The organism is Pontixanthobacter aestiaquae (genome assembly GCF_009827455.1).
Taxonomy (GTDB): domain Bacteria; phylum Pseudomonadota; class Alphaproteobacteria; order Sphingomonadales; family Sphingomonadaceae; genus Pontixanthobacter; species Pontixanthobacter aestiaquae.
Genome location: NZ_WTYZ01000001.1, coordinates 912,077 through 1,120,000, shown reverse-complemented (window position 1 = coordinate 1,120,000; position 207,924 = coordinate 912,077). Strand labels below are relative to the sequence as shown.

The 207,924-nt window shown below is 57.5% G+C and carries 197 protein-coding genes, 4 tRNA genes, 1 pseudogene and 1 riboswitch (2 of these 203 only partly in view); of the genes and pseudogenes, 94 read left to right on the top strand and 108 right to left on the bottom strand.

Features of this window, described 5'->3' with window-relative positions; genetic code table 11:
• From GRI35_RS05290 to GRI35_RS05280, 3 genes are all read left to right on the top strand, one after another.
• On the top strand, positions 1 to 398 hold the 3' end of the coding sequence (locus tag GRI35_RS05290) for a lipopolysaccharide biosynthesis protein (protein ID WP_160613199.1). Its footprint begins 1,123 nt before the window's first position; the window shows 398 of its 1,521 coding nt (coding positions 1,124–1,521); its start codon lies off the left edge, out of view; its stop codon occupies positions 396 to 398.
• A gap of 82 nt (positions 399 to 480) precedes the next feature.
• Positions 481 to 1,467: a retroviral-like aspartic protease family protein gene (locus tag GRI35_RS05285; RefSeq protein WP_160613198.1), complete on the top strand. Its 987-nt coding sequence runs from the start codon at positions 481 to 483 to the stop codon at positions 1,465 to 1,467.
• A gap of 67 nt (positions 1,468 to 1,534) precedes the next feature.
• Positions 1,535 to 3,334: an ABCB family ABC transporter ATP-binding protein/permease gene (locus tag GRI35_RS05280; RefSeq protein ID WP_160613197.1), complete on the top strand. Its 1,800-nt coding sequence runs from the start codon at positions 1,535 to 1,537 to the stop codon at positions 3,332 to 3,334.
• An 81-nt stretch (positions 3,335 to 3,415) separates the two neighbouring features.
• Here the strand turns inward: GRI35_RS05280 and GRI35_RS05275 are convergent, their stop codons facing one another.
• The 5 genes from GRI35_RS05275 to GRI35_RS05255 all read right to left on the bottom strand — a co-directional run bounded on the left by GRI35_RS05275 (position 3,416) and on the right by GRI35_RS05255 (position 9,200).
• Positions 3,416 to 6,265 carry a M16 family metallopeptidase gene (locus GRI35_RS05275; RefSeq protein ID WP_160613196.1) on the bottom strand — a complete coding sequence of 950 codons (2,850 nt, stop codon included), beginning with the start codon at positions 6,263 to 6,265 and terminating at the stop codon, positions 3,416 to 3,418.
• A gap of 120 nt (positions 6,266 to 6,385) precedes the next feature.
• A complete protein-coding gene (locus GRI35_RS05270) occupies positions 6,386 to 6,793 on the bottom strand; it encodes an ACT domain-containing protein (RefSeq protein ID WP_160613195.1) in 408 nt (135 codons plus the stop codon).
• Between the two features lie 9 nt (positions 6,794 to 6,802).
• Positions 6,803 to 8,104, bottom strand: a complete 1,302-nt coding sequence (gene hslU / locus GRI35_RS05265; protein WP_160613194.1) for an ATP-dependent protease ATPase subunit HslU — start codon at positions 8,102 to 8,104, stop codon at positions 6,803 to 6,805.
• Positions 8,105 to 8,113: 9 nt separating this feature from the next.
• Positions 8,114 to 8,674, bottom strand: coding sequence for an ATP-dependent protease subunit HslV (gene hslV, locus GRI35_RS05260; RefSeq protein ID WP_160613193.1), 561 nt, complete (start codon positions 8,672 to 8,674; stop codon positions 8,114 to 8,116).
• Positions 8,675 to 8,726: 52 nt separating this feature from the next.
• Positions 8,727 to 9,200 (bottom strand): outer membrane protein assembly factor BamE, encoded by a 474-nt coding sequence (locus GRI35_RS05255; RefSeq protein ID WP_160613192.1) that lies wholly within the window; start codon positions 9,198 to 9,200, stop codon positions 8,727 to 8,729.
• 206 nt (positions 9,201 to 9,406) lie between these two features.
• On the opposite strand from GRI35_RS05255, the gene GRI35_RS05250 reads away from it, so the two are divergent.
• Both GRI35_RS05250 and GRI35_RS05245 read left to right on the top strand, forming a co-directional pair.
• Positions 9,407 to 9,922: a ubiquinol-cytochrome C chaperone family protein gene (locus GRI35_RS05250; RefSeq protein WP_160613191.1), complete on the top strand. Its 516-nt coding sequence runs from the start codon at positions 9,407 to 9,409 to the stop codon at positions 9,920 to 9,922.
• On the top strand, positions 9,919 to 10,434 hold the full coding sequence (locus tag GRI35_RS05245; protein WP_160613190.1) for a YceD family protein: 516 nt from the start codon (positions 9,919 to 9,921) through the stop codon (positions 10,432 to 10,434). Before GRI35_RS05250 ends, GRI35_RS05245 begins: the two co-directional genes overlap by 4 nt.
• A 16-nt stretch (positions 10,435 to 10,450) precedes the next feature.
• Here the strand turns inward: GRI35_RS05245 and ssb are convergent, their stop codons facing one another.
• The 3 genes from ssb to GRI35_RS05230 form a co-directional block, all read right to left on the bottom strand.
• Positions 10,451 to 10,978 carry a single-stranded DNA-binding protein gene (gene ssb, locus GRI35_RS05240; protein ID WP_160613189.1) on the bottom strand — a complete coding sequence of 176 codons (528 nt, stop codon included), beginning with the start codon at positions 10,976 to 10,978 and terminating at the stop codon, positions 10,451 to 10,453.
• A 118-nt stretch (positions 10,979 to 11,096) separates the two neighbouring features.
• Positions 11,097 to 11,768, bottom strand: a complete 672-nt coding sequence (locus GRI35_RS05235; RefSeq protein WP_290258935.1) for a COQ9 family protein — start codon at positions 11,766 to 11,768, stop codon at positions 11,097 to 11,099.
• Entirely contained in the window at positions 11,769 to 12,389 is a 621-nt protein-coding gene (locus tag GRI35_RS05230) for an ankyrin repeat domain-containing protein (protein WP_235900139.1), read from the bottom strand.
• Positions 12,390 to 12,467: 78 nt separating this feature from the next.
• Between GRI35_RS05230 and GRI35_RS05225 the strand changes: the two genes are divergently transcribed.
• The 6 genes from GRI35_RS05225 to GRI35_RS05200 all read left to right on the top strand — a co-directional run bounded on the left by GRI35_RS05225 (position 12,468) and on the right by GRI35_RS05200 (position 16,468).
• Positions 12,468 to 13,094: an SCO family protein gene (locus GRI35_RS05225; protein WP_235900138.1), complete on the top strand. Its 627-nt coding sequence runs from the start codon at positions 12,468 to 12,470 to the stop codon at positions 13,092 to 13,094.
• Positions 13,082 to 13,552, top strand: coding sequence for a YcgN family cysteine cluster protein (locus GRI35_RS05220; protein WP_160613187.1), 471 nt, complete (start codon positions 13,082 to 13,084; stop codon positions 13,550 to 13,552). Before GRI35_RS05225 ends, GRI35_RS05220 begins: the two co-directional genes overlap by 13 nt.
• Positions 13,549 to 14,283 carry a M48 family metallopeptidase gene (locus tag GRI35_RS05215; protein WP_160613186.1) on the top strand — a complete coding sequence of 245 codons (735 nt, stop codon included), beginning with the start codon at positions 13,549 to 13,551 and terminating at the stop codon, positions 14,281 to 14,283. The genes GRI35_RS05220 and GRI35_RS05215 overlap by 4 nt, the downstream gene beginning before the upstream one ends.
• Before the next feature lie 66 nt (positions 14,284 to 14,349).
• Entirely contained in the window at positions 14,350 to 14,862 is a 513-nt protein-coding gene (locus tag GRI35_RS05210; RefSeq protein ID WP_160613185.1) for a hypothetical protein, read from the top strand.
• Complete coding sequence (ribD, locus tag GRI35_RS05205; RefSeq protein ID WP_160614767.1) at positions 14,852 to 15,850, top strand: bifunctional diaminohydroxyphosphoribosylaminopyrimidine deaminase/5-amino-6-(5-phosphoribosylamino)uracil reductase RibD; 999 nt, start codon at positions 14,852 to 14,854, stop codon at positions 15,848 to 15,850. The genes GRI35_RS05210 and ribD overlap by 11 nt, the downstream gene beginning before the upstream one ends.
• Positions 15,851 to 16,468: a riboflavin synthase gene (locus GRI35_RS05200; protein WP_160613184.1), complete on the top strand. Its 618-nt coding sequence runs from the start codon at positions 15,851 to 15,853 to the stop codon at positions 16,466 to 16,468.
• Between the two features lie 34 nt (positions 16,469 to 16,502).
• On the opposite strand, the gene GRI35_RS05195 is transcribed toward GRI35_RS05200, so the two are convergent.
• Both GRI35_RS05195 and GRI35_RS05190 read right to left on the bottom strand, forming a co-directional pair.
• A complete protein-coding gene (locus GRI35_RS05195; RefSeq protein ID WP_160613183.1) occupies positions 16,503 to 17,438 on the bottom strand; it encodes a hypothetical protein in 936 nt (311 codons plus the stop codon).
• Positions 17,439 to 17,460: 22 nt separating this feature from the next.
• The gene (locus tag GRI35_RS05190; RefSeq protein ID WP_160613182.1) at positions 17,461 to 17,796 is read right to left on the bottom strand and encodes a hypothetical protein; all 336 of its coding nucleotides are present in this window, start codon (positions 17,794 to 17,796) and stop codon (positions 17,461 to 17,463) included.
• 202 nt (positions 17,797 to 17,998) lie between these two features.
• Here GRI35_RS05190 and GRI35_RS05185 point away from each other — a divergent pair, with 202 nt between their 5' ends.
• Positions 17,999 to 18,481, top strand: a complete 483-nt coding sequence (locus GRI35_RS05185; RefSeq protein WP_160613181.1) for a hypothetical protein — start codon at positions 17,999 to 18,001, stop codon at positions 18,479 to 18,481.
• A 44-nt stretch (positions 18,482 to 18,525) separates the two neighbouring features.
• On the opposite strand, the gene GRI35_RS05180 is transcribed toward GRI35_RS05185, so the two are convergent.
• The 3 genes from GRI35_RS05180 to GRI35_RS05170 form a co-directional block, all read right to left on the bottom strand.
• On the bottom strand, positions 18,526 to 19,077 hold the full coding sequence (locus GRI35_RS05180; RefSeq protein WP_160613180.1) for a GNAT family N-acetyltransferase: 552 nt from the start codon (positions 19,075 to 19,077) through the stop codon (positions 18,526 to 18,528).
• A 12-nt stretch (positions 19,078 to 19,089) separates the two neighbouring features.
• On the bottom strand, positions 19,090 to 20,265 hold the full coding sequence (locus tag GRI35_RS05175) for an amino acid aminotransferase (RefSeq protein WP_160613179.1): 1,176 nt from the start codon (positions 20,263 to 20,265) through the stop codon (positions 19,090 to 19,092).
• 129 nt (positions 20,266 to 20,394) lie between these two features.
• Positions 20,395 to 21,288 (bottom strand): DUF1134 domain-containing protein, encoded by an 894-nt coding sequence (locus GRI35_RS05170; RefSeq protein WP_160613178.1) that lies wholly within the window; start codon positions 21,286 to 21,288, stop codon positions 20,395 to 20,397.
• A 242-nt stretch (positions 21,289 to 21,530) separates the two neighbouring features.
• Between GRI35_RS05170 and GRI35_RS05165 the strand changes: the two genes are divergently transcribed.
• The 4 genes from GRI35_RS05165 to GRI35_RS05150 all read left to right on the top strand — a co-directional run bounded on the left by GRI35_RS05165 (position 21,531) and on the right by GRI35_RS05150 (position 25,406).
• Positions 21,531 to 21,620, top strand: a tRNA-Ser gene (locus GRI35_RS05165).
• A 38-nt stretch (positions 21,621 to 21,658) separates the two neighbouring features.
• The gene (locus tag GRI35_RS05160) at positions 21,659 to 22,078 is read left to right on the top strand and encodes a PilZ domain-containing protein (protein WP_160613177.1); all 420 of its coding nucleotides are present in this window, start codon (positions 21,659 to 21,661) and stop codon (positions 22,076 to 22,078) included.
• An 89-nt stretch (positions 22,079 to 22,167) separates the two neighbouring features.
• The gene (locus GRI35_RS05155) at positions 22,168 to 24,369 is read left to right on the top strand and encodes a thiamine pyrophosphate-dependent enzyme (protein ID WP_160613176.1); all 2,202 of its coding nucleotides are present in this window, start codon (positions 22,168 to 22,170) and stop codon (positions 24,367 to 24,369) included.
• Entirely contained in the window at positions 24,366 to 25,406 is a 1,041-nt protein-coding gene (locus tag GRI35_RS05150) for an ACP S-malonyltransferase (RefSeq protein ID WP_160613175.1), read from the top strand. Before GRI35_RS05155 ends, GRI35_RS05150 begins: the two co-directional genes overlap by 4 nt.
• Here GRI35_RS05150 and GRI35_RS05145 read toward each other — a convergent pair.
• Complete coding sequence (locus GRI35_RS05145; protein ID WP_160613174.1) at positions 25,403 to 27,427, bottom strand: TonB-dependent receptor; 2,025 nt, start codon at positions 27,425 to 27,427, stop codon at positions 25,403 to 25,405. The genes GRI35_RS05150 and GRI35_RS05145 overlap by 4 nt on opposite strands.
• A gap of 106 nt (positions 27,428 to 27,533) precedes the next feature.
• On the opposite strand from GRI35_RS05145, the gene GRI35_RS05140 reads away from it, so the two are divergent.
• From GRI35_RS05140 to GRI35_RS05125, 4 genes are all read left to right on the top strand, one after another.
• Positions 27,534 to 29,039, top strand: coding sequence for a flavin-containing monooxygenase (locus GRI35_RS05140; protein WP_160613173.1), 1,506 nt, complete (start codon positions 27,534 to 27,536; stop codon positions 29,037 to 29,039).
• 56 nt (positions 29,040 to 29,095) lie between these two features.
• Positions 29,096 to 29,851 carry a competence/damage-inducible protein A gene (locus GRI35_RS05135; RefSeq protein WP_160613172.1) on the top strand — a complete coding sequence of 252 codons (756 nt, stop codon included), beginning with the start codon at positions 29,096 to 29,098 and terminating at the stop codon, positions 29,849 to 29,851.
• 62 nt (positions 29,852 to 29,913) lie between these two features.
• Positions 29,914 to 30,888, top strand: a complete 975-nt coding sequence (locus GRI35_RS05130; protein ID WP_160613171.1) for a polysaccharide deacetylase family protein — start codon at positions 29,914 to 29,916, stop codon at positions 30,886 to 30,888.
• A gap of 8 nt (positions 30,889 to 30,896) precedes the next feature.
• Positions 30,897 to 31,802 carry a GNAT family N-acetyltransferase gene (locus GRI35_RS05125; protein WP_235900137.1) on the top strand — a complete coding sequence of 302 codons (906 nt, stop codon included), beginning with the start codon at positions 30,897 to 30,899 and terminating at the stop codon, positions 31,800 to 31,802.
• Positions 31,803 to 31,948: 146 nt separating this feature from the next.
• Here the strand turns inward: GRI35_RS05125 and rplA are convergent, their stop codons facing one another.
• Both rplA and rplK read right to left on the bottom strand, forming a co-directional pair.
• Positions 31,949 to 32,641, bottom strand: coding sequence for a 50S ribosomal protein L1 (gene rplA, locus GRI35_RS05120; RefSeq protein WP_160613170.1), 693 nt, complete (start codon positions 32,639 to 32,641; stop codon positions 31,949 to 31,951).
• 4 nt (positions 32,642 to 32,645) lie between these two features.
• Positions 32,646 to 33,074: a 50S ribosomal protein L11 gene (gene rplK, locus GRI35_RS05115; RefSeq protein ID WP_160613169.1), complete on the bottom strand. Its 429-nt coding sequence runs from the start codon at positions 33,072 to 33,074 to the stop codon at positions 32,646 to 32,648.
• Positions 33,075 to 33,324: 250 nt separating this feature from the next.
• Between rplK and GRI35_RS05110 the strand changes: the two genes are divergently transcribed.
• Positions 33,325 to 34,068 carry a hypothetical protein gene (locus GRI35_RS05110; RefSeq protein WP_160613168.1) on the top strand — a complete coding sequence of 248 codons (744 nt, stop codon included), beginning with the start codon at positions 33,325 to 33,327 and terminating at the stop codon, positions 34,066 to 34,068.
• A gap of 24 nt (positions 34,069 to 34,092) precedes the next feature.
• Here GRI35_RS05110 and GRI35_RS05105 read toward each other — a convergent pair whose 3' ends face one another.
• Together GRI35_RS05105 and GRI35_RS05100 are read right to left on the bottom strand one after the other, a co-directional pair.
• A complete protein-coding gene (locus tag GRI35_RS05105; RefSeq protein WP_160613167.1) occupies positions 34,093 to 35,688 on the bottom strand; it encodes a cisplatin damage response ATP-dependent DNA ligase in 1,596 nt (531 codons plus the stop codon).
• A 3-nt stretch (positions 35,689 to 35,691) separates the two neighbouring features.
• Positions 35,692 to 36,696: a ligase-associated DNA damage response exonuclease gene (locus GRI35_RS05100; protein WP_160613166.1), complete on the bottom strand. Its 1,005-nt coding sequence runs from the start codon at positions 36,694 to 36,696 to the stop codon at positions 35,692 to 35,694.
• A 113-nt stretch (positions 36,697 to 36,809) separates the two neighbouring features.
• On the opposite strand from GRI35_RS05100, the gene GRI35_RS05095 reads away from it, so the two are divergent.
• Positions 36,810 to 37,484: a PspA/IM30 family protein gene (locus GRI35_RS05095; protein ID WP_160613165.1), complete on the top strand. Its 675-nt coding sequence runs from the start codon at positions 36,810 to 36,812 to the stop codon at positions 37,482 to 37,484.
• Positions 37,485 to 37,558: 74 nt separating this feature from the next.
• Here the strand turns inward: GRI35_RS05095 and nusG are convergent, their stop codons facing one another.
• Both nusG and secE read right to left on the bottom strand, forming a co-directional pair.
• Positions 37,559 to 38,095 (bottom strand): transcription termination/antitermination protein NusG, encoded by a 537-nt coding sequence (gene nusG, locus GRI35_RS05090; RefSeq protein WP_160613164.1) that lies wholly within the window; start codon positions 38,093 to 38,095, stop codon positions 37,559 to 37,561.
• A 67-nt stretch (positions 38,096 to 38,162) separates the two neighbouring features.
• The gene (gene secE, locus GRI35_RS05085; RefSeq protein WP_160613163.1) at positions 38,163 to 38,369 is read right to left on the bottom strand and encodes a preprotein translocase subunit SecE; all 207 of its coding nucleotides are present in this window, start codon (positions 38,367 to 38,369) and stop codon (positions 38,163 to 38,165) included.
• A gap of 299 nt (positions 38,370 to 38,668) precedes the next feature.
• Between secE and GRI35_RS05080 the strand changes: the two genes are divergently transcribed.
• Positions 38,669 to 40,201 carry an alanine/glycine:cation symporter family protein gene (locus tag GRI35_RS05080; RefSeq protein WP_160613162.1) on the top strand — a complete coding sequence of 511 codons (1,533 nt, stop codon included), beginning with the start codon at positions 38,669 to 38,671 and terminating at the stop codon, positions 40,199 to 40,201.
• A 74-nt stretch (positions 40,202 to 40,275) separates the two neighbouring features.
• On the opposite strand, the gene GRI35_RS13685 is transcribed toward GRI35_RS05080, so the two are convergent.
• Positions 40,276 to 40,425, bottom strand: coding sequence for a hypothetical protein (locus GRI35_RS13685; protein WP_202390512.1), 150 nt, complete (start codon positions 40,423 to 40,425; stop codon positions 40,276 to 40,278).
• 207 nt (positions 40,426 to 40,632) lie between these two features.
• Positions 40,633 to 40,708 (bottom strand) — tRNA-Trp (locus GRI35_RS05075).
• A gap of 107 nt (positions 40,709 to 40,815) precedes the next feature.
• Between GRI35_RS05075 and aat the strand changes: the two genes are divergently transcribed.
• Positions 40,816 to 41,544 (top strand): leucyl/phenylalanyl-tRNA--protein transferase, encoded by a 729-nt coding sequence (aat, locus tag GRI35_RS05070; protein ID WP_160613161.1) that lies wholly within the window; start codon positions 40,816 to 40,818, stop codon positions 41,542 to 41,544.
• Here the strand turns inward: aat and GRI35_RS05065 are convergent.
• The 4 genes from GRI35_RS05065 to GRI35_RS05050 all read right to left on the bottom strand — a co-directional run bounded on the left by GRI35_RS05065 (position 41,430) and on the right by GRI35_RS05050 (position 43,561).
• Entirely contained in the window at positions 41,430 to 41,981 is a 552-nt protein-coding gene (locus GRI35_RS05065; protein ID WP_160613160.1) for a DUF2155 domain-containing protein, read from the bottom strand. The genes aat and GRI35_RS05065 overlap by 115 nt on opposite strands.
• A gap of 2 nt (positions 41,982 to 41,983) precedes the next feature.
• Entirely contained in the window at positions 41,984 to 42,382 is a 399-nt protein-coding gene (locus tag GRI35_RS05060) for an NADH:ubiquinone oxidoreductase subunit NDUFA12 (RefSeq protein WP_160613159.1), read from the bottom strand.
• 104 nt (positions 42,383 to 42,486) lie between these two features.
• The gene (locus GRI35_RS05055; protein ID WP_235900136.1) at positions 42,487 to 42,975 is read right to left on the bottom strand and encodes a DUF192 domain-containing protein; all 489 of its coding nucleotides are present in this window, start codon (positions 42,973 to 42,975) and stop codon (positions 42,487 to 42,489) included.
• Position 42,976: 1 nt separating this feature from the next.
• Positions 42,977 to 43,561 (bottom strand): regulatory protein RecX, encoded by a 585-nt coding sequence (locus GRI35_RS05050; RefSeq protein WP_160613157.1) that lies wholly within the window; start codon positions 43,559 to 43,561, stop codon positions 42,977 to 42,979.
• Between the two features lie 128 nt (positions 43,562 to 43,689).
• Here GRI35_RS05050 and GRI35_RS05045 point away from each other — a divergent pair, with 128 nt between their 5' ends.
• Complete coding sequence (locus GRI35_RS05045) at positions 43,690 to 45,438, top strand: fatty acyl-AMP ligase (RefSeq protein WP_160613156.1); 1,749 nt, start codon at positions 43,690 to 43,692, stop codon at positions 45,436 to 45,438.
• 10 nt (positions 45,439 to 45,448) lie between these two features.
• On the opposite strand, the gene GRI35_RS05040 is transcribed toward GRI35_RS05045, so the two are convergent.
• The gene (locus tag GRI35_RS05040; protein ID WP_160613155.1) at positions 45,449 to 46,990 is read right to left on the bottom strand and encodes a DUF389 domain-containing protein; all 1,542 of its coding nucleotides are present in this window, start codon (positions 46,988 to 46,990) and stop codon (positions 45,449 to 45,451) included.
• Positions 46,991 to 47,196: 206 nt separating this feature from the next.
• Here GRI35_RS05040 and GRI35_RS05035 point away from each other — a divergent pair, with 206 nt between their 5' ends.
• The 3 genes from GRI35_RS05035 to GRI35_RS05025 are packed head-to-tail and all read left to right on the top strand — an operon-like array spanning position 47,197 to position 49,495.
• On the top strand, positions 47,197 to 48,429 hold the full coding sequence (locus GRI35_RS05035; RefSeq protein WP_160613154.1) for a toxic anion resistance protein: 1,233 nt from the start codon (positions 47,197 to 47,199) through the stop codon (positions 48,427 to 48,429).
• Positions 48,429 to 49,184: a hypothetical protein gene (locus GRI35_RS05030; protein WP_160613153.1), complete on the top strand. Its 756-nt coding sequence runs from the start codon at positions 48,429 to 48,431 to the stop codon at positions 49,182 to 49,184. Before GRI35_RS05035 ends, GRI35_RS05030 begins: the two co-directional genes overlap by 1 nt.
• Positions 49,184 to 49,495 (top strand): polyhydroxyalkanoic acid system family protein, encoded by a 312-nt coding sequence (locus GRI35_RS05025; RefSeq protein ID WP_160613152.1) that lies wholly within the window; start codon positions 49,184 to 49,186, stop codon positions 49,493 to 49,495. Before GRI35_RS05030 ends, GRI35_RS05025 begins: the two co-directional genes overlap by 1 nt.
• Here GRI35_RS05025 and GRI35_RS05020 read toward each other — a convergent pair.
• From GRI35_RS05020 to GRI35_RS05005, 4 genes are all read right to left on the bottom strand, one after another.
• Positions 49,492 to 49,932 (bottom strand): DUF2721 domain-containing protein, encoded by a 441-nt coding sequence (locus GRI35_RS05020; protein WP_160613151.1) that lies wholly within the window; start codon positions 49,930 to 49,932, stop codon positions 49,492 to 49,494. The two genes, GRI35_RS05025 and GRI35_RS05020, sit on opposite strands and share 4 nt — an antisense overlap.
• 16 nt (positions 49,933 to 49,948) lie before the next feature.
• Positions 49,949 to 50,755: a class I mannose-6-phosphate isomerase gene (locus tag GRI35_RS05015; protein WP_328598424.1), complete on the bottom strand. Its 807-nt coding sequence runs from the start codon at positions 50,753 to 50,755 to the stop codon at positions 49,949 to 49,951.
• Entirely contained in the window at positions 50,752 to 51,780 is a 1,029-nt protein-coding gene (locus tag GRI35_RS05010; RefSeq protein ID WP_160613150.1) for a mannose-1-phosphate guanylyltransferase, read from the bottom strand. The genes GRI35_RS05015 and GRI35_RS05010 overlap by 4 nt, the downstream gene beginning before the upstream one ends.
• A 66-nt stretch (positions 51,781 to 51,846) precedes the next feature.
• A complete protein-coding gene (locus GRI35_RS05005) occupies positions 51,847 to 52,575 on the bottom strand; it encodes an energy transducer TonB (RefSeq protein ID WP_160613149.1) in 729 nt (242 codons plus the stop codon).
• 88 nt (positions 52,576 to 52,663) lie between these two features.
• Here GRI35_RS05005 and GRI35_RS05000 point away from each other — a divergent pair, with 88 nt between their 5' ends.
• Positions 52,664 to 55,471, top strand: a complete 2,808-nt coding sequence (locus GRI35_RS05000) for an MASE1 domain-containing protein (RefSeq protein WP_160613148.1) — start codon at positions 52,664 to 52,666, stop codon at positions 55,469 to 55,471.
• 68 nt (positions 55,472 to 55,539) lie between these two features.
• Here the strand turns inward: GRI35_RS05000 and GRI35_RS04995 are convergent, their stop codons facing one another.
• From GRI35_RS04995 to GRI35_RS04985, 3 genes are all read right to left on the bottom strand, one after another.
• Positions 55,540 to 58,770 (bottom strand): TonB-dependent receptor, encoded by a 3,231-nt coding sequence (locus GRI35_RS04995; protein ID WP_160613147.1) that lies wholly within the window; start codon positions 58,768 to 58,770, stop codon positions 55,540 to 55,542.
• 257 nt (positions 58,771 to 59,027) lie between these two features.
• Positions 59,028 to 59,945: an isopenicillin N synthase family dioxygenase gene (locus tag GRI35_RS04990; protein WP_160613146.1), complete on the bottom strand. Its 918-nt coding sequence runs from the start codon at positions 59,943 to 59,945 to the stop codon at positions 59,028 to 59,030.
• Between the two features lie 10 nt (positions 59,946 to 59,955).
• Positions 59,956 to 61,299 carry a NupC/NupG family nucleoside CNT transporter gene (locus tag GRI35_RS04985; RefSeq protein ID WP_160613145.1) on the bottom strand — a complete coding sequence of 448 codons (1,344 nt, stop codon included), beginning with the start codon at positions 61,297 to 61,299 and terminating at the stop codon, positions 59,956 to 59,958.
• A 149-nt stretch (positions 61,300 to 61,448) separates the two neighbouring features.
• On the opposite strand from GRI35_RS04985, the gene GRI35_RS04980 reads away from it, so the two are divergent.
• The gene (locus GRI35_RS04980) at positions 61,449 to 62,120 is read left to right on the top strand and encodes a queuosine precursor transporter (RefSeq protein ID WP_160613144.1); all 672 of its coding nucleotides are present in this window, start codon (positions 61,449 to 61,451) and stop codon (positions 62,118 to 62,120) included.
• Here GRI35_RS04980 and GRI35_RS04975 read toward each other — a convergent pair.
• Entirely contained in the window at positions 62,117 to 64,084 is a 1,968-nt protein-coding gene (locus GRI35_RS04975; RefSeq protein WP_290258936.1) for a beta-galactosidase, read from the bottom strand. The genes GRI35_RS04980 and GRI35_RS04975 overlap by 4 nt on opposite strands.
• Before the next feature lie 90 nt (positions 64,085 to 64,174).
• On the opposite strand from GRI35_RS04975, the gene GRI35_RS04970 reads away from it, so the two are divergent.
• Positions 64,175 to 65,392: an FAD-dependent oxidoreductase gene (locus GRI35_RS04970; RefSeq protein WP_160613143.1), complete on the top strand. Its 1,218-nt coding sequence runs from the start codon at positions 64,175 to 64,177 to the stop codon at positions 65,390 to 65,392.
• A gap of 1 nt (position 65,393) precedes the next feature.
• Here GRI35_RS04970 and GRI35_RS04965 read toward each other — a convergent pair whose 3' ends face one another.
• The 5 genes from GRI35_RS04965 to GRI35_RS04945 form a co-directional block, all read right to left on the bottom strand.
• Entirely contained in the window at positions 65,394 to 67,019 is a 1,626-nt protein-coding gene (locus tag GRI35_RS04965; RefSeq protein WP_160613142.1) for an N-acyl-D-amino-acid deacylase family protein, read from the bottom strand.
• Positions 67,016 to 68,209: a M14 family metallopeptidase gene (locus tag GRI35_RS04960; RefSeq protein WP_160613141.1), complete on the bottom strand. Its 1,194-nt coding sequence runs from the start codon at positions 68,207 to 68,209 to the stop codon at positions 67,016 to 67,018. The genes GRI35_RS04965 and GRI35_RS04960 overlap by 4 nt, the downstream gene beginning before the upstream one ends.
• A gap of 54 nt (positions 68,210 to 68,263) precedes the next feature.
• Positions 68,264 to 71,380: a TonB-dependent receptor domain-containing protein gene (locus tag GRI35_RS04955; RefSeq protein WP_160613140.1), complete on the bottom strand. Its 3,117-nt coding sequence runs from the start codon at positions 71,378 to 71,380 to the stop codon at positions 68,264 to 68,266.
• 135 nt (positions 71,381 to 71,515) lie between these two features.
• The gene (locus GRI35_RS04950; RefSeq protein ID WP_160613139.1) at positions 71,516 to 72,433 is read right to left on the bottom strand and encodes a LysR family transcriptional regulator; all 918 of its coding nucleotides are present in this window, start codon (positions 72,431 to 72,433) and stop codon (positions 71,516 to 71,518) included.
• 198 nt (positions 72,434 to 72,631) lie between these two features.
• Positions 72,632 to 72,719 (bottom strand) — tRNA-Ser (locus tag GRI35_RS04945).
• A 94-nt stretch (positions 72,720 to 72,813) separates the two neighbouring features.
• Between GRI35_RS04945 and GRI35_RS04940 the strand changes: the two genes are divergently transcribed.
• A complete protein-coding gene (locus GRI35_RS04940; RefSeq protein WP_235900135.1) occupies positions 72,814 to 73,938 on the top strand; it encodes a peptidylprolyl isomerase in 1,125 nt (374 codons plus the stop codon).
• 96 nt (positions 73,939 to 74,034) lie between these two features.
• Complete coding sequence (locus tag GRI35_RS04935; protein ID WP_160613138.1) at positions 74,035 to 74,349, top strand: DUF1905 domain-containing protein; 315 nt, start codon at positions 74,035 to 74,037, stop codon at positions 74,347 to 74,349.
• Here GRI35_RS04935 and GRI35_RS04930 read toward each other — a convergent pair.
• The 4 genes from GRI35_RS04930 to hemF form a co-directional block, all read right to left on the bottom strand.
• The gene (locus GRI35_RS04930; protein WP_160613137.1) at positions 74,346 to 76,436 is read right to left on the bottom strand and encodes a RelA/SpoT family protein; all 2,091 of its coding nucleotides are present in this window, start codon (positions 76,434 to 76,436) and stop codon (positions 74,346 to 74,348) included. The genes GRI35_RS04935 and GRI35_RS04930 overlap by 4 nt on opposite strands.
• Positions 76,437 to 76,542: 106 nt before the next feature.
• Positions 76,543 to 78,426, bottom strand: a complete 1,884-nt coding sequence (locus GRI35_RS04925; RefSeq protein ID WP_160613136.1) for a M1 family metallopeptidase — start codon at positions 78,424 to 78,426, stop codon at positions 76,543 to 76,545.
• Positions 78,427 to 78,470: 44 nt separating this feature from the next.
• Positions 78,471 to 79,217, bottom strand: a complete 747-nt coding sequence (locus tag GRI35_RS04920) for a Rieske (2Fe-2S) protein (protein WP_160613135.1) — start codon at positions 79,215 to 79,217, stop codon at positions 78,471 to 78,473.
• 68 nt (positions 79,218 to 79,285) lie between these two features.
• Positions 79,286 to 80,143 (bottom strand): oxygen-dependent coproporphyrinogen oxidase, encoded by an 858-nt coding sequence (gene hemF / locus GRI35_RS04915; RefSeq protein WP_160613134.1) that lies wholly within the window; start codon positions 80,141 to 80,143, stop codon positions 79,286 to 79,288.
• Positions 80,144 to 80,292: 149 nt separating this feature from the next.
• On the opposite strand from hemF, the gene pdeM reads away from it, so the two are divergent.
• Together pdeM and infC are read left to right on the top strand one after the other, a co-directional pair.
• Complete coding sequence (gene pdeM, locus GRI35_RS04910) at positions 80,293 to 80,988, top strand: ligase-associated DNA damage response endonuclease PdeM (protein ID WP_160613133.1); 696 nt, start codon at positions 80,293 to 80,295, stop codon at positions 80,986 to 80,988.
• 376 nt (positions 80,989 to 81,364) lie between these two features.
• Complete coding sequence (gene infC, locus GRI35_RS04905) at positions 81,365 to 81,886, top strand: translation initiation factor IF-3 (protein WP_160613132.1); 522 nt, start codon at positions 81,365 to 81,367, stop codon at positions 81,884 to 81,886.
• Between the two features lie 44 nt (positions 81,887 to 81,930).
• Here infC and GRI35_RS04900 read toward each other — a convergent pair whose 3' ends face one another.
• Positions 81,931 to 82,401 carry an Lrp/AsnC family transcriptional regulator gene (locus GRI35_RS04900; protein WP_160613131.1) on the bottom strand — a complete coding sequence of 157 codons (471 nt, stop codon included), beginning with the start codon at positions 82,399 to 82,401 and terminating at the stop codon, positions 81,931 to 81,933.
• A gap of 107 nt (positions 82,402 to 82,508) precedes the next feature.
• Here GRI35_RS04900 and GRI35_RS04895 point away from each other — a divergent pair, with 107 nt between their 5' ends.
• From GRI35_RS04895 to GRI35_RS04875, 5 genes are all read left to right on the top strand, one after another.
• On the top strand, positions 82,509 to 83,690 hold the full coding sequence (locus GRI35_RS04895; protein ID WP_202390511.1) for a methionine gamma-lyase: 1,182 nt from the start codon (positions 82,509 to 82,511) through the stop codon (positions 83,688 to 83,690).
• A gap of 57 nt (positions 83,691 to 83,747) precedes the next feature.
• A complete protein-coding gene (locus GRI35_RS04890) occupies positions 83,748 to 85,301 on the top strand; it encodes an SLC13 family permease (RefSeq protein WP_160613130.1) in 1,554 nt (517 codons plus the stop codon).
• 141 nt (positions 85,302 to 85,442) lie between these two features.
• Positions 85,443 to 86,762: a cystathionine gamma-synthase family protein gene (locus GRI35_RS04885; RefSeq protein WP_160613129.1), complete on the top strand. Its 1,320-nt coding sequence runs from the start codon at positions 85,443 to 85,445 to the stop codon at positions 86,760 to 86,762.
• A gap of 32 nt (positions 86,763 to 86,794) precedes the next feature.
• Positions 86,795 to 87,694, top strand: a complete 900-nt coding sequence (locus tag GRI35_RS04880; RefSeq protein ID WP_160613128.1) for an ATP-grasp domain-containing protein — start codon at positions 86,795 to 86,797, stop codon at positions 87,692 to 87,694.
• 17 nt (positions 87,695 to 87,711) lie between these two features.
• Positions 87,712 to 88,500, top strand: a complete 789-nt coding sequence (locus GRI35_RS04875; RefSeq protein ID WP_160613127.1) for an SDR family NAD(P)-dependent oxidoreductase — start codon at positions 87,712 to 87,714, stop codon at positions 88,498 to 88,500.
• On the opposite strand, the gene GRI35_RS04870 is transcribed toward GRI35_RS04875, so the two are convergent.
• Together GRI35_RS04870 and GRI35_RS04865 are read right to left on the bottom strand one after the other, a co-directional pair.
• On the bottom strand, positions 88,497 to 89,015 hold the full coding sequence (locus GRI35_RS04870; protein WP_160613126.1) for a DUF998 domain-containing protein: 519 nt from the start codon (positions 89,013 to 89,015) through the stop codon (positions 88,497 to 88,499). The genes GRI35_RS04875 and GRI35_RS04870 overlap by 4 nt on opposite strands.
• A 134-nt stretch (positions 89,016 to 89,149) precedes the next feature.
• Positions 89,150 to 89,692, bottom strand: coding sequence for a J domain-containing protein (locus tag GRI35_RS04865; protein ID WP_160614761.1), 543 nt, complete (start codon positions 89,690 to 89,692; stop codon positions 89,150 to 89,152).
• A 182-nt stretch (positions 89,693 to 89,874) separates the two neighbouring features.
• On the opposite strand from GRI35_RS04865, the gene GRI35_RS04860 reads away from it, so the two are divergent.
• On the top strand, positions 89,875 to 90,024 hold the full coding sequence (locus tag GRI35_RS04860; RefSeq protein ID WP_160613125.1) for a hypothetical protein: 150 nt from the start codon (positions 89,875 to 89,877) through the stop codon (positions 90,022 to 90,024).
• Between the two features lie 71 nt (positions 90,025 to 90,095).
• Here the strand turns inward: GRI35_RS04860 and pal are convergent, their stop codons facing one another.
• From pal to hisB, 13 genes are all read right to left on the bottom strand, one after another.
• A complete protein-coding gene (gene pal / locus GRI35_RS04855) occupies positions 90,096 to 90,617 on the bottom strand; it encodes a peptidoglycan-associated lipoprotein Pal (RefSeq protein WP_407985151.1) in 522 nt (173 codons plus the stop codon).
• Between the two features lie 52 nt (positions 90,618 to 90,669).
• Positions 90,670 to 92,055 carry a Tol-Pal system beta propeller repeat protein TolB gene (tolB, locus tag GRI35_RS04850; RefSeq protein WP_160613123.1) on the bottom strand — a complete coding sequence of 462 codons (1,386 nt, stop codon included), beginning with the start codon at positions 92,053 to 92,055 and terminating at the stop codon, positions 90,670 to 90,672.
• On the bottom strand, positions 92,055 to 92,846 hold the full coding sequence (locus tag GRI35_RS04845) for an energy transducer TonB (protein ID WP_160613122.1): 792 nt from the start codon (positions 92,844 to 92,846) through the stop codon (positions 92,055 to 92,057). Before GRI35_RS04845 ends, tolB begins: the two co-directional genes overlap by 1 nt.
• 12 nt (positions 92,847 to 92,858) lie before the next feature.
• Complete coding sequence (locus GRI35_RS04840) at positions 92,859 to 93,371, bottom strand: ExbD/TolR family protein (RefSeq protein WP_160613121.1); 513 nt, start codon at positions 93,369 to 93,371, stop codon at positions 92,859 to 92,861.
• Entirely contained in the window at positions 93,371 to 94,081 is a 711-nt protein-coding gene (gene tolQ / locus GRI35_RS04835) for a protein TolQ (RefSeq protein WP_160613120.1), read from the bottom strand. The genes GRI35_RS04840 and tolQ overlap by 1 nt, the downstream gene beginning before the upstream one ends.
• Positions 94,078 to 94,566, bottom strand: coding sequence for a YbgC/FadM family acyl-CoA thioesterase (locus GRI35_RS04830; protein WP_160613119.1), 489 nt, complete (start codon positions 94,564 to 94,566; stop codon positions 94,078 to 94,080). Before GRI35_RS04830 ends, tolQ begins: the two co-directional genes overlap by 4 nt.
• 107 nt (positions 94,567 to 94,673) lie before the next feature.
• Complete coding sequence (locus GRI35_RS04825; protein WP_160613118.1) at positions 94,674 to 95,051, bottom strand: histidine triad nucleotide-binding protein; 378 nt, start codon at positions 95,049 to 95,051, stop codon at positions 94,674 to 94,676.
• On the bottom strand, positions 95,051 to 95,365 hold the full coding sequence (locus tag GRI35_RS04820; RefSeq protein ID WP_160613117.1) for a phosphoribosyl-ATP diphosphatase: 315 nt from the start codon (positions 95,363 to 95,365) through the stop codon (positions 95,051 to 95,053). Before GRI35_RS04820 ends, GRI35_RS04825 begins: the two co-directional genes overlap by 1 nt.
• Positions 95,366 to 95,400: 35 nt before the next feature.
• A complete protein-coding gene (locus tag GRI35_RS04815; protein ID WP_160613116.1) occupies positions 95,401 to 95,574 on the bottom strand; it encodes a PEP-CTERM sorting domain-containing protein in 174 nt (57 codons plus the stop codon).
• 100 nt (positions 95,575 to 95,674) lie between these two features.
• Positions 95,675 to 96,436 (bottom strand): imidazole glycerol phosphate synthase subunit HisF, encoded by a 762-nt coding sequence (hisF, locus tag GRI35_RS04810; RefSeq protein ID WP_160613115.1) that lies wholly within the window; start codon positions 96,434 to 96,436, stop codon positions 95,675 to 95,677.
• Between the two features lie 151 nt (positions 96,437 to 96,587).
• Positions 96,588 to 97,316 carry a 1-(5-phosphoribosyl)-5-[(5-phosphoribosylamino)methylideneamino]imidazole-4-carboxamide isomerase gene (gene hisA, locus GRI35_RS04805; protein WP_160613114.1) on the bottom strand — a complete coding sequence of 243 codons (729 nt, stop codon included), beginning with the start codon at positions 97,314 to 97,316 and terminating at the stop codon, positions 96,588 to 96,590.
• The gene (hisH, locus tag GRI35_RS04800) at positions 97,313 to 97,942 is read right to left on the bottom strand and encodes an imidazole glycerol phosphate synthase subunit HisH (RefSeq protein ID WP_160613113.1); all 630 of its coding nucleotides are present in this window, start codon (positions 97,940 to 97,942) and stop codon (positions 97,313 to 97,315) included. The genes hisA and hisH overlap by 4 nt, the downstream gene beginning before the upstream one ends.
• Before the next feature lie 98 nt (positions 97,943 to 98,040).
• On the bottom strand, positions 98,041 to 98,634 hold the full coding sequence (gene hisB, locus GRI35_RS04795; RefSeq protein ID WP_160613112.1) for an imidazoleglycerol-phosphate dehydratase HisB: 594 nt from the start codon (positions 98,632 to 98,634) through the stop codon (positions 98,041 to 98,043).
• 84 nt (positions 98,635 to 98,718) lie between these two features.
• Here hisB and GRI35_RS04790 point away from each other — a divergent pair, with 84 nt between their 5' ends.
• The 3 genes from GRI35_RS04790 to gmk all read left to right on the top strand — a co-directional run bounded on the left by GRI35_RS04790 (position 98,719) and on the right by gmk (position 100,393).
• The gene (locus GRI35_RS04790; RefSeq protein WP_160613111.1) at positions 98,719 to 99,219 is read left to right on the top strand and encodes an SspB family protein; all 501 of its coding nucleotides are present in this window, start codon (positions 98,719 to 98,721) and stop codon (positions 99,217 to 99,219) included.
• Positions 99,220 to 99,363: 144 nt separating this feature from the next.
• Entirely contained in the window at positions 99,364 to 99,657 is a 294-nt protein-coding gene (locus GRI35_RS04785; RefSeq protein WP_160613110.1) for a hypothetical protein, read from the top strand.
• A gap of 73 nt (positions 99,658 to 99,730) precedes the next feature.
• Positions 99,731 to 100,393, top strand: coding sequence for a guanylate kinase (gene gmk, locus GRI35_RS04780; RefSeq protein WP_160613109.1), 663 nt, complete (start codon positions 99,731 to 99,733; stop codon positions 100,391 to 100,393).
• A gap of 34 nt (positions 100,394 to 100,427) precedes the next feature.
• On the opposite strand, the gene GRI35_RS04775 is transcribed toward gmk, so the two are convergent.
• Positions 100,428 to 100,700 carry a metal-sensitive transcriptional regulator gene (locus GRI35_RS04775; protein ID WP_160613108.1) on the bottom strand — a complete coding sequence of 91 codons (273 nt, stop codon included), beginning with the start codon at positions 100,698 to 100,700 and terminating at the stop codon, positions 100,428 to 100,430.
• Positions 100,701 to 100,777: 77 nt separating this feature from the next.
• Here GRI35_RS04775 and GRI35_RS04770 point away from each other — a divergent pair, with 77 nt between their 5' ends.
• Both GRI35_RS04770 and GRI35_RS04765 read left to right on the top strand, forming a co-directional pair.
• Positions 100,778 to 102,484, top strand: coding sequence for a copper resistance system multicopper oxidase (locus tag GRI35_RS04770; protein ID WP_160613107.1), 1,707 nt, complete (start codon positions 100,778 to 100,780; stop codon positions 102,482 to 102,484).
• Complete coding sequence (locus tag GRI35_RS04765) at positions 102,481 to 103,527, top strand: copper resistance protein B (RefSeq protein ID WP_160613106.1); 1,047 nt, start codon at positions 102,481 to 102,483, stop codon at positions 103,525 to 103,527. The genes GRI35_RS04770 and GRI35_RS04765 overlap by 4 nt, the downstream gene beginning before the upstream one ends.
• 273 nt (positions 103,528 to 103,800) lie before the next feature.
• On the opposite strand, the gene GRI35_RS04760 is transcribed toward GRI35_RS04765, so the two are convergent.
• From GRI35_RS04760 to GRI35_RS04750, 3 genes are read right to left on the bottom strand one after another with little or no spacing between them, the layout of a single operon-like run.
• Positions 103,801 to 104,607, bottom strand: coding sequence for an SDR family NAD(P)-dependent oxidoreductase (locus GRI35_RS04760; RefSeq protein ID WP_160614760.1), 807 nt, complete (start codon positions 104,605 to 104,607; stop codon positions 103,801 to 103,803).
• A gap of 14 nt (positions 104,608 to 104,621) precedes the next feature.
• Positions 104,622 to 105,761 (bottom strand): acyl-CoA dehydrogenase family protein, encoded by a 1,140-nt coding sequence (locus tag GRI35_RS04755; protein WP_160613105.1) that lies wholly within the window; start codon positions 105,759 to 105,761, stop codon positions 104,622 to 104,624.
• Between the two features lie 3 nt (positions 105,762 to 105,764).
• The gene (locus tag GRI35_RS04750; protein ID WP_160614759.1) at positions 105,765 to 106,958 is read right to left on the bottom strand and encodes an acyl-CoA dehydrogenase family protein; all 1,194 of its coding nucleotides are present in this window, start codon (positions 106,956 to 106,958) and stop codon (positions 105,765 to 105,767) included.
• Positions 106,959 to 107,162: 204 nt separating this feature from the next.
• Between GRI35_RS04750 and GRI35_RS04745 the strand changes: the two genes are divergently transcribed.
• From GRI35_RS04745 to GRI35_RS04725, 5 genes are read left to right on the top strand one after another with little or no spacing between them, the layout of a single operon-like run.
• Positions 107,163 to 108,008: an SDR family NAD(P)-dependent oxidoreductase gene (locus GRI35_RS04745; RefSeq protein WP_160613104.1), complete on the top strand. Its 846-nt coding sequence runs from the start codon at positions 107,163 to 107,165 to the stop codon at positions 108,006 to 108,008.
• Positions 108,005 to 109,456 carry an MFS transporter gene (locus GRI35_RS04740; protein ID WP_160613103.1) on the top strand — a complete coding sequence of 484 codons (1,452 nt, stop codon included), beginning with the start codon at positions 108,005 to 108,007 and terminating at the stop codon, positions 109,454 to 109,456. Before GRI35_RS04745 ends, GRI35_RS04740 begins: the two co-directional genes overlap by 4 nt.
• 32 nt (positions 109,457 to 109,488) lie before the next feature.
• Positions 109,489 to 110,775, top strand: coding sequence for an acyl-CoA dehydrogenase family protein (locus tag GRI35_RS04735; protein ID WP_160613102.1), 1,287 nt, complete (start codon positions 109,489 to 109,491; stop codon positions 110,773 to 110,775).
• A gap of 21 nt (positions 110,776 to 110,796) precedes the next feature.
• Positions 110,797 to 111,885 (top strand): Zn-dependent alcohol dehydrogenase, encoded by a 1,089-nt coding sequence (locus tag GRI35_RS04730; protein ID WP_160613101.1) that lies wholly within the window; start codon positions 110,797 to 110,799, stop codon positions 111,883 to 111,885.
• A gap of 7 nt (positions 111,886 to 111,892) precedes the next feature.
• A complete protein-coding gene (locus GRI35_RS04725; RefSeq protein WP_160613100.1) occupies positions 111,893 to 112,969 on the top strand; it encodes a phosphotransferase family protein in 1,077 nt (358 codons plus the stop codon).
• Positions 112,970 to 112,992: 23 nt separating this feature from the next.
• Here GRI35_RS04725 and GRI35_RS04720 read toward each other — a convergent pair whose 3' ends face one another.
• Positions 112,993 to 115,128, bottom strand: a complete 2,136-nt coding sequence (locus GRI35_RS04720) for a S8 family peptidase (protein WP_290258937.1) — start codon at positions 115,126 to 115,128, stop codon at positions 112,993 to 112,995.
• Positions 115,129 to 115,560: 432 nt separating this feature from the next.
• On the opposite strand from GRI35_RS04720, the gene dapD reads away from it, so the two are divergent.
• The 3 genes from dapD (at position 115,561) to GRI35_RS04705 (ending at position 117,037) form a co-directional block, all read left to right on the top strand.
• Positions 115,561 to 116,400 carry a 2,3,4,5-tetrahydropyridine-2,6-dicarboxylate N-succinyltransferase gene (gene dapD, locus GRI35_RS04715; protein ID WP_160613099.1) on the top strand — a complete coding sequence of 280 codons (840 nt, stop codon included), beginning with the start codon at positions 115,561 to 115,563 and terminating at the stop codon, positions 116,398 to 116,400.
• Positions 116,401 to 116,495: 95 nt separating this feature from the next.
• Positions 116,496 to 116,807 (top strand): hypothetical protein, encoded by a 312-nt coding sequence (locus GRI35_RS04710; protein ID WP_202390509.1) that lies wholly within the window; start codon positions 116,496 to 116,498, stop codon positions 116,805 to 116,807.
• 2 nt (positions 116,808 to 116,809) lie between these two features.
• Complete coding sequence (locus tag GRI35_RS04705) at positions 116,810 to 117,037, top strand: hypervirulence associated TUDOR domain-containing protein (protein WP_160613098.1); 228 nt, start codon at positions 116,810 to 116,812, stop codon at positions 117,035 to 117,037.
• 6 nt (positions 117,038 to 117,043) lie between these two features.
• Here GRI35_RS04705 and GRI35_RS04700 read toward each other — a convergent pair whose 3' ends face one another.
• Positions 117,044 to 118,297 (bottom strand): dipeptidase, encoded by a 1,254-nt coding sequence (locus GRI35_RS04700; RefSeq protein ID WP_160613097.1) that lies wholly within the window; start codon positions 118,295 to 118,297, stop codon positions 117,044 to 117,046.
• Positions 118,298 to 118,380: 83 nt separating this feature from the next.
• Here GRI35_RS04700 and GRI35_RS04695 point away from each other — a divergent pair, with 83 nt between their 5' ends.
• Positions 118,381 to 118,785: a DoxX family protein gene (locus GRI35_RS04695; RefSeq protein WP_160613096.1), complete on the top strand. Its 405-nt coding sequence runs from the start codon at positions 118,381 to 118,383 to the stop codon at positions 118,783 to 118,785.
• 6 nt (positions 118,786 to 118,791) lie between these two features.
• Here the strand turns inward: GRI35_RS04695 and GRI35_RS04690 are convergent, their stop codons facing one another.
• Together GRI35_RS04690 and GRI35_RS04685 are read right to left on the bottom strand one after the other, a co-directional pair.
• Entirely contained in the window at positions 118,792 to 119,043 is a 252-nt protein-coding gene (locus GRI35_RS04690) for an SWIB/MDM2 domain-containing protein (protein ID WP_160613095.1), read from the bottom strand.
• Between the two features lie 48 nt (positions 119,044 to 119,091).
• Positions 119,092 to 119,700, bottom strand: coding sequence for a YbhB/YbcL family Raf kinase inhibitor-like protein (locus GRI35_RS04685; protein ID WP_160613094.1), 609 nt, complete (start codon positions 119,698 to 119,700; stop codon positions 119,092 to 119,094).
• A 258-nt stretch (positions 119,701 to 119,958) separates the two neighbouring features.
• Between GRI35_RS04685 and GRI35_RS04680 the strand changes: the two genes are divergently transcribed.
• The 3 genes from GRI35_RS04680 (at position 119,959) to GRI35_RS04670 (ending at position 123,196) form a co-directional block, all read left to right on the top strand.
• Complete coding sequence (locus GRI35_RS04680) at positions 119,959 to 121,404, top strand: S41 family peptidase (protein ID WP_160613093.1); 1,446 nt, start codon at positions 119,959 to 119,961, stop codon at positions 121,402 to 121,404.
• Between the two features lie 456 nt (positions 121,405 to 121,860).
• Complete coding sequence (locus GRI35_RS04675) at positions 121,861 to 122,766, top strand: hypothetical protein (protein WP_160613092.1); 906 nt, start codon at positions 121,861 to 121,863, stop codon at positions 122,764 to 122,766.
• Positions 122,767 to 122,848: 82 nt separating this feature from the next.
• A complete protein-coding gene (locus tag GRI35_RS04670) occupies positions 122,849 to 123,196 on the top strand; it encodes a DUF962 domain-containing protein (protein ID WP_160613091.1) in 348 nt (115 codons plus the stop codon).
• Positions 123,197 to 123,408: 212 nt separating this feature from the next.
• Here the strand turns inward: GRI35_RS04670 and GRI35_RS04665 are convergent, their stop codons facing one another.
• Positions 123,409 to 124,068 (bottom strand): MliC family protein, encoded by a 660-nt coding sequence (locus GRI35_RS04665; protein WP_160613090.1) that lies wholly within the window; start codon positions 124,066 to 124,068, stop codon positions 123,409 to 123,411.
• Between the two features lie 136 nt (positions 124,069 to 124,204).
• Complete coding sequence (locus GRI35_RS04660; RefSeq protein ID WP_160613089.1) at positions 124,205 to 124,786, bottom strand: fasciclin domain-containing protein; 582 nt, start codon at positions 124,784 to 124,786, stop codon at positions 124,205 to 124,207.
• 167 nt (positions 124,787 to 124,953) lie between these two features.
• Here GRI35_RS04660 and GRI35_RS04655 point away from each other — a divergent pair, with 167 nt between their 5' ends.
• The gene (locus GRI35_RS04655) at positions 124,954 to 125,412 is read left to right on the top strand and encodes a GFA family protein (RefSeq protein ID WP_160613088.1); all 459 of its coding nucleotides are present in this window, start codon (positions 124,954 to 124,956) and stop codon (positions 125,410 to 125,412) included.
• 32 nt (positions 125,413 to 125,444) lie between these two features.
• Here GRI35_RS04655 and GRI35_RS04650 read toward each other — a convergent pair whose 3' ends face one another.
• From GRI35_RS04650 to GRI35_RS04635, 4 genes are all read right to left on the bottom strand, one after another.
• Positions 125,445 to 125,690, bottom strand: a complete 246-nt coding sequence (locus GRI35_RS04650) for a hypothetical protein (protein ID WP_160613087.1) — start codon at positions 125,688 to 125,690, stop codon at positions 125,445 to 125,447.
• Between the two features lie 99 nt (positions 125,691 to 125,789).
• Entirely contained in the window at positions 125,790 to 125,996 is a 207-nt protein-coding gene (locus GRI35_RS04645; protein WP_202390508.1) for a cold-shock protein, read from the bottom strand.
• A 277-nt stretch (positions 125,997 to 126,273) separates the two neighbouring features.
• Complete coding sequence (locus tag GRI35_RS04640) at positions 126,274 to 126,711, bottom strand: COG3650 family protein (protein WP_160613086.1); 438 nt, start codon at positions 126,709 to 126,711, stop codon at positions 126,274 to 126,276.
• On the bottom strand, positions 126,708 to 127,124 hold the full coding sequence (locus tag GRI35_RS04635) for a BLUF domain-containing protein (RefSeq protein ID WP_160613085.1): 417 nt from the start codon (positions 127,122 to 127,124) through the stop codon (positions 126,708 to 126,710). The genes GRI35_RS04640 and GRI35_RS04635 overlap by 4 nt, the downstream gene beginning before the upstream one ends.
• Positions 127,125 to 127,510: 386 nt before the next feature.
• On the opposite strand from GRI35_RS04635, the gene GRI35_RS04630 reads away from it, so the two are divergent.
• Positions 127,511 to 128,050, top strand: coding sequence for a lipocalin family protein (locus GRI35_RS04630; RefSeq protein ID WP_160613084.1), 540 nt, complete (start codon positions 127,511 to 127,513; stop codon positions 128,048 to 128,050).
• A gap of 10 nt (positions 128,051 to 128,060) precedes the next feature.
• On the top strand, positions 128,061 to 128,531 hold the full coding sequence (locus tag GRI35_RS04625; protein ID WP_202390507.1) for a YaiI/YqxD family protein: 471 nt from the start codon (positions 128,061 to 128,063) through the stop codon (positions 128,529 to 128,531).
• 32 nt (positions 128,532 to 128,563) lie between these two features.
• On the opposite strand, the gene GRI35_RS04620 is transcribed toward GRI35_RS04625, so the two are convergent.
• From GRI35_RS04620 to thiC, 10 genes and pseudogenes are all read right to left on the bottom strand, one after another.
• Positions 128,564 to 129,064 (bottom strand): hypothetical protein, encoded by a 501-nt coding sequence (locus tag GRI35_RS04620; protein WP_160613083.1) that lies wholly within the window; start codon positions 129,062 to 129,064, stop codon positions 128,564 to 128,566.
• A 32-nt stretch (positions 129,065 to 129,096) separates the two neighbouring features.
• Complete coding sequence (locus GRI35_RS04615; RefSeq protein ID WP_202390506.1) at positions 129,097 to 129,957, bottom strand: hypothetical protein; 861 nt, start codon at positions 129,955 to 129,957, stop codon at positions 129,097 to 129,099.
• 92 nt (positions 129,958 to 130,049) lie between these two features.
• Positions 130,050 to 130,556 carry a hypothetical protein gene (locus GRI35_RS04610; protein WP_160613082.1) on the bottom strand — a complete coding sequence of 169 codons (507 nt, stop codon included), beginning with the start codon at positions 130,554 to 130,556 and terminating at the stop codon, positions 130,050 to 130,052.
• Between the two features lie 145 nt (positions 130,557 to 130,701).
• Positions 130,702 to 132,450, bottom strand: coding sequence for an LTA synthase family protein (locus tag GRI35_RS04605; RefSeq protein WP_160613081.1), 1,749 nt, complete (start codon positions 132,448 to 132,450; stop codon positions 130,702 to 130,704).
• A 369-nt stretch (positions 132,451 to 132,819) separates the two neighbouring features.
• Positions 132,820 to 133,368 (bottom strand): Pvc16 family protein, encoded by a 549-nt coding sequence (locus GRI35_RS04600; RefSeq protein WP_160613080.1) that lies wholly within the window; start codon positions 133,366 to 133,368, stop codon positions 132,820 to 132,822.
• A 148-nt stretch (positions 133,369 to 133,516) separates the two neighbouring features.
• Complete coding sequence (locus GRI35_RS04595) at positions 133,517 to 134,155, bottom strand: hypothetical protein (RefSeq protein ID WP_160613079.1); 639 nt, start codon at positions 134,153 to 134,155, stop codon at positions 133,517 to 133,519.
• Positions 134,156 to 134,270: 115 nt separating this feature from the next.
• The gene (locus tag GRI35_RS04590; protein ID WP_328598423.1) at positions 134,271 to 134,651 is read right to left on the bottom strand and encodes a type II toxin-antitoxin system death-on-curing family toxin; all 381 of its coding nucleotides are present in this window, start codon (positions 134,649 to 134,651) and stop codon (positions 134,271 to 134,273) included.
• Between the two features lie 223 nt (positions 134,652 to 134,874).
• A pseudogene (locus tag GRI35_RS04585) lies at positions 134,875 to 135,126 on the bottom strand (AbrB/MazE/SpoVT family DNA-binding domain-containing protein).
• 51 nt (positions 135,127 to 135,177) lie between these two features.
• Positions 135,178 to 137,037, bottom strand: a complete 1,860-nt coding sequence (locus GRI35_RS04580) for a hypothetical protein (RefSeq protein ID WP_160613078.1) — start codon at positions 137,035 to 137,037, stop codon at positions 135,178 to 135,180.
• A 164-nt stretch (positions 137,038 to 137,201) separates the two neighbouring features.
• Positions 137,202 to 139,097, bottom strand: coding sequence for a phosphomethylpyrimidine synthase ThiC (gene thiC, locus GRI35_RS04575; RefSeq protein WP_160613077.1), 1,896 nt, complete (start codon positions 139,095 to 139,097; stop codon positions 137,202 to 137,204).
• Positions 139,098 to 139,138: 41 nt separating this feature from the next.
• Positions 139,139 to 139,248: riboswitch (TPP riboswitch) on the bottom strand.
• 121 nt (positions 139,249 to 139,369) lie between these two features.
• On the opposite strand from thiC, the gene GRI35_RS04570 reads away from it, so the two are divergent.
• Positions 139,370 to 139,786 carry a hypothetical protein gene (locus tag GRI35_RS04570; protein ID WP_160613076.1) on the top strand — a complete coding sequence of 139 codons (417 nt, stop codon included), beginning with the start codon at positions 139,370 to 139,372 and terminating at the stop codon, positions 139,784 to 139,786.
• An 89-nt stretch (positions 139,787 to 139,875) separates the two neighbouring features.
• Here the strand turns inward: GRI35_RS04570 and GRI35_RS04565 are convergent, their stop codons facing one another.
• Positions 139,876 to 140,337 carry a hypothetical protein gene (locus GRI35_RS04565; RefSeq protein WP_160613075.1) on the bottom strand — a complete coding sequence of 154 codons (462 nt, stop codon included), beginning with the start codon at positions 140,335 to 140,337 and terminating at the stop codon, positions 139,876 to 139,878.
• 202 nt (positions 140,338 to 140,539) lie between these two features.
• Between GRI35_RS04565 and GRI35_RS04560 the strand changes: the two genes are divergently transcribed.
• Together GRI35_RS04560 and GRI35_RS04555 are read left to right on the top strand one after the other, a co-directional pair.
• The gene (locus GRI35_RS04560; RefSeq protein WP_160613074.1) at positions 140,540 to 144,439 is read left to right on the top strand and encodes a YadA-like family protein; all 3,900 of its coding nucleotides are present in this window, start codon (positions 140,540 to 140,542) and stop codon (positions 144,437 to 144,439) included.
• Positions 144,440 to 144,581: 142 nt separating this feature from the next.
• Positions 144,582 to 145,220: an SOS response-associated peptidase family protein gene (locus GRI35_RS04555; protein WP_290258939.1), complete on the top strand. Its 639-nt coding sequence runs from the start codon at positions 144,582 to 144,584 to the stop codon at positions 145,218 to 145,220.
• On the opposite strand, the gene GRI35_RS04550 is transcribed toward GRI35_RS04555, so the two are convergent.
• The gene (locus GRI35_RS04550; protein WP_160613072.1) at positions 145,217 to 145,870 is read right to left on the bottom strand and encodes a hypothetical protein; all 654 of its coding nucleotides are present in this window, start codon (positions 145,868 to 145,870) and stop codon (positions 145,217 to 145,219) included. The genes GRI35_RS04555 and GRI35_RS04550 overlap by 4 nt on opposite strands.
• 226 nt (positions 145,871 to 146,096) lie before the next feature.
• Between GRI35_RS04550 and GRI35_RS04545 the strand changes: the two genes are divergently transcribed.
• A complete protein-coding gene (locus tag GRI35_RS04545) occupies positions 146,097 to 146,828 on the top strand; it encodes a response regulator transcription factor (protein WP_160613071.1) in 732 nt (243 codons plus the stop codon).
• Here the strand turns inward: GRI35_RS04545 and GRI35_RS04540 are convergent.
• Entirely contained in the window at positions 146,825 to 148,600 is a 1,776-nt protein-coding gene (locus GRI35_RS04540) for an ATP-binding response regulator (RefSeq protein ID WP_160613070.1), read from the bottom strand. The two genes, GRI35_RS04545 and GRI35_RS04540, sit on opposite strands and share 4 nt — an antisense overlap.
• Before the next feature lie 13 nt (positions 148,601 to 148,613).
• Positions 148,614 to 149,930: an MFS transporter gene (locus tag GRI35_RS04535; protein ID WP_160613069.1), complete on the bottom strand. Its 1,317-nt coding sequence runs from the start codon at positions 149,928 to 149,930 to the stop codon at positions 148,614 to 148,616.
• A 153-nt stretch (positions 149,931 to 150,083) separates the two neighbouring features.
• Here GRI35_RS04535 and GRI35_RS04530 point away from each other — a divergent pair, with 153 nt between their 5' ends.
• Positions 150,084 to 155,420, top strand: a complete 5,337-nt coding sequence (locus GRI35_RS04530) for a beta strand repeat-containing protein (RefSeq protein WP_160613068.1) — start codon at positions 150,084 to 150,086, stop codon at positions 155,418 to 155,420.
• Positions 155,421 to 155,664: 244 nt separating this feature from the next.
• On the opposite strand, the gene GRI35_RS04525 is transcribed toward GRI35_RS04530, so the two are convergent.
• The 5 genes from GRI35_RS04525 to GRI35_RS04505 all read right to left on the bottom strand — a co-directional run bounded on the left by GRI35_RS04525 (position 155,665) and on the right by GRI35_RS04505 (position 161,458).
• Positions 155,665 to 156,114: a hypothetical protein gene (locus GRI35_RS04525; RefSeq protein WP_160613067.1), complete on the bottom strand. Its 450-nt coding sequence runs from the start codon at positions 156,112 to 156,114 to the stop codon at positions 155,665 to 155,667.
• 125 nt (positions 156,115 to 156,239) lie between these two features.
• On the bottom strand, positions 156,240 to 158,099 hold the full coding sequence (locus GRI35_RS04520) for a DUF885 domain-containing protein (protein WP_160613066.1): 1,860 nt from the start codon (positions 158,097 to 158,099) through the stop codon (positions 156,240 to 156,242).
• A gap of 107 nt (positions 158,100 to 158,206) precedes the next feature.
• The gene (locus GRI35_RS04515) at positions 158,207 to 159,130 is read right to left on the bottom strand and encodes an MBL fold metallo-hydrolase (protein ID WP_290258941.1); all 924 of its coding nucleotides are present in this window, start codon (positions 159,128 to 159,130) and stop codon (positions 158,207 to 158,209) included.
• The gene (locus GRI35_RS04510; protein WP_160614754.1) at positions 159,127 to 160,413 is read right to left on the bottom strand and encodes a metal-dependent hydrolase family protein; all 1,287 of its coding nucleotides are present in this window, start codon (positions 160,411 to 160,413) and stop codon (positions 159,127 to 159,129) included. The genes GRI35_RS04515 and GRI35_RS04510 overlap by 4 nt, the downstream gene beginning before the upstream one ends.
• 154 nt (positions 160,414 to 160,567) lie before the next feature.
• Complete coding sequence (locus GRI35_RS04505) at positions 160,568 to 161,458, bottom strand: LysR family transcriptional regulator (RefSeq protein ID WP_160613065.1); 891 nt, start codon at positions 161,456 to 161,458, stop codon at positions 160,568 to 160,570.
• 119 nt (positions 161,459 to 161,577) lie between these two features.
• On the opposite strand from GRI35_RS04505, the gene GRI35_RS04500 reads away from it, so the two are divergent.
• The 3 genes from GRI35_RS04500 to GRI35_RS04490 all read left to right on the top strand — a co-directional run bounded on the left by GRI35_RS04500 (position 161,578) and on the right by GRI35_RS04490 (position 167,471).
• A complete protein-coding gene (locus GRI35_RS04500) occupies positions 161,578 to 164,667 on the top strand; it encodes a TonB-dependent receptor plug domain-containing protein (RefSeq protein ID WP_160613064.1) in 3,090 nt (1,029 codons plus the stop codon).
• A 173-nt stretch (positions 164,668 to 164,840) separates the two neighbouring features.
• On the top strand, positions 164,841 to 166,907 hold the full coding sequence (locus tag GRI35_RS04495) for a S9 family peptidase (protein WP_160613063.1): 2,067 nt from the start codon (positions 164,841 to 164,843) through the stop codon (positions 166,905 to 166,907).
• 54 nt (positions 166,908 to 166,961) lie between these two features.
• Entirely contained in the window at positions 166,962 to 167,471 is a 510-nt protein-coding gene (locus tag GRI35_RS04490) for a hypothetical protein (RefSeq protein ID WP_160613062.1), read from the top strand.
• On the opposite strand, the gene GRI35_RS04485 is transcribed toward GRI35_RS04490, so the two are convergent.
• On the bottom strand, positions 167,468 to 168,370 hold the full coding sequence (locus GRI35_RS04485; RefSeq protein ID WP_160613061.1) for a MipA/OmpV family protein: 903 nt from the start codon (positions 168,368 to 168,370) through the stop codon (positions 167,468 to 167,470). The genes GRI35_RS04490 and GRI35_RS04485 overlap by 4 nt on opposite strands.
• A 62-nt stretch (positions 168,371 to 168,432) precedes the next feature.
• A complete protein-coding gene (locus GRI35_RS04480; protein WP_160613060.1) occupies positions 168,433 to 169,023 on the bottom strand; it encodes a DUF2585 domain-containing protein in 591 nt (196 codons plus the stop codon).
• A 76-nt stretch (positions 169,024 to 169,099) separates the two neighbouring features.
• Here GRI35_RS04480 and crtY point away from each other — a divergent pair, with 76 nt between their 5' ends.
• The 7 genes from crtY (at position 169,100) to GRI35_RS04445 (ending at position 177,706) form a co-directional block, all read left to right on the top strand.
• Positions 169,100 to 170,329, top strand: coding sequence for a lycopene beta-cyclase CrtY (crtY, locus tag GRI35_RS04475; protein WP_160613059.1), 1,230 nt, complete (start codon positions 169,100 to 169,102; stop codon positions 170,327 to 170,329).
• Complete coding sequence (locus tag GRI35_RS04470; protein ID WP_160613058.1) at positions 170,330 to 171,922, top strand: phytoene desaturase; 1,593 nt, start codon at positions 170,330 to 170,332, stop codon at positions 171,920 to 171,922.
• Positions 171,919 to 172,359 carry a surface-adhesin E family protein gene (locus GRI35_RS04465; RefSeq protein ID WP_160613057.1) on the top strand — a complete coding sequence of 147 codons (441 nt, stop codon included), beginning with the start codon at positions 171,919 to 171,921 and terminating at the stop codon, positions 172,357 to 172,359. The genes GRI35_RS04470 and GRI35_RS04465 overlap by 4 nt, the downstream gene beginning before the upstream one ends.
• Positions 172,356 to 172,937 carry an LOG family protein gene (locus GRI35_RS04460; RefSeq protein WP_160613056.1) on the top strand — a complete coding sequence of 194 codons (582 nt, stop codon included), beginning with the start codon at positions 172,356 to 172,358 and terminating at the stop codon, positions 172,935 to 172,937. The genes GRI35_RS04465 and GRI35_RS04460 overlap by 4 nt, the downstream gene beginning before the upstream one ends.
• Before the next feature lies 1 nt (position 172,938).
• On the top strand, positions 172,939 to 174,039 hold the full coding sequence (locus GRI35_RS04455; protein WP_160613055.1) for a phytoene/squalene synthase family protein: 1,101 nt from the start codon (positions 172,939 to 172,941) through the stop codon (positions 174,037 to 174,039).
• A gap of 62 nt (positions 174,040 to 174,101) precedes the next feature.
• On the top strand, positions 174,102 to 176,015 hold the full coding sequence (locus GRI35_RS04450; RefSeq protein ID WP_160613054.1) for an acetyl/propionyl/methylcrotonyl-CoA carboxylase subunit alpha: 1,914 nt from the start codon (positions 174,102 to 174,104) through the stop codon (positions 176,013 to 176,015).
• 140 nt (positions 176,016 to 176,155) lie between these two features.
• Positions 176,156 to 177,706, top strand: coding sequence for an acyl-CoA carboxylase subunit beta (locus tag GRI35_RS04445; protein WP_160613053.1), 1,551 nt, complete (start codon positions 176,156 to 176,158; stop codon positions 177,704 to 177,706).
• On the opposite strand, the gene GRI35_RS04440 is transcribed toward GRI35_RS04445, so the two are convergent.
• On the bottom strand, positions 177,703 to 178,935 hold the full coding sequence (locus GRI35_RS04440) for a multidrug effflux MFS transporter (RefSeq protein ID WP_160613052.1): 1,233 nt from the start codon (positions 178,933 to 178,935) through the stop codon (positions 177,703 to 177,705). The two genes, GRI35_RS04445 and GRI35_RS04440, sit on opposite strands and share 4 nt — an antisense overlap.
• Positions 178,936 to 179,038: 103 nt before the next feature.
• Here GRI35_RS04440 and dinB point away from each other — a divergent pair, with 103 nt between their 5' ends.
• Positions 179,039 to 180,190: a DNA polymerase IV gene (dinB, locus tag GRI35_RS04435; RefSeq protein WP_160613051.1), complete on the top strand. Its 1,152-nt coding sequence runs from the start codon at positions 179,039 to 179,041 to the stop codon at positions 180,188 to 180,190.
• Here dinB and GRI35_RS04430 read toward each other — a convergent pair.
• The 7 genes from GRI35_RS04430 to GRI35_RS04400 all read right to left on the bottom strand — a co-directional run bounded on the left by GRI35_RS04430 (position 180,182) and on the right by GRI35_RS04400 (position 187,792).
• Entirely contained in the window at positions 180,182 to 180,652 is a 471-nt protein-coding gene (locus GRI35_RS04430) for an NUDIX domain-containing protein (RefSeq protein WP_160613050.1), read from the bottom strand. The genes dinB and GRI35_RS04430 overlap by 9 nt on opposite strands.
• Positions 180,640 to 181,260, bottom strand: a complete 621-nt coding sequence (locus GRI35_RS04425) for a 6-phosphogluconolactonase (protein WP_160613049.1) — start codon at positions 181,258 to 181,260, stop codon at positions 180,640 to 180,642. The genes GRI35_RS04430 and GRI35_RS04425 overlap by 13 nt, the downstream gene beginning before the upstream one ends.
• A 70-nt stretch (positions 181,261 to 181,330) precedes the next feature.
• Entirely contained in the window at positions 181,331 to 181,804 is a 474-nt protein-coding gene (locus GRI35_RS04420) for a Dps family protein (RefSeq protein ID WP_160613048.1), read from the bottom strand.
• A gap of 89 nt (positions 181,805 to 181,893) precedes the next feature.
• Complete coding sequence (locus GRI35_RS04415) at positions 181,894 to 182,457, bottom strand: TMEM165/GDT1 family protein (RefSeq protein ID WP_160613047.1); 564 nt, start codon at positions 182,455 to 182,457, stop codon at positions 181,894 to 181,896.
• 90 nt (positions 182,458 to 182,547) lie between these two features.
• A complete protein-coding gene (locus tag GRI35_RS04410) occupies positions 182,548 to 183,912 on the bottom strand; it encodes an alkaline phosphatase PhoX (protein ID WP_160613046.1) in 1,365 nt (454 codons plus the stop codon).
• The gene (locus tag GRI35_RS04405; RefSeq protein WP_235900134.1) at positions 183,891 to 184,868 is read right to left on the bottom strand and encodes a phytase; all 978 of its coding nucleotides are present in this window, start codon (positions 184,866 to 184,868) and stop codon (positions 183,891 to 183,893) included. Before GRI35_RS04405 ends, GRI35_RS04410 begins: the two co-directional genes overlap by 22 nt.
• A 68-nt stretch (positions 184,869 to 184,936) precedes the next feature.
• A complete protein-coding gene (locus tag GRI35_RS04400) occupies positions 184,937 to 187,792 on the bottom strand; it encodes a TonB-dependent receptor (protein ID WP_160613045.1) in 2,856 nt (951 codons plus the stop codon).
• 188 nt (positions 187,793 to 187,980) lie between these two features.
• On the opposite strand from GRI35_RS04400, the gene GRI35_RS04395 reads away from it, so the two are divergent.
• Positions 187,981 to 188,775, top strand: coding sequence for an SDR family oxidoreductase (locus GRI35_RS04395; protein WP_160613044.1), 795 nt, complete (start codon positions 187,981 to 187,983; stop codon positions 188,773 to 188,775).
• A gap of 4 nt (positions 188,776 to 188,779) precedes the next feature.
• Here GRI35_RS04395 and GRI35_RS04390 read toward each other — a convergent pair whose 3' ends face one another.
• The 3 genes from GRI35_RS04390 to GRI35_RS04380 all read right to left on the bottom strand — a co-directional run bounded on the left by GRI35_RS04390 (position 188,780) and on the right by GRI35_RS04380 (position 190,272).
• Positions 188,780 to 189,028, bottom strand: coding sequence for a DUF6356 family protein (locus tag GRI35_RS04390; RefSeq protein ID WP_160613043.1), 249 nt, complete (start codon positions 189,026 to 189,028; stop codon positions 188,780 to 188,782).
• 84 nt (positions 189,029 to 189,112) lie between these two features.
• A complete protein-coding gene (locus GRI35_RS04385; protein WP_290258942.1) occupies positions 189,113 to 190,180 on the bottom strand; it encodes a YeiH family protein in 1,068 nt (355 codons plus the stop codon).
• Between the two features lie 18 nt (positions 190,181 to 190,198).
• Positions 190,199 to 190,272 (bottom strand) — tRNA-Gly (locus GRI35_RS04380).
• Between the two features lie 103 nt (positions 190,273 to 190,375).
• Between GRI35_RS04380 and GRI35_RS04375 the strand changes: the two genes are divergently transcribed.
• From GRI35_RS04375 to mmsB, 12 genes are all read left to right on the top strand, one after another.
• Complete coding sequence (locus GRI35_RS04375; RefSeq protein ID WP_160613042.1) at positions 190,376 to 191,314, top strand: MBL fold metallo-hydrolase; 939 nt, start codon at positions 190,376 to 190,378, stop codon at positions 191,312 to 191,314.
• Entirely contained in the window at positions 191,311 to 191,760 is a 450-nt protein-coding gene (locus GRI35_RS04370) for a YeeE/YedE family protein (protein WP_202390504.1), read from the top strand. Before GRI35_RS04375 ends, GRI35_RS04370 begins: the two co-directional genes overlap by 4 nt.
• Positions 191,757 to 192,173 (top strand): DUF6691 family protein, encoded by a 417-nt coding sequence (locus GRI35_RS04365; RefSeq protein ID WP_160613041.1) that lies wholly within the window; start codon positions 191,757 to 191,759, stop codon positions 192,171 to 192,173. Before GRI35_RS04370 ends, GRI35_RS04365 begins: the two co-directional genes overlap by 4 nt.
• A 154-nt stretch (positions 192,174 to 192,327) precedes the next feature.
• Positions 192,328 to 193,824 (top strand): CoA-acylating methylmalonate-semialdehyde dehydrogenase, encoded by a 1,497-nt coding sequence (locus GRI35_RS04360; RefSeq protein WP_160613040.1) that lies wholly within the window; start codon positions 192,328 to 192,330, stop codon positions 193,822 to 193,824.
• A 6-nt stretch (positions 193,825 to 193,830) separates the two neighbouring features.
• Positions 193,831 to 194,445, top strand: coding sequence for a DUF1214 domain-containing protein (locus GRI35_RS04355; RefSeq protein WP_160613039.1), 615 nt, complete (start codon positions 193,831 to 193,833; stop codon positions 194,443 to 194,445).
• Complete coding sequence (locus tag GRI35_RS04350; RefSeq protein WP_160613038.1) at positions 194,442 to 194,957, top strand: DUF1254 domain-containing protein; 516 nt, start codon at positions 194,442 to 194,444, stop codon at positions 194,955 to 194,957. The genes GRI35_RS04355 and GRI35_RS04350 overlap by 4 nt, the downstream gene beginning before the upstream one ends.
• Positions 194,954 to 195,340: a RidA family protein gene (locus tag GRI35_RS04345; protein ID WP_160613037.1), complete on the top strand. Its 387-nt coding sequence runs from the start codon at positions 194,954 to 194,956 to the stop codon at positions 195,338 to 195,340. Before GRI35_RS04350 ends, GRI35_RS04345 begins: the two co-directional genes overlap by 4 nt.
• Complete coding sequence (locus GRI35_RS04340) at positions 195,337 to 196,314, top strand: polysaccharide deacetylase family protein (RefSeq protein WP_160613036.1); 978 nt, start codon at positions 195,337 to 195,339, stop codon at positions 196,312 to 196,314. Before GRI35_RS04345 ends, GRI35_RS04340 begins: the two co-directional genes overlap by 4 nt.
• 18 nt (positions 196,315 to 196,332) lie before the next feature.
• The gene (locus GRI35_RS04335; protein WP_160613035.1) at positions 196,333 to 197,481 is read left to right on the top strand and encodes an acyl-CoA dehydrogenase family protein; all 1,149 of its coding nucleotides are present in this window, start codon (positions 196,333 to 196,335) and stop codon (positions 197,479 to 197,481) included.
• A complete protein-coding gene (locus GRI35_RS04330; protein WP_160613034.1) occupies positions 197,481 to 198,530 on the top strand; it encodes an enoyl-CoA hydratase/isomerase family protein in 1,050 nt (349 codons plus the stop codon). The genes GRI35_RS04335 and GRI35_RS04330 overlap by 1 nt, the downstream gene beginning before the upstream one ends.
• 108 nt (positions 198,531 to 198,638) lie before the next feature.
• Entirely contained in the window at positions 198,639 to 199,421 is a 783-nt protein-coding gene (locus tag GRI35_RS04325; protein ID WP_160613033.1) for an enoyl-CoA hydratase-related protein, read from the top strand.
• Positions 199,405 to 200,295, top strand: a complete 891-nt coding sequence (mmsB, locus tag GRI35_RS04320) for a 3-hydroxyisobutyrate dehydrogenase (RefSeq protein WP_290259009.1) — start codon at positions 199,405 to 199,407, stop codon at positions 200,293 to 200,295. The genes GRI35_RS04325 and mmsB overlap by 17 nt, the downstream gene beginning before the upstream one ends.
• On the opposite strand, the gene GRI35_RS04315 is transcribed toward mmsB, so the two are convergent.
• Positions 200,279 to 201,013 carry an Nmad3 family putative nucleotide modification protein gene (locus tag GRI35_RS04315; RefSeq protein ID WP_160613031.1) on the bottom strand — a complete coding sequence of 245 codons (735 nt, stop codon included), beginning with the start codon at positions 201,011 to 201,013 and terminating at the stop codon, positions 200,279 to 200,281. The genes mmsB and GRI35_RS04315 overlap by 17 nt on opposite strands.
• 12 nt (positions 201,014 to 201,025) lie before the next feature.
• Positions 201,026 to 201,982, bottom strand: a complete 957-nt coding sequence (locus tag GRI35_RS04310; protein WP_235900133.1) for a tetratricopeptide repeat protein — start codon at positions 201,980 to 201,982, stop codon at positions 201,026 to 201,028.
• 115 nt (positions 201,983 to 202,097) lie between these two features.
• On the opposite strand from GRI35_RS04310, the gene GRI35_RS04305 reads away from it, so the two are divergent.
• The 4 genes in view from GRI35_RS04305 to GRI35_RS04290 are tightly spaced (at most 38 nt apart) and all read left to right on the top strand, a layout consistent with a single transcriptional unit that may run on beyond the window.
• On the top strand, positions 202,098 to 204,551 hold the full coding sequence (locus GRI35_RS04305; RefSeq protein ID WP_160613030.1) for an NAD(P)-binding domain-containing protein: 2,454 nt from the start codon (positions 202,098 to 202,100) through the stop codon (positions 204,549 to 204,551).
• A complete protein-coding gene (locus GRI35_RS04300) occupies positions 204,551 to 205,411 on the top strand; it encodes a hypothetical protein (RefSeq protein WP_160613029.1) in 861 nt (286 codons plus the stop codon). Before GRI35_RS04305 ends, GRI35_RS04300 begins: the two co-directional genes overlap by 1 nt.
• 10 nt (positions 205,412 to 205,421) lie before the next feature.
• Positions 205,422 to 207,185: a cytochrome c3 family protein gene (locus GRI35_RS04295; RefSeq protein WP_160613028.1), complete on the top strand. Its 1,764-nt coding sequence runs from the start codon at positions 205,422 to 205,424 to the stop codon at positions 207,183 to 207,185.
• Positions 207,186 to 207,223: 38 nt separating this feature from the next.
• A protein-coding gene (locus tag GRI35_RS04290) for a phosphodiesterase (RefSeq protein WP_160613027.1) crosses the window boundary here: on the top strand, positions 207,224 to 207,924 show its 5' portion. 151 nt of this gene lie beyond the right edge of the window; only the first 701 of its 852 coding nucleotides appear in the window; the start codon lies at positions 207,224 to 207,226; its stop codon lies beyond the right edge, outside the window.

The following is a 207,924-nucleotide window of genomic DNA, read 5'->3' as shown; positions in this document are numbered from 1 at the left end:
CCAGTGCGGCTGGCGCGATCATCTTTCCGACGGTGTTCCTGTTCGGGATTTCGGGCGGCCCGATGGGGCTGGTTCATGCGTGGTGGATCGCCTCGCCGCTGCTGCTCGCGGTCACGCTGGCTCTGACGCTCCCGGCAATTCAAATACGCATTGGCGACTTACTCAAAGAGCTGCTGCCCGCGCTGGTCGGCTGCGCGATTATGGCCGGATCTGTTCTGCTGCTTAAACCGCTGGTCGCCGGCCTCGCTGCGCCTCTACAGCTTCTGATCCTGGTGCCGATTGGCGGGTTCGCTTACGGCGCAAGTCTGTGGGTATTCTGGCCATCGGTCATGCGTGAAACATGGTCGATGCTGCGCAACCGAAGTAGCGACGCCAACGATATACCCGTGAGCGCCTGATTTTGGCGATCACGGCAGCCCGACCGATTTGGCGAGTTACCGGCTTCGTGCTATCTGTCTCTAACAGGATTGGAGATATGTGATGGCTTTTTCGGCTTTTCTTGCAGCAATACTGACTTCGAGCGCTATTGTGCCGCCAGCGACGCAGCCTGCTCCCGATATCGCACCTGCAGAAGCGCCCCCACCCAATCCCCTGCCCGGCAGCGAAACACCAGACGCTATCGTTGCGGGTGAAAAGGATTATTATCAGCGTATGACTGTGCCGGTAACGATCGATGGTGAGGGTCCATTCCGCTTTATGATCGATACGGGCGCGCAAGCCACTGTCGTCACGCGCGGATTGACCGAGAAGCTCAATCTCACTCCAGCTGGATCCGCGACTGTCGTTGGTATGGGAAGCCGCCGCACGGTCCAGCTCGTGGAGCTCGACGGGCTCGAATTTGCGGAACGTACATTGAACAACATCTCCGCCCCAATGCTCGAAGCCCGTCACATTGGCGCAGATGGCATACTCGGTCTCGATAGCCTCCAAGATCTGCGCGTGATGATCGATTTCCGGGATCAGACGATCACAGTCAACGACTCCGATGCTTTGGGCGGCAACCAAGGGTACGAGATCGTTGTCCGCGCGCGACATAAATTGGGGCGGCTCATCATGACTCAAGCAGATATAGACGGCGTAAAAACGGCCGTGATAATCGATACAGGAGCACAAAACAGCTTTGGCAATATGCGTTTGAAACGCCGCCTTCGCGCACGCAATCCAGACGAGGTTAGCGCTATGGACGTCAATGGCGAGGAAATTACGGGCAATCGTCACTTTGCAAAGCGGCTCAAAATACAGCAGTTGCATCTCGAAAATATGCCAATCACCTTTGCCGAAAGTCCTGCTTTCGCAGCGCTTGATTTGGAAAAGCGACCGGCACTAATCTTGGGCATGCGCGATTTGCGACTATTTAATCGCGTAGCAATAGACTTTGCCACGCGCCGGGTGCTGTTTGACCTCCCGGCAGGTCGCGGGAGCAATGGTCCAATGCGAACCAGCCCAATGGGCGGTCGATTGAACTAACCAATGCTTCGGCCTGCGTGTTGATGGGGCATTGCCCTTAGCGGCTCTGGGCACCACATAGGCGGTCATGCCGCCCGATCACGCCAGCCCGACACCCGACGATCACGACAGCTGGAGCACGCTGAAGCGGTTTCTTCCCTATCTGTGGCCCAAGGATAATCGGTCGCTCAAAGTGCGGATCGTTATCGCGCTGACTCTGGTGCTGATGGCGAAAGCGGCAATTCTGTCGGCACCATTTGCCTATCGCAACGCAGTCGACGGAATGACCGACGGGACGCAAGATGTCTTTATGGTCCCACTGGCACTCGTAGCGGCTTACGTATTGGCACGTTTTACCAGCCTGATGTTCGACAATCTGCGCAATATTATTTTCGAGCGTGTCGGGCAGGACGCGACGCGGCAATTTGCCGAAGACGTATTCCACCGTCTGCACCGGCTGAGCCTGCGCTTTCACCTGTCGCGCCGCACCGGCGAGATTACAAAGACAATCGAGCGCGGCACCAAGACCATCGATTCGATGCTCTATTTCATGTTATTCAACATTGCCCCCACCGCGATTGAGCTGACCGCTGTGGGTATCATCTTCTACATCAATTTCGGATGGGAACTGGTCGCGGCAACCGCGGTAACGGTCGTGCTCTATATTGCTGTCACGCGGTGGATCACCGAATGGCGGACCAAACTGCGCAGAGAGATGAATGACCTCGACGGCCGGGCGCTCGACCGCGCGGTGGACTCGCTCCTGAACTACGAAACCGTCAAATATTTCGGCGCGGAAGAACGCGAGGAAAAGCGCTATGCCGCCGCGGCGCGCGCCTATGCCGATGCGGCGGTGAAGAGTGATAACTCGCTTGGCCTTCTCAACATCACGCAATCGCTGATCACCAATGCGTTGATGGCAGGCGCAATGGCGTTCTCCGTCTGGGGCTGGAGCAAAGGCGAACTGACTGTCGGTGATCTGGTGTTTGTGAACACTTACCTGCTGCAGCTGTTCCGCCCGCTCGATTTACTGGGCTTTGTCTATCGCACGATCCGGCAGGGATTGGTCGATATGGCAGAGATGTTCAGGCTGATGGACACGGCAATCGAAGTCGAAGATGCTCCGGGCGCACCCGCTCTGGTCATCCGCAAACCAACCGTCGCATTCGATAACGTTGTGTTCGGTTACGAACCCGACCGGACCATTTTGCACGGCCTGAGCTTCGAAGTGCCTGCGGGTGACAATATCGCGATTGTCGGGCCATCGGGGGCAGGCAAGTCCACCATCGCGCGGCTGCTATTCCGGTTCTACGATCCCTGGTCCGGACGTATTCTGATCGACGGGCAGGATATCGCGGCCGTACAGCAAGATACCGTGCGTGCCGCCATTGGCATCGTCCCACAGGACAGCGTGCTGTTCAACGAGACAATCGGCTATAATATCGCATATGGAAAAGGCGGCACAGACGAGCAGACTATGCTCGCCGCTGCGCGCGACGCGGCGATCCTGCCCTTTATCGAACAATTGCCAAAGGGCTTCGACACCGAAGTCGGCGAGCGCGGCCTGAAACTATCTGGCGGGGAGAAACAGCGTGTCGCTATTGCGCGGACGCTGGTGAAGAACCCGCCGATCCTGATGCTTGATGAAGCAACCAGCGCGCTCGACAGCCGGACCGAGCAGGACATTCTCGCAACGCTGGATCGTATCTCCCGCGACCGCACGACCCTATCCATCGCGCACCGGCTTTCAACTGTCGCCGATGCGGACGACATTATCGTATTGGATCAAGGGCAGCTGGCCGAACGCGGTACACACGCAGCATTGCTCAAACACGACGGTCTCTACGCCGAAATGTGGGCGCGCCAACAGAGCGAGCGCGAGGAATAGAGCAGGTCCCAGCGGGGTGTGGGAGCTGGGGAAAGTCGCGCAAATTCGAAAGAGATCCCAGCCTTCCCCGGGGATCGCATTCTACTCGCCGCTCTCCACTCCAAAGTCCGCGCTCGATAAGTCTATGTCCGCAGCTGCGATCACTTCGACGTCAGGCCGCATTTCGCGGATTTCGTCGATGAATTGCTTGGCATCTCCTACGATCACAATCGTTGCTTTATCCGGATCGACGTAATCGCTGGCGGCCTTGTTCGCTTCGGCAGCCGTCACACCTTCCAGACGCGACGCATAGTCGGCCGCCTCGTCAGGACCGATACCCTGTTGCAGTAACCCAGCAACAATCCGGTTGAAGCCGGAACTGGTTTCCAGCGACCGTGAATAACCACCCGAGAGATAAAGCCGCCGCTTGGCGAGAAGCTCTTCACTCAAAGGCTCGCTGCCGAGACGGGTGAACTCGTCCAGAAACAACTGCGCGACTTCATCGGCGCTTTCATTCTTGGTCTGCGCACTGGCTGTCAGGATCGAGTCATCAGCCCGCGAAGCGAAGCCGCTATAGGCACCGTAGCTAAGCGAGCGTTTGGTCCGCACCTCCTCGAACAGGCGCCCGCTGGAGCCGCCGCCCAAAACGCTGTTTGCAAGCACCAGCGGATAGTAATCTGCGCCAGCCCTTTCAGGCGCACGCACAGCTGCAATCACAGAAGCCTGCCCTGCATCGGGCATATCAATCACGATGGTCCGCACCGGCTGCTCTACGCCGGCCGGATCAGCGGGTGCCGCTGGCGCTGGCGTATCGACGGTCCAATCCCCGAATAAAGAAGTCGCCAGTTCGATAGCCTTATTTGGCGCGATACCGCCGCTGATGATGATTTGTGTCGCTTCGGGATGCCAATATTCGGCACGATGCTGCGCCAGATCATTGCGGGTAATCGCAGCCAAGCTGTCAGTCGTACCGCCCGGCTGCGTGCCATAGCCTGCATCACCATACATTGCCGTGCGCACTACAAAGCGCGACAATGCTCCCGGATCTTTGAGCGAGACTTGCAGCCCATCGATTGCACGCTTGCGCTCACGCACGAGCTCATCTTCGGGAAATGTCGCGCCGCGAATAATGCTCGCCGCCACTTTGCCTGCTTCCGCCATGTTTACGACCGGTGCGGTTAGACCAAAGCTCGCGCCATCACTGCCCGCGCCGCCGCCGAAGGATGCACCAAGGCTTTCAAACTTCGCGGCGATATCGGTCGCGGACATATCCGCCGTACCGGTGTCGGCGAGCGCTGCCGCCATTTCCGATAGCCCTGCTTTGTCACGTGGATCGCTCTTGCTGCCACCCGGAACGATCACACTCATTGACGCAATCGGCACCTCGCCGGTTTGCACCGCAACAATCTTGACGCCGTTATCAAGGGTCGCCTCGACAATCTCGGGCGCAACAACTTCAGGAGACACACCTGGCTCGGGCGGAGCCATCCGCTCGCCCTCCGGCTTCACTTTGCGAATTGCCCCGGTGGCTGGTGGCAGTGTCCGGTATTCTGGCATCGGTACCGGATTGGCATAGGTCGAAGGATCATCCTCGCCCTCCACATAGGTAATGTCGGTCCGCTTTTGCGGATCGTAATATTTCTGCGCAACCCGCTGCACATCGTCTGCAGTCACAGCAGCGATTGCAGCAAGCCGCTTGTCGGCATGGTAAGGATCGCCGGTCGAAACGAGTGACTCGCCCAGTTCAAACGCGCGCCCACGCGCGGTTTCACGGCGGCGCAGTGCGCTTGCAGCGATTTCGTTCTTGGCTTCGGCCAGCTCAGCATCGGTCACGCGTTCAGTGCGCATCTTTTCGCGCTCGGTCACCAGAATGCCTGCGACTTCTTCCATATTCGCGGTCGGATTGATCACCGCAAACTGCGCGAGCACACCGGCTTCTTCGCTAGTCCGCGCAAAGTGTACCGCCTGCACAGCCTTGCCGGTGCGGATCAGCGCGGCGTGCATCCGGCTGTTGTCGCCGCGCGACATGATCGCGTCCATCACTTCGATAGCTGCTATATCGGGATGCGCTTCACCGGGCAGTTTCCAGATCGTACCGACCAATGGCAGTGGGACGTTCGGCGCAGTCGAATTGACCATGCGCGGCTCGGTCCGCTCGGGCTCGCGTTCGGTAATGGTCACATCGACAGGATTTTTGCGGCGGGGAATGTCGCCGAAATATTGGTCTACCAGAGCGCGCAGCTGATCCATCTGGAAATTGCCCGCGACAATCAGTGTGGCGGTATCAGGCCCGTAATAGGCTTCATAGAATGCGCGCGCATCATCGAGGGTAGCCGAATCGAGATCCTCGATCGAACCAATACCAGGGCGGCGATGCGGCAATATATCATAGGCGTTCTCAGGAATAACGAACCGCTGAAAACGGCCATAGGGCGGCGCCAGCACACGCTGGCGCAGTTCTTCCTTCACCACATCCCGCTCACGGTTAAACACTTCGTCATCGACTACCGGAAACGCCATCCGCTCACGGTGGGTCCACAGCATCTGCTCAAGATAGGCCGCGGGCACTTGCTCAAAATAGTTGGTCCGGTCTGTGCCGTTGGAGGCATTGCGCGTGCCGCCAATATCAGCGGTCAGACCGTAGATCATATTATACGGCATATTCTCCGTCTTGCGACTGAGGATATGTTCGAACAAATGTGCGAAACCGCTGCGGCCTTCGGGATCCAGCTTGGAGCCGATCTCATACCACAGCGACGTAGTAACAGTGCCGGTCGTGTCGTCCGGAATCGCAATGACCCGCAGACCATTGTCGAGAGTCCATTGCGTGAATTCGATCTCCGGCGCAGTGATCGCGGGGGTCTCTCCGCCAGCATGATCGTCAGCCCAAACGGGTTGCGCAGCGGCTAGTGCCAGCAAGCCAGCACCTGCGGTTAGGATCGAACGAAGCATGGATAGTCCCCTGATTGATTGCAATTCCTGAGTGCAACTAGACCAAGGTCAGGTGATGCAATCAAGTTTGGAGGGGGGACATTTCGATAAACTGCGCCCGTTAGTCGCCAAATGTTGTGGCTAGCCGAGGGATTTTCCGGACAGTTCGATCAGGACGGCCAAAGCATCCTTTGAAAGCGCGGCAGGCACGAACACGTGATCGTGATGGAATGCGGCGACGATATTGCAAGCAATGCCCGCATCAGCGAGCGAGCGCGATACTGCTGCCGTCAAACCAACGCCTACAAGGTCGGAATGCACTTGCAGCGTGATGCAGCAGAAGTCGGGTCCAGCGATTCCGAGTTCATCAGCGAGAACGCTTGGCACAATCGCGGAAACGCCTTCCTCCTCGCGGAATGTGCCGATGGCAGCGCCGAGCAGTTGAGATGCCGTTTCAGGTGAGACTTGCACAAAGCGCCACACCTGAGGGTCAAGCTGTGGGCTCATCCCGCCGATCATCGCTATACTTTCCGTAACGACACCGCCCATCACGGCAGCTTAAAGGATATATTTGCTGAGGTCGGTATCCTGCGACAATTCGGTAAGGCGGTCGCGCACATAGTCGGCGTCGATGGTGATCGTTTCGCCTGCATGCTCCTCCGCTTCGAAGCTGAGTTCTTCGAGCAGTTTCTCCATCACCGTCTGCAAACGCCGTGCCCCGATATTCTCGACGCTTTCATTCACTTGCGCCGCGATCTTGGCGACTTCGGCCACAGCGGTATCGTCAATAGCCACGGTCACGTCTTCGGTGCCCAGTAGCGCCACATATTGCGACACCAGATTGGCGCGCGTTTCGCTTAGAATGCGAACGAAGTCCTCTTCGGTCAGCGCGCGTAATTCGACACGGATCGGCAAGCGGCCCTGCAATTCGGGCAGCATGTCCGATGGCTTCGACACATGGAAAGCGCCGCTCGCGATAAACAGGATATGGTCGGTTTTCATCGGACCGTATTTGGTCGCAACCGTAGTGCCTTCGATCAGCGGCAACAGATCGCGCTGTACGCCTTCGCGGCTGACAGATCCGCCGCGCACATCCGAGACCGCAATCTTGTCGATCTCGTCGAGGAAAACGATCCCGTTGGTCTCTGCGTTCTGCAAAGCGACGCGCGCGACATCGTCCTGATCGAGGCGCTTCTCCGCCTCCTCATCGACCAGCTTGTCCCACGCATCGGGGACTTTGAGCTTGCGGCGCTTGGTATTGGTTTTGCCGAATGCCTTGCCCATCATATCGCTGAGGTCGATCATGCCCATGCCGCCGGTCATTCCGGGAATTTCCATCGGCGCGGCGGGTGCATCCTGCACTTCGATCTCGACCTCGGTCTCGTTCATTGAATTGTCGACGATCCGTTGGCGGAAGCTTTCACGGGTGGCTTCGGACGCATTGTCGCCCACCAGTGCATCAAGCAAGCGGTCCATCGCGGCTTTAGACGCAGCTTCGCGCACAGCTTCGCGGCGGCGTTCCTTCTCCAGGCGGATTGCATCTTCGGCGAGATCGCGCGCGATCTGTTCGACATCGCGGCCGACATAGCCGACCTCGGTAAATTTGGTCGCTTCGATTTTGACGAAAGGGGCATCGGCCAGTTTCGCCAGACGGCGGCTGATTTCGGTCTTACCGCAGCCGGTCGGGCCGATCATCAGGATGTTCTTGGGCGTCACTTCATCGCGCAATTCATCGCTCAATTGCTGACGGCGCCAGCGATTGCGCATCGCGACGGCAACGGCGCGCTTGGCGTCTTTCTGGCCGACAATATGCTCGTCGAGCGCGGCGACAATCGCCTTCGGAGTGAGTGCTTCTGTCATGGAGGTCTCTTAAATTTCTTCGACGGTCACATTGCCGTTGGTAAATACGCAGATGTCGGCGGCAACTTGCATCGCCTTGCGCGCGATTTGCTCGGCATCGTCTTCATATTCGGTGAGTGCGCGGCCCGCAGCCAGCGCATAATTGCCGCCTGAACCGATTGCAGTGATCCCGGCTTCGGGCTCAAGAACATCGCCATTGCCGGTCAGGACCAACAGGCTTTCTTCGTCCGCGACGATCATCAGCGCTTCCAGGTTGCGGAGATATTTGTCGGTTCGCCAGTCTTTGGCTAGCTCGACAGCGGCACGCAGCAATTGCCCGCGATGCGCCTCCAGCTTTTTCTCCAGCCGTTCGAACAAAGTGAATGCATCGGCAGTCGCACCTGCGAAACCGGCAATGACTTTCTCGTCCTTGCCGATGCGGCGGACCTTGCGCGCGTTCGGCTTCATCACCGTATTGCCCATGGAGACTTGGCCGTCCCCGGCAATTACGGTCTTGCCGCCCTTTTTCACGCCGATGATGGTAGTCCCGTGCCATTGCACCAGACCGTGTGGATTATCTGCTGTACTCATGAACGCGATATGGGGAGCCCAATCACGCTATCAAGCCATACGATCAAGCGATTTACCCGCCAGGACCGCCCGCTCCGCCGCCACCACCAGGCGCACCAACTGTACCGATATTGCCGAACAGGTCTTCGAAGAAGCCGCGCTCGCGTCCAAGAGTCGGTGTTTCATCGCCGTCGGGCTGGAAAAAGGCAACTTTTTCGATACCGCTGCGATCTGCTGCCAGGACATTGCCATTGGCATCAAATGTGATCGCCAGAACCGAATGGCTTTGGATGCGCGGGCGGACGAATGGCTTGCGGCCTGTGACACTCGACACATAGTACCAGGTCGGATCACCGAACTGGCTTGTAAAGGTCGGTCGGCCCAGCGTCTGGGCGACAGATTGCTGGTTGTCGATGCCCGGCTGGACCGAATTAACCAGAGTCTGATCGACGATATATCCGCGGCTTTCGCGGATCGACGAGCATCCGCCCATCGTCAGCGCTGCCGCCAGAACAATCGCTGTGCCGATCATCTTGCCTTTAATCATTGGAACGCAATTCCTCTTCGTACCCTGCCAAAACGCCAAATGGCTTGGATTGGCAAGTGCAAATCCTATATATGCTTCGGCCTTACGGTGATGCTCACTGCCATGCAACCATCCGCTGCCGATAGACCGGTGACGCGTTTGCGCAAGGCGGCTTGAATTGCCGATGAACGATTGACGCGCAGCTTTCCCTCACAGAGTACCCCTTGATGGCATTTTTCTCCCGACTTTTTGGCACTGAAAACGACCCGAAAGAGGCTCTGCGACCATTGTGGCATGCCATCGTGGGCGAAGCGCGGAGACCCCACTGGTATCGAAACTGCGGTGCGGCGGATACCGTCGATGGCCGCTTCGATATGATCACCAATGTGGTGGCGATGGTTATGCTGCGGATGGAAACGGAGAATGATCTGCTGCCGGCAACCGCCCGCCTGACCGAATTGTTTGTCGAGGATATTGACGGCCAATTGCGCGAGACCGGTTTGGGCGACCCGACTTTGGGCAAGAAAATGGGCAAGCTGATGGAAGCGATGGGCGGCCGGATCGGAGCCTATCGCAATGCGCTGGAGAGCGGCCCGGAGGCGATGACCAATGCCGTCCGCCGCAATGTTACACTGATCGATGAAGGCCATGCAGAAGCGATGGCAAATGAACTTATTGCCCTGTCCCAGCGATTGGGCGCGCTGAATACAGACCAACTTCTCGCCGGAGAAATTGCCGCATGAGCGAGAGCGAACTCAGCAGGCCGATCAAAGCAAAAGCGCTCAAACACGAGCCGTATCTGATCGAGGCATCGGAAGACGAGCGGCACGCCCTTTCCAAACGGTTTGCGCTGAGCCAGATTGAGCATCTGCGCGCCGACATCACGCTTACTCCCAAGGGATCCGATATCATTGCGACCGGCACTATGGAGGCGGAATGGCAGCAAATCTGTTCGGTGTCGGGTGATGATTTTCCCGTCAGTGCCAAAGAGAACCTGCACCTGCGTTTCATTCCGCAGCGCGCCATCGAACCGTCCGACGAAGAGATCGAAGTCGAATTGGATGATGTGGACGAGATCGAATTTACCGGCGACAGTTTCGATCTGGGCGAGGCTGTCGCGCAAAGCCTGGGCCTGCTGATCGATCCCTATGCGACCGGACCAGACGCCGAAACGGCACGCAAAGAAAAAGGCATCCAGATCGAAGGCGAGCAAGACGGCCCGATGGCGGAGATGCTGGCAGCGCTGAAGAAGTAGCGCCGCGCATTACCGATCAAAACGGAATGTCGTCATCCAGATCGTCATAGTTGGAACCGCCGCCTGACGAACCGCCTGCTGCGCCGCCGCCTGAGGTACCGCCGCCCTGGTTGTAGCCTCCGCCACCGCCGGACCCGCCACCATAGTTTCCGCCGCCACCTGGGCCGCCGCCGCCACCGCCGCTTTGGCCACCAGGACCGTCGAGCATGGTCAACGTTCCGTTAAAGCCGCGCAGAACAACTTCTGTCGAGTAACGGTCATTGCCGCTCTGGTCTTGCCATTTGCGGGTCTGCAATTGGCCTTCAATAAAGACCTTTGATCCTTTGCGAAGGAAACGCTCGGCAACATTGACGAGGCCTTCGGAGAAGATCGCGACTGTGTGCCATTCGGTCTTTTCCTGACGCTCGCCCGAATTGCGGTCTTTCCACGTCTCGCTGGTCGCGATCCGCAGATTGCACACTTTGCCGCCATTCTGGAACGAGCGGACTTCGGGGTCCGCGCCCAGATTACCAATGAGCATTACTTTGTTGAGGCTACCGGCCATTGCATTTTCCTTCGCGAATCTGTTGGCGAAGAGTTAGCGGGTCGCCCGCAGCCATGCGAGTCACTGGCCGAATTTCTTGTGTGAAGGTGTGGAAAGCGGTGCCCGGCAAGCGCGCAAATCAGCGCGAAGGGTAGCGCAGCCGGCCCAAGAACCGTGACATGCTGAATGTCTCACGTTCGGAATTGAGCCATTTGGCTTTAACTTTCTCGAACTTCATCACGCCTTCAATCCGGCGATCCAGAAACGCTTTGGTCTTGGCTTTATCATCGCTGTTATCATCGGCGAACACGGCCAGCGTGGCAGTATAGATGCCGCCCAGGATCGTGCGCTTGGTGTAGTGATTATAGTCGGTAGCGGTATCACCGGCGAGCCGCCACATCAGATCGGCGCTGTTCCAGCCCATTTTCAGCGATTTGGAGACATTTTGCGGCATCGCCATGATCGCGGTCGCGCGCTTGAGTGCCTCCTCTTGTCCGGCGATCGCATCGAGCCGGAACTGCACGAGCGACCGAATCCGCTCACGGATCGGCATTTGTGCAAGCGCCTCTGCGGGCAGTGCCTCTGCCATCGCATTGTCGACGGTCTCGATCCACGCAGAGATCATATCCATCGCGCCCCCCGGAAATGCCAGACGCGCGACATCGACATCAGCGCCTTTCTCCAACGCGGCGGCGGTAACTGCGGCATCGCTCCAGCCGTCAAAAATCGCGGCATCGGCAATCGCGGGCGCGAGTGCGAGCCGCAGCTCGTCCAGCGTCAAATCGGCGATAGTGTGTGCTGTGCCAGCCACTTAGAAAGTTGGCCCGTAAGTTTGCGGTTTCTGCTTGCCTTCACGCTCTTCATCCGCGCGGCGAAATTCCGTCAACACCTGACCATTATTAATCATCAAATCCGCATAATCGCGCGCAGAACGGCCGGAATTGTCGTTGTGATCGGGATTGGCACCATTGGCGAGCAACACCCGGATCATTCCAGTATTACGGTTATGAACCGCAGAAATCAGCGCGGTTTCGCCCGTGTCATTCGGCTCGTCCACATTGGCGCCCGCTTTGAGCAATTCCTCGACGGCTGGTACGCTGCCCAATGTCGCGGCAATCTGCAGCGGGGCAATGCCTTGGTTATCCTTAAGGTTGGGGTTCGCACCATTTTGCGTCAGGAACTTGATCCACGTCACATCCTCACGTTTGGTGACGATATGCAAACCGGTTTCGCCGGTGGTAATATCGCGCGTGTTGACCACAACGCTTCCCGGCTTTTTCAACGCTTCGGTTACGGCGTTGCCATCGCGGTCTTTCACCGCTTCCAAAAACGCATAGCCTTCGCGCTTGAACTGCGCTGACGCAGGCGTGGCGATAAGCGCAAACGAAAGCGCAATTGCGGGAATAACCGACCGGAAAACGGCACTGGCCATTTTCAACCTCCAAGAATTTGTTACATACATATTATTCAGGGCACAGACGCCCCCTTGTCGATCCCCAATTAGCAGAGCATGAACCTGAGCGCTATGTTTCACTTTACCCGTACTGTAACCGCAGTTTGTGCTGCTTTCGCGCTTGCTTCGTGCGGATCGAGCCTCTCCGGTCCGGTTGGCCCCTCCCCTGACGGCGTAGACCTGCGCGGATCAACCATCGGCGGCGATTTCACGCTGACATCCAGCACAGGGAGCGAAGTAAGCTGGTCCGATTTCAAAGGCCAGTACCGGCTGGTCTATTTCGGCTTCGCCTATTGTCCCGATGTGTGTCCGACCGATGTTGCGCGCTTTTCCCAAGGGCTTGGCGAGTTCGAAAAGAAGCACCCGGAGCTTGGCGCCAAAGTCCAACCGATCTTCATCACCATCGACCCCGAGCGTGATGATCAGCCGACAGTCGCCAGCTTCATCGGCAATTTCCACCCGCGGCTGCTCGGTCTGACCGGCTCACCCGAAGCCATCGCGGAAACGGCCAAGAAGTTCTCTGTCACCGCTGCCAAAGGCGAAGTGAACGAGAGTGGCAGCTACGATATCGAGCACACTGCGTTCACCTATCTGTTTGATCCTGAGGGCAAACCGCTGGGCATAATTCCGACCGACAAGGGGCCGGAGGGCGTGACAGCCGAACTTGAACAATGGGTGCGCTAAGAGACAAATTCTGGGAGCTTCCGCTTGGTGATCTCACGCGCGCCGAGTGGGAAGCATTGTGCGACGGCTGCGGAAAATGCTGCCTGCACAAAATCGAGGACGAGAATACCGGCACCATCGAAGGGACCAACGTTGCGTGCAAGCTGCTCGATACCGATACGGCGCAATGCATAGATTACCGCAATCGCCGCACCTATGTGCCAGATTGTATGCGGCTGACTCTGAAAATTGTGAAAGACGTCACATGGCTGCCGGCGAGTTGCGCATACAGACTCCGCGCGGATGGAAAACCGCTGAAAGACTGGCACTATCTGATCTCGGGTGATCGCGAGTCAGTGAAGCAGGCAGGTGTATCCGTTGCTGGGCGCGTGATCAGCGAAGTCGACGCCGGGCCGCTCGACCATCATCTGGTGGAATGGGACGCGGACGAGACCGATTGGGACGGCGACAGCGAATGATGGACTGGCTGCGCCCCAATCAGCAGACGCGCTCCGAGAAGCGCTGCATTGAGGTTGCTGGCCGCACGCTGCCAGTCACGATCAAGCGCCACCGCACGGCCAAGCGCCTGATCATGCGCCTAGCGCCCGATGGCAGCGAGTTGCGCGTCACTATGCCGCGTTGGGGGCAGTCGATTGACGCGCTGGAATTTGCCGAATCGCGCCGGGCATGGATCGCTGCGCAATTGGACAAGGTCGAGGAAGCGAGCCCACCGCAATCGGGTGGTCACATCGACTTTATTGGCGAGCCGGTCACGATTGCATGGGATGCGCAGGCTCCGCGCAAGCCGCGACTGGTTGAAACCACTCTGCATATTGGCGGACCGCAAGACAGCCTGCACAGCCGGATCGAGCGCTGGCTGCGGAGCGAGGCGCTAACCATCATGGACCGCGACTTGGCGGAATATTGCGAACGCGCAGGTGTTACCAAGCCCGATATCAAGCTGTCACGCGCGCAGCGCCGCTGGGGCAGCTGCTCTAGCAGCGGCGTGGTCCGGATTAACTGGCGGCTGATCATGGCACCGGCCGATGTGCGGCGATCGGTCGTCGCACATGAAGTCGCGCATTTGCTGCATTTCGACCATGGCCCGGCCTTTCACGCCGCACTGGACCGGATATTCGAAGGCGATATTGGCCACGCCAATGCATGGCTGAAAGTCAAAGGCCGCGCGCTTTACGCACCTTTCGGATAAGCGCCTGACCGGGCGAATATCTCTGGGGGTCTGGCGAAAATGCGGATCAGGCTCTATCTTGGCTTGATGAGTTTGATTCAACGTCTCAATCCCGCGGGGGGCATTGCCGATTTCTGGCAGGAATTCAGAAAGCCGACGCCCTATCGCTGGCCGATCTTGGCTGTGTCCGTTTCGATGACCGCAGGTCTGATGTTCCTGATCATTCGCGAGGATGTGGTCGGCCCGCCGGTGCCGCCCGATGTGACCTATATTACCAGCTTTGCAGCGGATCGGACCGATGAGGAAATCATCGCCACCAATCTGATTTATCAGGCGCATAAGGAAAAGCGCGATGCAATGATCGCCGCGCGGGAAGAGCGGAAGAAAGAAATCTACCGCGCCCTCGCCCGGGCGAGCGGGATGAACCCGCGCGAAATCGAGAAGAAAGCCGCCGAACAAATGGCGCGTGAAGATGCCGAAGCGGCTCGGCTGCGGGCAGTCGCGCTTGGCCAGATAGAGGCCGATGAAGCCGCTGCCGCAGACACACCCGGCGAAACTGCGCCTTCTGGCGGAACGGCAGAGCAAAATCCTGCACAGTGATTCCGATTGGCTGGCGGCGGCGGCGCGGCTCGGCCTGCGCGGCAGACCGCTCAGCAGGCCCAACCCTTCGGTCGGCGCGATTATCGTAAAGCACGGCAAAGTTGTCGGGCGCGGCCACACGCGTGCGGGCGGCAGACCCCACGCAGAAAAGATCGCGCTGGATGACGCTGGCGAAGACGCCAAAGGCGCGGCTCTCTACACGTCGCTTGAGCCATGCAATCACGAATCCGAGCGCGGGCCAGCCTGCAGTGATATCATCGCCCGGTCGGGTATCAGCCGGATGGTGTTCGCGGTAACCGATCCCGACCCGCGCACAGCTGGCAGCGGTGCGGAGAAGCTGCGCCGTGCGGGTATTAAAGTGTCGCAAATTGATTGCGCGCAAGCCAGCGCAAGCCTTGCTGGATATCTCACGCAAAAGGCCAGGGGCCGCCCGCATGTCACGCTGAAACTGGCGACCTCGCTGGACGGGTTCGTTGCGCTGCCATCGGGCGAAAGCCAATGGATCACCGGCGATCAAGCCCGTGCGCATGTTCATTCGCGCCGCGCACAGGCCGATGCTATTCTGGTTGGCGGCGGGACATGGCGCGCCGACAAGCCGCGCCTCGATGTGCGGCTCGCGGGTTTGGAAGAACGCAGTCCGCAGCGCATTCTCTTGACTCGCGGTATCGCACCGGACGGCGTGAAAATCATCAACCGGCCGGAGCAGATCGCGGCCTTGGATGATGTGCTCTATCTCTATGTCGAAGGCGGCGGGCAAACCGCGGCATCCTTCCTCAGCGCCGATCTGGTGGACCGGATCGAACTGTACCGCGCGCCGATAATCATGGGCGCAGGGCAATCATCTGTCGCCGATATAGGGCTAGAGAAGCTGTCCGCTGCGCATGGCCGCTGGCAGCTGGCCGAGCAGCGCATGCTTGGCAGCGACACCTACGAGGTTTATGAGCGAGTGCAGCCCAACCAAGGCACCACAACTGGCAACGGAGAGTAAATGTTCACCGGTATCATCACCGCCATCGGCACCATTTCCAAGATTGAATCGCGCGGCGATCTGCGCGCGGTCATCGCGTGTCCGTTCGATCCCGAGACCATTGCCATCGGCGCGTCGATTGCCTGTTCTGGTGTCTGCCTGACCGTCGTCGAAAAGGGTGGCCAATCGGGCGACGCATGGTTCGCCGTCGATGTCTCTGCGGAGACAGTGTCGTGCACCGTTCCCGGAATGTGGGAGCAAGGCCGCGCACTCAATCTGGAACCTGCGCTGAAAGTGGGCGACGAACTGGGCGGCCATATTGTGACCGGCCATGTCGACAGCGTTGGCGAAGTCATGCTGTCGCGCCAGGAAGGCGGGTCGCAGCGGCTCGCCATCCGCACCCGCGCCGATATGTCTCCCTTCGTCGCCGCCAAAGGCTCGATCACTGTCGACGGGGTCTCACTGACCGTAAACGACGTCCGCGACCGCCCCGACGGCACTTGTGATTTCGCTCTCAACATTATCCCGCACACCGCCGAGATGACGACGCTCGGCACACTATCCGAAGGCGACAGCGTCAATCTGGAGATCGACGTGCTAGCGCGCTATTTGAAGCGGATGGAGAGTGTGCGGAGGTAATGGACGGGTCGCAATCATCCTGATTACGACTGCCCTATTGACCGAAACTATCCAACATCCGGCAGCTGGTGTAACTGCGCCCGGTCGCACCTTGTGGTGCAACATTGGTGCACTTGATCGAAGTCCCCCAGCGCTCCGCCATGCGATTGGCCATTGTGGCAAGCTCTTGTCGGCGTTCTCTCTCGACCCGGTCCGCCCATAGCTTCGCTTCACGGTCGTTATAGCGTTGCACCCTTAGTCGGCGCTGATATTCGGCCATGACTTTACGAGAGGCCGGGGGATTATATTGCCAGTACTGCTTGTTGACCATGGCCAGCAATGCGGCATCGCTTAGCGAACGCATCCCCTGGTCCGGAACTGCGTTGATCAGTTCGCCCAGAAACTCCATTTCCGGGACCGGATCACCCATCAGCCGTTTGCCCGAAGGGTGCCGCCCGGTGATATAGTCCACGATCAGGCGTGCATCGCGATTTTGACGGTAATGATCGCGGAGATAGGCGACGGTAATCTCCTGCCCCTGTGTTGCCTCGGATGATCCAACCTGCGTCGAAGCTTGCGCTGGAGGCTGCTCCGCCGCGCTTCTTCCGGTCTCTGACAATCGGATCCGCTTGTAATCATCCACACACTGATCGGCATGCCTCCAAGCGAAAGTTACGAAGCTTTCCGGCTGATCATCAGGCTCTGCTTCAGGCACGTATCCGTGATCGGCGGCAAGATCTTCGTTCACGTTAAAAACGACAGAGCCTTCCTTCACACGGCCCGTTTTGATAACTGCATCAAAGCCGCCAAATGCCTCGTCTTCGCTGATCGCGAGTTTGTTTCCGAACTCCGTCGCATAGGCCATCGCGATAGCGCAGGTGTAATGAAACGCGGCAAGCTGCCGCATTTGATTGTCATTGAGCTCCTGGGCATGTGCGCCGGTGGTGACCATCGCGGCTGCACTTGCAGCGCAGAAAATAGACCGTGTCACGACACTCTCCGAACAGTATCAATCATAATTGCTTGTCGCAATCGCGCGCACGATCAGCAATCCTGCGCATCGCGTCACGGGCCCCCAGATTACGCAGGCGGCGCTCCCACTTTGCGCGGGCCAGTTCGTCATACTCGCGCGTGCTCAATCCTGTTTTTTCAGCAACAGTCGCTTTCGCTTGCGACCATATGGCGCTCGAATTGCGCAACTTAACGCCATTCCCTTCCGCAATGCGCACGACATATGCACATTCACAGATAAGGCGCAGTGCATCTTCCGCTTCACTATTCGACGCTGCGGCAGTGGTGGGGGCACCAAGGATGGCGGTCATGGCAATTGCGGCAAAAAGCGCTTTCATAAGTCGCCTCCTTAAGAGTTTTAGGCAGTTTTCAAGAACTTCGCTGGCGTACCACCTTACTTCTCCATCCACCTTGTAAGATCACGACAACGTCTGTTTCCGGTTACGGCGTATCGTCATCCACGATCATAACTTCTCTGGGAAATAGAGCATTCCCAAACCAAACTTTCCTACTGTGCAAAAATCTGCCTTATCCTTCCGGATGACGCCCGATTTTCAAACACCCGCCGATACACTCCGCCCACCTCCAATCCGCGTCCCGCCTTTCCACGCCGTGCCCGGTCGCGCCCGCGCTGACGGGTGGACGCCTTTGCGGCAGGCGGAGTTTATTGGCGAGTTGGCAGAAACCGGCTCGGTTGCCGAGGCAGCACGGCGGTTGGGGATGGCGCGCGAGACGGCCTATCGCCTGCGCCGCCGCAAGTGGTCGGCCGGTTTCTGCGCCGCTTGGGATGCGGCATTGGGGCGGAAGCTTACCATTCCGGACAAGCGCACACGGCCTTCGCGAAAGGTCACACTCGACGAGCTTCGCTGGCGTGTCGAAAGCGGGCTATGGTGCGTGATCCTGCGGCGGGGACGTTACCGCGGAGTGCGCCGGAAAGTCGATGAAACCGCGCTTCTCACGCTATGCGGACGGCTGGGCATAGCACCTTCACGGATCGATTTTTACGGCAAAGCAGCGCGATGAGCGGAATTACAAAAACTGCCGTATGTGTTCCGCCGGAAGCCTATTCAGCCGTTCATATTTGCCAGCGGCCCATTCGCGAAACTCTCGCGCGTAATTGCATAGATCACGTGCACAGCCGGGCCGTCAGGCAGTTGCGCCACGTAGGTTTCATCGGTCAGCGCCCCACCGATTTTTTCCATCGCTTTACGCGAACGGTGATTGCTCTCCCCGACACGGAAATTGACGCGGGCGACGTATCGGAACGCGTGTTCCAGCATCAGCCGTTTCAACTCTGCATTGATCCCGCTGCCCCAATGGTCAGGCGCGATGAAAGTCCAGCCGATTTCGACCGATCCGCCATCATCCGGCGCATAGTCCTGATAGCGGGAGGAACCGATGATCTGGTCGCTATTCCTGTCGACTATCGCAAGCGCCCCGCCTTTGGCCAAGGCGTCGTCAAAGAACTCGCGGAATACCGGTTCTTGCCACCGGTCATGCATCGGGTGCTGTTCCCACACCCGCTTGTCGGAGGCGACCGCGAACAGCGCGTCCCAATCATCCCGCACCAACGGCCGGAGCAGCAACCGCTCCCCTTCAAGGTTTGGTTGACGGTCCATGCTTTCGATCCCTTAACTGGTCACGGCTTCGAGAGCGCCGATGAACTTGTCGATATTGCCTTTGTGCAATCCAGCAATGTTGATCCGGCCCGAACCCGCCATGTAAATCGCGTGGTCATCGCGAAGCTGCTGGATCTGGTCCTTGCTCAGCGGCAGCACCGAGAACAGCCCGTTCTGCTGGCCCAAAGGACGCAGATCGAGAGTGCCGACATCGCCGGCAGCGGCCAAACGGTCACGCACTCGCCGCATACGCTCGCGCATCGTTTCCAGTTCATCGAGCCACGCCTTGGTCATATCCGAATCGCGCAAAATCACCCGTACAGCTGCCGCACCGTGATCGGGCGGCATCGACCAACTGGCCCGCGCCAGAAAATTGAGATTGGACAGGATCGGTGCCAGTCCGTCGCCATTCTTCGCCATCACATAGAGCGCACCCACGCGGTCGCGGTACATGCCGAAATTCTTGTCGCAGCTATAGCAAACCAGCGCTTCCGGAACCGCGCCCAATATTTTGCGAATGCCATAGGCATCCTCTTCCAGACCATGGCCGAGACCCTGATAAGCGATGTCGAGGATCGGCAGAGCGGCACTGCTTGCAAACGCGTCTGCGATCTGGTCCCATTGCTCGTTGGAATAGTCGATCCCGGTCGGATTGTGACAGCAGCCATGCAGCAGCACCGCGTCGCCGTCCTGCGCATCGCGGATCACTTGCAGTACGGTATCGATATTGGCGGTACCATCGGCATTGGCATGATCGAACGGTTTGAAGTCGATCACCACATCGGACAGGATCTGCGCGTGGTTGGGCCAGCTTGGCGTGCCCATATGAATTGCAGTCACGCCGGCCTGCTTGGCCACCGCAACCGCCAGCCGCACCGCGCCGGTTCCGCCGGGAGTTTGCATTCCTTCGATACGTCCACCCATCGTGGCGTCGCTACCGAAAATATAGGGCATCAGTGCGCGGACAAAGCCGGTATCGCCTTCAGGGCCAAGATAGCTTTTGCTGTCCTGCTCGGCGACCAGCTTCGCCTCTGCCGATTTAATCGCGGCGAAGACGGGCGTATCGCCCTCATTCGTGCGGTAGACGCCGACACCAAGGTCGATCTTGTCCGCACGGTCATCGGCAGCATAGAGTTTGATCAGCGCCAGCAGCGCATCGGGCGATTGGGGTTGGAGACGGTCAAGCATGATCCGCCCCCAATGCCGAGGGACGGCGATACTCGCAACCACTATATGCGCCTTTCCGGCGCCAAAGTGGGCTTGATTGTTTTATGCGAGCTGCAGGGTTCGCCTACGGACAGCTATTCACAGCCGCGCCTAGAACGGCAACCAGCGGTGCTTTTTGGAGAAGCGCATATAGCCCGCATTTACCCCGAGCCGCAGTCCCGCGCCGACCCGAATCGGGATCAGCACCGTATCGCCACGCCGCATATAACTGGCATGCATGCCGCCGACCAAATAGGCCTGCCCCTCGCCCGCTGGGAAGCGTTTGAACAGCTCTTCGGTGTCGTACAGATTATAGACCAGCACAAAGGTGTTGCCCGCATTGGCACCCGCATCGAAACCGATCGAAGGGCCGGTCCAATACACTTCGCGCTCGCCTTCCACCTTGTGGTACATCGTGCCCGAACCATAGCGCGCGCCGACCACAAAAGCCCCGCTCGCTTCGCGGCCAACAATATAGGCGCTTGGCTCGCCTTGCTCTTTGAGCAAATCCTGAATCATTCGCGCAACGCCTTCGGCGCCTTTGCCGAACACGCCTTCTGCCGCGCCAATCAGATCGTCTTCCTTATAGGTGTTTCCTTGCGCGGCCGCGACCGACGGATTCGAGGACGCCTGAGAGGCTGCTTCGGACGGGTTGCTCGAGGTGACAACCGGATCAGCCCATTCGGGTGCGACTTGCACGTCCTCGCCGCCCATGGCCATCTGTTCACCGAACGAAGGGCCCGGGGCGTCAGCGCCGGCATCGGCTTCGGTTCGGGTGGCAGTATTAACCGCACCGTCAACCCGCTCGTCGGCGTAGATCGGCCCGTCACCGGGCTGTTCGACCAGATCGCCGTCGATCGGACCAATCGCCTCATTGGGATCGACGCTCTCGATTTGCTGGGCCGCCACCGGCGCGGCGACGAGGGCGGCTACACCCAGCGCTGCCCCAAATGTTGCGATACAGGCACTGCGAATATGCGAACGGGCGATTGAAACGATGCTCATGCTACCTCCTGGAGACCGCCACTGCGAAAATAATTCGAGGCGGCGGTCCAATAGAGCCTCAGAAGAATCCTTTGCGGCTGAAGCAGCAATGAACCGGCGACGAATCGAATCGAAATTGCGGCGAAGCGAGTCTTTTGCGCGGGAAACCCCCGCTGAAAGAGCAATTTGCGCTGATTGGACAACTCTACTTGCCGCGCTACCATACCCTCGTTATAGCGCGCCACCGCAGTTAGCTGCGTTCCGGAGACGTGGGTGAGTGGCTGAAACCAGTTCCCTGCTAAGGAACCATAGGAGTAATCCTATCGAGGGTTCGAATCCCTCCGTCTCCGCCATTAAGCACTTGCTAACCGTATCGCGTTAGGCCGCGTGCATGACCGCTAGCAATACTCAAGGCCAAGCAGCTAGCCCGCGGCGCAATACCAGCCGATTGCTCACATGCCTGCCGGGTAAGCTGACGACTATGTACGGCAGTGAAGACATCTTGCTCTTCGACTTGTCGCTGACCGGCGCGAAAATCGGATTGAACGAGAAACGCAAAGTCGAAGAGACATTGCGCATTGGGCTAGACGCAGTGCTTACTTGGGAAGGCCATGAGACATTCGGGCAGTTGATGTGGACCGCCAAAGATTCGGTTGGCATCCAATTCGAAGAGAGTATTGGTACGAAAGCTTTGATGGCGACACGCGCACAGCATGATGCGATGGTCGCAAATGGCGGCCTCGAAACTTACAGCGAGCATCTGAGCCAAGACGCAGCAAAAGGCTGGGTCAATGGCGGCCTACGCATCTAAGCCTAATAGGCACTTTCGTTACGGCTAGGCTGGCTTTGCTAGGTATCACAAGGCTTGGCCTCATCATTCGACACGACTAAAGCCAGCGCATGGACCGCGCGCAAATCGTTCACGACAATTTCCTCCGCCGGGTTGCGGAAAATGACCTGCCAGCTGGCACCGCTCCTGCAGGCTCGCTGAGCGATACACAGGCGGTCTCGATCTACTACTCGGGCTGCCTGACGCGAGCGCTCGATCGAACCAGCCGTGTCATGCAAAGCAAAGGGCAAGGTTTCTACACGATCGGCTCATCAGGGCATGAGGGGATGGCTGCTGTAGCTGCAGCTTTGAGGCCCACCGATATGGCCTTCCTGCATTACCGAGATGCCGCATTTCAAATTCAGCGGGCCGAACAAGTATCGGCGCAAGGTTTAGGCCAAACGATCACCTGGGACATGTTGCTGAGCTTCGCTTGCTCCAGCGATGATCCGATTTCGGGCGGGCGGCACAAAGTTCTTGGCTCCAAAGCGCTAACCATTCCGCCGCAGACTTCGACGATTGCGAGCCACCTGCCCAAAGCGGTCGGTGCGGCCTACTCACTTGGCCTCGCCAAACGCCAGCCGCCCGAGCACAAACAACTCCCCGACGATGCGATTGTAATGTGCAGCTTTGGCGATGCGTCGGCCAACCATTCGACAGCGCAGGGCGCGATCAACACATCGTGCTGGACCGCCTATCAGAATGTTCCAATGCCGCTGCTGTGGGTGTGCGAGGATAACGGGATCGGTATCTCGACCAAGACACCCACGGGTTGGATTGCGGCAAGCCTGCAATCGCGTCCTGGCCTCAAATATTTCAGCTGCGACGGCACCGATATTTACGACACATTCCGAGTTACTCGGGAAGCAGCAGAATATGTCCGAACGCGGCGCAAACCTGCGGTGCTGCATATCCGCACAATCCGGCTGTATGGTCATGCGGGCGCTGACGTTCCAACCACTTATATGACGAAATCCGAGGTCGAGGCTGAGGAAGCGAATGATCCGCTTCTTCACTCGGTGCGGCTATTGGGTGAGGCAAGAGCTTTGGGGCACGATGCAGCGCTATCAATCTACAATCAGACCGCCGAGCGGGTGGAACGGATAGCAGCGGAAGCTGTCACTCGACCTCGCCTCGAAACTGCCGAGCAAGTGATGGCGAGCATTATTCCGCCAAAGCGCGAGTGCGCGCCTTCGAACGGTCCCTCGCCCGAAGATCGCGCTGCGGCCTTTGGCGGGGATGTAAAACAAATGGGCCAGCCACAAATCATGTCGCGCCTGATCAATTGGGCACTGACCGATCTGATGCTTGCGCACCCTGAAATCGCGATGATGGGTGAGGACATCGGCCGCAAAGGCGGGGTATATGGTGTAACGCAGAAGCTCTCGGCTCGGTTCGGCAGAGCCCGGGTGATCGACACTTTGCTGGACGAGCAATCGATCCTCGGACTTGGTCTGGGCATGGCGCAAAACGGCTTTCTGCCAATCCCGGAAATCCAGTTCCTCGCCTACTACCACAATGCGGAGGACCAAATCCGCGGCGAAGGTGCGACATTGCCGTTCTTCTCCAATGGGCAATTCACCAACCCCATGGTGCTGCGGATCGCCGGGCTTGGATACCAGAAAGGCTTTGGCGGCCACTTCCATAATGACAACAGCTTCGCCGCTATCCGCGATGTTCCAGGCGTGATCTTGGCGTGCCCTTCCAACGGAGCCGATGCAGCGCGGATGATGCGCGAGTCCGTGCGATTGGCCCGCGAAGAACAGCGGCTCGTGATCTTCCTCGAGCCGATTGCGCTCTATCCGATGCGCGATTTGCATGAAGCGGGCGATGGCGGCTGGATGCGTACCTATCCCGATCCGTCGGAGCGGCTGCCATTCGGGCAAGTCACCACGCATGGAGACGGCAAAGATGTCGCGATCGTAACTTTCGGCAATGGCACCTACCTATCGATGCAGGCGCAGAAGCGTTTGGCCGATGAAGGTATGAACGCCCGGGTGATCGACCTGAACTGGTTATCGCCGCTGCCCGAAGAATCGCTTTTGGCTGCGGCAAAGGGCTGCAAGAATGTGCTGATCGTCGATGAAACACGGCGGACCGGCGGGTTGGCCGAAGCGTTGATGGCGCTGTTCACCGAGAAATCCGATGCCCATCATGCGCGGTTGGTGGCGGAGGACAGCTTTATCCCGACAGGTCCTGCCTACGCAGCAACGATGCCGTCGGCCGATGACATTGTGGAAGCCGCACGCGCCTTGGCTGGAGGCAGGTTGTGAGCACTACCAAGAAGACTGCAGTCGTCATCTGCCCCGGTCGCGGGACTTATAACAAGGCCGAACTGGGATATCTGCGGAAGCACTTCCCTGACCAGCAGCTGCTTAACAAATTCGATGCTCAGCGCAGCGCACGCGATCAGGAAACGCTTTCGGCATTGGACGGTGCGGACCGCTTCAGCCTCGCCAAACATTCGCGCGGGGACAATGCCTCGGGCCTGATTTTTGCCGCCACTTTGGGCGATTTCATGAGTATTGACCGCGCGGCCATTGATGTGATCGCGGTGACGGGCAATTCGATGGGTTGGTATTCCGCCCTCGCCTGTGCTGGCGCTACGTCGCCCGAGGATGGCTTCAAAGTCGCCAACACCATGGGCACTTTGATGCAAGAGGCCCTAATCGGCGGGCAGCTTGTCTATCCGTTCCTTGGCGATGATTGGGTGCCCACTCTGGCTAAGCGCGATGAACTGCTGAGCATTGCCGAAGAGATTGATGCGCGCGCGGATCATACTCTGTCACCTTCCATCCACTTGGGCGGAATGCTGGTGCTCGCGGGCAACGAAGCTGGTTTGAAAGCCTTTGAGAGTACAGTCGAGCCTATCGACGGACGCTTCCCGATGCGGCTTGGCAATCATGCTGCCTTTCACACGCCTCTGCAGCAGCCTGTAGCCGAGAAGGGGCGCGACCTGCTTACGGCCAATCTGTTCGGGCAACCCGACATTCCCATGGTGGACGGGCGCGGTGCAATCTGGTGGCCGCATGCCAGCGACACACAGGCATTATGGGACTACACACTCGGCTATCAGGTGATCGAAACCTACGACTTCACCCGCGCCATTGAAGTCTCAGCACGCGAATTTGCGCCCGATCTGTTTATCATCACAGGCCCGGGAACCACGCTGGGTGGAGCGGTGGCGCAATCGCTGATCCTCGCCGATTGGAAAGGCATGGACAGCAAGGACGTCTTTAAGGCTCAGCAAGCGGAAAACGCGCTTCTGGTTTCAATGGGAATGGACAAACAGCGTTGTTCGGTAACTTAGAAGCCGAAGCGGACGCCGCCCCATATGGTCCGCGGAACGCCAAGATCCAACGCACCATTGGAATTGCGCGTCACGATCGTTTCGTCGAACAGGTTTTCGCCGCGCAGGACGAGCGAGAATTTTCCGGTAATCGGGATTTGCGCAAATGCGTTGAGCGTCGTCGCAGCGGGCAACAGATCGGTCTCTTGATCGCTTTCGAACTGAGCGCCGACATGGCGGAGTGTCGTTGAGAGCAACCAACCATTTGCGGGCTTCCATGCTACCGTGGCGCTCGCGGCAAATTCCGGCGTTTGCGGCGGGCGGTTGCCATCCAGCGCAATGGATGCGCCACTGCCGTCCACTGTCGCATCGGTATAGGCCAGCGTTCCATTGAAGCTGATCTGACCGCGCGTGACGGACGCACCCGCCTCGATGCCCCGCGCGTCGATAGCAGGCAGGTTCTGGCGTTGCCGCAAGGTTGGCGTTAGCGTGACATTGGCGATGGCGTTTTCGACGCGGTTATCGAAGGCTGTAATGTTGAACTCGACACCATCTGCTGGAATGAAATCCACCCCTGCCTCGAAGCCCTCAAGCTGCTCATTTTCGAGCGCCGCATTCGCCTGCGTGACGACCGGGAATACCACGAAGGGCCGATACAGTTCATTGAGCGTCGGTAGCCGCAATCCGCGATAGGCCGCTGCGCGCAAACGCACTGCGTCACCCGCTTGATAGGATGCGCCTGCGCGATAGGAAAATGACCAATCCGCGCGGTCCGGCGCGATAGTTTCGGATACCAGAGCGTTGCTGGCATCCTCCGCACGGAAGAAGCCGTTTTCGATTACGGTCCGGTCTGCACGGATACCGCCGGTCAGGACAAGATCGCCAATCGACCAGTCATCCTCGATAAAAATACCGAAGTCGCTGTTGCGCCCGCCAGCGCGGCGGCGTTCGCGCAAATTGCCAGTGAAAGCGCTATAGGCCTCCTCCTGCAATTCGCCCGAGGACCGGCGGTAATCGACCCCAACGCGTAGCACGTGATCTGCACCCACAGGTGGCCTGACTTCCAGCTTACCGCCAAGTCCGGTCGAAGGCGTATTGCGCTGATCGAGAACGCGCACAAACCGCGTCGAAGAAATCACCACGTTGGAGAAATTGCGGGCTTGCAGATAGGCGACTGCATCAAACTGCCAATCGCCCCGCCCGACCAAGCGGATGCTGGCATCGGCTCCCTCACTCGAACTGTCCGCGCCATCGAAACGCAAGGTACGCTCGTCATTGAACACCAAAGCGCGCGCTTGCAGCTCGATATCATCAGAGACCGGCGCAACACCGCGCACTCCAAAAGACCAGCTATCGAAAGCAGCGCGCGCAGTGGCGGGAACTCGCTGGTTATCCGGCGTGGTGAAGAACCCCTGCCCGCGATCCCAACGGCCGCTGACCACTGCAAAGCCGGCACCGAGGTTTTGCGCGATGCTTCCGCTGGCCTCAGTTTCACCGCGATCATTTACCAAGACCGAGCCGCTTACCGGCCCAAGCGTATCCGCATCAGCGCTGTTGAGCTCGATTGTGCCTGCCAACGCCCCCGATCCAAATGGCCCTGCCCCGCCGCCACGTGTGACACGAATGCTATCCAGTCGCTCCGGCGTAATCGCACTGAGAGGGATGTAGCCAAAAAACGGATCAGCCATCGGCACACCATCGAGCAACACCAGCGCGCGGCTTGTCGCATTGCCGCCAAGGGCGCGTAAGGTAACACCCTGCGCGCTCGGGTTGGAGCTACGACTATCCGCCCTTCGGAATTGCTGGAAACCTGCAACAGATGACAGCACATCTTCGATCCGCCCGGAGCCGGACGTGACGATCAAATCGCGCTCCAATGTGACCGAGGAATAGGCCGGTGTGGCAGGCGAATCCTCTAGACCCTTTCCTGTCACAACGATGACATCATCGCCTGTCTCATCGGTCGTGCCGTCTTGTGCGAAGACTGATGTAGCGAACAGCAATGGAAGCAAATAGGCGGCAAGTTTGGGAGAGAAACGCATGCTGGCGCCCTATCGCCACTTTACGCTTACGTCAGTATTTAATTGCAACCAGACTCGCATTTGCGGTCCAGTTGTGCTTACAACACTGTCAGTAGGAGAGAGAACAATGCTGGCCACCCCACCAGATTTTGATGTTTTGATTGTCGGCGCCGGAATTTCCGGAATTGGCATGGCAGCGCATCTTGAAATGGAGTGCCCGGGGCGCTCCTACGCCATTGTCGAGCGGCGTGAGAATCTCGGTGGGACATGGGATTTGTTCCGTTATCCAGGCATTCGTTCGGACTCCGACATGCACACGCTGGGCTTTGTGTTCGAGCCATGGAAGCACGAGAAAACTATCGCCGATGGTCCCTCCATTCTGGAATATCTCAACACGATTGTGGATGAGCGCGATATCCGCAAGCACATCCGCTATAACCATAAGATCATTGCTGCCGATTGGCGCAGCGACGAAGCGCGCTGGCATGTGACGGCAGAGCTAGCAGACGGCTCGCGAACACTGCTGACGGCTAACTTCCTGTATCTCGGCTCGGGCTATTACGACTATGACGAGGCCCATGATCCCGGCTTTGAACTTGGCGATTTCAAAGGTCAGGTTGTGCACCCGCAATTCTGGCCCGAAGATCTTGATTATGCCGGAAAGAAAGTCGTCGTGATCGGTTCAGGCGCAACCGCTGTGACAATCGTTCCATCTATGGCGGATAAGGCCGAGCATGTGACGATGCTGCAGCGCACACCGACATGGATGTTCTCACGCCCGGCCAAAGACCGGCTGGCCAATTTCCTGCGCAAAGTTCTGCCCGAAGAAACCGCCTATAAAATCACCCGCTGGAAGAATGTGAAGCTGCAAGACTTCGCGTTCAAACAGGCTCGCAAGAAGCCCGAGCGTGTGAAAAAAATGCTTAAGAAAGCTATTGTGAAAGCGCTGGGCAAAGATAATTACGACGAGCCGACTTTCACCCCGCCCTATGATCCATGGGACCAGCGCCTGTGCCTTGTGCCTGACGCCGATCTGTTCGAGGCGATGAAGGCGGATAAAGCGAGCATCGTTACTGCGAAGATCTCAAAATTCGTCGAGAACGGGATAGAGTTGGACAATGGTGTTATTCTGGAAGCCGATATCATTATCACCGCGACCGGCCTGAAACTGGCAGTCGGGGGCAAAATCGCTGTCAGCCAAGACGGCGTGCCGGTCGATTTTGCGGAGCGGTTTTATTACAAAGGCTGCATGTTCTCCAACCTGCCCAATCTGGCGGTTGTGTTCGGCTATCTCAACGCCAGCTGGACATTGCGGGCCGACGTCAATTCGGACTATATCTGCCGTGTACTCAACACGATGCAGGCCAAAGGCAGCGATGTGGCTATGCCGGTTCTTCCAGACGATCATGGGTTGGAGGAGGACGATATTTTCGACTTCTCCAGCGGATATATCCAGCGCAGCAAGCATATCATGCCGAAGAACGCCGTCGCCTATCCGTGGCGGCTCAATCAGGAATATGTCACGGACCGCAAGGTCATGAAGGACGGCCCGGTTGAAGACGGCATCCTGTCCTTGCGCAAAGCAGGCGCAAATGCCGTCAATGCGGACGAACAATTGGAAGCGGCCGAGTAGCTCTTCCCTCTGCTTAGGCTCTTCACCTAGGGCAATGGATGCCCTACGCCGCGAGCATGACTGACAAGATTTACACTGCCGGACTGGTCGTGATCGGGGATGAAATTCTCTCCGGCCGGACGCATGACAAAAACATCGCGCAGGTCGCGAGCTGGCTGCAGGTGCAAGGCATCCGGCTGGACGAGGTCCGCGTGGTGCCTGACGTGCAGGAGCGGATTGTCGAGGCGGTCAACATTCTGCGCGCGCAGAATGATTACCTCTTCACCACCGGCGGCATTGGTCCCACACATGATGATATCACTGTCGATGCGGTGGCGGAAGCGCTGGGTGTCGAGGTCATCATCCATCCTGACGCCCGGGCGATCCTAGAAAAGTACTACTCCGACAAAGGCGGGCTCAATGAAGGCCGTTTGCGCATGGCGCGTGCTCCCGAGGGCGCAGAGCTTATTCCCAACCGCAAATCCGGCGCACCGGGTATCAAGATCGGCAATGTCCACCTGATGGCCGGCGTCCCGCATATCACTGCCGGAATGCTGGATGCTCTGACTGGAACGCTGGAGGGCGGCGCGCATTTGCTGTCCGAAACAGTCGGCGGATTTATTCCCGAAAGCGAGGTCTCTAGCCTGCTCCGTGAAGTCGAGAAAGCGCATGAAAACTGCCAGATCGGCAGCTACCCTTTCTTCCGCGAAGGCAAGGTTGGATCGAACTTCGTGATCCGCTCCACCGACGCTGATGCGTTGCAAAGCTGCATGCATGTGCTGTGCGAGGGCCTGGGCGAGCTGGGCTTCGATTTCACGCCCGGCGGAATCTGACGCTGCGGCCCCAAAAAAGACAGCAAACGCAACCTTAACCTGTCCCCGCTATGCCTGCGCGCATGACGGCGGTTTATATCACCATCGACACCGAATATTCTGCAGGCTTCGCCAAAGCAGAAGGCACTGGGCTGCGTTCAGAGAATTTCGCGCGCTCGATTGCCTGCGCAACGCAGGACGGGAATGTCGGCGTCGAATACCAGATGGATGTATTAGACCGGAATAGCCTGAAAGGCGTGTTCTTTGTCGATCCGATGCCCGCGCTGGTCTGGGGCGTCGAAGCCATTACCGATATCGTTGAGCCAATCATAACCCGCGGCCACGATGTGCAGTTGCACGTCCATACGGAGTGGCTTGAACTGGCTGGGGACGAGAACCCGTTGGGTGACCGTACCAGCACCAACATCAAGGATTTCACTCTCGAAGAGCAGGTGCAAATTCTTGACTACGCCAAATCCACGCTGATGGCCGCAGGAGCCCCTGCCCCAATTGCATTCCGGTCAGGCAATTACGGCTCCAACGACGATACGTTGCGGGCGCTCAAGCAGATCGGGATCGGATACGAGACCAGCCATTGTCCGGGCATCGCCGACGGATATTGCGATATCTCGCTTACCTCAGAGGATCGTTTGCCGCAAATGCACGAGGGCCTTGTCGAAGTGCCGGTAGGCTGTATCGACAGCTTCGGCGGAACGTTACGACATGCACAGATCACTGCGCTCTCGGCCTGGGAAATGCTGGCTGCGCTTCGCCATGCCCGCGCACAGAACATTCCGAGTTTTACCATCGTATCGCATAGTTTCGAACTGCTCAGCCGCGATCGAAGCAAGATCAACCGGATCGTCAAAAACCGCTTCGACAGTTTCTGCGCTGGCCTTGCGAAAATAGAGGGTGTGACCTCGGCAACTTACGCCGGCAATCCGCCTATTCCGATTCATGGCAATCTTGCCGCCAAACCCCTACCCCTCAGCCAAGTCCGCTCGGGTCTGCGGATCGCCGAACAAGCCCTTTCCAATACGCTCTACGGGAGCGGATGATGAGCGACATGACACCTATCAAGTTTGTTGTCGGATCAAAGGTACTGTTTTCCGTGCCCAAAGCGCTCGAGAACGTGTCGATGACACTGCCCGAGGTGATCGAGGGCAAAAGCCCATCGCTGCCCAAATTATCCGACCATCAGGATGGCTACCGCATTCTGTCGGCGCCCGCTGATGCATTGCCGCAGATGCTGCGCGACAATCCCGAAATGGTTGCAGGCGGCATCCAGACCTATCGCCGCCACTACATCGACATGAACGGCAGCTTTGACGATTACATGGGCCGGTTCTCTTCGAAGACGCGCTCCACCCTGCGCCGCAAGCATCGCAAACTTATCAAAGATATCGGCGGCGAGGTAGAGTTCCGCGAGTACCGCGCACCTGACGAGATGGACACGTTCCGCGATCTCGCGCTTCCTTTGTCGCGGCGCACCTATCAGGCAAAATCGCTCGACGCAGGGCTGCCCGAAAGTGACGAAGCCCATGCCGAGCGCAAGCGTCTGGCCGCCGATGACAATGTCCGCGCCTATCTGCTGTGTGCCGATGGCAGGCCGGTAAGCTATCTCTATCTACCAATTGACGGGGCAACAATCAGCTACGCCTTCCTTGGCTACGATCCCGACCACGCCCGGCTATCCCCCGGCACAGTCCTACAACTCGAAGCCCTGGATCGCCTCTTCGCCGAACAACGCTACCGCCATTTCGATTTCACCGAGGGCGACGGCGCACACAAAGCCATGTTCGGCACCGATAGCGTCGAGGCATGCTCGTTCTTCCTGCTCAAAGGCGAAGTCGCGAACCGAATGCTGCTGAAGTCAGTTGATGCGTTTGATGCGGGCATTGCGGGCGCCAAGAGCTTGGCAGAGCGCACGGGCGCACTCAGCAAAGTGCGGAGTCTGCTCAGAACCGGATAGAAGAAGGGCCGCAGGATTGCTCCCACGGCCCCTTTTTGTGTATTTTCGATCTTGGTCGCGGTAGCCAGAGCCCGACCGGGCGACGCGCTGTTAGCGCGAAAGCCTAAGGCTGCGGATGCAGCCGCCGGCGACTGAGGCCAAAAAAATTACGCGCCTTCGATCTCTGCGAGGTCGATTTTCAGACCTGGGCCCATGGTCGAGGTCAGCGAGACCTTCTTCACATATTTGCCCTTCGAGCCCGATGGCTTCGCTTTCACGATAGCCTGAGTCAGTGCTTCGAAATTGGTCTTGATGTCGCCATCTTTGAACGACATTTTGCCAATGCCGGTGTGAACAATACCATTCTTCTCGACGCGGAACTCGACCTGGCCGCCTTTGGCGTCCTTAACGGCTTGTTCCACGTTGGGAGTGACAGTGCCCAGCTTCGGGTTTGGCATCAGGCCCTTGGGTCCCAGAACTTTACCAAGGCGGCCCACAACACCCATCATGTCCGGCGTGGCAATGACGCGGTCATAATCGAGGTTACCGGCCTGCATATCTTCCATCAGGTCTTCGGCGCCAACCTTGTCGGCACCAGCGGCAGTGGCTTTGTCGGCATTGTCGCCGCGTGCGAACACAGCAACTTTGACGTCTTTACCAGTGCCCGACGGCAGAGCGACCATGCCGCGAACCATTTGGTCAGCGTGGCGCGGGTCAACGCCGAGGTTCATTGCAACTTCAATGGTCTCGTCGAACTTCGCTTTGTGCGTGCGCAATGTCGCGATAGCATCGTCGACGGTGTACAGCTTTTCGCGATCGAGTTCGGCGACAGCTTTTTGCTTTTTGCTCAGTTTAGGCATCGGTTCAGCCCTCCACTTCGAGGCCCATCGAACGCACGGAGCCTTCGATGATTTTCATGGCCTGATCGATATCATTTGCGTTGAGATCAGCCATCTTGGCTTCGGCGATTTCTTTGATCGCGCTGCGTTTGATGGTGCCGCCGACAACTTTGCCCGGCTCGCTCGAGCCTTTTTTGAGCTTGGCAGCTTTCTTGATCATATAGCTCGCTGGCGGGCTTTTGAATGTGAAGCTGAACGAGCGGTCCGCATAGACTGTGATGGTCGTCGGGATCGGAGCGTTCTTTTCAAGATCCTGTGTCGCCGCGTTAAACGCCTTACAGAATTCCATGATATTCACACCGCGCTGACCCAATGCAGGGCCGATCGGTGGTGATGGGTTTGCAGTACCTGCAGGCACTTGCAGCTTAATATAGCCGTCAATCTTCTTGGCCATGAGAGGCCTCCTTTCACACTATCTCCCTCACCCGCTCTCCTGAGCGTGTCGAAGGATCATGTTAAGCGGTCAAACAACGGATATATCCGTCTCCCGCACGAGTTCCCTTTCGGGAAGGCGCGCTGATAGCGTTTTACGGCGAGAATGCAAGCGAATTGCCGTACCAGCCAGTTACTTTGCTATTGAAATAGCGCCGATCAACTTTCATGCTAAATAACTTCAAGCCATTGAATGCGGGGGAAGCTGAGCAATGTCCGATGAAGCCCATGGACCCAAAGGCCCGAATACTTCCGGTATGCTAGGAAAATTCGGCACGATTGTTCTCGGTCTTGTCTTGCTTCTGGTCGGTATCGCAATGCTGGACCCAGATGAATTTGCGCAGTCCAAGATGTCGTTAGGCTTGGCCGCGGCTATTGCCGCATTGGGTATGGCAATAATAGCCACGGTTTTCTTACCCCATGCGATCAACGTGAATGGCGGCCAGTTCAAACCATTCGGAGTCGATGTGAAGGCCAGCGGCGGCGGGGCTGTGTTCTTTTTAGTTCTGATATTCCTTTATCTGGCCAATGATGGAAAGGTCGAAAATGCCGAAACGACAAAACCCGGCGCCGAAGAGACCGGGCAGGTCGAGCCAGCGAAGACACCAGATCCGGCTCCAACGCCATTAGCGACGGCTCAACCAACGACCGCCCCGGACTCGCTTCCCGAACCGGCGCTTGATCCAATGGAGGAACCGGCAACCGCTTCCGCCATAGCGGTACCGGGCCCCGGCTATCTCAATTGGCCGTACAACCAGCCTTTCCAGTTCGCCGAAGGTCTGGCCCGTTATCGCACATTTAGTGACTTTGCCTGCCCCGATGGTCCATCAGGATGTCCCGCAGCAGGCGGCGCCGCGCATTTCAATGACCAGATCGCCCGGGAAAGCGCGTTTGCGATGTGCGTGAACAATGGCGGCGCCCCGTTCGAATGTCAGAACAATCTGGAAGCGTTCTGATCCCAAAAGGGCCTATCGACTCAATCAATCGCGAATAAGCGCACGCAGTGTGTCGATCCGGTCTGCCTCATGCGCGGGCTTGTCCCAGCGTATGCGGTGGATGCGCGGGAAGCGCATAGCCAATTTTGACTTATGTCTTTTGCTGTCATGCACGCTGTCAAAAGCGACTTCGAACACCAGCGTCTTTTCCGTTTCACGCACCGGTCCGAAACGGTTGATGGTGTTTTGCCGCACATGTTTGTCGATCTTCTTCAGTTCCTCATCCGTAAAACCCGAATAAGCTTTGCCAACGGGAAGCAGCTCGGCTCCATCGTCCGGATCCCCGTCCCAGCATCCGAATGTGTAATCAGAGAAAAAACTGGATCGCTTGCCGGACCCACGTTGCGCATACATCAGTACGCAATCGATCAATAGCGGATCACGCTTCCATTTGTACCACAACCCCGTTTTGCGTCCCGATATATAAGGGCTGCTACGGCGCTTCAGCATCAAACCTTCAATCGCATCATCCCGTGCACCTTCACGAATTTTTGCGAGCTGTTCGAATGTGTCGGCCTCCACGATGGCGCTCATGTCGAAATGGCTGTGGGGTACCCGCGGCAGCAAGTTTTCCAGGAGCTGACGGCGCTTTGTCCAGGGCAATGCGCGGAGATCTTCGCCCTCTATGCCGAGGACATCGTAAAGGCGGACAAAAGCCGGGGCCTCGGCCAGCATTTTTTTACTAACCGCTTTACGTCCGAGACGTTGCTGCAATGCGTTGAAGCTCGCTGCCCCGCCCGCTTCGCCACCTTGCGTTGCACCCCGCACTAACAATTCTCCGTCAAGTACAGCGGGAAAATCCAGCGCGCTGACCATCTCCGGAAAACTGGCCGATATGTCATCGCCGCTGCGCGAATAGACGCGCGTTTCACCGCCCGCATGGACGATCTGCACTCGGATACCGTCCCATTTCCATTCGGCCGCATAATCCGCCATATCGACGATCGTGCCCTCTAGCGGGTGCGCCAGCATGAACGGGCGGAAGAGCGGCAGATTGGCAATCTCTGGAGGTGCTGCACCCTCGGCAGCCCATGCAAACAATTTCGCATAGGGAGGCACGAGCGCGTGCCAATATTCTTCAACATCCTCAATCGTGACATCGAACGCCTGGGCAAAAGCGATTTTGCCCAGGCGCGCGGAAACGCCAATCCGCATCGCGCCTGTAGCCAATTTGAGAAGCGCATATCGGCCTGAGGAATCGAGCCGGTCCAGCAGCATCGGCAACTCTTTAAGCACCGTGGCGCGCGTCAGACTTTCCAGAAAGGCCACGGCTTCCGATACGCTGGGCGCTGACTCCACATCACCGATCGGCTCCGGCCATAACAGGCTGGCACATTCGGCAGTGTCACCCACAAAATCGCGGCTCAGCTTCCACAGTTCAGGATCGACACGGTCTTTCATTATGTTACGGATCGCGGTCGATTTAACGGCTTTGAAATCGAGTCCGTCGGTCAAAGCCGCTAGCGCCCAGCCTCTGTCCGGGTCGGGCGTGGCGCGCAAATATTCGGCGATCAGGCGCAGTTTTTCGTTGCGGCTGCGTGTGTAGACCAACGCGTCGATAAGAGCGGCAAATTCCTCCATGCGCTACTCGTCTTCGTCCTCGCGCCCCACCAAAGACAAGGCACGCGCTTTACGTTGGTTAAGCTCACACCACCGCAGCAGAGCCTCCTCGCGGCCGTGGGTGACCCATGTTTCCTGCGGGTCGACATCACGGATAGTCGCCGTCAGCTCGTTCCAGTCGGCGTGATCCGAAATGACCAGCGGCAGTTCCACATTGCGCTGGCGCGCGCGCTGACGCACCATCATCCAACCGCTTGCCATAGCGGTTATCGGTTCCGGCAAGCGCCTGCTCCACCGGTCATTCAAGGCGGATGGCGGGCAAATGATAATATGGCCGCGCATGTCATCTTTAGGCGTATCGGCAACCAGACGCAGCTCGCCCAGCGGCACACCCCATTCTTCATAAAGCCGGCACATCTTCTCCATGGCACCGTGCAGATAGATCGGCTGTGAGTGGCCCGCTGCGCGCAGTTCGGCAATCACCCGCTGCGCCTTACCCAATGCGTAGGCCCCGACCAAAACACAGCGATCCGGATATGCCGCCAGCGCATCGGTTAGCTTGGCGATTTCCTTATCGACCGGCGGATGAGTAAACACGGGAAGGCCGAACGTAGCCTCTGTGATCAGTATGTCGCATGGAGTCACTTCAAACGGAGGACATGTCGGATCGGCACGGCGTTTGTAGTCGCCAGTCACAATAACCTTTTCGCCGGCATGTTCGAGCAATATCTGCGCGCTACCGAGAACATGCCCGGCGGGAATATAAGTCGCATTCACGTCCCCGGGCAGGCTCAGCGTCTCGCCATATTCTATTGGGGTCGCGCCATCTGCGGTATTGTAGCGCAGCTTCATAATCGCCAGCGTTGCTGGTGTGGCGACTGTCTGGCCGTGCCCGCCCCGCGCGTGGTCTGCATGACCATGCGTAACCAACGCCTTGTCAACGGGTTTGGACGGATCGATCCAGCAATCAGCCGGGGCCACGTGAATGCCATGCGGATGCGGAGTGATCCAAGAGAATGGTGCCGACATATGTATCCAATCGAAGCGCAGGCCATCCTGTTCCCGAATAGTTTGTTAGCAGTTGTGCGTTACGCCAAGCCCTACTAAACTGAAATTGCGTAACTTTGAGGGCCCAGATCATCATGCGGATTGTCGTTCAAGTCAGAGAGTTAGTATCGAGCAATGTCACCACCATGGTGGAGAAAGCCTCCAACCCGGTGAAGATGCTGCGCTTGCTGCGTAAGGAAATCGAAGAAGCCGATATTGCGCTGCATGGCGAGATTGCCAAGCTGACCCGCCGGAAAGATCGTGCGGCAGCAGCGGCGAAGAAGTTCACCGAAGATGCAAAGGCTTGGTCCGACAAAGCCAAAGTCGCGATGGATCATGACCGCGAAGACCTAGCTCGCTCCGCTCTGCTAGCGCGTGAAGATGCCAAGCAGCAGGCCGAAGAACAGAAGGCCGAAGCGTCGAAATTGAACGATGACATCGCTGATGCAGAACGCGCAATCGAACAGCTGAATGCCAAGTTGGACGAAACAAACACGCAGTTGCGCGAACAGGAAGCACATGCCGCGGCAGGTCATAATTGCAGTTCATCCAGCGCTGGGCAGGATAGCGCAACCGACAAACGCATGGACCGGATCGCCAATCTGGAACGCCGCGTTGACCACTCGCTCGGAGATATGCCTGAGACTGCGAAGTCCAACGCCTCGGTCGAGGCAGAAATTGCCTCAATGCAACGCCAAGCCTCTGTCGATGCCGAACTGGAAAAAATGCGCGGTGGGGGAAAAGCAAAGCGTAAACGCAAAGCTGGTTAGATAGTCAGTCGCACAAACGCAAAGGGCCGCAGTTTACGCTGCGGCCCTTTGCGTTTGTGCTGACTAGTACAGGCTTATTTCGACAGTTCGACCTGCTCGAATTCCAGCTCTACAGGTGTCGCGCGTCCGAAGATCGACACGCTGACTTTGACCTTGGCTTTGTCGAAGTCCAGTTCCTCGACCACGCCGTTGAAGCTGGCGAATGGACCGTCGAGCACTTTGACCGAATCGCCGATTTCGTAATCGACGTGGATTTGCTTTTTCGGAGCCGACTTCGCTTCTTCGACACCGCCGAAATAGCGCGCTGCTTCGGCTTCGGAAATTGGCTGCGGCTTGTTGTTCGCGCCCAGGAAACCGGTAACTTTCGGCGTGTTCTTGACCAGGTGATAAACATCATCGGTCATTTGCAGCTTGGCGAGAACATAGCCCGGCATAAATTTACGCTCGGTCTGGACCTTCTTGCCGCGCTTCACCTCGGTAATTGTTTCCGTCGGCACTTCGACTTCTTCGACACCGTCAGACAGGCCAAGGCGTTCCGCTTCGGAAATGATCGCGTCGCGAACCTTGTTCTCGAAACCCGAATAAGCGTGGATGATATACCAGCGAGCCATCAATTACGTCCTGTCAGAAAATTATATGTTCGGCCGGCAGTCCGACCCGGTTTTAAGTGTTCAAATTTTAGGCGAGGCTAAGCAGCCATGTCACTACCGAACCGAATACGGTATCGATGCCGAGAAAGAACAGCGAAAGGATAACCATCATAATGCCCACGAAAATCGCGGTCGTGATGGTTTCCTGCCGCGTGGGCCAGACAACCTTGCTGGTTTCCGTCTGCACCTGACGGATAAATTCCGCCGGTGAGGTCTTCTTCTGTTTTTCGGCCATAATGCCTGCTTTCGCTACCCAATCAAAAATATCGTCTCTTCCGGGATGGGGTTATCGCCGCCCTGATTCAAGGTCAGGAGGGGCTGTAACACCAACAAATGTCGGAAGACGCGAGTCCTCTAGGCCCGAGACCGTACAAAAGCAAGATGGAGATGCGACCAAAGATATAGCCAGAGATACGGGCGATATTCCACACCGTTTTTTGCTCTAGCCATGCCGCGCAGACCACACTAGCGTGCGCTCCATTAGGGCCTCGGCCCAGGGATGAATTGCAAATATGCATGAGGGGGAGCCATAATATGGCCGCTACTGAAACCGGGTCGAAATCTGTTCTCGACCACATCGTCAATGTATCCGATTTTATTTGGGGTGGCACATGGAATGGCGCGGAAGTCATTCCTTTTCCGCCGATGGTGGTTGTGTTGCTAGGCATCGGCCTGTGGATCATGGTCGGCCTTCGTTTCTATCCGATCCTGAAACTGGGCAGCGCTTTCGCCGGTCTATTCAAGGGCCGCAAGGGTTCTGGTGCAGGTGAGATTTCGCCGTTTGCGGCTTTGTCGACTGCGCTGTCGGGTCAGGTGGGCACGGGCAACCTTGCCGGCGTGGCATTTGCAATTGCTTGGGGTGGGCCCGGCGCCGTATTTTGGATGTGGGTGACCGCACTGATCGGCATGGCACTCGCCTTTGCCGAGGGTTCGCTGGCAATCCGATACCGTGAAAAGACATCGGACGGCGTCTATCGCGGCGGCCCCATGAGCTACATCATGATGGGCCTTGGTCCGAAATATACGTGGCTTGCGATCATCTTCTGTATTGGTACGCTTTTCTCGGCGCTGGTCACGGGTAACTCCATCCAGTCAAATGAAGTCGCGACCGGCCTGAATGAATTGTTCGGCATCGAACGTTGGGTTGGGGGATTGGTCGTCGCTTTGGCCGTGTTCGTTGTGATCATCGGCGGGATCAAGTCGATCGGGAACGTGGCTGAAAAAGTTGTCCCCTTTATGGCTGCGGCGTACATCGTACTCGCGATCATCGCGTTGATTCTGAATGCGAGCGATTTGCCCGAAACGTTCGGACTAATTTTTTATGGCGCCTTCAACCCGCAAGCTGCCGAAGGGGGTTTTGTCGGAGCGTTGGTTATCATCGCAATCCGTGCCGGTGTAGCGCGCGGCCTGTTCTCCAACGAGGCGGGGCAGGGTTCGACACCGATCGCACACGCGGTCGCCCAGACGAATGATCCAGAGCAGCAAGGCCGTATGGCGATGCTCGGAACGTTTATCGATACGATGGTGATCTGCACTATGACTGCTTTGGTTATCCTGACCGTTCAGGGCGATTTCCAAGGCGGCGGCGAAGCTGTACGTCATGTTTGGCAATCCGATCTCAGCACCGTCGAGACCGCTGGTGTCGCAACTACTATCGCTGCCTATGCCGCCGCGTTTCCCATGGAAATCGCGACGATCCCGCTGGGCACACTGGTTGTCAGTGTCGCACTTATCCTGTTTGTGTTCACAACCTTGCTGACGTGGTCTTACTACGGCGAGCGGGCGATCACTTTCATCTATGATCGCGTACCGGGATCGACGCGTGGCGGTGAGAAGGTTTTGCACATTGGCTGGCGGGTTATCTGGTGCGTGGCAATTTTCGTTGGCGCAACGCAACCTTCGCAATTGGTGTGGCGCCTTGGCGATATTTCCAATGCGGCGATGGCGCTGCCTAACCTTTTGGCTCTCGCGCTACTTTCAGGCGTGGTATTCAAACTTGCCCGGGGGGAGAAAGACGCTGGTGAAGACCACCACGCTGACACTCCAGAAGAACCCGACGAATATTGAGGACTTACAAATCGCAAGAAAAAAGGGCCGGTCCACTCAGTGTGACCGGCCCATTTCGTGACGAAGAAGTGATATTAGCGCAGACCGAATAACCGTGCGAAAAAGCCCGGCTCATCCATCGGCAGTATCGCACCATGCTTTTGATAGCGCTGCGAGGCATCGCTGTGAGGGCGAGGCTGGGCCCACTGATCAGGGCGGCTGCTACGGTAAGACAATGCGGACATAGTATTTCTCCTTCTTCAGTCGGTTTTTGCAGTCATGCGTTCTGCCGCTCATAATGCACGGACTGCCTGCGCGGTTCCTGAATGGAGAAGTTGCTCGGCGTTCATATTCACACGCACATCCGCAAACCCCAGCTTTTGCTAAGGGGTTCCCGGGGAGGAAAATATTTATTCTTCGGAAAAGAACGTCGAAATCGGAACTGATGGGCCTGGCAGGGGCACAGAGACTCGAACTCTGGACCTTCGGTTTTGGAGACCGACGCTCTACCAACTGAGCTACGCCCCTCCAGGCACGCAGCGCCTCTAAAGCGATGTCGGTTCCAAAGCAATCCTGAATCTTGGCCTGAAGGTAGCGCTGGCCGCTCAGGCTCGCCCGCGTTAGGATCGCTCGCAATGCACGCCCCTGCCCCGCCCTTAATCCCTTCAGAGATGCTGCTGCTTGCCTATCGCAGCGGCATTTTCCCGATGGCCGATAGCCGCGATGATCCGGAGATATTCTGGGTCGAACCGCGCGAACGGGCGGTGTTCCCGCTTGAAACATTCAGCATGAGCAAATCGCTGCGCAAAGCGGTGCGTCAAGACCGTTTTCGTGTCACCTGCGACATTGCCTTTCCCGATGTGGTGGAGTCCTGCGCCCAGCCCCGCCCCGATCATCCCGAAAGCTGGATCAGCCACCGGATTGCCGCCAGTTACGCTGCGCTGCACGATGTCGGGCGCGCCCATTCGGTGGAGTGCTGGCAAGATGGCGAGTTGGTCGGCGGGCTTTACGGCGTGAGCTTTGACCAGGTCTTTTGCGGCGAAAGCATGTTCAGCCGCGCCGACAACGCGTCCAAAGTCGCGTTGGTATGGCTGGTCGCAATGCTCAGGCATGCGCGTTTCAAAGTGCTCGATTGCCAGTTTATGACGGATCACCTCGCCTCGCTGGGCGCAGTGGCGATGGCCCAAGCGGATTATCTCACAATGATCGAAGGCGCGCGGGGTAATGCAGCGATGACACTGCCCGAAGCTTATGCTTCGTTGGTTTCAGGCTCTGCCGCTGGTGCAGCCGGCTCTGGCGGGGAAGGCGCGGGATCATTGCCACCCGGGAAGCTCATCGCGCAATCTTTGACCCAGACATCATAGATCGGATGCTCTACCACATTGAGGGAGGGCGACTCTTTGAACAACCAGCCAGAGAATATTCTCAGCCAGCTATCCTCGTCTTCTCTATTCTCTACCAGCACTTGCACAAAAGCGCCGGTCTGGCGCGGCATTTCCCATGGCGGAGTGCGTTCACAGGCGGACAAACGTACGATTAAATCGCCCAAGCGCCGCGCTTCGCCGGGCTTCATTTCCAGATCTCGCGACACATTATTGCGCTTGTTGAGAACGCCAATCGTCGCAACGCGCTCTGCCATTGGCGTGCCGATTTGCTCGGTGCCATCAGCAGGTGCCTCGACGGCACCGCCCTGCAATTCTTCGGGAACCTCGGTCTCTTCGGCCGCTGGCGCAATTTGTGCACTATCGCCGCAGGACGCCAGCGCCAGCGCCGAAACCAAAGCAAGAGCCGGCTTCATCATGCTCAGCTGTCCGGAGCCCACGCTTCGTAATCACCGGTGGCTTTGGCGCGCTTGCCGCCGCGCTCCAACGCGCCAGCGGGGCGATAAGCGTCCGCAGTACCCGTTGCATTAGGCGTGTAATCCACTTCCCAGATTTTCGCAGGCGGAAGGTTGCTTTCGGGAACATCGTCACCCGACCCGTGCATCCACCCATGCCATTCCGCCGGAATCCGGCTGGCATCATTCGGCCCATCATAGATAACCCAGCGGCGTTCACGCGCGCCTTCCTTGGTTTTCTTCGCACGGTAATACGTGTTGCCCTGCGCATCGGTGCCGACTTTCTCACCCGTGCGCCAGCTATTCAGCAGCGTGCCGATTGTCGCACCGTTCCACCACGTGAAAATCTTACCGAGAAAAGCCATCACAAAACCTCTTGCCGTATCAGGCGTAAATTCGTTGCCGGGCGGTTAGCCGATTCGGGCTGCGCGGCCAAGCGCGAAACCCGTCTGCTTGCCCGATTGTCTAGCTATTGTTCCCATTCAACCAGATCGCCCGCTTTGATGCCCAGCTCAGCCGCGCGGCCACCAGGTATTTCAAACACGAGCGCAGCCGGACCGATCGACACTACCGGATCAAGCGAAAGCGGAACCGCATTCGCGCCGATGTTCAATATCCGGCCATCCGTGCCAACGAAGATTATGTCCAGCGGAATAACCGTGTTCTTCATCCAGAAGCTCGCCGGGCGGGCTGGACTGCGCGGAAAAATCATCCCTTCATTGGGACCAAGATCGGTACGATGCATCAAGCCCAGCGCCTGATCATTTCCTGTCCGCGCAATTTCGACCTGGAAATTATGGACTGTGTCTCCGCTTGTCACCGTCAGCGGAACGACTTCCAAACCAGAGGCGGGATGAAATTTGGCGACCGGCTCCGCCACTGCCGGCGCTGTTGCCGTCTGCGGCGTGCAGGCTGCAAGACCAAGTGCAGCAACAATCATCAGAGTCCGCAGCAGCATTCTAAAACTCCTCTTCGCGCGCTTCGGCCACCCACTCATCGACGGCTCCGGCATCTTTCGCACTCATTACCGCACGTACCATATCAAATCCATGGCCAGCGCGCAGTAACGCGGCAATCTGTTTCTCACGCCGGTCACGTTCCAGCGCATCGCCTTCAAATTTTGGTGCGAAATACGGGCCAAAGCGCCGCTTTCTCGCCATAGTCTGCACCGCTTCGCGCTTTGTGAACTCGTCCGGCGCGACATCTTCGCGAATGTGCTCATCAATCCCAGCAGCATAAAGCGCTTGCGACACCCGCCTCGCGCCATATCCGCGATTGAGCAGCCCGCCCGCTTTCATCTTCGCGTAGGCCGCATCGTCAATGTAACCGAGCTCAACATAGCGCGCGCTTATAGCTTTTACGTCGGGCTCGCCCTCATCATCCCAGCCCTTTTGGCGCAATTTACGGCTCAGATAGGCTTCCAGCTTATGTGAGCTTGTGGAATATCGCGCCACATAAGCCAGCGCCAATTCCTGCAAACGCGCGGAATCGAGCGGTTTGGGCGGTCGTTTTTCCCGCTTTCTTGGCTGCCTATTGTCGCGCATTGGCCTTATTCGTGCCACAGTTGGGCTCAAATGGGAAAGATTACAGCTGTGCGACAGATAGTAGCGCACACACAGAACTGCATGGAAGCGCTTGATCAGCGCGTAACGGACGGGTTTTAGCAAACTATATGACCGACGCAGGAGCGGCGCCAAGAGCGCCTACACCGAATGATTGCCCACTACCGCGCCGGAGGTCCGATTTTTCGACCTTCACCGAGGCGGTGGATTACGCCGCACGGAGCGAAAAAGGGCTGAATTTCCACGATATGCGCGCCGAATTGGACCGCGTGTATCCCTATTCCGAAATGCGCGAAGATGCGCTGATGGCTGCGCGCCGTCTGCTCGCTTCGGGTTTCGGCAAGGGTGACCGGGTGGCACTGATCGCTGAGACGTGCCCTGAATTTGCCGCATTATTCTGCGGCGCTGTCTATATCGGCGCATGGCCGGTTCCACTTCCTCTACCAACGGGGTTTGGCGGTAAGGAAAGCTATGTCGACCAACTAGCAGTCCAGCTCGCCAGTAGCGATCCGAAAGCGCTCATCTATCCCGCTGAAATTGCCGAGATGGGCGCAGCAGCAGCTGAACGGCAGGGCTGCGAGGGCATCGCTTGGGAGGATTTCGCGACCCGCGACGCGCCCGAAGCAGAAATGCCGGTGATCGATCCGGATGATATTTGCTATCTGCAATATTCGAGCGGCTCGACGCGTTTTCCGACCGGCGTTGCGGTTACGCACCGTGCATTGCTCGACAATCTCGCAGGTCATGCGATTTCGATGGATTTTCGTGAGAACGACCGCGTGGTCAGCTGGCTGCCGTGGTATCACGATATGGGCCTTGTCGGGTGCTTCCTGTCGGTGATCGCAAACCAGGCGTCGATCGATTACATCAAGACAGAGCATTTCGCGCGGCGTCCGCTGGCTTGGCTGACGCTGATCAGCCGCAATGAAGGCAATACGCTCAGCTATTCACCGACATTCGGTTACGATATTTGCGCGCGCCGTATTTCCAGCCAGAGCAATGTCGCGGACCGCTTCGACCTGTCGCGCTGGCGCACTGCTGGTAACGGCGCAGATATGATCCGGCCCGACGTTATGCAGAACTTCGTCAACGCCTTTGCCGATGCGGGATTCAAGGCCAACGCTTTCACTCCTAGCTATGGTCTGGCCGAAGCAACGCTTGCGGTCACAGTTATGCCGCCGCGCGAAGGGATTCGTGTCGAGCTGGTCGAGGAAGAACGCCTGTCGGGCACACGCGGCGATCTGTCCCGCCCTGCCCGCTACCGCGCCATCGTCAATTGCGGAAAAGCCATTCCGGGCATGGAAATGGAAATTCGCGGCGAAGATGGCAGCGCAAGAGGCGATCACCAAATCGGCAAAGTCTGGTGCCGCGGAACCAGTGTTATGCACTCATATTTTCGCAATGAAGAAGCGACCAATGAGTGCCTCGTCGATGGGTGGCTGGATACCGGCGATATGGGCTACATGGCAGACGACTATCTGTTCATCGTCGGCCGCGCGAAGGACATGATTATCATCAACGGCAAGAACCACTGGCCGCAAGATATCGAATGGGCAGTCGAGCAATTGCCCGGCTTCAATCATGGCGATATCGCCGCGTTCAGCGTGGAAACCGACAATGGCGAGGAAGCCCCCGCCGTACTGGTCCATTGCCGCGTGATAGACCCCGAAGAACGCGCAAAACTGCACGAAGTCATCCGCGACAAGGTCCGCTCGATCACCGGCATGAATTGCGTTGTCGAATTGGTCCCGCCGCGCACATTGCCGCGCACCAGCTCAGGCAAACTGTCTCGCGCCAAGGCGAAGAAGCTCTATCTAAGCGGTGAAATCCAACCGTTCGAGATTCTGGAAGCGGCTTAAATCGCGAAGCCTACCGCTCCACGCTGCCCCATTTCGCGGTGACGTTCGGGCCACGTCCGGTCTCGGTCGCGAAAAGCTGAACACCTGCTGCGGCGAGCTCTTTCTGGGCCAGTTCCACTGCAGCTGCAGGACCTGAGAGAACCACCGGCGCCCCGACCCGACCCGATGACCATGCAATCAGCGCAAGTGCTCGCATACCAGCTTCGGTCGGTTCGCCATCATCGAACGCGATGGTCGGCAACGCTTTTGCTGGAGGGATCAATTCAACCCGCCAGTCGGGTTCTGTCGCCGCGATGCGCTGTTCCAGGTCGAAATACGTTGCCAGAGGCGCTCCTTCGAGTTCAACCGCTTTTACCATCGCGCGGCGACGCTGACGGTCGACCATCACTTCGCTTTCCTCAACGCCCGCCATCAATGCCAAACGGGCCGCCAAAGCGTCCGCACGCTGCGAGGCTGCGGCCTCTTCTTGTTCTTTCGCCGAGGTCAGCTGGGCCTGCTCTGCGCTTTGCTCATCGCGAACAAGGAATTGTTTGAGATCAATATCAACCTTGCGCCCCAGATCACGTGTCAGGTTTGCTTCCGCTTTTGTTTCCGCATCGGGTTTAAGCTGCGTCGTCCAGACAAAGGCCGAAACTTGAAGCGGCTCGCCATCAAAATTAATTTCCGGCTGCGACAATCGTGCCGCCGATCCAAAGTTTTCTACCAACTCGCCGCGCACTTGGCGTGCTGCATTGGCCTCCCACGCAATCTGGCGCAGTGACAGGCCAAGCGGCACTGCCAATGCAATAAAGACGACAATAATTGCGATATTCTGAAACTGCGACTGTTTCTCTGACAAGGCAGTTCGAAATCCGTAAATGCGCGCCATCAATGCCGCGATCAGCGCGATTGCCATCAGGTTTGTCACATAAAGCAGCAACGCACCCGAAAATACCGTCCAGTTGAAGGTTGCCAAACCGAAGCCGACCACCGCCAACGGCGGCATCAATGCCGTCGCAATCGCAACGCCGACAATCGTGCCTTCACGCCCGCGGATCATGGCATAGGCACCCGCAAGAGCCGAGAATACCGCGACCAGCAAGTCGAACAGATTGGGCCGCGTTCGCGACGCAATCTCGGAAGTGATATCCTGAATCGGCGACAGGAAAACGACCAGCGAGCAAAGCCCGATCGCCATCAACGATCCCCATGCGAGCGATATGGCCGAACGCCGAAGCCATTTGTAATCACCAATAGCCAGCGCGAAGCCCAAGCCCATAATCGGGTCCATCAGCGGCGATAGAAGCATCGCCCCGATAACAACCGCCGGCGAGGACAGCAGCAAGCCAAGGATCGCAATTCCGCCCGACATCGCCGTCATGAACATATAACGCGCCGACATGACGCATTCTGCGCGGCGCTTTTCGATCACCGCGTGTTGGTCAACCGTGCCCACCACATCATCGCGCCACCATTTGCGGAAGCTCAATATAACGCGCGCGAATTGCAGATCATTCTTCTTATTTAGGATCGGTGTCGGTGGCGGTGACGGGGTCGGTGACTGGCTCGCCATATGCGGGCATTCCTCTCGTGAATCCTCCCAAAGCGGAGGTTGGGAGCAGCTTTACACCGCTGCCGTCGATCACGAAAGCGTAGACGTGAGATCGGGTTTCGGGCACAAATCTTGAACTTCGTGTCTTATGACCTTAATACAGTAGGAAGTTCATCGCCGCCCCGAACACAGCAGCGGGCGGATAATTCAGGAGCCGGACGCAAACCATGAGCGCACCCGAGACCAACAATTCGACTAACACCGCGACAAAAACTGCCACCGACTTGGGTCTGGAGCTGACCGCCCCGGATCCGGTGCCAGAGGTAAAGCCAGCCAATGCCGCCGGTCTGGTTCCAGTTTCCGAAGAAGTGCAATCGAAGCTCGCAACGAAAGTCGACTCCTTTGTAGCCGACCTGATCGAAGCCGATGCCAATTCGCCCGAATTCGGCAAGAAGGTCGATCAGCTAACCAATATGGGGCGCAAAGAAATTGCCGCTGCGGCGGGCATGTCCAACCGTTTCCTCGACCGTCCGATTCGCGCGATGGACAAGGATGAAGGTGTCGGCGCGAACCTTCAGGAATTACGCAATGTTGTGGAAGACCTCGACCCGGGGAAACGCGGCAAGCTGACCGGAACACGCAAGATTTTCGGGATTATCCCATGGGGCAACAAGCTCACCAATTATTTCCGCAGCTACCAAAGCGCGCAGACCCACATTCAGGAAATCCTGTCCAAGCTCGGTAACGGCAAGGACGAACTGCTGATGGATAATGCCGCAATCGATGTCGAACGACAGAAATTGTGGGAAGCGATGGGTGATCTGGAGCAGATGATTCATATCTCCAAGACACTCGACGCGAAGCTGGAAGAGAAAGCGGTCGAACTGGACTCAACCGATCCGACGAAGGCCAAAGCGGTGCGAGAAACCGCCCTGTTCTATGTTCGCCAGCGAACGCAGGATCTGCTCACCCAGATGGCGGTGTCGGTCCAGGGTTATCTGGCGCTTGATCTGGTCAAGAAGAACAATGTCGAGCTGGTCAAAGGCGTCGATCGCGCCAGCACCACCACCGTAGGCGCGCTGCGCACAGCGGTTACCGTATCCGAGGCGATGACCAATCAGCGGCTGGTTCTGGGACAGATTACTGCGCTCAACGAAACCACGGCTGGTATCATTGACAGCACATCGACGCTGCTCCGTGAGCAAACGGGGCAAATTCACGAGCAAGCTGCGGCCAGCACGATCCCGCTGGAAACGCTGCAACGCGCCTTCCAGAACATCTATGACACGATGGACGAAGTCGACACATTCAAAGTCCGCGCACTGGATTCGATGAAACAGACCGTCGAAACGCTCTCCAGCGAAGTCGAGAAGTCGAAAGGCTACATCGCCCGCGCTGAAGGCCAGAACAAAGCCTCACAGCAAGTCTCTGAGTCGAATTTGCTGACCGTCGAGGACTGATGGGCGATCTGACCAACGAGAGCGACCGCCTCCTCGAAGAAGCGCGTCGGGTACGGGACGATAATCGTGCAGGTGGTAGGCACCGGATGGAATCGATTGGCCAACGCTCGGCTGACATCAAATCGAGCCATCTGGTCAAGAAACTCATCCAGATCGCCATTGGCGTGGTTGGCGTGTTTATCGCTGCGGGCGTTGCTGGCGCAATCCTTAACGGGATCGGCTTTTGGGGTATTATGCTGTCCGTCCTGACCATCGCGGCGGTGATCGGTGTGGTGTCGACGCAAAAGGTCAAGGTCCCGAAACGGGCTGACCTTACGAAAGGCGATGTCCGTAATATGGTTGGCAAGACAGAGCTGTGGCTGGAGCATCAGCGCCCCGCTCTACCGCCACCGGCGGTCAAGATCGTCGAAGATATGGGCATTCAGCTCGACTCGCTGGGTGTGCAGTTGGAAACGATTGACCAGAAGCACCCGGCGGCCGAACAAATTCGCAAGCTCGTTGGTGACATTCTGCCCGAAACAGTTGAATCGTATCGCAAGATTCCTTCGCATCTGCGCGGCGAAAAACGCGCAGGTGCTACTCCGGACGAGCAAGTGACCGAGAGCCTCAGCAAGATCAGCAAGGAAATCGACAGCGTCACGCGCCAATTGGCCGAGGGTTCACTGGATGATCTGGCGATCAAAACGCGCTATCTCGAGTATAAATATGGCGAAGACGCCGACACTTCCCCAGGTTCCGGTACGGAGAAAAATTGATGCGCGTCGCTATTCCTCACGATCTGCCACAGGCAGAGGTCACGCGCCGCCTGAAAGAGCGCAGTCATGAAATCGCCGATCATATTCCGGGGGGCATGGCCACGGTAACAACCGGTTGGCCTGCCGATGACCGGATGAGCATTAATGTGAATGCGATGGGCAATGATCTGGCCGGTATGGTCAATATTGAAGACAATCAAGTCGTGTTCGAAATTGCGTTGCCTATGGCGCTCAGCTTTGTCGAGCCGATCATTGCCGGGGCGATCCGCCAGCAGGGGCAAAAAATGCTAGAAGCTCCTTCGGAAGACTAAATCTTCCGGTCGAGTTCGAGATAGGTTTCAGGTATTCTCAGTGAGGCAGATGCTTCACGGGTTTCCAGCAAGAACATTATCAATCCGACCAGCATCAGCGTGATCGACAGGATAAATGCGCCCGCCGCGACATGTTCCACATTGCTATCGGTTAGGCCGCCGAAAAACAGGATGATAACGGTCGATCCAATCGTGAGGCCGCTCAGGACCAGCATCAGCATCGCTCTGTTCACCAGTTCAATCCGCCGCGCCAATGACCGCATTTCGCATACCAGCTCATCATGTTCCATCCCCTCGGTCTCGCCATGCTGCTGTTGAAGCAGCCGCGAACGGTCGACCACACGGCCCAGCCGCGTTGTCAGGAAATTGAGAATACTGGCGATGGCGACCAGCACGAAAACGGGTGTCAGCGACACTTGAATGGTTTCCGCGATCATAGCGAGTGTCCGGTTTCTACGTCAGGGATTGGGCGATCAATGCCGAGCCTTGGTCCGAAAACTGTGCCGAAGCAAGCATGCATACGATCCCGCATTCCCCAGCGGCGATGGTGGCGTCCTCTCCTTCCACAACGCCTTCAATTGGCATTACCAGCGACGCACCTTCATATCTGGCGAGCAGATCGTCGGTTGGTGCGCCAACAACATAGTCGAGACGGAAATGCGGGCCATCGACCAGACCCGTTGACTGTTCCAAGTCTATTGATCTGCGCAAAGCCGGATCATGCGGAGCGCCCTGCGCAACCGCTAATGCATCATCCAAATGTAGATCGCGCGGGCGACCATAATCGAACAAGCGGTATGTGATATCGCTGTTCTGTTGGATTTCGACCAGGCTTAATCCCGGACCAATCGCGTGTACGGTCCCGGCTGGCAGATAAACGAAATCACCGCGTTTTGCCGGGCGCCAATCAAGCATATGCTCAATTGATCCATCAAGCGCAGCGGCGCGCATTGTCTCTGCATCAGTCAGTTCTTTGAAACCGATGGCGAGCATCGCCTCTTCATCGGCATCAAGTACCAGCCAGCATTCCTCCTTACCGCGCGTTCCTTCGGGCGCGTCGGCATCGGAGGGATGGACCTGCACCGACAATTTTTCGCTGGTGAACAGATATTTCGCGAGCAGCCCTTCGCATGGTGGCGCGGGATCAAACCAGATTTCACCTATGCGCCTGCCATTGCGCGCAGCGAAAGGCGCGGGCAGGCTGGTGCGGCCCCATACCTTCTCGACCATTTTGGTCGGCAAAAGGCCGCCTGCGCTCACTGCGACTTTGCGCCTTTGAGCGTGCCGACTTTCTGCGTTCCGGCAGCGGTGGTCACCAGCACATCATCGCCATCGACCACGATGATCACATCATCGAGCCCGACCGCCGACACACGCGGTCCATCGCTATGCACCATCACATTGGTGCAATCGACCAGTTCAGCCTTGCCCTTGACGCTGTTGCCCAACCCGTCGCTGCCGCGCGCCTCACGCAAAGCGTTCCAATTGCCAATATCGGACCACCCCATGCTGACCGGCACCATCGCCGCGCGTTCGGTGGTTTCCATTATCGCATAATCGATGGAATCGCCGTCGATCTGCGCGAATCTTGCCGCGTCCGGGTGGAAGCGCTGGCCGTCCTCACGCCCTGTTTCGACGCTCGCGCGCAGCGCATCCATCATCTGCGGACGGTGGTTGGTCAGCTCTGCGAGGAACACACCTGCCTTGAACGCGAATATCCCGCCATTCCAGCTGTAGGAACCATCTGCGAGAAACCTTTGCGCAGTCGCAAGATCAGGCTTTTCGACAAAGCGTTCCACCGCATGACCGCCACCGAGCTCTTCGCCGCGTTTAATGTAGCCATAACCGGTTTCCGGTGTGGTAGCCTCAATCCCGAAAGAGACCAAAAAGCCTTGATCAGCCAAGGCAGATGCCGTCTCGGCTGCACTCTGAAACGCACCGGCGTCTTCGATGTAATGATCGCTCGGACAAACGAGCATCACGGCATCTTCGGGCAAGCGCATTGCAGCCAGCGCAATCGCAGGCGCAGTGTTCTTGCCTATGGGCTCAACAATGATCGAAGCACCATCTGCGCGGCCAAGTTGCTTCTCTACATGAGCAAGATGCTTCTTTCCGGTAACTACGGCCGGAGCAGCAAAAAGCACATCCTTCGAACAGCGGTCGAGCGTCTGTTCGAACAGGCTCCGCGTGCCAATCAGAGGCAGAAACGGCTTTGGCTTGTCCGCCCGGCTTAGCGGCCACAAGCGCGTGCCGCTGCCACCGCATAGGATAACCGGATGGATCACTGCTTTACCGCCTTTCTAAACTGTCTCGCCCTTCCTTAGCTGCAACGCCTTGCCATCACGTTACCGTTACTCCGCGATAAACCACTTCTGTTGCCAATAAAACGGTGCCGCAACCGGCGTTCCATTGGCATCCATAGCGGGTTTGAAACGCAAGCGTTCCTCTACAAGGCGGCAGGTAATACGATCCGCCTCTGCATCAGGGCTGCGGCGGAAGATACTGCAATTGCGCGCCCGGCCATCGGTACCGACCGTCACTTTCACGACCACGCGCGTGCCATTGCGGACTTGCCGCCCACCGTCCGGCACAGGATAATCGCGCGCACTGTCAATCGCGCCAGAGATGTGGATCGGTTTGCTCACCGCCACACCGCCCTGCCCGCTACCAGCGCGACCGCTACCCGTACCGGTGCCCTGTCCGGCTGCTCCGGTCCCCTCGCCACTCTCTTTCGCTCCTGACGTGTTTGCCGCCCCCGTAGATGAAGCTTTGGGAGTTGGTTTGTCCTGCTTGATCGGCGTTTCAGGCTGGCTATCAGGCTTAGGCGTCGCTTTCTTGCCAGGATCTCCAGCGACCCCTTCATCAGGAGCTTGCTCATTTTCCGGCGGAATATCCTCCTCAGGCGCTGTCACGGTTACCGTAAATGCGGAAATGATCTCGCGCTCGACAGTTTGCACCGCACCAGGCGCGAACGCCCGCGCGAGCCCATAGATCGCGATGATATGGAGCAACACGATGATGATAATTGTGCTGACCTTCGGCTTGCGCCGGATTGTCGAATATTTCCCGCTTTCCGCCATTCCCAATCCCGCTCGTAGAAACCCCTATGCGCCGGTTACGCATGGTTTGATGCTCTGGCGACTATAGGCCTCGCAAAGGGGGAAACCAATGTTCACGGCAAATGAGGCAGAATTGGCGGAAGCGCAGCCTGTTCACAGCGTCGGGCGGCTATCGCCGCCATGGTTAATCTCGGCGCTGGCGCTGACCGTGCTGACCTATGCAGCGCTGGCCTATGGCGGCGTCACGCTGACGAAAGGTGATGGCCGGTTTGCAGCAGTCTGGCTGCCTAATGCCTTGGCTGTGGCCACATTGCTGCGCCTGCGCCCGCCATACGAGCCTGTCTTTATCGGCGCCTTGTTTGCGGGCAGCCTGCTAGGCAATTATCTTGCTGGAGGGACCAGTATTTCCGCTTTCGGCTTCTCGCTGGCGAATTGCGCAGAAATCTATGTGATACTCTGGATGCTGCGCAAAACCGGTGGCCGGCGGCTGGATATGGAGAATATGCGCGATCTGATGCGGTTCGTCGCGATTGCCGCCGGGATCGCACCACTGCTGTCTTCGGCAATCGCCTCGATCACATTACTATCGATGGGTGTCGACACGCTTCGGCCGATGCTGGATTGGTATCTGGCCGATGCGATGGGCATGATGATCGTGGCCCCGACCACGCTGATTCTGATCGACTATTTTCGTGGAGATCTAACACCTGTTCCGCGCAACCGGCTCGAATGGGTAGGACTGACCGCTGGCGGATTTCTAGTTACGGTTGGGGTATTCTGGCAAAGCCAGTATCCGCTGCTATTCCTGATCGCGCCTGTGCTGGTCATTCAGGCCTTTCGCCTAGGCAGTCTTGGCACTGCGCTTGCCTTTGTACAGATCGCTGTCACAGCGACTTGGTTCACCGCGATGGGCAGCGGCCCTGTTACACTGCATACCGGTTCGCTCGACGCGCAATTGCTCGTGCTGGAGGCGTTTCTTGCAACGGGTTTCGCCATTGGCCTACCCGTCGCCGCCGCTGTTGCTCAGGAGAAAAAGACCTACCAAAAACTGCAATTGCAGGAAGAACAGCTCGCCATTCTGGCCGACAATATGTCCGACGCAGTCATGCGGTATGATCTGCGCGGCGTATGCACTTACGCATCGGCATCTGTCCGCGATGTGTTGGGGCAATCGCCTGAGATGTTTTTAGGCAAGGGGGCCGCCGCTGATGTCCACCCAGAAGCGCGAGAGGAAATCGCAGCTGTTCAAACACGGCTGGTGTCGGGATTATCCGACAAGGAACGCCTTACCTATCGCCGTGTGATTGATGACGACAAGGGGCGACCCGTTTTCATTGAGGCCGATTGCGTTCTTGTAAGGAACAACCAGTCAGACAATCCGGAAACCATCATCGTATCCTGCCGCGATGTCAGCGAACGTGTAAGGCTGGAGAAGAAACTGGTTCGCGCGAGGCGTCATGCGGAGAACGCGGCTGTCGCAAAGTCCCAATTCCTTGCCAATATGAGCCATGAAATCCGCACGCCAATGAATGGTGTGCTGGGTTTTGTGGAACTGCTGCTGCAATCGGATTTGCCCGATGAACAACGGCGTCACGCAGAACTGATCCAAGAATCGGGCAACAGCATGATGCGGTTGCTCAACGATATTCTCGACATTTCCAAGATCGAGGCAGGTCAAGTAGCAGTCACCGAAGAACCGGTCGACTTGCGCGCCCTGATGAGTAATTGCCTCACACTACACTCGGCCAATGCAGAGCAAAAGCGTTTGGCAATGATCGAAGAGACTGATCCAGACGTGCCGCCGGCACTGGTCAGCGATACTCTCCGCCTGCGCCAGATCATTCTCAACCTTCTCGGGAACGCAGTGAAATTCACACGGGAAGGTACGATCAAACTCAGCGCAAGAGTACGAGAAGATATGGTCGTGATCAAAGTCGCTGACAGCGGAGTCGGAATAGAAAAGGATCGTCTGGAAGCGATCTTCAATCCATTCGAACAGGCCGACAATGCGACGTCGCGCAAATTTGGCGGCACTGGTCTGGGTTTATCGATCAGCAGGCGTTTGGCCGAATTGCTTGGTGGTACGCTCACCGCACAAAGCAAACCGGGTACAGGCTCGTGCTTTACCCTGAGCATCCCGCTGATCGTGCCTGACGATGCCGCGACCAGCATTACCCCGATGGCGAAAGCGGCCGATCCAACAAACCTGATTGCGGGGGCGCGGATTTTGCTGGCCGAGGATCACGATATCAACCGGATACTCGTCACCACCATGCTGGAACGCTGCGGTCAGGCAGTCGAAATCGCCGAAGACGGCCAGCAAGCGGTCGCAGCGGTGATGGCCGCCAAGGCAGGCGGCACGCCTTTCGATCTGGTGCTTATGGACGTTCAAATGCCTGAATGCGACGGCTATACTGCCACCGGCACGCTGCGCTGTCTGGGCATTGACGCCGAAGAGCTGCCAATCATCGCGCTCACTGCCAATGCGTTTGAGGATGATGTACGCGCAGCACGGAATGCAGGTATGCAGGGGCACCTGTCCAAACCGCTGCAATTTTCAGAGCTGGTCGAGACTTTGCAAGAGTGGCTTCCAACAATAGAGCGCGTGCCGGAAAACCAGCCGGCGGTAACAATCGAAGCACCCACCCAAGCCGGGTCCTCCACGCTTGAGAGCCGCTGGCAGCAGCGCCGGTCAGAAGCAGTGGACGCAGTGTCCAAGGCGTTGCGCGAAGGAGCCCTTGAAGGGGAAACGGCGGAGGCGCTTGCGCGAACCGTGCATAAGCTGGCCGGAACCGCAGGCATGTTTGGCGAGGATGAGCTGGGCAGGAAAGCCGGCGCTTTGGAGCGAGGGCTAAAATCCACTCTGCCTCAGGAGGAGCGCGCGCAGTTAGCCCAGGATTTGCTAGACGCAGCTTGACCCGCACAAACCAAAACGGCGGCCCCCATTCGGGAGCCGCCGCTTCTGTTTCGGTAGTGACCTACGACTTAGAATTCGTAAGTTACACCGACTTGAATTTGCCAAACCGATGGCGCACTCGAGAAACGCTGATCTCGCGGAGCGAGGAAGTTGACATATTCATATTGTCCTGCAGCATTAATCTGCGTTTGAACGACCGGAACATTGTACTCAAAGCCATTTTGGCTCAGCGTATTCCAAGTGCTGTCGATCAGGTTCAACGCGTTCTCAAGGTCGAAGATCAGTTTGAAACGGTCGGTTCCAAAGAAACCAGGCAGCTCCTGTGAAACACGAAGATCCAGATCCCAGTAGTCATCGCTCTCGAACGCGTTACGCTCAACAATTTCACCGCGGAATTGGTCAAGACCGCTTTCGGTGAGGAACGTGTTAAACGCTGCCAAATTGAACCCAGCATTGTACACGACCGTAGGGTCGTTTTCTGTCGGTACATAGAGCAACACACGGTCTTCAAATGCGCGTGAATCGCCAAACGGGTTAAATCCATTGCCACCGGGACCACCGAATGGGGTAGTCTCGTAGTTGTAGCTGAACGGCTGACCGGTACGATACTTCAGGAAGAAGGTGAACGATGTAGTGTTCTCTCCGATGAGGTCCTTTTCCAGATTGAGACGGAAGATCGCATTGTGTGCACGTGACGCGTTGGACCGCCCAACCGTTGGGTTATTGATATCAACCTTCGAGAAGTTGCCGAAGTTCGACACCGCACGGCTCGATGTAAGCGGTTGGATCTCGGTTACGTCTTGGTAGCTGTAACCAAGAGTTACAGAACCACCAATGCCCAATGGACCTGCTTCTTGGCTCCAATTATTACTAAGCGAAGCACTAAGGATATGGCCCTGACCACCTTCGCCGTTTGTCAGCAGATAGTCACTGGTACGACGCGCTGTACAGGTCTCGGGAGTTGTCTGACATGCTGGATCGTTGAAATCCACCTGACGATATAGCGGACGACCATCAGGGGCCGTGCCAATCTGAGCAAGCGTCAAATCCTGCACAAACAGGGGGTCGTAAGACTTCGAATAGATGTAATCCAATCCGAGGCGCCATCCCGAGTTAAACTGATGGTCGACGCCTAAGTTCGCGCGCAGGAAATGCGGGACGTTAAAATTGGGGTCTACAGCGTTGACTTCACCGTCGCCCGCCACGAGCAAACCGTTCGCACCGGCTGGAACATTGAAACCATCGGTGGTGAGCGGGATCCCGGCTGCAGTGAGATCACCCTCATCCACATCGTCCAAGGTAATACCATTGTTAGTGTAGCTGTTCGAGAACAGAACGGTTGGATCACCGCCAGAGAAGATGCCAACGCCGCCACGAAGCGTGGTCGTACCGGCAAATGTTTCGCCGGCATCATAACTGAAACCAAAGCGCGGCTGCAAAATGTCAAGCTGATCAAACGCGTTCTGGTTGGTAAAACCATAGCGCTGCTGGAAGGTCGGGTTGCCCAGCGGCTTGTTGCTTCCATTATACATGTCGTAACGCAGGCCGAGCTGCAGCGTCAGGGCGTCAGTGGCAAGCCATTCATCCTGAATATAGAAGCTGTAAATATCCCGTTGGAACGAAGCCGCAGCATCGTTCACATCGCCCGACACAGCACCACGGAACCGGAATGCAGACGGGGTCTGCGCTTGCAGGTCAGCAAAGTTGTCAAACACTGCAACCCCGTTTGCACTCTGTACAAACAGGTTGAACACGTCGTAGCGATCATACTCTGCGCCGATCGTGAAGTTGTGGTCGCCAGCAGTCAGGAAACCAGCAATCTTAACCTGGTCGGTGGTGGTACGCAGATCATTGCCTTGACGGAATTCATCAGGGCCGAGGAACAGCGTTCCGCCGCCTGGCGTTGTGACTTCGAATTCTTGGAAGTCGACACCGTTCAAGCTGTCCTGAACATCCCTGTTTTCAATTCGGGAAACACGAACTTCAGTCGAGAAATTATCTGACCAGTCAGAGAACAAACGCAGTGAGTAGCTGTCGATCGAGTTACCCGACTGATAATAGTTCGACGACAGACCAAGCTCATCATCACGAGCATCTGTGTTCTGTGGTGTGACAAAATCTTCGCGAGTGCGCTGGTAGTTGAAAGCAGCACGGTGTCTGTCGCTAATATTCGCATCGAGACGAACTAAAACACGCTCTGTGCTGCGCGGAATCGAATTGAGAATACCGCCCGGATCGAAACCGTATGCAGTATTCAGGATATTCTGAACGTCGGCAATGTCCTGCTGGGTAATCGCTGCGGTTTCGTTTGCCACACCAGAGCCAGCTGGACCATCATCCAGGCCGGAAGTGCCATCTTCACGGTCGTAAGTAATGTGGAAGAAAAGTTTATCTTTGACGATTGGACCGCCAAGATAAGCACCATACTTTTTCGTCTCGAATTCACCCAGACTAATCGTTCGACCGTCTACTGTATCACCAACCAGGCTGTCGCTGTTGTAGTAGAAGAAGCCGCCACCGTGAAACTCGTTAGTACCAGACTTGGTAACAACGTTCACGTTACACCCTGAGAATAGGCCGTACTGAACATCGTAAGGAGCGAACTCAACCGAGACAGCCGAAAGCGCTTCGAATGGGAATGGCTGTGACTCACTCGGGAAACCGCTGTCGTTAAGGCCGAAACCATCATCTTGGCGGACGCCGTCAACGGTCAGCGAGTTCACGCGCGTCGATGCGCCGAGACAAGAAACTGTACCGCGGTTGCTTGTCGAGTCAGGGAATGTGGAGTCGAGGAGAACGCGAGGATCGGTTTGAATGACGTCGCGAATATCACGGCTAAGCGATGGCTGGTCTTCCAATACTTCGATACCGAAAGATGTGCCGGGGCCAAGTGCTCGCGGGGCGCTCGAGATGGCCGAGGCCGTAACCACGATTTCATCATCATCGCCAACATCAGCGCCAAGCGCGAACCGAAGCGATGTCGAATCCGAAAGCGATACAAAAATACCGTCAGCCCGCTCACCCTGGTAGCCAGCAGCATTGGCAGAAATCGTGAATGGTCCGCCCACTTCCAAATTACGGAAGCTGAAATTGCCGTTCTGCGATGTCGAAACAGTGCTCGTACGACCGTTGCGAGTATCGGTGAGAACAACAACTGCGTTGCCCACTGGATCCCCGGCCTCGTCAGTAACGACACCTTGAACCGACGACGTGACTTCTTGAGCCGAAGCCGGAGCAGCCACCATGGCCGTTGCGGAAAGGCTGACAACACTGGCAGCCAAGAGATATTTGAGTTTCATGAGAGACAGTCCCTATTTGACGATCTGAACGTGACGGAAAGCGGCAGTAATTAATTCGGTGTGCGCCCGTTAGGAGCGATACATTACGCGCAAAAGGGTTTTTATGACCGGATCATGACGGGTGCACAGATTCTTATGCACAGCCAACCATACTTCTTCTAAGCAACTGTTTTATCATGCTTTTGTAATGTTGCTGCATTGCAACACGATTCAACTAATCGGATTCCGATTGTAACCAGTGGCGATATCAGACCGAATCAGGCGAGATTAATCTCGCGGAGTCGCTGGAGCAGGAAGTCGTGACTCGAAATCGGCTCGGGCGAGTTTTCGTCCGCGCAGGATGGCAGCGTTTCGATCACATAATCGGGCCGGAAATGCAGAAAGAACGGCATTGAATAGCGCGCGCGATAGGCAGCATCGCCTTTCGGGTTAACCACCCGGTGCGTGGTCGACACCAGCCGGCCATTGGTCAGGCGGTCGAGCATATCGCCGATATTCACAACCAGAGCGCCTTCGGGCGGATCGATTGCGAGCCATTCGCCATCGGCCTTAAGCAGTTCCAGCCCAGCCTCCTCAGCCCCCAGCAGCAGCGTGATAGTGTTGATATCGCCATGCGCGGCGGCACGAATTGCGCCTTCCGCCTCTTCGCCTTCCAGCGGCGGATAACGCAGCAGCCGCATCACCGAATTGCCATCTTTGACCGTTGCGTCGAAGAAGTCCTCTTCAAGCCCCAGGCCCAAAGCGATAGCCCGCAGCACGCGACCACCCGCTTCTTCGAATGCAGCATAAAGCGCTTCGAATGTCTCGCGGAAACCATCGACTTCGCTGGGCCAGATATTGGGTGCCATAAATTCGGACAACTCGTGCCCCTCGGGCAAATCGCGCCCGACATGCCAGAATTCTTTCAGATCGTGGACCTGCGCGTCCTTGGCTTTCTCGGTACCGAACGGGGTATAACCGCGCGCGCCGCCGCCATCTTTCAGGATATACGCGCGTTTGACCTCTTCGGGCAGCGCGAAAAATGCTTTGGACATCTCCTCTGCCCGCGCGATGAGATCGGCAGGAATACCGTGATCGCGGATCACCGCAAAACCATATTCGGCAAAGCTGGAACGCAGCTCCTCCGCAACTTCGGACAGCGGGCGCGCAATCGAAACAGAGGCAATGTCAGTCATGAGTCGCTACTTAGTACGGAAGGAATAGCCCCGCCAGTGCTGCACTCATCAAATTGGCCAGCGAGCCTGCAGCCAGAGCACGTAGGCCGAGCTTGGCTATAACGGGACGTTGATTGGGGGCGAGACCACCCGTAACCGCCATCTGGATCGCGATCGAGCTGAAATTCGCGAAACCGCACAATGCAAAGGTGACAATCGCACGGCTGCGATCACCGAGCACTTCCGGTCCCATCGCGCCAAGATTGATGAAAGCGACAAATTCGTTGAGCACGATTTTGGTGCCGAACAATCCGCCGGCAACCTGGCTTTGCTCCCACGGGACGCCCAGCAAAAACATTACCGGCGCAAAGACATAACCGATCAATTGCTGGAAGCTGACATCGGGATAGCCGAACCAGCCACCTACCCCGCCCAGAATGCCGTTCGCTAGAGCGACGAGCGCAACGAACACCATCACCATCGCACCAACGGCGACCGCTAGCTTCACGCCGGTCTGCGTACCTTGCGCTGCGGCCTCGATCACATTGGCTGGCTTGTGCCCTTCTTCGAAAGTCTCGGCGATCTCGACCTCTTTGGGTTTGCCGCCCTCCACCAAAGCGCCGGGCCCTTCTGCACTGATCCGAGCATCGGGGAGTTCGATTTTCTCCGACTCCACTCCGGCCAGCTCGGCAGCATCGCGGGCAAGCTCGCTCTCGTCATCAGGCATGATGATTTTCGCCATCAGAATGCCGCCCGGGGCAGACATAAAGGCTGCAGCGAGCAGGAACGGCACCGCCTCAGAGCCGATAAAGCTGGCATAGGCAGCAAGGATAGTGCCTGCGACGCCAGCCATACCAACGCTCATCAGGGTGAACAATTTGCTCGGTGTCAAAGCCGCCAAGTAGGGGCGCACCACCAGCGGGCTTTCCGACTGGCCGACGAAAATATTTGCGGCGCTACCCAACGCTTCGACCTTGCTGATCCCGGTGATCCAGCCAATCGCTCCGCCAACCCACCGGACCAAACGCTGCATGATACCCCAGTGATAGAGGATGGAGACGATGGCTGCGAAGAACACGATCACAGGCAGCGCTGCGATGACAAAAGTATTGGTGAACGGGTTGTCGTCCATACTGCCGAACACTGCCTCGATCCCGACTTTGGAATAGTCGAGCAAAGCGATCACCCCGTCCGACAGGAAAGAGATAGCCTGCACGCCCCATGGAGTACGCAGAACCAGTAGCGCCATCAGAGCCTGCAATAGGAAAGCAGCGCCCACGACGCGCAATTTGATGCGCCGTTTGCCGGTCGACAGCAGAAACGCAATGCCAAGGATAGCGGTAATGCCGAGCAGGCTAGTTAGGATCGGATGCATAGTCTCTTTCGCTAATTCATCGGGGCCCCTCGCCCGAATCTTCGCGTGATCCCTTCGCCTTTTGCGGCGCGTCAGTCAAACCATCTACCCACAGGCGAACGGGGTGCGGCGGCTTCCCTTTTTGCGCAGGTGGCAATAGTCAGCAACCTATGACCGAGAACCAAACCGCGCCGCAGGGCCCAACGCCTATCACTCCATCGCTCTTCTTCATTGGGTTGCTGTATGGCGGTATGACCGTGATCGCGGGCGTGTTGGGCTTCAAGCAAGTCGCGCTTGGCCCACTCGCTGTGGAAGCAGGCATTTTCGCATTTCTGATGTTGGTTGTGCTGTCGAGCACTACGGCTCAGTTGCACGGGCAGGCCATGGCAAACCGGTTGGTACTTTGGGGCTTCGTACCTCTCGCGGCATCTGCCGTCTTGGTTGTGCTGGTCCTGTTCTTGCCGCCGTCAGACAAAATGCCGGTAGAGAACATCACCGCCTTCGAGACGGTCCTCTCGCAGACGCCGCGGATTATGATGGCGGGGCCGGTCGCCTACGGTGTGTCGCTGTTTCTCAATGTCTGGATCTTTTCCAAACTGCGCGGCAGTGGTGACGATACGGGGACAGTCGGCCTGATGGTTCGCGGGGCAATTGCCTCGGCGCTCAGCCAAGCCATCGACACGCTGATCTTTATCACGCTGGCATTCTATGGCGAGTTTCCAATTGGATCGCTGCTGGCGGGTCAAATGCTGGCCAAGGTGGTGCTGTCGCTAGTGCTAGTGCCGTTCCTGATTACAGGCTTCGTGCAGTTCGCCCGGTGGCTTGACCGCGAACAGGCTTAGCCTCGCGCGAAAACCGCAAGGCCTGCAGCCGGTAGGATGCGCTCTCCGATCATTGGTTCGCCGCACAATGCATCGGGCACAGCGCGCGCTTCATTTCGGTAGTTAAACACGAAGGCGAATTCGCCCGACTTCCGGATGCGTAATCCTTCGGGCATTTTGACAGTTTCAAGCCCCGCATCTTCAGCTGCACGCGCAACAATCACGTCGATCACGTCACCCTCTGGCCAGGTTGCACAATAGCGGACATTGCCCTGCTTCCAGCATGCGACCGTACCATCACCCGCAACCAGTTCAGCATCAGCGTCGGTCTCCAGATGGTCTAGCCAGCGCCGGCCCGCCCAGCCTTCCCCCTGGTGCTCGATACCTGCGCGAAGGCTCTCGCTGCGGGTTACTTTGCCATCAAACACCCATTGCAACTTCCCCGGTGCAAGTTCCGGCGGGATCGTGAGATCGTCAGTTTTGCTACCGCTACGCGGCCCGATGATGATCTGTCCACGGAACGCCTTCAACCGCTCCGCCAACTCGCCAGACACAATCGGCGCGCACGGAAGCACGGCCATTGCGTAGCCATCAAGCGATGCTGACGGCGCTACAATATCGACATTCAGTCCCTGTTTCCGCAGCGCGGTATAGGTATAAAACGCCGCCCAAAGCGCCGACAGACCTTCACCTTGCGGCTGCGTTGCAGTGACCCATTCGGATGGATAGCTAAACACCAGTGCGGCGTCTTTCACGGGCGCGCCAATATCACCGAGGCGTTCTACCTCTGGTGCGACCTGCTGCGCCTCCTTGAGACCCGGCGCAGCTTCACCATCGGGCCGCAGCAAGCCAGCATGCATCTGCTCCTGCGCAAACGGAGCCTGCCTCCAGCGGAAATAGCTGACCAGTTCCGCGCCGTGCGCCATCGCTTCCAACGTCCATAGCCGCACCATGCCGGGTAGCGGCGCGGGGTTGTTTCGTGCCCAATTCACAGGCCCCGGCTGCTGCTCGATGACACCCCAGCGGCCGTTCTTACCGCATCCGCGATATAAATCGTGATGGAACGCCGCTATGTCGGGATGTCCCTGCCGGACATAGTCATGCCGATCCGCCTCGCTGAACGCGTACATCTCTAGGAAGCCAAGCGGATAGCTGTCCCACATCACCACATCGAGCTGTTTGCCCAGATCGTGATGGTCAAAATCGGGATAGAAGCCCATCGCGTTGTGCATCACATCACGGCCCGGCGAAAGTTCGCGGAGGATATCGGCCTGCGCCTTATCGAAGCTGACGACCTGATCGGAGGAGAACCTGCGGAATGCCAACCAATGCGAGGGATTGGCTTCGGTCACAGTCAGGTTCGGCAGATCAATCTCCTCGAAGCTGCGGTATTCCATGCTCCAGAAGACATTACCCCATGCCTCGTTCAGCGCCTCAACCGTGCCGTATCGATCTGCAAGCCACAGCCGGAATGCATCGCGCGCGCTATCCGAGAAGCTGTGGACCGTATCGTGGCACCCGTACTCATTATCGGTTTGCCACATGATTATCGCCGGATGCTCGCCATATCGCCCTGCCAAAGCCCGCGTGATCCGGGCGGCTTCTTCACGGTAGCCAAGGTGGCTGAAACAATAATGCCGCCGCGAACCGAACCCCCGTACTTTCCCGTCGGCATCGACCGCAAACATATCAGGCATTTTATCGCACAGCCATTTTGGCGGGGTAGCAGTCGGCGTGCCGAGAATAATCCCCAGGCCCGCCGCATGCAGAACCTCTATCGCCTGATCCAGCCACTCCCATTCAAAACGGGCCGGTTCCGGCTCAATCCGGCTCCACGCAAATTCCCCGATCCGCACGCGAGACAAGCCCGCCTCGACCATACGGCGCGCATCGTCTGCCCACATATCCTGCGGCCAGTGTTCCGGATAATAACACGTTCCCAATCGCATCCGCGCCCAATGCACCGGAAAGCAAGGCTTTGTCACGCATTTCAGCACTCCGTCCATAGCTGATATCTATGCTCGACATGCGGATTATTGCTGGCTCGATCGCGCATGCAGGCGCACGATTTGCATATGGCAAAAGGTAAAAATGTGGTCGTGATCGGCGCTGGCATCATTGGCGTCACAACCGCGCACGCCTTGGCCAGAACGGGGTGGAAAGTCACAATGCTCGACGCGCGCGAAGGCCCCGCGCTCGGCACCTCGCTCGGTAATGGTCGGCAGCTGAGTTACAGCCATACCGATGCGCTGGCCAATCCACGCCTGCTCGCGAAGATTCCCGCTCTCGCTATGGGGCTAGACGACGCATTCCAACTAAGCTTGCGCCCCGAACCGGCGCTATTGGAATGGCTTGCCCGGTTTGTCCGCAACTGCACGGCCGCCCGTTTTCGTGGGAATACGTTAGCATGCTTGTCGGTTGCACAACGATCGCGGCGTGAGCTTGATCTGTTCCTTTCAGAAAATCCCATCGATTTCCAGTATAGCAATCCCGGAAAACTGGTGCTCTTCCGAAGCAAAACGGAGCTTGCGCACGCTGCCCAATCGATGGATCTGAAAGTCTGTAATGGAACGGTGCAGCGCGCTGTCGGCAGGGATGAGGCCCTGGCGCTGGAACCAGCGCTAGGGCAATGCGGTCACGAACTTGTAGGCGCGATCTATTCACCTGCGGACGGCGTCGGCAATTGCAGTCTTTTCGCCACGCAATTGGTAAAGCACACCCAGCGCGAATATGGCCTCAATTATTTGCGCAATGCGCTCGTCACATCAATTAGCGAGCGGACCGACGGAATGCAGATTGAACTGGCTGACGGCAATATTTTTCAGACGCCGATGGCGGTGATTTGCACCGGGCATGAAAGCGCATCCCTGCTCCGGCGATTGGGTCACCGCATTCCGGTTCAGCCCATGAAGGGCTATTCCTTCACAGCTCCGCGCGGGCCAAACCCACCGACGATATCAATAACCGATAGCGCGCACCGCTTGGTGTTCACAGATATTGGCGATCAGGTTCTTGTGGCCGGAATTGCCGATCTTGGTGATGGTAGTGCCAAACTGGACGAGAAAAGAATTGAAACAGTTCTGAATACCGCCCGCAAAGCAATGCCGGATGCTGCCGATTATGACGCCGCGACCAGTTTCTGGACTGGTCATCGGCCTGTCACGCCCAACTCGCAGCCAATCACAAAACGGCTTGGCCGATCACTGGCGGTCAACACCGGACACGGTATGCTCGGCTGGACGATGGCGATGGGATCAGCAGCGATATTGGCTGAGGAACTGGCACAAGAGTAGGTCAGTCGCAGGCAGTTATGCTCGCAGGAGATTGTTTGAGAAGCGGCTTTCCCGACAGAGCGCCAGTGTAGCGGCCATCCTTGATTGCCAGCGCGCCATTAACGAGAAGATGGCGCACCCCTACAGATAGTTCGCGGGGGTTCTGATAGCTGGCTACCGGTGCAAACTCCTCCGGGTCAAACACCACGACATCTGCCGCATAGCCTGGCTTCAGATAGCCACGATCGGTCAGGCCGATAATCTCCGCGGTCTTGCCGCTGCTGCGTCTGATAAAGCGCGCAAGCGGCATGCCCTCTTTTTTCACCAGATCGCGATAGGCTTTGGGAAAGCTGGCATATTTGCGTGGGTGGCCCGTCGATCCGTCTGATCCGGTGACGACCCAGTCCTGTACGGCAAAGGCTGCGATGTCTGCTTCGTTCATATTGAAAGACGCAAGCCGAGCATCACCCTGCTTCAAGATCGCAATCGCGCTATCAACCGGCTCGCGCTCTTCCGTTTTGGCAATGTCGGCCAGAGTGATGCCTGTCACAATATCAATCCCGCCCAGCGGTGCAGTGATCAGCAAACGGTCGGCACCACCGCGTCGCTCCAGCCCAGCGATCATGCCATTGCGTATCCTTTTTGCTTCCTCCTCCACAGAGAGTCGCTCGCGAAGCCTGGCTAACCCGCCCTCAAGTGCCCATCGCGGCACAAGTGCGTTTGAAATGCGCGTACCGGAGGCAGCCCAGGGATATTGGTCAGCAGTAACGCGCAAGCCGTCGGAGCGAGCCTCCTCAATCGCTGCAATCATCTTGGAGCTGTGGCCCCAAACTTCCGGGCCAAGTGCTTTGATATGCGCGATATGCACCGGCAGAGCCGCCTGCACACCAATCTCTATCGTCTCTTGCACCGCGCCGCTCACTGTAATATTATACGTACTCTCGTCGCGCATATGCGTGTCGTAATAGCCGCCGAACTCGCCTGCGATTTTCGCCAGCGCAATCACTTCATCAGTTTTGGCATAATTCTGCGGGACGTAATACAGCCCGGTAGAAAGGCCCCATGCGCCATCGCACATTGCCGAACGCATTGCGGCTTTCATCTGCGTGAGCTCAGTTGAAGTCGGCGCGCGATTGGCGGTGCCCAATACAGCTTCGCGGATCGGCCCAAACCCAGCGAGAAAAGCGACATTGGTGCCTACTCCCATTTGTGCGGTTCGCGAGGCCAGCTCGGCGATATTTGTATCACCGAACCCGTCATTGCCGATAACCACTGTGGTCACGCCCTGATGAGCAAAGGGAAGGTTGGCGCGGCGCATTTCATCGTTCGAAGCAAGATCGCTGGTTGCATGGGTATGCGGATCGATAAAGCCCGGCGCGACGACCAACCCCCGTGCGTCAATTGTGGATACGCCGCGATAGTTAGGACTGTCGTGATCAAAGATGGCGATTATTTCGCCATCATCAATGGCCAGATTGGCAGAGACAGCGTCCCCTCCCGAACCATCATAGATTGCGCCACCTGTAATCAGCAGATCGACCTGTTGCATGATGGTTTGCCCGCTTGCAGCATCAGCCGCCACAGTTTGGCATGAGGCCAAGCCAAGCATGGTTCCCACCGCACAGGCGGCACGGTGCAGACCGATCATGGCTTCGGCGTCGCGAGCAACGTTTCCATCATCGCGATTGCAGATTGTTCACCAATGCGCCGAACCAAGATACGATCCGTCTCATCGCCGATCTCGAACGTAATCGCAGGCGCGCCATATGTGTCGAAGATGTGCGCTTTGGAAATTGGTCGCCCTACGGTGTGGCGCGCATCACGGTTCACTTTATAATCCGGCATTAGCTGCTGATACCGCGCGAGCCAATCGCGCGTGAAGAGTGGCGGATCGGTCGGCAATTCATCGGGAATCGTGTAAAAGACGTCCCTGTTGGTTGAATGGAAATCGAGCATCAACCGAAGCTGCTGATCAGGATTGTTTGCTATTTCTTCGAGCAAACCTTGCATCAGCTTGGTCTCAGGCTGAGTGAATGGTCCCCAATCCCGGTTCAGATCAACCCCGCCGGTATTGTGCCGCCAGTGTCCCCGGACGACGCCGTCGGGATTTACCAACGGTACAACCTCGGTGTGGAACCGCGAGCGATATCGCTTTGCCAGATCGCTATCGCCGAGGAGCGTTTCCACAAAGGGAAACATAGCTAAAGCACCGGTAATTTCTGGCGGATGCTGCCGGCCGACGAGCAAAATCACTTCCTTCTGGCCGCCTGCAGGATCGGCAATTGCCATCGCCTCTATATCACGCCCTTCGGCAGATTTCCCCAACAAGCGCCGTGTAGCGGCAGAAGATTGGGTTACGCGGCTCAGCCACGCGTCATAAGTCGATGGCGGTATGATTTCCTGTGCAGCAATAAACACCGGTTGGTTGTTCAGCTTCAGCTTGATCGTCGCCGTTCGATCATCGCCTTCTCCTTCGACGGTCACTGCTTTCGGCGGAATATATTCCCACGAGATGCCATCAGTGCTCATCTTGGGCCAATATCGGTGACCGCATTTGGGGTAATTGAGTTCAACCGTAACGCGGCCTCTACGCGCGGGTGTCAGCCTGAAGGCATACCACGCGCTGCAATTGATCTGACCTTCATCTTCCGGCGCGATGGTCAACGCAAAGCGTTTTTTTCCTTTAACCTGGCAATCGGCAAAGGCACCCGTTGGGAAAGCCTTGTCGACCGTGGCAGCTTTGCTTTCGCATGCAGCCGCGGGCGCTTTAGCAACTTCTGTTGCGCTGGATGTAGTAACAGGTGCCGCCAAGGCAGCAGCAAACAGCACGAAACTCATGCCCGGTTCCTTTCATTGGCGCGGAGCAAGCCGAAGCCTGCCCCGCCAGCCGATTTAGAAGTTCTTGCGAATCGAGAAAGTGAAGTTACGCCCACGGGCGTTGTGTAGGTTACTGAAGAAACCATAACTCTGATCAGCCAGAGGCGGCGCTTCATTCGTGAAATTATTGATACCGAAGCGGATGCGAGTACCGTCGATCGCGCTATCAGTGTCATCAATCGTGTAACTGATCGATGCGTTCATCACGAACCAGTCACTGACGGGATAGAACGATCCTGGATCAGGGTTAGGATTGCCGTTAATATCGTTCGCGTTCTGCGTAACACTATCGTCGAATACTCCACCGACGTAACGACCGAACAGGCTGGCCCGCACCGGTCCAGAGCGCCAGTTGAGCGCGGCAGTCCAGCGCCATTTCGGACGGCCGTTGATTTCGCGAAGTTGGCCGATGTCACTAATTACGATACTGTCGGGCAGAGTGCCATCAGTAACCGCATCAAGCAGTTCCTGCCCGTCCGGCCCGGGCGACTGGAAGAAGCTCTCGAGATATGCCGCATTTGCGGATATCTTGAATTCGCCCAGCTTCCCGATTTCGCCAATGTCATACAACAGCCCGAAATCCATTCCCTTGGTGGTCCGGCTATCCAGATTTAGGTAGGGGTCAAGCACTTGCGAAACGTCGCCAACCGCGTCCAATCCGGTGCCCGCGAATAGCAATATCTGATCAGCGTCGGGCGCTTCGCGGATGACGTTGGGGTTTGTGGTACCGTTCAGCCTGCGCAGCAGATCAAGCGCAATCGCATTGTCATCACCGAACACCCCGACGATGCCATCTTGCTGTACACGCCAATAATCGGCGGTGAGAGTCAAGCCGGGAATGAACGACGGAGTAATTACGACGCCCAAATTGATACTTTCTGTTTCTTCCGGCTGAAGCTGGTCTGTTCCCGACCGTAAGCTGACCGTACCTTCGCCTGCGCAATTATCGAAATTGGCGATTTCGCCTTTTTGTATCTGGGCAAAGCACTGCACATAATCGTCACGCGTATTTACACGGGTAGTGCCCAGATCGTTCACTTGCACAAGGTTTGGTGCACGGAACCCCTGCGACCACGCACCGCGCAGCATCAAGCTGTCGAAGACTGTCCACGACGCAGCGACGCGCGGAACGATTGCGGTTTCCTTGATATCGGAGAAACGTTCGATCCGGCCAGCCAATTGCAGGCTAAGCGCCTGCACCAGCGGAATATCCATGTCGTCCGACACAAGCGGAACGAATGCCTCAGCAAATCCAGACAATACATTGCGACCGCCGCTAGTATCGGGTGACGGGCTTGAGCCCAGCACATCGCTACCGAAAAAATTACCTGTTACCGAATCCGTGAATGTAATCGTTCCATCAAGCCGATCATCACGGTCATCGATAAAGGTTTCGCGGCGAAATTCCACGCCGGTCGCCAACCCGACATCACCGCCTGGCAGCGTAAACAGATCGGACTTCGAAACCTTGAAATCAGCCAAGGCCAAAGTTGTTTCGCCTTTACGAAACACATCGATGGTGATCGAATCAATCGCCGCCTGACTGCTCGGTGTGCAATCGCCCTGCTGCGGAACGGGAAGCGATGGCTCAAAACATCCGCCGTTGAACGGGTTGTAAGCCGTCGGGTCATTGCGGTTAATCGCATTTTGGAACTGGGTGGTCGAAATACGATTTTCTGTAAGATCGGTTTTGTTGGCCTGATGGTAAACAAAGCCGGTATCGAAGTCCCAACCCAAGAGGTCGCCCTTGAAGCCAGCGACAATCCGGAAATCGTTCTTGTCGACAGTGCCCCGACGCGGTCCGCCATCGATCACACGATAGCGCTCCATTATCAAATCGCGCCCGGACGCCGAAACATTGAGCAAGCCGCTGGTCAGACGATTGGGGTTGGGTGATCCATCGAGCAGCGTGGTCGCTCCCAGAGGATTAAAGTAGGCGTTGCGCGAAATGCCAATCGGCACGGCAGTGAGGTTCGCGCTGGATTCGCGCAGCCGACTCGACTTCGAACGATAGAACGACCCCTCGAGATAGAATTCAACTGTATCGCTCAATTCATGATTGAACAACAAAGTCGCATTGTAGCGATCTTTAGTCGAGTATAGCGTCCGGTCAGCGTCGAGATCATAACGCAAAGCGATATCAACCGACGTTCCGTTATCTGCGCAAATTCCACCACCCAAATCCAAACGGCAACCAGAAAAGCTGTTGGGCTGAATTTGGAAGTCATCGTCCCCGATAGTAGTCGATCCGCGTGCGCCAGAGCCTTGAATGTCGAACTGTCCCCAAGGCGTCAGAGTCGATGTATTGCGGAAGTTTGAATCGCCTTCAAAAGGGGTCCCGACAAGGCGCGGATCACCGCGGCGGTCACTGCTGGCGGAATAGAACCTATCAGTAGCGGGTGCGCCATTCTCGTGAAAATAGTTACCATAAAGCGTCAGGTTGCTACGCCCTTCGTTGAAGTCAAACCCCACACCGCCACGAAAGCTCGTATTGTAAAGCCCCGTCCCGTCAGAGACACGGTAATTGGCCTGCGCGAAGCCGCCTGTTCGGTTACCGCGCAGTACAGTATTGACGACCCCAGCAACCGCATCCGCGCCGTAGATCGCAGAAGCACCATCGCGCAGAACTTCGACCCGGCGGACCCCGCCTGGCACGATGGAGTTGGTATCGGGCGAGACCACAGGGACCAGCAATTCGGTCTGGAAACCTGGATCCAGCGTCATGCGCCTTCCGTTGATCAGCAGCAAAGTATTGCCAGTGCCAAGCTCGCGCAGGTTGATCGAGGCGATATCACCGCGCGCGCCATTGACGCCGCCAGTGGTATTCTGTTCGTTGAAAGCGACTGACCCAGCCTGTGGAATTGCTCGGAATAATTCGTCACCCGACGATGGGTTGATCGTTTCGATGGCCTCCTCGTTCAAAACGGTCACCGGCAAAACATCATCGATCTGAGCCCCACGAATCTGCGTACCCGTCACGACGATCACATCATCGTCGGCGCCCGGTTCAGTGCTCACATCAGCGGTGTCTTGAGCAACATCGCCAGTGTCCTGCGCGACTGCGGCTGTACTAAAGCCGGTCAGCGCCGTTCCGCAAAGAAGGCCAATCATAGTGCTGCGTGAAAACTTCATCGTGTATCTCCCCAAATACGACAGGGCTCGCCTTCCGTTCATAAGAATGCGAGCATGTGATTGTCTCCTGCAACATTTGATCCATTATCGCAAACGCAGTGATCGATAATTTCACGGACAGGGTATAGCGCTGGGTTATGGTGCGTTGTGCTGGATGGCAGCAATCCCCTTTGCGAGATCGTTCAACACGCCTTCCAATGCGCCAATTGCTCGTTCCAGCAGCTGTTGATCAGGATGATCTTTGCAATATCCCGCATAGATCGTGAAAGCGGGTAGATCGTCCAACGGATAGCGGTGCAATCCCGCTCCTAGCTGAGAATACGCAGTGAATTGGTCGGTGACCGCCAATCCAGCCCCTTTTCGAACCATCGCCAGTGCAACGTGATATGTGTGGGTCGTCACAACCTTGTTGGGCTTGATTTCGCGATCATCCAGAGCCCGGCTCACTATGGCGGCTAGCGGACCGCTCTCGGTTAGACCAACATAAGCAGTTTCGTGAACCAGAGAGAGATCGATGTGCTTCGTATCGGTTGTCAAGCTGTTGGAAGACACCAAGACAAACCCACCGGTGCCCACTGGCCGCGATTCAACCCCGTGCCGAGCAATCGGTTCGAAGCCTATGCAAAAATCGGCGCGATTCTCAGCCAGAGCCCCCGCAATTTCGTCAGAGTGCAGCGTGGTGAGCTCAACGCTGGAACCAATGGGGCCGCTACTGAGCAACGCCGCGAGTTCGGGTCCAACCGACAGGCTGAGGGATGGCAACACGCCCACACGCAGATGCCCATCTTTACGCTCGCGCATATTCTCCAGCGCCCGATTGAATGACGCAAGGCGGCCGTAGATATCCTCCGCTTCCTGGAACAGTTCGTCCGCTGCGGCAGTTGCGATCAGCCGCCCTTTTATCCGGCGGAAAAGATCAAAACCCAACTGATCTTCGGCGTGGCGCAATACCTTGCTCACCGAAGGCTGCGAAACGTTCAGCTCGCGCGCCGCGCCGCTGATCGAGCCGGTGCGGTACACGTGGTAAAAAATCTCGATTTGCCTTAGCCGCATAAGTCGACATTGCGGCGGCCTATTCCATTTGGCAATAGCAGCCGAGCTAAGTCCTCGTCGGTGATGTGTAGTTTTTTGCGCGTCCTGACCTTACGAAAGTACCGCGCAACAAATGTGGCGCAGGATGCCAGACTTTACCAAATGTCTAACAGTCGATTTGAGGTCGGTCACTCAACGAAATACCAGCACTAAGGTTGGTGGCGGAGACGGAGGGATTCGAACCCTCGATAGGTTGCCCTATACACGCTTTCCAAGCGAGCGCGATCGACCACTCTGCCACGTCTCCGCATCGCCGTTGGGCCTGAGCTTTGGGCGAAGCAGCGCCTCTAGCTTTGTAGGGGGGCTTTCGCAAGACGGTTTCGGGTGGCACTGTGCTTCTTATGAAGAAACAACTCCTGCTGGCCGCCGCCGCATTCGCCCTTGCCGTTCCCACAGCCGCACAGGAGGCTGAGCCGGAGGGGGCACCATCCCCCAACCAGATCGTCAATGCTGCACCAAAAGAGGAGTGGATAAGCATTCCCGCAGAAGATTTGCTGATTATGACGCTTTCGCCGGATGCCAATGGTGAATCGCGCACCGTCACGATCCAGCTGATGCCCGCCCCCTTCAGCCAAGGCTGGGTTGAGAATATCCGCACTTTTGCCCGCGCCAAATGGTATGACAATATTACCGTCAACCGTGTGCAGGACAATTACGTCGTGCAATGGGGCGATCCAAATTACGATAATCCAGAGGCTGAGGGGGAGACAAAAGCGCTGCCGGAGGGACTGCACGCCATTCCTGAAGATTGCTACAAAACAGATTTTGGCAACAATAAGTGCACGTTCACGGTGCCGAATGTGATGGACCTTCTCACAACTGCCGAAGCAGCTGCCGCTGATGCGGAAGCCAGTGCAATATCCGCCGGTCAAGCGTTATTAGACGTCTATGGAAATGAACTTCCAAGTATCGATATAGAGAATACACAAACCTCAACGACCAAAGAAGGTTGGCATGAGCGCGACAGCTATGCACCTTGGGTCGAGTTCTACGCTGGTTGGCCTGTCGCAGCAGAACAAGCGAACACGGATTGGAAATTTTGGCCGGTCCACTGCTACGGCATGGTCGGCGTCGGGCGCAGCTACTCACCCGATACCGGTTCTGGCGCAGAGCTATATACCGTCATCGGTCATGCACCGCGGCATCTGGACCGCAATATCGCACTGGTTGGGCGGATCATTTCGGGAATGGAGAATCTCTCCAGCCTGCCGCGCGGATCGGGTGCGCTGGGCTTCTACACCGAAGAAGAGTTCGACAAACGCACGCCTATCCTCACCGTCCGCGTCGCAAGCGACCTGCCCGAGGATGAGCAGCCTTTGTTCGAATATCTCTCCACCGATAGCGAAACATTCGCAAAATATGCTGACGCTCGCGCCAATCGCCGTGACCCGTTCTTTATCGCACCTGCCGGTGGCGCAGATATTTGCAATATCCCGGTGCCAGTCAGACCCACGCCGAATGGTTAGACACTACCATCGTTATTGCGAGGAGGCGAAGCCGACGCAGCAATCCAGAGTAGGCGCAATACGCTCTGGATTGCTTCGCTGCGCTCGCAATGACGAGTGGAAGTAATCAAGCTGATAACACGGCTTAGCCGTTGGCAGGGCGATCGCGGGACTTACCATCTCGTCTCGATCAAGGGTGACCACGCGGAGGCAATCGCGATGCACGCCCGGATCGAAAAGTTGGAGCTGGGCACAAGACGCGGGTTCGGATCGGTCAAGGTGATGGCGCGCATCGGCGATACGCAGTGGAGCAGCTCGGTCTTTCCTCAGGACAAATCCACAGAGTGGATTCTGCTGGTGAGCAAGAAGGTGATGAAGGCCGAAAATATCGTCAAAGACGATCAGGTTATGGTCGAGCTGGAACTTCTCTAAATCCGCTCTGCCTGTGCCACTGCATCGCTTGCCCGCAATGCGCTGAGAATGCGGGTCAAATGCGCGATATCCTGCACCTCCAGGTCCACCTCATACACACCGAACGGATGCTCGGTCTGCGACAGTGTCAGCATCCGGATATTGGCCATATTCTGTCCGAAGATTCCGGCCATCTCCGCCAATGCGCCCGGCCTATCGTAAAGCGTGGCCCTGATCCGGCCAACTGCGCCCTTAGACTTTTGCCCCCATGACAGGTCGAGCCAGTCGGCATCAATTCCGCTGGCCAGCTCGAAACAATCAATAGCGTGAACCTCTACGCCCTCGCCCTGCTTACGCAGGCCGACAATCCGGTCACCGGGCACCGGATGGCAGCATTCGGCGAGTTGGAAGGCGACGCCGGGAGTTAGGCCCTTGATCGAAATCGCCCGCTCTTGGCTCGACCAATCCTCTGACTCATCCATGTCTGCGGTGCAGCCGGGCACCAGCGCTTCCATGACATCACGGTCCTCGATCTTGGCTGCACCGATGGCGTACATCAGCGCTTCTTCATCCTCCAGTTCGAGACGCTTCACCGCCGCCTTGATTGCTTTCTTGCCAATCTTTGCCGGAACCCGCGCAGCGATTTCATCGAACAACTTGCTGCCGATTTCCGCGACCTCTGCACGTTCTTTCAATCGCACGGATCGGCGGATCGCGGCCCGCGCCTTGCCTGTCACGACAAAGCCAAGCCAGCTCAGCTGCGGCACCGCCTTTTTGCTTTTGATGATCTCTACCACATCGCCATTATTGAGCGGCGTGCGCAGCGGCATATGGCGACCGTTGACTTTCGCACCGACAGTCTGCGCGCCCAGATCGGTGTGCACAGCGAACGCAAAATCGACCGGTGTGGAACCCTTGGGCAATTGATGCAGCGCGCCCTTGGGGCTGAAAGCAAATATCCGGTCTTGGTAAATCGCCATGCGGGTGTGCTCGAGAAGCTCCTCCGCATCATGGCTGGCATCGACAATCTCGATGAGATCGCGCAGCCAACCGACTGCGCCATCAGGGCGATCACCTTGCTTATACGCCCAATGCGCTGCGAGCCCGAATTCGTTGGTCTGGTGCATCTCGCGCGTGCGGATCTGCACCTCCACCCGCATAGAATTTTCGTAAATCAGCGAGGTGTGGAGCGAGCGATAACCATTGTTTTTCGGTGTCGAGAGATAATCTTTGAATTTGCCAGGAATAAACTGCCACGTCGTATGCAAATTGCCGAGCGCAGCGTAGCAATCTGCCTCGCTTTCCGTGATAACGCGAAAAGCCATGATGTCGGTGACTTGCTCGAACGAGACATGCCGCTCGGCCATCTTCTTCCAGATGGAAAACGGGTGCTTTTCCCGCCCCGACACCTCCACATTCAACCCGGCCTCGGCCAGCGATTGCTTGATCGCCAGCGCGATCGCATCGACTTGCCCGCCATCCTGCTTGCGGATTTGCTCCAGCCGCCCGGTTATGGTTTTGAACGCTTCCGGTTCCAGCTGTTCAAATGCGAGAAACTGCATCTCGCGCATATATTCATACATGCCCACGCGCTCTGCCAGCGGAGCATAGATATCCATCGTCTCACGCGCGATCCGGCGGCGTTTCTCCGGATTCTTGATGAAATGCAGCGTCCGCATATTGTGGAGCCGGTCGGCCAGCTTGACCAGCAGCACACGGATATCTTCGGACATTGCCAGCAAGAACTTGCGCAAATTTTCCGCCGCGCGCTCATCCTCGGGCATGGCCTCGATCTTGCTGAGTTTGGTTACGCCATCAACCAACCGCGCGACATCACCGCCGAAATTCGCTTCGATATCCTCTATCGTCGCCAGCGTATCCTCGACCGTGTCGTGGAGCAGCGCGGTGATAATGGTTTCCTGATCGAGCTGCAGATCGGTCATCAGCCCGGCGACCTCTACCGGATGGCTGAAATAGGGATCGCCGCTGGCGCGCTTCTGGCTGCCATGCTTCTGCACCGTATAGACATAGGCACGGTTGAGCAGCGCCTCATCGGCATCGGGGTCATAATCAAGGACCCGCTCTACAAGTTCATATTGGCGCAGCATGAATTGCGAGTGTGCGTATTGCGCCCATAAGCGCAAGCGGAATCAACGTGGAGATGCAAAATGGAAGGCTAGCGGCCTGTCGCGCTCGCGCCTCGATTCCTCAAAATCATCGTGATCCACCAAGTACCAACCCGTCAACGGTGCCCTGCGTCACCGAATGATAGCTAGGCCGGGTCTTCGCATAAGTACGTTTGGCAATCGCCTGACCCCAATCCCCTTGCTCCATCAGCGTCTCGAACAATGGTGCGACAAATTTGCGGCGACCGACATTGGCGAGGAAGGTTTCGGTGGTCGGCACAACCGCTTCGTAGCGATTTTCCAGCGCCAGTTTCAGCCACAGGAACAGCTCTTCATTGTTGTTGTTGGTCGAAAGCTTCAGAGCTTCGTCCAGCGCAGCCAATTCGGCCTCTTTCAACTCGCGGGGCAAGCTGGCGAGGAAGCGTTGGCGTTCGGCGGAAGTCCATTTGGCCCAATCGGCTTCATCCAACGTGCGTTCATCCGCAAAAGCCTGTGCCGCTGCATCGACCTCGGCGAATGCAGCCGGATCAGGTTTCGCAACATTGCTGGGCAGGCCCGGCTCATAAATCCATTCGCGCAGCATCAGCTTCTCTGCCTCAGCTTCATCCTTGACTAGATTTTCCTGCAAATCGGCAAGGATCATCGCGCTCGTGGCCGGTTGGAACGCGTGATTGTCGAACCATTGCTGGAGCCAGGCGTCGAACCGGTCACGGCCGACAATGCTCTCTACCGTGCGCAGGAAATAGGCGCCTTTGTCATAGACAATCGCGCTGCCGATTGAGTCGACATTGACCTCTTGGTGCAGCGCAGTTCCAGGGGCATCCATCCCCACTTCGGCCAGCGTCTCTTCAATCGCCGCGAAGCTGAGCGCGGCTTCTTGGTCTGCGCGCTTCTTGCCGTAGATTTCCTCGACAATGCGGTTCTCGAAATAGGAGGTAACACCCTCATTGAGCCAGCTATCGGTCCAGTTGGCATTGGTCACCAAATTGCCCGACCAGCTATGCGCCAGTTCGTGTGCAATCAAGCCGGTCAGACTGCGATCACCCGCGATGAATGTTGGCGTGAGAAATGTCATCACCGGATTTTCCATCCCGCCATAGGGGAATGCCGGAGGCAGCACGATCATATCGTAACGGCCCCAACGGTATTCGCCGTATAGCTTCTCCGCCGCATCGATCATCGCCTCGGTGTCGGACAGTTCGGCAGCGGCCGCTTCAATCATCGAAGGCTCGCTCCACACACCGGAACGCGGGCCCAGTTCCTGAAACACAATATCACCTGCCGCAATCGCGATCAGATAGGGCGCAACGGGTTTGTCCATTTCAAATGTGAACGCACGGCGATTGTCATCCAGCACTTCGGGCTCATCACCCGCAAGGCCTGACATCACTACGGTCAGGTCCTCCGGCGCAGTGATGCGCGCGGACCATGTCTGGCGGATACCGGGGCTATCCTGGGTCGGAATCCAGGTTCGGTTAAGCGTCGCCTGACCTTGGCTGAACAAATAGGGATGCTCGCCGCCTGCGGTCTGCTCGGGCGTCAGCCATTGCAGCGCCGCAGCATCTTTGGCCGAATAGCTGATGGTCAGTTCACGGGCCTTGCCCATGGTCACCGTCAGCGGCGCACCTTTACCCTCGACCACTTCACCAACGGAATATTCAAGCGGCTTGCCTTCGCCGTCAGTGATCGTTTCGACCGTGTACCCGTCATTGTCGAGTACAACCGTATCGACATCAGGCTCGGCAATAATGTCGAGCATCGCACTGCCGGAGACCATCTGCTGCTCGAAATCGAGCTCGAGATCGAGATCGACATGCGTAACCCGCGCCTTCTGCGGCTCGGCAAATGTCTGAATATCGACCGCATCTTCGCTGGTCAGGATCGGCGCGACTTTGGGCGCATTGGTGTCGCCGCTCTCTGAAAGCCCGCAGGCAGACAAAAACAGCAGGCTGGCAGCAGCGAGAAAACGCATGGAAAACTCCGGGGTCAATTTTTGTGTTGGCTTCGAATGGCCGATCATTCGCCTATGAACAAGTGTCCATCGACCAACCGAATGACGGGAGGCGAAGGTAAGGCGCCGCACCGCCCCTCCTGCTCGGCCCCGTCGGCCAGATCGAAGCGGTATGCATGCCATGGGCAAGTGATCGTGCCGTCCTTAGAGATATCGGCATCACCCAATGGCCCAAGCATATGGGGACACATCGCAGCATGGGTAATCCATTCGCCCTTGTGATGGCGAACCACAAAGCGGCCAGAAGATAATTCGACTGGATGCGACATCCCTCGGTCCAGCTCGGTTTCCGGGCCAAGATCGGCAGTTTCAGGAGCGGCTTTACGGGCTTCCTTGCGTTTATCCAGCGCATCCTGACGCGCAGACATCAACGCTTCATCCTCGTCATATAGCATCTTGTACTGCGCCTGCAGATAACCGAGAATCATCGACGCTTGCTCCTCCGTTTCCGGAGCTTGCGGCAGATAGAACCGCACATCCACCTCGATAGCGCGCGGGTCATCGGCGCTCTTCTGCGTCGCCTGCGTGTGGATTTGCACACCCTCGCCCGTGCCCTCCATCACCGTGGTCGCCCAATAATGATTAGGCCGGTCGACCAGCAATTCCACTACCTGCTCCCCGCCGCCAGCCGCAGGCGGGAGCGTAGTCTTGCAGCGCCACCCCCATTCGCCCTCGTCGATCAGTTCGATGTGGGCAAAAGAGGACGGATGGACGAACGGAAGATGCTCCCAATCATATGCATTCTCCATCATCCGGCTCAGGGACACAGGAATGCTGCGGGTGTAATTGCCGAGGAGGTGTGGCTCCGTCGGTTTGACGATCACGTCCACACCGCTTCAGGCGGCAGGCTCATCAGGATCGCGTCGATATTGCCGCCGGTCTTTAGGCCAAACAATGTTCCGCGATCATATACCAAGTTAAACTCGGCATAACGCCCTCGCCATTCCAGTTGTTGCAGCTTCTCGCCATCGGTAAAGCCGGACTCCATCCGGCGGCGGACGAGTTTGGGGTAGATGTCGAGAAAGGTCTTTCCGACATCTTGCGTAAAGGCGAAATTGCGCTCGAACGCGGCATCATCATCGCATTCCAGATGATCGTAGAAAATCCCGCCGACACCGCGATGGCATTGGCGGTGGGGGATGTAGAAATACTCATCCGCCCATTTTTTAAACCGGTCGTAATAAGTCGGGTTATGGCCCGCACAGGCCGCGCGAAATGCAGCGTGGAAGTCGGCCGTGTCTTCATCATAGGGGATGGGCGGGTTGAGATCGGCACCGCCACCGAACCAGGCCTTCTCGGTCGTCAAAAAGCGCGTATTCATATGCACGGCAGGCACATGCGGGTTCGCCATGTGTGCCACCAGGCTGATGCCCGTCGCAGTGAAGCCGGGGTTCTCCGCACTCGCGCCGTTTACTTGTGAGGCAAAATCCGGCGAGAAACGGCCGCTGACGGTCGAGACGTTCACGCCGACCTTCTCGAACACTTTGCCTTTCATCAGCCCTTGGACGCCGCCGCCGGGATGATCATTTCCGTCTTCCTCCCGGTCCCAAGATGTAAACTCGAACGAGGCATCGCTGCCTGCATCGCGCTCGACCGATTCAAACGCATTGCAGATATCGGTGCGCAGAGTTTCGAACCATTGTTTGGCGCGGGCTGTGTGGTCGGTGTGATCGGTCATGTTTCTCAATCTAATTGTGGAGCGAAAAGAAGCGTCGCTCTCGGGCAAGATGTCCTGCGCGTACCACAACTGAGTGCCGCATAGTTTGATGCAAATCAACTGTTTCAAATGGCCTTGCCAAGCCCGCGTTGCTGCTGCACATGCAGTGCATGGTTCCCCTTTCGTTCGCCAATCAGGAATTCGCACTCACAACCAGCGGCGCGCTATTTTGGCGTGCAGAATCCGCGTTGCTGGTGGCTGATCTGCATCTGGAGAAAGCCAGCTTCTACGCCAAGCATGGCCAGATGCTGCCGCCCTATGACAGCCGCGAAACGCTGGCACGCATCGCTGAAGCCATTCGCGAAACCGGTGCGCAGCGTGTATTCACTCTGGGCGACAATTTCCACGATAGCGAAGGATCGTCTCGTCTGGAGCCTCACGCTGCAGGAATGCTGTCCGCGCTCACCCGCGCCGTCGATTGGGTGTGGATCACCGGCAATCACGATCCGCACATGGAAGCCCAAGCGGGGGGCGCAATTGCGGAAGAGCTTGAAGTGGCCGGTATGATCCTGCGTCACCAGGCAAAAGCAGGAGAGATGCGACCAGAATTTTCAGGCCACTATCACCCCCGTTTGCAACTCCACGTTAGGAAGCGCTTCATTCGCCGACCATGTGCGGTTGTTAGCCGAGGGGAAAATGGAGGCCGGATGATTCTCCCGGCGTTCGGTGCATTGACCGGAGGAATGGATGCGAAAGATCCGGTAATACTGGATGCGATGCAGCCCGCAGACCGGATTGATGCGGTGCTGCCTGCTGGCGGAAAGCTCGCGCGGTTCCCGTTGTGGCGAGCGGAGTCTCTTGTTTAGGCGGCTCAGTCGCCGGGCGGAATGCATCCGAATTTGTTTCGGCTACGCTTAACGACGGCGCGCGGTCGCGCTCGCGGTCCACCTGTCGTGGACCGATCTATTCCAAGCCATCCCAACATGTCGCACGTCCGGTTCGCGGCTAGCGAACCGCAAGGCCGGAGTCGAAGCCGAAGGCGCAGACGGCCAAAGGCCACCTGCACGGCCGCCCGAGCTCATGCGAGGTGGGCAGGCGAGCCGGATGGCTCGCGACCGGCGACTGGGGGACTAAAACAAAAGACTCTTTCACCCCCTAGCGCTCCGACAGATTCCCTCCTAAGTAACGCCCACAACACATGGTCAATCAGGAGAATACCCCATAGCCCGTCCACCTCGGCGCATGAACACCCCGCCTACCAAGAGCGGCCCGCGCTACGATAATTTCATTCAGAGCGACAAAGTTCGCGTAATCGACGACCAAGGCGAGAACCTTGGCGTTATGTACACCAAAGAAGCGATCGAGCAGGCGGCAGAAGTCGGCCTGAATCTCGTTGAGGTCAGCCCCAACGCGGACCCGCCGGTGTGCAAGTTCCTCGATGTCGGCAAATACCGTTTTGAAGCGCAGAAAAAAGCCAATCTCGCGCGCAAAAGCCAGAAAACGCAGGACATCAAAGAAGTCAAAATGCGCCCTAATATCGACACGCATGATTATGACGTGAAGATGCGCAATGTCTTCAAATTCATCGATAATGGCGACAAAGTAAAAGTCACTTTGCGCTTCCGTGGACGCGAAATGGCGCACCAGAATTTGGGCATGGATCTGCTTAAGCGCGTGCAGGATGACACAGCCGAAGTCGCCAAGATAGAGGCATTCCCGCGCCTGGAAGGCCGGCAAATGCTGATGGTGCTGTCCCCGAAGTAAGGCGATCCTCACAGTCGATTGTCTATGTCATCTTCCGGCCCGGCTCAGTCGGGTCGGGGATACACGGTCGTGTGCTTGATCTTGTCGATCGCAAAATTCGAATCGATAGAGGCAATTCCAGGAATCACCTGTATTTCACGGCGCAGGAACCGATCGTAATGATTGAGGTCGGCCAGCACTACACGAAGCAGGTAGTCGGTCGCACCCGAAACGACATAGCAATCGAGCACATTGTCCAGCGCCGTGACCGCCTTTTCAAAACCCATCACGATATCGTGGGTGTGCGATTGCAGGCGGATTTCCATAAAAACTGTTATCGGCAAACCGTAACGCTCGCCGTCGACCTGCGCGCTGTAGCCAGTGATAATATTGGCAAGTTCCAGTTTGCGCATCCGCCGCAAGCATGGCGAGGGCGAAAGGCCGACCGCTTCGGCAAGCTCCAGATTGGTCAACCTGCCGTTCTTTTGCAGAGCGCCGATAATTGCGTAGTCGATCCGGTCAAGTTTTTCGAGCATATTGGTATATTATGCCAATAATTGATATTTATGAAGCTAAATTTGGCAGCACATAGCGCTCGATTAGCGATATTGGCTGTGGCAGAAAAATGAAAGGTTCTGCCATAATGCACACGTCCGGTTTCGCCACACGCGCTATACATTCGGGGTACGACCCAGAAAGCGAGCAAGGGGCCCTGTGCCCGCCGCTACATCTGACCTCCACATTCACCGCACCAACCGCCGACGAAATGGGCGCGCGCTTTGCCGGAGAAGTCGATGGGCATTTTTATTCGCGCATTTCCAATCCCACGCTTGATCTGCTCGAACGCAGAATGTCGGCGCTCGAGGGCACCGAAGCTGCACTAGCCACCGCGTCGGGTATGGGCGCGATCACCGCGACATTGTGGAGCCTGTTGAAACCGGGCGACGAAATATTGGTTGATCGCACGCTGTATGGGTGCACCTTCGCATTTCTCAGGCATGGGTTGTCGCGCTTCGGTATAAAAGTCAGGACGGTCGATATGACCAACAGCGATCGCCTGATCGAAAGCGTCAATGATAGCACCAAGGTCGTTTATTTCGAGACGCCCGCGAATCCTAATATGCGGCTCGTCGATATCGCGAGCGTATCGAAATTGGCCCATGTCCATGGTGCCAAGGTGATCGTCGATAACACATACGCGACGCCTTTTCTCACACGGCCGGTTTCGCTCGGGGCGGATCTGGTGATCCATTCAGCAACCAAATATCTCGGCGGTCATGGCGATCTAGTGGCAGGGATAGTGGCGGGCCGAACGGAACTAATCGAGCAAATTCGCCTTTACGGCCTGAAGGACATGACCGGTGCGGTCATGTCCCCGTTTACCGCGATGCTCGTTTTGCGGGGACTGAAAACCCTCGATTTACGAATGCAGCGCCATTGCAGCAATGCGGCAGCGGTGGCCGCGTTCCTGAAGCAGCAGGACCAGATCGCGGACGTCTACTATCCCGGATTGCAAGATTTTCCGCAACATATGCTAGCCAAACGGCAGATGGACGATTTCGGAGGAATGATTGCGTTTGAAATGACCGGTGGTCTGCAAGCAGGCAAAAAACTGATCGACAGTTTGCAGATGATCCACTGCGCAGTGAGCCTGGGCGATGCCGAAACTCTGATCCAGCACCCCGCGAGCATGACACACAGCACCTATGAGCCAGAGGAACGCGTTGAACACGGAATACCCGATGGACTGATACGCCTTTCTGTCGGTCTGGAGACGATCAGCGATATTCTTGACGATCTGGACCGAGCTCTCCGAATGGTTTGACACCTATTCCCATCAGGAACATGTCGCGGTATCGCTCCACCCAGTCAGGGGAAGCGAATGACAGCACGACATATCGGGTTCGTTTTTGGCCTTATGGCCTTTGCGCTGACACTGATTGTTCCAGCGCCTGCCGGAATGCCGCAGCAGGCATGGCTGGTCGCGGGCCTTGTCGTGTGGATGGCCGCATGGTGGATGACCGAAGCGATCCCGTTGACGGCCACAGCATTGCTACCATTTCTGGTGCTTCCCTTTGCAGGCGTTCTCACAGCTAGGGAAACCGCCAGCGCCTATTACGCGCCGATTCTGTTTCTTATCTTGGGCGGTGCGTTTATCGCGCTCGCTATCGAGCGGACCGGGTTACACCGGCGATTGTCGCTGGCGATTTTGAGCACTGTCGGCGGAGGCCAGGCTTTGCCTGCCCGCACATCGCGCTGGTTGCTGGCGATCATTATCAGCACATCTTTGCTGTCGATGCTGATCTTCAATGCGCCGATCAGCTTACTGGTGATGGTGCTGGCGATAGCGATCATCGCGGGACTTATGCTGGCCAATGCAGAAAAGCTGCTGCTTGCCTTCATGGTCAGCGCTGCGGTGCTGTCGATGCTCATATCCAATACCTCAACCGCGCTGATCATGATGCCGATGGCGCTGGCGGTTCTGGCCGGCGGAGGTTTGGCAGATGAGGACCGTAGCGGTTTGGCCGGTGCCCTGCCAATGGGGATCGCTTTTGCGGCCTCAATTGGCGGTCTGGGGACCATCGTCGGCTCGCCGACAAACGGCATCGCTGTCGCATTGCTCGACAGCATGATCGGGGTGCAGATCGGCTTCGCGGAATGGGCTGCGTTCGGCATACCCATCGTCATTGTCGGCGTGCCGATTGCCGCCATGATTATCGCGCGGGTGCAGAAAGTGTCTGCCTATCACTTCGATGTTGAGGCCGCGCGCGAAGCTATTGCTACCAATGTGAAATGGAGCGCGCCCGAGCGCCGACTGCTACCCATCATCGCAATCACATTCCTGCTGTGGATGTCGGGGCCGTGGCTCAAACCCATGCTGCCTGCCGGAGCGCTGACCGACGGAACGATTGCCATCGCCGCGGGCATCGCGCTGTTTATCCTTCCCGACGGAACGGGTCGCCCGTTGCTGACATGGCAAGAGGCCGACCGCGCACCATGGGGTGTTATCATGATGTTCGGCGGAGGCTTGGCACTTGCCGCTGGAATGGGCGCATCGGGGCTCGCCGAGTGGTTAGGCAACGCCTTGCTGCCGCTCACTACCGTGCCATTGGTCCTTGTCGCACTTGCGCTGGTTGCAATGGTTGTGCTGATCACGGAATTCGCCAGCAATGTCGCAACCGCCAGCGCAATTATCCCGGTAGTCGCTAGCCTCACGGTGGCGATGGGCGTCGATCCGGTCTTACTCGCCATGCCCGCCGCGCTCGCTGCAAGTTGGGGTTTTATGCTGCCTGCCGGAACCGGCCCCAATGCAATCGCCTGGTCAACCGGGCGGATCAGATTACCGCGTATGGTCGGGGCCGGAATCATCCTTGATATCGTAGGGATATTCCTGATCGTCGGACTGGTGTGGACCGTTGCCGCGCTCTTTGCTTGAACAGCTTAGTTACAAATGATACCGGATTTTCCGTAAGAGGTTGTTCGGGAGATGCGTTCCTGCGGAGGTTAGGAACGGGGAGCCCGATGACCTTTCTGGCTCCTGCCTTCCTGGGAGCATATGATTAGGAAGAGCCATCCCATGAGTGATGCAACCGACGCCGTCGACACCCCAACCCCGCGCCGCAATCCCAAGCCCGAAGCCAAAACCATTGGCGGGCGCGAGATGAAGCCCAGCACACTGATGATGGGGCATGGTTATGATCCAGCTCTGTCCGAAGGTTCGCTGAAAGCACCGATCTTTCTGACATCGACCTTCGCGTTTGAAAATTCGGCTGCGGGCAAACGCCACTTCGAAGGCATTACCGGCAAGCGTCCGGGCGGCGCCGAGGGCCTTGTCTATTCGCGCTTCAACGGACCCAATCAGGAAATCCTCGAAGACCGGTTGAGTATCTGGGACGGCGCGGAAGACGCTCTGTCATTCTCCAGCGGCATGACCGCGATCACCGTGATGATGCTGGCCTATTGCAATGCTGGGGATGTCATCGTCCACTCTGGACCGCTCTATGCTGCGACTGAAGGTTTCGTTGCCAAAGTCATGAGCAAATACGGTGTTACCTATGTCGATTTCCCCGCAGGCGCGACCCGCGAGGAAATTGATGCCATTCTGACCAAAGCCAAAGCACAGGCTGCCGAGCAAGGCGGTAAAGTCGCGATGGTCTATCTCGAAAGCCCCGCCAACCCGACCAATGCTCTGGTCGATGTCGAGGCGGTACGCGATTCCCGCGACGCAATTCTGGATGCGGACGAAACACCGATCACTATCGACAATACTTTCCTTGGCCCGCTGTGGTCACGTCCGCTTGATCATGGCGCCGATGTGGTGATCTACTCGCTGACCAAATATGTCGGCGGGCATTCGGATCTGGTGGCGGGCAGCATTGCCGGCGCGAAAAAGTGGATGGACCCGGTTCGCGCGCTGCGCAACACGATGGGCGGGATTGCCGATCCCAACACAGCATGGATGCTGCTGCGCTCGCTCGAGACGGTGGAACTGCGGATGCAGCGCGCGGGCGAAAATGCGGAGAAGGTTTGCGCCTTTCTGCGCGATCATCCCAAGGTAGAGAAAGTCGGCTATCTCGGCTTTATCGAAGACGAACGCCAGAAAGATATCTTCAACCGTCTCTATAGCGGCGCAGGCAGCACCTTCTCGCTGTTCGTCAAAGGCGGTGAGGCCGAGGCATTCCGTTTCCTCGACAGCATGAAGATTGCAAAACTCGCGGTAAGCCTCGGCGGGACCGAAACGCTCGCCAGCCTGCCGGCAGCCATGACTCACTTGTCCGTTCCCGACGAGCGTAAAGCGCAGCTCGGCATAACCGACAATCTGGTGCGTATTTCTATCGGTATAGAAGACCCGGACGATCTGATCGCCGACTTCGATCAGGCATTGGCTCAAGTGTAAGAGACACAATTGGTGTTTAAGGGCAGGCGACTATGAAAATCGGCTTTCTCGCCTGCCCCGGCACCATGCCACCGGCAAGCGCTGCGACCGGCGCGAAGCGTCGGGGCGACGCATATGAACATGATCTTCAAGTGGCAGCGCTGCGCCCTGCGCTTGAGGAGCGCGGCGGCTCGCTGACCGAGATCGACTGGCATTCTCCACTCGAAGATTGTGTCCGGTTCGATCTGGTGCTGCTAGGCACTGTGTGGGATTATCAGGACCATGCAGATAGCTTCCTCGCCAAAATTGAAGCGATCGCGGCCAGCGGCGTTATGGTTTGCAATGCGCCCGAGCTGGTTCGGTGGAACATCGATAAGATATATCTGAAAGAACTCGCCGAAAACGGTGCGCTTACCATTCCTACTGTGTGGTCCGATAATCCCGGATACGCGGATATCGCTGGTGCCTTCGACCATTTCGAGTGCGATAGGGTGGTCGCAAAGCTGCGCGTCAGCGGCGGGGCGGAAGGCCAGCACTCCTTTTCTCGAGATCATATGCCCGCCAGAGATTGGCGCATGGGAGGAGGGGCGATGATCCAGCCCTTCCTTCCCGCCATCCAGGAAGAGGGCGAGCTGTCCTTCATCTTTATCGATGGGGCATTTTCTCATGCCATCCTGAAAACTGCTGCCACAGGCGAATACCGCATCCAGTCGCTCTATGGCGGTCAGGAAACGCAGATCACGCCGTCAGATAGCGACATCGCGGCTGCTTTGTCCGTGCTGTCTTCGTTGCCCGGCGATACGCCGCTCTATGCGCGGATCGATATGCTCCGTGCGGATGGTGGCGGGTTGATGGTCATGGAAGCTGAGGTGATTGAACCCTTCCTCTATCCCGTGCAGGGTCCGGATTTGGGCGCACGCATGGCGGAGGCTATCGCCGCGCGGCTGAAATAGCACAGAGGGGCACACATATGGCAGACCGCAAACCCGTATTTCTCGTGATCGGAGCAGGCGCGGGAATCGGCGGCCATGTTGCGAAACGCTTTGCCGAGGGCGGCTATCACGTAGTGCCGGCGCGCCGGTCCGATGAGGAGGGCCTGCAGAAACTCGTCGATCAAATCAGTGACGTCGGCGGTGAAGCGAGCGGACGCTTGCTCGATGCCGCTGAAGACGGTTCGATCGAAGACCTCATCGAGCAGGTTGAGCGCGATATCGGCCCGATAGAATGCGCGCTGTACAACCTTGGCGCACAGATCGGGAACCGGACGCTTGCCAATACACCTCGCAAGGCCTTCGAACTGGGCTGGAGACTGGGCACATTGGGGCTGTTCCGCCTCGCTTCTGCGCTGACCCCGCATATGGTCGAGCGCGGTTTTGGAACGATCCTCGTCACCAGCGCGACAGCGGCGGTGCGCGGCAATACCGGCCAGCATAGCCACGCTGCGGCGATGGGCGGACGCCGGATGTTGTGCCAGACGCTCAATGCAGAATTCGCATCACAAGGCATCCATATCGCGCATATCGTCGTCGACGGATCGGTCGATGCTCCCGACACGCTGGGCCGACTGCTCGGTGATAAATTCGAAGCCTATAAGGCCAGCAAGGGCGATAATGGAGTGATCGATCCGGCCGCGCTCGCAGAAACCTATTGGCATTTGCACAGCCAACCGAAAAACTGCTGGACGCACGAGATCGATATCCGGCCATGGACCGACGTCCCGTGGTGGAATGACAATCCGATTGCTGCGGTTGATCGTTAGAGATTGCCTCGGACGATTTTCGGCCAACGCACCGCGATCACACCAAACCAGATAAAGGCAACGAGCGTAGCAATACGCTGCGTGAGTCCGCTCAAGCCTTCGGGATCGAGTCCGATCAAAAGGGCCCACATATATATAAGGCCAAAGGTGCTGGTTGCGAGGGAATAGAGAACGAGGCCGGATTTGTTCTGCGGTGCAAGAGCCTCGGCAGCGAAACTCGCGGGCACGAGCACTGAGAACAGCGCCAATCCGTAGAGGCCATGGAGCGGGGACCCGGTTGGAACTATCCCGCTTGAAATCATTGCAGCGCCAAAAGCAAATGCATTGAGCGCGGTAAACCAAGCCCTCGAATATGCGGCTCCGACCGCAAACAGGCAAACGCTTATCCCGGCTACCACGGTTAATGCGGTGTCGACCCACGCCGCCCATGCAGGACCGAAGACCAGTTCGCTCATATGCTGACTGACAGGGTCATGGCCGGGTACGAATAGCGAAAACACTACGAGCAGCGTCATCGCGCACGGTGCAAGCCAGGCCTGTTTGATCAAAACATTGTGCATCTCAATCTCCTATCCTGCCCATCTGCCAATACAGGACAGACAGAACATAGAGTGTTCTACCAATGTAATACAGCGGGCGATCAATGGCGTTAAGCGGATCCCATCCAAGCGCGACGATCTTCGGCCTGCTTCAGCACTTCGTAGGCGACCTGGATTTTCTGGAACTGTTTGGCCGCTTCTTCGTCGCCCGGCTTCACGTCGGGATGAACGGCTTTGGCCTTGATCCGGAAGCTCTTTTTGATTGCTGCGAAATCGGCGTCCGCTTCAAGTTCAAGCGCTTCCAGGGCGAGCATTTCGTCGGCGGTCCTGCCGCCATCCCCGGTGCCGCCTGCCCAACCATAATGCGATGCCTCGGTGTAGGCGTCGGCGTCGCGCTGTTCGGTGCGCTTGCGTTCGGCGGCCTCTTCCTTGTCCAGGCCCTCGAAATAGTCCCAGCCACGATTATATTCGGCGGCGTGTTTCTGGCAGAAATACCAGCGCTCCGGACTGTTGGGCGTCTTGGGCGCGGGACACAGGCCTGCCTCCTCGCAGCCATGCCGGTCGCATTCCTTCTGCGCGACGGCATCCTGCGATTTTTCATAGCCGCCCCAATTGGGGAAACCCCAGCTGTCTTTGCGGCGCTTACCCGCCATGGCGGTGCGCCCCATTTGCTGGGTGTGAAGTCATTTGTCCGGTTGGCATGGCGGTCTATCTAACGACGATTGCTTATTTTTGGAAGGGCGGGAACTAAGTTGCGATTAAAAATGTTGTACCGCAACAAAGCCTTCATACTTTGCGGGTTATGGCAGCCCTATCGACAGAACGAATTGAAACTATGAGCAAGCAACTTTTTATTTCTGCACACGCATCGGCGCTGGCGCTGGTATTGCTCGCCATGGTGGGCATTGCTGGTGAACTGCGCGCCCCGGTCTCAAGCTCGAGCGCTCACTCGGTGCCATTCTCGGTCGCTGGAATCACCAGGTAACGGACAAACGAAGAGGCGGCCTGCTTAGCAGAGCCGCCCCTCAGTTAACCAGAAACGTGCCGTGAAGCCGACTAGCTGATGACGACAGTCACCGCACGGCGGTTCTGCGACCATGCGTTCTCGTTAGAGCCAAGCGCAGCCGGACGTTCCTTGCCATAGCTCACAGTGCGAATGCGATTTGCCGGCACGCCGAGACTGACAAGATAGTTCTTCGCCGCATTGGCACGACGCTCTCCCAGTGCGAGGTTGTAATCGCGCGTGCCCCGCTCGTCGCAGTGACCTTCGACGGTCACATTCACGCCAGGATTCTGCATCAGATATTGAGCTTGGCTTTGCAGAGCGGGAATATCGGCACTGTCGATATTGTAGCGGTCCGTGTCGAAGAAAATAATATTCTGACCATTCACGGCATTTACGAAATGTTCTTGCGAGCCGACTTGTGGACCAAGCGGACGCGTTGCCGTGGTGGCCGTATCCGCCTGCGTGGTGGTCGCCCCCGGATCGGGCGGGAGAATTTCCGGAGCCTTCGGCTTACACCCGGCGATGGCCACAGCGCTGGTGAGCAGAACGAGAGTTGCGAAACGTGTATTCATCATGCGTCTCCTTACGCTGGTGTCTGGCCCAGCTTACCCAATTACAATGCGTTTAGGGGAGAATAGGTCCCCATGCCGGGTCCGATGCATCCACCGGAGTTGGCAACTTCCTTTCATTTCGGCCGGTTAAATCAACCTGCCACAAAGCGGTTGTTCCAGAATTGCGCGCTGTGCGGAAAAACTGGATGATCCGGCCATTGGGCGCCCAAGTCGGTGCCTCGTCCTGCCAACTGTTGGTCAAATGAGTCAGCTTGCCACCGCTAGGGCTCATCACCGCAATGCGGAAATTGCCCGCGATGTGGGTGAACGCGATCTGGTCACCGCGCGGACTCCATTCGGGTGTCGCCGCACGCCCGCCAAAGAAGCTGAGACGCTTTTGGTCTGATCCGTCGGAATCCATCACATAGATTTGCTGGCTGCCCGAGCGGTCGCTCTCGAACACAATTCTGCTGCCGTCGGGGGAATAAGAGCCGCCAATATCGATACCGGGCGTATTGGTCAGGCGAATGCTCGGCCCGCCATCGGCAGATACGCGGTAGATATCGGTATTGCCCGACACCGCCATCGAATAGAGGATCCATTTTCCATCGGGCGACCAGCGCGGGGCAAAGGTCGGGTTGGTGCTCTGCGTCACCAAAGTCTGGCGGCCTGTGCCGATGTCGTAAATGTAAATCCGCGGATTGCCGTCCACATAACTGAGATAGAGCAGCTTGCGGTAATCGGGCGAGTAACGCGGTGTCAGCGCCGTCGAGCGGCCTGTGGTGATAAAGCGGTGGTTCGCACCATCGCTGTCCATAATCGCCAGACGCTTGGTCCGGTTGTCCTTCGGCCCGGTCTCAGCAATATAAGCGATCCGGCTATCGAGGAACGGGCTTTCGCCAGTCAGTGTCGAATAGACCAGATCGGCACATTTATGCGCCGCGCGCCGCCAATCGCGTGGCGGGACAACCCAGCCTGCCCGCGCCAACTCGTCCTGAATGGTCACGTCATAGAGATAACAACCGACGGTCAACCGGCCATCGGGCCGCGCGCGCACATAGCCATGAACCAGCATATCCGCACCGCGATTTTCCCAGCTCGGCCAATTGGGCGCAGTGATCTGGCCGTATGTCGGCTTTGGCAGAGCATCGGGGCCAGCGGGCTTGAACAGCCCGTTATTCTTCAGATTGTTAAAAACAATGCGCGACAATTCATTGCCGAGCGCCGCTGTGCCATTGGAATTGGCAGGTGTTTCAACATCGCGATCTGTTGCGAAGCGGGCGATCGCGATGCTGAGGTCCTGCATCGCCAGCTCGTCAACGACTTCGCCTCCGACCAGGCCTTCTTCCTCGAACTCGGTCTCAACCGCCTCGGGCAGATCAACCGGATCACCCAGATCCTGCGCCATTGCAGGGGCCGGAAAAACAATCAGAAATGCGAGTACGCGCAGTAATTTCATTACAGGGCTCCGCTGAACTTGAATTTACGCACAGATTTCCACGCGTTGTAATAGCGATCAGGCAAGTTGAAGGGTGCAGCACGGCGAATTGCACGAATTGCGTATCGGCAATGGGTACTCGCCTGCGTGCGGTTGGACGCTGTCACGCCTTGGGTTGCTTCACATTCGGGTGCTCCGGCCAAGCTGCCATCTTCATTCAAGCGCCAATTGACCATGGTTGAGAGCTTTTCCGCATCGGTGCCATCGGGCGCATCCCAATAGGGGCGTAGCTGCCGCGCAATGGAATTGAGCAAGGATGCTTTGGCTTGCCTGCCGATCTGCGATGCTGGCGGGCGCGTGTCCGCAGTGTCCGCGCTATTGCCCGCGCCGCCAAGGAAGTTATCACCGAGCCGGCTGCCGCCGCTCTCGGTCTGCTTAGGCTTGGGAGTGTTCTTGGGCTTTGGCGTGTTGCTGCGCGTTTGGTTGCGAGTCTGTTGCTTCGGCGTTTGCTCGCGCGTGCTGTTTTCACTCGGCGCGTCGGTGCGGGGTGTGGGATCATCCGGCTGCATTTCGGGCGGGACGGGTTGATCTGACAGGGTCGGCGCGATCGCAGCGCGGCTTTCGGTCACAATCTCCGGCGCAACCTGCTCCAGACCGACATCTTCTGCCAGGCTCACTGTCACGCGCTCCGGCACGTAGGGGGTTCCACCCTCATCAGGCTGGAGAATTAGCACGCCGAACAAGCCCACATGCAGAAGAGCTGCGACGCCGAGGCCGATAATCTCTTCATGTCTGAACCGTGCGGTTGCCATAAGTCGTTAGAGCTATTGCTCCCCATCTGAACCGATGATGTCTGAACTGCTGGCGCCCGGCGCATCAATCGCGGCAGGCGCTGCTGCGCTGCCATTGGTTACCAGCGCGATTGAGTTGAAGCCTGCGCGATTAAGCTCGCCCATAACTGCCATCACGCGGCCATAATCGATCACCCTGTCACCGCGCAGAGTGATTTGCGGCAGCGAACCATCCGGATTGGGCCGTATATTGGCGAGACGGCTTGGAAGCTCGCCCGCCTCAAGCGGATCATTATCGAGATAAATGATGCCCGTCGCACCTATCGAGAGTGTGATCGGGTCCTGCTCGGTCGGCAGAGCATTGGCGCGGCTATCAGGCAACTGCACCGGCACGCCCGATGTCAGTAGCGGCGCAGTGACCATAAAGATAATCAGCAGCACCAGCATCACGTCGACAAACGGCGTGACATTGATTTCCGCCATCGGTGCACGGCGCCCCCTGCGGCGCCCTCCGCTTCGGCCGGACGAGGCGATACCCATTGCCACTATTGGCGCTCCAACTCGCGGCTGAGGCTGGCGTGGAAACGGTCGGCAAAACGCTGCATCTTCGCCTCCAGCGAATTTACGCCGTGACTGAACCGGTTATAGGCGATCACCGCGGGAATGGCTGCGAACAGGCCGATAGCGGTCGCAAAAAGAGCTTCGGAAATGCCGGGCGCGACTACGGCGAGCGAGCTGTTTTCCTGCACACCGATCTGGAAGAAGCTGTTCATGATGCCCCACACAGTGCCGAACAGACCCACAAAAGGCGCGACCGAACCCGTAGTAGCAAGAAAGTTAAGCCGGTCTGCGAGCGTATCGGCTTCCTGCGCAACTTGGCTTTCCATTGCACCAGCCAGCCTTTGCCGTATTCCGTCGCGGTCTGACTTGCCGCCAGTGACCTTCATCGAGCGCCGCCATTCGGACATGCCAGCCGCTGCAACGCGCGCTGACGGAATATTCTTTTTCGACCGCTCTTTCACCAATGCATCGAAATCATCCGCCTGCCAGAACTCGCCTTCAAAATCCGCGCAGCGCTTTTTCACGCCCGCCAGACGCAGGCTGAAGCTGATGATAATCATCCACACCCAAATCGAAGCGAGGATGAGGCCCAGCATCACCGCCTGAACGACAATGTCGGCATCCATAAACAATTCTAGCGGATTGAGACGCGTGGGCGCTTCAACGGCGGCAGTCAGGATCGAAAGAGCGGTCATGAAGAGCTTTCTTTGGAGGCAGTCGGGGCCTGAGAAATGATCGGCGCAAAAGCGTCACGCCATGCTTCGGGTTGACGACGCGGGCGGCCATCTGGTGCGACAAAGCCGACGCGGAACGTCGCCTCGCACAGCAATTCTGAACCGCGAATGGCTCGCTGGTGCATGATGACGCTGGCGGCTTTCAATTGTGTGCAGCGGGTATGGATCACAACATCGTCATCCAGCTTGGCCGGACGGACATATTTGAGCTGCAAATCGGCAACTGCATAGGCACCCACGCCCGCTTCGATTGCCGCGCGCTGATCGATCTCCAGCATTCGCAGCACGTCCGAGCGGGCGCGTTCGAACCAGCGCAGATAATTGGCGTGATAGACGATGCCCGAGAGGTCGGTATCCTCGTAATAGACACGCACCGCATACAGGTGCAGCGGGCCGTCGAAGGTCCCACCCGGAGGAGTAGGCTGTGGATGGGGTTGAGTTGTCATCGCTGCCAGCGCCTTTAGCGCAGCGCTGATTCCTGCGGCAAGCGAAACCGACCAAAAGCGTTTCTCATGCGATGAAATACGCCCCTCTTCTTGAGAGAAGAAGGAATTTAGCGCGCGATCATTGGCCCGAGAAACTGCCCGCCAAACAAATGCACATGCAAATGCGGAACTTCCTGCCCGCCATGCGCGCCGATATTGGCGAGCAAGCGGTAGCCCGGCTCGACCAGATTGTGCTCACGCGCGACTTTCCCGACGGCGCGGATAAAGCCGGCGATTTCTTCATCGGAAGCCTTCGCCGAAAAATCGTCCCAACTCACATACGCCCCTTTGGGGATTACCAGCACATGTAATTCGGCCTGTGGATTGATGTCAGGGAAAGCGTAGGCCCATTCATCCTCATACAGCTTGGTCGAGGGGATTTCCCCGCGCAGGATCTTCGCGAAGATATTTTGATCGTCGTAAGGCAGTGTAGCGTCGATTGGCATCAAGAACCTCTGCTGGCTTTTTCATCGAGACCGGAGACGCCCTCGCGGCGGTCCAGTTCGGCCATGACATCAGATAGTGGAATATCCTTGGCGGAAAGCAGCACCATCAGGTGAAACACCAGATCTGCCGCTTCTTCGACCAGGTCATCCTTGCCGTCGGATAGAGCGGCGACAACCGCTTCGACGGCCTCTTCGCCCAATTTGCGCGCCATGATCGGCAAGCCAAGCGAATTCAGTTTGGCGACGTAGCTGGAGTCAGGATCGGCAACTTTGCGCTGCGAAATAATGTGCTCAAGGCGGGTAAGTGTGTGCATGCGCTCTCAATGGCGCGTCGCACTTTGCGGGTCAATCAGTCTGGAGGATTGTTCTTACGTCGCTTAGCCATCAGGCGGCCTACAATCAGTCCGGTCAGACCAAGGCCGAAAAGGGCCAGATTGCTAGGCTCGGGTACCTGCGTGCCGCCTGAGGCATAAGCGGGGCTCGCCACCACAGCGAGCAAGATGGTGAAAGGAGACTTCAACACGAGAAATGGAAAGCCCGAATTCCGGCGATTCCTCAACCCTGCTAAATCCACAGTCCCGTTATGGTACTGCGTTTCGGGAAAGTCTTAACAACCCGGGGAACTAAGCCCTCGCTGGCAGTCCGGCAGCGCGAAGGGCTTGATGTGCCTCGGCAATTGTGTGTTCGCCGAAATGGAAAATCGATGCCGCAAGGACTGCGCTGGCGTGGCCCTGCGTTACACCTTCGACCAAATGATCAAGATTTCCGACGCCGCCGCTAGCGATTACGGGGATTCCTACAGAATCTGCGATGGTCCGCGTCAGCTCCAGATCGTAGCCGGCTTTGGTCCCATCGCCATCCATAGAGGTGACGAGCAACTCACCTGCTCCCAGCTGTGCGAGCCGTTTGGCGTGGTCCAGAGCGTCAATGCCGGTCGGCTTACGCCCGCCATGGGTGAAGATTTCCCATTTTCCGGCCGCCGTCTTGCGCGCATCGACCGAGGCGACGACGCATTGGCTGCCGAAGCGCGCAGCGATTTCCGAGACGACTTCGGGCCGTTTCACCGCTGCGCTATTGATCGCGACCTTATCCGCGCCCGCCAATAGCAGCGCACGCGCGTCTTCGACCGAGGCAACCCCGCCGCCGACAGTTAGCGGCATAAAACACACTTCCGCCGTGCGTTTGACCACATCGAGCAGCGTTCCGCGCCCTTCATGCGTGGCAGATATATCGAGAAAACACAGCTCGTCAGCACCTGCCGCATCATAGGCCTGCGCCTGCTCGACCGGATCCCCCGCATCGCGCAGATCGACGAAATTGACGCCTTTGACCACGCGCCCATCGGCAACGTCAAGACAGGGGATAACGCGGATACGGACGGTCATAATTCCTCCCCAATTTGGGGAGGGGGACCGCGACGCGTCAGCGTCGGGGTGGAGGGGCACGCTCGGCAGTTCGTCAACGGCAGAGGGTGCCCCTCCACCATCCTACGGATGGTCCCCCTCCCCGGATCGGGGAGGATTAGAGCGGCACTACTCACACCCGCGCGCCCATTGCTATTGCTGCGGCCAAATCCAACCGCCCATCATACAGCGCGCGCCCGGTGATCACGCCTTCAATCCCAAGATGCGCCTGCATCGACAGGATGTGAATATCGTCGAGACCCTTCACTCCGCCGCTGGCGATTACCGGCAGATCGGTGCGCTGCGCCAATTCGACCGTCGCATCGATATTGCAGCCTTTCAGCATTCCGTCGCGGCCGATATCGGTGAACAGCAGGCTGGCAACGCCCGCATCCTCGAACCGGCGCGCCATGTCTTCGATCCGCACATCGGACACTTCGGCCCAACCATCGGTTGCGACCATTCCGTCGCGCGCATCGACGGCGACGACAATACCGCCTTCAAATTCGCGCGCCATTTCCTTGACGAATTCAGGGTCTTTCAGCGCAGCCGTGCCAATGACAATCCGCGCCACGCCCGCATCGAACCAGCCCTCAACATCGGCGCGAGTGCGAATACCGCCGCCAAGCTGCACATAGCCCGGGAACGCTTCGACAATCGCTTCAACCGCCTCACGGTTCTGCGCGCTGCCAGCAAATGACCCATCGAGATCGACCACATGCAAGTGCTCCGCGCCCGCCTCGGCAAACAGTATTGCTTGTGCCGCCGGATCATCGCCATAGATTGTTGCGCGATCCATATCGCCCTCGGCGAGGCGCACGACTTGGCCCTGTTTCAGGTCGATTGCGGGGAAAACTATCATGGAGCCCACTCCAGAAAACGGGACAATAAGCCAAGACCATAGGCCTGACTTTTCTCAGGGTGAAATTGCACACCGACAATTGTATCGCGCGCGACCGCAGCAACCAAGCCGCCACCATGGTCGGTCATCGCGGCAATATGCGACGGTTCATCGACCGCAAAATGATAGGAATGGAGGAAATAGGCTTCGCCATCCTCGATCAAATGACCTTCCGGCGCATGCGTGGACAGAGCAACATCGTTCCACCCCATATGCGGCACTTTGATGGCAGGATCGGTCACTTCAATTGCGCGAACTTCGCCGGCTACCCAGCCGAGTCCCGGCGTGACGCCATGCTCCAGCCCCTGTGTGGCGAGCAATTGCATCCCCACACAAATGCCCAAAAACGGCGCGCCGCCGACCTGCACGCGCTCGGTCATGGCTTCGATTAATCCGTCGATGGAGGAAAGCCCCTCTGCACACGCCTTGAATGAACCCACACCCGGCAGAACAATGCGGTCCGCCGCGCGCACGACATCGGGGTCGGCAGTGATCGCGACCCCCTCTGACCCGACGGCTTTCAGAGCGTTGTGAACCGAATGGAGATTGCCCGCGCCGTAATCGATCAGCGCAATGACCTCAGGCATTTTTGTTTTCCGCACACCCATCCGGGCTTGCGAAATCCTCGCTTGCGCTGCGGGCGGCCGGTCGGCCTTGCGGCTGCCCTGCAGCCGAGTGGTTGTGACTAACCACCGAGCTGCCCCTTGGTGCTCGGGATCGCGTCACCTTTACGCGGATCGAGCTCTACGCCAGTACGCATTGCGCGGGCGAAACCTTTATAGATCGCCTCGCAAATATGGTGGTTGTTGGTGCCGTAAAGCAGCTCGACATGCAGCGTGATGCCCGCCGTCTGCGAAACCGAATGGAACCAGTGTTCGATCAGTTCAGTATCCCATTCGCCCAGCTTTTCCTGACTGAACCCGGCTTTCCACACCAGATAGGGACGGCCCGAAATATCGAGCGATACCCGTGCCAAAGTCTCGTCCATCGGCGAATAGGCGGTGCCATAACGGCCAATGCCCGCCTTATCGCCCATCGCCTCGACCAAGGCTTGACCCAGCGCCAGCGCGCTGTCTTCGGTTGTGTGGTGCTGGTCGACATGCAAATCGCCATCAACTTTCATCGTAACGTCGATCAGCGAATGACGGCTGAATTGTTCGACCATATGGTCCAGAAATCCGATCCCGGTCGACACGTTATAAGTGCCCGTCCCGTCGAGATTAACCTCGACAAGAATTGTGGTTTCGGTGGTGTTTCGTTCAATTCTGCCAGTGCGCATAGGGCGCGCTATACATTTGGTTGGGGGCGACGCAAGCTTTCGCGCTTGACCGCGCGCATTCTCGCCGCCACCTAACACACCGATATGACTGACGAGACGCCCGATAGCCTGATCCCTTATGACGACATCGTGCAGGAGGCCCTGCGCGCGGTTGTCGGCCGCGTTTTGGGGCAGATTGTCGATAATGGCAGCGAGCTGCCCGGCAATCACCATTTCTACATCACGTTCAAAACGGGTGCAGAGGGCGTCGATATACCCAAGGCCCTGCGCGAGCGGTTCCCCGATGAAATGACCATCGTGCTGCAGAATAAATTCTGGGATCTGGCAGTCGACAAAGAAGGTTTTTCGGTCGGCCTCAGCTTCAATGCGGTGCCATCGAAACTCGACATTCCGTACTCGGCAATCACCGCATTCGTCGATCCGGCGGTCGATTTCGGCCTGCAATTCCAGGCAACCATCGCCGATATGGCGCCTGAGCCGCACGACGTTGCCGAAAATGACAGTTCGGAACAGGCTGGCGCGCCGGTCGTTAATACCGAAGACGGCTCCAACGTCGTAACTGTCGATTTCGGCAAGAAAAGCTAACCACGCTGCGCCTCTCCGGCGGAGTACAAGACCGCAAGGACACTCACCATCGCCGACAAATCCGCAGATAGTCCAGAATTGGAACCGGAAAATCCGGAGGCGAAAGTGCCGGGGCCAAGCAATGTGCCTACGGCGAATCTTTTGATGGCCGGCGTCGCGGTCAAGGCGGGTTCCTATTTGATCAGCGATTTTGTCCAGAAGCGGATGCTCAAAGGCCGGTATGGCATAGAAGACGCTGATGCGATCATCCAGAAACGCGGCCTCAAATACAAAGCCGCTGCACTTGTCGGTGCAAAAGTTGCGACAAAATCCGTACCCGGGGCTGCGCTGATTACCGGCGGCATGCTCGCCAAGGCGCTGTTCGATCGCGGCGGCAAACGGCGCAAGGCCAGACGCGAAGCGGACCGCAAATTGCTCAAGAAAGCTGAAGATAGCTGAACTGAGGCTAATTTTTGGGCGTCCACTGCGCGGCACTCTTGATTCTTTAACCGCCTCTGCTCCATGAGCAGGCATGGCCAATCAGAACACTCCCGAACGCACCAGTCTCTCCCCTGACCTCGAGCGCCGCGGAATGCTGTTTATCCTTTCCTCTCCATCGGGCGCAGGAAAAACAACCATGTCACAAATGCTGCTGACAGCGGATGAGGAGATCAAGCTCTCCGTCTCGGCCACAACGCGCCCGCCCCGCCCCGGCGAGATGGACGGCATAGACTACCACTTCGTCGACGATGCCACATTCGATGCGATGATCGAGAAGGATGATTTCTACGAGTGGGCCCATGTCTTCAACCACCGCTACGGCACGCCCAAAGGCTATATCCGCAAGGGGTTGAAGGAAGGGCAAGACTTCATGTTCGACATCGACTGGCAAGGCACGCAGCAGCTGTATCAGAAAGACCAGCAAGACGTGGTCAGCGTGTTCCTGCTCCCCCCCAGCCTACCCGAACTGCGCCGCCGCCTCGAAAGCCGCGCGCAAGACAGCGCCGCGGTGATTGACGACCGCATGGACCGCGCCAGAGGCGAGATCAGCCACTGGGCTGAATATGATTATGTCGTGATCAATGACGATGTGGACGAATGCTTCGTAAAAGTGCGCGAGATTTTGCACGCAGAGCGCAGGAAGCGGACGCGCCAGACCGGGCTGATCCCGTTTGTGCGGGAATTGATGGGGTAGGTTGGCGCACGTTCACGACGGCGTTGCGGCGAGATCACTTCCGTGTCCGCTCCAGCAAATCGACTAGCTCTTCAAACTTCTGCCGCTGCTCGCCTTCGTCTCCGCTGGCGATTGCTTCGGCCACACAGCAGGCCGCGTGATCCTTGAGAACCTGGGTTTCGACTTTTGCCAGAGCGGATTTGATCGCCTGCATCTGGTGCAGGATGTCGATGCAGTAGCGATCGTCTTCTACCATCTGCGCGACGCCCCGGACTTGGCCAGCAATCCGGTTCAGCCGATTGACCTTTGCGTTGCTGTTGTCACTCATGAACTCAATCCCATTGCAATACCCTAGGGGGGTATATATAGGAGCCTGCAACAGATCAACAACAGCGATGAGAATTCATGCCCGAAATTACGCGAAGACGCCTGATTACCAGTACCGCAGCACTTGCTGCTGTGACATCGCTTCCAATGCCGGGCTGGGCTAAAGGGCGCTCTCTCACGCACGCGAAGAGGGGCTTTGGAGAGTATTCCGGCGAAGACATCGAACTTTCCATCGGTGATCACCATTTTTCTACAGGTGGCCGTTCGGGCCATGCCTTCGCCGTCAACGGCACTGTGCCGGGACCACTGATTCGCCTGAAAGAAGGGCAGGATGTCCGGCTGCATGTTACCAACAATCTGGAAGAGGACAGTTCGATCCACTGGCATGGGCTGCTATTGCCGTTCCAGTTCGATGGCGTTCCCGGTGTCAGCTTTCCCGGCATCAAGCCGGGTCAGCGGTTCACCTATGAATTTCCGATCCGGCAGAACGGCACCTATTGGTGGCATTCGCATTCCGGCTTGCAAGAACAGGCCGGGCATTACGGCCCGATCATAATTGAAAGCGCCGAACCCGACCCGCGCTATGACCGCGACTATGTCGTGCTGCTATCCGAGTTCACACCGATGCATCCGCACGCGATCATGCGGAAGCTGAAAGTCGGCGAGCATTATTTCCAACGGCAGATGCAAACCGCCAATGAGGGTGAGATGTCCGGCGAGATGCGGCGCATGTGGGGCCAGATGCGAATGAACCCGCGCGACATTTCCGACGTTACGGGCAGCACTTACACTTTCCTGATCAACGGGCACGGTCCCGCTGACAATCTGGAATTGGAGTTCAAACCCGGCGAGCGTGTCCGCCTGCGCATTATCAATGGCAGCGCGATGACGTTCTTCAATGTGCGCATTCCCGGTGTGCCGATGACGGTGATCCAGACCGACGGACAGGATGTGGACGAGGTCGAAATTGACGAGTTCCAGATCGGGGTTGCGGAAACTTACGACGTGATTGTTACTCCGCCTGACGGGAGCCATGCGCTAGTCGCCGAGGCGATGGATCGCAGCGGCATGGGCGTTGCCAGCCTGACGTCGCACAAAGGCCATATTGCGACCCCGCCCCCACTACGCAAAATTCCTACTCTGACCATGACCGATATGGGTATGATGGACCATGCTGCCATGGGGCACGATATGGGATCAATGGAGGGCGGCATGGACCATTCCATGCGCGACGCGTCCAAACTGCCAGACGATGTCACAGTCGGCCCTGGTCTCGATATGGTCGCGCCGATGCCGATGGATAGGATGGGGTTTCCCGGTCTTGGCCTTGATACAGTCGATCACCGCGTCCTGCGCTACACCGATCTCAAGGCCAAGCGTATGAATCCGCACCGTGAGGTTGACCGCGAGATGGAGATCCATCTGACCGGCAATATGGAACGCTATATGTGGAGCTTCGACGGCAAAAAATTCTCTGCCGTGACCGACAACCCAATTCGCTTCGGTTATGACGAGCGTGTTCGGGTAAAGCTGGTCAACCAGACGATGATGTCGCACCCGATCCATTTGCACGGCCATTTCTTCGAGATGGTCAATGGCGCGGATCATATGCATCAGCCGCTCAAACATACGATGGTGGTGCAACCGGGCAGCACCGCGACATTCGACCTGACGGCAAACGAGCCGGGCGACTGGGCGTTTCACTGCCATCTGCTTTATCACATGCATGCAGGCATGATGCAGGTGGTCACTGTTCGCCCATTTCCCGAAGGTGCCGGCGCATGATCCGGTTTTGGATTCTCGCCGCCGCAACTGTCGCTGCCGCTCCGCTTGCCGCTCAGGATCATAGCGCGCATGGCAAACAAACCGCGCCCGAAGTCGATCACTGTGCGATGGGTCATATGCCCGCCGATCAATGCCCTCCAAAGACCGAAGGGAAACCTCCTGCGGATGCGGATCACGCCGCAATGGGGCATTCAGGATCCGGCGAGAAAGCAGCGCCGCCTATGGATCATGCGGCTATGGGGCATGGCGCGCAACCCGCTGGTGCCGTTGACAAAACCGCCCAAGGTGCAGCGCCAGAAACTGCGGTTCCTGCCAGGGCCTTGGCAGGCCCCCGCCACGCCGCCGACAGCATCTGGGGTACGGACGCCATGGCTCCCTCGCGCAGGCAACTCGCCCGCGAAAACGGTGACATGAAAACGGGAATGGTGCTCATCGAACGGCTGGAGGCACGTTTCGCGGCTGACGGCGGTGAAAACGGATATGTGTGGGATGCGCAGGGCTGGTATGGCGGTGATATCAATCGCCTCGTCATAAAAACAGAAGGCGAAGGCGAGTTTGGCGGCGAAGTCGAGGGTGCCGAGATACAGGCGCTTTACAGCCGCGCCATAGGCCCGTTCTTTGATCTGCAAGCGGGTGTCCGCTTTGACCCCGCACCCGATACCCGAACGCATCTGGTTGTAGGTGTGCAAGGCCTCGCACCTTACATGTTCCATGTCGATGGTGCGCTTTTCTTATCCGATAGAGGCGACCTAACCGCCCGGATCGAGGGCGAATATGATCAGAAAATAACGCGGCAAATCATTCTGCAACCGCGCATCGAGATCGAATTCGCCGCGCAGGACATTCCGGAGCGGGCCACTGGCGCGGGCATCACCAAAATCGAACCGGGTCTGCGGCTGCGATACGAGCTTCAGCCTGAGTTCGCGCCCTATGTCGGGATCGAATATGAAGCCAAGATTGGTGAAACCGCCGATCTCGCACGACTAGCAGGCGAAGATCCGGACGGGGTGAAGTTCGTTATCGGAGTGAGGGCTTGGTTCTAAAGCTGATCAGCCGATATGCGCGGAACACGACATTTTCCTACAGCGATACGCGCTGCTATGCAGGTTTCGCTCTTTGACAGTGTGAAAGCGGTGACAAATAAGGGGCCGCTCCCCCGTCCGTCCGGTTGCGGAAATAACACTTAACCCATTAATTTATATAGATTATTGCGCGTTCAGTGAAAGTTACACGGTGTAACCTTTGTCACCCTATCGTGTACAAAAAGGGCCGCCAGATCGCTCCGGCGGCCCCTCCTCATCTGGCTGTGTCCGGACCTATTGGCCCGATGGATCGACGAAGTTTCCTGCACCGATATTCGCGTTTACCACGCCGCCATCAATAGGGATTGTCGTTCCGACTACGTAATCGCCCGCACGGCTGAGCAGATAGATTGCTCCTGCCGCCATATCCTCGGTCACGCCCACGCGGCGCGACGGGATGCCGCGTTTGACCATTTCTTCCTGATCGCGCGCGGCCTTGTTCATTTCGCTCGGGAAAGCGCCGGGGCCAATGCCGTTGACAATGATATTGTCGCCCACCAGCTCTGCGGCCATCCGGCGAGTCAGGTGGATCAGACCAGCTTTCGATGCTTGGTAGGGATAAGTTGGCCATGGGTTGCTTTTCATCCCGTCGATCGACGCGATCATCAGCACTTTGGCCGGGCGCTCGGGCGTACCAGCCGCTTTGAGTAGGCCATGCAGTTTTTGCGTCAGGAAGAACGGCGTTTTGACGTTGAGGTCCATCGTCCGGTCCCAGCCGGCTTCAGTAAACTCGTCGAATGGCTGGCCCCACGCGGCGCCGGCATTGTTGACCAGCAGATCGAGTTTGTCTTCGCGGCTTGCCAATTCGTCGGCCAGCGCTTGGATACCGTCAATCTGCGAAAGATCGCCGGTGAGGCCGATAACCTTGTCGCCCAGCTCCTCGGCGGTCGCATCGACCTGCTCTTTCTTGCGCGCGACGATATAGATTTTCGCGCAGCCCGCTTCCAGCAAGCCTTCGACAATCATTTTGCCGATGCCACGCGAACCGCCGGTGACCAGCGCCACTTTGCCTTCGAGACCGAAGAGATCTTTCAAATTCATCATATCGCTATTCCTTAGTAACCGCTGAGCCGCGCAACGCGGTCGGCGTGGTAATAGGCATCGCCAAGGAACTCGTTCAGAGCCTTGTCGCGCTTCATGTAGAGGCCGATGTCATATTCGTCGGTCATGCCGATGCCGCCATGCATTTGCACGCCTTCGCGCACTGCAAGACCAGCGGTTTGGCCGACTTTGGCCTTAGCAACCGAGACCATCAGATCGGCTTTCTCGCTCCCGCCATCCAGCAGCTGTCCAGCCTTGATCGTCACCGCACGGGCAATCTCGACTTCGGAGTAAAGATGCGCGGCGCGGTGCTGGAGCGCTTGGAATTCGCCAATCAGCTTACCGAACTGCTTGCGCTGCTTGAGATAGTCGACGGTCATATCCATCGCTGCACCTGCGACCCCGCAGCCCTCGGCAGCAGAACCGATACGGCCCGCATTGAGGACTTTGTTGAGGATCTCGCGGCCGCCATCGACTTCACCGATTACCGCATCGCCATCGAGCTCTACCCCGTCGAATTTGGTATGCGTTGCCATCGAACTGTCGACCAAGCGGACCGAGTCATGCTCCATGCCCGCTGCGTCTTTCGGGACTGCGAACAGGGTGATGCCATCTTCGTCGGCATCGCTACCGGATGTCCGCGCGGCGACGACAATCATGTCAGCACTCGCGCCCTGGATCACGAAACTCTTCTGGCCCGAAAGTTTGAAGCCGTTGCCCGATTTCTCGGCCTTGGTTTTAATCCGCTCGGGACGGTGCTTTGCGCCTTCATCGATTGCTACAGCGAATACGCAGTCGCCCGAAATCAGCCCCGGCATGTAGCGGCTACGCATATCCGCGCTGCCTTCTTTCAAGGCAGTTGCTGCCAAGACCGAGCTCGTCAGAAAAGGCGACGGCGTGAGATTGCGGCCGATCTGCTCGAGGACAATGCCTGCCTCGACATTGCCCATGCCCATACCGCCATCTTCTTCGCCGACAAGAATGCCGGTGAAGCCCATTTCCGCGAATTGCTTCCACAAAGCGTGGCCGAAACCGTCGGGGCAATCGCGGTCACGCCAATGGCGCAGCTGTTTGTTGATCGCGCCTTCTTCGGCCATGAATTGCGCCGCGGTATCGGCGAGCATTGTCTGATCTTCGTCGTAATAGAGTGGCATGGATCAGGCTCCCGGCAGATCGAGGATACGCTTGGAAACGACATTCAGCATGACTTCGCTGGTGCCGCCCTCGATTGAATTGGCCTTGGTGCGCAGCCAATTGCGCGATGGCTTACCGCCGCTGGTTTCCTCGCTGTCCCATTCGAGACTGCGCGAACCGCCAGCCGACATCATAAGCTCATGACGGCGCTTGTTCAGCTCCGTCCCGACATATTTCATCATGTTGGGCTGTGCCGGATGCCCGCGACCGGTTTTCATTTCGTCGAGGAATTTTTCGCCCATCGCTGCATAGGCCAGCGCGTCGACATCAAACATCGCCAGCTCAGAACGGAGTACCGGATCAAGATCGCCGCCGTCTTTGGCCACGTGGCGCTGCATCGCTGCGCCAATTGCAGAAGTCAGGCCGCCACCGCCAGCGCCGGAGATCATCTCGCGCTCGTGGCCGAGCAGGTACTTCGCAACGTCCCAACCGCGGTTAACTTCACCCACTTGGCCGGGGCAGTCTTCGCCATAGCTCTTTGGCACTTTCACATTGTCAAAGAAGGTCTCACAGAACGGGCTGTTACCGCTGATCAGCAGAATCGGCTTGGTGCTGACACCTTCATTTTCCATATCGAACAGCATGAAAGTGATGCCCTGATATTTATTGGCTTTGTCGGTCCGGACAAGGCAGAAGATCCAGTCGGCCTGGTCAGCATAGGACGTCCAGATTTTCTGGCCGCTGACTTCCCAATGATCGCCTTTGTCTTCGCCGAATGTCTGCATCGACACGAGGTCGGAACCACTGCCCGGTTCCGAATAGCCTTGGCACCAGCGGATTTCACCACGCGCGATTTCATTGAGGAAGCGCTGCTTCTGCCCTTCCGTGCCAAATTGCAGCAGCGCGGGGCCGAGCATCCAGATACCGAAGCTGGAAAGCGGTGGCCGCGCATTGATCCGCGCCATTTCCTGCCGCAAAACTTTTGCCTCGGCTGCACTCAGGCCAGCACCGCCATATTCCTTGGGCCACGCGGGAACGGTGTAGCCTTTTTCTACGCAAATATCGAACCAAGCCTTCTGCGCGTCATTCTTGAAAGTGGCTTTGCGGCCGCCCCAATAGACGTCTTCTTCATCGCGCACCGGTTGACGCATTTCTTCAGGGCAATTGGCTTCAAGCCAGCTACGGGTTTCTTCACGGAATATATCCAGATCGGCCATTTCGGTTCCTCTCGATTCGATTGTCAGACCGCTGTGCAGCCCGCTCAATTGCCGTTTACGTTAAGGGCAAAAGTGGCAGGGTCGCAAGCGCCGAAATGGTAAGCTGGCCCAAAGCACAGAATGCCGTAGCGTCAGGCAGAGTGGCGTTGACGCTGCGGCTCGCATCCCTAAGCTAGTTGCAAAGAAAAACCTTGGGAGAGGTGTATGCGATTCTCCGGCAAAACTGCCGTTGTTACAGGTGCGGCATCGGGAATCGGCAAGGCGTCGGTGCTGCTGCTTGCCGCGGAAGGCGCGCATGTTTTTGCTGCTGATATCGATGAAGCTGGAGGTGCAGAATTGGCATCGGGCTCCAACGGCAAGATAACATTCCAGCGCTGCGATGTGACCTCAACCGAGGACATCAAAGCTCTGATGGACCGCGCCGCTGCCGAAACAGGCGGCATCGATATCGTGTTCAACAATGCTGGCGCAGGCGGCGACGGCACGTCAATTGACGAGATCGAGCCTGAAGGCTGGGATCTGACGATGGATCTACTGCTCCGCTCGGTCGCGTTCGGCATCCGCTATGCCGTGCCGCATATGAAGGGACGCCAGAATGCCTCTATCATCAACACATCAAGCGTCGCGGCGGTCGGTCCGGGATATTCGCCCAACGCCTACGCCGTAGCCAAAGCAGGCGTGCTACATTTAACCAAAATGGCCGCGGCCGATCTGGCCAAACACCAGATCCGTGTGAACGCGATCCAGCCGGGCTTTATCAATACCAATATCTTCACCGCATCGCTCGATCTGACCGAAGAGAAGGAGGAGGTTGGCAAGGCCATGATCGCGCATATGTCAGCTGGCGCTCAGCCCGTTGCGCGCGGCGGCCAGCCCGAGGATATCGCCAATGCGATGGCCTACTTGGCGAGCGAAGAGGCATCCTTCGTCAATGGGCACTCCATCGTGGTCGATGGCGGCATAACCATCGGGCCGAAATATTCGTGGGATGCGAATGAACCCGACATGTTCGAAGCGCTGCGCGCGTTGGCCGAGGCTGACCAGCCATGAGTGCACTTCCCGGACAGGCCCCTGAGTTTCAGCCTCTGCCACAACGGATCAAGCTGTTTCACGGGTTTGGCGCGGTTGCGTTCGGGATCAAGGACAATGGGTTTTCTGTCTTCCTGCTGATTTTCTACAATCAAGTATTGGGAATGGATGCCGCGCTAGTTAGTCTTGCGCTGGCGCTAGCGCTCATCATTGATGCGTTTATCGACCCGCTGCTCGGCAATTTGTCTGACCGGACATATACAAGCTGGGGCCGCAGACTGCCTTGGCTTTATGCCGCACCAATTCCGCTCGCGATAGCTTGGGTCATCATGTGGCAACCACCGATTGGCGGTGAACCTACCTTCTTTGGCTTATTGGCAATCGCAGTCGTCGTACGGTTACTGCTTTCGGCCTGTGAGGTTCCATCGACGTCGCTCGTTCCGGAACTGACCAGCGATTATGATGAGCGCACCACATTGTTCCGGTACCGCTTCCTGTCGGGCTGGACCGGCGGTCTGATCATGTTGTTTCTAGCCTATCAGGTATTCCTCGCTGGCCGCCTGCTGGAGCCGGAAGGCTACGCGATTTATGGCTATTTCGGAGCCGCTGTAATTTTCATTTCGGTGATCGGTTCTGCGCTGGGACAACACAGCCGCGTTGCGCGTCTTCCGAAGGACAAGCCCCCTCCCTTCAAGTTGAGCGTTGCATTCTCGGAGATCATCCAAGCGCTGTCAGAGCGCTCGTTTCTGATCCTCGCTGGCGGCGCTCTTGGCGCGTATGTCAGCCAAGGCATGACGTTCGCGCTGTCGAATTATCTTTACCTGTATATCTGGCAATTCTCCGAAGCAGTCTTTGCGTTCTACCCGATCGTTCTGTTCCTCAGTGTTGTCCTCACATTCATCACGCTTGGCCCTGCGCATAAGAAATGGGGCAAGCCTAAAGTTGCAGCGGTTGCCACGCTGATTTCGATGGTGATCTACTTGATCCCATACGGATTCTATTGGGCGGGCGTCTGGCCCGAAATCGGCAGCACTGCGTCATCCGCGCTGGTGCTTGGCTTCCTTCTTCTCAGCAACACATTCGGTGTTATGGTGATGATCTCAGCTTCTTCTATGGTTGCGGAAATCGTCGAGGCGTTCGAAGAACGGACTGAGCGCCGCGCGGAAGGTTCATTCTATTCCGGCTATTGGTTCATCCAGAAATGCGCGACAGGCATAGGAATTTTTCTGACCGGCCTGATCGTCGCCATTGCAGGTCTGCCAGAACAAGCGGTGCCGGGCGAAGTCGCAGAACCCGTCATCGACAGTATGATCCTGCAATATTGCATCGCCATCGTTGTCTTGGGTGTAGTGTCAGCTTGGTTCATGAACCGTTTCCCCATCGACCGCGCCGAGCATGAAGCACGCGTTGCCGCACTCGCCGCAAAAACCGCATCCGGGGCTGTCGACGACACCCCCGCAAACTCCTAAGCACTTATCGACTCGTAAAAAGGATATACCCCATGGATTTTGATCTTACCGACCGGCAGACCCATTGGCGCGACCGTGTTCGCGACTTTATCGAGGCGAATATCCGCCCCAATGTGCAGACCTATATCGACCAGGATAATGAGGGCGAACGCTGGAAAGTCATTCCAATAATCGAAGACATGAAAGTGAAGGCAAAGGCACAAGGTATCTGGAACCTGTTCATGCCGCCGCAGGGTCAGCTGAGCCATGTGGATGACACTTATGAATTCGAAGGCCCTGGCCTGACCAACCTCGAATATGCGCTGTGCGCCGAAGAAATGGGCCGCATTGGCTGGTCGAGCGAAGTGTTCAACTGTTCCGCGCCTGATACCGGCAATATGGAAGTGTTCCACCGCTATGGCACCCGCGAGCAGAAGGATAAGTGGCTTACGCCGCTGATGAATGGCGAAATCCGTTCTGCCTTCTTGATGACCGAGCCAGCCGTGGCGTCGTCCGACGCGACCAACATCGAAACCCGTATCGACCGCGATGGTGACGACTATGTGATCAATGGCCGCAAATGGTGGTCTTCGGGCCTTGGCGATCCGCGCTGCAAAGTCGCGATCACTATGGGAAAGACAAACTTCGAAGCCAAGCGCCATCAGCAGCAATCGCAGGTGATCGTGCCGATGGACGCCCCCGGTGTAAACATTTTGCGTCACTTGCCTGTATTCGGTTACGACGATGCACCGCACGGCCATATGGAAGTCGAACTGAAGGACGTTCGCGTTCCAGCTTCGAACTTGCTGCTTGGCGAAGGTCGCGGCTTTGAGATCGCACAAGGGCGCCTCGGCCCTGGCCGTATCCACCACTGTATGCGTACCATCGGTGTCGCTGAAGAAGCTCTGGCGAAGATGTGTAAACGCCTGCAGGAGCGCGAAGCTTTCGGCAAGCCGATCTACAAGCATTCGGTCTGGGAAGAGCGCGTCGCCCGCGCCCGGATCGATATCGAGATGACGCGCCTGCTGTGTCTCAAGGCTGCTGACATGATGGACAAGGTTGGCAATAAATCCGCCAAACAGGAAATCGCGATGATCAAAGTTCAGGCACCGAATATGGCGCTCTCGATCATTGACGATGCGATTCAGGCCCATGGCGGCGGCGGTGTGTCGAACGATTTCGGCCTCGCCAGTGCTTACGCGCATCAGCGCACATTGCGTCTCGCGGATGGTCCTGATGAAGTGCACGCGCGCTCCATCGCCCGGATCGAATTCTCCAAGCATACCGATCTGCCTAATGACGCAGGCGTAAGCTCGGGTGATTTGGCGGCAACCCGCTAAACAGCGAGGCAGGAGAACGACATGGCAAAAGCGGCAATCTTGGAGCAGCCGGGCAAAGGTCTCACCATTGGTGAGGTCACGCTGGCTGATCCGGCACCGCATGAGGTTCTGATCGACACCAAGGCCTGCGGCTTGTGTCACTCTGACCTCCATTTCATCGACGGTTCCTATCCGCATGCGCTGCCCGCAATACCGGGCCATGAGGCTGCGGGAGTTGTCCGTGCAGTGGGTAGCGAAGTCCGCTCGGTCCAACCGGGAGATCATGTCGTCTCCTGCCTGTCTGCATTCTGTGGGCAATGCGAGTTCTGTGTCACGGGCCGCTTGGCTTTGTGCATGGGTGCGGCAACCCGCCGTGGTCCCGATGGTGCGCCGCGCATCACCAGGAACGACGGCGAGACCGTCAACCAAATGCTCAACCTGTCCGCATTTAGCGAACAGATGTTGATCCATGAAAATGCCTGCGTTTCCATCGACAAAGAGATGCCATTGGACCGTGCTGCCCTGATCGGCTGTGCAGTTACAACCGGCGCTGGCACCATTTTTAATGCCGCCAATCTGACACCGGGTGAAACTGTTGTCGTAGTCGGATGTGGAGGCGTTGGCCTCGCCGCGATCAATGCAGCCAAGATCGCCGGTGCAGGCATGGTGATCGCGGCGGACCCGATTCCGGAAAAGCGCGAACTGGCCAAGGTTCTCGGCGCAACGCACACTGTCGATGCAATGGCCGAAGATGCCGCCAAACAGATCATCACAATGACTGGCGGCGGTGTACATTACGCAATCGAAGCTGTCGGGCGTCAGGCCTCTGCCGATCTTGCGGTCGCATCACTCCGGCGGGGCGGAACAGCGATCATCCTAGGCATGATGCCGCTCGATTGCAAAGTCGGGCTTGGCGCGATGGATTTGCTCGGCGGAAAGAAGCTGCAAGGCGCGATTATGGGCGAAAACCACTTCCCGGTCGATCTTCCGCGTCTCGTAGATTTCTATATGCGCGGGCTACTCGATCTCGACACGCTGATTGCGGAACGCATCAGTCTGGACGAGATCAACCAAGGCTTTGACAAGATGCGCGACGGGCATTCTGCGCGCTCGGTTATTGTATTCGATTGAGTGAAGTATGGCTGACGAACAGGCGATGGATTACGAAAAAGAAATGGTCGGTACGGTTGCAGTGCCCGACGCAGACAAGCTCGACGAAGGCAAGCTGACCGAATGGATGGCGACCAATGTCGACGGCTTCACCGGCCCGCTTTCGATGACCAAGTTCAAAGGCGGACAGTCGAACCCGACATACAGGATCGATACGCCCGGCCAGTCTTATGTTCTGCGCCGCCAGCCCTTTGGCAAATTGCTGCCCAGCGCGCATGCGGTTGACCGTGAATACAAAGCGATGGCCTGCTTAGGGCCAACCGGATTCCCTGTGCCTAAAGCGTATGGGTTATGCGAAGACAAAGAGGTCATCGGCGCGATGTTCTTTGTGATGAGCATGGCCGATGGCCGCAGTCTGTGGGACGGCGCTCTGCCTGCGTCAGACAAAGCCGAACGGACCAGCATTTACAACGCCATGATCGATACGATGGCCGATCTGCACACAACCGATGTGGCAGCAATCGGAATGGACGATTTCGGAAAGCCGACCGACTATTGCGCGCGCCAGATTGCGCGTTGGTCGAAACAGTACAAGCTATCCGAAACCGAAGTGATCCCTGAAATGGATCGGCTGATCGAATGGCTGCCCACAACCATTCCCGAGCAACATGCGAGCAGCATCGTCCATGGCGATTACCGGCTCGACAATATGATTTTCCACAAGACAGAGCCGCGCGTGATTGCAGTGCTGGATTGGGAGCTTTCGACGCTGGGCGATCCGGTTAGTGATTTCTCCTATCTGATGCTCAACTGGATTAGTCCGGTTGATGGGCGCGCCGGAATTGGCGGGCTAGATCACAAAGCGCTCGGCATTCCGACGATGGAAGAAGCGGTCGAGCGGTACGTCAAGCGCACCGGCTATCCGGTTCCGCCAATGGACTGGTACTTCGCATTCAATCTGTTTCGCCTCGCCGGAATTATCCAGGGCATTAAGAAACGTGTGATCGATGGCACCGCGTCTAGCGCGCATGCAAAAAAAATGTCCGACCGCGTGGTTCCGCTGGTTGAGCGGGCCTATCACTATGCCAAAAGGGCTGGGCTTTAGCGCCCCAGCCGAAAGGTTCTACATTAGAAGCTTCTGTTCCACTTGACCGCGATGCCTGCATCATCAGGCGAGTTCGCTAGATGCCCCGGCTGCTGGCGATAGAACAGGCTGGCCGCCGCGGTTCCGCCCGCCCACGGCCCGCGCCACGCCATTTCCCCCAGCAGCTCGCGTCCATTTGGGGTCAAGGATATGCGCCGCTCACCAAGGATCGCGCTTTCGGTGTTGTAGTCATATGCCACCGGCAGGTTCAGTGTCAGCCCGCCGTTTTCAACACGGAGCGGTTGTGAAAGGCGAAATCCGACGCTGTCGCCGCCAGCGAACACACCGCGACGAGACACGTCGACGGACCAAGCACGGCTGATGAAGTCCGATCCGTCGACAATCGACCCGGTCCGGTTGGAGCGAGTAAAGCCCTGCCTGAACGAACCGCCGATACGCCAATCGCGACTCACGCCCATAGCCGCTGAAGCATCGAGGAACATTGTGTCCGCCCCGCCCGCTCCGAAAGATTCATGGAAGAATGCGCCGAGAACGGTCTCCTCTTCCTGCATCCATGTCAGACCCAGCGCGGTTTCAACCGGACCGAACCGGCGATCTGCCGAGAATGCAAAGCTGTTCACGCCGCGCTCTTCGCGCCTGCCATCGGCCAAGCTCGCAGAAGAGCGGAAATTTCCAAAATAGGCATCGCCGGTTTCCGCGCTTAATGTCAGACCCCAAGCACCCACTTTTTTGCGCAATGCAAATGAGGCATTATTCCGGCGGAAAAAGCCCGTGTCGCCACCGGCAGATTGCGCGATCAGGAACGCGGGGCGGCTTTGTCCCTGTAATTGCGCGACAAGTCCTTGCGCCCCCTCTACAAAAGCAAATGCCAAATCGGTTTTGGGCGCGATCTTCAGTACAATACGTGCAGCCAACACTCTGGCCTGCTCGGCCTGATATTGGTTCAACTGCAATTGTCCGGTAGGTGCACCACTGGCCGGATCGCCAACTGTGAAAGCTAGCGAGACCGCTTCGCTTCCAATCGATACATGCCGCCCCCGCATTTCCACCGCGCCCTGCAAACGTGGCTGGATTGAGGCGCTGCGAATTCCGCTGGCTAGATTATAATTATACGCCCGGTCATAGCTGTCCGTGATAATCGTATTGATGGGTACGCTGTTAAACGCATCGCCCATCGCAGACGATCCGACGCCGGTAATCTCAGTCAAAGCCAATGCTACAGACGATCCAGCCAATGTCGTTGTTCCCTGCGGTGCAAGCGCGGCTCCAATATCAAGTATCCCCCTGCCGAACACCGCATCTGCGCCCGCATCACCGGCCTCCCTCGCAGAATTAAGCAGGATTTCGACGATCTCGGTGCCGGTCAGATTGGGGAAAGCCTGTGCAAGCAATGCAACCGCTCCTGCTACTTGCGGTGCGGAGAAACTGGTGCCTGAAAACACCGTTACAAAGCGGCTGCCATTCTCTTCAGTGACCCGCAGTACGCCGTCTTCATAGATACAGCAGATACGCTGGCCGCGCGCGCTGATATAGGATGCGGACAGATCACCTGCGCGGTTGCTGAAGTCCGAAATTTCACCCGCATCATCAACCGAACCGACTATTATTACGTTGGCGCCGCCAGCCGCGAGCGCACCCGCTGCAAATGGATCTGGCCGATCAGGGTCAATCCCGGGCTCGGTCGAATCTCCATCATTACCCGCCGAGACCACAATGACGATCCCGGCATCCGCAGCTCGCCGGATAGCGTTGCTCAGCGACGTTGTCGGGAGGCTTCCGCCAAGGCTCAGATTGATAACGGTTGCACCCGACGCAATCGCTTGATCCACGCCGTCGGCAATATCGCGGTCGCGGAAAGAGCATCCATCCAGCGCTTCGTCAGTATCCGTGTTGCAAGTCCCCGGCCGGTCGCCGCGTAGAGCAAGAATGTCGGCCTCGAATGCTATGCCTACAACGCCTGTATTGTCGCGCGCAGCAGCTGCAACCATTGCTACGTTCGTGCCGTGGTCGTCCTCTGCCTCGACTGTCGGATTACCGGCGATATCCCTCGAGTCCGGGTGTATCCGCCCGGCGAATTCAGGACTGTCCGTATCGATACCTGTATCGATGATCGCAATGATCTCGCTCGCGCCGGTGATGCCATCCTGCCAAGCCGTCACCGCAGCATGAAAATCAGGACCATCCGAACGGCGAAATTCAGCTGTGTTGAAATTTGTCGCAGTAGGCGTTGGTGTCGGAGTGGGCGTTGGAGTGGGAGTGGGTGTGGGCGTCGGTGTTGGACTGGGCGTAGGCGTTGGCACAGGTGCGGGCGTACTGATTGGCCCACCGCCCCCTCCACCACCGCCACAACCGGACAACAGAGCCAGCGCTGTAAAGGCGGTTCCAAAGCGGTACTGGGATCGGGCTTTATGAGTTGGGGGCATAGTCCGGCCTCGTATTTATCCCCTCTATATTGATGATTAGCCTGAATTATCGTTCAAGGTAAAGGGTTAGCAGCAAGTAAGATTTGCGGCCTTGCAACGCTATGCCTCTTGCTGGTCTCTCGCCCTGTCGCTAGCAGCACCAGCGAACCCTCTATCTGGAGCCGCATAATGACCGCCACGCTTGAAACCGCCATTGAAGCTGCATGGGAGGATCGTGCCAATGTCACACCCGACAGCAGCGAAGTTCGCACAGATGTCGATGCTGCTTTGGCGATGCTCGATAGCGGCAAAGGCCGCGTGGCTGAGCCCGATGGCAATGGTGGTTGGACAGTAAACCAATGGCTGAAAAAAGCCGTGCTGCTATCCTTCCGCCTCAACGACAATGTCGTGATGGATGGCGGATCAGCAGGCGCGCCAGCCTATGACAAAGTACCCTCCAAATTTGCCGGTTGGGATGATGCACGCTTTCGCGATGCAGGTTTCCGGGTGGTCCCCGGGGCAATTGCCCGTCGGGGATCGCATATCGGCAAGAACGTCGTGCTCATGCCCAGCTTCGTCAACATCGGCGCTTATGTCGATGACGGAACCATGATCGACACATGGGCGTCGGTTGGCAGCTGTGCGCAGGTCGGCAAGAACTGTCATATCTCTGCAGGCACCGGAATCGGCGGAGTATTGGAGCCAATGCAAGCCAACCCGACTATCATCGGCGACAATTGCTTTATTGGCGCACGCTCCGAAATAGTTGAGGGCGTGATCGTTGGCGAAGGCTGCGTTGTGGCGATGGGCGTATTTATCACGCAATCAACCAAGATTGTGAACCGCGAGACCGGTGAGATCATTACTGGCCATATCCCGCCATACAGCGTTGTTGTGCCGGGGGCGTTGCCCGGAAAACCGCTGCCAGACGGAACACCGGGTCCATCACTCGCCTGCGCCGTGATCGTTAAAACTGTCGATGCGCAGACCCGTTCCAAGACTGGCATCAACGACCTGCTGCGCGCCTAGAAATTAGCGAGCTCTGGAACCTCGGATTGGACTGACCGTTCAAATCCTGCCACACGAGGCCGATAGATCGGTCAACAAACAAGACGGAATTACATATGCACAAGCACGGCGAAGAAGTTCACATTAACGATACCGAGGCCAGCGGTGGCCGCAAGACCGGGCACATGCGCTGGGTTTTGGGCATTGGCTTGTTGCTCGCCATCGGCCTGCTTTCACTTATCTGGATAACCGGCGCCCTATCGCAAGGTTCGGTTGAAGAAGAAGCCTCGGCCGGTGCGGCTACAGCTGCCGCAATGGATGATGAAGACAAGGGTACAGATAGTATCGTGAGCGACGAAATCGAAGAAGCTACAACTCCAGCTGTTAGCGAAGAAGCGCTTGCGGTAAAAAACGATCCTACGGAGTAATCATGAGCAATTCCAACAGCTTTCAAACGGACCAGTATGTCAAATGGAACTGGGGTAATGGTGAAGGAAAAGGCCAGATAAAAGAGCGCTTCGAGCGCGAAGTGACACGCACTTTGCAAGGAACGGAAGTCACCAAGGACGGCGACGCAGACAATCCTGCTTATTTGATCAAGCAGGAAGATGGTGACGAAGTGCTAAAACGCGGCTCGGAATTGGAAGCCCAGAGCTAGTTTCACTTAGTTAGGCACAGGCGTTTCGATTGGCGCCATATCCGATACGCTGGCCTTATACGCTTCGGCGGCGCGCATAACGCGCATCATATTGCCGAATGAGATCTGCTCCAATTGACTCTTGGTATATCCTCGACGCGCAAGCTCGGTGAACAAGGCCGGATAGGTCGACACATCTTCGAGACCGTCGGGTGCAAAGGGGATACCGTCATAATCGCCGCCAATACCGATGCTGTCGATACCAGCGACATTACGGACATGATCGATGTGATCGGCGGTATCGCTGATCCCTGCTTTGGGTAGCGGATTGGCCTCGTCCCACTCTTCCATTCGCTTAGTTACTTCTATTGGTTGACCTTGCCATAGCGCCTTGAGACGCGCTTCTTCGGCGGAACGGTTGGCGTTCCATTCGCGTGCTGGTTCGCTAAGAAAGCCGGGCACGAAAGTGACCATGATGATTCCGCCATTTGCGGGAAGGCGTTTCAACACTCCATCAGGCACATTTCGCGCGTGGCCGTTGATCGCGCGGGCCGATGAATGGCTGAAAATCACTGGTGCTTTCGCCACATCGAGCGCGTCGTGCATTGCCGCTTCGCTGACATGACTGAGATCGACCAGCATTCCGATCCGGTTCATTTCGCGCACTACATCTTTGCCAAAATCAGTCAGACCATCATGCTCGGGCGTGTCGGTCGCGCTGTCGGCCCACGGGGTGTTTTTGGAATGCGTCAGCGTCATATAGCGCGCACCGATCTCATAAGTCTGGCGCAAGATAGCGAGGCTTGAGCCGATCGAGTGACCACCCTCCATACCCAGCAACGATGCAATCTTGCCGCCCCTCATAGCTGCTTCCACGTCGTCGGCGGTGAGTGCCAGCTGCAAATCATCGGGATATTTGCCAATCAATCGCTTGGTCACGTCGATCTGTTCGATCACCGCTTGCACAGCCTGCGGCTCGCTTAGCGAGGCGGAGACATAGACCGACCACCATTGCGCCCCGACCTTTCCGGCGCGTAACCGCTCCAGATCGGTGTGCATCGTGCGGCCCGACGAATGCTCCGGCCCAGTGTCGGTCGTATCTTCGAAATCAAACTCGCCAATCATATTGCCAAACCGCCCGCGCAATTGGATCGGCACATCATTATGCCCATCCCATATCGGCGCGTTCTCCAACGCTTCCGCCGCGGTCTCTTCGGGCGTTTCCGCAGCGAGCGGCGTCGCCAGCAGCGCGATCAAAGGAAGCAGTGCGAGCTTTTTCATTTACGGTCTCCGAATGCGGCCTCTATGGCTGGCAAGACTATCGCAAGAGAACATCGGGAACACAACAATATGTGCGCGAGCTTATGAACTTTCGAATCATCCTGCTGTGGTTGCTCGCAGTCTTCTATGCGATCGCCGGCTATGCGCATATTGCATCACCCGATGGCTTTTTGGCTATCATGCCCGATTGGGTGCCTTACCCGGGTGCAGTCGTGTTCTGGACGGGCGTGGCGGAGCTGCTGGGCGCTGCGGGACTGGTGCAACCATGGCGGCCGCAATTGCGCAAGGCAGCAGGCATCGGCCTTGCTCTATACGCGCTGTGCGTATGGCCTGCGAACATCAATCATTTTGCTATGGATTTGGCGCGTGATGACGGCGGAATGGGCCTGATCTATCATGTGCCGAGAATGATTGCGCAGCCGATTATCATCTGGCTCGCGCTGTGGGTAAGCGGAACGACCAATTGGCCGTTCCGCTCCCAAAAGTAATCAGATTTAGCTGAGGTGTTTGGACACCGCAGCTGTCATCTTGAACATCGAAATCTGGTCGTTACCGATTACGGCGCCCAGTTTCGCATCAGGATTGATCTGACGCTTGTCCTTGCTGTCCTGCAGGTCATTCCCTTTGATGTACTCCCAAACTTTCGACGTAACTTGTGCGCGGGTCAGTGGACCTTTGCCGATTACATTCTCGAGCTCTGGTGAGAGAGTTACAGGTTTCTGAAGTGCATTGTTTTTGCCAGCCATGGTATGTTCCTTTCCTAGATTGGCTTCACTTAGTAATATCGCGGTCTATTAACCGTCGTCATCCTCGTCCCAGTTGTCTGCCAGGTCGTCGTCACCTTCCTCGCGCTTATAGGTGCCTGTTAGCACCGCTGCGGCAACGACATGGCCTTCCATCGCCTTGACCAGCTCGGCACGCGAAGCACCGGGCATCAAGACCATCGGAAGGTCGAGCGCGAAGATCTGAAAAACATATATATGTGCATCATCGTCCATCGGTGGCGCAGGCAGCTGCCATTCCGAATTGCGTTGAGAATTTTTGCCGACCCGCGGAGGTGTCTCGCCCTCCAGCAGCATGCCCTTTTGTCCGGGCAGGCCCCATACAGTCCAATGGCACGTCGGCGTATCGCCGCCCGCATCGGCGTCCTCTACCAAAATCACAATCTCTTGCGCGCCAGGAGGCGGTGCATTCCATTCGAGAGGCGGAGCAACAGCGTCTTCCTCATCCGCGGTAAAGCACGGATCAAGCTCTTCGCCATGTTCGAATGCGGGGCTAGATAAAGAGAAGCCGCCGCGCCCGAAGGAACGCTCATCGGCCAGTGTCGCAATGGTCAGCCTGGCAGCATGCTTAGGCGCGCTTTTCAAAGCGCTACTCAGCCAAGCGGGAACTTCTGCAGACATTAGCATCTCTCTCCTTGAAATAATGTTCTACGCCGCTTCGCAGAAGGCGGCGAGGCTTGGGCAACAGAAATTAGGGTCAAAATCGGGGTTTTCCACCGATGCGGCACGAAAATCGGGGTGAAATTACCTGTTTTACGGATGAGCAACCATATTTTCACGCAATCACCGCTTGCCCAGTCGCCGCTCAGGCTGCATCCTCCAGCCAGCAATATGGATGCCCGGACGCGGGCAGGGACGCAATTTCGGAGTAATTTCACCATGGGTATTGGTCGCAATGTGTTGAGCGTGACGCTCGCAATTTCTCTTGCCGCTTGTGGTGGCGGAGATTCTTCTCCGCCGATTACCGGCGGTGCCACCCCGACGCCCACACCCACTCCAACAACCGCAGGCTGCTCCTTGTCCGAGCGGCAGGACTTCGCCTTTGCCGTGTTCAACGAATGGTATCTGTTCCCCGACCTGCTCGACACCACAGTCAACAAGGCAAACCACTCGACCGTCCAGTCCTATATTGATGCGCTGGTCGCTCCGGCGCGGGCCCAGAACAAGGATAAAGGCTTCTCCTTCGTCACCTCGATCAAGGAAGAAAACGAACTCATCAACAGCGGCTCCAGCGCGGGCTTTGGCATCCGTCTCGGCTATGACACGGCCAACAACCGCGTCTTCGTTATCGAGGCATTCGAGAGCGCGCCCGCCTTCCCGCAAGGCTTCGACCGCGGTGTCGAACTTATCTCGCTCGGAACATCGGCATCCACTCTCGTGTCGATTTCGAGCGTGATGGCGAGCGAAGGGCCGCAAGGCGTGATCAACCGCCTTGGCCCGTCCGACCCCGGCTTGCAGCGGACGTTTGTAATCCGCCAGCTCAATGGCACCGAATCGCAAGTGACTGTGACCAAGGCCGACTTCTCGCTCGACGCCGTGTCGGACCGCTACGGCGCGCTGACTCTGAATGATAATGGCAAGCTGGTCGGTTATATCAATTTGCGCACCTTTATTGTGTCCGATGCGGCCGGCGATCTGCGCACCGCGTTCCAGAGCTTCCGTGACCAGGGTGTCACCGAGATCATTCTCGACTTCCGCTACAATGGCGGCGGTCTGGTCAGCATTGCCGAGCTGATGGGCGACCTGATGGGCCGCAACCGCGTGGGCCAAGTGTTCAGCCGCACCGTTCTGCGCCCCAGCAAGGCGTCGGAAAACGAAACCGAGTTCTTCCAGACCGAGGCCGGTTCCATTCAGCCCACCAAAGTCGCGGTGATTGGCCGCGGCGGCACGGCCTCTGCAAGCGAGCTCGTAACCAATTCGCTGATCCCCTATCTGGGCAACAATATCGCGTTGGTCGGAACCAACACATCGGGCAAACCGGTCGGCCAATTCGGCTTCGACCTTGCCGCCTGCGATGACCGGATCCGCGCCGTGACCTTCCAGACCGAAAATGCCGACGGCAATGGCGAATATTTCAGCGGGCTGGCGGGCGTGATGCCCAATACCTGTCAGGCGAATGATGACATCTCCAACCAGCTTGGCGATCCGGCAGAGGCCTCCGTCGCCCGTGCGCTCGCCTTCCTGAGAGACGGTGCGGCGTCCTGCACCCCGATCACCGGCACCCCCGGCTTCCAGGGCGTGCAAAGCCGCAGCGCGAGCGAAAAGCAGTTGCTGCAGCCAGACAATCCGTCAGCAGTCCAACGCGAAGTGCCGGGTCTGTTTTAAGAGGCCAGCGGACTACCCTTTTGACCGTCATTCCCGCGCAGGCGGGGATGACCGGGCCTCGCGTTCAGGGTCCCACCTGTCACCTAACTCACCATCAAAGGGCGTCTGAAGGGCGAAACAGGGTGACAAAGGTGACACCGTGTCACTTTCGGCTTTGGCTAATCTCAGATTATTTTTCATAGACTTACCAGTCTTCATGCGAGGGTTACGGACGGGGAACAGAGGCCTTATCTGGCACCTTTTCGCGGGAGCGGTGAGGCGGACGCGGGCTGCCCCAGCGCGAACAGAAACGCCGCCAGCATCCGCACGCGGCGGGAGAACGTCAGGGGAGAGAACAGCCATACAGACCAATTAGGCAGATTTTATGTGTGTAGGAAAGCAATGTGACCCAAGTCACATATGGTCTGGCCCATTGTCTCTAGCTTTGTCGAACTTTCAATAAAGGGAGATTTGAAGATGACTGATCTGGCAATGATTATCGGATCGACACTGGCACAAGACCTCTTTGGTGCACTCAAATATCCATATCGGATGAGAGTCGACGGCAATGTGAAAAGCGCAGCAAAAGGAGGCAATCCGGACTTTCCTGTCGCTGAAGGAGAGGACGCTGAAATCACTTTCCTAGACGGCGACACATCGTCTGATGACGATGCTTTCGAAGCTAATTTTGATGGTGTGTTGGATGCCATAATTGACGCCTATCTCGATCAAGAAAGCGGCCAAGGCCTCGTTAGTGCTGATTCCGATGCAGAGGCGCATGCATTGGTTGCGCCTTACGCGGTGGACGAGAGCAGCAGTCGCTCGAAATCGATCTCATCGATCCGCCAACGTATGGAAGATGATGACGAATTCGGGCAAAAATTTTCCGATTTTGCGTCAAGCAGGTTCGAGGCTGGCATCGATTGGGTCGAAGCCGAGCTTTCTAAACGGCCTGATCCAGCGATGGGCAATCCAGTAACACTGAGCAATCTCAAGATTGCAGTACGGGCTAGAGCGAAAGCCTGCATCAAGGTTTTTGGCAGGAAATTCTGCGTCAAGGCTACCAGCCCATGGATTCGATTCGAAGGAAAGCAAGCCGCCGTTCATTTCGATGTCGACGGCGCAAAGATTTATGGTCGCGGGCAGGTCTCGAAACTGGATTTTGTGATGACGATCAAAATTCTACGCTGGCGCATCAAAGTGCGGATTGGCGTTACGGGAATCGTAAACCGGCAATTGTCCAAACAGCGCCCGTTGTTGATGGACTTCTCATCAGTCAGGGTGAAAGTGCCTGGCGTCGGGCTGAAATATTCAATCAGTTCCGTCGACATGCCAGCAAGCGGTACCGAAACGCGTATTGTACTCGACGGCCAGTTTAACTAGCTTTCCGGCCACAAGGCGGGCGGGGGTGCATGCCCCGCCCGCCTCGCTTGACGACATTAGAACGCCGGTTCATCCTCCCCCCATGACCAAGACCTACACCACCTTCGCGGAGTTCTGGCCGTTTTACCTGCGTGAGCATTCCAAGCCGACAACCCGCGCGTTGCATTATATCGGGACCACGCTGGTGATTGCGGTCGCGGTGTTTGCGGTGTGGACGGGGTTTAGTAAGGGCAATTGGTGGTGGCTCGCCGCTATGCCAGTTGCGGGATATTTCTTCGCATGGCTCGCGCATTTCACGGTCGAGAAGAACCGCCCTGCGACCTTCACCTATCCGTTATGGAGCCTGATTTCGGATTTCAAAATGTGGTGGCTATGGCTTACGCGGCGGCTTGGGCCAGAACTGGAAAAGGCTGGGGTTGCCCCAGAGTAAAAAGCCCGCTGTTTCGTCATTACGAGGAAGCGAAGCTGGAGTCGAAGACGAAACAGCGGGCGACCCGGCAATCCAGAGTTGGCGCGAAATACTCTGGATTGCCGCGCTTCGCTCGCAATGACGAGATGGGGATGTCGCAAGCACACTCAGCCCATTGCCTAATTACTGACAAATCTCTTCGTACCAATCTCGCCATGGGGGGGCACGCTAGGCTAAGGACACCCCTCGCCTGCAAAAGTGCCGTCGATCTGCGGGGCCTCGGTGCACAGGATGCCGCCCCATTGATAGGCTTCGGTGCCATCGGACAGGCGGATCATAAACCATCGATAGCCGTTCATTTCCTCACCCGTATCGACCAGCAGAGTCACCGGATCACCTTCTCGCAGGCTGGTCACGCGGTCAAACTCCATGCCCGGACCGGCGCGGACAATGCCGCCCCATGATGTGGCCGGAGCCTCCAGCGATTGCGATTCTGCATAGGCATCGGTTTCTTCGTCCCCAGAGCCCGACATTTCATCGGGCGCTTCCTCGCCAGCAAACCGGCAGGTGGTCGAACCGGCTTCGGTTTCGAGGATGCCCTCCGGCCCTTTTGCGTGGAACACATAGCCGAGACCGGCATATTTCATGCCCGATGCGGCGGGGATCTGGCGCATATCGATGACCGACACCTCGCCTTCCATGCCGCCATCATGGGTGACCGAGATCTGCACGGACGCGTTGGCGGAATTTTCGGACGAGATGACCACCAGAGCATCGGCATCGCCCAGCGCGTCACACATATATTGGTCGTCGAAGGAGGCATATGCAGGCGTGGGCAGCAGCATGAGACCTCCCATTGTGACAAGGCTGGCAAACAATGTCTTGACGGTCATTCCGGTGGTCCTCGTGATTGGGTGTGCAGCGCTTCTATCACATGGCGAGCCGCACACTTGCACAAAAACGAAAAGGGCGGCCCTTGCACCGTGCAAGAGCCGCCCCTTCTTCTTCGATCAGGCTATGCCGCCGGAATTATTCTTTTTCGGCTGCTGCGGGCATCAGAACCGTGTCGATCACATGGATAACGCCATTCGTTGCTTCAATATCGGCGGCTGTGACGGTGGCTGTATTCCCTGCTGCGTCGGTCAGGGTGACAGTACCCATCGATGCTTCGGCAGTTAGTGTGCCGCCTTGGACCGTCGTCAGTTCCGCCTTGCCGCGACCGTCAAGAATCGCCGCATCAAGTGCTTCGGCCATCGTTTTGCCGCTGACGACGTGGTATGTCAGAATACCGGTCAGATCGTCTTTTGCTTCCGGCTTGAGCAAGCCGTCCACGGTGCCTTCTGGCAGCTTTTCAAAAGCAGCATTGGTTGGTGCGAACACGGTGAATGGACCTTCGCCCGACAGCGTTTCAGCGAGATCGGCTGCGCCGACTGCAGCGACCAATGTCGAGAAATCTTCATTGCCCGATGCGACTTCGACGATTGTACCGGCGGGCTCAGCTGCAACAGCTTCGGTTGCTTCTGGTTCAGCAGTTGTGGTTTCGTCTACAGGTTCAGCACATGCTGCCAGTGCAAGTGCCGATGCGAGTGCGGGAATAGCGAATTTCTTCATGAAAGTAGATCCTCTGAATTAGGAGAAATAGGAGTCCACGACAGAATGTCGGGGTTCAAGGGTAGCAATGCGCCAGCGAAGCGGTGGTTCCGAATTGGATTGATTTCGCCATTGTGGACACACACACACTCTACCTGCGATGATACAGCTACGGAAGGGGATGCGATATGGATGCACATGATGACGCTGGCGTGATCGATCAGGCCGAAGGCAAATGTCTGTGCGGTGCAGTGACCATCGTGGTTGCACAAATGAAACCGCATCTCGATATTTGTCACTGCGATATGTGCCGCCGCTGGGGCGGGATGGCGTTCATGGGAATAAGCGGCAAGAGCTTCACACTGTCGGGTGAAGAGCATGTGACCAGCTACCCCTCATCCCAATGGGCGGAGCGGGCGTTCTGTAACACATGCGGCAGCAATCTGTGGTACCGGTTTACGCCGGACGATCACTACAGTTTTCTGGCGGGGCTGTTCGATCTGCCCGATAATATCGGGTTTCTGCAGCAGATATTCATCGACGAGAAGCCGGGCTATTATGACTTCGTGCAGCAATGCCCGATGAAGACCGGTTCGGAGATTATCGCTGAGGCTGAGGCGGCGGGTCACATTTTTCCAAGTGATTGACCCGCGCCCAGTTCGTTAAAAAACCGTCGCGGTCATTCAGCAGGAACGGCTTCCAGTTCTTTGGCAGCGGCCAGTTCGGCTGTTTCTGCCTGACGTTTCTCGCGTTCGATGCGGGCGACTTCGCGCTCCTGTTCCATCTGTTTCGCGCGGTCGGCCATTTCGCGCCATGCGGTTTCGGACCGGAGTGCACGTTCGCGGACATTGTCCAGCGTCGCTACAGCTGCTTCCGCCGCGGCTTCGTTCGCACGGGTATTGTAGAATTCGAAATTCTGACTCAAAACATCTCTCCTACGGTAGTCATCATGGGTATCTCTGTGAGAAGCCGGATGCGGGTTTGATGCCGCATCCGGCCGCTCAAAATTTGGCGTAAACCAGGCTTACGCCTCTGTCAGGTTCACTGCAGAAGTTTTGCCGTTACGGCCTGTTTCCAGTTCGTAATTTACGCGCTGTTCCTTATCCAGCGTCTGCATGCCAGCGGCATGTACGGCTGTGATGTGAACGAATGCGTCATCGCCGCCATCTTCAGGCGAAATGAAACCATAGCCCTTGTCGGCGTTGAAGAATTTTACTGTACCGGTAGTCATTATTGGCGTTCCTTTCGAGAACGTAGAACCCTTCACAGCGGAAGTGCTGCGGCAGGGGTATGCATCAGTGCGTGAAATGAAAGGAAGTCGTCGCCAAACGTGGAATCGCCCGATTATGGGCGCTATTCCGAAGTCCAAGTACCGAAGTTCCGTCGCAAATTTCGACGTCAGCGAGAGCGTATTAGCACGGTATTGCAGATTCGCCTAATGCGCAGTGCATCGGCTGTTTATCGGCAGGTTGGGCAATGGATCGGAATGTGTCGGATAATGTGTTGGATCACGGGTTCTGGTCGCCGGTAAACGGCTTTGCATCGGTCCAGCCGCAGCCGCTGCGGGTCTCTTCGCCGATCTTCAGAGTGATGGTGAAGGGATAGTCGCGGTCGGCCATCGTATCGCTACAGGGGCTATCGGTCACAAGCATGTCGAATGTGGCACCGCTAAGGTCTCCACTGAGACTCAACCCACCCATTCCGGCAAAGCGTTTCACCGCGATGACCTCACCTTCGATGTTTTCCGGTGTTGTGTAGCGCAGCTCTTCCCCAGTGACATCGCCACCCCAAAACGGCTCATTACCGCCGAAATAGAGAGTCTCGCCGGGGCCGACACCGGCAAACTTCTCGGCGGTATCAGCGGTTACTGTACCAGGCTCAGCATTTCCCCCGCAACCGGCAAGCACAAAGGCGGTAATGCCCATCAGTAAACTTCTGCCGATCATTCCAATTCTCCTGAGTTGTCGCGAACCATCGATCCGAAGCTCGTAAACAGCATTTTGGTTTCGGGCCGGAATTCTTCCGGAAGCGATTCTGTCAGTTCCTGCGCACTACCCGCTTTGGCGCGAGGCACCACGAAAATCCGCATTGACCAATCCGGGCATTCTCTGCTGGTCTTATCCTCACGGCGGATGATAGCCATATCGCGATGTCTCGTATCGCGCGCAATTGTCTCGATCAGCTCGTCGATCACATCGCGGCGCCCTTCGAGAAGCTGCATGAAATGTTGCCCGTTATAAGCGAGCATACCGGTCACACCGGCGAGGGAATTATTCTTCGCCGCCACTTTGGATATTGCATCAACGCTAGCCTCGTCCGCGCCGTCCGCGACGGTGCTGACATAAATCAATGAATACATCGACGTCCCTACTACCGCCTCACTTCTGAAACTCTTTTCTGACAAAAATATGACATGCGCAAGCCCGGCAAACGCATCAGGTGGCTCGGATGTTACAAAGCTTTACAGCCATTTCCTGAAAAATACAGGTCAGTTTGCTGGTGGTTCATCGAACCCTCAGATGATTGCGCTTAGCGCCTTAATAGCAATCTGTTTGACTTTGTCGCGCTTATGCAAGCCAGTGCCACCACGCTGCTGCAAAGTGGATAATGTTACCGCTTTGGGCAGGTGGGTGAATATCAAACTCTCATCCCCTGCCCAATTTGGCTTCTCTCTCGCCCTCGACAAACCGGCGTCTGGTCCTCAGAGCACACATCCGGCTAACACCGACATGCGAAGGACAGCAGATGAAGCCCCGGACAATCATTGCAGCAATAGCGGTAGCAATCGCCACTTCCGGATGCGTGGGCAAGCCGGGCCCGGTTGGCAACATCGCCGTTCCGCAGCCCGCAAAATCTGTCGATACAAGCAAATATCTGGGCCGCTGGTACGAATATGGCCGCTACGAAGCGCCGTTCCAAAAAGGCTGCGAAGCTGTCACAGCGGACTATTCCTTGCGTGAGGATGGCAAGATCAAGGTCGTCAATTCCTGCCGCAAGCGGAGCGTCGAAAATGACGCCGACCAATCGACCGGACGCGCCAAGATTGTCGAGGGTTCCGATGGAGCGAAGCTTAAGGTCTCCTTCTTCGGCCCGTTCTATGGCGATTACTGGGTTCTGGATCGCGGCGAGGCTTACGAATGGTCGATCGTGGGTGAACCCAGTGGGCGCTATCTGTGGATGCTGACCCGCGAGGCAAAGCCTGATGCCAAGCTACAAGCCAAGCTGAAAAGCCGTGTCGTCGAGCTTGGTTATGATTGGTCGCTGGTGCGGATGACTAAACATTGATCCGGTCGGTATGAGCAGCAGACTGACCATCCTTGTCGATGCCGATGCCTGTCCGGTGAAAGAGGAAATCTACAAGGTCGCCGCGCGCCACAAGGTGCCCGTTGTGATTGTGAGCAATTCCCCGTTTCGTATCCCACAAAGCCCGCTGGTCAGCCGTGTGGTGGTCAATGACAGCTTCGATGCAGCGGATGATTGGATTGCGGAACGCGCCGCCCCAAGCACCGTCATTATCACTGCCGACATCCTGTTGGCAGAGCGCTGCGTCAAGGCCGATGCACAGGTGCTGGCGCATAATGGCAGGCCGTTCACCAAGGACTCGATTGGCAGCGCCATCGCGACCCGCGCGATCATGGCCGATCTGCGCAGCGGCATGAATGCAGGCGACGGGATCGGCGGACCACCACCATTTAGCAAGCGCGACCGAAGCGAATTTTTGCAGGCGCTGGATCAGGTGTTGGTAAAGATGCGGCAAAAACGTTGACGAGCGAGTGAGCCCGCCAAGCAGCCGCGAAATCACATATGGCCGCCTTGTCGGCATTTGGGAACCGATACATCTCGTGTGTTGGTCAGCAGGGAATACAACCCTTCCAACCCCGGAGATGCCCCAGCGGTATATAAGGCCAGTGCTTGCTGGAGAGCGGCCACTGCCCGGCAAGCCCGCGCAGTCATTTTTCCATCCAGTTTGGCATAACCCGCGCCGACGGTGAGCATCGACAGGCCGCGGGCAATGGCAAGTGTGTTGCGCTGCTGTGGTGTGGCATCAGCCGCGTCCCGCTCAATCTTCAGCGTGGCTTGATAGATTGCCGCGCATCGGTCGATTGCCGCCTCGCTATACTCCGCCGCTTTCGCGGTATTGTTGCAATTGTGGGCCGCGATAATGCGTGCGTCATAGATGTCCTGCGCATTGAGATTTCTTGCATTGGCCGTGCCAGTTATCGGCGCCAAAGATGTAATCAGCAGCACAGACAGCGCTGCGCCTGATCGCAGCCAATGATATGGTTGGATGTCTGTCATCTTCAAAAGCCCCTTTTACTGCACGGTCCCAATTACCAGCATGTCTTATTGACCGGATTACCCAGACACAGATTACGCTGATATCGCCGCCAATTGGCGACATCGCGCGAACTGCTGCCGAAAGGTGTTGTCGGTGTTCGCACGTAACCTGTGGTTGATGTGTATCCGAAGGTGTTTGCTTGAGCGCGCCAGGTGGTTGTCTGTTCCGCCGCTCTCTGACGCTGCAGCTCAGCCTCCTGCTTGGCCTGCGCCTGACGATTCTCATAATCGACACGGCGCTTCAGGCGCGCCGCATCAGGGCAGCTTTCCCGCAAGCCCGCGTCGCACGACTGTTTGTGGAACGTATACGCCCGGCGGTGATCCCAATTGGCCTCCAGCGCTTCTGCCCATGCACGGCAGGCGGCTCCGGCCCCGTAGCGCTCGCACAACGTTCTAGACAGATCGTAAGTGATTGCGTTGTGATATCCCTTCTGGTTCCGGTAATATCTGAGCGCTTCCCAGCACGTATTGGGGGAGGCGCCCTGCAGGCAGACATCCGCCATAACCAAAGCGCGCTTACCCGGATCGGTCGTTTCGAAATCGTCCCATGGGCGGCACAGATCATACATGCCTGCAAAACAGGATATCCGCGCAAACATATGCGAGATTGGGCGACCATCTTGTTCGAAACTGGTTTTGCGGAAGCGGCGATACCCGATCTCGCACCGGTCTGTGTCACCCGCCATGCACACTTTCATCCAGGTGGTGGCAACGTCACGATCAGTCCGTTCGAACAGTTCTGCCGCCAGTTCGACTGCTTTGTGACAAGGGGGTTGGTTTTCGAAACTGCACGCTTCGAGATTGGACCACCATTCGGCCTTTTTATCCTGCGCTGCCACGTTGCCGGAACTCAATATCGCTCCGCCGAAAACAAGCGGTACACACAGCAGTCGAAGCAGTCTGGAAATCACTGTCAGGCTCCTGTTCAACCGTTTTGGTACGCCGATCAGCTATTGTCGTCAGCGCATTTTTCCATGGCATTATACACAGCGCCTTTGCCCTGCCATGTGAAAGGCCCGTAGCTGTTGCCGTCAATCTCTACCGTGAAAGAACTGGCGCCCGCAAAGCCATTATACATCTTGTCAGACGCCTCTCCAGCACCCCAGCCGCCCCACACATATTCGCGAAAGCCGCCGGTGTTGTAGCCGCCGGAGCGCGAGGGTCCGCTGGTGCCGCTATCGAATTTCACTGTCATCGGATGATTGGCTTCATTGTCTTCGCTGCGAAACTTGTTGACGAAGGGGCCGGTCATCCGAAGCGCCAGATTACCATCCCGCAGACGGTTTGACACTTCCGCGCGGATACGCTCGCCATCGTTGTCCTTGCCGAACACGCTTATCCGGCACACACCGCTGCCATATTCTGCTGCAAGGCCCGAGGCATCTGCCTGTGGCCCATCGACCAGTTTGGCACCTTGCAATGCCAACAGGCTAGCTGCCAATACAATACTCATTCCATGATCCCCACTCCAATATGCTTAACTGTGGCTCATTAGCACGATCATCGCCGCACCGGTTTGTAAGGAAACGACAATTATTCCGCCCCGCTGAGCATTTGCGCTCTGACAGGACTTGGGTCACGCATCGGTCATGCTTCGCCTAATAGGGTCGGCGCTTATGCCGGCATTCCGGACGGCGCAGCACCTCCCGCTCGGCGCCCGGCATAATCACGCACGCCGGCTTGACGGCATGCCACAGCGGCTCCCAGCCGAAATGGATATGCATCTCGCTGGCGAAGGTTTGCGGATCTTCTTCGGGATCGATCAGGTCGGGGCCATATTTGCCGCGCACGCCGTTGGTCTCGTAGCCCATGATGCGCAGCAGGCTTGGGAAAATCTGGAAGTGGCTCTTGCGATTGCGGTTGGCGGTTGCTGCCTGCTGCCAATCAATCATTGCCGGTTCGTTTTCGACAATTGCAAGCGGCACGACAGCTTCCTCCATCACCGCATCTTTACGGCAATGGACGAGTTCCCCCGGTAGCCCGCGTTCATGAAATTGCTGCCCGTGATCAGAGGTGTAGATCATGGTGAATGGCGGCGCGTCTTCAGCCAGTTGGGCGTCCAGATGGTCGAAGAACCCGCCGACCGAGCGCGAGACTGCGCGGCGATATGCCGCCTTGTAAACGGCCCAACCGTCAGGTCCGGATGCCTCTTCGCCCAGCGGAATACCGCCAGCAATAATCGCCGCTCCTTCCATGTCGGGCTGCTTAGCATTTTCGTCAGGAACAATATCCTTGAGTGGGAAATGCACGCCGTATTTGTTGACCAGTATGAACTCTGGAACACCATTGTTCAGCCGCTCCGCCAATGCATCCGCAATACGGAAATCACGCAGAGACGCCTCGACACCATCGAAATAGATTTCCTCGTCGATGTCCAATTTCTCGGCGTCGGTCATGTAGTTTTCGGAGCGCCCGCCACGCTGTCCATACATATACACGGTGCGCAAGCCTGCACTCTGTGCGTGCGCCCAGATCGACGGGGCTAGCGCAATATTGCGGCGGAAGTCATCGCGCTGCGCACCAAAACGCAGGCCTGCATTGGTGGCCATGCTGCAATTGGTCATAGAGCTGGTGATGCCGAAATTCGCCACATTCCATGATCGGCCAGCATCGAGCAGGCCGGATCGCTCACCATCGGGGTTTATAAGGTCCAGATACGGTCCGGCGACACTCTCATCGACGATCAGGACGATATCACGCGCAGGCGGGCCGCCGGATAGCGGCAGCGCAACCTGCTCACGCACACCGACATGGCCCTGCGTGCTTTCATACCCATACAGCGCCGCGTAACTGAGCCCCAGCCACGGAGCTGCATGTGCCTTCACTGCGCCTTGAGTGCCGTAGACGGTCCGGATTAGAAAACCGGCAGCAACCAGCGCGAGCAGGATCATACCCACTTGGACCGTTTTCGCATCAAGCCACTTCGGGTATGCTGGTGGCGACAGGCCCACGCCGAACAAGGCAAGTAATGCAGGCAAGCTCGCCCACATAATTATGCCGCCATGCATGGCATACATATCGGGCAGCGCACTGCGTGCATCGATCATAGTCACGAAATCAAAGAAGCTGATCGGTACCCCGGTAACCGCTCCCGCTCCCAGCACGATCGCAGTCGAAAGAGCGAGAAACACGGCAAAGCTCCACCGCAGCCACGCGCACCGGACATAGGCGGCGGCAAATACTGCCAGATACATCAGCCAGAATTTAATCGGCACACTGAAGAGCGACCAATCGCGATCCCATTCCGCATAGACATCCGCCCAATGCAACAGATCAGCCGCTAGCAGGCCGAGCAGCAAAGCGGGCTTCAGGAAAATAGCGGCGCGAGAGCCGTCCGATTGAGTCATTCTGGTCGGCATACTTCCCCTGCCCCTGCCCCTGCCCCTGCCCATACCCATGCCCCTGCCAATACCCATAACCGCATATACAGCCTCCTTGCGATTCCACACGGTCTATCTAAACTGTGCCCGTTCGCCGCGAGTCCCGTCCGCATGCAGATTTTTGGGCAGGCGCACCTATTGAGCGCCCTGCGCGCAGCGGAGGTGACACCCGATTTTCAGTCTGTACCCGCCGGCAATGTGCAATAGCTTGAGGCTAATCGGGAGGCGAGGTGCGCCATACCGGGATACAAGGACGGCCGAGGTCTCTGAGAAAGAAGCGCGCTGGGTCGGGGTAGCGATCATCTAGGGAGAGGCACTGGCCTGTTCGCACAGCGGCTACCCGTCAGCCTGCATTACCGCAGACGCCTTGCAATAGAGCGGTATGCTCCAGCGATCTGCCAGCGGCGGAGGCGTACTGACTGCACCCGGCTGGCTCCATTCGATACGCAGCGGTTCGAAGGCCGTGCCTTGTGCCACCGCAGCCTCATACGCTTCGCGCAGCAATTCCGGGCCGCTGCTTGCCGCTCGGGACAGTTCATCGCTGTCGATCAGGGGGTGCTGCTCGAGAGAGCTGATAATGCTCCCGCACAGCGCCTCGCCGATAAAGCCCGCTCTTGCCGAGACGGCCAAAGCATAATGCAGATCCAGTATAATGGGTTGCCGTATCCGGCCATGCTGCCCCGCGCCGCCACGCCGGGACATGCTGCGATTGCGGACTGCGGGCTTGCGATCGATCTGGTACAGCCGCACTTCAACCGCAGGCTGCGTATCCTGCCCGGCTGGTTCCCCTGTTACCAGAACGCCCGGCTGCACAGTGTCGGCAATTGCGCGCAATCTGGAATGGAGAGCAGCAGTGGCCAGCGCGATAGTCCAGTTAGAATCCATGCTTACGCTCCATATTCAGACGGTTAGCGTCGGCGGCCCTTATCAGCATATTCGCGCAACAACTCAAGAACGCGGCCTGTCGCACCTCTCAGGCTGACTGCTGCGCCATCGGATAATCCCAGGACAGGGTGACAAAGGTGACACCGCGTCACTTTCGCGCATCCTCTTTAGCCTCTTGTAATACCGCCATTAATTCGTCGTCGGAGAGGGCGGACGGACAGGAATAGGGGCTTGTGTTTTTGCCCGCACCCGGCCCGAAACCGCGCAGGCCATCGAACTCGGCCGGGTCTTCGGGAGTGAGCGCGCCGGTCTCCACCGGCTCGCCATTTTCGAGCTTGCCGAGCAACGCCTCGAAATCGCGCGCATTGCGCTCCGCCGCAGGGCCAAGCCGCCCGAACGCCGGATTGCCGCCGAACGTCATCATCCGCATCATCGCAACCGTCAGCCGCTCGTCGAACTTGCGGTAGCTGCCGATTTGCTCGCCCTGAAAGAACACCGGCATCTCGGTCCCGTTCAGCGCACGGTCCAGCGCCGTGTGCGCGAGGACGTCGAAGGAGTGATGAAACGCCACCTCCCAAGCCAGATCGAACGCCTGCCCCTTCAGCTTGGAGCGCAGCCGATACGCCGACTGCCGCGACATGGAGACCGACTTGGCGGCCTCGGTGACCGAGTGCGTGGCCGACAGCGCGCGAAGGAACGCGGCCTGTTTGGTGAGGGTCCAGCCGTCATGGCGCGGCGTGTGTTTATGGGGAGTGGCGGGCGAAAGGGATGTGTCGTGCTTGCTCATCCGGCAGCTTAAGGCAGATTTTGGGCGTGTAGGAAAGCGCGGAGGGCGCGAAGCAACGGTAGCGCGCCTGAGAACGCGCGGGTATCCAGCCAAAGGTGCCATCAAAAAACCCACGTCATTCCCGCGGAAGCGGGAACCTAGGGCAACCGAGCGCTAATCCACTCTGGGTCCCCGCGTTCGCGGGAATGACGAAAAGGGCTAAAGCTAAGCGCTCACGGAACCAGTCGGGCAATTCCGCCTCGCTCAATTCGCCACCCGCGAGTGCCACAACAATGTCTATCGCCTCCCTCGGTGGAAACGAGAGGCTCTGCCCGTTCAGTCGCAGGAACAGCCGCGCAAAGACCCATGCGGTGCGCTTGTCGCCATCGGCAAAGGCGTGATTGCGGGCGATACCGAAGGCATAGGCAGCGGCCTGCGCACACAGATCGTCCTCGCCGTAGGTCCATTCATTGACCGGACGCGCGAGCGCGCTTTCCAACGCGCCCTGATCGCACACGCCGGTTGGTCCGCCATGTTCGGAAAGCTATCGGTCATGCACCGCCAAAGCGATATCGAGCGAGAGCCATTCGGGCTCTTTGTGGTCGGTCATACCTTACTCCTCTCCCTTGAGGGAGAGGTCGGGTGTGGGTGTACGGCATCGCTGTCTGGCGTCCCGATTACAAATGTCGAGCACCCACCCCTAGCCCCTCCCTCAAGGGAGGGGGACACGTCTGTTGCTATTACTTCGCCAATTCGCGCAGGATATCGCGGTCCTCGCGCATAATCTCTTCCGCCGCTTCCATCTTGGCGGCGAAATCCGGATCGATAGCCGTCAGCTGCACGCCATCAGGAGTCTCGGACAGATACACAGCATCGCCCTACCCCACCCGCAGCCGCGCCAGCACATCCTTGGGCAGGACAATCCCGACAAAGTTGCCGATTTTGGTGACTTTGAGCGGCTTGTTCTTACGGGCGTTATGACGAAGCCCGATTATTGATGCGATCCTTTGTGTTCATTACCCGCGAAATTTGGAGCGATCGCTTCAGTTGCAGAAGCTTGATGCGCCACATCTGTATTGGCTCGTTCGTCCACTCAGATAATCCATATAGGATTGCTCCCGATAGGACTGGTCTGTATTGGTTGGCTGAGAGGCTGAACGCTGAGCCGGATGGAGCGGGGTGCGGGGAGAACCGCCCAGAATGACACGCGGGATGTAGACTTCAGCCGCCCTCGCGCGCCGTTTGGCGATTTCATTCTGCACAAGACGCAAATCGTCGCCCACAGCATAATGGGTAGCAATCTGCAGATTATTGTCGCCGATCTGGTCATATCCACCGCGCAAAGATCCGACTACCCAATTGGCAACCGCTTGGCTGTTGCCCCTTCTGGCAATCAACCACGCCCCAAAATGGTCACCCTGCTGTTGAAGTTGGCGTATTCGCGAATGCATGGCTTCCTGCTCGGCCGCGCGTTTTCGTTGGCGTTCTTGCTGCGCCAACCGTGAAAGCCGTGCAGCTTCGGCTCGCTCGGCGCGCAAGCGCGCATCACGCTCGTCACGTTCGCGCAGCTTCTGACGGTAATAAGTCGTTCGAAAATTCGTGATCGACGCTGCGTTAGCCAAGGGCTCTCGGTTTAATGCAGAGAATCCATCGCTCAGCAAGTCGGCGCGCCCATCGCTGCGAACGGCCGCAAATGCGCCGGTTTCGGGACTAGGCTTGGATAGCGGGTTCAGCGATACATATTCTGCGTCGGCCTGGCTCGAAAGAATGGAATCCATATGCGGAATATAAGCCGACTTATATTCTGTCCTGTTATCAACATTTGTCACTCCAGCGGCTAGCGTCGGCGCAAGACGAAGCCCGTCTGGAGTATCCCAAATCGCCACCCAGTGCTTACTAAAAGCACAGCTACCGCCTTTGCAATCAAGTAGCTGATAATTGGCGCTGGATTTGCTTGACGCCAACGAAGTAAGCTCCGCAACATCTGTTCCTGCTTTCGCTGGGCGTAACCCCAGCAGAGCTTCAGGTTTGGCAAAAATGTCTTCGCCTGAAATAACGGGCCAATACAGACCTTTTTGTTCATCGAGCACAACCATTGGATAAGAGTGGAGGTCCCTTACCACCAACATTGGTGCAAACGGGGGAGTAAGCGCTTTGTCACCGTCCTCACTGAAGAGCTGGTTGTAATGGCGCCCGTCTGCATCGACGCGATTGACCAATGCGATTCCATCATAAAATGTCTCAACTGGAAAACGCCCCTCGGCGAGCACTTCTGGTGGAGCAATGTTATCGATCACGACGGAAGATGCGTGCCCCTCTGAATTTATCAGCCGGGCGGCAAGGCTTCCGTCCGCCTTTTTTGACACCAACACCCGGTGCGATTTTCCGCCATCGATCATGCTAAGGTATGGGCCGCCAAAAGATCGACTCCGGGAGTAAGCCCCCTCCCCCAAGAACGTTTTTGCGCCGGACGGCAGGTCAAGACGGAACCAGTTTTGTGTTCCAGGCTGCTGCACAATTGCAAAATCGTCACGCCAGATATCGATGCTCGCCCACTCAGGGTCGACGAGGAAGCGGTACTCATCTTGGCCCTTCTTCTTCGGGTTATAAGTCTTGATCGCAAAGCCCTGAAGCTGCGATCCCTTCGATACCTTATTCTTGCCAATGCGCTTATCGCCATTGAGGATATAGGTGAAAATGCGGCCCCAAACGGGCGCCCCACCGCTCTCGACACGGCTTTGCAGCCTAACGTCTCGCAGCCCGCATTTCTTTTCAACTGGGTCGCCCAGCGTACAAAAACCGCTGAGCACGCTTGTCCCGCGGGGTTTTTTGGCTTCCTTCATCGATTGTGCTTGAGCTACTGTTGCAACGAGTAGGCACGACAGAAAAACTAGGATACGCATAACAATGACCCTCTCAAATCGGCATAAGCCTAATCTCAAGACAATCAGACTGTAAAGGCCCGCTCACTCCTCCGCCAGCAAATACAATTCGCCCGCCCTCTCGGCTAGTTGACCTCACTGCGCTCGGTCGCGTCGGGGGCTTTCGCCCCCCTCGGCCCCTCTGCTCAATCAGAAGGCAGATAAATCTCGCTGCCTTCTTCTTTGAAGCGTTCGCTCATCTCGCGCATTCCCTCTTCGGCAGCCTTACGGCTTGCCTCCGCCGTATCCGCGCCCAGTTTCTCGCTGGCGATAAAGCCTTCGGCGGTTTGATTCTGCTTAGCTGCAAAATCACGCACCTCTTGGCTGATCTGCATCGAGCAGAATTTCGGGCCGCACATGCTGCAGAAGTGCGCAGTCTTTGCGCCTTCAGCTGGCAATGTCTGGTCGTGATATTCCTCGGCGGTTTCGGGGTCGAGGCTGAGGTTGAACTGGTCGCGCCAGCGGAATTCGAAGCGGGCTTTTGACAGGGCATCGTCACGGACTTGGGCGGCGGGGTGGCCTTTGGCGAGATCGGCGGCGTGGGCGGCCAGCTTGTAGGTCACCACGCCGACTTTCACATCGTCGCGGTCGGGCAGGCCCAAATGTTCTTTCGGGGTGACGTAGCAAAGCATTGCGGTGCCGTACCAGCCGATTTGCGCTGCGCCGATGCCGCTGGTGATGTGGTCGTAACCCGGCGCGATATCGGTCACGAGGGGGCCAAGCGTGTAAAAGGGCGCTTCGCCGCACACCTCCAGCTGCTTGTCCATATTCTCCTTGATCTTGTGCATGGGCACGTGGCCCGGCCCTTCGATCATCACCTGCACATCTTCCTTCCACGCGCGGTGGGTCAGTTCGCCTAGCGTGTAGAGCTCGGCGAATTGTGCCTCGTCATTGGCGTCGGCGATGCTGCCGGGGCGCAGGCCGTCGCCCAGCGAATAGGCGATGTCATAGGCTTTCATGATTTCGGTAATGTCGTCGAAGTGCTCGTAGAGGAACGATTCCTTGTGATGCGCAAGGCACCATTTCGCCATGATGCTGCCGCCGCGGCTGACGATGCCGGTGACGCGTTTTGCGGCCATCGGGACATAGGGCAGGCGCACGCCGGCATGGATGGTGAAATAGTCGACGCCTTGCTCGGCCTGTTCGATCAGCGTGTCGCGGAAGATTTCCCAGGTGAGGTCTTCGGCGACGCCGCCGACTTTCTCCAGCGCCTGATAGATCGGCACGGTGCCGATGGGGACGGAGGAGTTGCGGATGATCCATTCGCGCGTGTCGTGAATGTTGCGCCCCGTACTGAGGTCCATCACCGTATCCGCGCCCCAGCGGGTGGCCCAGACCATCTTGTCGACTTCATTGGCGACGTCCGATGCAACCGCGCTGTTGCCGATATTGGCGTTGATCTTGACGAGGAAGTTGCGTCCGATCGCCATCGGCTCTGTTTCAGGGTGGTTGATATTGTTGGGAATGATTGCACGGCCTCTGGCGACTTCATCGCGGACGAATTCGGGGGTAACGAATTCGGGGATCGCTGCGCCGTAGCTTTCGCCGCCTGACGGGGCAGAGCGGGCGATCTCGCGGCCGATATTTTCGCGCGTGGCGACATATTCCATCTCGGGCGTGATGATGCCTTTGCGGGCATAGTGCATCTGGCTGACGTTCTGACCGGCCTTGGCGCGCAGCGGCTTGCTGATGACGTTGGGATATTCGGGGACGCCTCCCGAACGATCCGGGCCGAGCTGGCCGTTATCTTCAGGCTTCACTTCGCGCGCATCATATTCCTCGACATCATCACGGCCCATGATCCAATCACGGCGGAGCTGCGGAAGACCTTTATTGATGTCAATCTGCGCAGCCGGATCGGAGTACGGGCCAGAGGTATCATAGACCCGCACTGGTGGTTCGCCGCTGGTCGGCTCCAACTCGATCTCGCGCATCGCGACTTTTACATCTTTGTTGCCCGGCGACGGCACATAAACCTTGCGGCTGCCGCGAATGGGGCCGGTGGTTACGCCGATTTCGATGTGTGAGTTGATGTCAGCCATGCGCGTATTCTCCAATAGACGGAGAACGGATGTCTGATGGGATTTCCCGTATCAGCCCGCTCCCTCCGCCGAAATTAGTCGGTTCAGGTTCAACGGGTCGTGGGACGCCAAGCCCACCTCTCAGGCCAAGCAGCCTCCCCGGGGATGTGGGAGTATTAGGCGCTAATCCGAGTCGGGTCCAGCACTGGGTGCAAATCCATATACGCATGATCGCTTTGCGAATATTGCCGTCTGTTATAGCACAGGCTCGGACAGTAATTTGGGAGTGCGATATGCCGATCGAGAATTCTCTAAGCACAGACGAATCAAACGAAGCTGACTTACTCATACCCGATATGCTTGCTGGCATGATCAAGCCGATCGCAGCTCTGATTAGCGACGATGTTACGAAAGCCGCAGCTACTGCGCTGCGCGACGATGTTGCGCAGTTCACCTGCGACCTAAACGATATCAGCCCTCATCAAGAATGCGTACGGAGCGGAGGCGAGATCGCCAACCTCTGCAACACCTATCAAACCAGTATCAGCGAGGACGAATATGCGGAGCGCCAACATAAATCTTATGCGGAAACTGTCTATTCCGCCGCCGTAACTGCTTGGAGGGAAGCGCTGCAGAAATGGTCCGAGCCTATGTCCGCCTTATCACTTCAACCAAAGCCAATCAGTCAACGCTTCTGCTCAGTGAAATGATTGCCGATGAAGTGTTCTGGTAAGGCCTCGAAACCACTCAGGATATTGAATAGTAAAACCTGCAGTCCCTGAGCCTGCGTGGCGCGCGCTTAATACTTCTCAAAATCCAATTGCTTTCTGTAAAGCGCCATCGTTTCACTGACCGATAAGGTCACGCAGCGATCCGCTTTCTTGCCTTTCATATCGCAGCCTTCGACATCATCGGCTCCGCTGGCTCCGCGCACCCATAGGTGTGTCTTGCCGAAATTCGATCCTGTTGGTGTCGAGCCCTGCATCACCAGCTCTGACGATTTCATCTTGAGGATGCGGAAGTGGGTGAATTCCTTCCCAGCCATGATCTCGGCGGCGCGGTAATGCGCCATTGCATAGGCTCGGCGTGCTCCTCCTGACCAGGCGTTGAGCTTCGCCACCACGCGGTAAATCCCCGGCTTGGTTTCCTTGTCCTTATACCCGCCCCACATATTCGCCGGCTGATAGCCAACCCGCTGCGCGGCAGCAGGTGCTGCGGCCAGGGCGATGGCGGCAAATGCGATAACAATATTTCTGAGCATTGTGTTCTCCCCAAGTCGTGGCGGAGACTAGAGTATCCGGCGAAAAGAGGAAAGCCAGCAGAACCCGCAACTTATCGCTGTACAGCAAGATTGTCCCATATCGGAAAAAGACCGCGCAAATACTTGCCCTCAAACATTTTTCATTGTCTGATACCGACTCGAGGGTACACCAAAGGGGTTGCCCCATTTTGAGGGCTTTCGCATGAACTTCACCGCTAAATCCGCAGCCGCCGCGCTGCTCGCCTCCACGTCATTTGTCGCCATTTCTACGCCAGCGCAGGCTGACGATTGTTTGCTCGATACCAATGATGACGGGAATGCTGACACTGATGTCGATGCGGACGGAGGTGCGGGCAGCGACAATGATGATTCGCGATTGGCATGCGGTTTTGGCGCAACAGCAGACGATAGTAACTCAACTGCAATCGGCGCGGGAACTTATGCTTCAGGAGGGACCATTGGCGCAGTTGCCGTGGGTAGCGGGTCATCTGCAGATGGTGAAGGAGCAGTAGCAATCGGCGTCGATGCGACAGCGAGCCAAACCAATGCGATCGCAATCGGTCGTTTCGCTAGGGCAACTGCAGATGAGGCAATTTCGTTGGGCGGGGTTGCTAATGCGAACGGCGCGACCAGCATTGGGCAAAGGTCCCGCGCTGAAGGACTCAACAGTACTGCCGTCGGGGTAACCACTGCCGCCCGCGGCGCCGGATCAGTTGCAATTGGTGGCGATAGCACGGGCTCAATCAACTTCACATCTGCGGACGGAATTGGAAGCATAGCAATAGGAAGCCGGGCCGGCTCCCTCTTGGGCGACCGGGGAATAGCGATAGGCGAGAATGCTCGTGCACTTGGTACTAACGTAGTCGTATTGGGAGCGAGCGCGTTTGTTCAATCCAACAATGGAGTATCCATAGGTGCAGGGAGCTCCACAACAGCAGACGACTCGATAGCCATCGGCTTTCTCTCAAGCGTCACTGCCAATAACGCAGTATCACTGGGCCGAGAGTCTATTGCCGATCGGGCGAACACAGTTTCGGTCGGCAGCTCCGGCTCGGAACGCCAAATCGTGAACGTTGCAGCAGGTTCGCAGGACACTGATGCGGTCAATGTAGCCCAGCTGAACGCGGCTGTTGCATCTGCAAGCGACCCGTATGTTGACGTAAATTCCGTTGGTACTGCAGCCGCTGCATCAGGTGGTGAATCGATAGCGGTTGGCGGAGATAGTAGTAGTTCCGGTTCCGGCGATATAGCGATTGGTCCAAATGCATTCGCGACGAGTTCTCCAACAAACAGTGATCCGTCTCTTTCAGCGGTATCACTTGGAAACTCGGCGTTTGCCTCGGGCCAATCGGCCGTTGTAGTCGGGGCTGCCGCAGATGCAGACACAAACAGCATCGCTATTGGCGCTGCATCACTTGCATTCAACGGCGGAAGCGTAGCGATTGGTCGAAACGCAAACAGTATAGGAGGTCAGGGAGTGGCCATCGGTCAGCTCTCTGCATCAGATGCCCTCTATGGTGCGGCAATCGGGTATCGTGCAAAAGTTGAGGGCGAAGCAGGCGTCGCGCTGGGGGAACAGGCCGAGGCTCTGGCCGATAGGGGTATAGCAATCGGCCAGTCGGCTGAAGCGTCGGGTGTCAACTCGCAAGCTTTGGGCGCAATCACTTTTGCAATTGGCGATAACTCGAACGCGATTGGTTATGCAGCAATCGCCCGGGTAGAGGGTGCGATTGCAATAGGTAGCGATGGTGACGACGATGATAGTAGCGGTACTATCGGTGCAGACGCGCTCGGCATAAATTCGATAGCGATTGGAACCGATGCTCTGGCGTTTGCAGAGAATTCTGTCGCATTGGGAGCGAAATCGGTAAATACTAGGGCAGACACGATCTCTGTTGGTAGTGCAGGTGCTGAACGGCAAATCACCAACGTCGCAGCAGGTACGCAGGGCACTGATGCGGTCAACCTAGCACAGCTTAACACCGCATTGGCGGGCGTTTCTGGTGTTGGATCCGAATATTTGGCAGTGCAGAGTGAAGGCCCATTGCCAACGGCAACCGGAGCAGATGCCATTGCGCTGGGGGAAGATGCTAGAGCTACTCAAGCAAACACTATTGCAATCGGCTTTGAGACCAACGCCAGCGGCTTTGCCGGCGTTGCAATCGGCGATAAGGCAGGTGCGACTGGGATTGGTTCTGTGGCCATTGGACGTGAAGCGAGCGGGGCTGAACTTGATTCAATTGCTATAGGTAGCTTTGCGGACGCCTCAGGAGAACGATCAATTGTCGTAGGTTATCGCGCGGATGTGACCGCGAACCAAGCGAGTGCTTTCGGATCATTTTCCTCTGCGCGCGGCGAGTTCTCGACTGCGCTGGGAGCCAATGCTGCCGTTTCAACTGAAAGAGGTACAGCAATCGGCTGGGACGCGACTGTCGGAGCAAGGCTTGGGATATCACTTGGGTTTCGATCACGCTCTGAAGGGGAGGGGTCGATTGCAATTGGATCGGATGAGGGATTGGGAGACGGCGGCGCCACCGCTTCGGGTCTTCACTCAATCTCAATCGGCTTAGGCAGTGAGGCATCGGCTGACAAATCAGTGGCCATTGGGGCGAACTCCATAGCTGATCGGGCCGGTACTATTTCGGTAGGTAGCAGCGTCAATAAGCGCCAGATCGTAAATGTTGCTGATGGGACCGAGTTGAACGATGCTGTGAATCTTGGGCAGCTCAATGATGCAATTGAGGGTGCTATCGCTGGCGCTGCACCGGTCCTCGACTACCTAGCAGTAAATTCGACCAGCACATCAGCAAGAGCCACCGGCGATGGCGCAGCGGCGCTGGGCGAGGGCGCCAATGCTAGTGGAGAAGATTCCTCGGCGATCGGTACACGCGCGAAATCGTCAGGTTTATCCTCCGCCGCACTTGGCACCAATGCCAATGCCAGCGCAACACGCGCGGCGGCAGTCGGCTTTCTTTCCAAAGCCACCGCCAATGATGCTACTGCGGTTGGCTCTGTAGCGACCGCAAGCGGAGTGAATTCGACTGCCGCAGGGTATCGATCAACATCAGGGGGTCTTCAATCAACTGCGGTCGGTGCATTCGCAAGTTCTGGTGGCACGCGCTCCACATCAGTCGGTTATCAGTCGCAATCGAGCGGTGATTTCAGCCTGTCACTAGGGGCCTTCTCCAGTGCGGCCTTTATCAACAGCATTGCAATCGGACGGCAAGCGCAAGCAACCCGCGTAAACCAGATGATGCTAGGAACGGCTAGCTACAGCTACACACTTCCTGGTCTGCCGCAGATTGCTTCAAATAATTTGCAGTCGGGCGATACATTCTTCGTAACCGTCGATTCCAATGGCAATCTGGGCTTTGTAAACACGCCGATTGGATCGGAGGCGATGGCGAGTGCTCCGAGCGGATCACAATCAACCGCTGCAGTGGCGAACACGAATGTGTCTACGGTAACTGCACCGGCAGCACCGGCGGTGGCTACAGTTGTTGCTCCTGCAGTACCCGGCAACTTTGCGAAAACGAGTACTGATGGTGGGCCAGCTATGGTGTCAAACGCGCCGGTCAGCGCTGCCCCCCAGACGCTAGCTATTGCTGAGCAGCAGGAATTGGTCGCAGCGGCTGAACCCGTACAAGTTGCCGCACTGGGAGAAGAAGCCACCGTGATCGATCTCCCGCCTGAGTTCGCTCCGGCGGCTGGCACGCGCACAACCGCTAATGTCAGTAACACTACCAGCGTAGGTATCAGTGCACCTGCGATTTCGGCGGTTACCGATGCACAATTGGGAGCGTTGTCCGGACGCGTCACAACGTTGGAGAACCGCGTCGATGCGCTGTCGCTCCAGCTGGGTGATGTGGAACGATCAGCTAATGGCGGTATCGCAGCCGCCATGGCGCTAGGCCAAGGGAAGATCGTGCCGGACTCTGGCATTTCGATGACCGTAGCTGCCTCGACCTACGGCGGTCAGCAAGGCTTCGCGGGATCATTGACCGGTCGGCTTGACGAGAAAGTCTATGTCTCGGCAGGCGTGAGCGGCAATACTGGCGACGGCAAGGTTGGAGGCACGGTTTCAGCGACCTTCGGGTTCTGATATCCGCAGCAATCGACCGGATAAGGGCGTGGGGGATATTGCCCCGGCTGGTATATCTATGTGCATCCTGAAGCCGCACGCAGCCGGACCCGGATCGAGTAGCGATTGCCTCTGTGGGCCGTTCGGTTCACAACCGGACTGCGTGACACATCTCTTCCGCCTTGACGCCGACGCTGCGACGATAGCCGAAACATTCGGTGCCGTGCGCGGCGATGATCCGTGGCCGGGCGGCCATGTTGCGCCATCCAGCTTTGCGCCGGTCATTACCGCCGGACGCGAGCTGATACCGGGTCCGATACGCAGCCGGGGTAGACGGCGGATCACACCGCGCATGTGGGGTGTCCCGCCACCTCCCAGCGTTCAATATGATGGACGCAACGCAGTGCTGACCGTGCGCAATCCGCATAGTCCGTTCTGGATCGGCAATCTGCGCAATAGCGAGTTTCGCTGTTTGATCCCCGCCACGGCATTCATGGAATGGAGCGCTGGCGTCGATGCGCAGGGCCGGCGCAAACAAATGTGGTTCGCGCCCACCGACCAGCCGCTGTTCGCGATGGCAGGCGTGTGGAAGGACAGCGAGGTACCGAGCTTTGCCCTGCTCACTTGTGAAGCCAATGCAGCGCTGCGGCGCGAGGGGCGCGAGCGGATGCCCGCTATCCTGCCCGCCGATCCGGGGGCACAGGAATTGTGGCTTTATGGCGAATGGCGGAAGGCTGAAGCTTTACTCCAGCCTTATTCGTCATCGCTGATGCGTCCTGTTGAGCGTGGCCCAACAAACTAGCTTTCGCTGCGCTTTGCCGCCATCAAACCTGCGATAGCGGCAAAGATCGCCGCCAAGGTTCCGGCAGCACCAGCCGGGAAGAGCAAGCTCATGCCGGTACCGAGTGCGCCAATATTCAACACCAGCGCCGCAAGTCCCGCAATGATCGCGATACCGGAAACAATTTTCCCTGCCATCGCATTATTGGTCTTGAGCAAGAACAGCCCGAAGCCAATCGCGGCGAGACCGATAAATGCCTTGGCGAGGAAATAGAACGAGAACGCACCGCTCACGATCATCCAGAACACCCAAGTATGTTCCTCACCCGCCAGCGCGGCGGGCTTGAACAGCGAAAGGCCGATGCCGATTTGGACCAGGTTGAACACGCCCGCCAAAGCAATCGCTGCCCATGCCACGCGGCTGCCACCGCCGCGCACCATCGCGGTGAGACCGCCCAGCGCAATCGCGGCAAAGGCAACGGCTTCGGTCGTCCAAACTATGGCGACTTCGCTCCACCTATCGTTGACGTAGCGCACTATATCGGCATTGGTGAGGCCAGCGGCAGAGTCGGCAGGCTGCGGGCCGCCTAACGTGGCCATATACAGAATTTGCGTCACCACTGTTGCGATCAGCGCGATGGCCACGACCTGCGCAGCGTGATGCGCGCTCATATCTCTGCCCATAATTGAACCCTCTCTGTCAGCACGATTTTATCGATTGCGCTTCCAGCAGAGTAGCCCCCAATGTGCTATCCCCTAACGACCAACGGCCCAATCGACCCGACAGAAACCTGCATGAGAACGCCGTTCTGATCCGGCAGAGCGGTTCGCTAGGTAAGTTGTCACCATTGACAATTTATGCTCGTTGGCAAATGAGACTTGCGACGGGATCGGCTGTATGGATCGGCCCGCAGTGCGAGATGAGGGCCTCCACTTGAACACAGTCGCAACCGACAGGCCGGAACAACCGAAGGCTGGCACGATGTCCATCGCGCTGGTTGACGATCACCGGCTGTTTCTGATGGGTTTTTCGCTTCTGCTTGAGCGGATCGAGCATGATTGCAGCGTCGAGCCATTCGATACGCCCGTCGACCTACTGAAAGCACTGGACAACGGATCGCGATTTGATCTGGTGATTTGCGATCTGATGATGAGCAGCATGAATGGCCTTGCTTTTATCGCTGCCTTGCGCGGACGTCATGACGTTCCCGTGCTGATGATTTCGGGCATCAACACATCACCGCCACTGGCTGAAATGCGCCAGCTCAATGCGCAAGGCTTTGTCCATAAGTCGGCAGACGACGCCGAACTAATCGAAGCTATCGAGACAGTGCTGCAAGGCGGCACATACTTCCCGCACTATGCGCCCGATGCCGGCGACGGCACCGAAAGCAATTTTGGAGACGTTGCCGATATCTATGGAGACGGGTCCGAAGTGCCAGTGCCAACCACACGGCAGATCGAAATTCTCAAGCTGATTTCCAATGGCGCGAGCAATAAGGAAATCGCCCGGTCATTGTCGATCAGCGAGAACACAGTGAAGACTCACATCAAGCAGATTTTCGAATTGCTGAAAGTGAACAAGCGCACCGCATCGGTGAGGGCTGCGCAGGCATTGGGAATTCTCTAGCACCGACACCTAAGCCTGTGCGGACTCCGCCTCCGCCCGGTCTGCAACATGTCTTGCATTGCGACTCTGAGATCGCCCGGCTCAATTGGCTTATTGAGATAGATAATGGCGTCACTCTCATCATAGCCAGCTAGATTGCCCAGATTGCCGCTCATCAGAATTGCAGGAATTTGGGCATTACACTCTTCGCGAATGGCCACGATCAAATCGACACCGTCATCATCCGGACCAAGCCGCTTATCGATGAGCAGCAGTGCCGGATCGCTTTCAGTCAGAGCAACAATTTCGAGTGCTTGCTTTGAATTGCTCGCCGATATGACTTGGCATTTCCATGACGTCAGCACCGCTGCCATCGCTTCGGTGACTGCCGGCTCATCATCGACAAGCACGACCAATGGCGCGCCATCGAAAGCATCATTGTCAGTGGCAACGATTGCCGGTCCGTCGACATGCGCACCCGCGAGCGGGACCGACAGATAGAATGTCGTCCCCTCACCAGGCTTTGATCGCAGATCAATGCCTATATCGAGTAACGCACACAGGCGCTGGACAATCGATAATCCCAATCCAAGGCCCGCCGACCCGCCTTCGCTGCCAACGCGGACATACTCATCGAAGATCCGATGTTGATCCTCCTCCAAAATACCTTCGCCGCTATCGCTAATCGTGATCCGTGCAACCTGCCCAACCCGCTCGGTATAGAAGCTGACATGGCCATCCTGCGGCGTGAACTTACGGGCATTGGACAACAAATTGCTCAAGACACGCGCGAGCAACAGTGGATCGGTTTCCACTTCCACATCGTCAAATTCGACTTTCTCCAACTGCGGGCTGCGCTCGTTGGATGCAAACTCATCAACCAGCTTGCGGCATTCTTCGGCCAATTTTACCGGCACGATCCGCGGGACAATCGCGCCGCTATCGATCCGTGAAACATCGACAATGCCCTGCAGCAACTCCTTCTGAGCGCGCCACGATTCCTCAACTTTGTCGAGCATCTCGTGCTGCAATTGCGTCTCCAGCATGTCGCGCAGTGCCTTCATAAAGAAGCCTTGCGATTGCAGCGGCTGCGACAGATCGTGACTGGTCGCGGCAAGGAAGCGTGACTTCTCTTCGCTCGCCCGCAGATATAGCCGGTTCTGCGTGACGATCTTGTCATTGAGCGCGCGGGCATTACGCGCGGCGATTGTTTCGCGCGTATCAATTTCCACCCGTGCGCTGACAAACATCGCAAACAGATAATAGACAATCACGCCCATCCCGAGCAGCGCGATGCCACCAGGCGCGGTAAAGGCGATGTAGAAGCCGAGCGGCGGAAGCGAAGTGCTCGCAAGCGCAATATAGGTTGCGCGGTAGGCGGAGCTAGGCAACAAACCGCCAATGGTGATGCTGAATACCGTCAGGCAGCCGAGAAAAATCGTCAGCTCCGACGAATAGTCCATCTGGTAGATCGCAAAGCCGCCCCAGACCACGCCGGTAATAGCTGAAACAACCATATGTCCTCGCAGGAAGGTGCCGACGTTGTCCCGCGTGATCCCGTCGCGCGCAGCCATTTTGCCGTAGAGATAGGCGACCACCACCATAGTCGTGCCCAGCGCAAACCATATGGCGGCGATCGTCCGCGAATTGACCAGCGCCATGATCACCGCCGTGTAGACGACGATAAACGCGACCAGCACACTCGAACCCCATGCGCGCTCTTTCAGCAGCCGCGCCTGCTCCATGCGCAGCAAAGTAAGGTCTTCGGATTCAAGGAGTTCGGGCTGATCCATTATCGAGCGCGTATCACGAAGCCTGCGCGGTATGGAAGTCCGGCCCACGCCTCATAATCAGGATTGCCACGCATTTTAGTGCGACAGGGATCAATGCGAAGAATCCCATAAAGGCCAGCAAAGTCACCGGATCGTGCGTCTCGCTGGTCTCAAATTCCAGATAGCCTAGCACCGGAAAGGCCAGCCCCATCGGCGCAGCGAAAGCACATTTGGACACCGCGTTTTTAACCGACAGATAGACGCCCGACAGCCGGTCGCCGGTTTCACTTTCATGATCGGAGGCGATATCGGCCAGCATGGATGTGGGCATCACTGCGTCGCAACCAAAAGTCCCGCCGATCACCGCGAAGAGGATACAGATCGCCACCACATCGCCTTCTCCGAACAGCGGCATTGCCAACAATGCCACCATGCTGATCATGATGCCTGCCTGCCAGCATTTCGCCTTACCCACACGCCGCGCCACCGCGAGCCACAGCGGCAAGAACAAGGCGGTCGAAAGAAACAGCAGACCGATGAATAGCCCCACCAGCCCGGGCGCTTTGACAATGAAAGTAATATACAGGACCGCAAGCCCGCTAAACAGCGCATTGGCGGTCTGGATAATGAAGAAGGGCCCGAGCAGATATTTGTAGCGCCGCTCAGCCAAGATGGTCTTGAGCGACGCGGTTATCCCCGCGCTGGATCGCGCTTCGACCCGGTTTCTGGCGGGCACGAAGGCGATGAACAGCAGAAAGCCCAGCGCCGCCAAACCAATCGCGCTGATCGCAATCGCGGGCAGCGAGCCGGAGGCGCTCGTGGTTAGCAGCAACGGCATAGTGCCCGCCAGCAACGCCCCGGCCACCTGAAATCCCGCTTTGGCACTGGCAAGTCGCGAGCGTTCATCGACATAGGGCGATATCTCTAGTCCGGTCGATGAATAAGGTACGTCCAGCATCGTCATAGAAATGAAAAACACTGTCCCCGCGATAATTAGATAGGCTGGCCCGATATCGCCCGGCGGAACCAGCAAGAACCACAAGGCTGCGCAGAAACCGACAATCCCCGCCGCCATCCACGGCTTGCGCGGCCCGAAGCGGCTGCGTGTCTGGTCGCTGAGATGTCCGATCATCGGATCGGTCAAGATATCCAGAAACCGCCCGCCCAAAAAGATCGCGCCGACCACGCCCAGCCCGAGTCCCATATCAATCGCATAGAATGTCGGCAGATATGTCAGCAGCGCCAGCCCGGCCATCGCAATCGGCATAGTCAGCAGACCGTAACTGGTGAGCTGCCAAGGCGTCAGGCGCGGAACATCGCCCTGATTTGGCTGAGAAACTGTGCTTTGCATACTGTCTGAACACTTTGAAAATCTGCGACCGATTCGCCAGAACCGACACGATTTTCGCTCCCCCTGCAATCACCCGTTTGGGCGATACAGCAGCCGCCCGCGCGATGATAGGCCCGTCACAGTTAAGACTGATTAACCAATGAGGGCACCGTTATGATCCGTTTCACCAAATCAAAATCCGCCTATCTTATGAGCGCTGGCGCGGCCGCGTTTGCGGTGGCCAATTTGAGTATGGCATCGAGCGAAGCGCAGGCAGAAGACTGTGCGCTCGACACCAATGACGATGGGTTTGTTGACAGTTTCGGCGGTGCCCAGAGTAATGGAGGAGATGGCGCGCTCGCATGCGGAAATAACGCTGTGGCAACCGGCACTAACGCAACTGCGATCGGTTCAGGTGCAGTGGCGGATCAGATCGAATCGATAGCAATCGGCGGCGATGGTGGCGATGCCGATACACTGGGAGCGCGAGCAATCGGCAATTCGACGATAGCAATCGGCAATGACTCTCTTTCCACCGGGGCAAACTCCGTCGCTATCGGGATGAGTTCCCAAGCAACATCATTTAACACTGTTGCGCTTGGCAATGACAGTATTGCCTCGAACGTTGGTTCGACGGCGGTCGGCGATACTTCGAGCGCAACTGGGAAATCATCGACGGCCCTAGGCTACAGCTCATTGGCGAGCTTTGAAGATGCCATGGCGCTGGGCTTCAACGCTTTTGCGACCGCTAATGGCGCGATGGCAGTGGGGCCGCGTACGAGAGCAAGCGGAGCGGGCGCGATCGCGATTGGCGGACACGCAGGCGATATCAATCCATTAGGTGCCCAGGCGAGCGGAACAGGATCGGTCGCGCTTGGTGCGGACTCGCGCGCGTCGAATGGCGCTGTTGCAATCGGGCGTGACTCGGTCGGAAGTGTTGCAGGCACCGTTTCAGTCGGATCATCTGGCAACGAACGGAAAGTTGTAAACGTCGCTGCCGGAACTGCAGGTACCGACGCAGTTAACAAGGCCCAACTTGATGCAGTCGCGGCAGCGGCAGGCGGCAATGACTATGTCGATATCAACAGCACCGGCACCGCCGCCAACGCCACGGGCGACGATGCTATCGCGATTGGTGAAGGAGCAGTCAGTTCAGCGAACAATGCAACTGCTGTAGGAAGCGTTGCAACCGCATCGAGGGATAATGCGGCTGCATTTGGCACCAACGCTCAAGCTACGGGCCTCTTTTCGACTGCTATAGGCGGTGGCTCCAGAGGCACGGGAACTGAAGCCACTGCTGTCGGCCAGAACGCGAATGCCGGATCGTTTTCCGTTGCCATCGGCGGATCAACGTCAGCGGGTTCACAAGCGACAGCGGTCGGACGCGCATCAAGCGCACAAGGAGATGAAGCTGTTGCGCTGGGCGTCCTTGCGAATGCCTCTGCAAACAACAGCATAGCGCTCGGGGCTAATTCGCTCGCTGATCAAGTGAACACAGTCTCGGTCGGTGCGGTCGGCAACGAGCGCCGGATCACTAATGTCGCTGCCGCCACAGGCAATACCGACGCGGTCAATCTCGCGCAACTCAACGCAGCCGCCGCCGCCGCGACCTTCGCCAGTGAAGACTATGTCGTCGTCAACAGCACTGGAACGATTGCAAGCGCGACTGGTGCAGGCGCCATTTCCATCGGTGAAAACAGCGGTGCGGCGGGCGCTAACAGCATTGCTATGGGCACCAATTCCGACGTGAATGGTGAGCGCGCGGTGGCGATTGGCAATGACTCGCAAGCAACCAGCATTTTTTCTGTAGCATTGGGTAACGAAGCCAAAGCTCTCAATGTTTTTGCAGTCGCCGTCGGAAATGCCGCGCAAGCGTCAGCACCTCAGGCGACCGCAATAGGCTCCAGCGCCAGAGCGGAGGGCAATGCTTCAACAGCACTCGGCACTTCTGCCAGAGCTACAGCGACCGACGCAATTGCCATTGGCTTTTTAGCGCAAGCTGAGAACGAGGACTCAATCGCCGCTGGCGAATTTTCAAACGCTACCGGTGATGGAGCCATTGCAATCGGTGCCGACAGCGAGGACGCTGGCAACGTTGGGGCGCTCGCAAGTTCTGCGGGCAATGTAGCGATCGGAATAGACTCAGTCGCCAGCGGAACGTTCAGTACCGCCTACGGAGCGGGCGCGCTGGCAACAGGTGATTTCTCCAACGCATTCGGCACCGGCTCGATTGCTTCGGCTGACAACGCGCTGGCTATCGGTGTCCTTACACAGGCGACCGGCTTGGCCAGCACGGCCTTGGGCAATGGCGCAATGGCAAGCGGGGCAACTTCGCTTGCGCTTGGCGTCGATGCCAACGCGTCTGCAACAGGGGCCGTCGCCTTGGGTCAGGGATCGGTTGCCGATGTGGCCAACACGGTTTCTGTTGGAGCATCGGGCGGCGAGCGTCGGATCACCAATGTCGCTGCCGCTACGGGCGGCACCGACGCGGTCAATCTGACGCAACTGAATGCGGCTGTCGCGGGGGCTGGCAGTGACTATGTCGACATCAACAGCACTGGAACCGCCGCCGATGCCAGCGGCTCGAATGCGCTCGCGATCGGACAATCATCAAGAGCTAGTGGAGTTGCTGGTGTCGCAATAGGGCTAAGCAGCTTAGCGACATCAACCGTTGATATCGCTATAGGGAGCGGTGCACGCGCCAGCGGCGGTAACAATATTGCGCTGGGCGCCTCTTCCGAGGCGTCCGGCGGTTTTGCGATCGCGGTTGGTAGCGATTCCAGCGCCAATGCAAGTTCCATAGCTATGGGCTTGCAAGCGGCCGCTTCGGGTACCAATGCGCTAAGCATCGGGCGGGCATCGACTGCCTCTGCTGACAACAGCATCGCTCTCGGCCGAGACTCTGCCGCTACAGAAGCGTTTACGGTTTCTTTCGGGCGTGAAGAAACCTCAGTTGGCGCAGGTGACGAAATCACACGCCGTCTCGTCAATATCTCCGACGGTGTTGATGATAGCGACGCTGTAACTGTGGCGCAGCTCAACGCAGGACTTGCCAACGCCGGCTCGATTTTTCTGGATGTGAATGACGGCGGTACGCTTTCCGCAAGTGCGACCGGTGATCGTTCAATGGCCCTCGGTGCAGGCGCACGGAGTGAACTGCGCGATAGCGTTGCGATCGGAAGGGGCGCAAGTAACACTGCCTCTTCGCCAACAACTTTAGGCAGCAGTGTTGCCCTGGGTAATAGCGCACGCACCACTGGCGGAAATGCAACTGCAGTCGGTGTTTCCTCAGTCGCCCACACACAAAGTACTGCGGTGGGTCAGCGCGCAAACGCAAATGGCAGCAATTCGGTTGCGGTTGGTTTCCTTGCGAATAGCGGGATTACCTCAGGATCCAGCAGCGTAGCTGTCGGCACCTTGGCGAAAGCCGCAAGTTTTGCTGGCGTTGCAGTCGGTAACGGTTCCGAAGCAAATGGGGACGAATTCTCGGTTGCAATTGGCGTCAACGCCAAATCGCTTGCGGACAATGCTCTGGTATTGGGTGCTTTCGCGACCTCATCTGAAGAGGGGGCAATCGCACTGGGTGCCAATTCCGTGGCCAATCGCGGCAACGCGTTGTCAATCGGGAGCAACGATCCAACCACTGGCTTCACCCGCCAAATCGTCAATGTCGCGGCAGGCACGCAAGATACCGATGCCGTCAATGTTGCCCAACTGACGGCTGCGCTGGCGACTGCGGGCAATGATTATATCGCGGTTAACAGCACCGGCACTGTGGCTCTTGCGACCGGAGGCAATGCTATCGCTATCGGTCAGGAAAGCACGGCAACCGCTCTTGATGCCGTGGCTATCGGCCATGTCGCGAATGCAGGCGAAGGTGCAGTCGCGCTGGGCGGCGACTCTATCGCCACCGGCTTTAACAGCACAGCACTCAGCCGCAACGCGATGGCGACCGGCCAAGGCGCGATTGCCATCGGTGTTGATGGTTCGGACATCGATACCATAGGCGCAATGGCAACTGCGGCAGGCGCGGTAGCTATAGGCCAAGACAGCACTGCGACCGGCCTGAATGGCGTTGCAGTTGGCTCGGATTCCGAGGCAACCGGCTCCGACTCAACTGCGCTGGGTCGATTGGCCAGAGCATCAGGGAATGGCTCGACCGCGCTGGGCCGCTTGGCCAAGGCCGAGGGAGAGAATGCAATTTCACTTGGCGGTTTAGCAACTGCGACCCAGACGCGCGGTACTGCGCTTGGCTTCCTGGCTAAAGCGACTGCAACCGACGCAACGGCCATTGGCTCATTGACCACGGCGTCAGGGAGCAGTTCAGTTGCGTTAGGCTTCAGAGCGGCCAGCGCGGGCTTGCAGTCCGCCAGCATCGGTGCATTTTCGCAAGCTGCTGGTACGCGGTCGAACGCACTGGGATATCAAGCCAGAGCGAATGGCAATCTCAGTGTTGCCTTAGGCTCGTTTGCAAGGGCCGGCTTCGATAACTCAGTTGCTATTGGTAACTCGGCATTTGCGACCCGGACGAACCAGTTTGTGCTCGGCACGACTAGCAATAGCTACACATTGCCCGGCCTGCCGCAGATCGCGTCTAACAACATTCAGTCCGGCGATACGTTCTATGTGACAGTCGATAGCGCCGGCAATTTGGGGGTTGTGAACACGCCGGTGGGCTCAGCTCCTGCGCCGTCAATGTCGACCGCGCCAAGCGGATCGCAATCGACTGCAGCAACAAGCAACACGATGATGGCCGTTGCACCATCTGCGGCTCCAGCAGTCGCTGCAGCACCAGTGACTTCACCTGTAGCCTCACCTGTTCCGGGTGATTTTGCGCAGACCAGCACCGATGGCGGACCAGCGCTTGTATCGAATGCACCTGTAAGTGCAGCGCCGGAACAGCTGACTGGTGCGTCGATTATCGAGCGCGGTGTTTCATCGGGAATGGTTGCACAGGATACTGTGCTGCAGGAACCAGTTGATACGGGAGCAGTCGCACCAGCCCTCGCATCGGCAGCACCGCAGGAGTTGACTACAGCGGCTCAACCGGTTGAAGTTGCTGCACTCGGGGAAGACGCTACCGTTGCGGAACGTCCACCGGAATACGCCCCAGCAGCTGGCACACGTAGTACTCCGAATGTCAGCAGCACTGCCAGCCTTGGTGTGACCGCTCCAGCCATCTCAGCCGTCACCGATTCACAGTTTGGCGCGCTGGATACGCGGGTTGGAAATCTGGAAGGCCAGGTGACCGAGCTGTTCGACCTCGCAGCCGTGCAAAGCAAGGATCTGCGCCAGAGTATCGCGGCCGTTGCTGCGATGGCGCAGCCACATTTCCCAAGCGAAGCGGGTAAAACCAGCTACGCGTCCAACGTGTCGTATTTCCGCGGGCATGTTGGCTTCTCGGCCGGTGTAACGCATCGCTTCGAAGGTGATTTCGCGATCACGTTGGGGGCCACCTATGGCGGCGGTAAAAACACCGCGGTCAAAGCGGGTATTGCTGGCGAATTCTAATGCCCATTGGTTAACACCAGCAACACCTGAAACGGAAAGGCGGTGGAGTGCGACCCCCACCGCCTTTCTTTTTGGCTTTCTTACTACTGGAAGAAGTTCACTTACGCTTCGGCGTCTGACTTGATCATCAAAATACCAATCGCAAGGAACAGAGTGGCCGCCGTGCCTGCGCCGCCAGCGGGACGGACAATCTCCATACCCACGGCCATGCTGTAAAGGTTAGTAGCGATAGCTACGATACCGGCTAGAACAGCCAACCCGCCAAAGCTTTCGCCACGCCGCCGCCATTGAACAATGTCGCGCTCAGGAGGATTGCCGCAAAGCCGAACAGAAACTTGCATGCGAAATACAGAAAGAATGCGCCCGCCAATACAGCAGTGAACGCCGGGGCTAGTGCTTCGCCGGCATCACTGAGCGGACCAAACATCGCAAGACCCATACCGACCTGGATAACATTCAGAATGCCGCCGACTGCAATTGCTGCCCACAGCGCGCTATGCGCCGATTGCCGCGCCATTGCGACCAGTGCGAAAACCGAGATGCCAAGGAAGGCAACTGCTTCAGCAGTCCAGATCAGCATCCGTGGCGGCTCGCTTCCGCCGGACGAAATGCCAACATAAAGAAGCTTCGAGATAACGGTGAAAAGTAGCAGAACAGCGGTCAGCTTTGCCGAGCGATTTGCGGTAATGTCCATTTTGATAGTCCCTGCTACGTATTAACGCTTCGGGCGCAATTCGCCCTTGTCCCCTGTTCGCGACAGCATGCGATCCGGTTACAAACGCAACCAATATTTCTCACAGAGCCCTTAGAAGGGCCCGATTACATGGATTGGCTGGCAATCCAGTCTTCGATCTTCTTCTCCAGCACGGGCAGCGGCAAAGCGCCGGTATCGAGCACTTGAGCGTGGAAACCTTTGATGTCGAAATCGTCGCCCAGCGCAGTTTCGGCTTTCTCGCGAAGTTCCTGAATCTTGAGCGCACCGACCTTATACGCCAGCGCCTGCGTCGGAATCGCGATGTAACGCTCCACTTCGGCAGTGGCGTCGGTTTGCCCCATCGATGAATTGTCGATCATATACTGGATCGCTTGATCGCGGGTCCAGCCTTTGGTGTGGAGACCGGTATCGACCACCAGCCGCATTGCACGGAGCTGTTCGTCGGCGAGCGTGCCCATCCGCTGATAGGGATCATCGAACAAGCCCATCTCGTATCCGATGGTCTCCGAATAGAGCGCCCAGCCTTCGACATAGGCGGTGTTCCCGCCGAAGCGCATAAACGCGGGAATGTCTTCATTCTCGCGCGCCAAACTGATCTGGAAGTGATGCCCCGGGGCGCCTTCGTGCAGATAGAGCGTGGTGTTGCCGATGATGTTGCGGCTCGGCAAGTCGTAAGCGTTGAAGTAGAAAATACCGGGACGGGAACCGTCGGCTGAACCCGCCTGATAAGACCCGCCCGCCTGGAATTTCTCGCGGAACGGTTCGTAGGGGCGAATTTCCAGCGGCGTTTCCGGCGTGAGCGAGAAATAGTCATCGATCTTGGCATCCACGATCTTGCCGATCCGGTAATAATCTTGGGTCAGCCACTCCCGGCTCTCGGGCTGAAACTTCGGATCGGTGCGCAAATATTCGAAGAACTCCTGCAGGGTTCCGTCGAATCCGACTTCCTGTTTGACGCCTTCCATACCTTCAAGGATGCGCTTCACTTCCGAAAGGCCCAGATTGTGCAGATAGTCGGCAGTCAGCGGCAAAGTCGTCGTATTCTCGATCATCTGCGCATAGAGGACGTCACCGCCCTTCATCTGGCTCAGACCAACGCTCTCGCGCGCAACTGGCAGATATTCCTCTACCAGAAAATCGCGCAGCCGCGCATGGACCGCGTATATTTCACTGATCGCCACCTGATGATCGGCTTCGAGGCGGGCTTTGTCCTCATCGGAGAAATCATCGGGAAATTTCTTCATGGGGCCCCATAGGGGGGAGTCAGTAATGCCTTGCCCGAGCTGCGTGTTGAGCTGCTCGATCACATTGGTGATTGTCAGCTGCGTTTCAAAAACGCCGCTGGCCATCCCTTCGCGGAATTTGTCAATCGAACGATCGGTGATCGCGACATAGTCTTTGTGCCGCGCGACATTGTTCTCGTAATCTTCCACCGTTGCGAAAGGCGCACTGCCCTGCCCGCTGGCGAAAGTCGGATAGAAAGTGTGGAATCCGCTGAAGTGGTTGACCGGACGCACTTCGGTCAGCGCGCGGATTTCCGGCGAATTGCCTTTGAGCGATTGTTCCTGATTATATTGGAACACATCATAAGCGATCCGGTCCGTCGCGTTCAGCATATCGCGATCAATCTCGGCGAGGCCGGCCAGATTGGCTTTCGCGTTCGCAATGTCCTGTTCGACATATTCGTCGGTCAGAAAGTCACCGATCCGGTCGGCATAGCGCATATCCCCGCGGAACAGCGCGCTTATCGGATTGAGTTTGAGATTGGCTTCGTCAGCAGCGGCGAACAGGGCCGAGAGCTTCTCGCTCTCCGTTTCAGCGCCGGGTGCTCCTTCTATAGCACCAGCGGTCTCGGCAGGCGTAGCCGCTACCGTGTTCGCTGAAGCGACCTCGACATCGTTTGCACCGCAAGCAGCGAGCACCAGAGCGGATGCGCCGATCAGCGCGGAACGAAGAAAAATCATGTGGTGGTCCCCTGACAATAGAATCTTGTTACCGTGCGGTAGTCCGGTGCACGGCGTCAAGGCGCGCGCGCTTCGATCAACGGGTATCGCAGTTCGATCAATTGGCGTCAGTCGAGGCAAAACCGGTCACCGCGCCGCGCGATGTTGAAGCCTTTGGCTTTCGCCTCACGGCTTTCAGCGCTGTCCGGATCGCGGATCGGATTGGTGTGGTTGTAATGAATGAAATGGACCTTCGCGTGGTCGCTCGCGGTCAATTGCTTCAATGCTTCCATAGTTTCGATCACGCGCGGATGCGGGATCTTTGACATATCACGGCCGGGCAACTCATCATCGTCATAGAATGTGGCGTCGACGAACAGATAATCGATACCGGCAACGAGAGCTTCTGGTTCACCGTTCTCCTGATCGAGAAACGCCTCCCAACTGTCGATATCGGGAAGATAGATCGCTCGCCGGTCAGGAGTCATCAGCACAAAGCCAACCGTCTCGGAATATTCGTCACGGTGCGGGACGCTGAATGGCAGAACGCCGAATTCGTCGCTGGTGACAACAAAACCGTCCGCCGTCATCTCGCGCAGTTCGATATTACCCAGCGAAACCAGCTGGGACCACGGCCCGTTCGTCCGCAAAAACTCAGCCATACGAGGCATGGCGTAGACCGGCACATTGCTCGCGCCCGCCGCTTCGCGGCCCAGATAGGCCAAGCCGAGATAATGCCCGATATGTGCATGGGTGAGGAAAATGCCGTCCAGACCAAGACCGTCCTTCGGCGGCGCAATCGCATCTAGCATCGCGAGTTGTTCGGAAATTGCCGGGGATGCGTCGAACAAGAAACGCTGGCCGTTCTCGCGATCGATCACCGCGAGCGAGCTTGGCAGCAGTCGCGGCCCGTCATCATCCGCATTACCGATCTGAGGAGCACCTGCATCCTGACCCGCGCCCAAAACAACTAGCTCTCTCTGACAGATCGGCGCTTCCTGCGAGGCGGCAGGGGCTTGCGAGACCGCCAAAGCGAGCGCGCTTAGGATCACTCCACAATCCGCCCGCGCACCATTACCCAGTCGACATCTTCGAGCACAGCCACATCGGTTAGCGGATTACCATCCACCGCAATAATATCTGCTGAATAACCGGGCGCGATGCGGCCGATTTCATTCTCCAACCCGATCACTTCGGCAGCAACGGTAGTCGCGCTTGCCAGAGCCTGCCGATTGGTCATTCCACCCTTGGTCATCAAGCCGAACTCACCCGCATTCTGACCGTGTGGGAACACGCCGGCGTCGGTGCCGAAGGCAATTTTCACGCCGTATTCGCGGGCGCGCTCGACAATGCTTTCTGCGAACGGACCGACTTCTCTGATCTTGTTCTCGACTACCGGCGTGTAGAACCCCTTGCCAAGGTTCACCCTTATGCCTTGGAACGCCATCAGCGTCGGTACCAGTATCGTGCCGTTCTCTCTCATCACGCGGCCCGCCTGCGCGTCAATATAGGTGCCGTGCTCGATCGTATGGACGCCCGCACGTGCCGCTGCCTCGATCCCGCGCGCACCATGCGCATGAGCAGCAACTTTGAGGCCCAGCGATTCCGCCGTATCGACAATCGCCTTCATCTCGGCATCGCTGAAATGCGCCTCCAGCCCGCGCCCCTGCTGGCTGAGGACGCCGCCAGTGGCAGTTATCTTGATGAGATCGGCGCCGTATTTCGAAGCCGTCCGCACCATTTCCGCGCATTCGGTCGGACCGGTACAGGCAAAGCTGGTGCCCAGCGCATCATTCACTTCTCGCCGGAAGCCGTTGATGTCTCCGTGTCCGCCTACAATCGCAATGGTCCGCGCAGAGGTGACGATCCGCGGGCCGGGTACCACACCGCTTGCTGTTGCCCGTCGCAGAGATTGTGTCACCTGATCGGTCCGCGAACCCAGATCGCGAACCGTGGTGAAGCCCGCCAATGCTGTGATCCGCGCATTTTTGGCTGCCAGCAAAGTATACCATTCGGGCGGATTGGTTGCAGCGCGCCAGAATTCTCCGCTGGGATCACCCGACAGATGGGTGTGCAAATCGATCAGGCCGGGCAACACGGTTTTTCCGGACAGATCGACTGTTTCGGCATCTCCGGAAGGTTCTGTATGGCCGTTCTGAATTGAGACGATCTTTCCGTCAGTCACAATGATGGTCGATGGTCCGCTCGCTTCACCCGAAGCATCGGCAATCACCGAGCCTGCGTGGATATAGGTTGTTTCAGCCAGCGCCGATGACCCGGCAATGCCAAGCGAAATGACGGCAGCGCCGGATAGTAATTTGGTCAGCCCGAACATCGTGTATCTCCCTGTTACGCCCATCATGCAGCGAACCGTTTGCTTGAGCAAGAATATAGCAGTCCAAGGGAGAGCGAACCGTATGATCAGTCAGCGTGATTGATGAGTGTTTCGTTTCCGCGGCCGGACGCGCCCACCGAGTGAGTGCGGCCATTCAAACCGGATCGGATAACGCGGCCCATATCCGCTTGACCACCGGATTGTCATTTTCGACCGAACGAAAGATGCGAATACTCATAGGGGACATCCACTCATCCGGTATCATTTCAGGACCTGGAGCGCCCTCTCCGATCAAGCTGTGCGGAACCCAGCAAAGGCCGAGCCGCTTTTCCGCAGCGGTCATAAGGCTTTCGGCCAACGACGCGCGGTATTTCGGGACCAAACGGTACCCGAAGTCATTTGCGGAAATGATCGAACGGACCACATGCGCCATAAATGTCGAATCAGCATATTTCAGGTAAGGAATTTCACTCTGATTGGCTGGACCGATATAGGACTCTGCATCTTGGGGGCCGCAATATGGCACCATCGCATCTTCGCCAATCACCAGACTAGGGAATTTCTCCTGATCGATATCGAATTGTACCGATGGATGGCTGTAGCACAGGAACATATCGCTGCTGCCATTGGTAAGACTGAGAAGATACTCTTCGACGGTTCTCGCGTCGGCAGTAATCGAGATACCGAAAGGTCCAATCCGTTCCGTCAAATCCGCCACAAGTTTCGGCACGAATGCAAGAGCAAGAGTATGCAGGCAGGCAAGATGCACCTCATAGTCTGCCGTACGGGCTGAGGCAGCGATACGAGACTGTGCCTCCTCACTCATGGCGACGATCTCTCGCGCCGTCTGGATAAAGTCTTCACCCTGCGGGGTCAGTGTGATCGGATGGTGCGAACGATCCAGCAATTCCGATCCGGCCCATATCTCTAGTGACTGGATACGCCTGCTGAGGGCGGACTGGGTGACGTGGCGGGTTTCAGCGGCCCGCGAGAAGCTCCCCAATTGAACGACATGGAGCAAGTCTTTTAGCCATTTGATGTCCATTTAATCGCGCCCCTCGATCTTATGCAAAATTTGCATAATTATTTCCTAATTACGAACTGGCACAATGACAACGATTATGGGCAATCTATGAACAAATATTGATCTGGGAGGAAAATAATATGTCACCGTTCAAAAGCCAGCTAATGGTGTTCACCTGTCTCGTTTCTGCGGGAATGATGTTCGGCGGCACGACTGCGGCAGCGCAGGATAACACCGAGCCCGATCCAACGCTGCCGCCCGGCCAAACCGGGGCATCGGATAACGACCCGATCATTGTGACCGGCTCTCGCATCGAACGGCCCATCGAAAACTCATCGGTCCCGCTTCAGGTACTCAGCGCTGACGATATTCAGGAAACAGGCACAGTCGACCTGCAAGAAGCGTTGGTGGAGCTTCCGGGCGTTTCTCCCTCTATTTCGCCGCAAAGCAGCAACAATCTGATCCAGACAAGCGGGCTATCGACCATCAGTCTGCGCCGCCTCGGTGATGATCGTACATTGGCCCTGATTAACGGCAAACGTGCTGTGTCCAACTCGGGCAACTCGGATCGCGTGAGCCTTTCAACCATACCGGAAGGGTTGTTGAAACGGGTCGATGTTGTCAGCGGCGGCTTTTCTGCGATTTACGGCTCTGACGCTATTGCAGGAGTCGTGAACTTTATCCTTGAAGACAGCTTCGAAGGTTTCGAGTTCAATGGTCGCTATATGGCTCCTGAGGCAAGCGGCGGTGAGGATTTCCGCGTCGGGTTCACAGCCGCGCAGCGGTTTGCCGATGATCGCGGCTACGTCCTGCTTTCGGGAAGCTACCGCGATGTGAACGCGATCCGCGCCGACGCCACCCGCCCGGAGTCGATCCTGGGGCTGGAATTCGACGATCCGCTCAACAACAGTGCGAACAGTTTCGCCGACGAGATCAACCAGCCCGGCTGCGATCCGGCCAATGAAGACAAGCATTGCCTGCTCGGGTCTTTCAGTCAGAGCACACCTGGCGGCGTGTTCGAGAATACCGATGCATGGTTCAAGGACGGCCGCTGGTTCAATGACCGCTCGCTGCAACCAGACGACCGAACCGGCTCGCAGGATTTTCTTGCCGATTTCGACGGTTACAATTTCCGTCCCGGGCTAAGCCTGCTGGGCGCACGCGAAATCTTCAATGTTGGCGCAAATCTGACCTACGAGTTCTCGCCTGCATTCGAAGTTTCGGTGCTGGGCCTGTACAACTTCATATCATCGAACACTTTCGGTGGTTTTGAAACGCTCAACCACAGCGATACTTTTGGGCCGAATGCCGGGCAGATCGGGAATATTGCGGCCGATCACCCCTTCATTCCGCCCGAAGTCGAAGAAACCCGGTCAGGCTCTGTCGATTATGACCGCCGTTTGGTCGAACTGGGCCAACAACAGCGGCTCAACGATCGTGAAACCTACCGGTTGATGGCCGACATCACCGGCGAACTGGGTCCGAACTTCCAATATGAAGCCTATGCGACCTACGGCAAATTCCGTCAGGACCAAGTCAACACCGGCGAATATAATATGCGTAGGGCGCAAGATGCCTTGAACGTTGAGGTCTTAGCTGGCGGGACAGTCCAATGTGCACGGGCGGCGGCCAGAGCAGAAGGCTGTGTGCCGCTGAACATTTTTGGCGAAGGGACGGTGTCCCAAGCTGCGGCCGACTATATCCGCTATATCGGTAGAGCGTCACAAACGCGCACCCAGTTCAGCACAGGCGCATTTGTGCGCGGAGACCTTTTCGATATCTGGGCCGGGCCGGTCAAGGCTGTGCTCGGAGTGGAATATCGTTATGAGGGCCAAGAAACCTTCGGTGATCCCGATGGTGATGATTTCGCCGGCATCAACGGTGTGCGCGATCTTAACGATGGCGCGACGCGTGATACGCCGGGCTTTGCTCCGGATATCGACTTCGACCAGACCAGCCTCGCCACCTTCCCGAGCGTCGATGTGAGCTACAAGGTCAAGGAGATCTTCGGCGAACTCGAAGTTCCATTGATCGACAATATGCTTAATCTGCAGCTTGCGGGCCGGATCGCAGATTACAACACAATTGGCACGATCTTCAGTTACAATGCGGGCCTCAGTTTCCGCCCTACGGACTGGCTGCGACTGCGCGGTCAATATGCCCGTGCACAGCGCGCACCAAACTTGACGGAAATCTTCTCTCCGCCCCGCCCGGATGCGGACGGCCTTACCGATCCGTGTGAAGGCTTGCTACCTGATAAGACGGGACTGAGAACCTTGTCGGGAACGGGCGGCGAGAATGCCGATCTGAAGATCGTCGCGGAAAACTGTCTCGCAGAACCTGGCATTCAGGCCTTTTTCGCAGATCCGGCAAACATCGATCCTGACACTGGACAAGTGATCGGTTTTGATGGTCCGGGATCGGTGCAGGGTCCCAATGCCGGTAATCCCAACGTGAAGGAAGAAACCGCCGACACTTTCACGGCAGGCCTTGTGTTTACACCGGATTTCATTCCCGGCCTGACCGTGGCGCTCGATTATTATCGGATTGAGATCAGCGATGCGATTACCTCGATCAGCACACAAAACACTGTCGATCTGTGCTATTCCGCAGCCGACTATCCCAATAACAGATTCTGCGACGTGATCACGCGCAACCCCGCCGATGGCGCGGTTACCGAAGTGATCAATTTCCAGGAGAACCTCAACGAGGAACTCGTGGAGGGTCTCGACGCACAGCTGCTCTATCGATTTGAGCCAGGGTTCATCCCGGGCCGGTTCGATGTGGACATGCGCTATAGCCACTATTTCAAGCAGGAAGTCACATTCGAAGGCATTGGTGGGACGATCATAACCACATCGCCGCTCGGCGAAATTGGTAGCCCGAACGACGAATTCCGTTTGCGGGTAGGATATCGTACGGGGGGCTTCCGCCTCTCTTACACGATGACGTACCAAGGCGGCGGTGTCGACGACATCGAGAGCGATCCCAATCCGACCGACGACCGCTATTATCGGGTCAGTGGACAGGATTATCATCGCATCTATGCGGCTTACGACTTCGGGCCGAATGACAATCTCAGGATTTTTGGCGGGGTGAACAACTTGTTCGACGACTACGGGCCGTTCGTTCCGACCGGGCTCGACAATGGCAGTTCGCTGAATATCGTCAGCAGCCTGAACGATCCCGCCGGTCGTGAATTCTACGCAGGCGTTCGAGTGCGCTACTAGGGTTGCGGATGGCGTCTTTGCAGGGGTAACGGCGCCTTCCGTTGCCCCTGCTGCTTTCTCATCTGCAATCGCGCCGCTGCAGGAAACCACTTGTCGTGTAACCGGTTGCATCGGAAACCACTTGCGATATTGAGCGTTGCTATAACAGTTCGTCACGAGAGGAAAATTTCATAATGACTCGCAAGCTTCTGCTCGCTGCCACATTACTTGGCTCGGTATCCATCGCCGCGACTGCATCGGCCCGCCCGATGACCCCAGAAGATGTCGCCAAACTGGAAGGTGTTGGCGCAATCACTGTGTCGCCGGATGGCAGCCGCGTCGCGTACACAACCAACAGCACGCCAGATGTCACCGAAGGCGAAGATAATGGCTCGACACAGAGCGAGCTCAACATCGCCTATGGCCCCAATAATTCGCGGATGTTCTTGCCCAAGGATGTCGATCCATCGAATATCACATTCTCACCCGATGGCCGGATGGTCAGTTTCACATGGAAGCATGATGACGACAAATACCGCGCGGTTTGGGGTATCCCTGTCGATGGCGGTACGCAGGTAAAGCTTGCCGAAGTTGGCGATGCCAATGTCCGTAGCCACACATGGAGCCCGGACAGCAGTACACTTTATATGCTTGCGAGCGCCGCGACCGATAAGCAGCGCGACACGCAAAAGAAAGCCGGGTTCAACTCTGTAGTCTATGAAGAGGAAGCGGGCTGGACCCGCCTGTTCTCGGCGAAGGTTGGCGACACAGTCGATAAAGAACCAAAAGAGTGGGAAGTTCCTGGCTACGTCTCCAGCTTCCAGGTTGCGCCAAACGGAACCACTGCGATTATCGAAACCGCGCCAACCCCGCAGGTCGATGACAGCTACACATCCAAACGGGTTAACATTCTTGATCTCATTACGGGTGAAGTCAGCGCCGTGGTCGAAACCCCGGGCAAGATTGGTGATGTCGAATTCTCGCCTGACAGCAGCAAGCTATCGCTGATTGCCGGTATCGATATGAACGACCCGGCGGCGACGACGCTGCATATTGTTGATGTCGCTACTGGCGAGTTCCGCCGTGCGGAAGCCGACCCGACCGATGCAGCTGTCGACGCGGAATTCCTGCCCAATGGCGACCTTGCCACGGTGTTTCACGCAGGTGCGTCCAGCTACATTCAAATCGGAAAACCCGGCGGCGTTGCCACCATGACCATCCCAGGCGGCGATCTGGCAATTACCGGCATTGAGGCTGGCGGAGACAAAATTGTTGTCCGCGCCAGTACCGCCGAGCACCCGAGCGAACTGTTTTCCTATGATGATGGCAAGTTCACACGCTGGACTGAGCACAATCCATGGCTGTCCGAAATTACCTTCGGCGAGCAGAGCATTGTGACATACACCGCGCGCGACGGTCAGGAAGTCGAAGGCATTCTGATCAAACCAGTCGGCGGTGTTCCGGCTGGCGGTGCTCCGCTTATCATGGACGTCCATGGCGGTCCTGAAGCGCATGAATCGAACGGCTGGCTGACCAATTATGGTGGCCCCGGCCAAGTTGCAGCGGGCCAAGGTTATGCTGTGTTCCTGCCCAACTATCGCGGTTCGACCGGATATGGCGTCGCTTTTGCCAAGCAGCACCAAGGCGATTATGCCGGTAAGGAGTTCAATGACATCGTCGATGCCAAGCGTCACCTTGTCGCTGAAGGCATTGCCGATGCAGACCGTGTCGGCATCACTGGCGGATCCTATGGCGGTTACGCGACCGCGTGGGGAGCAACAGCTCTGTCTGAAGAATATGCCGCAGCCGTCATGTTTGTCGGGATTTCGAACCAGATCAGCAAATTCGGTACGGGCGACATCCCTTACGAAATGTACAACGTCCACAGTCTTAAATGGCCATGGGATGATTGGCAGGCGATGCTGGAAGTCTCTCCGATTTTCCACGTTGACAAGGCCGAGACCCCGATCCTGATCATGCATGGTGAGGAAGATACCCGCGTCGATCCGGGCCAGAGTTTCGAGCTCTACCGCTCGATCAAAATTCGCAAGCCGGACACACCGGTACGTATGGTGTTGTATCCCGGTGAAGGCCACGGCAACCGTATGGCTGCCGCGCGCTATGACTATAATCTGCGGATGATGGAATGGTTCGACACCTATCTGAAGACTGGCGATCGCAAGGCAGAAATGCCCGGACCCCGCCCGCAATTGGCTGAAGGCGCCAAAGGTGCCGAGGCATCATCTGACGACGAGGAATAAACCTTAACCTTGATCCGCTAACAGGCTCGCCGACCGCAAAACGGGAGGCGAGCCATGCGCGGAATATTCGGTTTGATTGTGGGGATAGGGCTGGTTGCTTTTGCTGCCGGTTTCCTGGAAATAGACAGCGAAGCACCCCTGTTCCTGCGGATTATTCTCGCGCTGTTCGGGCTCATCCTGATCTGGGCCAGCCTGTACCATTCACGGTTACGACTGAAGCGCTGGGCGGTTTATAATGGTGGCCGCGAGAAGCATGGGTTCGCATGTCTGCTGCGGCAGACGGGCGAGGACAATCTCGTTGCTGAAGTTACTTTCAAATCGGCTAATGACGAATGGCTAATCACGCTTGATTCGTCGAGTATGAAGGCGACACTCGCAACAATCGGCGATCAAGTGCAGGCGATCGCGTGGCTGGGCAAAGATGGCTTGATTTACGGCCTCGACCTGAATGGACAGCGCACGCTGCCGCTCTCACCCGGTCAACCGATCACTCGCGAGATGCGAGAGAAAATGGACCGCCAAAGCCAGCGCCGCGAACTGAGAGCGCAAAGGCTTTCGTCCTAAAAGGTATAACCAAGCCCGACGCCGACAAAGAACTGATCTGCGGTGCCGCGTATCGCAGTATAGGGATTGTTCTTCGCATCATCGATCAACCGCGAATAGCCGCCGATAACAACCGCGTTGAGCCCACCATTAAGCGCATTGCCGTCGAGGTCGACGCCGACCAACGTGGTCGCGCTAACCCGGGTGAACCCGCCATCGGCAGTGAATTGGGGGAGGCCGCTGGCAGCGCTTTGCGCCGTGTTCACCGAGTAATAATAATCGGCGAAATCATCGCTGGCATATTCGGTGCCGAGCGACAGCGAGACAAATGTTCCCCGATTGACCGGCGTCGAATAGGTTATGCTGGGATCGATCACCATTCCGCCATGCGCGCCCGCGACATCCCAGCGGATATCGGCACCCATGGTCAAACTATCGAACGGGTTGAGCAATTTCGGGAAGCTGATTCCGGTCGCTGCGCCTACTTCGACCGCACGGTCCAATTCGCCCGCCAATTCCACAACCGGATCTTCGATCTGGTCGGCGCGATCGTTGCGCAACCGAATTGCAGGACCGAACGTAATGTTCGGGCCATCATCGGTGTCGGGAATAAAATCGAGCGCCAAACCAGCGGGACGCGGGCTGATATCGACGCCAGCTACGCTGCCCTGTACAACGGGGAGCGGATTGAACACATAGTCGTCCGACCCGGTGTAGCTGGGGCTATAGGCGACACCGAAACCAATATTGATCCATGTGTCGTCAAATACGGAATCCGGCGGCCCGCCTGGTCCCGCTTCAACGCCTTCAGGCGGTCCAACCGGAGGGCCAACAGGCGCCTCACTGGTCTGCGCCGAAGCGGGCACTGCGATAAGAGCGAGTGCGCTGGATGCCAGCCCGGTGAGAATTCTATGTGTCATTTTAAACCTCTGTTTCAACTCTACAACGGTGCAGGAGGTCCGCTGTTCCTGCCGTGCAGCAATTAACCCATGCCCTGCCATTCCCGGATCGCTTCAAATGGCCAAAGCAGCATAATCACATTGAGCGTCAGATTGTCGCGCACCACCATTGCCGCAAGGATTTCCATGATGATGGCGAGCACCACGGTGACCCGAACCGGCAATTTCAAAGCGAGGTAAAAACCCAAGCTCATCCAGCCCAGGTCGGCCAACGAATTGATAATACTGTCACCCGCATAACCGAAATTGACCGTGACCGAGCGATATCGGTCGATCACCATCGGGGTATTCTCGACAATCTCCCACGCCGCCTCAAGTGCGATCGCGAGCGTAAAGCTCCAGCGCGCGGCAGATTTGCCGCCAAGTCCCAGCTTCACGAATAGCAACCACCCCAATCCGTAAAACAGCATGCCATGGATGATATGGCTCGGCGTGTACCAGTCAGACAGATGCTGGCTGTTGCCCGACGAATTAATGTCACCATACCACAGGCTGACATAGCCGCATTCGCAGATCGGCGGGCGGTTCATCGCGAACAACACGGCAAGCGTAACGACAACAATAGCGATGGCAGCGATGGTAGCCCGGCGATGGGGGACGAGGGTCTGTGTCATACCGCTTTGTGCCACAGCGATTTTGTTGCGCAAGGCAATTGCTCACAAAGCGGTTGCGCCCTAGGGCAATCTGACAATGACCGGGCGTGCGCAGACATCTTCAGCCGAAAGCAGAACCGAAGTCGCCATCGTCGGCGGCGGGCTTGCTGGTGGGCTGATCGCACTGGCGCTGCGGCGGCGGCATCCGGAGATGCAAATCGCGCTGATCGAAGCGGGTGAGACGCTGGGCGGCAATCATAGGTGGAGCTGGTTCGACAGCGATCTGGACGCAGATGGCACCGATTTGATGGCACCATTCCGCAAAGCCGAGTGGAGCGGGTATGAGGTCCGTTTTCCAGCATACCGCCGGAAACTGAGCTCCACCTATCGCTCGCTGACTTCGAGCGATTTTGACGCCGCATTGCGCCGCGAAATGGGCAATCAGGCAATTATGACCAATCGCCCGGTTGCTGCGCTGGACGGCAAAGGCGTGACGCTGGAAAACGGACAGCGCATTTCCGCGCGTACGGTCATCGATTGTCGCAGCTCCGAACCGGGCGAGCAATTTACGGGCGGCTGGCAAATCTTCATGGGGCGCCGCACACGCACGCACCAACCGCATGGGGTCGAGCGGCCGATCATCATGGATGCAACGGTCGAACAACTCGCGCCTTATGATGGCGCGGGTGCTTACCGGTTTGTCTATGTCCTGCCGCTTGGCGTCAACGAGCTGTTTGTCGAGGATACCTATTACGCCGATGATCCGGTTCTGGACCGCAGCGCCTTGTCCGGCCGCCTCGATCAATATTGCGCGAAGCACGGGTGGGATGGCGACATTCTGGGCGGAGAATCGGGTATTCTTCCGGTCATCACCGGCGGCGATTTTCGCGCCTATCAGGCGGATCAGGAAATCGAAGGCGTCAGCATCGCGGGTGCACGCGGCGGCTTCGTGCATCCGCTCAGCAGCTATACCCTACCCTTCGCAGTCGAGAACGCGCTCGCAATCGCCGAAGACGCGCTGCTACCCGGCGATCAATTGGCAGCCTTGCTTGAAACCCGCGCTCGCCGGCATTGGAAGCGCACGAAATTCTACCGCAAGCTTGGCGCTATGCTCTTTGGCGCGGCAGAACCGGCCAAACGCTACAAGATATTCGAGCATTTCTACCGGCTGTCGGAATCGCTGGTTGAACGATTTTACGCAGGAAATTCACGCCTCGGGGACAAAGCACGCGTCCTTATTGGCAAGCCGCCCGTATCTGTCATCAGAGCCATTGCGGCTCTGACCGGCAAAGGCGCGCCATTGGCTGCGCGTAAGGAGAACAATTAGATGAGCGGGACCACCGTCACAGACACGAATACCGGCACCAACGCCCCTGAGCTGGATATCGGTGTTGTGCCCGCAACCGGGGGTGCCGTCGCGCAGACGGGTGCGAACACGGGTAAATCCGCCTGCGTTGTCGGTTCCGGCTTCGGCGGCATGGCGCTCGCTATTCGCCTGCAATCTGCAGGCATTCAGACAACGGTGATCGAAGCGCGCGACAAGCCCGGTGGCCGTGCGTATTTCTGGGAAAAAGATGGCTTCACTTTCGATGGCGGACCAACCGTTGTTACCGATCCGCCGTGCCTTGAAGAATTGTGGGAACTCACCGGCCACGACATGAAAGAAGATGTCGAGCTAATGAAGGTTCATCCCTTCTACCGGCTCAACTGGCCTGACGGACACAATTTCGATTATTCTAATGTCGAAGAGGAATTGAACGCCGAGATCGCCAAGCTCGATCCGGAAGATGTCGAGGGCTATCGCCGTTTCTTGGAATATTCGGCAGGCGTCTATGAGGAAGGCTACGTCAAGCTGGGCACTGTCCCGTTTCTCGATTTCAAGTCGATGCTCAAAGCGGCCCCGGCGTTGATCAAAAAACAGGCATGGCGCAGCGTTTATTCGATGATTTCGAGCTTCGTGAAGAGCGAGAAGCTACGCGAGGCGCTCAGCTTCCACACTCTGCTGGTGGGCGGCAATCCGTTCAAAACCAGTGCGATCTACACGCTGATCCACAAGCTGGAGAAAGACGGCGGCGTGTGGTGGACGCGCGGAGGCACCAACCGCCTGATCGCAGGCATGATCCGTCACTTCGAACGGCTCGGCGGAACCATGATGGTGGGCGATCCGGTGGTCCAGATCCACACGATTGGCAACAAAGCCACCGAAGTTGAGACCAAAAGCGGTTTTAAACAGCGCTTCGACGCGGTCGCCAGCAATGCCGACATCATGCATTCCTATCGCGACCTGCTGTCAGGCAGCAAACGCGGAAAAGACAACGCTAAGAAACTCGCACGCAAAAGCTACAGCCCCGGCCTGTTCGTGGTTCATTTCGGGCTGGAAGGCACATGGCCCGGCATCCCGCATCACATGATCCTGTTCGGCCCGCGTTATAAGGGCCTGCTCGACGATATTTACGATCACGGCGTGCTGCCGCAGGATTTCAGCATCTATTTGCACCATCCAACGGTTACCGATCCGAGTATGGCCCCCAAAGGCAAAAGCACTTTTTACGCGCTCGTACCGGTTGCCCATATGGGCAAGCTGGCGGTCGATTGGGACGAGATTGGCCCCATCCTCGAAAAACGCATCTTGGATGAGGTGGGCCGCCGCCTGATCCCCGATATCCATGACCGGATCGTGACCAAGTTCCACTATGCGCCCAAGGATTTCGAGCAGGATCTGAACGCGCACCTGGGCAGCGCCTTCAGCCTCGAGCCGGTATTGTGGCAAAGCGCCTATTTGCGCGGCCACAACCGCGATGATGTGATCGACAATTTCTACCTGACCGGCGCTGGCACACATCCCGGCGCAGGTATTCCCGGTGTGGTAGGCAGTGCTAAGGCGACGGCAGGATTGATGATCGAGGATTTGAAGCGGTGAGCGGCATAAATAGGATTCTTCACCTGTCAGCCATCTGCGTCTTGCTTGCGCCAAGTTCCGCGGCGGCCACCCAAGAGTCAGACGAGCTCGTGTGGGAAGCGTTCGCCAAGTCTCAGACTGGCAATACATATCTTGCGGCGCCGCAGACCATAAAGCCGCCTCAGGCACATAGTACCAGAACGGCGCCTTTCACGGAGATCTGGATCAGGACCGAGTTTGCAGAGACCGATGAAGCTGGAACGCAGTCGACCGAAACGCTTTGGTATATCCTGTGTGACGAACAACAGTTTATGATGGGATCAATCTACGCCTTTGACGCGCAGGAAAAGATACTGTGGAGCGATCATAAGACCGGTTACCACAAGAGGAAAAACTACGAACCCATCCCAGAGCTTAGCGTGATATCGCAAATAGCGGCGGTGGCGTGCGCCAAATGAAACGCCTCGCAGTCTATTGCGGCTCTGCTACACCCGAAGATTCACGCTATATGGAGCTTGCGCGCCATGTCGGCGAAACGTTGGCACAGCGTGATATCGGTGTGGTCTATGGCGGCGGTCGGCTCGGACTGATGGGCGCGGTTGCATCGGGCGCGCTCGATGCAGGCGGTGAAGTAATCGGAGTTATCCCCGAGGCGCTTGCGGGCAGCGAAGTCGCCAACACCGATTGCACCGAACTCCACACTGTTCCCGGGATGCATGAACGCAAAAAGGCCTTCACCGATTTGTCCGATGGCTTCATCACCATTCCCGGCGGTGTCGGCACTATGGACGAATTATGGGAAGCGATGAGCTGGGCGCAACTTGGCTATCACAGCGATCCGGTAGGCTTGCTCAACGCGTTCGGTTTCTTCGACGATCTGATTTCGTTCAATGCGAAGATGGTGGAAGTCGGCTTCGTCCGGCCCGCGCATCAGAACATCCTGATCTCGGCGAACACGATGGACGCGCTGCTCGACAAAATGGCGCGCTACGTTCCGCACACGCCGATCTTCAAAATGAAGGCGGATGATTTGTAATATGAGCAACGCCGGCAAAACGGCACAGCGCCGCCCCAAAAAGGTCAGCCCGCGCACTCTCGCGCCGTCGCTTATTCTTCGTCCCACCCCGCGTCAGGCGGGCGGCGGACGGTACCGCCACGCTCTGGTTCAAAAAAGCTACGCCATGATCGCCGAAGGATCGAAAAGCTTCGCAGCCGCGAGCCGGCTGTTCGATCCGGTCACACGCGAACGTGTGTGGATGCTCTACGCATGGTGCCGCCGCTGCGATGATATCGCTGACGGACAGGAGATGGGCGGTGAACTGGGCAACCAGTCGAACATTGCCGACCGGGTCAAATCAATCCGCATCCTCACCCGCCGCGCTCTCGCTGGCGAACCGACCGCCGATGTTGCGTTCGATGCGTTCGGGCAAGTCGCCAGCGAAGTCGGCCTCACCATGCAACATGCCGATGATGTGATCGCCGGATTTGAGCTGGACGCGCAGGATTGGCGACCGCGCAGTGAAGATGATCTGGCGCGCTATTGCTATCACGTTGCGGGTGCCGTGGGCGTCATGATGGCGAAAGTCATGGGTGTGCAGGACGACGACGAATATACGCTGGATCGTGCCTGCGATCTGGGCCTGGCGTTCCAGCTCGCCAATATCGCGCGCGATCTGGACGAGGATGACCGCGCTGGCCGTTGTTACCTGCCGATGGAATGGCTCGCGGAAGAAGATATCGAACCCGGTCAATTGATGAAGCCGCATCATCAGTGGGAACGCGCCGATCTGGCATCACGGCTCGTGCTGCGGATGGACCGTCACGCAAAAGCTGCACGCCTCGGCACGGTGCGCCTGCCGTTCCGTAGCCGCTGGGCGATTTTAGCCGCCGCTAACATCTATTCTGAGATTGGCCTTGAAGTGCGCAGGCGCGGGCCAAAGGCATGGGACCACCGCGTCGTTATCCCGGCATGGGAGAAGCTGCGCCTGATCACATCTGCGTTTTTTGAAGCGATCCGCAACAACCCGCTACCGCCCGATGAGATGCCAGTATGGACGCGAGATGCAATCTTGCTGGAAGTGCGGATGCGCGGTCCGATTGCCGAGGCCACGATGGAGCCGCTGCCTGACGGGGAATGACGCAGGCAAATGGCGGCGAACTACGCTCGACACGAACGGCGAGTGGTTCTAATCCAGCCCGCATGATTAAGAAGCTCCTCATCGCCAATCGCGGCGAGATTGCCTGCCGCATCATCCGCACTGCCCGCGAAATGGGCGTAGCGACAGTTGCGGTCTATTCGGACGCCGATGCCAAGGCCCTGCACACCCGCTCGGCTGACGAGGCCGTTCATATCGGCCCCAGCCCCGCCGCCGAAAGCTATCTGGTTGGCGAGAAGATTATCGCTGCCGCCAAAGAAACCGGTGCCGAGGCGATCCATCCAGGCTACGGCTTCCTGTCAGAGAACGCCGATTTCGCGCAGGCAGTGCAGGATGCCGGACTGATCTGGGTTGGTCCCAATCCTGACAGCATCCGCGCGATGGGCCTCAAAGACTCTGCCAAATCACTGATGCAGGAAGCTGGCGTTCCGGTAACGCCCGGCTATCTGGGCGAAGATCAATCGGTCGATCGGCTTAAGAAAGAGGCTGATGCGATAGGCTATCCGGTGCTGATCAAAGCCGTCGCAGGCGGTGGCGGCAAGGGAATGCGCAAAGTCGATGCCCCGCAGCATTTTGAGGCCGATCTGGAGTCCTGCCGACGCGAAGCCAAGGCCAGTTTCGGCAATGATGATGTGCTGCTGGAGAAATGGATCACCTCGCCGCGGCACATCGAAGTGCAGGTGTTCGGCGATAGTCACGGCAATGTCGTCCACCTGTTCGAACGCGATTGCTCGCTGCAACGCCGGCACCAAAAAGTCATCGAAGAAGCCCCCGCGCCGGGCATGGATGCTGCAACGCGCGAAGAAATATGCTGCGCAGCAATTCGTGCAGCAAAAGCGGTCGATTATGTCGGCGCAGGCACGATCGAATTTATCGCCGACGCCAGCGAAGGCCTACGCGCGGACCGCATTTTCTTTATGGAAATGAACACCCGGCTTCAGGTGGAGCATCCGGTGACCGAAGAGATCACCGGCGTGGATTTGGTCGAGTGGCAGTTGCGGGTGGCGAGCGGCGAGCCAATCCCGCTGAAGCAGGAAGATATTCAGATTGACGGCCATGCGATTGAGGCAAGGCTCTATGCAGAGGATCCGGCAAAGGGCTTTTTGCCGAGTACGGGGCGGCTGGATGATTTGACCTTTGATTCTGCCGATAGGATCGAAACAGGCGTCGAGCCGTCCGACGAAGTGTCGCCGCATTACGATCCGATGATTGCAAAACTCATCGAGTGGGCTCCGAACCGAGAGGAAACTATCGCTCAACTATCTGAAGCTTGTGCCCAAGTTCGGGTGTATCCGGTGAGGACCAATGCTTGGTTTTTGCACCGCCTTTTGGAACTATCTGAGTTCGCCGCTGGTGATGTGACAACAGGCTTAATCGGCGAAAAGATCGAACTCCTGACAGCCCTGCCTATTCCGTCAAAATGGGCAAACATAGTTGGTGCTGATTCTGTGGCCGACGACTTTCGACCTATCGAAGGACGAAGTGAGTTTCACGAAGGCCTCAAAGGATTTCGACTAAACAACGCTAAGAGAAATGTCGTCCGAGTTCGCCTAGGCGGGCAACTAACAGATATTGATATTGATTTCCCGACTGACCAGATTGTCAGAGCGAGCAATCGTTTGCCAATGCAGTCCGGCGACGATGGCATGGGAACAGTCGTATTTGAAAGCGGTGCTGCATTTCTGTTTGAACCTTTCCGCAAGGACGCCGGCGGCACGGCCTCCGCCGCAGACGGCGCAATCCTCTCGCCCATGCCGGGCAAGGTTATTGCGGTCGATGTAGCCGAGGGCGACAGCGTCACTGCCGGACAGCGCCTTATGGTTCTGGAGGCGATGAAGATGGAGCATGGGTTGACTGCTCCGTTTGATGGTGTGGTTACGGAGCTTGAGGCGAGCGTCGGCGCGCAGGTTCAGGTTGAGGCGGTTTTGGCTGTGGTTGAACCTAGCCAAGACGACTAACGACCTCATTACCGTCATTGCGAGGAACCGAAGGTGAAGTCGAAGACGGCCCAAGGGGCCACCCGGCAATCCAGAGTGGGTGCTTGCGACTCTGGATTGCTTCGCTACGCTCGCAATGACGAAATTGGAGTTGCAGTGGCGTGACCTGGCAAAAAGAACTCGATGAACTGCGCCAGCGCGAGGCGCTTGCCGAGCAAATGGGCGGCGAGGAGAAGGTTTCGCGCCAACATGCGCGCGGAAAAATGAATGCGCGGGCACGGCTGGCGGCGCTATGCGATGAGGGTTCTTTCCGCGAAATCGGCAAAATTGCAGGCAAAGGTTCGTATGACGCCGACGGCGAACTCGAAAGTGTCCTCCCCGCCCCGTTCCTGTTCGGCAAGGCAACCATCCATGGTCGCCCTGTTGTCGCAACCGCAGATGATTTCACCATCCGCGGCGGCGCTGCCGATGCGGGGATCACACGCAAGATGGTGCAGGCCGAGCGGATGGCGCATGAGCTGAAATTGCCGATCATCCGGATGATCGACGGCACTGGCGGCGGCGGCAGTGTCAAAACGTTAGAGCAAATCGGCGCGACTTACATTCCCGCCGTCCCCGGCTGGAGTGATGTGGTGACCAATCTCGATACAGTGCCGGTTGTCGCGCTGGCTTTGGGGCCGACTGCCGGACTTGGCGCAGCGCGGATCGTCGCCAGCCACTATTCAATTATGGTGCGCGGATTGTCGCAAATTTTTGCCGCTGGTCCCGCCGTGGTCGATGGTTTGGGCGCGAGCTACAAGAGCGCTTCCGATCACCAGCAGGCCAAGGAAGATTTGGGCGGCAGCGACATCCACACGCGCAACGGCGTGGTCGATGATGAAGTCGCCAGCGAAGCCGAAGCCTTTGCCCGCGCGCGTCATTTCCTCAGCTTTATGCCCGAATATGCCGGGCAGCCCGCACGCCGTGCAGAATGTAGCGATCCGCGCGACCGGCGCGCAGAAGAACTGCTCAGCCTCGTCCCGCGCGATCCCAAGCACGTCTATTCGATGCGCCGCGGGATGAACATGGTGTTCGACGAAGGGACTGTATTCGAGATTGGCAAGAATTGGGGCCGTGCCGCGATTACCGCCTTGGCGCGGCTGGATGGTTGGCCAGTCGCCGTGGTCGCCAGCGATCCCAGCTTCCTCGGCGGATCATGGGAAGCCAAGACCAGCGAGAAGGTCGAGCGTTTCGTGAAGCTCGCCGACCAGTTCCGTCTGCCGATTGTCCACCTCGTCGACAATCCCGGCTTTATGATCGGGCGCGAGGCGGAAATGGCGGGTACCATCCGCTACGGCGTGCAAGCGATGAACGCGATCTACAAGGCAACTGTGCCGTTTGCGTCAATCGTGATGCGCCGCGCTTACGGAATTGCAGGGAGCGCGATGAGCAATGCCGACCGTCATCAATATCGCTATTGCTGGCCGAGCGGCGACTGGGGATCATTGCCCATCGCGGGCGGGCTGGAAGTGGCGTATAAATCGGAGCTGGAAGCATCGGACGATCCGGCGGCCGAGTTAGAGAAAATCAAAGCGCGGCTCGACAAAGTGACATCACCATTCCGCAGCGCCGAGCTGTTCAATGTCGAGGACATCATCGACCCGCGCGATACGCGGCCCTTGCTGTGTGAATTTGCCGATCTGGCGTGGCGCAAGCTCGAAAGCGAAGCCTAATCCGGTGAGGGGACTTTGCGTCCAAACAATTTTCCGCGTTCGCTAAACAACACAAAAGCGAGCGCCACCAGTGCGCAGCTCAGCATGGACACAGCCAGAGGTTTCGCTGAGCCATCGTAAAGCGAACCGATCAGCGCACCCAGCACCGCGCCGGTGCTCATACGAAGTGCCGTCTGCGCCGAACTGGCCGACCCGGCGATATGGTAGAATGGCTGCATCGCAATCGAACTGAAATTCGCGCCGATAAAGCCGAGCGATGCCATCGACAGGCTCATCAGGATGATAAATTGATATAGCGGTTGCTGCGGTTGGCTTGCACTCCAAAGCTGTGCAAAACTGATTGCGATCAACGCCAGTAACGCTGCATGCCCGACCCGCCGCGCGCCAAACCGCTCGACAATCCGCGAGTTGGTGAAATTGGCCGCGACCATACCGACTACTGCCCCGCCAAAGATCAGATAGAAGTTCTCGCCCTGATCGAATGTCTCGGCAATCAATTGCTGAGAGGAGTTGAGGAAGCCGAACAGCGACCCAAACACCAAAGCGCTACCCACTACATAGCCGATCGCCCCGCGGTTGGTCAGTGCCGTGCCCATATTACGCAGAATCGGAAACAGATTGATATCCTGACGGTTTTCTTCGGTAAGCGACTCCGGCAGCCTTAGCCAAGCCCATACGCCCACCAAAACGCCCATCACCGCCATCATACCGAATATGGCACGCCAGCCAGCGAGATACAGTATGCCCTGCCCTACTGCCGGGGCAAGGATCGGGACAAGCAGGAAGATCATCATGATCAGGCTCATCAACCGTGCCATCCGGTCACCGCCAACGTGGTCGCGCACAATCGCTGCAGGCACAACGCTCAGCCCTGCACAAGCGAAGCCTTGGATCAGTCGGAAAGCCAGCAGCATCGTGTAATCGGTCGCCAAAGCACAAGCGATAGACAGCGCGATATAGGCAATCAGTGAGACAGCGAGCACCGGCCGCCTGCCATAACGGTCGGCGAAAGCTCCCGGGAACAGAGCGCCCGCACCGGCACCCAGGAAATAGGCACCAATCACGAATTGGCGGTCATTTCCATCGGCGCCCATCTCGCCAGCGATTTGCCCTAATGCGGGCAGCATGGCGTCGATGCCAAAAGCTTGCAGGCTCATCAGTAACGCCATCAGCACGATCATTTCGCGCTCGCCCAATGCGGGTTTGGTTCGATGTGCCTGAGTAGCCATGCGCGCTCCCTTGCGCGGTTGCGCTGCGAATTGCCAGCAGGTTTTCATTGGAAACCGCAATGTCGCAGTTCCTCTTTCGTTCCCGACTGTGTATTCTGCGCGAATGGCCGATGAGGATGCCCCGAATGAAGATACCGGCAACTTCGCCGAAGATGCCCCTGAAAGCGAAGGCGGCCTGCGCAAGATCATTCATGTCGATATGGATGCGTTCTTCGCCAGCGTGGAACAACGCGACAATCCCGACCTGCGCGGCAAGCCCGTCGCGGTAGGAGGCTCCGGCGGTCGCGGCGTGGTGGCGGCCGCGAGCTATGAGGCACGCAAATTTGGAGTGCGATCGGCGATGCCATCGGTCACCGCCAAGCGCCTGTGTCCCGATCTCGTTTTCGTGCGGCACCGCTTCGATGCGTATAAGGAAGCTTCGTCCACCATCCGCGAAGTCTTCCGCTATTTCACACCGCATGTTGAACCGCTGAGCCTGGACGAAGCCTATCTCGATGTGACCGATGATATTCACGGCATCGGCAGCGCCACGCGGATTGCCCAGCTTATTCGCAAGCGGATCAAGGAGCAGACGGGCCTGACCGCGAGCGCGGGTGTCAGCTACAACAAGTTTATCGCCAAACTCGCCAGCGACCAGAACAAGCCCGATGGGATGTGCGTGATCAAACCCGGCGAAGGAGCGCAGTTTGTCGCGTCACTGCCGGTGCGCCGGTTTCACGGCGTCGGTCCCAAAGGCGCGGAGAAGATGGCCAGACTGGGCATCGAAACAGGGGCCGATCTGGCTGCGAAAGATGTCGAGTTCCTGCGCGAGAATTTCGGCAGCATGGGCGATTATCTGTACCGAGCGGCCCGAGGAATCGATCTGCGTCCGGTTCGCGCCAACCGTATCCGCAAATCACTCGGCGGAGAGCGTACTTACAGCGATGATATCTCCAGCGGCGCAGCTCTGCGCGAGGCGATGGACAATATCATTGATATCGTTTGGGAACGGATCGAGCGCGCCGAGGCCAAAGGCCGGACAATTACGCTCAAACTGAAATATAACGATTTCACTTCGCTCACCCGCGCAAAATCGCTGACCGAGAATGTCGCCGACAAGCTGGAGTTTGCGCGGATAGGGCACGAATTACTGGAAGAGCTTTTACCCCTACCACTGCCAATCCGCCTGATGGGGCTGACGCTATCGAATCTTGAAGGCGACGAAAGCACGAAAGACCATCGCAAGCCTGATACTGCGCAGCTATCGTTACTGTGATGCGGCCTTAAGGAGCTCCAAACGCCGCCGCGTAGTCGCAGTCAGCGGTTCGGGCAGCGAATGCATCGGGAAGAATCGTGCTTCGATAATTTCGCGCATGTCAGCCTGCGGATGTCCTGACACCTTGGCCGCAAATACATGCACCACATTGTCTGCGCCATGCAGAGTTTCGCGCTGAATACCGAGCAGAGTCAGCGAATGCGCCTCGCAGCCGGTTTCCTCAAGCAACTCGCGCCGCGCGGCGTTTGCCGGATCCTCGCCTATCTTCACGCCGCCTGTCGGAACGCTCCATCCGCCCGATCCGTAGCTCATCCGGATGAGCAGCAATTGGTCGTTGAGGTCGGTTGCTATCACCGCAGCACCCTCGACCGCGGGCTTGGTCAGTCGCCACCACAGGCTACGCAGCCTGTGGGCCTGCTGATACAGCAAGCGGTGCAGCGGGGCAGGGATCAGGCGAAGCATATGACCGGCTGTTTCGCCGCGCCAAGGATGCGCGCAATCGGCAAATCATGCTCACCGCGCGTGGCAGCATCGAACACCGCGCGCTTGTTATCACCCCGAATGACAAAGGCCAGTGCATCGCTATTCAGCAGCGCAGGGATGGTGAGCGTAATCCGGTCGAACGGTGCCTCTGGGGGTAGCGGATCGGGTGTCAGGCGGCGCACATGCTGCGGATCGTCCATTTGGGGATCGGTGTTCGGAAATAATGATGCGATATGCCCGTCAGCGCCCATTCCCAGCCAGACTAAAGCGAAATGCGGTGGCTGCGCGTCTTCGCTCAACGCAATCACCTTTGCACCGGCCGGTTCAAGCAGATCCCGTATCTTACCTGTGTTGCTGGCTTCGTGGTCTTCCGGAACAATCCGGTCATCGCCCGGCCACACGTCAATCCGGCTCCAGTCGAGCGCGCCGCCAGTCAGCTCCTTCAGAATAGGAAAGGGTGTCGAGCCGCCGGGGATACTGATCGCGATCCGGCCATCGCTTGCATCAAGCGCAGCGGACAATTGTCCCACCAACCAAGCGGCAATCGCCGTATCGTCGGCGTTCTCAACGATATTCAGTCTATCCATCCCGCGCCCATAGCAAAAAACCCGCGCCAGCATAGTGCCGCGCGGGTTTCCGGAGTGTTGGGCTAGAGAGTTACTTTAGAGTTTGGGTGAGGAACCAGACACGCTCCTCCGCGGCATCGGTCCAGTCATCAAGCAGGCCATCGGTTGCATTATCGCCTGCTTGTTCGGCGAGTGGTTTCATACCTTTGAGGCGCGCAACCATTGCGGCGTTATCATCGCGCAATTCCTCGATCATTGCTTCCGCCGAGAGCGAGGTATCGTCCTGATCCTTCACCTGCGTGTGCTGCGCGATCGAGCCTATGGAAGTCAGCGTGTTCTCGCCCAGCTTGCGAACACGCTCTCCAATCACATCGATCTGGTCGCGGATAGCAATCGCGTGCTCGTCAAACAGCAAGTGCAGATCGCGGAAACGCGGCCCGGCAACATGCCAGTGAAAGTTCTTAGTCTTGAAAAACAAAGCCATATGGTCGGCGAGCAAACCATTCAGTTCGCTAACGAGTGCGGCTTTCGAATTATTGCCTGCTTGGGCACTAGTATCGGTCATGAAAATTTCCCTTCGTGTAGAATGTCATAACTAAACAACGGGCGACCTCTCATCGGGTTTCTGGATTAGTCACTATTACTATGATCGGATTAACCGATTAAGCCTCGCGCCGATAGGCCGGTTACAATGGCCCCGATTGCCAGCACGACCGATAACACCAGGCGGATCGATCGCAGCGGCAAAGTCTGTGCGAGCTCATCCGCCATCATCCAGCCGATTAGAACCGCGCCAATCCCGCCCAGCGCCCCACCGACGGCTGCAAACCACGGCGTGCCGGAACCGGCGGCAAAAGCAAAGATCAGGAAGCGCGAGCCATCTCCAACCTGACGGACGAACAGCACGACACCGATCGCCGTTAGCGAGCGAGTCGGCTCCTTGATAAAGCTGCGCTTGTTGGGCCATGCCAATTCCACCGCTGCTATCATCAGTGCGAACGCGACGAGCATAGTCTTCGCGGCACTTGGCAGAAGAGCGGCAATATACTGACCGGACAGCGTCATCAGCAGCGCCGTTATCACCGCGACACAACAACTGATTACCAGCAACGGAATAGAGCGCCCCAGCCGCCCGGAGATATTCGCGATCAGCAATTGATCGCGGCTGCCGAGCGACGTCACCATCACAGCGACAAGAGCAAATAGAAATGCAGACATGGCGGGTTTCTAGCGCCGCATAAATCGCAGCGCCAGAACTCCGCTCACACTGTCCCTAAGTGAACCCCTAAACGTGCCCCAAGCGGAAACCTAAGCGAACCAAGGCCCGGAAATCGCGAGCGTCGCCGTCGGGCTGTAGGCATTGACGAACAGCACTTTGCCATCCGGCGAGAAGCAAGCGCCAGCCGGTTCAGTCTGAATCCTCAGCCGTGCGAACGGATAGGCATTGCCTTCAGGCGTAACGCCGCGGAGATAATTATCGACCGTCTCGCCATATTGGTCTTCGCAAACGATCAGATGGCCGTTTGATTGCACCGTAAGATTGTCACCGTAGTTAAACTGCTCCTCGCTCTCGCTTTCGAAGAATAATTGCAGAGCGTCCGAACGCTTGTCACGCCCCGGAACCAGCTTGAAAATCTGGCCGAGCTTGGCCGCGCCGCCGCTGGTGCAGGCAAAGTAAAGCTCGCCATCACCCATCCAAATGCCTTCGCCACGCGCAAGGACCAGCCCGCCCTGCGCTGCGCCGCGCTGGCGCAAATCGTCTTCGGGCGCTTCGACATTATCCATGTCGATCCAGCGCACCTCGTGCATGTCGCCGACATTCACGGTCGCACTTTCCCAATTGCGGGCGTCACCGATACCGTTCACCAACGCGAGCGCCTGTAGTTTGCCGCCTTTGTGAAGCTCACCATTCACGTTCGGGATGAAGCGATAGAGCAAGCTATCGCCGCGATCTTCGGTCAGATAAACGATGTCGGTCACCGGATCGACGCAGGCTGCCTCGTGATTGAAGCGGCCCATGGCTTTGAGTGGTTCGGGATTGACCAGATTGCCTGCATTGGCGGGCACTTCAAAAATCCACCCGTGATCGTGCTCGTTACGCTCGCTGGCGCTGAAAACGGCTTCCTCGCAGCTTAGCCAACTGCCCCAAGGTGTGATACCGCCTGCGCAATTGCGCACCGTTCCTGCAAGCGAGTAATATTCCTTCTCGACCTCGAGCGTCTTGGCATCCAGCACGATAGTGGTAGTGCCGCCCGGCATCACTGCCTTGCCGTCGATGCGGTCAAACCCTTTGGGAATATCTTGGAGGTATTGCGGACGAGGCTGCAGCTCGTGATTACGAACCAGAGCCAGCTTGCCATTGCCCAGATCGAAACAGCCCATGCCATCGGCTGCATCCGGCACTTTTAGCCCGTCGCTCATCGGATCGCCGAGTTTGGAGATCACTTTGTAGGAAAAGCCCTTGGGCAGATCGAGCATGCCAGCCGGATCGGGCACCAAATCTCCATAGCCGGTGAAGCTTGGCGTTACGCCCGCCGCGCTCGCTACTTTTGAGCCACCCGTGGAACAGCCGCTTGCAAGCAGCGCCGCGAAGGCAGTTCCGGTAGTCCCAAGAAACTGGCGACGGCCCTGATCGATGGCGTCAGGAGTGATTACGGCGTTGACTTTGTCCATGTGTCGAGGGCTTTCTCTACGTCTTGCCAAGAGACAAGTTTGAAATTCTGTGCTGCTGGCTCGTTCTTACCATCTTGCGCCACAAATACACCCCCGGGAAAGCGCGCGCCGAAACTACCCGTGTGCAAAGCGATCCCGTCTGTCTCTTCCGTTGCGCCGAATTGGCCGGCACCAATACGAAAACGCCCGGCAGGTGTCATATCGGGCAGGCTGTAGCGGGCGTAGGCATTGTCGCCTTGGCTCGATGCAATCAACCAACCGCCGTCCTTGCCATCAATCGCGATGGCGAGACCTTCTACGTCGGCCACCAGCTGTTTATTATCGATCGTTGCGACCAGCTCGCCACTTGTGGCGCCATCAGCAAAACGCCAGATACCGGCGTTTTCCTCACCGATATAGAGCGTGCCATCACGCGGATCAGCAACGCAGCCCTCGGGCTGGGTTGGAACCGAAAATTCGCGTAGTAAGGTGCTGGTTGGCTTGGGATCCGGCCCGCCAAGATTGTTAAGCGCATATTCGCGAATTGTGCCATCCTTCAGCACCGCAAACACGCTCTGTCCGCCAGCTTTGGCCAGCATACAAAGTCCGTATGCTTCTCCCGCGCCGCTTGCGATAGACCCGATGCCTGCAAGCTTACCGGAGGCCGTATCAAGACGATAAAGAGCCACCCGCGAGTTGGCCGGGTCAGTACGGTCGCTTGCCGCCACCACAACGCCCAACGCACCCAGATCGAGCAGATCGACATTATTGAGCCGCCCGCCTGCATTGAAGTCCATGACTTCACCGCGCAAATTATAGACATACAGCCCAGCCTTCTTGTCAGTCGCGACAACGAAACTGCCTGCCGGATTGTCCGGATTGCGCCAAATCGCCGGATCGTCCGCCGCATCATCATTGGCGGTTCCCACCGGTACCGTTTCGGCCGACGCCGTGACCGAAACCGCTGGGTCGCCCATCACCATTGGCGTCGCACACCCCCCCAAGAGAGCTACCAGCGCTACTGCTCCGAAAAATTGATTTCGCATCAGAAAGTTACCCGCGCGCCGAACTTCATGGTCCAGTTATATTCCTCATACTGATACAGATTTTGCTGACCGCCAAGGTTGTTATAGGCAAAATATTTGGCGTAGTTGATGTTGATCCATTCGTAGAACAGTTTGATGTTTTCGTTCACTTTGAACTTTGCACTGAAATCGAGCTGGAAGTGGTCATCGACATACCGGTCGCTACTCGGCGAGCCGCCCAGTTCGTCGAGATATTTGTCGCGATAGGTGCCCGCCAGACGCATCTCGAGAGGGCCTTTCTCATATCCGATTACACCGTTGAAAGTATGCCTGGACGATGATGGCAGCGGCACATCGCGGAAGCTATCAACCGAAGCGACATCGGTGAATGATCCATCGGGCACACTGCCGGTTGCGTCGGTGAAGGTGTAATTCGCTTGCAGGATCAGTCCGCTGAGAATGCCCGGTAAAAAGTCGAAACTCTGCGCAAAGCCCAGTTCCACGCCGAACACTTCACCGCTTGGCCCGTTGATTGGTATAACCGCTTCATCAAACGCGATCCCGTTGAACACGCCCGGCGTGTCAACTTCGGCATCCACGATGAAGTTCGTGATATCCTTGTAGAAGAAACCGGCAGTAATCGCACCGTTGGATGACATGTAATATTCCGCCGTAGCGTCGAAGTTCCATGCCTCGAACGGGACCAGTCCCGGATTTCCGAACTCGCCCTCGATTTCGTCATCATCGTTGACTTCGACCGCAAAGCGCGGCGCCAGTTTGCCGAGCCGCGGGCGAACAATGCTGCGATATCCTGCGAGGCGGACAATCAGATCGTCTTGCGCTTCGTAGCGGATGTTCAGGCTCGGCAGCCAATGCTCATAGTCGCGGTCAAATGTGGTCGGGGTAACGATCACCGTATCATCGGCAGCTGTGCTACCATCGGGCAATGTCGCATCCTCTTCGAAAAGAGTGACGTTGTTGCCAGTGATAACATTGTCGGTCCGCTCATAGCGGACGCCGCCGATGATGAGCAGGCTGTCGGTTTCCAGACGGCCCAACAAATAACCTGCCATCACATCCTCATCGACACGGTAATCCTCAACCGCCGAGTCGAATTGCGAATCCGCGTCCTGCAATTCGAACAGGTTGAAATTGTCGCGGAAGAATATTGTCGGCGCCACCGCGTCGGGTAGTGGCGACAGGTCGGTAATCCGGTAGGTTTGCGTACCCACGACATCGCCGAGCGTGTAATCACCTGGACCATCATATTCGTAGAACTCGACATTCTTGTTGAAGCTTTTCTCGCGCCAGCGGCCTTTGAAGCCCGCTTGCACCGTGAACGACCCGCTATCGAGCAGGAACTCACGCGCCAGATCAAACTTGGCCGCCCATTCCTCGTCCTGCGCGTCGGACAGCACGGTAAGTTCGACATCTTTCAGCTCGTATCTAGCCGGGTCGAAGAAGTCCGCCGTGCTGCCCGTTACCGAGTAGAGCGGCACGCGCGGGTCGCTATAGTCAAAGCCGACGATCAGCCCGTCATTGTCAAAATCTCGCTCGAACTGGGTCGGATCGACTGAGCCATTCTCAAGTTCGGATGATTTTGAATAGGCGAGCGAATATTCGGCGCGCCAACCATTGGTTTCGGTCTCACCGCCGAGGACGATGCTGCGGACACGTTGACGCTCGAACCGGTCTTTCACATCTCGCTCGACAGTGAACTCTTCATCGGCATCGCTGAATGTCGCAGTAGTCCCCGTCTGGCTGCTCGCGCCGCCATCGAAATCGCCCAGATCGAAAGTCAGGCGGCGGCGGAATTCCTGATCGTCAAACTGGCTCCACACACCCTTGGCATAAAGCTCCGTGCTGTCGCCGATCCGGAAATCGAATCCAAGCGTCGCGCTAAACCGTTCCCGCTCTACATCATAGTCGCGGTACTGGACTTCGGTAGCAAACGGGCCGGAGCCGACATCTTCCCAATCATCCGCCTCGATATTGTCGGTCTCGAATTTCCGGCGATAGAACGACACTCCGCCCGACACGCCGAAATTGTCGCTGAGCTTGGTCGCAAAGTCGACGCTGCCCTTGGGCGTCAGTGCATCGGCGAGCCGGTTATAGCTCCCTTCGACCTTCGCGGTCAGTAAGTCTTTCTTGCGAGAGAATGCGCTGGTCGTGTTGATCTCGATCGACGCGCCGATCGTGTCGCCATCCATATCGGGCGTGAGCGATTTCTTGATCTCGATAGATTCAATAATGTCGCTGGAGATGACATCGAGCGCCACCGACCGCACATCGCCTTCAGGCGCAGGCAAACGCACCCCGTTGAGCGAAGTTGCGTTGAGGCCCGGATCAAGTCCGCGCACCGATACAAACCGCCCCTCGCCCTGATCGTTAAGCACATTGACGCCAGGCACACGGCGCAGCGATTCGGCGACGTTTTGATCGGGGAACTGACCAATCGCATCGCGGGTCAGAACGTCGCTTACACCGTCCGCATTACGTTTGCGGCTGAGCGCGCTGGCAAGGTTGGCACTCTGGCCAACCACCAATATCTCACCATCAGCGCTGCCAACACTGAAATTGACCCGAACGACACCGGTTGCAGGCACTTCCACGGTTTGGGAGACACTCTCCGCACCGACATAGCTGGCAACAATGGTGTATGTTCCTTCGGGCACATTGCCGAAGAAGAAGCTGCCATCATTCTCTGCTTTCGCTGTCCGGCCCAATTCGACAATAGTCACTTCTGCAGCTTGCAGCGCCACCGTGTCGCTGCCGTCCACTACGAAGCCGGAAACATCGCCGGCGATTACCGGTGATGCAATACCCGCAGCCAAAGCCGCTGCGCAGGTGGTTATAATCAGTCGTGTATGTTTCATGGTCGATACCCCTCAATTCGTTGTTGAGGCGCGCCTAGGCGCGGGGCATGACTGCTAAGCGACAATATGGAGACGATTGCATTACAATCGACAGCTTTTGTGTGACAGAACTGTAAGAACACATGGCAATTCCCTTGCGCAAATGCAGTCTGTCAGCGCACAGTCTGAAGTGATTGGGGGAGACAAATATGAAACTCGAAGCAGGGATGGCCGCAATTGTAACAGGCGGTGCCTCGGGCCTTGGGAAAGCGAGCGCGAAAGCACTCGCCGATGCCGGGGTGAAAGTCGCAATTTTCGACATCAACGATGAAGATGGTAAGGCGCATGCGAAAGCGATCGGCGGCACTTTCCATCACGTTAACATCATGGACGAGCAATCGGTGGTCGACGGCTTTGAGGCGGCGCGAGCGGCCAACGGTCAGGAACGAGTCACTGTCCACTGTGCGATGGCGAGCAAACGCGGCAAGACGCTAGGCTGGGACAAGGAAAACCATTGCTACAAACGCTTGCCTACTGAAGATTACGCATTCGGCGCAGAGGGTATTCTGGTGGCAAGCTACCGCATCGCCTCCCATTCCGCTTTGGGCATGGCCAATTCAGAGCCGCTCAACGATGACGGCGAACGGGGATCAATCACGCTGACCGCATCCGTCGCGGCGCAGGACGGGCAGATCGGGCAGACGATCTATGGCAGCTGCAAATCGGGCGTGAACGGCATGGTCCTGCCGATGGCGCGCGATCTTATGGATATGGGCATCCGCGTGAACTCGGTGATGCCGGGGATCTTCGCGACACCGCTGATGCTGGGCATGAAAGACCGCAACCCGAAAATGTGGGATCAGCTCAATGCAAGCGTGCCTTTCCCCAAACGTCTGGGTGAACCGGAAGAATTTGCCTCGCTTATCGTCGAGATCGCCAGCAACACTTATATTAACGGCCACCAGTTCCGGCTTGACGGTGCGATCAGGATGCCGCCAAGATAAGGTGTCAAATGCACCAGTCGATCTGTTGACCATCGGTAGTTTCGTGGGTCATCTTCACGCGGTTCACAACCATCCGGTCATAGAGTCGCCGCACGAGATTGCTGCCGGTCTTCTCGAACATAAACGGGAAAATGCCGTGCAGCACGCACGCCACACCCGCGGTAATCATCGGAATGCCGAAACTTGTCGCAGCACGGAAATGCTCCGCGTAAGTCTCGCCGACTGATCTAGGGTGGTCGGTAAAGATGCTCATTGTCACTCCGTGTATTTGGCGAGCCGGGCGCTCACGCCGCCTGTATCCGACTTCATAAACCGTCGCAATATTTGTCCGGACAAATTATAAGGCCTGCACCGCTAGCAAGGCCAGCAGGAACGCGGTTAGTGTCGTCATAATAACCGGACCGAATGACCGCAAGCCATGCGACAACAGGCCCGCCAGATTGGATTTGATTGCTGCAGCAATTACCGCAAACAACAGCAAAGTGCTCGCCGTGCTGGTGCCCGTTACCACCACCACTTCGGGCAAAGTCACCATGCTATTCAGCGCTACCAGCGCCACGAAGCCGATGATGAACCATGGCAGACCCTGACGCAGGTTGAACTTGCCGCCCTCCTCCGGGCCGCTGCCCAGTTTTTGCAGTATCAGCGTTACGATCAGCAGCACCGGAACCAGCAATGTCACCCGCGAGAGTTTCACGACTGTCGCAACTTCACCGGCAGCGTCCGAATAGGCAAACCCGCCGCCAATGGACTGCGCAACATCATGGATCGAGGCGCCGATCAGGAAGCCTGCCTGCCGGTCCGAGAGGCCCAGAAAACCGGCAATCGCGGGATAGAATGTCATCGCAACGGCGCTGGCAATGGTGATGCCCAGAACAACAATCGTAAATTGCGATTGACCGACGCGTTTCTCGCCGATGATGCTCCACAAAGCGAGTGCCGCAGAAATGCCGCAAATCGCCGTTGCCCCGCCTGCGAGCAGCCCGAATAGCATATTCTGCTTAAACAGCTTAGCGGTGAACACGCCGACCAGAATGACAGCAGTCATGATGCCGATCAGCATAATAAACGGCGCGATGCCCAGATCGGTGATCTCCGCAAAGGTAATCCGCAAACCGATCAGCACAATGCCAATACGCAGCAACGTCTGCGACGCCAGATCGAGGCCCGCAGACAGCCGCTTGTCAGCGCTGACAAAATTGAGCGCGAGCCCGATCAGCAGCCCCATCAGAATTGCCGGCGGGCCGTAATGTTCGCTCAGCCACAATGAGGCCAGCGCGGCCACAGCGACCAGCACTATGCCAGGAACATAGGACCCAATCGTGCGCTTTGCAGCCGGCTCAGCCAGCTGCATCTCGCCATACAGGTCCGCCATATAATAGGCATCGCGTCCTGTATTCGGCACTCTACTCTCCCCTCAATCTGGAGCGGGTGAAGGGAATCGAACCCTCGTCGTCAGCTTGGGAAGCTGCTGCTCTACCATTGAGCTACACCCGCATCACTCTCCTTGGCACCTACGCTACCGGCGATATCGCGGTCTAGGTGTTTTCGCCTTTGACTTGTGTCCCTATATAGAGATCACGAGCAATGGAGATGACCAATGGCTGGCGTTCTGGATGATCCGTTTTTGCACTCTGCAAACCAGCAGGTCGAAGCGGCACGCGCAGACCGTTCGAAGAAACCAACAATTGCCGGCTTCTTTGACGAAGCGACCAATACAATTAGCTATGTTGTGCACGATCCGGCTACATGTGAAGCCGCTATTATCGACTCTGTGCTTGATTATGATGCTGCGGCTGGCCGCACATCTTTTGTCTCAGCGGAACGGATCATAGAATATGTCGAGGCGCGTGGGCTTACGGTCGTTTGGCTGATGGAGACCCATGCACATGCCGATCATTTGTCTGCCGCACCGTATTTGCAAGAAAAGCTCGGAGGAAAGCTGGCCATCGGGCGTGAAATTACCCAGGTACAAAACGTTTTCGGGAAGCTCTTTAACGCTGGCAGCGAATTCGAGCGCGACGGATCACAGTTCGATCATTTATTCGACGATGGCGACCGCTTTGCGCTGGGCGGGATTGACGCGATAGCGCTCCATGTGCCCGGACACACGCCCGCTGATATGGCATTTATAATCGGCGACGCAGCATTTGTCGGAGACACGCTATTCATGCCCGACTTCGGGACAGCGCGAGCCGATTTTCCTGGTGGCGATGCCGCCCAGCTATACCGGTCCATCAAGAGGCTTTTGACACTGCCGCGCGAAACACGAATATTTCTGTGCCACGATTATAAAGCGCCGGGGCGCGATGACTATGCGTGGGAGACGAATGTCGGCCAACAACGAGACCTCAATGTCCATGTGAAGGACGGAATCAGCGAAAAGGAATTCGTCGCTATGCGAACCGCCCGTGACAAGAATCTGGCGATGCCCACATTGATCCTGCCGTCAGTGCAAGTGAATATCCGCGGCGGGCGGCTTCCCGATCCGGACGATAATGGCGTCAGCTACATCCGCATTCCGGTAAATGCGGTATGATGCTTTCCGGATTTCCTGATGCGGCCCCGCTTGAAGGGCTGCTTGGCGGACTGCTGATAGGATTGGCGGCTGCAATCATGCTGCTCGGGCTAGGCAGAATCGCAGGTGTTAGCGGCATGGCAGCGCGTGCAACAGGCATCAGCAACAGCGGCGCGCCATGGCCTGTGGCTGTCCTGTTTGTTGGCGGACTGGTTCTGGGCGCTGCTGTCTTTACCGGTCTCAACGGCCCGATAGTTGCTACGTACCCTCCATCCTACAGCTGGCTGGTTGCAGGCGGGCTGATTGTGGGTTTCGGAACGAGGATGGGAAGCGGCTGCACCAGCGGTCATGGCGTGTGCGGGATGTCACGCTTGAGCCCGCGATCATTGCTTGCCACGGTAACGTTCATTGGTAGCGGCATGGCCACTGTCGCGATATCGAACGCAGTGTTGGGAGCGTGGTCATGATCCGCTCCTTGCTTGCGCTTCTGTCCGGCAGCATTTTCGGGTTCGGCCTGGCACTATCGGGCATGATAGACCCGATGCGAGTGCGCGGCTTCCTCGACATTTTCGGTGCTTGGGATCCCACACTGGCATTTGTTATGGGCGGCGCAACGATAGTGATGGCGGCGGCTTGGCTTATCCAGCGCCGGATGCACACACCGGTTGCTTGTGACGAATTTTCCTTACCAAGCACCGGGCTGATTGACCGCAAGCTACTGGGCGGCGCAGCCTTGTTCGGGATCGGTTGGGGCATTGCCGGTCTCTGCCCCGGGCCCGCAATCGCATCGCTTGCAACCAATCTAATTCCCGCCGGAATTTTCGTCTTGTCGATGCTCGCTGGAATGCTGGCCTACCGGGTAGCCGAACGCGCCACCTGACTGGCTGGCGCGCGCGCCGCGATTGATGAACGCAAAGCGCGTGAAGGATTTGCTTCCCGATTGCCCTTTTTGCGCCACAAGAGTCGCTTTACTGGCCCAAACGCGCTAGGGCTGCGCGCAACAAAAGAACAACAGACTTTGCAGGAGATGCGCAATGCGTCAGGTCAATCACTTTATGGTAGATGGAGCGGCAAGCTCTGCTGGACGGAAACATCAGATTTGGAATCCATCGACCGGAGAAGTACAGGCCGAGGTCGCTCTCGGCGATGCAGTGTTGCTCGACAAAGCCGTAGCAACCGCCAAAAAAGTCCAACCGGCATGGGCTGCAACCAACCCGCAAAAGCGCGCCCGCGTGATGTTCAAGTTCAAGGAACTGATCGAGCAAAATATGCAGGAACTGGCCGAACTGCTCTCGAGCGAGCACGGCAAAGTCGTCGACGATGCCAAGGGCGATGTGCAGCGCGGTCTCGAAGTGATCGAATATGCCTGCGGTATCCCGCAGGTTCTGAAGGGCGAATACACGCTCGGCGCAGGCCCGGGCATCGATGTTTATTCCAGCCGTCAGCCACTCGGCATTGGCGCGGGCATCACGCCGTTCAACTTCCCGGCAATGATCCCGATGTGGATGTTCGGCATGGCAATCGCCGCGGGCAACGCCTTTATCCTAAAGCCATCGGAGCGTGATCCAAGTGTACCGGTTCGTCTCGCCGAATTATTCGTCGAAGCGGGTGCGCCCGAGGGGCTACTGCAAGTCGTGCATGGCGATAAGGAAATGGTCGACGCGATCCTCGACCATGCAGATATCGCGGCGATCAGCTTCGTTGGCTCATCCGATATCGCGCATTATGTTTACAAGCGCGGCGTCGATAATGGCAAACGTGTACAGGCGATGGGCGGCGCGAAGAATCACGGCATTGTGATGCCCGACGCCGATCTCGATCAAGTGGTCAACGACCTGGCGGGTGCCGCGTTCGGCTCAGCTGGTGAACGCTGCATGGCTTTGCCCGTCGTTGTTCCGGTCGGCGAAGACACCGCAGAACGGCTCAAGGAAAAGCTGATCCCGGCGATCAATGCACTGCGCGTTGGTGTGTCCAACGATCCCGATGCGCATTACGGCCCGGTCGTAACGCCAGAGCACAAGGCGCGCGTTGAGGAATGGATCACTATTGCCGAGCAGGAAGGCGGCGATATCGTGATCGACGGTCGCGGCTTTGAACTGCAAGGCCATGAAAAAGGCTTCTTCATCGGACCCACGCTGATCGACAATGTGACGCCGCAAATGAAAAGCTATCAGGAAGAGATTTTCGGCCCTGTTCTGCAAATTGTCCGCGCCAAGGATTTCGAGGAAGCCGTCAAACTTCCCAGTGATCACCAATATGGCAATGGCGTCGCGATCTTTACCCGCAACGGTCACGCCGCGCGCGAATTTGCCAGCCGCGTCAATGTCGGCATGGTTGGCATCAATGTGCCGATTCCTGTGCCGGTCAGCTATCACAGCTTCGGCGGATGGAAACGCAGCGGATTCGGCGACACCGATCAATATGGCACCGAAGGTCTGAAATTCTGGACGAAGGTCAAGAAAGTCACCCAGCGCTGGCCTGATGGCGGCGGTGATGGCAGCAACGCATTTGTTATTCCAACGATGGGGTGATTGGTCGTGAAGCGACTGCTCACCTATCTCGGATTTGCCATTATCGGTATAGGCATCGGCGGCTATTCCGCGCTGGCAATGGCTGGCTTGCTACCGGGCGATCGTCGCACGGGTGGGTCCATTGAAATCAAAAAATGGTACGGCGATTTCGCAATGGGGTCAGAGGACGCCAGTCCTTATTTCCGCGCTCGGATCGCGCGGCACGGTTTGCTGGCTCTAGCAAACACAGAGGCGGTCTATTTCACCCGCACAGTCGATGATAGCGGACGCCCTTTCACTGAGGGCTGTAGTTACCTTTTGAGCGGCGGCACTATGCCTGCGCAGTGGTGGTCTGTGACGCTTTACGATGCCGAGAATTTCCTGCCGGACAACACCGACAACGCGCTCAGCTTCGATGCCAGCCGCGCCGAGGCGCAGGGCAACGACAATGGCGCATGGTCGGCCATTATCTCCGCTGAGCAACCCGGCGAGGATGGCGGCTGGATATCGAGCAAGGCCGCCGGCAATTTCGATCTGACTTTCCGGCTCTATGTGCCCGATGACGGTGTGCTTGAGCAGCCTGAAGAGATGATTGAGGCACCCTCGGTCGAACGTCTCGCCTGCGCAGGAGGTGCATCATGAAGCGCCTGATCGGTCCACTCGCTGCAAGCATGGTGCTCGGCCTCGCAACCCATTTTGGCATCGTGCATTACGCGCCGTCCTTCATCATGGACCGCGCCTATACCATGCTCGGAGAACGCGGCACGGCGGTACACGCATTCAATCTAGCCCCGCAAATGCGCCCTGACACGCAAAGCGTTGTCCGCCCATCACCGGATCTTGCCTATTCCGCTTGCCGGTTTGACCTGAGCGCAGCGACCAATGGCGTCCGCGTGAAAATGGCGGCCTATGACGCCTACTCAAGTTTATCCTTTTTCGATGCAGAAACGAATAATTTCCGCACGGTGCGCGGCGAAGGGGAACAGCGCGAAGTCTTCTTGTTTCCACCTTGGCTCTCGGACCAGACTAACGCGGCTCCATCGAAAAAAGGCATTATCCTTATTCGCCGTTTGGCGCCGACCGACGAGGACTACGCACGCGTCGTCGAGGCGGCAAAAGGCGATGTTTGCGAGGCGATAAAGGACAAAGCATGAGAGACCGCACCACTTCCGGTTCACCTTTTGAAGAGCAATTCGGCTTCAGCCGCGCAATCCGCGAGGGTAACCGTATTATCGTAGCCGGAACCGGGCCGATTGAGGATGACGGCCAAACCACCGCCGGCGGAGCGGCCGAGCAAGCCGCGCGATGCTGCACTCTCATCGTGAAAGCTATTGAGGCATTAGGCGGCAACGCAAGAGATGTCGTCCGCACCCGTATGTTTCTCACCGAAATCGACGAACAAGGTGCAGTCGGCGAAGTCCACGCGCGGTTCTTTGGCGAAGCACGGCCCGCTGCGACTATGGTCGGAGTGGCAACGCTGTGCCGGCCCGAGTGGCTGGTCGAGATCGAGGCTGAAGCCGTGGTCGGCAACGCATGATCTGGCGCGCGGTCCTGACTTTCTGGCTAGGCTCTATGCTGCTGGCCTGCGCAGCGACCGCGCGCGATGGCGCCGAACAGCCCGTACAAGCCGAAATGCGCATTGCGCTGACTTTCGACGATATTCCGCGCAATCTCGGCGCGTTTTATGATGATGCCGACAAGCGAGCGGCGCACATCATCGAAGCACTCGGCGATACACAAGCCGCGTTCTTCCTCAACCCGGGCAAGAATGATGATTACCCCGGCACTGAACAACGGATCGCGCACTATGTCGCCGCCGGGCACGTCATCGCCAATCACACCGCTACACACCCGCAATTGCGTGATACTGGTACGGCAGATTATCTCGCCAATGTCGACGCAGCAGCGGATTGGTTAAAAGGCCGCGAGGGATTTCGGCCGTGGTTCCGCTTCCCGTTTCTTGATGAAGGCGGAAAGGACAAGGTCAAGCGCGATGCAATCCGCGCAGGATTGACGGAACGCGGCCTGACTAATGGCTATGTTACCGTCGATGCCTCGGACTGGTTTTACGAACAGGCCGCAATCAACGCCAAGAAGGACGGTCATACGGTCGATATGGCCGCGCTGCGCAACCTCTATGTAGAGAGCCATGTCGGGTCTGCCGAATTCACACATGGGTTGAGCCTCAAAGCTCTGGGCCGCGCGCCCGCCCAAGTCATGCTGCTTCACGAAACCGATCTGGCCGCCCTGTTCCTTGATGATTTGATCGCCGCGCTGAAAGCCAGAGGCTGGACAATCATCTCTGCCGATGAAGCTTTTGCAGACCCCATCGCGCAGATTCAGACCGATGTTCCTTACGCGCAGGGCACGTTGATCGAGTCCATCGCATGGGAACGCGCGCTGCCCGCACCGCGTTGGTACGAACGCAACGACACAAAAATCGCCAATGAGCTTTTCCGCACCCGCGTGCTCGGCTTGGAAGCCGACACAACGGATGCAACAACCGAATAATTACGCTAACGGACCCTTATGACCAACCAATTCCAACTCAATGAAGACCAGCTTGCGATCCAGGAAATGGCGCAGCGTTTCACCGCCGATAATATCACACCCTTCGCCGCCGAATGGGATGAGAAGGCACACTTCCCGCGCGATGTCGTCCAACGAACCGGAGAGCTCGGCTTTGGCGCGATCTATGTGTCCGAAGAGTCAGGCGGTATCGCGCTGGGCCGGCTTGAAGCTGCGTTGATAATGGAAGCGATGGCCTATGGCTGCCCCGCGACCAGCGCCTATATCTCGATCCACAATATGGCAGCGTGGATGATCGACGCTTTTGGCGGGCAGGAGCTAAAAGATCGCTACCTTCCCGATCTTGTTACCATGGACAAAATTGCTAGCTACGCGCTGACCGAGCCGGGAAGCGGATCGGACGCCGCTGGCCTCAAGACCACCGCCAAGCTGGACGGCGATCACTATGTGCTGAACGGAACCAAGCAGTTTATCTCGGGCAGCGGGTTTAACGATGTCTATGTGGTGATGGTACGCACCAGCGAGCATAAGTCGAAGGGCATCACCTGCCTCGTGGTAGACAAGGACACGCCGGGCCTGACATTCGGCAAGCCGGAGAAGAAACTCGGCTGGAACGCCAGCCCGACTGCGCAACTGATCTTCGAAGATGCGAAAGTACCCGTCAGCAACCGCGTTGGCGACGAAGGAGAAGGCTTCCGTTTCGCGATGATGGGTCTCGATGGCGGACGGCTCAATATCGGCGCCTGCTCGCTTGGCGGCGCGCAGCGGTGTCTGGACGAGGCGATTGCCTACACCAAAGAGCGTAAGCAATTCGATACACCGATTGCCGACTTCCAGAACACCCAATTTATGCTCGCCGATATGGCAACCGAATTGGAGGCGGCACGCGCGTTGCTCTATCTTGCGGCCGCAAAAGTCACCGACAATGCGCCCGACAAATCGCGCTTCTCGGCCATGGCCAAGCGGCTCGCGACCGATAGCGGCAGCAATGTCGTAAACAATGCACTGCAACTGTTCGGCGGCTATGGCTATCTGCGCGAATATCCGATCGAGCGCTTTTGGCGCGATCTGCGCGTACACTCGATCCTCGAAGGCACCAATCAGGTCATGCGGATGATCGTGGGCCGCGATCTGCTGAGGCAGGGCTGATGACCGACCAAGTTCATATTCATAAACACGGCGCAGTCGGGCATATCTCACTGAACCGGCCAAAGGCGCTGCACGCGCTGACGCTCGATATGTGTCACGCGATGAGTGCGGCGCTCACCGAATGGGCGAATGATGATGCCATCGAAGCCGTCATCCTCGATCATGCGGAGGGACGCGGCTTCTGCGCGGGCGGAGATATCAATCTTCTGCGCAAATCGGCACTAGAAGACGGCGGCATTGCGGGTCGTAAGTTCTTTCATGACGAGTATCAGCTAAACCATCAGATGATGACCTATCCGAAGCCGATTGTGTGCTTCATGGACGGTATCACCATGGGCGGCGGCGTGGGCATTGCCCTGCCCGCAAAGTTCCGTGTCGCGACAGAGAACACACGCTTTGCGATGCCCGAAACAGGTATCGGCCTGTTCCCCGATGTGGGCGGCGGGTGGCATTTGTCACGTCTGGGCGGACGGCTCGGCCAGTTCCTTGCCCTTACCGGAGCGCGGCTTGATGGCGCGGAATGCCTCTGGGCAGGCCTTGCCACGCATTATCTACCAAGTGAAATGACTGCCGACGCCAAAGCGCGGATCATTGAAAAGCCGGACCGGATTAGCGGCGTATTGTCGGAAATGGTCGGCACCCCGCCCGAAGCGCGGATCGAAAAGAATGCCGACAAGATTGCCAAGCACTTCGCTTCCGATACGCTCGAAGACATTATCGCGAGCCTCGATGCGGACGATAGCGATTGGGCCGTGAAGGAACGCGACACGCTAGGCACCAAGAGCCCGCAGACGCAGAAGGTTGCGCTGCGCCAATTGGCCGAAAGCGCCAAGCTGACAGACTTCGCCGATAATATGCGAATGGAATACCGAATTGGATCGCGTGTGCTGCTGCGTCCCGATTTCGCCGAGGGCGTACGCGCTGTGATCATCGACAAAACGCATGATCCCAAGTGGAACCCCGCGACACCCGAAGGCGTGAGCGAGCAACTGATCGACAGCATCTTCGCACCGCTGCCAGAGAGTGAAGAGTGGGTGCCTTTGAGTTAGAGAATATACGGTTGCCTTCTTCGTCATTGCGAGCGAAGCGCGGCAATCCATGGAACTACGCAATGGATTGCCGCGTCGCCTGCGGCTCCTCGCAATGACGGAGAAACTATGAGCTACGAAACCATCACAGTCGAACAGCGCGATGCAGTTACGCTGATTACGCTCAATCGCCCCAAGTCACTGAATGCGCTTAACAGCCAGGTGCTCGACGATTTGATCGACGCATTCGGCAAGTTTGAGGCAGACGCCAGCCAGCGTTGCGCCGTCCTGACGGGATCGGGTGACAAGGCTTTTGCAGCGGGCGCTGACATCAAAGAGATGTCCGAGAAAGCCGCTGCGGATTTCTATCTCGACGACTTCTTCGGCAAATGGACCAGCGAGATCGTCAAGAAAGTCCGCAAACCGTGGATCGCAGCGGTCAACGGCTTTGCGCTGGGCGGCGGATGCGAACTGGCGATGATGGCAGACTTCATCATCGCTTCGGAGAACGCGAAATTCGGGCAACCTGAAATCAAACTGGGCGTTGCCCCAGGCATGGGCGGCAGCCAACGCCTGACTCGCGCCGTTGGCAAAGCCAAAGCTATGGAAATGTGCCTGACCGGCCGGATGATGGGCGCGGAAGAGGCCGAGCGCGCAAATCTGGTCGCGCGCGTTGTGCCGCAGGATGATCTGCTCGACGAAGCAATGAAAAGTGCCGCTCTGATTGCGGGCATGCCGCCGATGGCAGCCGTCGCCAACAAGGAAATGGTCAATGCCGCGTTTGAAACCGGCCTTGATCAAGGCATCATCTTCGAACGCCGCCTCTTCCAGATCCTGACCGCCAGCGAAGACAAGGCCGAGGGAATGGCGGCCTTTATCGAAAAGCGCGAAGGCAATTGGAAGGGTCGTTAACATGAAGATCGCCTTTATCGGACTGGGCAATATGGGCGGCGGAATGGCTGCTAATCTCGTCAAAGCGGGCCATGAGGTGAACGCTTTCGATCTGAGCAGCGATGCGCTCGATCTGGCCAAGGACAATGGCTGCTCGACCTTTATGGCTGCAAGCGAAGCGGTTCACAGCGTCGATGCGGTAGTCTCGATGCTTCCGAACGGGGCGATTGTGAAATCGGTCTATACGAAGGATGTGTTCGGCAATGCGCCCGCCGGAACCGTGTTTCTCGACTGCTCGACCATCGACGTTGCAACCGCGAAGGAAGTCGCTGGTGCCGCCACCCACGCGGGTTACGAAATGGTCGATGCGCCGGTTTCTGGCGGTATCGCGGCGGCAAATGGCGGCACGCTGACCTTTATGGTCGGCGGCACGACAAGCGCCTTCAGCCGCGCCGAACCGATCCTGCACGCCATGGGCAAAGCGGTGATTCACGCAGGCGATGCTGGTGCAGGCCAAACAGCGAAGATCTGCAACAATATGCTGCTCGCGGTGCATATGATCGGCACCTGTGAGGCAATGAAAATGGCCGAGAAACTCGGTCTTAATCCGCAAACTTTCTATGAGATCAGCAGCCAGTCTTCCGGTTATAATTGGTCCCTCAACGCCTATACCCCAATGCCCGGAGTGGGTGTCGAAAGCCCGGCTGACAACCAGTACCAAGGTGGCTTTGCGACAGCACTGATGCTCAAGGACCTGCGGCTGGCGATGGAAGCGGCGGATAATTCCGGCAGCGCTGTTCCGCTCAGTTCGCGCGCAGCCTCGTTATATGAGGATTACGATGCCGCCGGAAATGGCGGCTTGGATTTCTCGTCTATTATCAAGACCTACCGATAACGGCGATAATGTGATCCAGCCAATCGCGCGGGGCCTTGCGGCGCCCGATATCGGCGACGAATTCCTGCCCGCGCGCGACACTTCGTAACTTCCCCCCGCGTATCCAGCGATCTGCGCGATCATGATAGGATAGCCCGCCGCGCATCAGCCAATCCGGGCGGTTCCACAGGCTGGGCGGGCCATCCGGCACTGTCAAACGCAGCTCTGTATCATTGGCTTTCGCGGTATCGCCGCGTCCGATGTAAATCATATCGTTCTTGCTATGCATCCCCAGCGCGTGGGGATGGCCCATCGCGGCTAGTTCCGCGCGGCGATCATCATCACAGAAAACAAGGTCAACGATTTCCTCGACCACTTGATAGCCGAATATCCGGTGGTGCGGTTCGCCCGTTGCTTCTTCACGAAACAGCCCGAAGAATACGAACACGTCGCCTACACCGACCCCCTGGTTAGCCAGATGCGTTTGCGCCGCGGCATGCTGGCCAAACAAGCACATGCCGTCAGCCCGAAACATCGGATCATGATGGCAAAAGTCCGTCGCGCCCAGCTTTCCGCGACTGGCCACCTTAACATGTTCGCCAAGCCCGAGATCGCCATACGTAGTGACCGAATGCCCTGCACTCGGGATTGGCAGACTAATCGGGCAACCATCTACAATGGGCGAAGCACCGCCGCCCGCTGCACTATCAAAGCCCTTGCGGCTGAAGATGATTTTCATGTGAAAGGTATGCTATTCAATGCGAAGCGCGGCCGCTTCCTTGCGCAGCCGAGACGCATCACCGGGATTGCCCGCAATCGCATCTTTCAACGCTTGGCTCGCTTTGTCAGGTTCCCCCAATGTCATGCGGCTGCGCATAAGCATCACCCACCCATCAGGATTGGCCGGGTTCGCGCGCAGCTTCGCATCGAGGCTTTCGACCATGCTCACTGCCATATCGCGCTGCTCACCCGGAGCAATCGCACCGGCGGCAGCGATCTGCTCCCAGCTCGGTCCGGGTATCGCGTTGCCAGCAGTGAGCGCTTGCGCGGGAGGCGCTGCGGGGCGCTGCTTGTTCGCTGCGGCAATCCGCGCTGCCACTTCAATATTGTTGATTTTGCCGATCTGTTCGATAGTCTGACGCAGATTGTTCTCCCACGGCGCGCCCGGCGGGGTATCTTCCAGCAGTGCCAACCAATCGGTGATCGCCCCCTCGTGATCCCTCGCCAGATCCTTCTTTACCGCGAGAAAATAGCGCGCCCGGGCATCGGTCGGGTCAAGTTCGAGAGCCTTCTCAAATGCACTCACCGCATTTGCGGGCATTTCAGAAGAGTCAGTTGCCATCAATCGCGCCTCACCCAGCGATGACCACAGGACCGCATTCTCCTTGTCGCCTTCGACAGCCTGACGATACGCGCGCGCCGCCTCTTCATATTGCTCTGTTTGGTAGTAGGCGAAACCAAGTTCCTGCCATGGCCCGGGATTAAGCGGATCAGCCTCTGCAGCTGTTTTCAGCGCCTCGATAGTCGGAGGGAATGCTGCTTCCACAACCACTGGAACTGTGTGGTCCGCGCCATCGGCCAGCATACGATACGCCACCGCACCGCCTGCCAACACGAGCGCTGCGATCAGGACAATGATGCTGACGCGCGACATGCCGCTTTCGCTGGAAGTTTCGGCGGCCGCGCTGGATTCGGTTTTCTCTGTCATTGCGGGTGGCTAGCAGCGCGGAATTTAGCGGGCAATTGTTACTGGTGATTTGTCGTGATTTGCCTATTATCGCAGCCGGACGATGATAGGGTCGCACTTGTCATCGGGGGGATGGATGTCGGAGAAATACCGCGTAGTGATTGTCGGATCGGGGCCAGCGGGCCTCTCGGCGGCTGCGCGTGCGGCCGAGCTGGGCATGCCGCATATCCTGATCGAGAAGACCGATCACCTGTCCGATACGATTTTCAAGTACCAGAAGGGCAAGCATGTGATGGCGACGCCCAGCAATCTGGTGCTGCGCAGCGACATCGACTTCGAGGCTGGCAAGCGCGAACATATTCTGGGCACATGGGATGCCCAGATTGAAGAGCACAAAGTCAATGTGCGGCTCAATTCCGAAGTCACCGCGATCACTGGCGAGACCGGTAATTTTACGATTGAGCTGAAAGGCGGCGACACTATTCAAGCCGAGGCCGTGGTTATGGCCATCGGCACCCAAGGCAACCCGAACAAGCTGCGCTGTCCCGGTTCTGATCTGCCCTTGATCCAGTATCAGTTGGATGATCCAGGTGAATATTTCGACGAGCATATAACGGTTGTCGGTTCGGGCGATGCGGGGATCGAGAACGCATTGGGCCTCGCCGCTGATCCGGCGCAGCGCAACACAGTGTCGATCCTCAACCGGCGCGCTGAATTTGCTCGCGCCAAACCCGCCAATGTCGCCTTGCTGGAGGAAGCTGAGCGCGAGGGCCGCATTGCCGTCCGCCGCGAAACCAACCCGAGCGAAGTGCGCGACAACGAGCTGGTCTTGGAAACGCGTGACGGCACCGAAACGATCAGATGCGACCGAATTATCGCGCGGACCGGCTCCCAGCCTCCACGCGGTTTCGTTGAGGGCTGCGGGATTGAATTCACCAGCGAAGAACGCAGCGCCTTTCCCAAGTTGACGCCAAGCTTCGAGACAACAAAGAACGGCATTCATGTGATCGGTGCGTTAGCGGGATATCCGCTCATCAAGCACTGCATGAACCAGGGCTATGACGTGATCGAATTCCTGAACGGGAACCACGATCTCAAGCCAGCGGATGAACCCATTCTTGCCGAAAAATTTGCTGCGCTGCCGGGCAACCGCAGCGTCGATGAATGGTTGGAGATATTCCGCGCGAATATCGTAATCCTGAACGAGCTCTCTCCGCTGCAAATGCGTGAGCTAATGCTCGATAGCGATGTTGCAGCCTTTGACAGTAATGATGTGATTTTCGTCCGCAATGATCCGGGATCATCGATGTTCTGCATCGCCGAAGGGTCAGTGCTGGTCGAGGTCAATCCGGACGATAGCTCCATCACAGTACCGATCGAGCAAGGCTCCATTTTTGGCGAAGTTGGCCTAATTTCCGGTCGCCGCCGGGGCTCGACTATTCGCGCTGCCGAACCAACCGTGACGCTCGAACTTTCACGCACCGCCGCTCTTAAACTGATCGCAACAGTCCCGAGCGCTGGCCGCGCGGTCAATCGCATCACTATTGAGCGGCAATTGCTGCAAATGTTTGGCTCGGGCCTGACCAAAGAGGACGTTTCCGAGCTGGTTGAAGCCGCCGAAGTGGTCGAAATCCGCGCAGGCCAGAATGTCGTCGAAGAAGGCGGCGATGACAAAGACATCTTCGTGATCCAGCAAGGCTCGATGATCGTCGAGAAAAACCTCGGCGGCAAACCGATCTTCCTCTCCTACCTGCCTGCAGGCTCCTATTTCGGCGAAATGGCGGTCATCGACGGCAGCCCACGTACCGCCACGGTAAAAGCTGCAATCAAATCCGAAGTCGTCAAATTACCCGGTGACACGTTCCTGCGTCTGATGGAGAAGAACCCTGCACTGCGCGAACGCGCGCTCAGCGACATGGCATCGCGGCGGCAGGTCAACTCCTTCGTCGAAGAGCGCAAGGAAAGCTTCAGCAGCGCGGTCGATATGTATTCAGAAACCGCCAAGTTCCTCGTCGATAACGGCATTGGCGAGGCGACCGACGTCCTGCTGATCGATGAAACACTGTGCGTCGGCTGTGACAATTGCGAGAAAGCCTGCGCCGACAGCCATGAAGGCCTGAGCCGCCTCGACCGCGAGGCTGGGCGTACATACGCGCATCTTCATGTCCCAACATCGTGCCGCCACTGCGAGCACCCGCATTGCATGGCCGATTGCCCGCCCAACGCGATCAAGCGCGGCCCAGATGGCGAAGTGTTCATCGACGAAACCTGCATCGGATGCGGCAATTGTCAGCGCAATTGTCCCTATGGCGTGATCCGGATGGACGCCAAGCCGCCCAAGAAGCCGTCGCTTCTGTCATGGCTGCTATTTGGCGCAGGCCCCGGTCCGGGTGAGGCAAGCTATAGCTGGCGCAAAAAAACCGCAGACAAAAAAGGCCTCGAGCAGGCCAAGCAAGCGATTAAATGCGATATGTGCGCAGGGATTGATGGCGGCCCGGCCTGCGTGCGAGCTTGCCCAACCGGCGCAGCAATTCGCGTGGCGCCTGAAAAATTCCTGACTTTCACCAAATTGGCTGAGGATGTCGACTGATGGCCTCCAGCGCAAACTTTGAACGCGCCGAGCAGCGCCGCGATACCGATCATGAGAGCTTCCTCAGCCACAAACGAATGCGCTGGCTGAAAGTCTCGGTCGTTTTGTGCCTGATTGTGATCGTTTCTTACTTCCTCGTCGATGTGGAACCGCGCCATAATGGCGGAACATGGTACGGTTATACGCTGGGCACGATCGGGGCGTTGCTGATCGTTTGGCTCTCGCTGTTGGGCATCCGAAAACGCAATATGAGCCCGGGCCGGTGGAGCCTGAAGGCGTGGACCAGCGCGCATGTCTATCTCGGCCTCGCGCTCATTGTAATCGGAACGATGCACACCGGCTTCCAGCTTGGCTGGAATGTCCATACGCTTGCCTGGGCGTTGATGATGCTGGTGGTGGTGTCCGGCATTTACGGCATTTCTGTCTATGCGACGCTGCCGCGCTCGCTCAGCAATAATGCGCGCGAGATGACGCGCGGTCAGATGGTGGAAGCGCTGGCGGCTATCGACCGTCAATTGGAAACTGCTGCACAACCGCTTGGCCGGAGCGAGGCAGATGCGGTGATCGATGCGCTGAAACAGGACGTGTTCAAAGCGGGTTTCCTGGCACGCTTGACCGGCACTTATCCGCGCTGCGCCACCGCCCGGGCGCAACACGCCTTTCCACCCGGGTCGATCAACAAGAAGGAAGAAAAAGTCGCGGCCCTGCTCGGGCGCCGCAAATCACAGCTCGGCCAAATCCGCCGCCACATGCGCTACCGTGCGCTGCTCGAAGTGTGGCTGTTCATCCATATACCCGCAACGATTGCGCTGATTGCTGCCCTTGCCGCGCATATCGTCAGCGTGTTCTATTATTGGTGAGGGGCGGAATATGACTTTTCTGATCCGCACCATCGATTTTACCGCCAGCGGGCGCGAGATTGTCCGTGACCGCGAAGTGGATCAAAGCAGCCTGACCATCGGGCGCGCGGCTGAAAGCGATATCCACCTGCCCGATCTGGCGGTGGAACAGAACCACGCAACGCTGACCAGCCAGGACGATGGGACGATTCTCGCACAGGCGGCCGGCACACTCGGCTTTACCCATGACGGAAAGACAACGACTTCGACCAGCTTTGATCCCGCGAAGGGCGCCGAGCTTGGTTTCGGGTGCTACCGCTTAGCCTTTTCACGCGACCCCGATGCTCCGGCATCGATCACCATTAGCAAGGCGGCGGAGCATTCCGAAGATGTCGACGACGTCAAAGGCTTCGCACTCGCTTCCGCCCTGCCCAGCAAGCGCGCGATGGCATGGGTCGGGCTTGGCATAATCCTGTTCGCGTTCCTGATCGTGCCGATTTACACGCACCTCAACCGTGATCCGGCAAAGCCCGATTACGACCGCACCGGTCAGACAATGATGGATACCAGCTGGAGCACCGGTGCGCTCAGCCTCGCCCACCACGGGCTGGAGGACAATTGCGAGGCTTGTCACGTGAAGCCATTTGAGTCGGTCCGCGATGAAACTTGCCTGACCTGCCACGAGGCGATTGGCGACCATGCCAAGATCGACCGTCAGCTTACCGGACGCGGTCCAATGTCGGCGGGAGACGAGTTCCAATGGAAAGTCGCGGGCATGTTCGGCAAGGAAGGGCCCGGCTCATGCAGCACCTGTCATACCGAGCACGAAGGCGCAGGCCGGATGGAACCAACCGCCCAGCAATTCTGCGCCGAATGCCATGACGGGATGGATGCCCGGCTTACCGATACCAAGCTGGCGAATGCCGCCGACTTTGGCGATGCCCACCCGCAGTTCAAGGCGATCTACCACCCGCAATTGGGCAGCGAAGAGACCGCGCGGATATCGCTCGCCGACACGCCCCAAGAACAACACGGCCTGAAATTCCCTCATGAAATGCACATGAACACGCGCGGCGGTGTCGCCCGGATGGCGCGCAATATCGGTGCCAAGCAAGGTTATGGTAATTCGCTGGTCTGCGCCGATTGCCACACACCAACATCCGACAAGGAAGGCTTCCTGCCGGTCAAAATGGAGGACGATTGCGAGAGCTGTCACAGCCTTGTCTATGACCGCGTCGGCACAACGTTCCGCTCGCTGCGCCATGGCGATATCGACCAGATGCGTGCCGACCTGCGCGCAATGGACCGCGCACCGCGCCGCTCGGCAGCACCCGCTGGTCGCAAGCGTCCGGGCGAGTATGCGCGCGGCGGGCTTTACTATCAGAACTTCGGGCGGCCAGCGCGATCCTACATCGCAATCAACCGCGCACTCGCCAAGGACGGGGTTTGTGGAGAATGCCACATCCCCACGACCCGCAATGGCAAAGCCGATGTGATGCCGGTGCATCTGCGTGAAAACTATCTGCTCAATGGTTGGTTCGACCACAAGGAGCATGAACAGGAAGAATGCAGCACGTGTCACAAGGCCGAGACATCCAAGACTTCAGAGGATTTGCTGTTGCCGGGTATCGCCGTGTGCCGCGATTGCCATCTGGGACAGGACGAGAAACAGGCGGAAGTGCCGTCAAGCTGTGCGATGTGCCACTCCTACCATCCGAAAGGCGCAAACTTGCCGGATGAGAAGAAAACGCCCACACAAGACACAGTCGCGCTGATGAGCCGGAAGCCGGAGTAGCGCGCATTGGGGGGACACAACATCTCGGAGGGGGCACGATGCTGATAGCGCAGATGACCGATATCCATATCGGCTTCGACCCGGCAGCCAAGCCCGAGGAGCTAAACCGAATTCGCTTCCGCGCCACGCTCGACCGACTGCTCAATGGCCCTAATAACGCCGATATGCTGGTACTAACCGGCGATCTGACCGACCACGGCGACACAGGCAGTTTCGAGAAAACCGCAGCCCTGCTCGAAGCCTGCCCGATGCCGGTCTATTCGATTGTCGGCAATCACGATACGCGCGAGGGGCTATTGCACGCTTTCCCGGATACGCCGGTCGATGCGGATGGCTTTATCCAATATGCGGTCGAACAAGACGGGCTGCGCATCTTGATGCTCGATACGCTGGAGATCGGACGGCATGGCGGCGCCTTCTGCGAGAAACGCGCGGCATGGTTAAGCGCAGAACTTAACGCGCACCCTGACACGCCTACGTTGATCTTCATGCACCACCCGCCGGTCGTATCCGGCATCGGCTGGATGGACCCCGGCCCGGGCGAACCATGGATGCTGCGCTTTGCCGAAGCGATCCGCGGCCATAACCAGATCCGAGCAATCCATTGCGGCCATCTGCACCGCCAGATCAACGCCACGGTCGAAGGTAAGCTGCTCAGCGTTACTCCGTCGGTCGCACCGCTGGTAGCGATGGACCTTCGCCCGATTGATCCCGAAACACCCGACAACCGCGATCTGAT

Excerpts from the sequence above, each read along its gene's own strand:
- GRI35_RS05285 (WP_160613198.1), top strand. The coding sequence starts at position 481 with ATGGCTTTTTCGGCTTTTCTTGCAGCAATACTGACTTCGAGCGCTATT.
- GRI35_RS05280 (WP_160613197.1), top strand. The coding sequence starts at position 1,535 with ATGCCGCCCGATCACGCCAGCCCGACACCCGACGATCACGACAGCTGG.
- GRI35_RS05275 (WP_160613196.1), bottom strand. The coding sequence starts at position 6,265 with ATGCTTCGTTCGATCCTAACCGCAGGTGCTGGCTTGCTGGCACTAGCC.
- GRI35_RS05270 (WP_160613195.1), bottom strand. The coding sequence starts at position 6,793 with ATGGGCGGTGTCGTTACGGAAAGTATAGCGATGATCGGCGGGATGAGC.
- hslU (WP_160613194.1), bottom strand. The coding sequence starts at position 8,104 with ATGACAGAAGCACTCACTCCGAAGGCGATTGTCGCCGCGCTCGACGAG.
- hslV (WP_160613193.1), bottom strand. The coding sequence starts at position 8,674 with ATGAGTACAGCAGATAATCCACACGGTCTGGTGCAATGGCACGGGACT.
- GRI35_RS05255 (WP_160613192.1), bottom strand. The coding sequence starts at position 9,200 with ATGATTAAAGGCAAGATGATCGGCACAGCGATTGTTCTGGCGGCAGCG.
- GRI35_RS05250 (WP_160613191.1), top strand. The coding sequence starts at position 9,407 with ATGGCATTTTTCTCCCGACTTTTTGGCACTGAAAACGACCCGAAAGAG.
- GRI35_RS05245 (WP_160613190.1), top strand. The coding sequence starts at position 9,919 with ATGAGCGAGAGCGAACTCAGCAGGCCGATCAAAGCAAAAGCGCTCAAA.
- ssb (WP_160613189.1), bottom strand. The coding sequence starts at position 10,978 with ATGGCCGGTAGCCTCAACAAAGTAATGCTCATTGGTAATCTGGGCGCG.
- GRI35_RS05230 (WP_235900139.1), bottom strand. The coding sequence starts at position 12,389 with ATGGCCAGTGCCGTTTTCCGGTCGGTTATTCCCGCAATTGCGCTTTCG.
- GRI35_RS05225 (WP_235900138.1), top strand. The coding sequence starts at position 12,468 with ATGAACCTGAGCGCTATGTTTCACTTTACCCGTACTGTAACCGCAGTT.
- GRI35_RS05220 (WP_160613187.1), top strand. The coding sequence starts at position 13,082 with ATGGGTGCGCTAAGAGACAAATTCTGGGAGCTTCCGCTTGGTGATCTC.
- GRI35_RS05215 (WP_160613186.1), top strand. The coding sequence starts at position 13,549 with ATGATGGACTGGCTGCGCCCCAATCAGCAGACGCGCTCCGAGAAGCGC.
- GRI35_RS05210 (WP_160613185.1), top strand. The coding sequence starts at position 14,350 with ATGAGTTTGATTCAACGTCTCAATCCCGCGGGGGGCATTGCCGATTTC.
- GRI35_RS05200 (WP_160613184.1), top strand. The coding sequence starts at position 15,851 with ATGTTCACCGGTATCATCACCGCCATCGGCACCATTTCCAAGATTGAA.
- GRI35_RS05190 (WP_160613182.1), bottom strand. The coding sequence starts at position 17,796 with ATGAAAGCGCTTTTTGCCGCAATTGCCATGACCGCCATCCTTGGTGCC.
- GRI35_RS05185 (WP_160613181.1), top strand. The coding sequence starts at position 17,999 with ATGACGCCCGATTTTCAAACACCCGCCGATACACTCCGCCCACCTCCA.
- GRI35_RS05180 (WP_160613180.1), bottom strand. The coding sequence starts at position 19,077 with ATGGACCGTCAACCAAACCTTGAAGGGGAGCGGTTGCTGCTCCGGCCG.
- GRI35_RS05175 (WP_160613179.1), bottom strand. The coding sequence starts at position 20,265 with ATGCTTGACCGTCTCCAACCCCAATCGCCCGATGCGCTGCTGGCGCTG.
- GRI35_RS05170 (WP_160613178.1), bottom strand. The coding sequence starts at position 21,288 with ATGAGCATCGTTTCAATCGCCCGTTCGCATATTCGCAGTGCCTGTATC.
- GRI35_RS05160 (WP_160613177.1), top strand. The coding sequence starts at position 21,659 with ATGACCGCTAGCAATACTCAAGGCCAAGCAGCTAGCCCGCGGCGCAAT.
- GRI35_RS05155 (WP_160613176.1), top strand. The coding sequence starts at position 22,168 with ATGGACCGCGCGCAAATCGTTCACGACAATTTCCTCCGCCGGGTTGCG.
- GRI35_RS05145 (WP_160613174.1), bottom strand. The coding sequence starts at position 27,427 with ATGCGTTTCTCTCCCAAACTTGCCGCCTATTTGCTTCCATTGCTGTTC.
- GRI35_RS05140 (WP_160613173.1), top strand. The coding sequence starts at position 27,534 with ATGCTGGCCACCCCACCAGATTTTGATGTTTTGATTGTCGGCGCCGGA.
- GRI35_RS05135 (WP_160613172.1), top strand. The coding sequence starts at position 29,096 with ATGACTGACAAGATTTACACTGCCGGACTGGTCGTGATCGGGGATGAA.
- GRI35_RS05130 (WP_160613171.1), top strand. The coding sequence starts at position 29,914 with ATGACGGCGGTTTATATCACCATCGACACCGAATATTCTGCAGGCTTC.
- GRI35_RS05125 (WP_235900137.1), top strand. The coding sequence starts at position 30,897 with ATGACACCTATCAAGTTTGTTGTCGGATCAAAGGTACTGTTTTCCGTG.
- rplA (WP_160613170.1), bottom strand. The coding sequence starts at position 32,641 with ATGCCTAAACTGAGCAAAAAGCAAAAAGCTGTCGCCGAACTCGATCGC.
- rplK (WP_160613169.1), bottom strand. The coding sequence starts at position 33,074 with ATGGCCAAGAAGATTGACGGCTATATTAAGCTGCAAGTGCCTGCAGGT.
- GRI35_RS05110 (WP_160613168.1), top strand. The coding sequence starts at position 33,325 with ATGTCCGATGAAGCCCATGGACCCAAAGGCCCGAATACTTCCGGTATG.
- GRI35_RS05105 (WP_160613167.1), bottom strand. The coding sequence starts at position 35,688 with ATGGAGGAATTTGCCGCTCTTATCGACGCGTTGGTCTACACACGCAGC.
- GRI35_RS05100 (WP_160613166.1), bottom strand. The coding sequence starts at position 36,696 with ATGTCGGCACCATTCTCTTGGATCACTCCGCATCCGCATGGCATTCAC.
- GRI35_RS05095 (WP_160613165.1), top strand. The coding sequence starts at position 36,810 with ATGCGGATTGTCGTTCAAGTCAGAGAGTTAGTATCGAGCAATGTCACC.
- nusG (WP_160613164.1), bottom strand. The coding sequence starts at position 38,095 with ATGGCTCGCTGGTATATCATCCACGCTTATTCGGGTTTCGAGAACAAG.
- secE (WP_160613163.1), bottom strand. The coding sequence starts at position 38,369 with ATGGCCGAAAAACAGAAGAAGACCTCACCGGCGGAATTTATCCGTCAG.
- GRI35_RS05080 (WP_160613162.1), top strand. The coding sequence starts at position 38,669 with ATGGCCGCTACTGAAACCGGGTCGAAATCTGTTCTCGACCACATCGTC.
- GRI35_RS13685 (WP_202390512.1), bottom strand. The coding sequence starts at position 40,425 with ATGTCCGCATTGTCTTACCGTAGCAGCCGCCCTGATCAGTGGGCCCAG.
- aat (WP_160613161.1), top strand. The coding sequence starts at position 40,816 with ATGCACGCCCCTGCCCCGCCCTTAATCCCTTCAGAGATGCTGCTGCTT.
- GRI35_RS05065 (WP_160613160.1), bottom strand. The coding sequence starts at position 41,981 with ATGATGAAGCCGGCTCTTGCTTTGGTTTCGGCGCTGGCGCTGGCGTCC.
- GRI35_RS05060 (WP_160613159.1), bottom strand. The coding sequence starts at position 42,382 with ATGGCTTTTCTCGGTAAGATTTTCACGTGGTGGAACGGTGCGACAATC.
- GRI35_RS05055 (WP_235900136.1), bottom strand. The coding sequence starts at position 42,975 with ATGCTGCTGCGGACTCTGATGATTGTTGCTGCACTTGGTCTTGCAGCC.
- GRI35_RS05050 (WP_160613157.1), bottom strand. The coding sequence starts at position 43,561 with ATGCGCGACAATAGGCAGCCAAGAAAGCGGGAAAAACGACCGCCCAAA.
- GRI35_RS05045 (WP_160613156.1), top strand. The coding sequence starts at position 43,690 with ATGACCGACGCAGGAGCGGCGCCAAGAGCGCCTACACCGAATGATTGC.
- GRI35_RS05040 (WP_160613155.1), bottom strand. The coding sequence starts at position 46,990 with ATGGCGAGCCAGTCACCGACCCCGTCACCGCCACCGACACCGATCCTA.
- GRI35_RS05035 (WP_160613154.1), top strand. The coding sequence starts at position 47,197 with ATGAGCGCACCCGAGACCAACAATTCGACTAACACCGCGACAAAAACT.
- GRI35_RS05030 (WP_160613153.1), top strand. The coding sequence starts at position 48,429 with ATGGGCGATCTGACCAACGAGAGCGACCGCCTCCTCGAAGAAGCGCGT.
- GRI35_RS05025 (WP_160613152.1), top strand. The coding sequence starts at position 49,184 with ATGCGCGTCGCTATTCCTCACGATCTGCCACAGGCAGAGGTCACGCGC.
- GRI35_RS05020 (WP_160613151.1), bottom strand. The coding sequence starts at position 49,932 with ATGATCGCGGAAACCATTCAAGTGTCGCTGACACCCGTTTTCGTGCTG.
- GRI35_RS05005 (WP_160613149.1), bottom strand. The coding sequence starts at position 52,575 with ATGGCGGAAAGCGGGAAATATTCGACAATCCGGCGCAAGCCGAAGGTC.
- GRI35_RS05000 (WP_160613148.1), top strand. The coding sequence starts at position 52,664 with ATGTTCACGGCAAATGAGGCAGAATTGGCGGAAGCGCAGCCTGTTCAC.
- GRI35_RS04995 (WP_160613147.1), bottom strand. The coding sequence starts at position 58,770 with ATGAAACTCAAATATCTCTTGGCTGCCAGTGTTGTCAGCCTTTCCGCA.
- GRI35_RS04990 (WP_160613146.1), bottom strand. The coding sequence starts at position 59,945 with ATGACTGACATTGCCTCTGTTTCGATTGCGCGCCCGCTGTCCGAAGTT.
- GRI35_RS04985 (WP_160613145.1), bottom strand. The coding sequence starts at position 61,299 with ATGCATCCGATCCTAACTAGCCTGCTCGGCATTACCGCTATCCTTGGC.
- GRI35_RS04980 (WP_160613144.1), top strand. The coding sequence starts at position 61,449 with ATGACCGAGAACCAAACCGCGCCGCAGGGCCCAACGCCTATCACTCCA.
- GRI35_RS04970 (WP_160613143.1), top strand. The coding sequence starts at position 64,175 with ATGGCAAAAGGTAAAAATGTGGTCGTGATCGGCGCTGGCATCATTGGC.
- GRI35_RS04965 (WP_160613142.1), bottom strand. The coding sequence starts at position 67,019 with ATGATCGGTCTGCACCGTGCCGCCTGTGCGGTGGGAACCATGCTTGGC.
- GRI35_RS04960 (WP_160613141.1), bottom strand. The coding sequence starts at position 68,209 with ATGAGTTTCGTGCTGTTTGCTGCTGCCTTGGCGGCACCTGTTACTACA.
- GRI35_RS04955 (WP_160613140.1), bottom strand. The coding sequence starts at position 71,380 with ATGAAGTTTTCACGCAGCACTATGATTGGCCTTCTTTGCGGAACGGCG.
- GRI35_RS04950 (WP_160613139.1), bottom strand. The coding sequence starts at position 72,433 with ATGCGGCTAAGGCAAATCGAGATTTTTTACCACGTGTACCGCACCGGC.
- GRI35_RS04940 (WP_235900135.1), top strand. The coding sequence starts at position 72,814 with ATGAAGAAACAACTCCTGCTGGCCGCCGCCGCATTCGCCCTTGCCGTT.
- GRI35_RS04930 (WP_160613137.1), bottom strand. The coding sequence starts at position 76,436 with ATGCTGCGCCAATATGAACTTGTAGAGCGGGTCCTTGATTATGACCCC.
- GRI35_RS04925 (WP_160613136.1), bottom strand. The coding sequence starts at position 78,426 with ATGCGTTTTCTCGCTGCTGCCAGCCTGCTGTTTTTGTCTGCCTGCGGG.
- GRI35_RS04920 (WP_160613135.1), bottom strand. The coding sequence starts at position 79,217 with ATGATGGAGAATGCATATGATTGGGAGCATCTTCCGTTCGTCCATCCG.
- hemF (WP_160613134.1), bottom strand. The coding sequence starts at position 80,143 with ATGACCGATCACACCGACCACACAGCCCGCGCCAAACAATGGTTCGAA.
- pdeM (WP_160613133.1), top strand. The coding sequence starts at position 80,293 with ATGGTTCCCCTTTCGTTCGCCAATCAGGAATTCGCACTCACAACCAGC.
- infC (WP_160613132.1), top strand. The coding sequence starts at position 81,365 with ATGAACACCCCGCCTACCAAGAGCGGCCCGCGCTACGATAATTTCATT.
- GRI35_RS04900 (WP_160613131.1), bottom strand. The coding sequence starts at position 82,401 with ATGCTCGAAAAACTTGACCGGATCGACTACGCAATTATCGGCGCTCTG.
- GRI35_RS04895 (WP_202390511.1), top strand. The coding sequence starts at position 82,509 with ATGCACACGTCCGGTTTCGCCACACGCGCTATACATTCGGGGTACGAC.
- GRI35_RS04890 (WP_160613130.1), top strand. The coding sequence starts at position 83,748 with ATGACAGCACGACATATCGGGTTCGTTTTTGGCCTTATGGCCTTTGCG.
- GRI35_RS04885 (WP_160613129.1), top strand. The coding sequence starts at position 85,443 with ATGAGTGATGCAACCGACGCCGTCGACACCCCAACCCCGCGCCGCAAT.
- GRI35_RS04880 (WP_160613128.1), top strand. The coding sequence starts at position 86,795 with ATGAAAATCGGCTTTCTCGCCTGCCCCGGCACCATGCCACCGGCAAGC.
- GRI35_RS04875 (WP_160613127.1), top strand. The coding sequence starts at position 87,712 with ATGGCAGACCGCAAACCCGTATTTCTCGTGATCGGAGCAGGCGCGGGA.
- GRI35_RS04870 (WP_160613126.1), bottom strand. The coding sequence starts at position 89,015 with ATGACGCTGCTCGTAGTGTTTTCGCTATTCGTACCCGGCCATGACCCT.
- GRI35_RS04865 (WP_160614761.1), bottom strand. The coding sequence starts at position 89,692 with ATGGCGGGTAAGCGCCGCAAAGACAGCTGGGGTTTCCCCAATTGGGGC.
- GRI35_RS04860 (WP_160613125.1), top strand. The coding sequence starts at position 89,875 with ATGAGCAAGCAACTTTTTATTTCTGCACACGCATCGGCGCTGGCGCTG.
- pal (WP_407985151.1), bottom strand. The coding sequence starts at position 90,617 with ATGAATACACGTTTCGCAACTCTCGTTCTGCTCACCAGCGCTGTGGCC.
- tolB (WP_160613123.1), bottom strand. The coding sequence starts at position 92,055 with ATGAAATTACTGCGCGTACTCGCATTTCTGATTGTTTTTCCGGCCCCT.
- GRI35_RS04845 (WP_160613122.1), bottom strand. The coding sequence starts at position 92,846 with ATGGCAACCGCACGGTTCAGACATGAAGAGATTATCGGCCTCGGCGTC.
- tolQ (WP_160613120.1), bottom strand. The coding sequence starts at position 94,081 with ATGACCGCTCTTTCGATCCTGACTGCCGCCGTTGAAGCGCCCACGCGT.
- GRI35_RS04830 (WP_160613119.1), bottom strand. The coding sequence starts at position 94,566 with ATGACAACTCAACCCCATCCACAGCCTACTCCTCCGGGTGGGACCTTC.
- GRI35_RS04825 (WP_160613118.1), bottom strand. The coding sequence starts at position 95,051 with ATGCCAATCGACGCTACACTGCCTTACGACGATCAAAATATCTTCGCG.
- GRI35_RS04820 (WP_160613117.1), bottom strand. The coding sequence starts at position 95,365 with ATGCACACACTTACCCGCCTTGAGCACATTATTTCGCAGCGCAAAGTT.
- hisF (WP_160613115.1), bottom strand. The coding sequence starts at position 96,436 with ATGACCGTCCGTATCCGCGTTATCCCCTGTCTTGACGTTGCCGATGGG.
- hisA (WP_160613114.1), bottom strand. The coding sequence starts at position 97,316 with ATGATAGTTTTCCCCGCAATCGACCTGAAACAGGGCCAAGTCGTGCGC.
- hisH (WP_160613113.1), bottom strand. The coding sequence starts at position 97,942 with ATGCCTGAGGTCATTGCGCTGATCGATTACGGCGCGGGCAATCTCCAT.
- hisB (WP_160613112.1), bottom strand. The coding sequence starts at position 98,634 with ATGCGCACTGGCAGAATTGAACGAAACACCACCGAAACCACAATTCTT.
- GRI35_RS04790 (WP_160613111.1), top strand. The coding sequence starts at position 98,719 with ATGACTGACGAGACGCCCGATAGCCTGATCCCTTATGACGACATCGTG.
- GRI35_RS04785 (WP_160613110.1), top strand. The coding sequence starts at position 99,364 with ATGGCCGGCGTCGCGGTCAAGGCGGGTTCCTATTTGATCAGCGATTTT.
- gmk (WP_160613109.1), top strand. The coding sequence starts at position 99,731 with ATGGCCAATCAGAACACTCCCGAACGCACCAGTCTCTCCCCTGACCTC.
- GRI35_RS04775 (WP_160613108.1), bottom strand. The coding sequence starts at position 100,700 with ATGAGTGACAACAGCAACGCAAAGGTCAATCGGCTGAACCGGATTGCT.
- GRI35_RS04770 (WP_160613107.1), top strand. The coding sequence starts at position 100,778 with ATGCCCGAAATTACGCGAAGACGCCTGATTACCAGTACCGCAGCACTT.
- GRI35_RS04765 (WP_160613106.1), top strand. The coding sequence starts at position 102,481 with ATGATCCGGTTTTGGATTCTCGCCGCCGCAACTGTCGCTGCCGCTCCG.
- GRI35_RS04760 (WP_160614760.1), bottom strand. The coding sequence starts at position 104,607 with ATGAATTTGAAAGATCTCTTCGGTCTCGAAGGCAAAGTGGCGCTGGTC.
- GRI35_RS04755 (WP_160613105.1), bottom strand. The coding sequence starts at position 105,761 with ATGCCACTCTATTACGACGAAGATCAGACAATGCTCGCCGATACCGCG.
- GRI35_RS04750 (WP_160614759.1), bottom strand. The coding sequence starts at position 106,958 with ATGGCCGATCTGGATATATTCCGTGAAGAAACCCGTAGCTGGCTTGAA.
- GRI35_RS04745 (WP_160613104.1), top strand. The coding sequence starts at position 107,163 with ATGCGATTCTCCGGCAAAACTGCCGTTGTTACAGGTGCGGCATCGGGA.
- GRI35_RS04740 (WP_160613103.1), top strand. The coding sequence starts at position 108,005 with ATGAGTGCACTTCCCGGACAGGCCCCTGAGTTTCAGCCTCTGCCACAA.
- GRI35_RS04735 (WP_160613102.1), top strand. The coding sequence starts at position 109,489 with ATGGATTTTGATCTTACCGACCGGCAGACCCATTGGCGCGACCGTGTT.
- GRI35_RS04730 (WP_160613101.1), top strand. The coding sequence starts at position 110,797 with ATGGCAAAAGCGGCAATCTTGGAGCAGCCGGGCAAAGGTCTCACCATT.
- GRI35_RS04725 (WP_160613100.1), top strand. The coding sequence starts at position 111,893 with ATGGCTGACGAACAGGCGATGGATTACGAAAAAGAAATGGTCGGTACG.
- dapD (WP_160613099.1), top strand. The coding sequence starts at position 115,561 with ATGACCGCCACGCTTGAAACCGCCATTGAAGCTGCATGGGAGGATCGT.
- GRI35_RS04710 (WP_202390509.1), top strand. The coding sequence starts at position 116,496 with ATGCACAAGCACGGCGAAGAAGTTCACATTAACGATACCGAGGCCAGC.
- GRI35_RS04705 (WP_160613098.1), top strand. The coding sequence starts at position 116,810 with ATGAGCAATTCCAACAGCTTTCAAACGGACCAGTATGTCAAATGGAAC.
- GRI35_RS04700 (WP_160613097.1), bottom strand. The coding sequence starts at position 118,297 with ATGAAAAAGCTCGCACTGCTTCCTTTGATCGCGCTGCTGGCGACGCCG.
- GRI35_RS04695 (WP_160613096.1), top strand. The coding sequence starts at position 118,381 with ATGAACTTTCGAATCATCCTGCTGTGGTTGCTCGCAGTCTTCTATGCG.
- GRI35_RS04690 (WP_160613095.1), bottom strand. The coding sequence starts at position 119,043 with ATGGCTGGCAAAAACAATGCACTTCAGAAACCTGTAACTCTCTCACCA.
- GRI35_RS04685 (WP_160613094.1), bottom strand. The coding sequence starts at position 119,700 with ATGTCTGCAGAAGTTCCCGCTTGGCTGAGTAGCGCTTTGAAAAGCGCG.
- GRI35_RS04680 (WP_160613093.1), top strand. The coding sequence starts at position 119,959 with ATGGGTATTGGTCGCAATGTGTTGAGCGTGACGCTCGCAATTTCTCTT.
- GRI35_RS04675 (WP_160613092.1), top strand. The coding sequence starts at position 121,861 with ATGACTGATCTGGCAATGATTATCGGATCGACACTGGCACAAGACCTC.
- GRI35_RS04670 (WP_160613091.1), top strand. The coding sequence starts at position 122,849 with ATGACCAAGACCTACACCACCTTCGCGGAGTTCTGGCCGTTTTACCTG.
- GRI35_RS04665 (WP_160613090.1), bottom strand. The coding sequence starts at position 124,068 with ATGACCGTCAAGACATTGTTTGCCAGCCTTGTCACAATGGGAGGTCTC.
- GRI35_RS04660 (WP_160613089.1), bottom strand. The coding sequence starts at position 124,786 with ATGAAGAAATTCGCTATTCCCGCACTCGCATCGGCACTTGCACTGGCA.
- GRI35_RS04655 (WP_160613088.1), top strand. The coding sequence starts at position 124,954 with ATGGATGCACATGATGACGCTGGCGTGATCGATCAGGCCGAAGGCAAA.
- GRI35_RS04645 (WP_202390508.1), bottom strand. The coding sequence starts at position 125,996 with ATGACTACCGGTACAGTAAAATTCTTCAACGCCGACAAGGGCTATGGT.
- GRI35_RS04640 (WP_160613086.1), bottom strand. The coding sequence starts at position 126,711 with ATGATCGGCAGAAGTTTACTGATGGGCATTACCGCCTTTGTGCTTGCC.
- GRI35_RS04635 (WP_160613085.1), bottom strand. The coding sequence starts at position 127,124 with ATGTATTCATTGATTTATGTCAGCACCGTCGCGGACGGCGCGGACGAG.
- GRI35_RS04630 (WP_160613084.1), top strand. The coding sequence starts at position 127,511 with ATGAAGCCCCGGACAATCATTGCAGCAATAGCGGTAGCAATCGCCACT.
- GRI35_RS04625 (WP_202390507.1), top strand. The coding sequence starts at position 128,061 with ATGAGCAGCAGACTGACCATCCTTGTCGATGCCGATGCCTGTCCGGTG.
- GRI35_RS04620 (WP_160613083.1), bottom strand. The coding sequence starts at position 129,064 with ATGACAGACATCCAACCATATCATTGGCTGCGATCAGGCGCAGCGCTG.
- GRI35_RS04610 (WP_160613082.1), bottom strand. The coding sequence starts at position 130,556 with ATGAGTATTGTATTGGCAGCTAGCCTGTTGGCATTGCAAGGTGCCAAA.
- GRI35_RS04605 (WP_160613081.1), bottom strand. The coding sequence starts at position 132,450 with ATGACTCAATCGGACGGCTCTCGCGCCGCTATTTTCCTGAAGCCCGCT.
- GRI35_RS04600 (WP_160613080.1), bottom strand. The coding sequence starts at position 133,368 with ATGGATTCTAACTGGACTATCGCGCTGGCCACTGCTGCTCTCCATTCC.
- GRI35_RS04595 (WP_160613079.1), bottom strand. The coding sequence starts at position 134,155 with ATGAGCAAGCACGACACATCCCTTTCGCCCGCCACTCCCCATAAACAC.
- GRI35_RS04580 (WP_160613078.1), bottom strand. The coding sequence starts at position 137,037 with ATGCGTATCCTAGTTTTTCTGTCGTGCCTACTCGTTGCAACAGTAGCT.
- thiC (WP_160613077.1), bottom strand. The coding sequence starts at position 139,097 with ATGGCTGACATCAACTCACACATCGAAATCGGCGTAACCACCGGCCCC.
- GRI35_RS04570 (WP_160613076.1), top strand. The coding sequence starts at position 139,370 with ATGCCGATCGAGAATTCTCTAAGCACAGACGAATCAAACGAAGCTGAC.
- GRI35_RS04565 (WP_160613075.1), bottom strand. The coding sequence starts at position 140,337 with ATGCTCAGAAATATTGTTATCGCATTTGCCGCCATCGCCCTGGCCGCA.
- GRI35_RS04560 (WP_160613074.1), top strand. The coding sequence starts at position 140,540 with ATGAACTTCACCGCTAAATCCGCAGCCGCCGCGCTGCTCGCCTCCACG.
- GRI35_RS04550 (WP_160613072.1), bottom strand. The coding sequence starts at position 145,870 with ATGAGCGCGCATCACGCTGCGCAGGTCGTGGCCATCGCGCTGATCGCA.
- GRI35_RS04545 (WP_160613071.1), top strand. The coding sequence starts at position 146,097 with ATGGATCGGCCCGCAGTGCGAGATGAGGGCCTCCACTTGAACACAGTC.
- GRI35_RS04540 (WP_160613070.1), bottom strand. The coding sequence starts at position 148,600 with ATGGATCAGCCCGAACTCCTTGAATCCGAAGACCTTACTTTGCTGCGC.
- GRI35_RS04535 (WP_160613069.1), bottom strand. The coding sequence starts at position 149,930 with ATGCAAAGCACAGTTTCTCAGCCAAATCAGGGCGATGTTCCGCGCCTG.
- GRI35_RS04530 (WP_160613068.1), top strand. The coding sequence starts at position 150,084 with ATGATCCGTTTCACCAAATCAAAATCCGCCTATCTTATGAGCGCTGGC.
- GRI35_RS04525 (WP_160613067.1), bottom strand. The coding sequence starts at position 156,114 with ATGGACATTACCGCAAATCGCTCGGCAAAGCTGACCGCTGTTCTGCTA.
- GRI35_RS04520 (WP_160613066.1), bottom strand. The coding sequence starts at position 158,099 with ATGATTTTTCTTCGTTCCGCGCTGATCGGCGCATCCGCTCTGGTGCTC.
- GRI35_RS04510 (WP_160614754.1), bottom strand. The coding sequence starts at position 160,413 with ATGTTCGGGCTGACCAAATTACTATCCGGCGCTGCCGTCATTTCGCTT.
- GRI35_RS04505 (WP_160613065.1), bottom strand. The coding sequence starts at position 161,458 with ATGGACATCAAATGGCTAAAAGACTTGCTCCATGTCGTTCAATTGGGG.
- GRI35_RS04500 (WP_160613064.1), top strand. The coding sequence starts at position 161,578 with ATGTCACCGTTCAAAAGCCAGCTAATGGTGTTCACCTGTCTCGTTTCT.
- GRI35_RS04495 (WP_160613063.1), top strand. The coding sequence starts at position 164,841 with ATGACTCGCAAGCTTCTGCTCGCTGCCACATTACTTGGCTCGGTATCC.
- GRI35_RS04490 (WP_160613062.1), top strand. The coding sequence starts at position 166,962 with ATGCGCGGAATATTCGGTTTGATTGTGGGGATAGGGCTGGTTGCTTTT.
- GRI35_RS04485 (WP_160613061.1), bottom strand. The coding sequence starts at position 168,370 with ATGACACATAGAATTCTCACCGGGCTGGCATCCAGCGCACTCGCTCTT.
- GRI35_RS04480 (WP_160613060.1), bottom strand. The coding sequence starts at position 169,023 with ATGACACAGACCCTCGTCCCCCATCGCCGGGCTACCATCGCTGCCATC.
- crtY (WP_160613059.1), top strand. The coding sequence starts at position 169,100 with ATGACCGGGCGTGCGCAGACATCTTCAGCCGAAAGCAGAACCGAAGTC.
- GRI35_RS04470 (WP_160613058.1), top strand. The coding sequence starts at position 170,330 with ATGAGCGGGACCACCGTCACAGACACGAATACCGGCACCAACGCCCCT.
- GRI35_RS04460 (WP_160613056.1), top strand. The coding sequence starts at position 172,356 with ATGAAACGCCTCGCAGTCTATTGCGGCTCTGCTACACCCGAAGATTCA.
- GRI35_RS04455 (WP_160613055.1), top strand. The coding sequence starts at position 172,939 with ATGAGCAACGCCGGCAAAACGGCACAGCGCCGCCCCAAAAAGGTCAGC.
- GRI35_RS04450 (WP_160613054.1), top strand. The coding sequence starts at position 174,102 with ATGATTAAGAAGCTCCTCATCGCCAATCGCGGCGAGATTGCCTGCCGC.
- GRI35_RS04440 (WP_160613052.1), bottom strand. The coding sequence starts at position 178,935 with ATGGCTACTCAGGCACATCGAACCAAACCCGCATTGGGCGAGCGCGAA.
- dinB (WP_160613051.1), top strand. The coding sequence starts at position 179,039 with ATGGCCGATGAGGATGCCCCGAATGAAGATACCGGCAACTTCGCCGAA.
- GRI35_RS04430 (WP_160613050.1), bottom strand. The coding sequence starts at position 180,652 with ATGCTTCGCCTGATCCCTGCCCCGCTGCACCGCTTGCTGTATCAGCAG.
- GRI35_RS04425 (WP_160613049.1), bottom strand. The coding sequence starts at position 181,260 with ATGGATAGACTGAATATCGTTGAGAACGCCGACGATACGGCGATTGCC.
- GRI35_RS04420 (WP_160613048.1), bottom strand. The coding sequence starts at position 181,804 with ATGACCGATACTAGTGCCCAAGCAGGCAATAATTCGAAAGCCGCACTC.
- GRI35_RS04415 (WP_160613047.1), bottom strand. The coding sequence starts at position 182,457 with ATGTCTGCATTTCTATTTGCTCTTGTCGCTGTGATGGTGACGTCGCTC.
- GRI35_RS04410 (WP_160613046.1), bottom strand. The coding sequence starts at position 183,912 with ATGGACAAAGTCAACGCCGTAATCACTCCTGACGCCATCGATCAGGGC.
- GRI35_RS04405 (WP_235900134.1), bottom strand. The coding sequence starts at position 184,868 with ATGGGCGACCCAGCGGTTTCGGTCACGGCGTCGGCCGAAACGGTACCG.
- GRI35_RS04400 (WP_160613045.1), bottom strand. The coding sequence starts at position 187,792 with ATGAAACATACACGACTGATTATAACCACCTGCGCAGCGGCTTTGGCT.
- GRI35_RS04395 (WP_160613044.1), top strand. The coding sequence starts at position 187,981 with ATGAAACTCGAAGCAGGGATGGCCGCAATTGTAACAGGCGGTGCCTCG.
- GRI35_RS04390 (WP_160613043.1), bottom strand. The coding sequence starts at position 189,028 with ATGAGCATCTTTACCGACCACCCTAGATCAGTCGGCGAGACTTACGCG.
- GRI35_RS04375 (WP_160613042.1), top strand. The coding sequence starts at position 190,376 with ATGGCTGGCGTTCTGGATGATCCGTTTTTGCACTCTGCAAACCAGCAG.
- GRI35_RS04370 (WP_202390504.1), top strand. The coding sequence starts at position 191,311 with ATGATGCTTTCCGGATTTCCTGATGCGGCCCCGCTTGAAGGGCTGCTT.
- GRI35_RS04365 (WP_160613041.1), top strand. The coding sequence starts at position 191,757 with ATGATCCGCTCCTTGCTTGCGCTTCTGTCCGGCAGCATTTTCGGGTTC.
- GRI35_RS04360 (WP_160613040.1), top strand. The coding sequence starts at position 192,328 with ATGCGTCAGGTCAATCACTTTATGGTAGATGGAGCGGCAAGCTCTGCT.
- GRI35_RS04350 (WP_160613038.1), top strand. The coding sequence starts at position 194,442 with ATGAAGCGCCTGATCGGTCCACTCGCTGCAAGCATGGTGCTCGGCCTC.
- GRI35_RS04345 (WP_160613037.1), top strand. The coding sequence starts at position 194,954 with ATGAGAGACCGCACCACTTCCGGTTCACCTTTTGAAGAGCAATTCGGC.
- GRI35_RS04340 (WP_160613036.1), top strand. The coding sequence starts at position 195,337 with ATGATCTGGCGCGCGGTCCTGACTTTCTGGCTAGGCTCTATGCTGCTG.
- GRI35_RS04335 (WP_160613035.1), top strand. The coding sequence starts at position 196,333 with ATGACCAACCAATTCCAACTCAATGAAGACCAGCTTGCGATCCAGGAA.
- GRI35_RS04330 (WP_160613034.1), top strand. The coding sequence starts at position 197,481 with ATGACCGACCAAGTTCATATTCATAAACACGGCGCAGTCGGGCATATC.
- GRI35_RS04325 (WP_160613033.1), top strand. The coding sequence starts at position 198,639 with ATGAGCTACGAAACCATCACAGTCGAACAGCGCGATGCAGTTACGCTG.
- GRI35_RS04315 (WP_160613031.1), bottom strand. The coding sequence starts at position 201,013 with ATGAAAATCATCTTCAGCCGCAAGGGCTTTGATAGTGCAGCGGGCGGC.
- GRI35_RS04310 (WP_235900133.1), bottom strand. The coding sequence starts at position 201,982 with ATGACAGAGAAAACCGAATCCAGCGCGGCCGCCGAAACTTCCAGCGAA.
- GRI35_RS04305 (WP_160613030.1), top strand. The coding sequence starts at position 202,098 with ATGTCGGAGAAATACCGCGTAGTGATTGTCGGATCGGGGCCAGCGGGC.
- GRI35_RS04300 (WP_160613029.1), top strand. The coding sequence starts at position 204,551 with ATGGCCTCCAGCGCAAACTTTGAACGCGCCGAGCAGCGCCGCGATACC.
- GRI35_RS04295 (WP_160613028.1), top strand. The coding sequence starts at position 205,422 with ATGACTTTTCTGATCCGCACCATCGATTTTACCGCCAGCGGGCGCGAG.